General features: G+C 44.7%; 172 protein-coding genes and 2 pseudogenes (1 of these 174 only partly in view). 139 read left to right on the top strand and 35 right to left on the bottom strand.

Going from position 1 to position 230686, the window contains the following annotated elements; genetic code table 11:
* Positions 1 to 19: 19 nt before the first annotated feature.
* The 19 genes from AC58UU_RS05195 (at position 20) to AC58UU_RS05105 (ending at position 26706) form a co-directional block, all read left to right on the top strand.
* Positions 20 to 1129, top strand: coding sequence for an ABC transporter substrate-binding protein (locus AC58UU_RS05195; RefSeq protein WP_497314005.1), 1110 nt, complete (start codon positions 20 to 22; stop codon positions 1127 to 1129).
* A 70-nt stretch (positions 1130 to 1199) separates the two neighbouring features.
* Positions 1200 to 2132 (top strand): nucleoside hydrolase, encoded by a 933-nt coding sequence (locus tag AC58UU_RS05190; RefSeq protein WP_497313625.1) that lies wholly within the window; start codon positions 1200 to 1202, stop codon positions 2130 to 2132.
* A gap of 27 nt (positions 2133 to 2159) precedes the next feature.
* Positions 2160 to 2981: an ABC transporter permease gene (locus AC58UU_RS05185; protein ID WP_171693514.1), complete on the top strand. Its 822-nt coding sequence runs from the start codon at positions 2160 to 2162 to the stop codon at positions 2979 to 2981.
* 4 nt (positions 2982 to 2985) lie between these two features.
* The gene (locus AC58UU_RS05180) at positions 2986 to 3774 is read left to right on the top strand and encodes an ABC transporter permease (protein ID WP_171645818.1); all 789 of its coding nucleotides are present in this window, start codon (positions 2986 to 2988) and stop codon (positions 3772 to 3774) included.
* 15 nt (positions 3775 to 3789) lie between these two features.
* Positions 3790 to 4851 (top strand): ABC transporter ATP-binding protein, encoded by a 1062-nt coding sequence (locus AC58UU_RS05175; RefSeq protein ID WP_497313622.1) that lies wholly within the window; start codon positions 3790 to 3792, stop codon positions 4849 to 4851.
* 21 nt (positions 4852 to 4872) lie between these two features.
* Positions 4873 to 6585: an adenine deaminase C-terminal domain-containing protein gene (locus tag AC58UU_RS05170; RefSeq protein ID WP_497313621.1), complete on the top strand. Its 1713-nt coding sequence runs from the start codon at positions 4873 to 4875 to the stop codon at positions 6583 to 6585.
* Positions 6586 to 6842: 257 nt separating this feature from the next.
* A complete protein-coding gene (locus AC58UU_RS05165; protein WP_497313619.1) occupies positions 6843 to 10022 on the top strand; it encodes a GxGYxYP domain-containing protein in 3180 nt (1059 codons plus the stop codon).
* Positions 10023 to 10114: 92 nt separating this feature from the next.
* A complete protein-coding gene (locus AC58UU_RS05160; protein ID WP_497313617.1) occupies positions 10115 to 11845 on the top strand; it encodes a sensor histidine kinase in 1731 nt (576 codons plus the stop codon).
* Complete coding sequence (locus tag AC58UU_RS05155; protein WP_497313615.1) at positions 11838 to 13460, top strand: response regulator; 1623 nt, start codon at positions 11838 to 11840, stop codon at positions 13458 to 13460. The genes AC58UU_RS05160 and AC58UU_RS05155 overlap by 8 nt, the downstream gene beginning before the upstream one ends.
* A 143-nt stretch (positions 13461 to 13603) precedes the next feature.
* The gene (locus tag AC58UU_RS05150; protein WP_497313613.1) at positions 13604 to 14566 is read left to right on the top strand and encodes an ABC transporter permease; all 963 of its coding nucleotides are present in this window, start codon (positions 13604 to 13606) and stop codon (positions 14564 to 14566) included.
* Positions 14567 to 14619: 53 nt separating this feature from the next.
* Positions 14620 to 15513, top strand: coding sequence for a carbohydrate ABC transporter permease (locus AC58UU_RS05145; RefSeq protein WP_497313611.1), 894 nt, complete (start codon positions 14620 to 14622; stop codon positions 15511 to 15513).
* A 50-nt stretch (positions 15514 to 15563) separates the two neighbouring features.
* Positions 15564 to 17246, top strand: a complete 1683-nt coding sequence (locus AC58UU_RS05140) for a type 2 periplasmic-binding domain-containing protein (protein ID WP_497313610.1) — start codon at positions 15564 to 15566, stop codon at positions 17244 to 17246.
* Positions 17247 to 17347: 101 nt separating this feature from the next.
* Complete coding sequence (locus AC58UU_RS05135; RefSeq protein WP_497313608.1) at positions 17348 to 19531, top strand: hypothetical protein; 2184 nt, start codon at positions 17348 to 17350, stop codon at positions 19529 to 19531.
* Positions 19532 to 19580: 49 nt separating this feature from the next.
* Positions 19581 to 19733 carry a hypothetical protein gene (locus tag AC58UU_RS05130; protein ID WP_497313607.1) on the top strand — a complete coding sequence of 51 codons (153 nt, stop codon included), beginning with the start codon at positions 19581 to 19583 and terminating at the stop codon, positions 19731 to 19733.
* A gap of 532 nt (positions 19734 to 20265) precedes the next feature.
* Positions 20266 to 22140: an ADP-ribosylglycohydrolase family protein gene (locus AC58UU_RS05125; RefSeq protein WP_497313605.1), complete on the top strand. Its 1875-nt coding sequence runs from the start codon at positions 20266 to 20268 to the stop codon at positions 22138 to 22140.
* Between the two features lie 3 nt (positions 22141 to 22143).
* Positions 22144 to 22974 carry an amidohydrolase family protein gene (locus AC58UU_RS05120; protein WP_497313603.1) on the top strand — a complete coding sequence of 277 codons (831 nt, stop codon included), beginning with the start codon at positions 22144 to 22146 and terminating at the stop codon, positions 22972 to 22974.
* A 244-nt stretch (positions 22975 to 23218) separates the two neighbouring features.
* Positions 23219 to 24118 carry an ABC transporter permease gene (locus tag AC58UU_RS05115; protein WP_497313601.1) on the top strand — a complete coding sequence of 300 codons (900 nt, stop codon included), beginning with the start codon at positions 23219 to 23221 and terminating at the stop codon, positions 24116 to 24118.
* 12 nt (positions 24119 to 24130) lie between these two features.
* On the top strand, positions 24131 to 25075 hold the full coding sequence (locus AC58UU_RS05110) for a carbohydrate ABC transporter permease (RefSeq protein WP_497313599.1): 945 nt from the start codon (positions 24131 to 24133) through the stop codon (positions 25073 to 25075).
* Positions 25076 to 25149: 74 nt separating this feature from the next.
* Positions 25150 to 26706: a DUF3502 domain-containing protein gene (locus tag AC58UU_RS05105; protein ID WP_497313597.1), complete on the top strand. Its 1557-nt coding sequence runs from the start codon at positions 25150 to 25152 to the stop codon at positions 26704 to 26706.
* A 145-nt stretch (positions 26707 to 26851) separates the two neighbouring features.
* Here the strand turns inward: AC58UU_RS05105 and AC58UU_RS05100 are convergent, their stop codons facing one another.
* On the bottom strand, positions 26852 to 29209 hold the full coding sequence (locus tag AC58UU_RS05100; protein ID WP_497313595.1) for a helix-turn-helix domain-containing protein: 2358 nt from the start codon (positions 29207 to 29209) through the stop codon (positions 26852 to 26854).
* Between the two features lie 285 nt (positions 29210 to 29494).
* Between AC58UU_RS05100 and AC58UU_RS05095 the strand changes: the two genes are divergently transcribed.
* Complete coding sequence (locus AC58UU_RS05095; RefSeq protein ID WP_497313594.1) at positions 29495 to 30586, top strand: SGNH/GDSL hydrolase family protein; 1092 nt, start codon at positions 29495 to 29497, stop codon at positions 30584 to 30586.
* Between the two features lie 85 nt (positions 30587 to 30671).
* Here AC58UU_RS05095 and AC58UU_RS05090 read toward each other — a convergent pair whose 3' ends face one another.
* Positions 30672 to 31544, bottom strand: a complete 873-nt coding sequence (locus AC58UU_RS05090) for an AraC family transcriptional regulator (RefSeq protein ID WP_497313592.1) — start codon at positions 31542 to 31544, stop codon at positions 30672 to 30674.
* A gap of 112 nt (positions 31545 to 31656) precedes the next feature.
* Here AC58UU_RS05090 and AC58UU_RS05085 point away from each other — a divergent pair, with 112 nt between their 5' ends.
* From AC58UU_RS05085 to AC58UU_RS04880, 42 genes are all read left to right on the top strand, one after another.
* Positions 31657 to 34128: a beta-mannosidase gene (locus AC58UU_RS05085; protein ID WP_497313590.1), complete on the top strand. Its 2472-nt coding sequence runs from the start codon at positions 31657 to 31659 to the stop codon at positions 34126 to 34128.
* A 773-nt stretch (positions 34129 to 34901) separates the two neighbouring features.
* The gene (locus AC58UU_RS05080; protein ID WP_497313588.1) at positions 34902 to 35909 is read left to right on the top strand and encodes a LacI family DNA-binding transcriptional regulator; all 1008 of its coding nucleotides are present in this window, start codon (positions 34902 to 34904) and stop codon (positions 35907 to 35909) included.
* Positions 35899 to 36813: a ribokinase gene (gene rbsK / locus AC58UU_RS05075; RefSeq protein ID WP_497313586.1), complete on the top strand. Its 915-nt coding sequence runs from the start codon at positions 35899 to 35901 to the stop codon at positions 36811 to 36813. The genes AC58UU_RS05080 and rbsK overlap by 11 nt, the downstream gene beginning before the upstream one ends.
* A gap of 235 nt (positions 36814 to 37048) precedes the next feature.
* On the top strand, positions 37049 to 37978 hold the full coding sequence (locus AC58UU_RS05070; protein WP_497313585.1) for an EamA family transporter: 930 nt from the start codon (positions 37049 to 37051) through the stop codon (positions 37976 to 37978).
* A 174-nt stretch (positions 37979 to 38152) separates the two neighbouring features.
* Positions 38153 to 40465 (top strand): AraC family transcriptional regulator, encoded by a 2313-nt coding sequence (locus tag AC58UU_RS05065; protein ID WP_497313583.1) that lies wholly within the window; start codon positions 38153 to 38155, stop codon positions 40463 to 40465.
* 209 nt (positions 40466 to 40674) lie between these two features.
* Positions 40675 to 41661: an ABC transporter permease gene (locus tag AC58UU_RS05060; RefSeq protein ID WP_497313581.1), complete on the top strand. Its 987-nt coding sequence runs from the start codon at positions 40675 to 40677 to the stop codon at positions 41659 to 41661.
* A 1-nt stretch (position 41662) separates the two neighbouring features.
* The gene (locus tag AC58UU_RS05055; protein ID WP_497313579.1) at positions 41663 to 42541 is read left to right on the top strand and encodes a carbohydrate ABC transporter permease; all 879 of its coding nucleotides are present in this window, start codon (positions 41663 to 41665) and stop codon (positions 42539 to 42541) included.
* A gap of 86 nt (positions 42542 to 42627) precedes the next feature.
* Positions 42628 to 44163 (top strand): extracellular solute-binding protein, encoded by a 1536-nt coding sequence (locus AC58UU_RS05050; RefSeq protein WP_497313577.1) that lies wholly within the window; start codon positions 42628 to 42630, stop codon positions 44161 to 44163.
* Between the two features lie 165 nt (positions 44164 to 44328).
* Complete coding sequence (locus tag AC58UU_RS05045; protein ID WP_497313575.1) at positions 44329 to 48240, top strand: polysaccharide lyase family 8 super-sandwich domain-containing protein; 3912 nt, start codon at positions 44329 to 44331, stop codon at positions 48238 to 48240.
* Positions 48241 to 48556: 316 nt separating this feature from the next.
* Positions 48557 to 50353 carry a cache domain-containing sensor histidine kinase gene (locus AC58UU_RS05040; RefSeq protein ID WP_497313573.1) on the top strand — a complete coding sequence of 599 codons (1797 nt, stop codon included), beginning with the start codon at positions 48557 to 48559 and terminating at the stop codon, positions 50351 to 50353.
* Between the two features lie 104 nt (positions 50354 to 50457).
* Positions 50458 to 51774 carry an ABC transporter substrate-binding protein gene (locus tag AC58UU_RS05035; RefSeq protein ID WP_497313571.1) on the top strand — a complete coding sequence of 439 codons (1317 nt, stop codon included), beginning with the start codon at positions 50458 to 50460 and terminating at the stop codon, positions 51772 to 51774.
* A 77-nt stretch (positions 51775 to 51851) separates the two neighbouring features.
* Positions 51852 to 52733 (top strand): carbohydrate ABC transporter permease, encoded by an 882-nt coding sequence (locus tag AC58UU_RS05030; RefSeq protein WP_029195762.1) that lies wholly within the window; start codon positions 51852 to 51854, stop codon positions 52731 to 52733.
* The gene (locus AC58UU_RS05025; protein WP_497313569.1) at positions 52733 to 53584 is read left to right on the top strand and encodes a carbohydrate ABC transporter permease; all 852 of its coding nucleotides are present in this window, start codon (positions 52733 to 52735) and stop codon (positions 53582 to 53584) included. The genes AC58UU_RS05030 and AC58UU_RS05025 overlap by 1 nt, the downstream gene beginning before the upstream one ends.
* A 72-nt stretch (positions 53585 to 53656) precedes the next feature.
* Positions 53657 to 54001 carry a hypothetical protein gene (locus AC58UU_RS05020; RefSeq protein ID WP_497313567.1) on the top strand — a complete coding sequence of 115 codons (345 nt, stop codon included), beginning with the start codon at positions 53657 to 53659 and terminating at the stop codon, positions 53999 to 54001.
* Positions 54002 to 54376: 375 nt separating this feature from the next.
* Positions 54377 to 59740: an endo-alpha-N-acetylgalactosaminidase family protein gene (locus AC58UU_RS05015; protein WP_497313565.1), complete on the top strand. Its 5364-nt coding sequence runs from the start codon at positions 54377 to 54379 to the stop codon at positions 59738 to 59740.
* A 77-nt stretch (positions 59741 to 59817) separates the two neighbouring features.
* A complete protein-coding gene (locus AC58UU_RS05010) occupies positions 59818 to 59976 on the top strand; it encodes a dockerin type I domain-containing protein (protein WP_497313563.1) in 159 nt (52 codons plus the stop codon).
* Positions 59977 to 60300: 324 nt separating this feature from the next.
* Entirely contained in the window at positions 60301 to 61260 is a 960-nt protein-coding gene (locus tag AC58UU_RS05005; RefSeq protein WP_497313561.1) for an ABC transporter permease, read from the top strand.
* A 13-nt stretch (positions 61261 to 61273) separates the two neighbouring features.
* Positions 61274 to 62155: a carbohydrate ABC transporter permease gene (locus AC58UU_RS05000; RefSeq protein ID WP_497313559.1), complete on the top strand. Its 882-nt coding sequence runs from the start codon at positions 61274 to 61276 to the stop codon at positions 62153 to 62155.
* 87 nt (positions 62156 to 62242) lie between these two features.
* The gene (locus tag AC58UU_RS04995; RefSeq protein WP_497313557.1) at positions 62243 to 63880 is read left to right on the top strand and encodes an extracellular solute-binding protein; all 1638 of its coding nucleotides are present in this window, start codon (positions 62243 to 62245) and stop codon (positions 63878 to 63880) included.
* A gap of 407 nt (positions 63881 to 64287) precedes the next feature.
* A complete protein-coding gene (locus AC58UU_RS04990; RefSeq protein ID WP_497313555.1) occupies positions 64288 to 66210 on the top strand; it encodes a glycosyl hydrolase family 95 catalytic domain-containing protein in 1923 nt (640 codons plus the stop codon).
* Between the two features lie 219 nt (positions 66211 to 66429).
* A complete protein-coding gene (locus tag AC58UU_RS04985; protein ID WP_497313553.1) occupies positions 66430 to 68760 on the top strand; it encodes an AraC family transcriptional regulator in 2331 nt (776 codons plus the stop codon).
* Entirely contained in the window at positions 68750 to 70327 is a 1578-nt protein-coding gene (locus AC58UU_RS04980) for an extracellular solute-binding protein (RefSeq protein WP_497313551.1), read from the top strand. Before AC58UU_RS04985 ends, AC58UU_RS04980 begins: the two co-directional genes overlap by 11 nt.
* Positions 70328 to 70575: 248 nt before the next feature.
* On the top strand, positions 70576 to 72207 hold the full coding sequence (locus AC58UU_RS04975; protein ID WP_497313549.1) for a response regulator: 1632 nt from the start codon (positions 70576 to 70578) through the stop codon (positions 72205 to 72207).
* 6 nt (positions 72208 to 72213) lie between these two features.
* Entirely contained in the window at positions 72214 to 73968 is a 1755-nt protein-coding gene (locus AC58UU_RS04970) for a cache domain-containing sensor histidine kinase (RefSeq protein ID WP_497313547.1), read from the top strand.
* 10 nt (positions 73969 to 73978) lie between these two features.
* Positions 73979 to 74977 carry a substrate-binding domain-containing protein gene (locus AC58UU_RS04965; RefSeq protein ID WP_497313545.1) on the top strand — a complete coding sequence of 333 codons (999 nt, stop codon included), beginning with the start codon at positions 73979 to 73981 and terminating at the stop codon, positions 74975 to 74977.
* Positions 74978 to 74986: 9 nt separating this feature from the next.
* Positions 74987 to 76345, top strand: coding sequence for an ABC transporter substrate-binding protein (locus AC58UU_RS04960; RefSeq protein WP_497313543.1), 1359 nt, complete (start codon positions 74987 to 74989; stop codon positions 76343 to 76345).
* A 204-nt stretch (positions 76346 to 76549) separates the two neighbouring features.
* Positions 76550 to 77560, top strand: coding sequence for an ABC transporter permease (locus tag AC58UU_RS04955; protein WP_497313541.1), 1011 nt, complete (start codon positions 76550 to 76552; stop codon positions 77558 to 77560).
* A 16-nt stretch (positions 77561 to 77576) separates the two neighbouring features.
* Positions 77577 to 79085 carry a sugar ABC transporter ATP-binding protein gene (locus AC58UU_RS04950; RefSeq protein WP_497313539.1) on the top strand — a complete coding sequence of 503 codons (1509 nt, stop codon included), beginning with the start codon at positions 77577 to 77579 and terminating at the stop codon, positions 79083 to 79085.
* A 96-nt stretch (positions 79086 to 79181) separates the two neighbouring features.
* Complete coding sequence (locus AC58UU_RS04945) at positions 79182 to 80264, top strand: sugar ABC transporter substrate-binding protein (protein ID WP_497313537.1); 1083 nt, start codon at positions 79182 to 79184, stop codon at positions 80262 to 80264.
* A 195-nt stretch (positions 80265 to 80459) separates the two neighbouring features.
* Complete coding sequence (locus tag AC58UU_RS04940; protein WP_497313535.1) at positions 80460 to 81125, top strand: GntR family transcriptional regulator; 666 nt, start codon at positions 80460 to 80462, stop codon at positions 81123 to 81125.
* A gap of 82 nt (positions 81126 to 81207) precedes the next feature.
* The gene (locus tag AC58UU_RS04935; protein ID WP_497313533.1) at positions 81208 to 81969 is read left to right on the top strand and encodes an SDR family NAD(P)-dependent oxidoreductase; all 762 of its coding nucleotides are present in this window, start codon (positions 81208 to 81210) and stop codon (positions 81967 to 81969) included.
* Positions 81970 to 82009: 40 nt separating this feature from the next.
* The gene (locus AC58UU_RS04930; RefSeq protein WP_497313531.1) at positions 82010 to 83107 is read left to right on the top strand and encodes a mandelate racemase/muconate lactonizing enzyme family protein; all 1098 of its coding nucleotides are present in this window, start codon (positions 82010 to 82012) and stop codon (positions 83105 to 83107) included.
* A 24-nt stretch (positions 83108 to 83131) separates the two neighbouring features.
* Positions 83132 to 83974 (top strand): amidohydrolase family protein, encoded by an 843-nt coding sequence (locus tag AC58UU_RS04925; protein WP_497313529.1) that lies wholly within the window; start codon positions 83132 to 83134, stop codon positions 83972 to 83974.
* 18 nt (positions 83975 to 83992) lie between these two features.
* Positions 83993 to 84316 (top strand): L-rhamnose mutarotase, encoded by a 324-nt coding sequence (locus AC58UU_RS04920; RefSeq protein ID WP_497313527.1) that lies wholly within the window; start codon positions 83993 to 83995, stop codon positions 84314 to 84316.
* A 438-nt stretch (positions 84317 to 84754) separates the two neighbouring features.
* The gene (locus tag AC58UU_RS04915) at positions 84755 to 89347 is read left to right on the top strand and encodes a DUF4073 domain-containing protein (RefSeq protein WP_497313525.1); all 4593 of its coding nucleotides are present in this window, start codon (positions 84755 to 84757) and stop codon (positions 89345 to 89347) included.
* Between the two features lie 129 nt (positions 89348 to 89476).
* Positions 89477 to 95389 (top strand): endo-alpha-N-acetylgalactosaminidase family protein, encoded by a 5913-nt coding sequence (locus tag AC58UU_RS04910; RefSeq protein ID WP_497313523.1) that lies wholly within the window; start codon positions 89477 to 89479, stop codon positions 95387 to 95389.
* 470 nt (positions 95390 to 95859) lie between these two features.
* Positions 95860 to 97506, top strand: a complete 1647-nt coding sequence (locus tag AC58UU_RS04905) for a helix-turn-helix domain-containing protein (protein WP_497313522.1) — start codon at positions 95860 to 95862, stop codon at positions 97504 to 97506.
* Positions 97507 to 97719: 213 nt separating this feature from the next.
* On the top strand, positions 97720 to 99339 hold the full coding sequence (locus tag AC58UU_RS04900; RefSeq protein WP_497313520.1) for an extracellular solute-binding protein: 1620 nt from the start codon (positions 97720 to 97722) through the stop codon (positions 99337 to 99339).
* 89 nt (positions 99340 to 99428) lie between these two features.
* Positions 99429 to 100358: an ABC transporter permease gene (locus AC58UU_RS04895; RefSeq protein WP_497314003.1), complete on the top strand. Its 930-nt coding sequence runs from the start codon at positions 99429 to 99431 to the stop codon at positions 100356 to 100358.
* A 10-nt stretch (positions 100359 to 100368) separates the two neighbouring features.
* Positions 100369 to 101250, top strand: a complete 882-nt coding sequence (locus AC58UU_RS04890) for a carbohydrate ABC transporter permease (RefSeq protein WP_497313518.1) — start codon at positions 100369 to 100371, stop codon at positions 101248 to 101250.
* 147 nt (positions 101251 to 101397) lie between these two features.
* The gene (locus AC58UU_RS04885) at positions 101398 to 103755 is read left to right on the top strand and encodes a helix-turn-helix domain-containing protein (protein WP_497313517.1); all 2358 of its coding nucleotides are present in this window, start codon (positions 101398 to 101400) and stop codon (positions 103753 to 103755) included.
* Between the two features lie 36 nt (positions 103756 to 103791).
* Positions 103792 to 105414 carry an extracellular solute-binding protein gene (locus tag AC58UU_RS04880; RefSeq protein WP_497313515.1) on the top strand — a complete coding sequence of 541 codons (1623 nt, stop codon included), beginning with the start codon at positions 103792 to 103794 and terminating at the stop codon, positions 105412 to 105414.
* 76 nt (positions 105415 to 105490) lie between these two features.
* Here AC58UU_RS04880 and AC58UU_RS04875 read toward each other — a convergent pair whose 3' ends face one another.
* On the bottom strand, positions 105491 to 106396 hold the full coding sequence (locus AC58UU_RS04875; RefSeq protein WP_497313513.1) for a helix-turn-helix transcriptional regulator: 906 nt from the start codon (positions 106394 to 106396) through the stop codon (positions 105491 to 105493).
* Between the two features lie 179 nt (positions 106397 to 106575).
* Here AC58UU_RS04875 and AC58UU_RS04870 point away from each other — a divergent pair, with 179 nt between their 5' ends.
* From AC58UU_RS04870 to AC58UU_RS04840, 7 genes are all read left to right on the top strand, one after another.
* Positions 106576 to 107391 (top strand): phytanoyl-CoA dioxygenase family protein, encoded by an 816-nt coding sequence (locus tag AC58UU_RS04870; protein WP_497313511.1) that lies wholly within the window; start codon positions 106576 to 106578, stop codon positions 107389 to 107391.
* Positions 107392 to 107602: 211 nt separating this feature from the next.
* Complete coding sequence (locus AC58UU_RS04865) at positions 107603 to 107800, top strand: hypothetical protein (protein ID WP_497313509.1); 198 nt, start codon at positions 107603 to 107605, stop codon at positions 107798 to 107800.
* Positions 107801 to 107988: 188 nt separating this feature from the next.
* On the top strand, positions 107989 to 108156 hold the full coding sequence (locus tag AC58UU_RS04860; protein WP_156411099.1) for a hypothetical protein: 168 nt from the start codon (positions 107989 to 107991) through the stop codon (positions 108154 to 108156).
* Positions 108157 to 108189: 33 nt separating this feature from the next.
* On the top strand, positions 108190 to 109467 hold the full coding sequence (gene aceA, locus AC58UU_RS04855) for an isocitrate lyase (RefSeq protein WP_497313507.1): 1278 nt from the start codon (positions 108190 to 108192) through the stop codon (positions 109465 to 109467).
* 39 nt (positions 109468 to 109506) lie between these two features.
* Positions 109507 to 111087, top strand: a complete 1581-nt coding sequence (gene aceB / locus AC58UU_RS04850) for a malate synthase A (protein WP_497314001.1) — start codon at positions 109507 to 109509, stop codon at positions 111085 to 111087.
* 104 nt (positions 111088 to 111191) lie between these two features.
* Positions 111192 to 112520: a DRTGG domain-containing protein gene (locus AC58UU_RS04845; protein ID WP_497313506.1), complete on the top strand. Its 1329-nt coding sequence runs from the start codon at positions 111192 to 111194 to the stop codon at positions 112518 to 112520.
* Between the two features lie 150 nt (positions 112521 to 112670).
* Entirely contained in the window at positions 112671 to 113573 is a 903-nt protein-coding gene (locus AC58UU_RS04840) for a polysaccharide deacetylase family protein (RefSeq protein WP_497313504.1), read from the top strand.
* Positions 113574 to 113981: 408 nt separating this feature from the next.
* Here the strand turns inward: AC58UU_RS04840 and AC58UU_RS04835 are convergent, their stop codons facing one another.
* A complete protein-coding gene (locus tag AC58UU_RS04835; RefSeq protein ID WP_497313502.1) occupies positions 113982 to 114197 on the bottom strand; it encodes a hypothetical protein in 216 nt (71 codons plus the stop codon).
* Between the two features lie 112 nt (positions 114198 to 114309).
* Between AC58UU_RS04835 and AC58UU_RS04830 the strand changes: the two genes are divergently transcribed.
* The 9 genes from AC58UU_RS04830 to AC58UU_RS04790 all read left to right on the top strand — a co-directional run bounded on the left by AC58UU_RS04830 (position 114310) and on the right by AC58UU_RS04790 (position 129885).
* Positions 114310 to 114732, top strand: a complete 423-nt coding sequence (locus AC58UU_RS04830; RefSeq protein WP_497313500.1) for a VOC family protein — start codon at positions 114310 to 114312, stop codon at positions 114730 to 114732.
* A 165-nt stretch (positions 114733 to 114897) separates the two neighbouring features.
* The gene (locus AC58UU_RS04825; protein ID WP_497313498.1) at positions 114898 to 117204 is read left to right on the top strand and encodes a glycoside hydrolase family 95 protein; all 2307 of its coding nucleotides are present in this window, start codon (positions 114898 to 114900) and stop codon (positions 117202 to 117204) included.
* Between the two features lie 381 nt (positions 117205 to 117585).
* A complete protein-coding gene (locus AC58UU_RS04820) occupies positions 117586 to 119892 on the top strand; it encodes a helix-turn-helix domain-containing protein (RefSeq protein ID WP_497313496.1) in 2307 nt (768 codons plus the stop codon).
* Between the two features lie 325 nt (positions 119893 to 120217).
* Entirely contained in the window at positions 120218 to 121072 is an 855-nt protein-coding gene (locus tag AC58UU_RS04815) for an ABC transporter permease (RefSeq protein WP_497313999.1), read from the top strand.
* Positions 121073 to 121091: 19 nt separating this feature from the next.
* On the top strand, positions 121092 to 121988 hold the full coding sequence (locus tag AC58UU_RS04810) for a carbohydrate ABC transporter permease (RefSeq protein WP_497313494.1): 897 nt from the start codon (positions 121092 to 121094) through the stop codon (positions 121986 to 121988).
* A gap of 164 nt (positions 121989 to 122152) precedes the next feature.
* A complete protein-coding gene (locus tag AC58UU_RS04805) occupies positions 122153 to 123781 on the top strand; it encodes an extracellular solute-binding protein (protein WP_497313997.1) in 1629 nt (542 codons plus the stop codon).
* Positions 123782 to 123879: 98 nt separating this feature from the next.
* Entirely contained in the window at positions 123880 to 127686 is a 3807-nt protein-coding gene (locus AC58UU_RS04800; RefSeq protein WP_497313995.1) for a X2-like carbohydrate binding domain-containing protein, read from the top strand.
* Between the two features lie 471 nt (positions 127687 to 128157).
* Complete coding sequence (locus AC58UU_RS04795; protein ID WP_497313492.1) at positions 128158 to 128838, top strand: GntR family transcriptional regulator; 681 nt, start codon at positions 128158 to 128160, stop codon at positions 128836 to 128838.
* A 129-nt stretch (positions 128839 to 128967) separates the two neighbouring features.
* Entirely contained in the window at positions 128968 to 129885 is a 918-nt protein-coding gene (locus tag AC58UU_RS04790) for an SGNH/GDSL hydrolase family protein (protein ID WP_497313490.1), read from the top strand.
* A gap of 44 nt (positions 129886 to 129929) precedes the next feature.
* On the opposite strand, the gene AC58UU_RS04785 is transcribed toward AC58UU_RS04790, so the two are convergent.
* Positions 129930 to 131273 carry an LLM class flavin-dependent oxidoreductase gene (locus AC58UU_RS04785; protein WP_497313488.1) on the bottom strand — a complete coding sequence of 448 codons (1344 nt, stop codon included), beginning with the start codon at positions 131271 to 131273 and terminating at the stop codon, positions 129930 to 129932.
* Between the two features lie 364 nt (positions 131274 to 131637).
* On the opposite strand from AC58UU_RS04785, the gene AC58UU_RS04780 reads away from it, so the two are divergent.
* Positions 131638 to 132639, top strand: coding sequence for an aldo/keto reductase (locus AC58UU_RS04780; protein ID WP_497313486.1), 1002 nt, complete (start codon positions 131638 to 131640; stop codon positions 132637 to 132639).
* A 93-nt stretch (positions 132640 to 132732) separates the two neighbouring features.
* On the opposite strand, the gene AC58UU_RS04775 is transcribed toward AC58UU_RS04780, so the two are convergent.
* Together AC58UU_RS04775 and AC58UU_RS04770 are read right to left on the bottom strand one after the other, a co-directional pair.
* Complete coding sequence (locus AC58UU_RS04775; protein ID WP_497313484.1) at positions 132733 to 134376, bottom strand: response regulator transcription factor; 1644 nt, start codon at positions 134374 to 134376, stop codon at positions 132733 to 132735.
* The gene (locus AC58UU_RS04770) at positions 134369 to 136201 is read right to left on the bottom strand and encodes a sensor histidine kinase (protein ID WP_497313482.1); all 1833 of its coding nucleotides are present in this window, start codon (positions 136199 to 136201) and stop codon (positions 134369 to 134371) included. The genes AC58UU_RS04775 and AC58UU_RS04770 overlap by 8 nt, the downstream gene beginning before the upstream one ends.
* Positions 136202 to 136380: 179 nt before the next feature.
* On the opposite strand from AC58UU_RS04770, the gene AC58UU_RS04765 reads away from it, so the two are divergent.
* The 4 genes from AC58UU_RS04765 (at position 136381) to AC58UU_RS04750 (ending at position 141238) form a co-directional block, all read left to right on the top strand.
* Positions 136381 to 137718, top strand: coding sequence for an ABC transporter substrate-binding protein (locus AC58UU_RS04765; RefSeq protein WP_497313480.1), 1338 nt, complete (start codon positions 136381 to 136383; stop codon positions 137716 to 137718).
* Positions 137719 to 137813: 95 nt separating this feature from the next.
* Positions 137814 to 138695 (top strand): carbohydrate ABC transporter permease, encoded by an 882-nt coding sequence (locus tag AC58UU_RS04760; protein ID WP_497313478.1) that lies wholly within the window; start codon positions 137814 to 137816, stop codon positions 138693 to 138695.
* A gap of 12 nt (positions 138696 to 138707) precedes the next feature.
* The gene (locus AC58UU_RS04755; RefSeq protein ID WP_497313476.1) at positions 138708 to 139529 is read left to right on the top strand and encodes a carbohydrate ABC transporter permease; all 822 of its coding nucleotides are present in this window, start codon (positions 138708 to 138710) and stop codon (positions 139527 to 139529) included.
* Between the two features lie 5 nt (positions 139530 to 139534).
* Positions 139535 to 141238, top strand: coding sequence for a glycoside hydrolase family 66 protein (locus AC58UU_RS04750; RefSeq protein ID WP_497313474.1), 1704 nt, complete (start codon positions 139535 to 139537; stop codon positions 141236 to 141238).
* A 95-nt stretch (positions 141239 to 141333) separates the two neighbouring features.
* On the opposite strand, the gene AC58UU_RS04745 is transcribed toward AC58UU_RS04750, so the two are convergent.
* Complete coding sequence (locus AC58UU_RS04745; protein ID WP_497313472.1) at positions 141334 to 141879, bottom strand: hypothetical protein; 546 nt, start codon at positions 141877 to 141879, stop codon at positions 141334 to 141336.
* Positions 141880 to 142239: 360 nt separating this feature from the next.
* On the opposite strand from AC58UU_RS04745, the gene AC58UU_RS04740 reads away from it, so the two are divergent.
* Both AC58UU_RS04740 and AC58UU_RS04735 read left to right on the top strand, forming a co-directional pair.
* Positions 142240 to 144063 carry a heparinase II/III family protein gene (locus AC58UU_RS04740; RefSeq protein ID WP_497313470.1) on the top strand — a complete coding sequence of 608 codons (1824 nt, stop codon included), beginning with the start codon at positions 142240 to 142242 and terminating at the stop codon, positions 144061 to 144063.
* Between the two features lie 203 nt (positions 144064 to 144266).
* Entirely contained in the window at positions 144267 to 145736 is a 1470-nt protein-coding gene (locus AC58UU_RS04735; protein ID WP_497313468.1) for a methyl-accepting chemotaxis protein, read from the top strand.
* Positions 145737 to 146344: 608 nt separating this feature from the next.
* Here AC58UU_RS04735 and AC58UU_RS04730 read toward each other — a convergent pair.
* Positions 146345 to 147289 (bottom strand): alpha/beta hydrolase, encoded by a 945-nt coding sequence (locus tag AC58UU_RS04730; protein WP_497313993.1) that lies wholly within the window; start codon positions 147287 to 147289, stop codon positions 146345 to 146347.
* A gap of 267 nt (positions 147290 to 147556) precedes the next feature.
* Here AC58UU_RS04730 and AC58UU_RS04725 point away from each other — a divergent pair, with 267 nt between their 5' ends.
* The 7 genes from AC58UU_RS04725 to AC58UU_RS04695 all read left to right on the top strand — a co-directional run bounded on the left by AC58UU_RS04725 (position 147557) and on the right by AC58UU_RS04695 (position 154033).
* Complete coding sequence (locus AC58UU_RS04725) at positions 147557 to 148480, top strand: 6-bladed beta-propeller (RefSeq protein ID WP_497313466.1); 924 nt, start codon at positions 147557 to 147559, stop codon at positions 148478 to 148480.
* 213 nt (positions 148481 to 148693) lie between these two features.
* Positions 148694 to 149425, top strand: a complete 732-nt coding sequence (locus AC58UU_RS04720; protein WP_497313464.1) for a phytanoyl-CoA dioxygenase family protein — start codon at positions 148694 to 148696, stop codon at positions 149423 to 149425.
* A 112-nt stretch (positions 149426 to 149537) separates the two neighbouring features.
* Positions 149538 to 150335: a helix-turn-helix domain-containing protein gene (locus AC58UU_RS04715; protein ID WP_497313991.1), complete on the top strand. Its 798-nt coding sequence runs from the start codon at positions 149538 to 149540 to the stop codon at positions 150333 to 150335.
* Positions 150336 to 150598: 263 nt separating this feature from the next.
* Positions 150599 to 151633: a multicopper oxidase domain-containing protein gene (locus tag AC58UU_RS04710; RefSeq protein WP_497313462.1), complete on the top strand. Its 1035-nt coding sequence runs from the start codon at positions 150599 to 150601 to the stop codon at positions 151631 to 151633.
* Between the two features lie 21 nt (positions 151634 to 151654).
* Positions 151655 to 152863 carry a ZIP family metal transporter gene (locus tag AC58UU_RS04705; protein ID WP_497313460.1) on the top strand — a complete coding sequence of 403 codons (1209 nt, stop codon included), beginning with the start codon at positions 151655 to 151657 and terminating at the stop codon, positions 152861 to 152863.
* Between the two features lie 32 nt (positions 152864 to 152895).
* Positions 152896 to 153075 carry a twin-arginine translocase TatA/TatE family subunit gene (locus AC58UU_RS04700; protein WP_171640534.1) on the top strand — a complete coding sequence of 60 codons (180 nt, stop codon included), beginning with the start codon at positions 152896 to 152898 and terminating at the stop codon, positions 153073 to 153075.
* 148 nt (positions 153076 to 153223) lie between these two features.
* Positions 153224 to 154033: a transporter substrate-binding domain-containing protein gene (locus tag AC58UU_RS04695; protein ID WP_497313458.1), complete on the top strand. Its 810-nt coding sequence runs from the start codon at positions 153224 to 153226 to the stop codon at positions 154031 to 154033.
* Between the two features lie 44 nt (positions 154034 to 154077).
* On the opposite strand, the gene AC58UU_RS04690 is transcribed toward AC58UU_RS04695, so the two are convergent.
* The 3 genes from AC58UU_RS04690 to AC58UU_RS04680 are packed head-to-tail and all read right to left on the bottom strand — an operon-like array spanning position 154078 to position 156558.
* The gene (locus tag AC58UU_RS04690) at positions 154078 to 154179 is read right to left on the bottom strand and encodes a cytochrome bd oxidase small subunit CydS (RefSeq protein ID WP_497313456.1); all 102 of its coding nucleotides are present in this window, start codon (positions 154177 to 154179) and stop codon (positions 154078 to 154080) included.
* A 4-nt stretch (positions 154180 to 154183) separates the two neighbouring features.
* Positions 154184 to 155212: a cytochrome d ubiquinol oxidase subunit II gene (locus AC58UU_RS04685; RefSeq protein WP_497313454.1), complete on the bottom strand. Its 1029-nt coding sequence runs from the start codon at positions 155210 to 155212 to the stop codon at positions 154184 to 154186.
* Positions 155209 to 156558 (bottom strand): cytochrome ubiquinol oxidase subunit I, encoded by a 1350-nt coding sequence (locus AC58UU_RS04680; RefSeq protein WP_497313452.1) that lies wholly within the window; start codon positions 156556 to 156558, stop codon positions 155209 to 155211. The genes AC58UU_RS04685 and AC58UU_RS04680 overlap by 4 nt, the downstream gene beginning before the upstream one ends.
* A gap of 395 nt (positions 156559 to 156953) precedes the next feature.
* Here AC58UU_RS04680 and AC58UU_RS04675 point away from each other — a divergent pair, with 395 nt between their 5' ends.
* The 3 genes and pseudogenes from AC58UU_RS04675 to AC58UU_RS04665 all read left to right on the top strand — a co-directional run.
* A complete protein-coding gene (locus AC58UU_RS04675) occupies positions 156954 to 157283 on the top strand; it encodes an ArsR/SmtB family transcription factor (RefSeq protein WP_497313450.1) in 330 nt (109 codons plus the stop codon).
* 15 nt (positions 157284 to 157298) lie between these two features.
* Positions 157299 to 159749, top strand: coding sequence for a heavy metal translocating P-type ATPase (locus tag AC58UU_RS04670; RefSeq protein WP_497313448.1), 2451 nt, complete (start codon positions 157299 to 157301; stop codon positions 159747 to 159749).
* Between the two features lie 6 nt (positions 159750 to 159755).
* Positions 159756 to 159914, top strand: a pseudogene (locus AC58UU_RS04665) (hypothetical protein); the annotation flags it as partial.
* A 226-nt stretch (positions 159915 to 160140) separates the two neighbouring features.
* Here AC58UU_RS04665 and AC58UU_RS04660 read toward each other — a convergent pair.
* The 3 genes from AC58UU_RS04660 to AC58UU_RS04650 form a co-directional block, all read right to left on the bottom strand.
* The gene (locus tag AC58UU_RS04660) at positions 160141 to 161715 is read right to left on the bottom strand and encodes a CehA/McbA family metallohydrolase domain-containing protein (RefSeq protein ID WP_497313446.1); all 1575 of its coding nucleotides are present in this window, start codon (positions 161713 to 161715) and stop codon (positions 160141 to 160143) included.
* Between the two features lie 161 nt (positions 161716 to 161876).
* Positions 161877 to 162032 (bottom strand): HupE/UreJ family protein, encoded by a 156-nt coding sequence (locus tag AC58UU_RS04655; protein WP_497313989.1) that lies wholly within the window; start codon positions 162030 to 162032, stop codon positions 161877 to 161879.
* 44 nt (positions 162033 to 162076) lie between these two features.
* Positions 162077 to 162634 (bottom strand): hypothetical protein, encoded by a 558-nt coding sequence (locus tag AC58UU_RS04650; protein ID WP_497313444.1) that lies wholly within the window; start codon positions 162632 to 162634, stop codon positions 162077 to 162079.
* Positions 162635 to 163102: 468 nt separating this feature from the next.
* On the opposite strand from AC58UU_RS04650, the gene AC58UU_RS04645 reads away from it, so the two are divergent.
* The 6 genes from AC58UU_RS04645 (at position 163103) to AC58UU_RS04620 (ending at position 174934) form a co-directional block, all read left to right on the top strand.
* On the top strand, positions 163103 to 164050 hold the full coding sequence (locus AC58UU_RS04645; RefSeq protein WP_171640486.1) for an ABC transporter permease: 948 nt from the start codon (positions 163103 to 163105) through the stop codon (positions 164048 to 164050).
* Positions 164051 to 164063: 13 nt separating this feature from the next.
* Positions 164064 to 164933, top strand: coding sequence for a carbohydrate ABC transporter permease (locus AC58UU_RS04640; protein WP_497313441.1), 870 nt, complete (start codon positions 164064 to 164066; stop codon positions 164931 to 164933).
* Positions 164934 to 165000: 67 nt separating this feature from the next.
* Complete coding sequence (locus tag AC58UU_RS04635) at positions 165001 to 166587, top strand: extracellular solute-binding protein (RefSeq protein ID WP_497313439.1); 1587 nt, start codon at positions 165001 to 165003, stop codon at positions 166585 to 166587.
* Between the two features lie 164 nt (positions 166588 to 166751).
* Complete coding sequence (locus tag AC58UU_RS04630) at positions 166752 to 167960, top strand: SGNH/GDSL hydrolase family protein (RefSeq protein ID WP_497313437.1); 1209 nt, start codon at positions 166752 to 166754, stop codon at positions 167958 to 167960.
* Positions 167961 to 168284: 324 nt separating this feature from the next.
* Positions 168285 to 173891, top strand: a complete 5607-nt coding sequence (locus AC58UU_RS04625; protein ID WP_497313435.1) for a golvesin C-terminal-like domain-containing protein — start codon at positions 168285 to 168287, stop codon at positions 173889 to 173891.
* A gap of 218 nt (positions 173892 to 174109) precedes the next feature.
* Positions 174110 to 174934: a phytanoyl-CoA dioxygenase family protein gene (locus AC58UU_RS04620; RefSeq protein WP_497313433.1), complete on the top strand. Its 825-nt coding sequence runs from the start codon at positions 174110 to 174112 to the stop codon at positions 174932 to 174934.
* Between the two features lie 14 nt (positions 174935 to 174948).
* On the opposite strand, the gene AC58UU_RS04615 is transcribed toward AC58UU_RS04620, so the two are convergent.
* A complete protein-coding gene (locus AC58UU_RS04615; RefSeq protein WP_497313987.1) occupies positions 174949 to 175743 on the bottom strand; it encodes a helix-turn-helix domain-containing protein in 795 nt (264 codons plus the stop codon).
* Positions 175744 to 175970: 227 nt separating this feature from the next.
* Here AC58UU_RS04615 and AC58UU_RS04610 point away from each other — a divergent pair, with 227 nt between their 5' ends.
* Positions 175971 to 176141, top strand: coding sequence for a hypothetical protein (locus AC58UU_RS04610; RefSeq protein WP_497313431.1), 171 nt, complete (start codon positions 175971 to 175973; stop codon positions 176139 to 176141).
* 410 nt (positions 176142 to 176551) lie between these two features.
* On the opposite strand, the gene AC58UU_RS04605 is transcribed toward AC58UU_RS04610, so the two are convergent.
* Both AC58UU_RS04605 and AC58UU_RS04600 read right to left on the bottom strand, forming a co-directional pair.
* Positions 176552 to 177307: a hypothetical protein gene (locus AC58UU_RS04605; RefSeq protein WP_497313429.1), complete on the bottom strand. Its 756-nt coding sequence runs from the start codon at positions 177305 to 177307 to the stop codon at positions 176552 to 176554.
* 47 nt (positions 177308 to 177354) lie between these two features.
* Entirely contained in the window at positions 177355 to 177528 is a 174-nt protein-coding gene (locus AC58UU_RS04600) for a hypothetical protein (RefSeq protein WP_164826796.1), read from the bottom strand.
* A 236-nt stretch (positions 177529 to 177764) separates the two neighbouring features.
* Here AC58UU_RS04600 and AC58UU_RS04595 point away from each other — a divergent pair, with 236 nt between their 5' ends.
* The 3 genes from AC58UU_RS04595 to trhA all read left to right on the top strand — a co-directional run bounded on the left by AC58UU_RS04595 (position 177765) and on the right by trhA (position 180235).
* A complete protein-coding gene (locus AC58UU_RS04595) occupies positions 177765 to 178859 on the top strand; it encodes a glycosyltransferase family 2 protein (protein ID WP_497313427.1) in 1095 nt (364 codons plus the stop codon).
* The gene (locus AC58UU_RS04590) at positions 178856 to 179455 is read left to right on the top strand and encodes a glycerol-3-phosphate acyltransferase (RefSeq protein WP_497313425.1); all 600 of its coding nucleotides are present in this window, start codon (positions 178856 to 178858) and stop codon (positions 179453 to 179455) included. The genes AC58UU_RS04595 and AC58UU_RS04590 overlap by 4 nt, the downstream gene beginning before the upstream one ends.
* Positions 179456 to 179590: 135 nt before the next feature.
* Entirely contained in the window at positions 179591 to 180235 is a 645-nt protein-coding gene (gene trhA / locus AC58UU_RS04585; RefSeq protein WP_497313423.1) for a PAQR family membrane homeostasis protein TrhA, read from the top strand.
* Between the two features lie 66 nt (positions 180236 to 180301).
* Here trhA and AC58UU_RS04580 read toward each other — a convergent pair.
* Both AC58UU_RS04580 and AC58UU_RS04575 read right to left on the bottom strand, forming a co-directional pair.
* A pseudogene (locus AC58UU_RS04580) lies at positions 180302 to 180733 on the bottom strand (UxaA family hydrolase); the annotation flags it as partial.
* Positions 180734 to 180957: 224 nt separating this feature from the next.
* A complete protein-coding gene (locus AC58UU_RS04575) occupies positions 180958 to 181854 on the bottom strand; it encodes a helix-turn-helix transcriptional regulator (RefSeq protein WP_497313422.1) in 897 nt (298 codons plus the stop codon).
* Between the two features lie 153 nt (positions 181855 to 182007).
* Here AC58UU_RS04575 and AC58UU_RS04570 point away from each other — a divergent pair, with 153 nt between their 5' ends.
* Both AC58UU_RS04570 and AC58UU_RS04565 read left to right on the top strand, forming a co-directional pair.
* On the top strand, positions 182008 to 182895 hold the full coding sequence (locus tag AC58UU_RS04570; RefSeq protein WP_497313420.1) for a sugar phosphate isomerase/epimerase family protein: 888 nt from the start codon (positions 182008 to 182010) through the stop codon (positions 182893 to 182895).
* Between the two features lie 130 nt (positions 182896 to 183025).
* Positions 183026 to 184435: a HEAT repeat domain-containing protein gene (locus AC58UU_RS04565; protein ID WP_497313418.1), complete on the top strand. Its 1410-nt coding sequence runs from the start codon at positions 183026 to 183028 to the stop codon at positions 184433 to 184435.
* A gap of 66 nt (positions 184436 to 184501) precedes the next feature.
* On the opposite strand, the gene AC58UU_RS04560 is transcribed toward AC58UU_RS04565, so the two are convergent.
* Positions 184502 to 185371, bottom strand: a complete 870-nt coding sequence (locus tag AC58UU_RS04560) for an AraC family transcriptional regulator (RefSeq protein ID WP_497313416.1) — start codon at positions 185369 to 185371, stop codon at positions 184502 to 184504.
* A 4-nt stretch (positions 185372 to 185375) separates the two neighbouring features.
* Positions 185376 to 186029, bottom strand: a complete 654-nt coding sequence (locus AC58UU_RS04555; protein ID WP_497313414.1) for a TetR/AcrR family transcriptional regulator — start codon at positions 186027 to 186029, stop codon at positions 185376 to 185378.
* Positions 186030 to 186168: 139 nt separating this feature from the next.
* On the opposite strand from AC58UU_RS04555, the gene AC58UU_RS04550 reads away from it, so the two are divergent.
* Positions 186169 to 187668, top strand: coding sequence for an MDR family MFS transporter (locus AC58UU_RS04550; RefSeq protein ID WP_497313412.1), 1500 nt, complete (start codon positions 186169 to 186171; stop codon positions 187666 to 187668).
* 117 nt (positions 187669 to 187785) lie between these two features.
* A complete protein-coding gene (locus AC58UU_RS04545; RefSeq protein ID WP_497313410.1) occupies positions 187786 to 188793 on the top strand; it encodes a DUF3231 family protein in 1008 nt (335 codons plus the stop codon).
* Between the two features lie 96 nt (positions 188794 to 188889).
* On the opposite strand, the gene AC58UU_RS04540 is transcribed toward AC58UU_RS04545, so the two are convergent.
* Both AC58UU_RS04540 and AC58UU_RS04535 read right to left on the bottom strand, forming a co-directional pair.
* The gene (locus AC58UU_RS04540) at positions 188890 to 189276 is read right to left on the bottom strand and encodes a TfoX/Sxy family protein (RefSeq protein WP_497313408.1); all 387 of its coding nucleotides are present in this window, start codon (positions 189274 to 189276) and stop codon (positions 188890 to 188892) included.
* Between the two features lie 30 nt (positions 189277 to 189306).
* Positions 189307 to 189741 carry an SRPBCC family protein gene (locus tag AC58UU_RS04535; protein WP_497313406.1) on the bottom strand — a complete coding sequence of 145 codons (435 nt, stop codon included), beginning with the start codon at positions 189739 to 189741 and terminating at the stop codon, positions 189307 to 189309.
* Between the two features lie 156 nt (positions 189742 to 189897).
* Between AC58UU_RS04535 and AC58UU_RS04530 the strand changes: the two genes are divergently transcribed.
* The 3 genes from AC58UU_RS04530 to AC58UU_RS04520 are packed head-to-tail and all read left to right on the top strand — an operon-like array spanning position 189898 to position 191272.
* Entirely contained in the window at positions 189898 to 190236 is a 339-nt protein-coding gene (locus AC58UU_RS04530) for an ArsR/SmtB family transcription factor (RefSeq protein ID WP_497313404.1), read from the top strand.
* Entirely contained in the window at positions 190220 to 190672 is a 453-nt protein-coding gene (locus AC58UU_RS04525) for an SRPBCC domain-containing protein (protein WP_497313985.1), read from the top strand. The genes AC58UU_RS04530 and AC58UU_RS04525 overlap by 17 nt, the downstream gene beginning before the upstream one ends.
* Positions 190673 to 190714: 42 nt before the next feature.
* Entirely contained in the window at positions 190715 to 191272 is a 558-nt protein-coding gene (locus AC58UU_RS04520; protein WP_497313402.1) for an SRPBCC domain-containing protein, read from the top strand.
* Between the two features lie 541 nt (positions 191273 to 191813).
* Here the strand turns inward: AC58UU_RS04520 and AC58UU_RS04515 are convergent.
* Positions 191814 to 194744, bottom strand: a complete 2931-nt coding sequence (locus AC58UU_RS04515; protein WP_497313400.1) for a DEAD/DEAH box helicase — start codon at positions 194742 to 194744, stop codon at positions 191814 to 191816.
* Entirely contained in the window at positions 194741 to 196303 is a 1563-nt protein-coding gene (locus AC58UU_RS04510; RefSeq protein ID WP_497313398.1) for an SWIM zinc finger family protein, read from the bottom strand. The genes AC58UU_RS04515 and AC58UU_RS04510 overlap by 4 nt, the downstream gene beginning before the upstream one ends.
* A 143-nt stretch (positions 196304 to 196446) precedes the next feature.
* On the opposite strand from AC58UU_RS04510, the gene AC58UU_RS04505 reads away from it, so the two are divergent.
* Positions 196447 to 196836 carry a ribosomal maturation YjgA family protein gene (locus AC58UU_RS04505; protein WP_497313396.1) on the top strand — a complete coding sequence of 130 codons (390 nt, stop codon included), beginning with the start codon at positions 196447 to 196449 and terminating at the stop codon, positions 196834 to 196836.
* 9 nt (positions 196837 to 196845) lie between these two features.
* Here AC58UU_RS04505 and AC58UU_RS04500 read toward each other — a convergent pair whose 3' ends face one another.
* The 6 genes from AC58UU_RS04500 to AC58UU_RS04475 all read right to left on the bottom strand — a co-directional run bounded on the left by AC58UU_RS04500 (position 196846) and on the right by AC58UU_RS04475 (position 203470).
* Entirely contained in the window at positions 196846 to 197943 is a 1098-nt protein-coding gene (locus tag AC58UU_RS04500) for a GerAB/ArcD/ProY family transporter (RefSeq protein ID WP_497313394.1), read from the bottom strand.
* Between the two features lie 22 nt (positions 197944 to 197965).
* Positions 197966 to 199063 (bottom strand): GerAB/ArcD/ProY family transporter, encoded by a 1098-nt coding sequence (locus tag AC58UU_RS04495; RefSeq protein ID WP_497313392.1) that lies wholly within the window; start codon positions 199061 to 199063, stop codon positions 197966 to 197968.
* A gap of 28 nt (positions 199064 to 199091) precedes the next feature.
* Complete coding sequence (locus tag AC58UU_RS04490; RefSeq protein WP_497313390.1) at positions 199092 to 199334, bottom strand: hypothetical protein; 243 nt, start codon at positions 199332 to 199334, stop codon at positions 199092 to 199094.
* 5 nt (positions 199335 to 199339) lie between these two features.
* Positions 199340 to 200533, bottom strand: coding sequence for a Ger(x)C family spore germination protein (locus tag AC58UU_RS04485; protein WP_497313389.1), 1194 nt, complete (start codon positions 200531 to 200533; stop codon positions 199340 to 199342).
* A gap of 19 nt (positions 200534 to 200552) precedes the next feature.
* Positions 200553 to 202112 carry a spore germination protein gene (locus AC58UU_RS04480; RefSeq protein WP_497313387.1) on the bottom strand — a complete coding sequence of 520 codons (1560 nt, stop codon included), beginning with the start codon at positions 202110 to 202112 and terminating at the stop codon, positions 200553 to 200555.
* Between the two features lie 218 nt (positions 202113 to 202330).
* Positions 202331 to 203470, bottom strand: a complete 1140-nt coding sequence (locus tag AC58UU_RS04475; RefSeq protein WP_497313385.1) for a PQQ-dependent sugar dehydrogenase — start codon at positions 203468 to 203470, stop codon at positions 202331 to 202333.
* Between the two features lie 272 nt (positions 203471 to 203742).
* Between AC58UU_RS04475 and AC58UU_RS04470 the strand changes: the two genes are divergently transcribed.
* The 7 genes from AC58UU_RS04470 to AC58UU_RS04440 all read left to right on the top strand — a co-directional run bounded on the left by AC58UU_RS04470 (position 203743) and on the right by AC58UU_RS04440 (position 208873).
* Positions 203743 to 205170, top strand: a complete 1428-nt coding sequence (locus AC58UU_RS04470; RefSeq protein ID WP_497313383.1) for a hypothetical protein — start codon at positions 203743 to 203745, stop codon at positions 205168 to 205170.
* 19 nt (positions 205171 to 205189) lie between these two features.
* Complete coding sequence (locus tag AC58UU_RS04465; protein ID WP_497313381.1) at positions 205190 to 206011, top strand: MBL fold metallo-hydrolase; 822 nt, start codon at positions 205190 to 205192, stop codon at positions 206009 to 206011.
* A 35-nt stretch (positions 206012 to 206046) separates the two neighbouring features.
* Positions 206047 to 206499: a hypothetical protein gene (locus AC58UU_RS04460; RefSeq protein ID WP_497313379.1), complete on the top strand. Its 453-nt coding sequence runs from the start codon at positions 206047 to 206049 to the stop codon at positions 206497 to 206499.
* A 48-nt stretch (positions 206500 to 206547) separates the two neighbouring features.
* Complete coding sequence (locus AC58UU_RS04455) at positions 206548 to 206901, top strand: hypothetical protein (protein WP_497313377.1); 354 nt, start codon at positions 206548 to 206550, stop codon at positions 206899 to 206901.
* 119 nt (positions 206902 to 207020) lie between these two features.
* Positions 207021 to 207806 carry an SDR family oxidoreductase gene (locus AC58UU_RS04450; RefSeq protein WP_497313375.1) on the top strand — a complete coding sequence of 262 codons (786 nt, stop codon included), beginning with the start codon at positions 207021 to 207023 and terminating at the stop codon, positions 207804 to 207806.
* Between the two features lie 91 nt (positions 207807 to 207897).
* The gene (locus AC58UU_RS04445; RefSeq protein WP_497313373.1) at positions 207898 to 208047 is read left to right on the top strand and encodes a hypothetical protein; all 150 of its coding nucleotides are present in this window, start codon (positions 207898 to 207900) and stop codon (positions 208045 to 208047) included.
* Positions 208048 to 208501: 454 nt separating this feature from the next.
* Positions 208502 to 208873 (top strand): IDEAL domain-containing protein, encoded by a 372-nt coding sequence (locus tag AC58UU_RS04440; protein ID WP_497313372.1) that lies wholly within the window; start codon positions 208502 to 208504, stop codon positions 208871 to 208873.
* Between the two features lie 84 nt (positions 208874 to 208957).
* Here the strand turns inward: AC58UU_RS04440 and AC58UU_RS04435 are convergent, their stop codons facing one another.
* The 3 genes from AC58UU_RS04435 to AC58UU_RS04425 all read right to left on the bottom strand — a co-directional run bounded on the left by AC58UU_RS04435 (position 208958) and on the right by AC58UU_RS04425 (position 211833).
* On the bottom strand, positions 208958 to 209770 hold the full coding sequence (locus AC58UU_RS04435) for a 3'-5' exonuclease (RefSeq protein WP_497313370.1): 813 nt from the start codon (positions 209768 to 209770) through the stop codon (positions 208958 to 208960).
* A 15-nt stretch (positions 209771 to 209785) separates the two neighbouring features.
* Entirely contained in the window at positions 209786 to 210937 is a 1152-nt protein-coding gene (locus AC58UU_RS04430; protein ID WP_171647450.1) for an MFS transporter, read from the bottom strand.
* Positions 210938 to 211038: 101 nt separating this feature from the next.
* Positions 211039 to 211833, bottom strand: coding sequence for a helix-turn-helix transcriptional regulator (locus AC58UU_RS04425; protein WP_497313369.1), 795 nt, complete (start codon positions 211831 to 211833; stop codon positions 211039 to 211041).
* Positions 211834 to 211965: 132 nt separating this feature from the next.
* Between AC58UU_RS04425 and AC58UU_RS04420 the strand changes: the two genes are divergently transcribed.
* The 19 genes from AC58UU_RS04420 to cysC form a co-directional block, all read left to right on the top strand.
* Positions 211966 to 212793, top strand: coding sequence for a phytanoyl-CoA dioxygenase family protein (locus AC58UU_RS04420; RefSeq protein ID WP_497313367.1), 828 nt, complete (start codon positions 211966 to 211968; stop codon positions 212791 to 212793).
* Between the two features lie 106 nt (positions 212794 to 212899).
* On the top strand, positions 212900 to 213802 hold the full coding sequence (locus tag AC58UU_RS04415) for an SMP-30/gluconolactonase/LRE family protein (protein ID WP_497313365.1): 903 nt from the start codon (positions 212900 to 212902) through the stop codon (positions 213800 to 213802).
* Positions 213803 to 213807: 5 nt separating this feature from the next.
* Positions 213808 to 214614, top strand: a complete 807-nt coding sequence (locus AC58UU_RS04410; protein ID WP_497313364.1) for an MBL fold metallo-hydrolase — start codon at positions 213808 to 213810, stop codon at positions 214612 to 214614.
* Positions 214615 to 214789: 175 nt separating this feature from the next.
* Positions 214790 to 215680, top strand: a complete 891-nt coding sequence (locus AC58UU_RS04405) for a helix-turn-helix domain-containing protein (RefSeq protein WP_497313363.1) — start codon at positions 214790 to 214792, stop codon at positions 215678 to 215680.
* A gap of 494 nt (positions 215681 to 216174) precedes the next feature.
* On the top strand, positions 216175 to 218124 hold the full coding sequence (locus tag AC58UU_RS04400) for an ABC transporter substrate-binding protein (protein ID WP_497313361.1): 1950 nt from the start codon (positions 216175 to 216177) through the stop codon (positions 218122 to 218124).
* Between the two features lie 103 nt (positions 218125 to 218227).
* A complete protein-coding gene (locus AC58UU_RS04395) occupies positions 218228 to 219226 on the top strand; it encodes an ABC transporter permease (protein WP_497313359.1) in 999 nt (332 codons plus the stop codon).
* Complete coding sequence (locus tag AC58UU_RS04390; protein ID WP_497313357.1) at positions 219223 to 220386, top strand: ABC transporter permease; 1164 nt, start codon at positions 219223 to 219225, stop codon at positions 220384 to 220386. The genes AC58UU_RS04395 and AC58UU_RS04390 overlap by 4 nt, the downstream gene beginning before the upstream one ends.
* A gap of 12 nt (positions 220387 to 220398) precedes the next feature.
* Positions 220399 to 221436 (top strand): ABC transporter ATP-binding protein, encoded by a 1038-nt coding sequence (locus AC58UU_RS04385; RefSeq protein WP_497313355.1) that lies wholly within the window; start codon positions 220399 to 220401, stop codon positions 221434 to 221436.
* The gene (locus AC58UU_RS04380; protein WP_497313353.1) at positions 221433 to 222458 is read left to right on the top strand and encodes an ABC transporter ATP-binding protein; all 1026 of its coding nucleotides are present in this window, start codon (positions 221433 to 221435) and stop codon (positions 222456 to 222458) included. Before AC58UU_RS04385 ends, AC58UU_RS04380 begins: the two co-directional genes overlap by 4 nt.
* Entirely contained in the window at positions 222455 to 222853 is a 399-nt protein-coding gene (locus AC58UU_RS04375) for a hypothetical protein (RefSeq protein WP_497313351.1), read from the top strand. The genes AC58UU_RS04380 and AC58UU_RS04375 overlap by 4 nt, the downstream gene beginning before the upstream one ends.
* Positions 222837 to 223292: a hypothetical protein gene (locus AC58UU_RS04370; protein WP_497313349.1), complete on the top strand. Its 456-nt coding sequence runs from the start codon at positions 222837 to 222839 to the stop codon at positions 223290 to 223292. The genes AC58UU_RS04375 and AC58UU_RS04370 overlap by 17 nt, the downstream gene beginning before the upstream one ends.
* Positions 223293 to 223319: 27 nt before the next feature.
* On the top strand, positions 223320 to 224141 hold the full coding sequence (locus AC58UU_RS04365; RefSeq protein ID WP_497313347.1) for a sugar phosphate isomerase/epimerase family protein: 822 nt from the start codon (positions 223320 to 223322) through the stop codon (positions 224139 to 224141).
* Positions 224142 to 224191: 50 nt separating this feature from the next.
* Positions 224192 to 224956 carry a DeoR/GlpR family DNA-binding transcription regulator gene (locus tag AC58UU_RS04360; RefSeq protein ID WP_497313983.1) on the top strand — a complete coding sequence of 255 codons (765 nt, stop codon included), beginning with the start codon at positions 224192 to 224194 and terminating at the stop codon, positions 224954 to 224956.
* Between the two features lie 34 nt (positions 224957 to 224990).
* Entirely contained in the window at positions 224991 to 225959 is a 969-nt protein-coding gene (locus AC58UU_RS04355) for an AraC family transcriptional regulator (protein WP_497313346.1), read from the top strand.
* A gap of 54 nt (positions 225960 to 226013) precedes the next feature.
* Positions 226014 to 227003 (top strand): Gfo/Idh/MocA family protein, encoded by a 990-nt coding sequence (locus tag AC58UU_RS04350; protein ID WP_497313344.1) that lies wholly within the window; start codon positions 226014 to 226016, stop codon positions 227001 to 227003.
* An 18-nt stretch (positions 227004 to 227021) separates the two neighbouring features.
* On the top strand, positions 227022 to 227822 hold the full coding sequence (locus AC58UU_RS04345; RefSeq protein ID WP_497313342.1) for a sugar phosphate isomerase/epimerase family protein: 801 nt from the start codon (positions 227022 to 227024) through the stop codon (positions 227820 to 227822).
* A gap of 30 nt (positions 227823 to 227852) precedes the next feature.
* Complete coding sequence (locus AC58UU_RS04340) at positions 227853 to 229319, top strand: sulfatase family protein (RefSeq protein WP_497313340.1); 1467 nt, start codon at positions 227853 to 227855, stop codon at positions 229317 to 229319.
* Complete coding sequence (locus AC58UU_RS04335; RefSeq protein ID WP_497313338.1) at positions 229313 to 230308, top strand: Gfo/Idh/MocA family protein; 996 nt, start codon at positions 229313 to 229315, stop codon at positions 230306 to 230308. The genes AC58UU_RS04340 and AC58UU_RS04335 overlap by 7 nt, the downstream gene beginning before the upstream one ends.
* A gap of 42 nt (positions 230309 to 230350) precedes the next feature.
* Positions 230351 to 230686, top strand: the 5' portion of a protein-coding gene (gene cysC, locus AC58UU_RS04330) for an adenylyl-sulfate kinase (protein ID WP_497313336.1). The gene runs 204 nt beyond the window's last position; only the first 336 of its 540 coding nucleotides appear in the window; the start codon lies at positions 230351 to 230353; its stop codon lies off the right edge, out of view.

Here is a 230686-nt window from a genome sequence, read left to right as displayed (position 1 = left end):
TTGGGAGGACGATGAAATGATGAGACAAAAAATGGTTCGTGGTTTAATTTCTTTATCTGTAGTAGGACTAGCCTTAACAGGTTGCGGCACAGCGCCTGCGAAGGATCAGGGCAATACAAGTGGAGCTACAACAGCACCCACAGCAGCTGCAACGGCGGCATCCAAAGGGGAACCTACAACATTAATCATTTCCACCTGGGGTTTTGCGGATGATTTCTTTAAGAAAGAAGTGTACGCGCCGTTTGAGAAAGAGCATAATGCTAAGATCGTTCTAGAAATAGGCAATAACGCAGAACGTTTGAACAAAGTGAAACAAGGCAGCTCGAGTGTGGATCTCATTTATTTATCTGACTATTATGCACAACAAGGCATTGAAGCTGGACTGTTCGATAAGATCGACCGCAGTCGTATTCCGAATTTGAAAGACATCTATGATTTGGCCAAGGCGCCTCTAGGCGAAGATTACGGCCCTGCCTACACAGTAGGTCGACTAGGCATTGCCTACAATCCGAAAGCAACCACCAAAGAGATCAAGTCATGGAGTGACCTCTGGAGTCCAGAGCTTTCCAAGAAGCTGACACTTCCTAACATCACAGCAACAACAGGCCCAATGGTCTTGGATGCAGCATCTGTGGTCGCTGGTAGCACGACGTTTAATGAGGATCAAGCTTTCGCAAAAGTTAAGGAACTGAACAAAGGTGTCGTTAAATACTACGGCCAAACTTCCGAATTCGTTAACATGTTCTCGCAAGGGGAAATTGCTGCTGGACCTATCATGGAAATGTATGTGAAGGATTTGAAAGCGGCTGTGCCAGAAACGAAGTTCGTCTCCCCGCAAGAAGGAGCATACGCCGTTATGAACACGGTCAACGTGATTAAAGGAAGCAAAAATAAGCAGCTGGCTGAGGATTTCATCAACTGGCATTTGAGTAAGGAAGTACAGGAGAAATCAGCAAAAGCGAAAGTAGATTCACCTGTAAACACGACACTTCAGCTTTCGGCTGAAGAAGCTACAGGGATTACCTATGGCGCTGACGTCGTGAGTAAACTTCGTAAATTGGATATGAAATTCGTCAATCAGAATCTTAAAGCATGGATTGCCCGTTGGAACAAGGAAGTTGCTCAATAGATAAAACCAATCAAGGGTATATGCTTATATACCCTTGATTTCTTCAATAGGACTTAAAGGGGGCTTAGTCATGAAAAAGAAGGTCATCCTAGATGTAGACACGGGTGTGGATGATGCGCTAGGTATTCTTTTGGCCATCCGCAGCGGAGAGATGGATGTTCTCGGAATTACAACCGTGAATGGCAACGTTTCGCTGGACCAAGCGACCAAGAATACATGTAAGATCCTCCAACTGCTTGGGATGGAAGAGAAGATTCCTGTCGTTAAAGGAGCAGACAAGCCTTTGATGCGAGCTTCTCACTTTGAGCATCATGTCCACGGCAATGACGGGCTTGGCGGCGCTTTAAGCGATATGTCAGTTCATATGCAGACGACCGCTGGACACGCCTCCGATTTTATCGTGGAACAAGTGCGGAAGCACGTCGGAGAAGTCACTTTAGTTATGACAGCTCCGTTAACGAATCTGGCTTTGGCGGTTATGAAGCATCCTGATCTGATTCATCAGGTCAAGGAAGTGATTGTGATGGGAGGCGTCGTTCAAGGCTTCGGCAATGTAACACCCACGGCGGAGTACAACATGTACGTCGATCCGGAAGCTGCGAAGATCGTTTTCCAGGCAGGTTTTCCTTCCTTAACCCTTGTAGGGTTGGATGTGACGCGTAAAGCGCTGCTGACCGATGAACATATCCGTGAGCTCGGTGATTCTCCGATAGCCAGATATGTTCAGGAAAGCACCGCGAATTATATGAAGCGTTACTATGAGCGTAACGGGGTTCGGGCCTGTGCGCTTCATGATCCACTTGCAGTTGGAGTGGCTCTGAATAAACAGCTTGTCACGACACGCCATTATTACGTTGATGTCGAAACCCGGAGTGAGTTGTGCGACGGACAAACCGTATGCGATTTCCAGAATCGCTTGTCCAAAGAGGCTAATGTTCATGTTTGTATGGATGTATCGGCTGACGAATTCCTCCAGCTTTTTATACACGCGCTGCGTGCCTAGCGAACCCAGGAACAGGAGTAAAGCTACATGAAAAAAACGTACTTATTTTTATTATTGCTACCGGGACTACTGTTCCTGACGGTTTTCATGGTGGTACCGATCCTTCTTACGATAGGTTCAACCTTTTTCGATAAAGGGACATTTACGCTTGGAGGGTACTTAAGTTTCTTTAAAGACCCTTATTTTCTCAAAATCGTGTGGACGACGCTGCGTGTCAGCTTGGTAACCACCCTATTTTGCATATTGCTTGGATTTCCTGTGGCTTACTTCATCTCCAAACAGAGTCCGCGACAAAAGGCGATCTTACTTGCATTAGCTATTTTCCCGCTGCTTACGAGCTCGGTTGTCAGGTCGTTCAGCTGGATGATTATTTTAGGTAAAAAAGGGCTGCTCAATAATGCCTTGATGGCCATTGGTATCATCCAAGAGCCACTCGATATTTTGTACACGCCAGCTGCGATGATGATTGGTCTTCTCCATTTGTTTCTACCGCTCATCATTATTACGTTGGTCGGTGTTCTTGAGAATATAGATCCGGATCTGATCAAAGCGGCGGAGAGCTTGGGAGCTAACCGATTTACGGCTTTCGTCAAGGTCATCGTGCCGCTTAGTGTACCCGGATTAATTATAGGCAGTATCCTTGTTTTTGTCGGAAGCTTGACAGCTTATACGACACCGGCTTTGCTCGGAGGCAAGCAGCGGGTCATTTCAACATTCCTCTATCAGAATGCGATTACTCTGAACGATTGGTATCTCGCCTCCGTTATTGCCGTGATTATGATCGTGATCACCTTCGTGGTTATCGCGCTTATGAACAAACTGGCTACTAAATTAAATCCGAAGGGGTAGAAGTATGCGGGAGAAGAATCGAGGACTGGCCTTATTTACGCTTCTTGTCTACATGTTCTTGCTCGGGCCGCTCGTCATTATTGCATTTGCTTCATTCGAGCCAGGGAGTGTATTGAAATTCCCACCGACAGGATTCTCATTGAAATGGTACCGCAACATTTTGGAAGTCAAGATGTTCATGACGACCGCGGGTACCTCTGTTATCGTATCGTTGATCGGTAATTTATTTGCGCTGCTGCTTGGTATCCCAGCGGCTTATGCGTTAAGCCGATTTGAGTTTAAGGGGAAAGGGGCGCTTAATGCGATTTTTATTTCCCCAGTACTTATTCCAGGTATCGTGCTTGGGTTTACGATGCTCAAGTACCTTATCGTCACCTATCACCTGCCGATCTATGCAGCTTTGCTGATTGGACATACCGTGATTATGCTTCCATTTATTATCCGCGTTATTGCTTCAAGCTTATCAAATTTCGATTTTGCGATTGAGGAAGCTGCTTTAAGCCTTGGCGCGGGTCAGCTTAAAACCTTTTTTAAAGTAGTCCTACCGAACATCAAGTCCGGTATTATTGCAGCCATTCTTATCGCATTTTTAGAATCTTTTAATAATGTCGACATCTCGGTCTTTATGACGGGTCCCGGAGTCAGTACGCTGCCCATACAGATGCTGACGTATGTGGAGAATCATTTTGACCCTACAATTGCCGCTATTTCTGTCTTACTAATGCTCTTCACTGCCGTACTTATGTTCATCATTGAACGGTTGATGGGTTTATCCTATTTCACCAAACGATAACGGAGGCTTTCATCCATGGCATTGCTATCACTGGAAAATATTTCGGTTGCCTATGACCAGCAATATATTCTGCAGGACTTCAACCTAAGTGTTGAAAAAGGAAGTCTGATCTCACTACTCGGTCCTAGTGGATGCGGGAAAACGACGACCTTGCGGCTAATCGCGGGATTTATTGAGGCAAGGGCGGGCAAATTTTCACTTAACGGAAAAGATTATACGCACGTTCCCGTCAACAAACGGAACTTCGGATTCGTGTTTCAGAGCTATGCTTTGTTTCCACACTTATCCATTTATGATAATGTAGCTTTCGGTCTGCGTCTTCGGAAAGTGAGTGGGGCAGAGATCGATCGGCGGGTCCGGAACATCCTCGATATCGTAAGCTTGTCCGGCTTCGAAAAGCGTTTTCCGAAGGAGCTCTCAGGCGGCCAAAGACAGCGGGTCGCGATTGCCAGGGCGCTTGTGATCGAGCCGGAACTGCTGCTGTTCGACGAACCGCTAAGCAATTTGGACGCTAATCTGCGTATTAACATGCGGGTGGAGATCCGCCGCATCCAGCAGGAGCTTGGTATTACTACGGTCTATGTATCGCATGATCAGGAAGAGTGCTTCTCCATCTCCGATCAAGTTGCGATTATGAATAAAGGCATCATTGAACAGCTTGGCGCCCCAGCGGCGATATTTAAATACCCAAAAACGGAGTTTGTGGCTAGGTTTATTGGCTTTACGAATTTTATTACTTTCGATTCAAGGTTTGATGGAGACGAAGAGATTGCGTTAAAAGTAAAAGACTATATGTTCGCCGTTACGAAGCATGCCAGCAAAGGAGAACAGCTGGGTAAGCAAGGGGCTATTCGTCCGGATGATGTCGTGATTGGAATGCCTGATGAATTCGAGGCAGGAGCGAATCGATTGACAGGTCGCGTTAAGGTCAGCACCTTCCTTGGAAGAAGCTATCAATACGTTGTCGAGACGGAGCTGGGAAATTTCACAGTGAACAAAGAAATGGAGCTTCCATACCTGAATGGTCAAGAGGTCCGGCTTCTTTTTCCTAGCGAGAAATTAGTTCTAGTGGAGTAATGTACTTGGAGGCGAAGGCAGATGCGTGTAGATTTACTGATTGAAAATGTACGAATTTATAATAGTTATTTTAAAACATTCATCCAAGGTAATGCAGCGATCTTGGATGGAAGGTTTCTATACATCGGGGAACGGGCTACCGATAGCTTCGAAGCGGCCGAGCACTTGGACGGACAAGGACGTTATATGATTCCCGGCCTCATTGATATCCATCTGCACATCGAAAGCACGATGGTCACGCCAGAGACGTTCTCTTACGGACTGATTCGCAATGGTGTTACAACCATCGTCCCAGAGCCTCATGAGATCGCCAATGTCTTCGGACTTGACGGGGTGAAGGAATTCATTAAAGCTAGCCAGCATTGTGTGGCGGACATGTTCTACGCCCTCCCGAGTTCGGTTCCTGCTACTTCGATGGAAACGACCGGAGGCGCGATTGAAATTGAGGATTTGGACGAACTGCTTCGTACGGAACGTATCATTTGTTTAGGCGAAATCATGAACTACGTAGATGTCATTACGGATCCTGACTGCAAAACGAATCACATCTTAAATCATATCCGCAGCAATTATCCTCATCTCATTATAGAAGGACATGTCCCGAAACTATTAGATCTAGATTTGCATCGAATGATCTATAGCGGGGTAGATTCCGATCATACACATCAATCGATCGAGGGCATGGAAGCTCGGATCGCTGCGGGTATGTTTATTGAAATTCAAGAAAAATCGATGACGCCTGAAGTGATGGCGTATTTGATGGAGCATGAGGTATCCGAGCATTATTGCTTTGTTACCGATGATGTGATGGCCGACTCCTTCGAGCGCCGGGGCCACTTGAATCACCTTGTTCGTAAAGCGATTGGGATGGGAATGAAGCCTGAGCAGGCGATTTATGCCAGTACGTTTTCTCCAGCCAAAAGAATGCGGATGTATGATCGCGGCGTTATTGCGCCCGGTAAAATTGGCGATTTTCAACTGATATCCAATCTGGAACAGCTGACAATCGACCAAGTGTACAAGCATGGCCGCAAAGTCTATGATGTTCGCGAGTCATACAAGCCAACTGTCCATGCGCCTGCCTTTCCAGCGCACTATTATCAAAGCGTTCATATGTCGCCGTTAACAGAAGCGGACTTCTCAGTGAACACAGAAGTAGCGGATGGCCGGTATGCTTGCCGAGCAATGATGGTAAAGGATGGTTCCACGTTTACAGAGGAGCATCAGGTTGATGTAGAAGTTCATCATGGGAAGCTTAACTGGCAGGAAAGCGGTTGTGGACTCATTGCTACGTTTGAACGCTACGGGAAAAATGGGAATCGCGCTTATGGTTTAATCGGCGGTGATACGATCAAGCGAGGAGCCATAGCAACGACTTATTCCCACGATAACCATAACATGCTTGTTGTCGGGCACAATCCCGTCGATATGATGATCGCGGCTAATGAGGTCATCAAGAATCAAGGGGGCTTCAGCGTTGTTGAGAACGGTAAGGTGATCGCTAGTCTTGAGCTGCCTGTCGGAGGTATTTTAACAGAAGTCCCTTTGGAGCAAGTTGCCAAGGAAGTTGAGCAGCTGCGCAAGGCCATGGAATTGTTAGGCTACTGCCATTATAATCCGATCATGTCGATCAGCACGCATTCTTTACCTGTCAGTCCTGCACTGAAAATAACGGATTTTGGTTTAATAGATGTGAATGAAGGAAAAGTTGTGCCTCTAATCATACACAGTTAATTGGAAAAGCTAAGTCATCGATGGTTACCATTGTGGCTTGGCTTTTTTTTTGTTTATTGATAAGCATCGATTGCATAGGATCTGAGGCCCAGCCATTAAGTCTATCTGGAGTTTAATATGTCGAACCATGACCTAAATGAAGCCATGATAGAAAGTTTAAATGATCTAAATGACATGTAGAATATGTTAATAATATATTGTATAATTCGAATGACAAGTCATTCCAGTCATACATTCAAATTATGAGGAGGTTTATAATGAGAAAGACCAGTTTATTCGTCTTGTTTGTATGCTTTTCTATTGTCATCTCACTCTTAGGAACATCTGTGTCTCCATCCGCTGCAGCTAATGAATCAGAGTCAGATCATGAAACAACTCTTTCTCAAAGCGGTTCGCCGCAATTGGACGCTAACTACGTAAAGGCTGCTGTTAAAGCCAAAAAGCTTTACGTGATCCGTTTGGGCGATATGTCAGAAACGGAAAGTGTCATGATCGCTTCGCTGCAAGGGCTGCTCGCTAATAAGTCCTCTAATCAAATTTACATACTGCCCGATTCCGGGAATTACAAGATATGGCTGGACGATTTAGTCCAAAAATACGGGGTGAAAACGGAATTCATCCGTGATCCTTGGAAGCTCGTGAAGGAATTCAAGAAGCAGTTCGACGGCTATTTACTATGGGAAAAGGGGAACAGCTCCATCAATGCTGCTACGTCGTTAGCCCATTTGAAGCAAGCCATCTTAATTGAAAAAGGCGATGTCAAACAAGCCAAAAGCTATAAGCAATCGATGGATCTCTCAACGAAGGATGAAGCATGGGTCAAGCAAAACTACTGGAACCAGCTCAACCATCGCACCTTGATCGAGCAAAAAGGGGAGACGAACGAAGAATTGGCGTCCGGTATGGGCGGCAAACTACGAGATTACGCTGTAATGGCTAACGCTTTCACCTTTTATGATGGGAACAGCGCGTTCCGACAATCCGTCGTTGCTGACGCCGAGCCAGATGCTGTCATTTTAGGATGGGGAGATGCGTCAAGTGGTGAAGACGCTTTCATACGTCCGAGTTCATTAGCGGGTGTATATACACTGCCAGCTGATCATGCCTATAATTTGTCAGTGTTAAGCAGCTTTAATATCAAAGAGCTCAAACAGAAGGATCCGACGCAGCCTGCAGTTCAGGATCAGGTGCATTATGTGTCATTCGTCATGTCAGATGGTGATAATATTCAATGGATGCTAAATGATTTGGCCGAGAAGGGCAAGCCTTGGTTTGGCAACCCAAACCGTGGGAATTTCGATATGGGTTGGGCTGTTTCTCCCAGCATGATGGATTTGGCACCGACTGTTCTGGAACGTTTTTATACGGATGGTACAAAGAATGATAATTTTGTCGTTGGTCCATCAGGCGGCGGATATATGTATCCGTCCATGTACCCGGAGCAGGAATTGGATACACATCTCAATAGGTTAAACACTTATATGGGCAAAGCTGACTTATCGCTTGTTGAAGTTATTGATTTTAATGCTTTCAACAAAAAAGCGATGTGGGATAAGTATACGGCTCAGCCGAATATCGATGGCGTTATTTATTTGGAATACAGTAACCATAAAGCGTTAAACGGGGCCTTGAAATGGTCTAACAATAAGCCTATTGTCACTCCGCGTGAAATGCTATGGCATGGCATCGCTGGAAGCGATGTTAATTCGGTTGCCCAGCATATCAATGCGGCGCCAAGAAATCCGAAGAGTGCCGCAGGCTACTCGCTCGTTCTCGTTCATGCCTGGTCATCCTCGATGGACGAAGTAAAGGCTGTTATCGATCAACTTCACGGCGATGTTCAAGTCGTAACGCCTGAAAAAATGGTGAAGCTAATCCAAAATAACGTACCGAAAGAGGATACGGAAGTAGCCAACAAGATGTATGAGGCTGAAACGGATTTTGGCCATAACACAGGGAAGTTGGATGGTGATGGCTGGTCAGCTAATCCGCAGGAGCATGCTGCCGGACATATGCTCTTCGGACCAGGTGCCTCGGACATTCCTGCAGGCCGCAACCAAATCAAATTCAAAACCATGATTGACCGTGTGACTGGCGATAATGATCGTGTGCTGAATCTGGATATCTATGACGATACAGCTGGAGTCGTGGTGGCTGAGAAAGCCGTGCATCGCTCCGAGTTCCAAAGCGCCGACACGTACCATAATTCGACACTTGAAGCCGACTTTGTGGCAGGTCATTCTTATCAATTCAGAGCTTGGTATGATGGCAACGCCAAGGTTAAAATCGATCGAGTCACCGTCGTGATGAACCGTAATTTAGCACAGCGACTCTATGAAGCCGAGAACGACTTCGGGCATAACACAGGGGTGCTTGACGGAGATGGCTGGTTGGCAAATATCGAGCAGCACGGACCCGGCCATATGTTATATGGACCTTATGTAGCCGATTTACCATCAGGTGTGCATGATGTCACTTTCCGCATGAAGGCTTCGGGTGCGACTGGATCTGACGATACCATTGCTATCATTGATATTAATAATGCGAGTGCTGATCAAATTATTGCTTCAAAAGAGCTGAAGTTACGGGATTTTGCCGTACAAGATCAGTACATGGATATAAGTTTAGAGGACGTCGACTTTTCGCTTGGCAGCACTTATGAATTCCGAGTGCATTTCGAAGATAAGGCGAACGTCAAAGTTGACCACGTGAGACTGGATATGCCAGAAATAACGAAGCCGAATACACAATCACTTTATTTTAAATTCGGAGGATCGAACGTAACCTCGTTGATGTTCGGAACCGATGCAGGGCAAAAGCAGCTTCAGCTGTGGGGGAAAGCGAGCGAACAAGGAAAGCCTGACGTTAATTTGACGGTAGATGGGACCTGGGCCGTCGCGCAAGGTGAAACTACGGTCACTATCGGTGCCGGAGGTGCTCTGCAGGTGCTTCAAGGCGGAGATGCCATCGTGAAGGCGTCGTACAATGGTCTTGAAGTGCAGATTCCGATTCATGTATCGGCGAACTATACGAGCCGTATTTTCGAAGCGGAGCGTGACTTCGGCCATAATACGGGAGCTGCAGCCGCAGATGGTTGGTATGCGAATCCGCAGGACCATACAGCAGGTCATATGCTGCATGGTCCCGGGGTAGCGGATCTCCCTTCCGGAAGCCTTAAGGTCGACTTCCGCATAAAGATCGACAATCCGGCAGGCGGTTCTGAGCGGGTGCTGAATCTCGACATCTATGACGGAACAGGCAACAAAGTAACCGGCGAAAAAGCCGTGCTGCGCAGTGATTTCAATGCCGCCGATACGTATCAGTCCATTATTATGGAGGCTGATTTTGTACTGGGGCATGCCTATCAGTTCCGTGTGTGGTATGACGATAATGCGACTGTACAGATCGATAATGTGTCAGTGCGTATTCCACAATAAACTATTTGTTAATTATTACCATAAAGGAAATGTCTGTCCCCTTAGGGAAATGAAGAGATTACGCTTACTTAAACTAAGGGGGACAGACATGCATGAAGTTGCACAAAAAATTAATGATCGTATATTTGGTGACCATTCTACTACCGATCGTAGGGTTAACGAATTACTTCCTTAATCAAATGTCAGACCTCATTATCCGGTACGTATCTGATTCTTATCAAAAGATATTAGTCCAATCCAACAACGGCATTTACTACAATATCCGATTCTATGAAAGCATTCTTGACAATTTAACAGTGTCGGAATCGGTTCAAAACGTACTTTCGGAACCCGAAGTATACCGGGAAAAAGGCGTTATTATCATGAACCGGGAAATCTCTCGTGTGGTCCGATTTATCCAAGCTTATCAGGCGACCGATGTCGAGAGCATCGAATTTTTCTCCACATCACCTGATGTCATGTCCGATGGCGTATACCTTTTTCCAGAGGATAGACTTCGAAGGGTTCTCGGCTTGAATGAGATACCGGACTCGAAGTTTTGGATACTTGAGCAGTATGACGGTAAATATTATTATGCGTTGGTGCGGCCGATTTACAGCATCGGGCAGTTTAAGAAAATTGGTTATATAAAGTTAACGATCCAGATCCCTTCCGTGACGTATGTGCAGGAAACGTTGGGCAACAAAGCTGACGCAAGCGGAAGCCTAATCATCGCAGACAGTAAGGGAACCATCATGTTTAACCCTGACACCGATCAACTTGGCAAACCGCTTCCACAGGAAATCGTTGAACAGACGAGTGAAGATCGAAGCTCCGAATCCGAACTGAACCTTCATATTCAGGGAACCGATTATGTTATGTGGTACCGCAAGCTCCAGAATGTTGACTGGACGATGTACCTACTTGTGCCCAAAGCGTCGATTCAATCCAAAGTGAATGAAATTCGGCAAACCATTTTGACAGTCAGTATCATTTGTATGATTATTTTCTCTTTTCTGACCTTGCTTATAACCCGTCAACTGACCCGCGGGATCCGACGTCTCCACGCCAAAGTATCTCGAGTTGGCAGGGGGGTGCTCTCTACGAGTCGCAGAGTCCATGTTAAAGGCGATGAGATTGATGAACTAGATCGTAATTTTGATAACATGCTTGATAATTTACGAGACCTCATTCACCAAAACTATGTGGAAAAACTGGAAAGAAGGGAAATGGAGCTCAATTTTTTACAAGCTCAAATTAATCCTCATTTCCTATACAATACATTGGATGCAATCAAGAACGAGATTGACATGGATGAGAAGCAGACAGCCATTGGCATGGTCGTAGCCCTAGCGGACCTCTTTCGAATATCGGTATCCAAGGGAAGTAACACCATCCGTTTCGAACAAGAAATTGATCACGCCAAATGTTATTTGAAAATTCTAGAAATCCGTTTCGGTGCGCGACATACGGTCGAATGGCAGATAGATCCGCAGATACCAAGTCTCTACACCTTGAAAATTATCCTTCAGCCTCTCCTGGAAAATGCGATCCAGCATGGGTTGAAGGGAATGGCGGCAGGCTCTGTAACCGTGATAGGCGAGCTCACAGAGCAGGCTGTCATCGTGACCGTTCGTGACAATGGCGTGGGGATGACGAAGTCGCAAGCAGAAACTTTACTAAGTGATCATTCGCCCAGCAAGGGCATCGGGTTGTACAACGTGAACAGTCGAATTCGGATGTATTTCGGCAGTGAGTATGGCTTGTCAATTAAGTCCGAGCCCGGGAAAGGAACGGAAGTTGTATTAACGCTGCCAGTGCTTGAGGGGGTTGAACATGTATAAGCTGCTTATTGTGGAAGACGAATTATCAACTCGCAAATGGTTCACTAAGGTTATTAATTGGGAGCAAAATGGTTTTGAAGTCATTGCGATTGCGGAGGATGGGCAGCAAGCGTGGGAAATCCTAAAGGAACGTCCTGAAGTGGACGTGGTGATGACCGATATCCGGATGCCCTATATGGATGGTTTGGAACTAACGGAGCGTATCCGATCGCTGCCGGGTGAACCTGTGGAAATTGTCATTCTTAGCGGTTTCGGGGAATTCGATTATGCACAGCAGGCCATTAAGCTTGACGTGCGCGATTATTTGCTGAAGCCTGTGACCAAAGAGCAATTAACAGAAGTATTCGAAACAATCGCGCGAAGACTGGATGAGCGTCATTTGCAGTCGACGAAAATACAATATGCCAATCAAATGCAGAAGGAGAAGGCATTGTTGGAAAAAGCGCAAATCTATGAGCGCTGGCTGACGCGTAAAGACATCCTGATCTCTCCAGAGCGGTGGTTCAATCAATTTGACGCTCAATTAGACATCGTGAATGGCTCATTTCTTATGCTTGTCGCGGAATTCGATGATTACACTAAGTTCACCGATAATTATAACGATGAAGACCAGAAACTATGCCGCTTCATCGTTCATAATATTTTGGATGAAATCTCTCACAATTACGGAGCGGTAGATTCTGTGCTGTTGCCGCCGAACCGTTATGTTTTCCTCCTTGAAGCCGGATCAGAAAGAGCGGTCGATAACAAAGCACTTCTTGCGGGCCATGCTTTCCAAGAGAGCTTAAACAAATATTTGCGGTTATTTAACGTTCAGCTTTCAGTAGGATGCAGTCAAAGATTCCAGGGTATTTCCAATGTTCCCGAGGCATATGATCAAGCTTTCAAGGCGCTTAGGCATAAATTTTTCGCGGGTAAAGGGTCTGTCAATCTTTTTCATCCATCACCGCAAGGACAAAACGAAGGCTTCTACCCGACTGAGCTTGAAAAGAGACTCATCATTGCCTTTAAGCAAGGCGACGAACAAGGGGGATATGGACTCTTTAACGAATTTCTGCGGAATTTGTGCAGCAGCGGGGAATCGGAGGATTCCATACGTTTCATCGTGGGCGAGATGCTCGTTAATCTGTTTCGTCAGCTCAGGGAAGTGAAATCTCTTCCTGTGACGAGCGAAGTCATGGAAATGTTTATAGAGGAAATCCGTTGTCAGGAAACGTATGTTGAGCTTACCGAGAAGGCAAAAGAGTTGATTCAGTTTATGCTGCAATCGATCGCCATCGAAGCCCTTTCTCTGTCACCCGTTTCCAAAGGCATTGAATACATGAAGATCAAGCTGTCTCGGAATATTTCTCTTCAGGAGGTTGCTGAATATGTGGGCATCAGCGCTTCATATTTCAGTACCTTATTTAAGCAAGAGAAGGGTTATAACTTCGTGGACTTTCTCGTTCGCCTTCGAATGGAGAAGAGCTTGGAACTGCTTGAACGAACGGCCTTAACCGTAGCTCAAGTTGGGGATGAGGTTGGTTATCAGAGTTACCGCTATTTTACAAAGGTATTCAAAGATTACTACGCGATGACGCCTACCCAATTCAGGGAAAAGCTCAAGATGACGTGACAATCAGAAAAATATGACAATTCCAAAGAAAGTGATACCTGATCATAAATATTTGGACTTACGGGTGGGTATTTACGCATGATATGATAAATATATCAAATGGAACCTATGAGTAAGTCCTATAAGGAGGTAAAACGCTTACAATGGAATCACTGACAAATTCTATGACTCAAGTTCAGCCCCGAAAACCGATGTCATTCAAGCGTTTGCTATGGAAACGCATCTGGCAGCATAAAGTATTTTACTTATTCATGCTGCCAGGCATCATTTGGTTCTTCATCTTTTCTTACGTTCCCCTATACGGAATTCAAGTGGCGTTTCGTAATTTTACATTCACCGGCGGCTTCTCAGGAAGTCCTTGGGCTGGCTTGAAATACTTTCGCCAATTCTTCGATTATTATCAATCAACAGAACTCATACGCAACACCATTGTGATCAGTTTATCAAAGCTTCTCATCGGTTTCCCAATGCCAATTATTCTCGCGATTCTTTTGAATGAAGTTCGCAGAGTGAAATTCAAAAAGGTTGTCCAGACCCTTTCCTACTTACCTTACTTCGTATCTTGGGTCGTAGTCGTGACGCTGATGCAGCGCCTCCTAACTCCGTATGGAGGACCGTTGAATGATCTGCTTGCCTCGCTTGGCTTGGAGCGCATTCAATTCCTGTACAATACGACATGGTTTTATCCCATGATATTGGGGTCTGATGTTTGGAAAAATATTGGATGGAACTCAATCATCTATATGGCGGCAATAGCTGGGATTGATCAGCAATTGTACGAAGCGGCGAAGATTGACGGCGCGAATCGTTTTCGGCAAATGTGGCATGTCACGCTCCCCGGCATTCGTAACATTGCTGTGATCCTCTTTATTCTTTCCGTCGGTGGCTTGATGAGCGCCGGGTACGAGCAATTGCTTCTCTTGAATGGGCCTGCAACAGCTCGAATTGGCAGCGTCCTCGACGTGCATGTTATCACTTCCGGTATTAGTGGAGGTCGACTAAGTTATGCGGCTGCTGTTGGTTTGTTCCAAAGCATTATAGGTCTGGTGATGATTCTTGTTGTCAACCGAATCGCTAAGAAATACAGCGATGTTTCCCTTTTTTAAAGCAAACGCTTACGAAGAAAGTTTGCTCACGAAGACGCTAAGGAAGTGATGAGATGAAGCGCAATTTTTCCTTGTTCAGCACACTAAATTATATCATCTTGGCGCTGATCGGTTTCTCGATGATCTACCCGTTCATTTACATTCTCGTATACTCACTTAACGATGGGAATGACTCCATGCAGGGAGCGCTATATTTCTGGCCCCGGCAGTTTACATTTGATAACTATGTGCAAGTGTTCGACAATCCTCGTATCTGGCAAGCTTACAAAATCACGCTGATGCGAACCATCCTCGGTACATTTCTACACGTGCTTTTGTGTACGCTTATGGCGTACGCATTGGCTAAGAAGACACTGCCGGGAAGAACGTTTTTCACTTTCTATATCTTTTTGCCTACGATCTTCAGCGCGGGTTTCATTCCTTACTTCATCACGCTGCAAAAGCTTCATTTGATCAACTCTTTCTGGGTGTATATCATTCCGATGTTATTCAACTTCATGCATATCGTCATCATCCGGACGTTCCTGCAGGGGATACCGGAAGAGCTGGACGAGTCGGCACGCATTGACGGATATGGCGATTTCACAATCTTCTTGAAAATTATCCTGCCCTTATCAGGTCCAGTGTTAGCAACAATAAGTTTGTTCATTGGTGTCGCACATTGGAATGATTGGTTTGCTGGGGCTTACTACGTATCTAACAAAAACCTGGTTCCTGTTCAAACGCTGCTGCAGCAAATGCTGACTGAAGCGGAAGCGCTCTCGAATTCGATGCAGCGGGCAGCTCAGCAAGGAGGCCAAACAATTAGCGTGAATCCAGCCGGTGCAACGCCCGAATCGTTACGGATGGCGCTCCTAGTTATCACCGTCTTCCCGATTTTGTGCATCTACCCATTCCTGCAAAAGTATTTTGTCAAAGGCGTCTTGCTAGGCTCCGTTAAGGGTTAGCTGTCCTCGATTTTGGGGGGCTTATCATATAAAAATGAAGGAGGGTTCTCATGAAAAAGAAATGGTCTAGAGGTGCTTCCGTTTTATTAGCATTAACACTTGCAGGTGGTTTAGTAGGTTGTACTCAGAAGGATGAGACGTCTCCAAGCCCAAGTGCAAATTCAAACACAAGTCCAAGCGCAACTGCCAAAACGGACACCAAGAAAGAGGTCACGCTTAAAGTTTTGCACAACTGGAATGGTTCCAGCGGTTCTGAGAGCGATATGAATGCCGTCGCCAAAGTGATCAAGGAGAAAACCGGGGTAACGGTTCAAATGGAATACACCAAAGGAAGTGAAGTGGAGAAAGTTAACACGATCTTCGCGACGCAGGACTTGCCAGATATATATACCGGACCGGCGTGGGGCGGGGAGCTGGATGGTATCATCAAAGCTGCCAAAGAGGGTCAACTCGTTGATCTCTCAAGCAAGCTGGCTAATTATCCCAACCTAGCCAAAGAAATCGCTAAGGAAAACGTACCGCCTGCGCTCTACGAGAAAGGAATCGACGCCTATGGTGGCAAAAAGTATTTGCTATATCAAAATCATCCTGCAACGGATAAGGATGCCATGGACTGGTTATACGGTTTCTATGTACGTAAGGACATTGCTGAAAAAGTAGGGGTAGATCCGCAGTCCGTAAAAACAAAGGACGACTTTTACAATTTCTTGAAGAAGATCAAAGATGCGGGCCTCAAAGAAAGCGGTCAACCCGTCATTCCACTCGGCGGCTTTCACAACGGTTGGGCTGTTAATATCGGCGATCAGATGTTTATGGGTTCTGGCTTCCTCGATAAAGGAGATGGCTCCCTAGAGAATAATTTCTTTACTAAAGCATACGAAGACTACACGTTATACTATCGGAAGCTGATTTCCCAAGGGTTGCTGGATTCCGAAGCGTTTACGCAGACGGATCCAATCGCGAATGAGAAAGTAAAGCAAGGGCGCGTAGCCGTTCTCGCAGCTCACTATCCAGCTATTCTTGATGCCTCCAAGGACTACGTCCAGTCTCACCCTGGCAGCGATTATGTGCCTGTAGGTCCACTGGAAAGAGCAGGCGCTGAAGCCAACCGTCCGGCCGATCTAGGCGTGCAAGGCAACAATGTGACTGTTATTACGAAGCAAGCTAAGGATGTGGATGCAGCCCTGCGCCTGCTGGATTTCCTAGCTTCTGATGAAGGCTTCATGCTTACTCGCTACGGCGTTCAAGGCGTTCATTGGGATATGCAGAACGGTAAACCGACAGCGAAAAAAGAATGGTTTGATAAGTTTGTGAATGACAAAACCGGGAAGTTGAAAAAGAACGAAGGGATCGGCGTCGGCTACGAAAGTTTAACTGGTCTGGACCGTACGAATTCCAAAGGTAACGGGGACATCTGGGCTGATCAGAATCGCATGGCAGCTTTAGAGAAAGCGCGTAAAATTTTACGCCCGAATGGCATTAAAGTCATCACAGCTTACAATCCTTGGGACGTTATTACGAAAGCCCCTCAATGGGAATCGCTTAAGCCATCCATGGATAAAACCAGTGACGTTTGGAAGGAAGCGATATTTGCCAAATCCGATGAGGCGGCACTCAAAATCATCAATGATTTACGCGGGCAGTTGGTAAAAACAGGCTATCGCGAAGCGATTAAATTCACGAATGATAATCTAAAAGGCAAAGAAGTGGTAAAACTTCAAATGCCAAACTAAAACTTAACAAGAGGCCGCTCTGGTGGCGAACGACGGGAGAGGCAATATGACTCTCCCGTTCTTGTTCTGCCGAGTGGGAACTCCTAGAGGAGGGATTACCTTTGTCGAGACCGGTATCGGATAGGAAGGAATGGACGGGTTTCCAAGAATCGCGTCCGTATGGGGCTAAGTACGATTTGCGCAGCGATTTTGTCATGGTGTATGGCATCTCGGATGACTTGGAGGAACGAATCGCCGGGTGGAAAGAAAAGGGCTACATCATCCACCTGATGACAGGAGTGTCATGGGGAGAATACCAAGACTATTTGTACGGAGAGTATGATGGCCGTGAACATTGGGACGAAGCTCAGACCAATCGCGCCGGCGACCACCTGCTGCACGGCAAAGACGTGCCTTATATGGTCCCAACGATTTCCTTCAGCGAGTACCTTGCTGCCGGAATTAAGCGGGCAATTGATAGTGGGGCCGAAGCCATTCATCTGGAGGAGCCGGAGTTTTGGGTAGCTGGCGGATATTCGGAAGCCTTCAAGCGGGAATGGCGCATCTTTTATCAGGAGCCGTGGATACCGCCTCATGAGTCGCCGGACGCGCAGTACCGGGCGTCTAAGTTGAAGGCGTATCTGTACTATCGTACACTAGATCGCTTATGTGCGCAGATGAAGGAATATGCGGAAGTTAATTATGGGCGTGCGATCCGTTTTTATGTGCCGACGCATAGTCTGATCAATTACACGCAGTGGCGGATAGTGAGTCCGGAAGCGCTACTCGTCAACATGCCAGCTTGCGACGGGTTTATTGCTCAAGTATGGACGGGGACATCTCGCACGCGCAATGTGTACAAAGGCATCCGTGAGGAGCGAACGTTCGAAACGGCATTCCTTGAATACGGCGTCATGCAAGAGCTCGTTCGCGGCACGGGCCGTGATATGTGGTTTCTGCATGATCCAATTGAGGACAATCCGAATTACACGTGGTCGGACTATAAGGTCAATTATGAAGATACAGTCGTGGCTTCTCTGCTTCATCCTTACGTAAACAATTACGAGATATGCCCTTGGCCGCGAAGAGTGTTCGAAGTTGCCTATCCGAAGGAAGACGGCAAGGGGAAAGAAATGATCCCGCCCGATTACGCGACCGAGCTGTTGACCGTTATGCACGTACTTCGTGACATGCACCGCCACGAGGAAATCACGTCCGATGAACAAACGGATGGAATCGGTCTCCTCCTTGCCAACTCAGCGATGTTCCAACGGGGAGACATTGAGTCGCAGTCAAATGAGGCTGACTTTCGTTACGATGGCACCATCAGTTCGCTAATTCTTCCTTCCGAGCATCACGAAGAGATGCTGAATTGGTCGGCATTCTATGGGCTGGCGCTGCCGCTTGTTAAGCATGGTATACCGCTTCGCCCGGTTCAGCTGGACAATTTGCTTCATTTCCCGGGGTATTTGGACGATTACCGGGTGCTCCTGCTCAGTTATGAATTCATGAAGCCGGAGCACGCCGGTCTTCATCAAGTTCTGTCGCAGTGGATACGAGAAGGAGGCTGCTTAATCTATGTAGGAGACGGCAGTGACCCGTACCACGGTGTCAAGGAATGGTGGAACCAAGGCGCTAGAGCCTACGAACGGCCAGATGATCACCTCTTCGAGGCCATTGGGATGGGGCGCCGCCCTGAGGATGGCGAGTACCGGGTAGGTCAAGGCGGTGTTATCGTCCACCGCGTACATCCAGCCCGACTGGCTGAAACCGAAGACGGCGCTAATTGGGTCCGCGAAAGTGTAAAGCGTGCACTAGCCATGCGCGGAGATGAGGAGCCTTTGCGTGAAAACCATTATCTTCAAATCCGTCGAGGTCCCTATGTCGCGACACGCGTCATGACGGAGTCGCTTACGGATCAAGCTGTCACCGTTCATGGCAGCTACATCGACCTTTTCGATGCTAGACTTGCTATTGTAAGCAATCCGGTTGTCGAACCAGGCAAGGGTAGTTTACTATATGACCTTGAGGCAGCTCCTGAACAGACTTCAACTGTCATCGTCAGTTCGTCGCGAATCCGTGACGAGGAACCCGTCGCAAATGGGAAGTTCCAGTTCGTCTCCGAGGCGCCTGCTGGAGTAACCGTTAGTACAAGACTTCAACTGACAGAGGAACCCCGTCTTGTCATCGCGGATGGTCATGAAGTTGTTGAACGAAGCTGGGAACCCGGAACTCGAACGCTTCTAATCCGCTATCCGGGTGTGCCAGAGGGGACACTCGTTACGGTCATTTTCGAAAAGGGATAATTTGTATGAGGATGGAAAACCTACTCTCAGGAAGGAAGGAGAGAGCAGGATGGACAACGAGAACATGAATCTTGTGAATACGCAGGATGTAGATGAAGCAGCCAACATGCAGGAGGAAATCTGCAATCCGGATTTTGATTTGATGCGCAACTATGCTAATCAGCTCAATGGTGAGATGGACGTTGATGAGAAAGACAATTGAAACCTATTGGCATGGTGTTTCGGCAGCAACGCATTAAAGAGAAGGCATTTCGCTATAAAGCGAGGTGCCTTTTTCGTATATGGTTGCTAGGTTAAGTTACTTAGTAGGTGAGTATCCTACGTGGGTATGTTGTAAAAAATGCAACAATTTCTGGCTAGATCCCGCCTTTTTCCCTTCGATGTTGCATAATGTACAACAATTTGGTCCTATTCAGGCCATTTCGTAACAAATGGGCTCAAAATGTTGTACAAAACGCAACTTTAGGGTATGAAACAGCCTTTACGCGTGTGTATTGTTGTAGAATTTACAACATTGCAACCCATATAGCCCATCTGACTCCACGTAGCTGCTGAACGACTTTAATGGACGAAGTAATCCGGTATTCCCGATTCATAATAACTGTTCAAAGCAAAGGGCATGACTTCCTCTAATATTTATTCTTTTGAAAACATAATTATGGACATGGCTCCTTTATGAAACCGGTCTTATGATGAAGTTATGAACACAATAACAACTTACGGGAGGTTTCATCATGGGTATCCGAATTCTGAATGAACAAGATTACTATCGAATCGTATATGGGGGATGGCTTGGGAAAAATATTGGGGGAACACTTGGTGCACCGGTAGAGGGCATTAAGGAGCTGCTAGAATTGACCTTTTATCCGGAGCTGCCGGACGGTCCTTTGGAGAACGATGATTTGGACTTACAATTGGTGTGGCTGCATGCTTTGGAGCAATACGGTCCGGGATTGACTGCGATCGAGCTTGGGCAGGAATGGTTGGAGCATATCTTTTTCCCATTCGATGAGTATGGTTACGCGCTTACGAATCTGAGAAGAGGTCTTCTTGCACCCGTTGCCGGATCATTCAACAATCCGTTCAATGAGTGTATGGGTTCGCCCATTCGTTCCGAAATCTGGGCCATGGCTGCACCTGGATCGCCAAGTACAGCGGCTCATTATGCTTATCAGGACGCCATTGTGGATCACGCCGGCGGGGAAGGGGTGTACGGGGAAATGTTTTTTGCCGCTCTCGAGAGCGCTATTTTCTACGAGAAGGATCGGGATCGCTTGATTGAGATCGGCATGACCTATATTCCTGAAAATTGCCGTACCGCCAAAGCATTGAAAGATCTGCTCCACTGGCATAAGGAAGGGAAGGATTGGCTCGAAGCGCGTTCGCTCATTTTGGAGCATCATGGCAACGATAACTTTACGGATGCCCCGCAAAATATTGCGTTTACCATACTTGGCTGGTTATATGGCGAGGATTTCGAAGATGCAATTTTGAAAGCGGTCAACTGCGGTTATGATACCGATTGTACAGCTGCTACACTGGGCGCTATATTAGGCATGCTGCTTGGTCCAGAAGGTTTGCCGGATAAATGGGTAAATCCAGTTGGTGATCGGATCGTCGTTAGCCCACCTATTAAAGGATTTCCCGCACCTAAGAACTTGGACGAGTTGACTCGACGCACCATCCGCATGGGCAAACAAATTCTTGCAGCTTGGGATACGGACATACTGGTGCATCCTGAGCTTCCGACATCCTTGAACCACCCCGTAGTAACGAACGAAACGGAAGAGAAAATAAGGGAGCTTTGGACGAGGAAGGTAACGGCTAATCACTACTTGCTGCCCCAAGGAACTCGTAACACTCCGGATGCTGAGCTTGAGATCGATTTCGGTCAGGAAGGTCCAGCCATTGGAATGAATCAGAAGAAGACGCTGCAATTCACGCTGACCAACCGTTCGTTAGTACCGATAGTAGGCAAAGTAGCATTAGAATTGCCCGAGGACTGGGAGGGGCCGAATTCACTTGAGGTAAGCCTACAACCTAATGAATCGATCGAATGGAATACAGAAATACGAGCTTCCGCGATCGCTAAGTCCAGTTATGAGCTTGCATTCGTTTGGACGAGATTTCATGACCAATCCGTATGGGCTGCTCAGAAGGTTCCCTTTTCGTTGGTAAACGCTTCAAAGTGGATGATTTGGGGACCGAACGGCAGCGAAGGGAAGGAAGTATATTTCCCAGGCAATCGTTTGGAATGGGAGAAGGAACTCGGTAGTGAGGACGATGGCTTGTACCGTGCTCAAACGAAGCTCTTCAACCCAAGTGAGAGAAAGATTCGTCTCATTGCAGCTGCAAGAGGTCCTATCGTATTGAAACTAAACGGTCAGATCGTCATTGAATGTAAAGAAACGTTGGAATTCATGCCAGCTTATCATCGAGCTCCGCAAGAACAAGTGATTGAAATGACACTAGCTGCAGGAAGCTATGACATTGAAGTTGAGGCATTAAGGAATGGTTCTCCATTAGAGGTGTATATCTTGCCGGTGGCGATTCTTAACACAACACTACCTGGCCCCCATTATTACTTTACAGATATTTTGTTTGGGTGACCTATGAGAATTGATGCGCATCAGCACTATTGGAAAACGGAACGCGGAGACTATGGTTGGCTGACCGCTGAGCAGGGTATTTTATTTGCAGACTATATGCCGGAGCAGCTGCAGGATTCGTTGGAGCGCTATCACTTCGAACGCACGATTGTCGTGCAAGCTGCGCCGACGCTGGAGGAAACGCAATTCTTGCTCTCTTTGTATGATGAGTATGAAAGTATAGCTGGAGTGGTCGGTTGGCTAGATCTAGATTCACCGCTATTTAGCGAGCAATATGCTAAGTTTCGAGGGTATAAAGGGTTTGTTGGCTTTCGTCCAATGCTTCAGGACCTGCCGGATTCATGGATACTTCGACCGCAAGTCATGCAAAATATAAAGCAGCTGGTCAAGGATGATTTTCCGCTTGATTTACAGCTTAGACCACGGCATCATCCTTATATATTGGAGGCGTTTCGAAGCTTTCCGACACTTCGGGCAGTAGTCGATCATGCGGCAAAGCCTTTTATCGCTGGACGCATCTTCGAACCGTGGAAGACGGAGATGGCCGAACTGGCTGCATTTCCTAATGTCATGTGCAAGCTGTCAGGACTAGTAACAGAAGCCGACCAGCTAGCTTGGAACTGGATGGATCTGGTTCCTTATGTGCATCATGTGATCGAAGTGTTTGGCACAGATCGGGTGATGTTTGGCAGCGATTGGCCAGTATGTCTAACTACTTGCAGCTATGATGAGGTTTATTTGGCTTTACTGAACGCACTGCCCTCCAACCTGTCTAGTGAGGATCATTCAGCTATCTTTGGAGGTAATGCAGCACGATTTTATCAATTATTGTAGGCTTGATCCTATAGAGCTCTTGTGGTCGTTTAATGACCGCAAGGGCTTTTTTGCATTTGTTGAACTCGCCATATACCAATATCGCATAAAAAGGCGCTAATTAAAGGCTTATCTCCTATGTGCTAAGTCATTTTTTGAAGAAAACGACAAAGTTTGAAATATACGAATGCCAGCTAACGGGCTAAAGTTGTGGATATCAGGCAGATGCTAGTAGGCAACTGGTAACGAACGAGGGAGTGGGCAAATGAAAACATTTAATAAAAGCTTCAGTATTACATTACTTGCTTTACCGGGGATTGTTTTAATATTTATTTTTAATTATGTGCCCTTATATGGACTGCTTCTTCCATTCAAGAATTACCGATTTGATCTGGGAATCTGGAATAGTCCGTGGGTAGGATTAGACAACTTTCAGTTTCTATTTAATGGTAATGCCATACAGAGAGCATTGCGCAATACGATTCTCTACAATCTGGTCTTCATCTCGCTGGGAACGTTCGTTTCTGTTGTAATGGCTTTAATGCTTAGGGAGATCAGCAGGAAATTTGTGAGAGTCTACCAGACCGTGTTATTTATTCCTTATTTCATCTCATGGGTCGTGACCGGATTTGCCTTCCGCGCGCTCTTCGATATGGACTATGGGGTGGTTAACAAGGGACTTGCGATGTTGGGAGAAACGCCGATCATGTGGTACAACGAGCCGAAGTACTGGCCGTTCATTCTCGTCATTGTGTCCATTTGGAAAGGACTCGGGTACGGTGCGGTTATTTACTACGCGGCTTTAATGGGCGTGGACGCAGAGTACTATGAAGCGGCAAAAATAGATGGTGCCGGAAAGCTGCGGCAGGCGTTATCTATCTCCATTCCGATGATCAAGCCAATCATATTCATATTGGTCATTCTGCAGATTGGAAGAATTTTTTACAGTGATTTCGGCTTATTCTTTAACGTGACACTGAATTCTTCCCAACTTTATCCGACCACGGATGTGATCGACACCTTTGTATATCGGTCACTGATCGATTTGGGAGATATCGGAATGGCTTCAGCGGCAGGCTTCTTCCAATCTACTGTCGGATTTATCTTGGTATTGTTAACCAATTATATGGCAAAAAAATTCAATCCTGAAAATTCATTGTTTTAAGGAGAATGTAACATGAATCAACCACAGACTTCGATCTCTAATTCTACAAGTTCTTCTCGTTCTACATTATCATCCCGTTCAAGATTTTCCCTAGGGCGTTTCAGTATCCACAGTGTTTTTATCTTGGTGTGCATAGCTTGCTTATATCCATTTTTGATCATTGTAGGAACATCATTTCAGAGTGAAAATGACATTCTTACTTACGGATACTCGATCATCCCAAAGCATTTCGATCTAACAGCGTATCGTGTGATTTTACACAATCCCGCAGTTTTACTGCAATCTTACCTAGTGACGTTTTCTACAACAGTGTTTGGGACGTTGGCGGGTTTGTGGATTACAACTAGTTTTGCTTTCGCTATTTCTAGAAAAGATTATCCATATCGAAAACAGCTTTCTTTCTATATCTTTTTCACGATGCTGTTTCAGGGCGGTTTGGTTCCTTCTTACATTCTGATGGTGAGCTGGCTTGGTCTCAAAAATAGTGTACTGGCGCTTATTCTTCCGTTCTTGATCACTGGGTGGCATGTCTTGTTGATGAAGGGATTTCTGCAATCGCTTCCGGATGCTCTATTCGAATCAGCCAAATTGGACGGGGCATCGGAGTTTACCATCTTCACCCGGATTGTTATTCCGCTTTCCAAACCGGCGCTTGCGACACTTGGATTGTTTCTGGTCTTGGAATATTGGAACGACTGGTGGCTCACTCTGCTTTATATCGATGATGAAAGTAAGATGAAGCTGCAATATCTGTTGATTCGCGTTCTGCGAAATCTGGAGTTTCTGAATAGTGCAGAAGCCATGCAGTACGGTCTGGTTAAACCGGGACAGCAGGTGCCGAGTCTGGGTGCGCGAATGGCAATGTGTATGCTGGCTGCCGGGCCGATGTTGGTGGTATTTCCGTTCTTCCAAAAATATTTTGTACAGGGTCTGACGGTAGGCGCAGTCAAAGGGTAACATCAGTACATGGTTATTCATCCATGTCTCTGTTATATATAGATAATAACATTCAGCTTAGGGAGGTTTTATTAGTGAGTCATGAAAAAAGCAAAGTAAGGAAAACGCTGAATGGAATCCTTTCGATGGGTCTGGTCGGCACAGTTGTTCTAAGTGGTTGCAGTTCGAATACGAAAGAGGCGGGTGCAAGCGCGAGTCCATCGCAAGCAACGCCCAAAGCATCGGAAGTGGCTAGTTCTACGAAAGATTTTGTTAATCTGAGCTGGTATATGCGCAAACCGATCGATACGGAGAAAGATCAGGAAGCCATTGAGGCGGAAGCCAACAAAATCATCAAAGGCAGCATTAATGCGAATCTGCACATGAATTTCATCGACAATGCGAGTTGGGAAGACAAGATGAAATTGATGTCAGCTTCAGGCGAAGCGTACGATATTGTATTTACAGCAAACTGGACCAATCCTTTTGACCTTAACGTGCAGAAAGGCGCCTTTTTGCCGCTTGATGATTTGCTGAAGAAATACGGACAGGACATTCTCAAGAAAGTAGAAGAGCGAGCTTGGAAAGCGGTTACAGTTAATGGGAAGATCATGGCTATTCCCAGTCAATCTCCTTTCTCTACACCTTCCAGCTTTGTTTTCAAAAAGGATTTGGCGACCAAGTACAATCTGGATCATAAACAGGTAAAAACCATTCAAGATTTAGCGCCTTACCTGGAAACGATTAAAAAGAATGAACCGAACATAACCCCACTTCTTGTGACCAAAACGGTTCTGGCTCCAGCAATGTACGTTCCTGATTATACGCTAATAACCAAAGGTATATCTTACGATGAAAAGAACAGTAAAGTTATTTGGGAACTGGACATTCCTCAATATATTAACAACTATAGAACGATTCGCGAGTATTATCAGAAAGGCTATATAGCCAAAGACGCCGCGATCAAAACAGATTATGCGGCTGAAGCGAAGTCTGGCAAATACGCGGTCATGCGCGATTCTGGCGGTTATACGGAGGATGGCTCGAAATCTACAGCGCTTTTTGGTTATCCAACCGTGGAATCGTTCGCCTATTCCCCAATCATTGGAACCGGTCATATGTTGGGCGCCGCATCGGCGATAAGCAAAACGTCCAAAAACCCGGAAAGAGCGATGCAACTGCTCAATTTGGTATGGAAAGATAAGAAGCTCTCCAATACGCTCGCTTATGGATTAGACGGAAAGAACTATACGATTAAATCGGGCGCTGGAACAGATAATCCTTCCATCGAAGCGAAGAGCGGTGCGGAGCAAACATGGGCGATCTGGCACAACTGGTTAGGGCCGCTATGGGATCAATGGGATTCTAACTGGAACACGACGGCGTCGCTTGCACAAATGCAGAAAAATAACAAGGAAGCGAAAACTTCCGCAACGTTAGGATTTCTTTTTAATGGAGAAGCAGTTAAGTCGGAAACCGCACAAGTGAATGCCGTATATGCCGAAATGTTTCCTATTCTGAATACAGGCTCGATGCCTGATTATGACAAGTTCCTTGCTGATATGAAGCAGCGCTTGAAGGATGCGGGAATGGAGAAAATTGTAGCGGAGGTGCAGAAGCAGCTAGACGCCTGGAAAGCGCAAAATAAGTAAATCTTCTAAGACACTGACGATGTCCTCTCTTTCTTGTGGAGGCCATCGTCAGAATTTTTCAAGACATAGAATATACTTCGTCGAACAGGATTTCTGCCAACGTCCGCCAATGGAAAGTGTCAAAATGAGTATCGACTACTTGAAATCAATCGGTGTTGCGTAAATGGTTGATTTGATTTTTTAACGCATACTCTTTGGGTGTGGCTCCGAAACGTTTCTTAAATAAGCTAAAGAAATACGTTTCGTTTAATACACCAACTTTTTCAACGACTTCACGTACGCTAATCCCGCTTTCAGCTAGCAGTTCTGCAGCTTTCGTCAATCTTGTCTCATTGATGAAATCGGCGACCGATACAGACATGTCTTCTTTGAACAGATTACCGAGACGTCTTGAAGTTATTTTCATCATCGAAGCGATCGAAGCTAGACATAGAGATGGATCGTAGTAATGCGTCCGAATGTAGTCAATAACCGCTTCTACGACATAATGGTTTAATTTATTCGTTGATTCGGAGGCTTCACCTTGAAACGAGTCTTTGATTGATCCGAGCATCGTTTCGTATATGTCGTTTATGGTCTCTTTCTCCATCAGATGAAGCGAGAGGGAGGAGAGGTCGATTAGTAACGACGGTGTTACTGAGTCTGTGCTGGATTCGAGTGTTATCTTTGTCAGCTCTACGAGCCGAAACGTCGAAACAAGCGCATTGGAATAATTGAGTTCAGTGACCTCTTTGAACAGTAATTTCATTGTTTCTTCGATTACCATCAAGTCGCGTTTGCGCAGGGCTTCCTGTAGATGCACCTCCAGTTGTTTAGAATAACCCGTTTTTCTGCTTCCCTCGTTATGTCGGAAGGTATTGGTATCGATAATCGATTGGTGTCCAAAAATAAATCGGTAAATAGATTGATCCAGTGCTTTATTGTAGACGGTGTGTAGGGATTGGATATTGTCAGTTTTAGCACTTATGGAAGCTGTAAAAGTAATTTTATAAAAACGATTCACAAATTGTTGGGCTTCTTTTAAAAGTGAGATCATGTCAGGTTCGAATTGTTCTTCTGGAGGTACGCTGACGATGATAACGACATGATCATCCTTTAAATCCAGTCCTTCGTTGATATAGGATTTGGAAACCAATTCGGAAACGATGTTAATCATGGCGAAGCGAATGGTTTCTTTATCTTTGGTGGAGAAGCTTTGCTGAAAATGTTTGTAGTTGTCGATTTTTAATAACAAGACAGCGTAGGAATGGTTTAACGGTAAAGCGATTTTCATTTCACGAAACATACTTGCCATTTCAACATTTCCTATATGTAAGCTTTCCGTGAGCAATCGATTTAGCCAGTAATGCTTCATTACGTCTCTGTATTGATATCTTTCTTTATCATAGAGGTTCAATTGCTCCATTGATTGCTTATAGACAAAGTCCAAGTAAGATATTTCGTCGCGGATTTCTTCCTTTTCGAACTGATGTGCGCGTCCAGATGAAATGGTGCTCACCAAATTTCCGATTGGACTATAGATCTTTCGGGAAACGCTTACAGAAATTACAACGGCCATCGCAAGGAAAATCAATGTAATAACCATGATACTGGTCTTAAAACTGTCTATATATCCGTATACCTCCAGGGTAGGTTGAATTTTCAATAAGGTCATACTGATGCTATCGATATACGAGTATGTAACCAAGAACTGCGTCTCCTTGAAGCTGCTTTTAAAGAAACCTTCCGTTTCTACTAGAGAATGGGAAATCTTATATTGCATAAACTCATTTTTCAACCAATTTAATTTATCGCTTTGTTCTATACCTTCATCCACATAATCGCCATGCTGGTCGAGGATAAATATATTATCTCCCTTTTGACTATTGATCATATTGATTTGTTTGATGTTTTCAAGCAGCCATGCGGGTTTGACATTGATTACCACTGCACCGCTCGGTATTTGTTGATTCATTGTTGTTTCATACATGAAATAGGAGAATACAGGCTCACTTTCCGTTTTTCCATTCACCACCTTGTGAATATCGCGGAAAACTGGTTTCAATATGGGTATCAGTCGATCGGAATGAAATAAATCGAATAACATCGGATCATCGAAAAAAACAGGCGAACCTGCATTGTAAAATTGATTGAGCTTTTGATTATAAATGCTTATGGAATGAACATATTGATTAGCGGATGTTACGGAATTGCCAACGTTATTGATACGGGTGATCACATTGACCATATCTTCCTTTTCCGCATACATAATGGCATTTACATCACTGTTTAAATAAAGGGATTGCGTGAGCCTGCTGATGGTCTCATTCATGAGATTCGTATTGTACTTGACTTGATACAGTATTTTTTTGCTATTGTCATATTCCTTGTTAATCATCAAATTTTGCGCATTTAAATAAATGACGACAGAAAGGATACCTACGATCAACAGAACGGATGCGCTGCCCCACAATACCATTTTCAATAATAAGCCTTTGGCTCTCAAAAGTGTTCTTAGTTTCATGGTATTCTGTTTCTCCTTTACACCTAGTACCTTGTAGAAGTGAGAATAACTCAGGATTCTGTAAAAGTAAACACTTATTCAAAAGTCAAAGACATCGACATAATTCATAGCTTTGATTCAATAGAAATCGTAGAATTTTTCAAATAAATGTAGCAAGGTTCATTGTATCAAATGAGATGGTTCATTAAACTTTACGTACGAAGGAAAGTACGTAAAAACGATTTGTTTCTAAGAATTAAGGCATGGATCAGTTTGACGATCTTGAGAGGGAGAAAGGTGAGAGGAATGGACATTAACCAACATCGAAACGGCTTGTCAAAGGTATGGAATAAACTCGAACAGGGGCATTTGACGATAGGTTTTATCGGAGGGTCCATTACGGAGGATGGGAGAGCTGCGCACAATTGGCCCGAGCCCGTCACGCGTTGGTTCGTTGAATCATTCCCGCATGCTCGCATAGCGGTAGAAAATGCAGCTATCGGCGCAACGGGAAGCGACCTTGCTGTGTTCCGGGCAGACCGCGATTTGATTGATCGTGCGTGTGATCTGGTTATTATCGAATTTGCAGTGAATGACAATGGGACTCCTTCCGAGAGGAGAATGCGGGCAAGAGAAGGGTTGATCCGCAAGCTCTTGGCGGAGGGACGAAGCAATCTCGTAATCGTTTACACGTATTGCCAAGACATGTACGATGTGATGTCCCACAGCGAGGTACCTGCTTCGATCCTAGAGTTTGAACAATTGGCAGAACATTACGGAATCAGTTCAGTTTGGATGGGACTGCATGCATGGAACGAAGTAAAGAAAGGGCGGATGACCTGGGACGAATGGTTACCGGACGGCCTCCATCCTACCCACCGAGGCAGCTTGAGCTACGGTCAGAGTGTGATCTCCTTTTTGGAAAGAGAGCGGATAACTGTACCAAGCTCAGAAAGAGTCGGCAAGGAGAAGCCACTTCCGCTCAATCCATGTCACTGGGAGAACACACAACTGCTGCCTTTTGAAGATGTGCAGTTGGAAGGACCATGGACGATTAGACGATCGACTGCTGTTCTGCCAAGGGTGGATAGGGTCTTGAGTACATCGGCTATAGGAGCAAAGCTATCATTTTCATTTATAGGAAGGGGGGTGGCACTGGCTTTCGATTTCGGTAAAAAGTCTGCGGAGTTCAGGTATCGGCTGGATGGAGCAGATGCCATCACTACCTGCCGGCAAAGACCGGATTGGTGCGGAGACGGAGGATGGTTTCAAATCTACTGGATAGCCGATGAGCTAAAGGAGGGAACGCACCATATCGAACTGGAGGTTGTCCATGGAAACCGTTTGGACTGCAAGGGGACGAATTTTCATTTGGGGCTAATTGGGATTTTGAAATGAAGAGAGGAATGTGATTAATGTGATGAAAAGAAAAGGCTTCTTTTTGTTATACATTAAAGCAACTGGAGTGACAGAAAACGATAAATTAATGGATCGTCTTTCGATACGCGCCTGGTGTTAATCCCTTGCGTTCCTGAAACGCTTTAAACAATGTTTTTCCTGAACCGTATCCCACTTCATAGGCGATGTCGGCAATGGTCATTTCGGTTGATACGAGCAAGGAGCAAGCGTGCCGGATGCGAATATCGTGGAGAAGCTGCACGAAATTTTGCCCGGCATACTTTTTGATTTGTTCACTTAAGTACGTTTCGTGAAAATGGAACTTCTCTGCTAGTGCAGATAAGGTAAGATGCTCGCGATAATGAATATGCATATAATAGATAACCGTCCAAACGATGTTCGGTCGTCCGCCTTTTTCTGTTGTTTGGACGGTCTTCGCCGTCTTTAATTCGTTTCGCAAACGGTCTGTATTTACCAATAACTCCGTTAGCTTTGCCTTAAGCAAGGTTTCCCGCCATTTGTCGCTCCTCTCATATTCGTCCAATAGTTCCTGCAGCATGCGGGTAAACTGATCGGCGGTCGGACCGGACAGATTAAGACTTGAAGGTCGGTCATCCTGCATGCTCAGCAGAATATCCATAAAACCTGGTTGATGTTCATTCGACGCCGTAAGTAGTTCCGCACTAAACATGCAGTTATACAGCCGCAAAGGGTAGCCCGGCTCTGCTTGCAACTGGTGAAATTGGTAGGGCAAAATCAATGTCAAGGTTCCTGGCTTCATCGGATGCGAGATGCCATTCACGGTTTCTGTTCCTCTTCCTTCGATGACGAAGGATATTTCGAGAAAGTCGTGTCGATGCAACGGGAAGACAGTGTCAATTTGATGAATGTCAATTGTAAAAGGAAAAGAAGAAAGCAATCGCGGATAGTCAGTCAAGTAAAACGGATAAATGGTCATAAGGAAATCTCCTTGCCGAAAATTAGGGATATCTTTCCGAAAAATGGTTACGATTTTTGGTTGTTTTCATCTTACCATAGATATAAACCTAGAAGAACAAGGAGATGATGTGATGATTAGCATTCCGTTAAACGGCCTTTGGTCCATGAAACAGGCGGAGGATTCTGCATGGATTGAAGCATCAGTGCCAGGAACCGTATATTCTGATTTATTACGCGCCGGTCGCATGGAGGACCCTTATTATCGAGATAACCAGGATCAGGCGCTGGAACTGTCCACATTCGACTATGTATATGTAAGAGATTTCGAAGTGACAGATGATGTGATGCGTTGTGATCAGGTCGTGCTCCGATGCGAGGGATTGGACACGCTGGCGGAGGTCATCGTCAATGGACACAAGGTGGCTCTGACCGATAATATGCACCGCACTTATGAATTCAATGTGCGTGACTTGTTGAAAGAAGGAACGAATACGATTCAGGTTATTCTCTATTCTCCCACGCGATATGTAGAGCAAAAGCACAATGAAACCCCCTTGTGGGGTGTAGCGGATGCCGTCGCCGGCTTCCCGCATTTGCGAAAAGGTCACTCGATGTTCGGCTGGGACTGGGGTGCACAGCTGCCGGATGCAGGGATATGGCGCAATATCTCGATTCAAGCCTACGAAGGTGCACGATTTGAAGATGTACATATCCGGCAAACACATGTACACGAACGAGTTAACTTGCAAGTTAACATAGAGACGCAGACCTGGACGGATGAAAACGTACGGGCAGAATTGACGGTGATGGATCCACAGGGTATGACAGTTATGATCAATCATTCTGACATGGGATCGCGAGAGCAGTCAGCCGTACAATTTGACGTGGACATCGTGAATCCACAGCTTTGGTGGCCTAACGGCTACGGCGGCCAGCCACTTTATACCGTCAAGGTGAGTTTGATGCTGGGCGAACGCGAACTGGATCAGAAACAGTATCGAATTGGGTTGCGAACGTTAGGTGTGAAACGTGAGCAGGATGAATGGGGCGAGGGCTTTGCGATTGAAGTCAACGGCATCGCCATTTTTGCCCAAGGGGCGAATTATATTCCGGAGGATCATATTCTTGCACGTTACTCCGTGCAAAGAACGGAACGGCTTATTCAGGACTGTGTCCTCGCAAATTTCAATTGTATCCGCGTATGGGGCGGAGGCATATATCCGAGTGACGAATTTTATGATCTGTGCGACAAGTATGGTTTGGTGGTATGGCAGGATTTCATGTTTGGCTGCGCCATTTACGAAATGAACGAAGCCTTTGCAGACACGATTCGGCATGAGGTCATTGACAACGTGAAACGAATTCGCCATCACGCGAGTTTGGGGCTGTGGTGCGGTAACAATGAGATGGAATGGGCTTGGAATAGCTGGGATTTTCCCAAAACGCCGCAGCTGCGCACTGATTATATTAAGCTATTTGAAATATTGCTTGCCGATTTGGTTAAACAGCACGACCCGCAGCGTTTCTATTGGCCATCATCGCCATCCTCTGGTGGCCATTTCGATCGGCCGAACGATGAAAATCACGGCGATGTGCATTATTGGGAAGTGTGGCATAACTTAAAGCCGTTCACCGAATACCGCAAATTTCATTTTCGATTTTGCTCCGAGTTCGGTTTTCAATCTTTTCCCAGCATCAAAACAGTGGAAACTTTCACAGAGCCAGAGGATCGGAATATTTTCTCCTATGTGATGGAAAAGCATCAGAAGAACGGAGCGGCGAACGGAAAAATATTGTATTATTTATCGGAGAATTTTCAATATCCGAAAGACTTCGCCTCTATGCTGTATGCTTCGCAAATTTTGCAGGCGGAAGCGATCAAATACGGGGTGGAGCACTGGCGCAGACATCGTGGGCGGTGCATGGGTTCGATCTATTGGCAGCTAAACGATTGCTGGCCGGTGGCTTCATGGTCAAGTCTGGACTATTACGGTCGATGGAAGGCGCTTCATTACTTTGCCAAACGGTTTTACGCTCCCGTGCTGCTTTCTGCTTGCGAAGAAGGAACTCGAGTGGAGCTGCACGTGACGAACGAGACCATGGAGCCTGTCTCAGGACGGATTCAATGGAGATTAAGAGATTACGACGGTCGGGTTCATCTGGAGGACACCGTAGAAGCAGCAGTGGAAGCCTTGCAGTCTGGCTTATTCGCTACGCTCGACTTCAACGAAGAGCTTGCCTTAGAGGAAGCGAAGAGACGGACATATTTGGAATTTAGTTTCTGGATAGACGATCGTGAAGTCAGTTCCGGGACGGTTTTGTTTACGAAAGCTAAGCATTTTACTTTCGCTGCTCCAGGCATTACTTGGGATGTCCAAGAGTCAGAAGGAACATATACCGTTAACTTACAATCGCAGACATTTGCGAAATATGTAGGCTTGGAACTGGCTAAAGCGGATTGTACTTTCGACGACAATTATTTTGATCTGTCCCCAGGCGTCGTTAAACAGGTGCGAGTAGCGGTCGATCGAATGAGTGAAAAGCTGACGTTGCAGCAGTTCAAGGAGCAGCTCCTAGTATTGAGCTTGTATGATTTAAGCTAGTTCTAGCGAATTTATGTCATCTCCTACCACCTCTGAATTAAATACCAATTTACACTTAAAGTTAAATTAATGATGTGAAAATTTAAAGCCTTTGCGAGATTAACTCGCGAGGCTCTTTTTTTACATAAAGGCGAAGCTCCCCCTATTTAGCTACGTAAGATATGGATTTTGCTGAACTGAGTGAGATAGTGGATAGTCTCTAAATTAATCCGTAAGTGACTTATGTATTTTTGTGTTTTATTTTCTGTTTTGTGGGATGAGGAATTAGGAAGGCAAGTTGTACAGCGTGCAACAATTTCCTAGATTTCTTCTTGAAAAGCTAAAGATGTTGTATGTTGTACAACAATTAAGCCATTTATCATACTATACAGCTGCTTTTAGCTGAAAATGTTGTATTTTTTACAGCATTCGCTTGGAAAACTTGGATTAACCAGCCCTAAAGTTGTAAAAAATGCAACATTACACAGATAAGAAAGTGACATGTTTTAGCATATACGTCTTATGCCTAGTTTGCTTTGCAACTCTCAGGGCTATCCGCATATCACCTATTTTTTCTTGACACTTTTTTTAAAATGAGGATATAATAAAAATAGAAAACATGTAATCGGTTACACATTGTTCGTTACATCAAGAGTTCCAGTGCGAATTTTCTTTATAATGATTGATAATAATAGAGATAAATTAAAATATTGGATATGTGTAACCGTTTCCCTACATGCCATAAATTGGTCTGTGAATTAGGTTGCTCGCATCACTAGGAGTGGGTTGGACAAGTGGCAACGATTAGAGATGTCGCGAAATTGGCTGGGGTTTCGGTTGCAACAATTTCCCGTTATATCAACAAAAATGGGTATGTTAACGAAGACACCAAGCTAAGAGTGGAGCAAGCGATTAAGACGCTGCAGTATGAGCCTAACGCGATAGCGAGAGGGCTAGCGGGAAGGAAAACAGGGGCGATCGCCCTTATCTTTCCCGATATTACGAATCCATTCTTTGCTGAACTTGCCAGAGCTGTAGAAGATGTGGCACGGATGTATGGGTACACGGTTATCTTGTGTAACTCGGACAATCAGGCGGACAAGGAGCAAACGTACATTAAGGTGCTGAAGCAGCGTTATGTGGATGGCATTTTATTCGCCTCTTACAACCTTCGCTCTGATGATGTCGAATCGCTTAAAAGTGAAAAGATTCCGCTTGTCATGCTCGACAGAGCACCGCGAGATGCTTCCTGCTCAATCGTGAGCTCGAAGCATTTGGAGGGAGCTCAGATGGCTGTGCAGCATCTGATGGATGTGGGCTGCAAGAAGATCGCTCACATTTATGGTCCGCAAGAGACGGTGACGGGAAGAGAGCGGTTCATGGGCTATGAACAATCCGTGAAGCATCTTCCATGGTACTCACCAAGTCTGGTAGAGCCCGGCTACTTTCGCGTTGATGGCGGGATGGCCGCTGTAGAGAATTTGATGCAGCGTCATCCGGATATCGACGGTATTTTTGCCGGCAACGACACGATGGCGGTCGGAGCGCTGAAAAAGCTTCAGCGTTTGGGGGTGAGAGTGCCGGACCAAGTAGCTTTGGTCGGTTTTGACGGCATCGATTTAACACTCATCGTTGAACCGGAGATTACGACAGTTGCTCAACCTATTTACGACATAGGCATGCTATCAACGAGATTACTGATCAAAAAGATTGAAGGCGACATCCAAGAAGAGCAGACACATCTATTCGATGTGACTCTCATACCAAGAGGTTCTACAGAAAGGAAAAGAAATGATGAATAAACCCCGTATTGTGGTCATCGGGAGCTTGAATATGGACATTGTAGTGGAAACGTCTCGATTTCCGCGTGTTGGGGAAACACTGACTGGCGAGCATGTTCACTTTATACCAGGCGGTAAAGGCGCGAATCAGGCCGTAGCTGCTGCGAGGTTAGGCGGTCAGACGACGATGATCGGCTCCGTGGGAGACGATATGTTCGGACAATCGCTCATTGAATCGCTTCAGCAGGATGCGATTTCCACAGATCATGTCATTCGGATCGCGGGAACCCCGACAGGAATCGCCTCCATCATGCTTGCCGAATCAGACAATCAGATTGTAGTCGTTCCGGGGGCAAACGCAAGCTGTTTGCCAGAACATATTCAAGCAGTGGAGCAAGTCATCGCAGAGCATGATATCGTGCTCGTGCAATTGGAAATTCCGCTTGAAACGGCTTCAGCCGTTTGCCAGTTAGCGAAGAAGTTAGGCAAGACAGTTATTCTGAATCCAGCACCTGCGCGCGAGCTGCCGGAGGCCATGCTGAAATGCGTGGACTATATTACGCCGAACCGCTTAGAGCTAGCGACGCTCACGGGCATCGATGCTTCTGGCGATCAACTGCAGACAGCTATGGAAGCGCTGCTTGAGATGGGACCGAGCTGTGTCATTACGACGCTCGGCGAGGAAGGCTCTGCCTTTCTTCGTAAAGGAGAAACACTTGTTAAAGTTCCGGCTTACCGTGTTCCTGTTGTTGATACGACTGGAGCTGGTGACGCCTACAATGGTGGACTAGCCTATGCGCTGGCCGCGGGCAGTCAGTTGAAAGAGGCAGTAGCTTTCGCCTGTAAGGTGTCTGCGATGTCCGTAACAAAGCTCGGCGCACAAGCTGGCATGCCGACCCAGGAAGATTTAAAAACACTTAACTAACCAATAAGATAATTAGGCCGTACAATAGGTGATCTGCGAAGCAAGCCTGCAAACGAGCCTAATATGGATGTTTGTTTGGAAGTAGACGCTGAGCGCTTCTTGGAACACTTTCTCAGTAAAGTAGTTTAAATGGAAGTGACTCGATTTCGTCATAAGATTTATATATAATGGCATAATAACGAAACGTGGCGGACTGGGCACACAGTCCGCTTTTTTCTTTTCGCAGGGAGGCATCATGAAATACATTTTATTTGTTTTAGCTGGGGCATGCAGCTTCGGTTTATTATCTACTTTTGTAAAGAAAGCTTATGAGTCTGGTTTCAATGTCGGCGATGTCGTCGGCAGCCAAAACCTATTCGGTGTGATTATGTTGTGGATGTTGGTATTCGTGACCGCGAAATCCGCCAAGCAAACCTCGGCATCTAGTACGTTTAAAGTAACAAAACGACAAGTGCTCTCGCTCATGGCCGTTGGTACGACCACAGGCATAGTGGGAATGTTATATTATGCGGCATTGCAGTATATTTCCGCTTCGTTCGCGATCATCTTGTTGTTTCAATTTACATGGATGGGCATTTTGCTGGAGGCAATCGTTGAACGCAAACGCCCTGGCAAGGAGAAAATTCTATCGCTTGTCATTTTGTTTGTTGGGATTATTATGGCAAGTGGCTATTTAGGCGGGGGGCATGAAGCTGTTTCGTGGATAGGTGTTGCCCTTGGCTTGTTGGCTGCAGTAGCTTATGCGCTCTTCATCTGGTTTAGCGGGAAAACAGCCAATCATGTCGCTCCAATCACACGAAGCGCTATCATGCTAACTGGCTCTTTCATTCTCGTCATGCTGGTGTTTCCACCGCATTTTCTTGTGAACGGATCTTTACATGAGGCACTGCTTCCTTGGGCGCTGCTGCTGGCTCTCTTCGGAGTCGTCATTCCGCCATTGTTCTATGCCATTGGCGTACCGCGTGTTGGCGGCGGACTAGCAACAATCTTGAGCGCTGCTGAACTGCCGACGGCCGTCGTTATGTCGTACGTCGTGTTGAATGAGTCCGTCAACTGGCTGCAATGGCTTGGCGTGGGAATCACGATGTTCGGCATTGCCCTTCCTGAGCTTATGAAGCGCAAGAAGAGTCAATCCGTAGTTGTCGGCGCAAATGTAAGTGCGTGATCATCGGTCTTTTCTCAAAAGGTGGACGCGAAATCGTAATGATTTCGTGTTCGCCTTTTTTCATTCCTGATCGGCGAGTTAGGCGTTTGCCCCGCATCAAAAAGGGCTTTCCCGGTTGATTTTATTCCAGCAACCGATTACAATGCTCATGAATCTGTTGATGAGGTGTTCGCAATGCGTAGATGGTTCAAGGATAGTTGGAAGCGCTTATTTCAGCGTAAAACGATTTTTCGCAATATGGTTACCTTGTCTTTATTCATAGCTGTCATTCCGGTAGTAGCCGTTGGATTTGGAAGCTATATGTTTTCTGCTTCCGTCGTGCAAAGAGAAGTAAACCAATCGAATGTCCGCATCTTGAATAACGTGTCATCCAGTATCGATTCGACCTTGGATCGTATACAAAACAATGCCATTCAAATGCTGTTGGGCACTTATTTTAGCTCGAATTTAACAGAGCTGAAAAGCACAAACTATACCGGCTTTTATTCCGGTATTTCACGAGAGTTATCTGCGTTGCAAAATGGCAACAAAGAAGTAAGCGATGTCGCCATTTACGTACCGGACGAAGGTTATTTAATTTCGCCAATCTACGGTGGCCGCAGAATCACAGAAGACAAAGAACGCGAGGCGCTGCTGAAGGAACTTGCTTCCGAAGACCATATCAAATGGGTCACCGGACCCTACCCGTATTTACCCGGTTATAATCTGAACGGCGTAACACTGATATCTAAGGTGCCCTTATTAGCCAAAAACCCGACTGGACTTTTGTTTATACGCATCGATGAGGCACTCTTTCAAAACATTATGAGCCGATTCGTCAGCTATAGTGGCGAGCTCATGTTCATCTTAAACGCAACGGGCAACCTCGTGACTTCAAGCGGCGGGAATAGCGTTCCAGAAGGCTTAGTCGAGCTTATTGCTCAAAAGCGAACTGAGCAGCGGTTTACATTCACTTTTCAAGATACGGATTACATGGTGACGCCAATTACTTCCTCTTATAACAAATGGCAGTATATTAACATGGTGCCGGTCAATGAATTGAACGCCAAATCCAAAGGCATTGCCATGATTACGCTGACGATCATTGCAGTTTGTCTCGTACTGGGCATCTTAATCGCATTATGGGGTACACGGCGTGTCTATCGACCGATCGAGAACCTCGTGGCCCATTTGAAAGGCGGACAAGCACTCGACTCGGAAACGGATGAAGTTGGCTTCGTACGCAAACGATGGGGTGAGCTGAGCAGCACGGCTAATCAACTGCAGCAGCAGCTGAGCGATCAATTACCCCTAGTTCGTGAGATTTTTGCGCTGCAGCTTTTGCAGGGACGGTTTCTTCACTACTCTGGGGATCAGTTAGAGGGTATGTTACGCAGATACGATGTACCTGCAGGGCGGGAAAATAGTGTTTTCGTCATCACTTGCGACCCGCCGCAGGATAGTGGTTCGCGCTTTCAGGAAAATGACCGCGATTTGATCGTCTTTGCCTTGAAAAATATTGTCGGTGAAATGCTGCAATCGCAGGAGATGGAGGGTATCATCATCAATCTGCTGAATGACCAGGTCGCCGTTTGGCTGTTCCGCGACCCTGAGCAGACAGATGAGGGGCAAACAGAGGTTAAATTGTTTGCAGAACGCCTGCGAATGCTGGTGTCCGATTATCTTCGACTTCCAGTGACAATCGGTTTGAGTGGACAGAGCGAAAGTATCACAGATCTGCCCGAACTTTATGAAGAGGCGGTTCTGTCCGTGCGCTCTCGCATCATCGTTGGCGGTAATCAGGTGATCACCCACTCAGGCGGTAGCGGCGCATCCGAACTTCATTACCGCTATCCGCTCGAAATCGAAACCCACTTCGAACATTCCCTGCAGCTAGGCGATCAGGAAGAAGCGGAGCGGATGCTGGCCGAATTCGCCAAGTCGATGAGTGACAACGTCCAAAAGCCTGAACTGATACAAATGTCATATTATCGGCTGCTAACCGCTGCTATTCGTACTGCTTACTTGTTGGGTCTCGATTCGGCCCAATTGTCCGGAGAAGCGGAATCCGATCCTTACGGTCAAATCCGCAAGATCAGCACGATTCGTGAATTGAACGAATGGTTCAAGGTGCAACTGGTCGATCCGATTGTTGCTTATGTACAAGGCAAACAGCACCAGGAGCATGAACAATTAATCCAAAAGGTCGTCCGCTACATTGAGGACAACTACCACTTTGATCTATCGCTTGATCAATGCGCGCAAATCTGCGGTTTGAGTTCCCATTATTTAAGCAAGCTGTTTAAAAAGACGATGGATGTTTCCTTTATCGAATATTTGACGAAGATCAGGATTGAGCGGTCCATCGAGCTGCTGCGAACGACGGATTTATCAGTTTCGGATATTGCCGAAAGAGTCGGCTACCAGACGAAAAACTTTATACGCGTATTCAAAAAGCACATCGGCGTTACGCCGGGTCAATACCGGGGAACCGACAGCGATAGTTAGCATGCACATATTTTGTTCCGCAGGCATGTTCTAAGGCAAGAAAAGTGTATAAATCTTCGGAGGAACCCCTTTACTGCGGGGTTTCTCTTTTTTTGCCTCCGTCGTTGTAGACTACAAGAATTGGTCATTGTCCGGAAAGCTGTGATCAGTGTACGATCTGTTCATGCAAAGCAGCGAGATGCTAATTACATGAATGAGAGGTGAGGAAGTTGTCGCAAAGTCGATTGGAACCGCTCCAGGCAGCGGCACCAGCTGGAGTGGAGAAGGCAATTCGAGTAAAAGGCTCGTGGGTGCAAGAATGGGCCGTCGCGATAAAGCGTGACAAATATCTATATGCAATGGCAGCGCCTGGATTATTATTTTTCCTGTTATTTAAATATTTCCCATTGTGGGGACTTCTGCTAGCCTTTCAAAACTATTCTCCTTATTTAGGCTTTTGGGACAGTGAGTGGGTGGGCCTGAAATACTTCAACGAGTTTTTCACCAATCCCGATTTTATGCAATTGTTCCGAAATACGATGGCGATCAGCCTGTTGAACATCTTTTTCTTCTTCCCGATTCCAATCGTAGTGGCACTGCTGCTGAATGAGGTGCGTAAGCTCGCTTTCAAAAAAATCGTACAAACGGTCATTTACTTGCCGCACTTTCTTTCCTGGGTCATAATTGTTGGGATTTGCTTTCTGATTTTCGGACAAGGCAGCGGAGTCATTAACCAACTGATCGCCGAGTCAGGGGGACAAAAGATCGAGTTCATGACGGAACCGAACTTATTCTGGGCTATGCTGACGGCACAAAGCATCTGGAAAGAAGCCGGTTGGGGGACAATCATTTTCCTTGCCGCACTTGCTGGCATTAACTCGGAACTATATGAAGCTGCGCAAATCGACGGTGCAAGTCGTTGGCAGCAAGCGATGAATGTGACGCTTCCCGGTATTAAAAGCACCATCATTGTCCTTCTCATTCTGCGCTTGGGGCAAGTTATGGACGTGGGTTTTGAACAAATTTACTTGATGATGAGTGGACCGGTCGCGCATCTGGCCGATGTTTTCGATACCTATGCGTACCGCGTCGGTATTCAGCAAGGAAGGTTCGGTTATGCGACGGTTGCCGGACTTTTCAAATCGGTGGTAGGACTAATTCTTGTTGTGATGTCCAACCGCGTAGCCAAAAAATTCGGAGAGGAGGGACTCTACTAACATGAATAGAAGCTTCGGCGTGAAATTCTTTACTGCGATCAACTACGCTGTGCTAACGATATTTGCGCTTGTGACTTTGCTGCCATTTCTGTATGTCATACTTGTATCTTTTACAGACCCGACAGAGTACATGAGCAAGTCAATCGTATTAATTCCACAAACATGGAGTCTCTCTGCTTACGAATTTATTTTTTCCACAAACGCGTTTGTGAAAGCTATGGGAGTTAGCGGATTTTTGGCGATCTTCGGTACTATCTTGAGCTTAATCGTTACGAGTGCACTCGCTTATGTCCTATCGCGTAAAAGGCTGAAAGGAAAGAAATTTTTCTTGGTCGCGATTTTGCTGACCATGCTTTTTAATCCTGGTATGATTCCAAACTATTTACTTGTGGATAGTCTTGGCTTGATGGATACGGTTTGGGCGCTCATACTGCCCGCATTGACTAGCGCGTGGTATGTCTTTCTAATGAAAAACTTTTATCAGGAAATACCGGATGAATTGGAGGAAGCGGCCAAAATCGACGGCTGCTCGGATATCGGCGTCTTTATCCGTATCATGCTGCCTGTGTCCGTTTCAGCGCTTGCGGCATTCGGCTTGTTTTATGCTGTAGCCTACTGGAATACGTACTTCAGTGGAGTTCTCTACATTAACACAGACACGCTCAGACCGCTGCAGGTTCTGCTGCAAATGATGCTGGTTTCTGCTTCGCAAATGGCTGATCCGTCCATTGCTGCAATGCTGGAGAGTGAGCAGACGGTGCCTCCGCAGGTGATCAAAATGGCCGCAGTCGTTATTTCTTCGCTTCCGATTGTCATCGTCTATCCGTTTTTGCAAAAATATTTTGTCAAAGGCATGATGGTTGGTTCCGTGAAAGGATAACTGTGATAACTCTGAAAGGGGTGATGCTGGCTTAAACGCACAGCAGAATGGTAAGTATAAAGATAATATTCCTGGGAGGTCCACACATGAAACCAATGGTAAAAAAATTGGCCGTTGTTATGACAGCGGCTGCACTTACAGCATCCTTGGCGGCTTGCGGCAGCGCATCGAATGAAGGTCAAAAGGCAGGCAGCACAACAAGCAGCAAACCTGCGAAACCGACGGATATTTCAATTACGACGCTGGCCTTCGCCGCAGCTCCAACGAGCGAACTGGAAGCGGTTAAAAAGCTGAATGAGAAATTAAATGTCAACCTGAAGCTGAGTTGGATTCCATCCGCTCAAATTTCGGAAAAATTAAATGCACTGCTCGCGTCCAGAGATTTGCCGGATGTGCTCTTCATCGAGGACTTCAATTCAACGCCTGCATTCTTGAATGCTATCGATCAAGGCGCTTTCTGGGAATTAACGGATTATGTTAAAAATTACCCGAACTTGGCCAAATATCCGGAGAATGTGTACAAGAACGCATCGCTCAAAGGAAAGCTCTACTCGCTGCCTCGCGTCAGACCGCTGGACGGTCATGAATCGCTGCTAATCCGCAAAGATTGGCTGGATAAGCTCGGCTTGCAGCCGCCGAAAACAATGGATGAGCTTTATAACGTGCTTGAAGCATTCGCGAAGAAAGATCCGGACGGCAATGGCACTGCCGACACGTACGGCGCTGTATTTCCTGGGTCTCCTGGACCGTCTAGTTATTTGTTGTCGCTTTTCGGAACAGGAACAAAGTGGAAGGAAGAGAATGGCAGCCTGACGCCATATTGGTGGACGCCGCAAGCGAAAGAGGCGCTAATCAATTGGAACAAAGTTTACAAAACAGGCGGCATCTTGCCTGACTTCCCTGTGCTCAAGACAGCACAAATCAAAGATATGCTCGTGCAAGGGAAGGCAGGACTTGCAATCGCTAACGTTGTTGATGCCTACAAATACAATGTTGAGCTGCAAAAAACGAATCCTAAGGCAAATCTGGTTGCTTTTGAGCTTCCGAAAGCGGCGGACGGCAAAGCCTATTACGAGCAAGCGAGCGGTTTTTACGGTCAATTCCTGATCAATAAGAAATCAGTGGACGAGGCGAAGCTGAAGAAAATTCTTGAAGTTTACGATTACACAGCTTCTTTAGAAGGTTACAACCTGGCTGTGTACGGTATTCAGGACGTTGATTACAAATTAAAGCCTGACGGCTTTGTCGAGCAAACGGAAGAGGGCAAGAAAAAAGGATATTCGAGCGATACGACCGGTCAATGGGTGACGGGTACTTTTGATAAATACCTTAGAGCGAAAGTATCGGGCATCCCGAGCGACGTATTTGAGGCAAATAAAAAGTTGGTTGACTCGATCAGTTCCATCCCGGATCCTACTTATGGCTTGATGAATTCAGCCCCATTTAAAGAAAAGGGTGCGGACTGGAACAAGAAGCTTAACGACATGCTTACTAACGTGATTATCGGCAAGAATTCAATAGAAGATTGGGATAAATTTGTAAAAACGTACAAAGACGACCCAAGCTTCCAGCAGCACGTAAAAGAAACGAGTGACTTCTTTAAAGAAAAGAACAAGAAGTAATTTCAGCATCTCAGACCCGACTATGACATTTTATTGGCGTTGTCGGGTTTTGTTCTCTACTTTTCATAAAAAAACGATATGGTTCAAATATCGTCGATATACAAATGCCGTTATATGTTTTACATTTTAATTGCTTTTATATTAATTTCTAGTGAGGTGAAGTTAATGAGGAAAGTAAGTATGCTGTTAGCTGTCAGTTTAATTTTCAGTCTGGTTGGATCGTACATCCCCTTTTATGAAAACGCTATCCTTAAGGTAGAGGCTTCAGCGGTGAACCAGATGACGAACGGAAGCTTCGAGCAGACAACCACAACAACGGATGCTGCCTGGAGCGGTGTCACAAGTCCTGTTCCTGTTGGCTGGGGGTTATGGATTCCAACCGGGAGCGGGAAAGCTCCGAATAAAACGGTGAACGTCATGCTCGATCCAACCACGTATCATGAAGGGAGCAAGTCGATTTTGTTTGATGCCTTCGCAACAAGCCGAGTATCTGTGAATCAAAGCGTCACGACGGTAACTGCCGGCAAATCTTACAGACTTAAAGTATGGGTAAAAACCGACAACGTAACGGGCACTGGTGCTTACTTCAGAACGCAATACTATAACACGAGTAAAGTTGGAGACGGTCCTGCATCTGCCAAGTTGTTAGGTACGAAGGATTGGACTTTACAGCAAGTATTTATGACCATACCAGCGGGCGTCACGAAGTTGGTCATTGAACCTTTCCTTGAAACGGGCAAAGGAAAAGTATGGTTTGACGATATCAGTTTGGAGGAATATGACGGGATTACAGGAATTGCTTTAGATCAAACCGCCTTTTCCATGGCCAAAGATGCATCGGTAACGATTACACCGACATTCACTCCGGCGAACGCAGCGGACAAAACAGTTGTCTGGAGTTCCAGCAATCCGAGTGTAGCGACAGTGGACAGTAATGGAAAAGTAACCGGAGAAGGGTTAGGCTCAGCTACGATTATGGTCTCAACACCAGATGGAACGATAAAAGCTCAATGTCTTGTTAACGTAGAATCTGCCGAAACGATTCAATCGTACAGCGAGCTGCGTCTGAAATGGTATGGCAAATTGACGGGCGGCACCCAGTACAATTCGGCTGATCCGGATATTGCTGCTAACCTTACTTCACTAGCTGCAAGCGTCACGAATGGTAATGCGACAGGACATTGGGATACGCTGAATAAAGCTGCGGGCCGTTCGTATTTGTGGAACGATCTGTCCAGTGCGACTGATTCGGCTCAAATATCTAGTGCTTTCGGCAGGCTGAAAGCTATGGCGCTCGCTTATTCTGTTCAAGGTTCAAGCTTGTATCAGAATACGGCGCTTCGGGATGACATCATCAGCGCTTTGGACTGGATGTATGCGAACCGTTACAATGAAACCAAAAATGAGTACGGCAATTGGTGGGATTGGGAAATCGGAGCGCCGCAAATTCTGAACGATACCCTTGTGTTGATGTTCGCTCATTTGACGCCGGCGCAAATAAGCAAGTATATCAAAGCCGTCGATCGTTTCGTCCCGGATCCGAAGAAGAGAACACTCAACAATGTGACGGAAACCGGAGCTAATTTGCTCGATAAAGCATTGGTCGTTACGATGCGTGGTGTGATCGGAAGCAACAGTGCGAAGATTACGCAAGGACTTGATTCCATTGGGCCGGAATTTGTTTACACGGATCATGGAGACGGTGTTTATAAGGATGGTTCGCTTGTTCAACACACCAACATCGCGTACACAGCGGGGTACGGTGCGGTATGGCTCAACCGTGCGGCCGATATGACGTTCTTGTTGAATGGTTCACCATGGCCAGTGACGGATCCTAACGTGAATCATGTTTACGATTGGGTATCGGATACATTTGAACCCGTCATTTATAAAGGACTTTTTATGGATATGGTGAACGGAAGAGGGATCTCTAGACAAAGCTCGGGAAGCGCCAGAGGCACGATTGTTACCTTGCTTCGCTTAGCCGAGGGAGCACCTGCGGACGTATCTTTATCGATTAAGCGAATGGCCAAAGAATGGATTCAGTCGGATACGACATATGCCAATTATTACGAGGGATTGCCGATTTACGAGCTGTCGCTAGTCAAGAAATTGATGAACGATGCTTCGATCCAGCCTCGAGGAGAATTGCTTAAAAACCAAGTGTTTGCTGGTATGGACAGAGTTGTCCATTTACGTGAAGGATATGGTTTCGGGCTCAGTCTGTTCTCAAACCGCATCTCTGCCTTTGAGAAGGGCAATAACGAGAATTTGAAGGGCTGGTATACGGGCATTGGAATGACTTTTTTATATGATCAGGATCTTACCCAGTACCGCAATGATTTTTGGCCAACTGTAGATTCGTTCCGACTGCCTGGCACGACAACGGATGGATCTGGGAAAGGGACGACACCCGTCGAGTGGAAAAGTTACATGAATCCGAAGACATGGGTTGGCGGCTCGTCCATCGATAACCTTTATGGTGCAGCCGGTATGGACTTCTCGCTTGCGCAATCGACTGGAAGCAATCTGCAGGGCAAAAAGTCATGGTTTATGTTCGATGATGAAATCGTCGCATTGGGTGCCGGTATTTCGAGCACGATAGCCGGACCGCAAGCGGTAGAGACCATTATCGATAACCGCAAGCTGAACGATGCGGGAGATAACGCGCTCACGATTAACGGAACCGTGAAGTCGAGCCAGCTCGGTTGGTCGGAAACAATGGGAGACGTGAAGTGGGCTCACTTGTCCGGAAATGCGCCGGGTTCGGACATCGGCTATTATTTCCCTGAAGCTACTAATGTGTATGGTTTGCGCGAAGCGAGAACCGGCGCCTGGAAAGATATTAATAGCGGACAATCGGCTACCCCGGTTACGCGAAATTATTTAAGCTTGGCATTTGAGCACGGGGCAACACCATCGAATGCATCTTATTCCTATGTCATGCTGCCTCATAAAAATTCAGCGGATACAGCGCTTTATAGCAGCGCTCCTAATGTTGAGGTGCTGAGCAATACAACGGACGTACATGCGGTCAGAGAGAAAAAGCTAGGTATTACGGCGGTGAATTTCTGGAATCCGACAACGGTTGATTTCATTTCTGCGCAAAATCCGGCATCCGTGATGGTGAAGGAAACGGACAGCGAATTGACAGTTGCTGTATCCGATCCGACGCAAACGCAAAGTACGATTTCGCTTGAACTGAACAAGGCGGGCTTATCGGTGGTTCGTGCCGATGACACGGTTGCGGTTCTGCAGACGATGCCTTCCTTAAAGCTGAATATTACGGTCACAGGATCTTTTGGCAAAACGCATGTTGTCACATTCAAGAAAGATACAGCAGCGCCGGTTACGACAACTAACGCGAAGTCTGATTGGCAGCGTACTGCGCAATCGGTTACATTGACGGCGAGTGATGATGGCAGCGGCGTGCAGAAGACGTTTTACAGTTTGGATGGTGGCGCCTTTGTGGAAGGGAATAACATCGTTGTTTCTGATGAGGGCATACATCAACTCCAGTTCTACAGCATTGATAATGCCGGAAATCAAGAAGCAATCCAAACGGCAGTAATCAAAATCGATTCAGTAGGTCCCAACATCGCTCCAACCGTTACGATGGATGTATATTGGACCGATGGAGGCAGCCTGCAATTCGATATCTCCGATCCGGTGAGCGGCGTGGCAAGCGAGTCTTTTGAGCTGGACGGTGTCCAAATAAGCCAACCATATTCGTTTAGTCCATTATCGCTAAGCATTGGCGAACATGCGGTGAAGGTAAAAACGGTTGATACGGCAGGAAACGAAACTCTTGCAGCATACTTGCTAAAAGTACGGATGGATGTCGACCATTTGGACGAAGCTGTTCGTTATGCTTATCAACGAGGCTGGATCACCAATCAGGGCATATTGAACAGCTTGCTATCGATGATAGAAAAGATTCAACGGATAGATGATGACAATCAAAAGAAAAACGAATGGAAGGAACTGGAGAACCACATTCGCGCACAATACGGCAAAAAAATTGACGCAGTGTTTGCGGAACTTTTATTACAAGCCATTGCACAGTGTAAATCCTAATAACTGTTGAGAAATGTGAACCCGACTTTGTCCGTTTGGACGAGGTCGGGTTTTGCTTGCATGCGAACGATGAAGTACAAAAGAAATCAATTTAGCTAGTAAAATTCTCTAATAAGTAGTTTGTTAACAGCAGTTTGACATAGCTAGATGCATGATGTGGTTCATAACACATCGTGTATCTAGCTTTTCATATTGGATGAAATATCGCCTTTCTTCCATGCAAGAAAAGACTGGCGTGCCTAACAAATTGTGCTATGATATTTTACATCTCGGGAAGTAATCCCTTCCTAATAACGTGATGCGAGGTCGAGTACGAATGAACCGATTCAGAAAACCATGGCGAACGTCTACTACGCTCTATATTTTGCTGTTCACGATGGTCGTGCTGCCGATATTGATAATTAGCACTACTATCCTTCAGGTGTACAAAAGAGACCTGCTGCAGCAAACGACCGACCGAACGCTCCAGACACTTCATGCGGTGACGTACTCGATTGAGCAGGAAATTAGCAATGTCGTCAACTTTTCCGCAGCGGTTGGTATGGATTCGGAAGTGCTGGAGACAGCGACTTTGCTGCACGAATCAGCCTTGGATAAGAGGCAGCCTTATTCCATTGATTTATCGAAAGCTCTGGGGAAATACAGCTCGTCCATGTCAGGCAGGGTACAGTCGATCAATTTCTTTTATAAAGACGGAGGCGTCTATTCGTACTTAAAAGATTTGGCAATAGATGACAACATTCTACGCAAAATGGATTGGTACAAGACGACGATCACCGAACAGGATCACGTTCATTTCATTGGCAAACAAAAAGGCGCGCTATACGATTCACGAGAATCTACGAGCATTGTAACCACAATTTCGCCGAGTTATTTTCAAATGCTGCATGGGATTGATTTCATATATTTTGTGTTTAGTCGGGATCATTTCGAGAAAATGCTGTGGCAAAATCCAATCAGCGGATCATCGGCTTTCAGTATCGTGACGACGGATGGCGACGTTATCGCCTCCAGCTATAACTTACCGGCAAACGAGCAGGGGATGGATACTTCCTTGATCAGCCGCATCAACTCGCAGCGCGAGGGTAATTTCGTGGAAACGATCAATGGGCAGAAGATGATGGTTGCCTTTGCAACGGTGGACATTGCGAACTGGAAGATCGTATACCAAATTCCTTACAGCGAGTTAATGGCTAATTACAGCATTATCTATCGATTGGTCCTTTTCGCGACCTTCGTCGTCATCGTCGTATTTCTGATCATTTCTTTTTACCTTGTTCATAACTTAATGAAGCCTATCCATGTGTTAGTGGTGAAAATGTCGCGCGTCATGGACGGGAATCTCAATGTGAAGATCGAAGCTTCTGGCAGTGCCGAAACGGTCACGCTAGGGCTCACGTTTAACCATATGATGGACCAAATCAAGCTGCTTATTAATAAGACCGAACAGCAGGAGAAAGCGAAGCAGAAGGCGGAGTTCGCTGCGATGCAATCGCAAATTAATCCGCATTTTCTGATTAATACACTCAATTCCATTAAACTGATGGCGATCATTAGCCGAGTTGACAACATCCGCAATATGACCCAGGCGCTGATTCGTTTGGTATCTTCCTCCTTCAATCGTGGAGGCAGTTTGACACTGCTTGCCGATGAAGTTGAGAACTTGAAACAGTACATTTTCATTATGGAAACACGTTATGGCAATAAATTTGAGGTGAAATGGGAAGTTGATGAAACAGCAATGTCGCTCTATATTCTGAAGCTGCTGCTTCAACCGATTCTTGAAAATGCAATTACACACGGTTTGGTTAGTAAAGAAACGAATGGAACGATTACGATTGGTATCCACAAGGTTGGCGAACAGCTTTGCATTGTTATCGCAGATGATGGCGTAGGCATCCCGGACGAGCAGATCGAGAAGCTGCAGGACCCTGACCAGGATTATACGTTCAGCGGCATGGGCATTCTTAACGTACATCATCGCATTGTACTGCATTACGGACAAGACTATGGCGTAACGATAAAGCGGTTGGAACCGTCTGGCACGAAGGTGGAAATTATACTTCCAATCATCCGAAGTCAAGAAGAAAATCAAATCGTTAGTTCAAAATAGATCAAGGAATGGGCAAAATCGATCATTCGGCTGCGTTAAACAATCGATTATGATAAATACAAGGTACAAACAACCTAATCGATATCAAGTGGGGGGTCAATTCGATGAAGAAGAGAAAATGGGCAAGTTCTTTAGCGTTGGTTAGTTTAGTGGCCATGACGGCTTTGACAGGATGCGGAGGTACAAAGCCTGCATCAACACCGGCAAGCGCAGCGCCGGAAGCGACTAAAGCAGCGGAGCAGACGGCTAAGCCAGCTCAACCGGTGAAGCTGAAGCTCGCCATGTGGGACACGAAAGTTGATTTTGAGTATTGGACAGAGAAGGCGAAAGAGTATAACAAGCTTAAGCCGAATGTAACCGTTGAAGTGGAAAAGGTGCCTGATAACGGAGGGCAATACTTGAAGGTAAGATTGGCGGCAAACGATTTGCCTGATTTGATGTACTTGAAGCCGAGCCACATGCAAATTTACAAGCAGGCGCTGCTGCCTCTGGATGAGTTAAATGCGGCCAAAAACAACAAGTTTCCGACTAAAATTGATGGCAAAGTATTAGGCCTTCCACTCATCTCGTTCTCTGAATTTGTTTATTTCCATCCAAGTATTTTCAAAGAGTTGAGCTTGGAAATTCCGAAAACGTTTCCAGAATTTATCACGACAATGGATAAGATCAAAACGAATGGCAAATACACACCAATTTCCATTGGTGCCAAAGATGATTGGACATTCTATCCATTGATGGAGTTCGGCCCGCATATTTTATCTGGCGATGAGAACTACTTGGCGAACCTGGCCAAAAATCCTGCGCCATTTGGAGATAGCAGCAACTTTGATAAAGTAGGTAAGGCGATCAAGGTAATTGCTGATAAGAAATACGCAGGTCCTGATGCGCTGTCTGTTTCGTTCGACCAGTCTACGCAGTCCTTCGAAGCGAAGAAGTCAGCTATGATTGCTCTTGGTCAGTGGTACTATCCTTCTTACATGGAGAAAGTGACGACGGATGATGATCTGGGCGTGTTCCCACTTCCTTTCCGCGAGTCGACAAGCAGCGATCTGTCTTCGATGATGATGTCCGATATGAACATCGGTATTAACAAAAACACCAAAAACGTCGAAGAATCCAAAGCATTCATGGACTGGATGTTCAGTAAAGACGTCTACTCAGGTTTAGTCAATAAAGTACAACAATTTTCCACGGTTAATGGCATCACTTCGGATCTTCCGTTCTTCAACAAATGGACAACAGCTAATCCTTCTAAACCGTTTGTTTATTACGGAACAGATGAGGCCTATGCAAAAGTGAGCGCTGCTGCACAATTCGATCCGAAGAAAGCCGCACAAAGCATTTTTGCCGGTAAACCGATCGATGGGATTGAAAAAGAATTAAATGATAAATGGAAGAAAGCGATCGATTCAACGAAGTAATGACGATAGAGGGTACTATTTGAGCGAGACGGAATAGTACCCTTTTCCTATCAATAGAGATTTAGGGGTGAGTGGAGATGAGTTATAGCTTACAGAAAAAAGTTATCATTTGGTCGTTTTTGTTCATTCCGGTTGCGCTCATGCTCTTGTTCCTCATCTATCCCACGCTTCAATTGTTTCGTTACAGCATAACGAATTGGGACGGATACAGTGAGAGTTTGAAGTACATCGGGTTTGATAACTATAAAAAACTGATTTTTGATTTTCCGGATGCCTGGAAAGCTATTGGTAACAATGGCATCTACTTTATCGTCCATCTGCTGTTCATTCCTATTGAAGTGATGACAGCGGTGCTGCTCAATCGCACGATACGCGGAAGTTCGTTTTTTCGTTTTACGGTGCTTATGCCTTACATTATTAACGGTATTGCCGTCGCTTATATGTTCAGCTACATCTATAACCCTGTGAATGGGCCGCTCAACGAACTGCTCAAATGGATGGGACTGGAGTCGCTCATTACCGGTTGGTTAAGTAACTTGAGTATCGTAAATTACTCGCTGGTCGCTGTATCTCTATGGCGCTTCAGCGGTGTTCATATCATCCTCATTCTGGCGGGCTTGCAGTCGATTCCGACTGATCTATATGAAGCTGCCAAAATGGATGGCGCTGGTTTTTGGACGCAGCTCCGCCATATTACCTTGCCTGGCATTCGGCGTGTGATGGAAATCATTTTGTTCCTGAACATCTCCGGCGCGCTGCTGCAGTACGATATCCCCTATGTAATGACAGGCGGTGGACCTGGAACAGCCAGTTCTACTTTTGGTTTGTTTTCCTTGCAAACAGCGTTTACCTATAACAATTACGGTCTTGCTTCGGCCATGGCGGTCAGTCTTTTGATCTTGATCATCTGCTTCTCGTCTATACAAAATTGGATCATTAAAGATAGGAGCGAGTCTTAATGGAAGTCACACTTACCGAGAGCAAACGCCAATTGCTCAGTAATGTCCTGTACTATATATTTTTTATAGCGATGTGCTTGATTGTGTTCATTCCGGTTCTACTTGTCGTATTCGGCTCGCTGAAGACAAATGCAGAACTGGGGGCGACATCACCTTTCTCGCTGCCAAGCAATTTCTTGCATTTCGAGAATTTTGTAAAAGCCTTCAACGAAGGTCACATTCTGCTTGGTTTGCGCAATACCTTGGTGATGGTCGTTGTTAGTATGACTGGTAATGCCCTGCTCGGCACGATGACGGCATTTGTGCTCAATCGTTTTGATTTTAAACTGAAAAAAGTGGTGCTGCTGCTGTTCATGGTTTCGATGATCATTCCGACATACACGACGGAGATCGCACGTTTTCAGCTGATTCACGCCATGGGTCTGTACAATACATTGGGTGCTCCGCTGCTCATTTACGTAGGCACGGACATTATGCAAATCTATATTTACATCCAGTTTATGGAAAAAATTTCAGCGCAGCTAGATGAAAGCGCGATGATGGATGGTGCATCCTATTTCCGCATTTTCCGCTCGATTATTTTCCCGCTGCTGTTACCGGCGACCGCTACGCTCGGGATTCTTAAGAGCGTAACCATTATGAACGATATTTATGTGCAAAACTTATATATGCCAAAAAAGGAGCTTGCAACTTTGCCGACGGCTCTCATGGCTTTTGTCGGTCAGCGGAGCTCAGATCTGGTGGCGCTTTGTGCAGGTATCATCCTAGTGCTGCTTCCCAGTATGCTGTTTTACATCGTGTTCCAACGCTACATCTTTAGAGGCTTGATGGATGGAGCCATCAAAGGTTAGTTTCCTGGCAGACGAACTTCAAAATGGGGGATGACTTGAGTAGAAGATAGAGAAGAGGAATTGTGGGGCGATTTGAAATCAAGGAGATTGGCGCTGCTTCAAGCGCTGAAGCATCCTGAAGCAAGTCAGTGGGAACGCGTGTTTAAACAATTGGAGAAGCGATTCCAAGGTGTGAGGCAGGAGCTTCTAGACAGAATGAGAGCTTTTTTCGTCGATGGGTTGTGGGAGCTCGGAGCAGTTCTTTATACCAAAGGCATTCGGTTGGAGGAGATTAGCGTTTTCGATCCGTTTGATGAGGTTAAACAAAACGATACGCTGGAAGAAATGCTGTACTATGTGAAACAGCTTCTAGTGCATGCACATTCTGCGATTCATGGACTTGGGACGCTGAATGTTCAAGAAGATGACTGGATATAGTCCGAAAGCATATCGTGATCGTTTAGGGAGAGAGTAGAATACTAGTTCGGAGTGCTTAATGTAATCGTCCAAAGGTCGTTCTTGTACCGTTTGGTGATCTCCATATAGCGCTCCTTTTTTGTAAAGTAAAGTTCACCGATAGTGTCTGTTGTAAAATGGTACATTTAACCAAAAAACATCATCTTTTCTTCAAAAGATATCATGTGAATGCACTTCCAACTGCACTATGCTATTTATTAGAGCCAAGAGACTAATCATGACACTAGGAGGTGTAGCTATCCGAAATATGTAAAATGATTCGTCATTAACAAACGTCCTTCGAAGGGAAATTCGGGTGAAAGCTTTCAAATGTTTATTTTAGAAAGGATGAACGTTATGGGAATAGCCAAACAAAGAAAACGCTTAGGAAAACTCTTCACTATTTTTTTAACGCTGCAGCTGCTTTTATCGTGGTCTACGGCGCTTGCTATTTCTCCGACTGGGAATGAAAGCGCTACATCTGGGGGTGAAGCTTCCTCCAATAGCCCAAACCAAACCGTGACGGAACCGCTACAGGACCCGTCGCAGACACAAGCCATTTCCTCTAACGTAATGAGCGTTATGGTTGATAAGAATTTTCCAAGTGTAATTCAGTATAAATGGTTAGCCAACGGTGCAGTGATGTATGGCCAGGAAGACGCTATGTCCCAAATCAATATAAATGGGATTTCGTATACGCCTACTGTCACCTATGAGTCTTCTTCAACTTCGGACACAGCCAATTATAAGCTTGAAATTGCTCCCATTGGTGTTGATATCAACATGAAATTGCAGGTTGTGGAGAATACCCTTCTATATCAAGTTACGAATATAGTTGAAAATGGTTCGACAAAGGTTGCTAAACTGGAAATCCCGAACTTGAATCTGCTCTCGGTAAGGAGCACAGAAAGCGGAGCGGCATTCGCAGGGTCTCGAATGTATACGGCTGTAAGCGGTTCTGGCGACACTTTTAAATCGGTTACAGGCGCTCCGACTACAGATAGTTCACCTGTAAACTACCTGTATGGGATTGTAAACACAAGCCAGCTTGCAGGAAGCTTATGGACAAATGCTGTTGCCGATTACTCGACAGATAACAATAACGAGCGCATTCTGAAACAGACGGTAAACAAGGGAAGCTACTACAGGACAGGCCTTTGGAGCTATCCATGGATTTGCAGTGTCAGCGGTTCGGTATCGCCGGAACCGCTGCCAAGCGCAAAGGTAGCCATCTCGCCCGATGCCAACAGTGACGGAACAGTCGACTGGCAAGACGGGGCAATCGCTTTCAGGAGTATCATGAACGTCCCGCTGGGCTCTGACCGCGTACCGGACCTAGCCGTGTTCCGTATTCCCATGAACTTCGCCAGTGAAGCAACCAATCCGTTCTTGAAAACACTGGATGAAACCAAGAGGGTATACCTGAATACGGATGGTTTGGGACAATGGATTGAGCATAAGGGCTACCAGGGGGAAGGGCACGACCAGAATCAATTTGATTATCGCTATGTTGGCAAACGTCAGGGCGGAGCTGCCGATTTGGAACAGATGGCCAGTGCCGCACATCAATACAACGGATTTGTAGGCGTTCATATCGGAGCTACCGGGTTGCAGCCTGAATCAAGTGTATTTTCCGATACGTTGGGAGATGTTAATCATCCTGGATGGGACTGGTTGGATCCAGCGTATGACCTCAATACCGCCCAGATGCGCAACGAAGGTACGTCTAATAACAGGCTGAACCGCCTGCAGCAGCTTAAAAATGCAGTGCCAAGCCTTGACTTCATGTACGTGGATGCATGGTTTGAAAAGGCGTGGAACGGACGGAAGCTGGCACGTGAGATAAACTCGCTAGGTTGGACAACGACAACGGAGTTCCCGAATGTGCTTGAAGATGATTCAGTCTGGTATCACTGGGCGGTAGACTACAACTACGGAGGGTCTACGATCAAGGGCTTCAATAGCCAGATCGCAAGATTTATCCGCAACCACCAGAAGGATACCTGGATTGCGCGGAATCCGCTATTGGGTGGCGCAGAAGTGACGGACTTTGAAGGCTGGCAAGGGAATAGAGATTACGACAAGGCCATTCAAGTAACCTTTGAGACGAATCTGCCTACCAAATACATGCAGCATTTCAAAATCATGAAGTGGACCGGAGATACGATCAATTTTGAAAATAACGTAAGTGTGAGCAATGCAAGCGGGTCGAGAGTTATAACGAAGGACGGAATAACCGTACTTAACGGCAATAAATATCTTCTGCCCTGGAGCCCGGAGGCAGAAGATAAACTTTATCACTGGAATGCAGACGGCGGAAATACGACGTGGACATTGCCGTCCAGCTGGGCAGGTTTGCAAACCGTCAAGCTTTATCAGCTTACAGATCAAGGAAAACAATTGATTAGCGATCTGCCTGTTTCTAATAACCAGATTGCGATAAATGCAATTGCAAAAACCCCCTACGTCGTTTACAAGGGAGCTGCAGTGGCTAACCCTACTGTCAACTGGGGTGAGGGCACACAGGTTAAGGACCCGGGATTCAACAGTGGGAACTTGAATGCCTGGACAGTTGCAGGGAGCGACACCTCGGTTGAGCGTAACCCTAGCGGTCAATATGAACTTAAGATTGGCAGCGGCAGCGGCGCGACCGTAAGTCAGCAAATCACCGGCCTTTCGGAAGGAACGTATTATGCATCCGTTTATGTGTCCACAAGCAACGGACGTAAAGCGTACATCGGCGTTAATAATTACGGTGGGCCAGAGGTCAGTAATTATGCAGACAGCTCGCTATGGAGCAACTATATTCAAGCCGATTCTAAACGCGATACGAATATGCAGCGGATGTACCTGTTCTTAGATGTCCCTGCAGGGTCCACAACAGCGACGCTATATTTGAAAGCAGACAGCGGCACATCGACGGTTACCTTCGACGACGTGCGTATCGGAAAAATGGTCAAGACGCCGAATCCGGATGGAGCCTACTTCGTTCAGGATTTCGAAAATACACTCCAAGGATGGTACCCGTTTGTAAAAGGCCCAGCTGGAGGGACGAACGACCCGAGAACACATCTGTCAGAGCTTCACGCTCCGTATACACAAAAAGGCTGGAACGGGAAGGCAATTGACGACGTAATAAGTGGAAATTATTCACTTAAAGCGTATAAGGAATCTTCGGGACTGCTATACCAGACCATTCCGCAGACGGTAAGGTTCATCCCTGGCACGACTTATACGGTGAAGTTTAAATATGAAAGTGCAGCGTCAGATTACGCTTTCGTCATTGGCGACAGTACGACGATACAATCGACCACTACATTAAAGGAAGCCAGTTCGCCAGAAACATTCAAGGCAGCTTTCGTAGCTTCATCATCTGGCCAATCTTGGTTCGGAATTAAGAAAAAGGCGGGCGCTACAGATTTCGTCATGGATGAACTAGTTATTACGCTTGGAGGGGATCCGAGCCAAAATATTCCGACGGATCAGTCTACTATCGATCCTAACAAGATTCCCCATTCACAGATGACTGCAACGGCTACAGATGCGGAAACTGAAAATGAAGATAATGGCCCGTCCAATGTACTCGACGATGACGAGTCAACGATTTGGCATACCAGGTGGGATAATCCCAACCAGTTTCCGCAATCTATTACATTAAATCTTGGCGGTACTTTTAGCATAAACCAAATTAAATATCTTCCAAGGCAATCCGGAAAAAACGGGATGATTACGAATTACAATTTGTATACGAGCACAGATGGAATTAATTTTACAAAAGCAGCAAGCGGAACATGGGATACAGACGCTAAGGAAAAAAGCGTTGTGTTTACATCGACAAGCGCAGCATTTGTCAAGTTGGAAGCAACGAAAGGATACAATGGTTGGGCGTCTGCAGCTGAAATCAACGTTTATCGAAGCACTCTCGGTGCAACTGGAGCCTATACACAGGATTTCAGCAACGGCATTGGAGGTTGGAACGATGTTATTGGCACAGGTCCATTGACCGTACAGTCGGGCGTATTAAATCTTAATGCACCAAACAGTACGATCGCGGTGGATAGCAATTCGCCCGCGCTGGCCGACGGTGTTTATGAGGCTCAAGTGACGCCGCAAAATGCGAATGGAAGAGTCGAGCTCATATTCAGATATGCATCCGCTTCTTCATGGGCTGGTATCGGGTATAATTCGACTAACAATTGGGTTTGGGACAATGGGCTTGGGCAGTACGGAACGTTAACGGACACTGGTCCAGCGTTAGTAAGCGGAACTACCTACAGGTTGAAAGTCCAGTTTATCGGCTCCAATATTACAGTATGGGTAGACGGAAATCAGATTTATAGCGGCTCGTTGACCCAATTGCCCACATCTGCAGGTAAAATAGGTGTTCGAGGTTGGTTTGGTTCAAATACGAATTTCGACAATATCGTTTATTCATCTCCCATTGCAGAACTAACGACTACGGATAATGCACCGGCAAACTGGGTCAATCAAGACACCACGGTAAACCTGAACGCAACGGGTAGCGTATCCGGCGTTTTGACGACAAATTACATCGTCGACGGTGGAGCTCAGCAAACCGGAACCTCTGTCGTGCTGACAACAGAGGGCGTTCATACAATTAAATATTGGAGCGTAGACGGCGCAGGCAACACAGAAGCCCAAAAGACGGCAACTGTTAAAATCGACAAGACGGCACCAGTCTCAACAGTGACCAAGTCACCGGTACAACCGGATGGACCCAATGGAGAATACTTCACTCCTGTCACAGTTACAGCAAGTGTCAATGATAATTTGTCAGGTGTGAAAAAGACGGAGTACAGTCTGGATAACGGGAGTACATGGGTGCAGTATACAGCGCCCGTTACTTTCGTAGAGAAAGGCCAGTACATGTTGATGTATCGCTCGACCGATCAAGCGGGACTTGTTGAGCAACCGCGCAATCTTAGTTTTACAATTGGCTCGCCAGATCATACAGCGCCAACGACGAGGGCTGATACCACGCCGCCACAGCCGGATGGATTGGACGGATGGTATGTTCATCCTCTAACGCTAAGCCTTAGCGCTGCCGATAATATGTCCGGCGTTGCCAAAACAGAGTACAGTCTGGATGGCGGTGATACGTGGCAAAGTTATAGTACGCCTGTGACGTTAAGCCAAGAAGGCAAGAACACCGTGAGCTACCGTTCGACGGACAATGCCGGCAACATAGAACAGCCAAAAACGATCAGCTTCAATCTGGACACGATTGCTCCGACAATCACCGTCACCGGATTGGTGTACGGTACGTTTAGCGATGCCGAGAGTATTGTACCTGTCATTACACTGAACGATGGCCTGTCAGGGGTTGACGCCAGTAAAACTACAATGACGCTAGATACGTACGGGCTGCAGCAAGGGAAATCGATTCCTCTCTATACATTGCCTTTGGGTTCGCATGCTTTGATCGTAACAGCAAGTGATCTGGCGGGGAACGCAAGCAGCCAAACTGTTTTATTTCAGACCACGACGAGCGTCGACTCCTTGCAGGCATTAGTAACACACTTTGCTAATAAGGGGTGGATCGATAATGCGGGAATCGCTAATAGCTTGCAGCATAAATTGACTGCGAACAATTTGGCTGATTTTGCTAGTGAAGTGAAGGCACAGAGCGGCAAGCATATTTCAAGCCAAGCCGCAAACTACTTGCTTCGGGATGCTCAATATTTGTTGTCCCAAAAATAATTAAGAATGCTTGCCTTATCTGAAGGTAGTCGACTTCCATATTATCCATAGCCCCGTACGGGATAACCGCCTCGCCCATGACGGTGAGCATCGGCGATCTGGCCTTGGCTGCGGTCAATTACGGAAAAACGGCATCCGATCCGAATTGGCAGCAGATTAAAGCGGCTGATACGAACGGCGACAACAAAATTGATATCACTGACCTTGCGGCGATTGCGTCGAAAATAACGGAATAGCGGATACCCTTCAGGTCTTCAGGATCGGTTAACAGGGGTTCTACAATATAAGCACAACAAAGGAAGCAGCCTGCCGCTAGAACGGTATGCTGCTTACTTTATGTATGGCTAACAAATTTTATATCGTCAAACCTAACGAAATGGTGATGATCTAATGATTTATCCATTGCACGGAGAATAGGTGTCGTCTATCGTTGGTTACATGACGGACATATTAAGCAAAGTCATTTCCAATTCGGGTACTTTGCGATGAGATCTAAAACCTGTTCCATCGGGGCCCCGGTACAGGTTGGCTTTTTAAACGAAAAGGAGGGCGATTGCCTCATGAATCAGCCGGTATCAGCCAACATAACGCATGAAGCGCGTCCCGGCACAAGCGGACAGAGCCGCTTTTTACGTGACTATTGGCGTCATAAGTATTTGTACTTGATGGTGCTGCCCGGCTTTTTGATTGTGCTTATATTTGCCTATTTTCCGATGTACGGGGTGCTGATCGCATTCAAAGATTACAACGTGGCTAAAGGCATATGGGGAAGCGATTGGGTCGGATTCAAATATTTCAAAGAATTTCTGAACAATCCGATGGCTCTGCGAACCGTCAAAAATACGCTAGTGCTCGGCATTTACGGACTCGTATTCGGGTTTCCGGCGCCGATCGTCTTGGCGCTGCTGCTTAATGAAATTCGGGCGATCGCATTCAGGAAATTCTTGCAAACGGTTTCGTATTTCCCGCACTTCATCTCCACCGTTATCATCATCGGGATGATTAAGGAGTTTACGTCACTTGATGGCTTGTTTAATTCGATTAGCGGGTTGTTTGGCATGGAGCCGATTAATTATCTGACGGAGCCCTCTTATTTCCGGACGTTGTTCGTCGGTTCTGGTATTTGGCAGGGCATTGGTTGGGGAACGATTCTTTACTTGGCTGCGCTCAGCAATGCTGATCCGACCTTGTACGACGTCGCATCGATCGACGGAGCGAACCGGTGGCAGAAGACGAAGCACATTTCCATTCCGACTATTTTGCCGACGACAATTATTTTGTTCATTTTGTCCGTAGGCGGCATTCTTGGCACCGATTTCATGAAGGTGCTGCTCATGTACAACCCCAGTACGTACGAAAAAGCTGACGTCATCGGCACGTATGTGTACCGGATTGGTTTGGAAGGCGGACGTTTCGAATATGGCGCAGCCGTCGGATTGATGCTTTCCGTGGTGTCGTTCCTGTTTGTCCTGATGACCAACCGCATGTCCCGCAAATTTTCGGAAACAAGTTTATGGTAGGTAGGTGAGACGTTTGCATTACAAACAAAAGTTAGGATCGCGCTTGTTCGACGCAGCCAATTACGGGTTCATGCTGCTGCTTGTGGTGGTTACGGTTTATCCGCTGCTCAATGTCATCGCGATTTCGTTCAGCAACGCGGATTTCATTTCGCTCGGGCAAGTTTCGTGGTACCCGAAAGGGTTCAATGTCAAAGGGTATGGGGTGATTTTCGACAACCCGATGCTCTATATCAGCTACAAAAACACGGTGCTGTACGCTGCGACGGGCACATTGTTGACACTTTTCCTGACATCGATGATGGCGTATCCGCTCACGGTTTCCGATTTCCGATTGAAAAAGGCTATTACCATTTTTCTTGCGGTTACGATGTTTTTTAGCGGCGGGATGATCCCGACTTACTTGATCATGAAAGAGCTGCACTTGCTGAATACGTTCTGGGTCATGGTCGTTCCCGGCTGCATCAGCGCGTATAACGTCATCATCTTTCGAACGTTTTTTCAAAACATCCCATCTGAGCTTCGAGAGTCGGCTTATATGGACGGCGCCAACGACTTGACCGTGCTTTTCCGCATCTACTTGCCTCTTTCCAAGGCGCTGCTCGCCACCTTCGCGCTATTTACGATCGTGGCGCATTGGAATGAATGGTTTAATGCACTTATTTATTTGAAAGATGAGAATAAATATCCACTGCAAATGTTTTTGCGCAGTATCATCTTTACCCAGCAGGAAGGGCAGAGCGGGCAGGTGAGGGATATGATCCAGAACCGGCAAATCAACCCGAAAAATATCCAGATGGCGGCGATCGTCATCACGATGGCGCCGATTCTGTGTATGTATCCTTTTGTGCAAAAGTATTTCATCAAGGGCGTTATGCTCGGCTCGATCAAAGGGTAGTCGATCTTACAGGCATCTCCCGATTTCGTATTCGGGAAAAGCTTTGAGATATGAATCCATGTTCATCAAATCAAAGGGGGAATTTATGTGAAAAAATCAATGACGATGTTAGTATCAGCAATCCTCTTAACAACTGTGTTCCTAAGCGGTTGTGTAAGCGATTCGGGTAAAAGTGGTTCGTCGGCGTCGCCGTTGGCAAGCGATTCCGGCAGCAAGGCCGCCTCTGATGCAAAGGAACTGAAGTTGAAGGTCGTTATTCCGCATTTTGGAGGCGATCCGACAGGTACAATCGTGCAGCAGGAGTTCGAGAAGGAAATCGAGAAGTACTTGGGAGCCAAAGTGACAATTGAGTGGACGCGCATTCCGTGGGGTGAATACAAGGAGAAAACGCAGGTGATGCTGACAAGCGGAGACATTCCTGATATCATGCTCGTGCGCAGTCAGGATAATATCATTAAATACGGCGAGCAGGGTTTGTTCCTGGACCTTTCCAAGTACATGGACAAAATGCCCAACTATAAGCAGTTCATCACTGCCACAGATAATAACGAACAATATTTGATGAATAAAAACAAGCAACTGTTCGCGTTCTACGACGGCTTCTCGAATCCGTCGGATATCGAGCCCAGCCAATACGCAGCGGCATACCGCCTCGACATTTTCGAGAAAAACAATATCAAGGTGCCGACTACGCTGGACGAAATGTACGATGCAGCTAAAAAGCTGAAAGCGCTCTACCCGGACTCCTATCCGATTGCGCAAAGCGAACAGTATTTGGGTTACGACGGCATTTTGAACGCGAACCATACGAACGGCGAAATTTACTGGAACGGCAAACAGTACGTATACGGGCCGACGGAAGAAGCCTACAAAGAGGCGCTGATTTTCCTGAACAAGCTGTATACGGAGAAGCTGCTCGATCCGGCTTACTGGTCGGATGAGATGGATCAGGCGAAGCCGAAGGCGTCGACCGGCAAATCGTTCATGTACCCGCTCATCTGGTCCGGTTATGTGGCCGATTTCAATGCGAATAAAGAAGCCGGTGTCAAATGGGCGCTTTCGATGAATGCCGATAACCCCAAATACGGGAAATCGTGGAAATACGGAAGCGACCCGAAAGGAAAAGGGCTGAATAACGGCTATGGCCTTGTTATTTCGGCAAAAGCCAAAAACCCGGAGCAGCTCGTGAAGATGGTTGATTATCAATACAACGACAAAATGATCGATCTCTTAATGTGGGGAATCGAAGGCAAATCATACGAAATGAAGGATGGCAAGAAACAGTACCTGCCGGCTTTGAAAAGCTCGGCTGACTTCGTAGGCGAACTGGCGAAAATTGGGGTATCGGCATCGATGCGCACCCGCCCTGGTATCGTGTTTACGCCGCAAGAGCGGATTGCCGTGTACACCTCAGTTCCGGATGTGCTCTTCTATAACAGCGGCAAAGCGCAGATGGAAAACTATTATATGGCGTCTGACAAATACGGCGGCAAAGAATCGATCGCTCCGATGGACCGCGCACCGAAGATCATGTTGACGAAGGATGATAACGATCGTATCGCCAATACGATGACGCCGATCAAAACGTACGTAAAAGAATCGTCCGTCAAATTCATTAAAGGTGAGATGAGCTTCGCCGATTGGGACAAATTCCAGGCGACGATTAAGAAAATGGGCGACTACGAGTCGATTCTGAAGCTGCAGAATGATAAGGTCAAAAAATAATCGAGGCTATAGCAGTCAATTCCTTCCGTGCGTGAGAACGCATGGAAGGAGTTGTCTGCTTATGTGGGGAGGTAATAGAGATGAACAAGCATGATTTGATATTCGATCAGCCGATCGCAAGATGGGACGAGGCGCTGCCGCTTGGCAACGGATTGACAGGATGCCTGCTGTGGGGAAACGGGGAGCCGCTTCGGTTCAGCCTGGACCGCGGCGATTTGTGGGATTTGCGGCTGACGCCTGAGGTGATGGACACCGGGTTCACCTATGCGGAAATGATCGAATGCGTTCGGCACGGTGACCAAGAAGGGCTGCTCAGCCGATTCGACAGCATCTACGAAAAATATCCGTACCCAACCAAGCTACCGGCCGGTCGGCTGGAGCTGCGTTTCGGGAGGCCGGCGGATCACGTGAGGAGCCATCTCGCAATCCGCGAGGCATGCGCGCATGTCCTAATGGCTTTCGGTGATCGTACCGTTAAGGTGGACAGTTACCTGCATGCAGTGAACGGCCTCGGCTATATCCAAATCGGTGGTACTCCTTTCGAGGGAATACGGCTGGACATTGTGCCGCCGGATTACGCCGGTACGTTGCCTCATAATTCTGCAGATCCTGTTTTCCATACGAGTCTTACCCGGCTCGGCTACCCAGCCGCCACGATGCATGATGAAGGAGACGTAAGCTGGTTTTATCAGCGGACTTGCCAAGAGCTCGAATATGCCATTGTCGTAGCCGAAAGGCAAACGGCGAGTGGCAATTGGGAAGCGGTATATACGATCGCTGCCAACCATGACGGCGAGCAGTGGTTAGAGAATGCCAAACGGAAGGTTATTGATGCGCTGGACGCCGGGTTTGACGCCGCATTCCGTGATCATTGCGCTTGGTGGGAACGCTACTGGGGCAAGAGCTCGATCGCTTTGCCGGACGCGGAAGCGGAGAAGATGTGGTACTTGAACAATTACCTGTTCGCATCCTGCTCGCGCAAAGGCTCTCCGCCGATGCCGCTGCAAGGGGTGTGGACGGCAGACGAAGGCCTGCTCCCCCCATGGAAAGGCGACTATCATCATGACTTGAATACGCAGCTCAGCTACTGGCACTATTTGAAAGCGAATCATCTTGAAGAAGGGGAAAGCTTCCTCGACTTCTTGTGGGGCTTGCGGCCGGAGGCGAAGCGGTTCGCGCAAAGCTTCTTCGATGCTCCGGGCATCAACCTTCCATCTGTCATGACGCTTACCGGCGGTGCGATGGGCGGGTGGCCGATGTATAGCATGAGCATTACGAACCACATTTGGGTATGCCAGGCGTTCGACCATTATTGGCTGTATACGGGCGACGGTGATTTCTTGCGCGACAAAACGTATGTATACTTCAAGGAAACGGCGGACTGCGTGCAGCGATGGCTGACGCCGGGAGAAGACGGCAAGCTGCGGCTGCCGGTATCGAGCTCGCCGGAGATTCACGACAATTCGCTCCAAGCATGGCTGGAGCCGATCAGCAACTACGATTTGGCACTCCTTATTTATTTGTTCAGGCGTTTGCACGATATGGCGGAAAGGCTCACTTACACCGCCGATGTAGAAAGATGGGCGGATGTGCTTGCCAAACTCCCGGAGCTTGCCGTTAACGAGCGTAACGTGCTGATGGTCAATCCGGAAGAGTGCCTCATGGAAAGCCACCGGCATATGTCTCATATGATGGCCATTTACCCGTTGCAGCTGCTTGACCGACGTGGTTCGGAAAGGGATCGCAAGATTGCCGATGCGACGATTGCTAATCTGGAAGTGCTCGGCAAAGGCCAATGGGTCGGCTATTCGTTCGCTTGGGCGGCTGCCATGTACGCGCAGCAGGGCAACGGCGAAGCGGCGATTTATCATCTGCAGCAAATGTGGCACTACACGTGCTCGCCGAACGGGTTCCATCTGAATGGCGATTATAAAAAAGCGGGCGTCTGTATGTTTCATTACCGCCCTTTTACGCTTGAAGGCAACTTCGCCGCTATTTGTGCGCTCCAGGAAATGCTGCTGCATACGGACGGCGAGACGATCCGTGCGTTTCCGGCTATTCCCAGGGAATGGGCGGCAAATGACGTCGAGTTCCGCGATTTCCGCGGGGAGATGGGCGTGCTCGTCTCGGCTAGAATGAGTGCAAACCGGCTTGAGTATGTAGAACTGCATGCCGAACGTAGCGGTTTTTTCCGTGTGCAGAACGTTTTCCAAAGCGAGAGACTGCAATTTCGAATCGGCGATAAGACAAATGAACTCGTTTGCGAAATGAAAGACATTTTCACAATCTTTTTGCAAGCAGGGGAGTCCTGTATGGTTACCATGTTGTAGGATTTGTTTAACGCAGGCGTGGAGAATGGGCGGCAGGGCTGAACATGGCTTGCCGCCACTCCTGCTCACACCCCCGCTTGAATATTCCAAACTGGAATTAGCTACCTTTGGGATGAGCATGCATTCATGATATACTCGTTTCAATGAGAAATATGAATACGCTTTCAATACGTCGCGTTTTCACGTTTGTATGACAGTTTTCGTTTCAGGAGGGAATTCATGAGACGACTAATAAAATCGTTTCCACGCAAGGCTACAACAGGTATGAATAAAAAGACGCTGATCACGATTTTTCTGCGTTTTTTCGTTCTGACCTTGCTGCTCATGGTATCGTCTATCATGATCGCAGCGTATTCGAATTACAGGATGATCGACGACGCAAAGGAAGCGAACCACAATTATTTGCGCGCTGTTTCTTCGTCACTTGACGGCCTATTCAACAAAATCAAAGACAAGGGGTACAGTATCTCGTCCGATTCCAACTATCTCAATCTGATATCCATGACCGACAAATCACAAAAGAATTACGCCTCTTCTACCTATGCATTAAGCAGCAAGCTGTACGATCTTTACATCAGCGATGACACAGTGGACGATGCCTTTATCTATTTTCAAAACATCGATACGGTGTTGGCCGGATCTGGTTCCTACGAAACCGCTTTTTACCTTAACCAATATTACCGCTATAAGGGTTATTCCCAGCCGTTTTGGAATGGCGAAATCGAGAAGGGTATCGTGTCGACCATATTTCCAGCGACTGACGTTTACAGGCAGACCGGTGTGTCGAGCGAGAAAAAGTACAAAACAATCGTCCCGCTTGTCCTCAATATCGAAAGCGTTGCTCATGCGCGTAGCTACATGATCGTTAACATAGACGAGCAAAAAATTTATCAAATGATCGATAACATGAACATTACGAAGAAAGGCGACATCTACCTCGTCGACACGCTTCATAACCGGCTTATAAGCGCGACCAACCGCAAGATGCTTGGCGGGACGTTCAACCTCGGGGAGCTAAGTTTGAATGTGAAAGATGTTAAAACCGATTCGGAAGCGTCGATTGACGGAGACAACTATATGTTGTCGTTTCAGCCGTCATCTTGGAACAATATTGGCTTCCTGATCGTAACACCGGAAAAAATGCTGACGGGTCCGATCAATAAGTTCCTATACATGACGATCGGCGTTATCGCTTTGTTCATGTTGATCGGGACGATCGTTTCTGCCGTCTTCACGTTCGGCATCTACTCGCCGCTCGCTGAGGTGGTCCATTATGTGAAACGTTTTGCGAAGGCACCTTTCGAGAACGGCAAGTCCGAATACGACTATATCAAGGAAAATATAACGACGCTACAGCAATTTCAGCAGGAAAGTCTGCCTTCGTTGTTGCAAATCTTTCTGTACCGCGCATTGAACCAGCAGCTAAATCAGGAAGATATTGAACGGCTGCAGCAAAAATACGATTTTTTCCGCGATGGGGGTTTCTTCGCGCTGGCTGTCGTCAGAGTCGGTATTGCTGGAGGAAGCGAATTGGCGGTAGCCGAGCATAAACGACAGCTGATCACCTTAAACAAGCCGGTACTCGATATGACCGAGAACGAAAGTGTACTTTTTCTGCAAGAACAGGATGCCGGCGGCGTGGATGCGTTGGTCGTGGAGCTTGAAGCCGTTTTGACGCGATATCAAGAGGAATATGGGGTTGAAGTAAGCCTGGCAGTCGGCGTTAGTCCGATTTTCGTGCAATTGGATCAAACGTGGAAGGCGTACAAGGATGCGTGTACGATCCTTGATATGCGCAGCGTGAGCAGCGGAGGCATCGTCTTTGGAGAGGCGGAAAGCAACCCGGGAGGGGCTGGCGCTCTGATTGCGGCGGACAAAAAGGAGACGATGCGTAAATATTTGGAGAACGGCCATGTGGAGGGCGCCGCTCATTTATTGGATCAGCTCTTCGAAGGGGCGAAGAAGCAGCAAATGCCGTTTAAGGTATTCCGGCAATTGGTGAGCGACCTGCTCTATTTTGCCGTGGAAACTGTTTATTCGCGTCATATCGATGAAGAGTCGATGTTCGGCATGCCCGCCGGTGAGATGATCGCACGCGTGAATACGATGCAAAGTCCGCTGCCGATCGAATCGCTTTGCCGCAATGTATACGGAAAAGTGACGGCGCACGTGCAGATGCTGCAACAGTCGTCTCAAGCGTTAACCGGGATGCTCGACTATATCGCGGCAAATTTGGCGGAAGTGAATTTAACAACGATTGCTGATCGCTTCGACCTGAATGCGAACTACGTTTCACAATATTTCAAGAAACATAAAGGCGTTACGTTTACCGATTACATTAACCGGCTGCGCATCGAAAAAGCAAAGGAGCTGCTGCTCGGTACCGATTGCACGGCGAATGACATCGGCAAGCAGATCGGTTTCAATAACGCGAACGCCTTTATCCGTATGTTCAAGAAGCTGGAAGGCACGACGCCGCACGAATATCGCAAGGGCGTCAAAGTGAATTACAGCTGCGAGGCTGAAGGGGGGATAGGTCTTGCTGAATAAAAAAAGAACGATGATTGTCGTCGTCTCTATATGTGCGGCGATGGTGCTTTCTTCGGCCTCCGTTACCCTCGGCAAGCGGGCACCCAGTACGGCATCCGCACCGCCAATCATCGTCAAAGCAGCAGTCCCATCATTCGAACGAGAACGGGATACGCTGATCGATCGCGAGTTCGAGCGTCGTGCCCATATAAAGTTCGATTGGATTCAGTTTCCGGTTACCGAATATATGAAGCGGGTCAAGCAACTGCTCACGACTTCGGGAGATAAACCGGATATTTTCGTCATTAACAAAGAAATGGTTCAGCGGTTCGGTCCTCAGGGGCTGCTGCTCGATCTTCGTCCCTATCTGAATCAAATGCCGAATTTACAGCGATGGATGGACAAATATCCGCAAATCTACGACAGCATCGTCTCCGAGGATGGCAAACTTTACGGCATCGACGGCTTCAACACGTATGGGCAAATGCCCATCGGCTATTTGCTGCGTGAAGACATTTTTTACCGTAACGGCATGCTGCTGCCCAAAACATTCGACGAGCTGTACGATTCGCTAAAACGGCTCAAGCAAATTTACCCTGATTCGAAGCCGATATCAAATCGTTGGGGGCCGGATCATCTGCTCGATAACTTCTTCATGGCTTATCATACGCAAAGCGGCATTTACTTCAATAACGATGATATGACGTTTCAGTTCGGTCCGATTGAGCCCAATTTCAAGAAGGCGGTCGAATTGGCCCACAAATTTTTTGAAGCGAAATTGATCGACCCCGATTTTACAACCGATTCTGATGCTCAATTTTTTGAAAACATAACGAAGGGCAAGACCTTCGCTTTATTCGGCGAATATTTTACAGAAATGGATGGGTGGGTAGAGAAAGGGAAAAAACAAGATCCGTTATTTAGCTTGAAAGCTGTGCAACCACCCATCACTGAGAACGGTCTGCAGGCACTCCTACCGGTACAGTATGCAAACTCGCAAGGAGATTGGGTGATCGCCGTCAATGCGCATTCAAACCATACCGATGAACTCATTCGCCTGCTTGATTATCAATATTCCGATGAGATGATGGAGCTAACGAATTGGGGCATCGAAGGTGAGACGTTCAAATGGGTGAACGGGGAGCGTAAATATGCCGTAAAGCTGCAGACGAAGCTGAATTCGACGGGGACGGTAACCCCTGAACAGCTAGGTGTGGACGGACGCACAGGCATCTGGCCGCCCTATGACCAAGATGCGGAGTATGCGAGAAAGTGGGGGGCGGTCGGGCTTGAAGGGCAGCGAATGTATAACGATAACGTGAGCCGAATTGGGTTTTTCTCGGGACCGACCGTCTCGTTCAATCAAGACGAAATGGTTGAGATAACGAAAGTCATGACACCGCTCAATAAGTTTCGGACCGAGAAGTTGATTAAATTCGTGACCGGAGAGCTTACGATGGATAAGGATTGGAATTATTTTCAGGAAGAATTAGAAAAGTTTGGGGTCAGACGGGTGCTTGACATGTACCGCGCAAAGTATGCGAAGCTGCCGGACGAACGGAAAAAGCTGAATACGGTAATTAAATAACCGGATTATGCATGAAATGCACACACCGGTTAATCTATGGACCGGGTGTGAGAAATGGGGAGGCTTGCGAAGCAGGATGTCGTCTACACGTTGCAGCCGAAGGATCCGATACCGGGTATGCCTAGGTTCGACTGTGCTTCGTCCTGTCTTCTTTCTTCATATCATACATGATTTATGATATATCATAGGAGTGATTTAAACGATGAGCTTATGATAAAATAGGTTTAGAAACGATAAGTGGAGGGATTATGTACAAAATTGCCATAGTCGATGATGAGGAGTTAGTGCGAGAAGGAATTGAAGAGCTCATTCAATGGAAAGAGCATGGGTTCGATTTCTTAGGTAGCTTTGAAAATGGTATTGATGCTTTGGAATCATTCGAAGAGCAGATCCCTGATGTGGTGTTGACTGACATTTATATGCCATTTATGGACGGCCTTGAACTAACACGTCAAATTGCCGAAATATACCCTTTCGCCAAGGTAATTGTGCTGACAGGCTTTGACGAATTCGAATATGTACAGCAGGCAATTAAGCTAAGGGTTTACGATTATTTGTTGAAGCCGATTTCTTCCAAACAGTTGATGGCTGTGCTGGATAAAGTGAAATTGGAAATGGATGAGGAATTTAGGCAGAAAGAGGCTTTGATTAAGCTGAAAATTCAACTCAATCAAAGCCTTCCGCTTCTAAGAGAACGATTTCTTGAATCGATGATCACTAGCGTGTTAAAGAAAGAAGTGTTGGATGAGAAGCTTGCCCTTTATAATATTAAACTGTCTGGAGATTGTTGTTTGGTGGTTGTCATTGATGTCGATGATTTTGGTGAACGAAGCAATTCCTTCACAGTAACCGAACAGGAACTGATGCGCTTCGCGGTCTATAATATTGTAGAAGAAATTATGGGTGAGAAGAAGGGCGGCATTGTTTTTCGCAGTCGTGACGACAAAATCGTGTCTATTCTCTCTAGTGATGATATGAACAGCGTATACGCATTGGCTCAAGCCCTTTCGGAGGAAACACGTCAAAGTGTGGAGAAATTCTTGAAGTTTACGGTGACTATCGGAATTGGAACCGCTTGCAACACCTTACAGGAAATTTCCATATCGTATCAAAAAGCGGCTGCGGCGTTAGATTATCGTTTCTTATTGGGGAAAAACAATGTAATCTCCCTATCTGATCTAGAGGGAAATGATAAAAGCACTGTTGAAATTTCCGTAGAGTGGGAAAAAAAGCTTATTTTAGTCTTGAAAACAGGCACGGTTAAGGAAGTTAATGTCGTTATTGAAGATTGCATGCAAAATTTAAAACTGGCACGAATTCCGATGCAAATGTGTTTAATCTATATTCAAAAAATCGGCGTAACACTAATGAGTACGGTAAATGAATTAGGAGGATTAGAGTTGTTTGTAAATCCGATCAATCCTTTTGCTGAAATATATACATTTAAGACTTTAGACGAAATCGAACTGTGGCTGAAGGAGATTTGTAAACAAGTAATTGGATGTATATCAGGCAAAAGAAACAATATATCAAAGCATAAAGTGGTAGTGGCTGAGGACTATATCATAGGCAATTATTCAGATGAAACCTTATCGGTAAACGATGTATGCCAGCATCTTCAAATGAGTCCTAGCTATTTTGGTGCGATATTCAAAACGCACACCGGGGAAACCTTCATTGAATATCTTACCCGAATCCGGATGGAGAAGGCCATGGAGTTGTTGAAATATACCGATTTCAAAACTTATGAAATCGCTGACAAAACAGGCTACAGAGATCCTCATTATTTTAGTTTAATATTCAAGAAAAAAGTAGGTCTTACTCCAACAGAGTTTCGTGAGAAAATCAGCAAAGAACTACAGCACGGGGAGGAAGGGTGAAGTATAATGCGTCGGTTTGCGTTTACCCGTATTCAATCGAGTATCGCGGTAGCTTTTTCCTGTCTCATTTTATTGACAACTTTACTTATGAGCTTCAGTTCATATAACTTGTCGGCGGATGCAGTTAGAAAAAAATCACAGGATTATACATCGCAAATCATCGATCAAGTAGATAGGAATATTAAATCGTATATTACGAGCATGGAATACATATCTCTAATGGCCCTTAATAATGCGGATGTTAGGACCTACTTGCAGTCAACAAGCAATAACAAGTTGAACAATGACAACGAAACAAGGCTGCGAATTCGCGATTATTTCCAATCTATACTGAATTCTCGCAAAGATATTACGTCTATAATTATTTCGGGCGATACGGGCTCTTATTTTGTATCCAATCGCTCTGAAGCAAACTTGAAGCCTAATTTGAACGTAGGCAACCAGTCATGGTTTGTTAAAGCTAAGGAGGCACAGGGGCTAGTCGTTATTTCGCCACCGCATATTCAAAATATATTCCTTAAGGAATATCAATGGGTTATCTCGTTTAGCCGAGATATTCGGAGTGTCAATGATAAACAAAGCTTGGGTGTTTTCTCCATAGATTTGGACTTTGATGTGATAAATAACATCTTGAGCGACATCAGCATTGGACAGCGTGGCTATATCTTTATTGTTGATGAAGAGGGGGAAATTGTCTACCATCCACAGCAGCAAATTGTATATAGTAATTTAAAATCTGAGATGGTCGATCAAGTTCTTCGCTCCGAAAATGGTAGCTTTATTACAGAAGAAGGCGCTAATAGTCGGATGTATACCACGAAAAAATCTGGGTATGGATGGAAAATCGTTGGTGTTGCTTATTTGGATGAGCTTGTGAGCAATAAGGAGGCAATGAAACGCTCGTTTCTTCTCTGGGGTACTCTTTGTATCGTGATCGGTTTAGTTTGTGCGGTAATTATTTCAGATAGACTTTCGCTTCCGGTTAAACGGCTGGAATCTTATATGAGGGAAATTGAAGAAGGGAACTTCAATATTAGATCAGATATTACATCGGCGAATGAAATTGGTAAATTGAGCAAACGTTTTAACATCATGATTGGTAAAATAGGTGAATTGATGAATCAAATTGTGGTGGAGCAGGAGTTTAAACGTAAAAGCGAACTAAAGGCGCTCCAAGCGCAAATCAACCCGCATTTTCTATACAATACCTTAGGTTCGATTGTTTGGATGGCGGAAGGAAAGAAAATGGAAGAAGTTGTGACGATGACCTTGGCATTAAGTAATTTGCTTCGTGCTAGCATAGGCAAAGGCAGTGAATTGATTCCGATACAAGTGGAAATCGAACACATCACGAATTATTTGACGATTCAGAAGATGCGGTACAAGTCAAAACTGGATTTTCGAATTGACATCGATAAAGAAATTTTGCATTGCAAAACACTCAAACTTATTTTACAGCCTCTGGTTGAAAATTGCATTTATCATGGGATTAAATACAAAAGCGGAGCGGGGATTATCCGAATTATCGGCGAAAAGTCACTGGATTGTATTTTGCTGAAAGTGCTTGATAACGGTGTAGGAATCGAACCTGAGAAGCTGAATCAGATATTATCGAGTAATCATAGTTTCGAAGATAAAGGCATTGGTGTGACTAACGTAAATGAGAGAATACAGCTTTATTTCGGGGAACCATATGGATTAAGCTTCAAGAGTTCGGGTGAAGGTACTGAGGTTACAATTTGTATCCCCATTATAGAATAAGGAAGGCGAAATGATGCTAACAAGAAAAATGGCCATACTTACCATTGTACCACTGCTTTGCACCGCATTCGTCTTCATGCTGCGTTTTATTGATTTTACGCCAGAACAAGCATTAAAGATCAAGCCCAAAATAATCTTAGTTACAAAGACGAGTGATCCAAGCGTAGAGTTTTGGCAGACATTGGCTACTGGTGCGAAGGTTGCTGCGAAGGAATTCGGTGCTGACGTTGAAATCGTTGCTCCACGTTTGGAAAATGATGTAGACAGTCAAATAAAAATTATGGACACTATCTTAAAGTATGGGCCATTGCCCAAAGGCATAATTTTGGCTCCCATAGATGCTGAAAAAATGACTCCAATTGCGGAAAAAATAAAAAAAGCAGGTGTACAGCTTATCACGATTGAAACATTGTTAAAAGGAAACCTCTCGAGTAGTGTGATTGCCACGGATCAAGTTGCAGCAGGAAAGAAAGCTGGGGAAGAGGCGCTACGTTTGCTTCCATCGCGTTCCAGAGTTGCTATTATTAATTATGATAAAGGCTCCCAGATGCAAATTGAAAGGGAAGAAGGCGTAAGACGAGCATTGGCAACGTATCCGGGAATCGAAATCATGGATACTTATTTTCTCGATGGAGAAAATGAAGCTTACGAGTTTACTAAACAGCTTCTGGGCGGTCCAGATTCCATAGACGGTATCATTACCTTAAACGAAACGGGAACTAAAGGTGCAGCTAGGGCAGTGAAAGAACTCGAATTATCTGGAAAGGTGAAGCTAGTCTGTTTCACAAGCTCCATTGAAGAGATTCATCAACTTGAAGAAGATGAGATTCAATCCATTGTTGTGCAAAAGCCGTTTAACATGGGCTATTTAGGGGTAAAGACATCCGTTCAGCTGCTGAATGGGGAGAAAATCAATCCTCAAATTGATACAGGATCCGAAGTCGTAACTAGAGACAATATGTACAACTATGAAATTGAAAAGCTGCTTTTTCCTTTTGGTGAAAGGTAGGGGGATGTGATGAGTAAAAAATGGGCCAGGCTTATTATTTTTCTCATGTTGATAGGTTTATTGGTTATTGGATTCCATTCCGAACAGCCAGCAATGGTGATTAAGAGTACAGTGACTGATACCTCAAACAAGAACATTTTTGAAGGTGTTAAACTGAAAACAGTATTGATCGGTGGAGGCACCTACGAACCATTATATGAAGCTATTCCTAAGTTCGAGCAGGAGACAGGCGCAAAGGTGGAAATCGTATTTAAAGGGAATAATTATGATTTGGACAAGAAGATGAACATAGATTTTGCAGCAAATAAGATTGACTATGATGTGATATCTACACATTCCAATCAATTCTCAGGGTACAAGAATTCATTAGTTGAATTGGATAATTGGTTCACTGAGGATGATCTCAAAGACTTCTCTCCTTCGATATTAAATGCTGGAAAAATAGATGGGAAACCGTACATGATTCCGCGATTAGCAGACATTAGTGTTTACTATTATAGGACGGATCTGTTTAATGACGAGGCGAATAAAAGCAAGTTTAAGTCCGAATACATGTATGATCTGGCACCTCCGCAAACGTTAGAACAATTGAAAGACATTTCAATTTTCTTTGCTAAGCAAGGAAAAGGAATATCAGGTACACAATTTGCAGGTAAAGAAGAAGCGTTAACAGGTCGTTTCATGGAACTTACTCAGGCATTTGGCGGTGACTTCTTTGACGACAAGAGCCATGTTGTTTTGAATAAAATAGGCGGATTGAAAGCAGCTCAATATTTACGGGATCTATATGCAGCGGGTGCAATGCCGAAAGGAGTGGTTAACTTCCTGTGGGATGAAGTGGAAAATAACTTTGCAAACGGAAAAATCGCTATCTATTCCGAGTGGCCTGGATGGTATTCAACGCTCGATGATCCGAAAAGTTCAAAAGTTGCAGGTAAGTTTGACGTTGTTCGTGCGCCAGAAGGTCCGAGTGGCATTCATCCAGGCTGGGGTGGCGTTCACGGATTCGCGATAACGAAAGCAAGCAAGAATAAACAGGCAGCTGCTGCGCTTATTAAGTTTTTGACAAATGCTGAAAATATGACGGATGAATCAAAGCTGGGTGCAACTCCTGTACGTATATCGGTATGGGAACAAGTATTAAGTGATGCGAAGACAGGAGATGGGCGGAGACAGAACTTCTACAATACATTAAATAAAGCTTTAAAAGAGGATTTCCGCACACCTCCGCTTATTAAACAGTGGATTCCGTTGTCAAACATTTTATATCCGTATCTGCAGAAAATTATCATAGGTGAAATGTCTCCGCAGGAAGGATTAGATGCTGCAGCGAAGGAAATCACGAAAATGATGGATCAAACCAAATGAGAACATGAACAAGAGCTGCTTTCCTCTTCGAGGAAGGCAGTTTTTTTTTTAATGAATAAGTGGAATTTTAGACCATCATCGTGGAAATCTCTATTAACTATTGAAGGCATTCAAGTTAATCTATTCATAGATCATACATGAAACATGCATCATATATCGAACTTAATCATCGAGCAACTATTAGAACAACTGGAGGGCAAACGAATGAAAAGCAATTCTACTGTAATCATGGAATCCAAATCAAGTAATCCAAGAAAAGGGGTTCTATTATCAATCCTTAAACGAAGTGATACAAGTGTGATCGTTGCTACACTAATCCTATTTATCGTTTTTGCAATTGGATCTTCCAGTTTTTTATCTTCTTATAATTTGTTTAACGTTTTTAGAACCACTTCCTTGTTTTTATTCGTTGCTTTAGGTCAAGCCATCGTGCTAGTCATTGGGGGTATGAATTTATCCTTGGGGGCTATTGGAGGACTTTCTGTCGTTACAGCAGGTTATGCCATGCATACTTTGGGATTACCCGGCCCTGTGGCAGTCCTTTTAGCATTAATCGTCGGAGCTGTAGCTGGCTATATCAATGGTATTGTTATTATTCGATTGAAGTTGAATTCCTTTGTAGTAACGCTAGCGACTTCTTTTATTTATACGGGTCTTGTTTTTGGAATATCAAAAGGATTCCCTTACACGAAAATTCCTAAGGAGTTTACTTTTATTGGTAGGGAAGGCTTTCTTGGATTGCCTTATTTATTCTGGCTTATGATCTTGACGTTAATCGTGTTGTGGTATGTGTTTAAGTACACCGTAATTGGAAGGCAAATTCTTGCGACTGGGGGGAATTTGGTAGCTGCGCGCTATTCGGGAATTAAAACGGATAAAATTATTATGTTGGGCAATGTGTTATCAGGTGTTTTTGCTGCTTTAGCAGGTGTGTTATGGATCTCAAGAATGGGTTCTGCTACACCGGCAACTGGAAGTGATTGGATGATTATCTCATTCGCTGTGGCAGTTATTGGGGGTACTGCTCTAAATGGAGGTGCCATTAGCGCAATAGGGCTTTTTGCAAGTTCGTTAATGATTGCGCTGATTAATAACGGATTAATTATGCTTGGTGCCAATGTCTATTATGAACAAACATTCCTTGGGGCCATTATTATGCTTGCAGTCACAGCAGAGAGCTTAAGAGTCAAATATAGTTCACTGCGAAAAAGATAGGAGAGGGGAAGAATACATGTTGGAATTGAGGGGTGTTAGTAAATTTTTCCCTGGAGTAAAGGCGCTCGACAATGTTTCAATTACATTCAATCCTGGTGAAGTACACGGGCTGTTAGGAGAAAATGGGGCAGGGAAAAGTACGCTAATTAAAATTATCTGTGGCTTGTATCAGCCTGATGAAGGCGAGATTTTATTGAACGGTAAGAAAGTGCATTTTGAAAGTTTTCGTGATGCCTTGGAAAGTGAAATAAGTATTGTTAACCAAGAGATACAAATTATTCCCCAATACAGTATTGCTGAAAATATTTTTATAGATAAAATTAGCAAATTTGCTAGCGGCGGGATCATCAATTGGAAACAGATTAATGCGGAAGCAGCCAAATATTTAAAGATGGTCGGCTTGGATATGGATCCTACAACCATTATTGCAGGGTTGAGTGCAGCCCAAAAACAACTGATTCAAATTGCCAAAGCGATATCTTCCAATGCAAAGGTTTTGCTGTTGGATGAACCAACTTCCTCACTAACGAAACATGAAGCCTTAAAACTATTTGCACTTGTGACTAAACTAAGACAACAAGGTGTTGTGCTCATATTTGTTTCACATAAACTTGAGGAAGTTTTATCACTTTGTGATAAAGTATCAGTTTTACGCGATGGAAAGTATGTTGGTACCAAGGATCGTCTAAATTTGACCAAACAAGATATTGTGAAAATGATGATTGGTCGAGAAACCAAAGATAATTATTTGGGACAGTTGGATATTAACCAAGACAATAAAGTTCTAGAGGTAAAGAATGTAACGCAAGCAGGGCGATTCAACAATATCAATCTCGACTTGCACGAAGGTGAAATATTGGGCTTCTATGGCCTTGTAGGATCTGGAAGGACAGAATTAGCTAAGATTTTGATTGGCGAAGATACGATGGACTCTGGTGAAGTGTTGATCAATGGGAAGAAAGCATCAATTAAAAGTATGGCGGACAGTTTAAATAAATATCGCTTGGGGTATGTATCCGAGAATCGCAAGGAAGAAGGCCTGATTCTAGAGGAAACCGTAAGAACAAATATTGGAATAACCATCTGGAGTAAAACTGTTCAACCGATTATCCGAAAAATAAATTTGAAATCGGAGGAATCCGAAGCTCAACAAATGATTAATGCTCTTCAAATAAAAGTTACCAGTTCAGACGATATTGTTGGTGGACTGAGTGGTGGTAATCAGCAGAAAGTAAGTATTGCGAAGTGGCTGGCCGCAGGCTGCGATATTTTGATTATTGATGAACCATCCGTTGGTGTTGATGTTGGGGCTAAGGAATATATTCATCAGTTGATTTGGAATTTAGCGAAGGTCGAGAAGAAATCGATTATCGTCATTTCATCTGACTTACCTGAATTGTGTACGCTTGCAAGAAGAATACTCGTTTTTAGAGAGTTTCAAATTGTGGGTGAACTGAATGATATTAATGATAGACCTTACTCGTATGAGGAATTGAGCGGCAGGATTGGTCAATACTTAGCTTAACACAGGCTTGCTTGATGATTAAATGGGAGTTGGCAAGTACACTTCCTGTTTACACATAAATGAAAAGGGTTTCAAAAACCAAAGGAGGAAAAACAAATGGGAAAAACAAAGAAAAAGGGTCTTATTTCACTTATGGTATTATCGCTTACAGGAGCACTGGTAGCTGGTTGCGGTACATCTAAGACAGTAGACAATGCAGCGACTTCATCAACGAAACCGACTACTACCGCGACGGCTGCCAAAAAAACAGATTACAAATTAGGTTGGTATGCTTCTGCACCGCACCCGTATTTTGAAGAAGTGAAAAAAGGTGTTGAAGCTTTTGAGAAAGATTACGGCATTACAGTCGAGAAACATATCGGACCCGACTGGAAGCAGCCGAGTGAAACCGATAATGTACAAGCCTTAGCAGCCAAAGGCATTAAATATTTCTCCATTTATCCATCTGACGGCAGTGGAGCAAACGGATTGTTTGAAGAATTAACGAAACGCGGAGTGAAGTTTGTGAACTTTGGTGCATCTACTGTTCAACCAACGACAGCATCGTTCTTTGTTGGAACAGACGCTAAAGCAGCAGCAATGGTCGCTACAGAAAAGCTGATCACGTTGATGGGTGGCAAAGGGAACATTATTAACGTACTTGAAGTGATGGAAGATTCCAATACCATTTTACGTAAACAAGGTGTAGAAGAAGTTGTGAAGAAACATCCGGATGTAAAAATTATTCAAGAGATTTCTGGGATGAAGAGTACAGAAGAAGCTGTGCAGAAGGTTGATAGCGCAATTGCCGCAAATATCGATAAAGTAGACGGTATTATTGCTACTGGATTTACTCCTACAGTTGCAATTGCTCAGGTTATGGGGGATTACAAGAGTAAAGGCAACAAGCGGGCTATTCATTCTATCGGGATTGACACGGATCCGATTGTGGTTAAAGCCATCAAAGAGGGCGCGATGGATGCAACCATTGCACAAAACTCATTCGGTGCAGGTTACTTGTCTATGCTGTTATTAAAGGAAATGGCTGACGGATGGGCTCCGAAACAAGGCGCATACGCAGTAGACGGTGGTATTGTTGTCGTTACGAAGGACAATGTCGATACGTTCCAAAATGATATTACGAAAGTAACAAATGATCTTAAAGCTAATCTTGAAACAAAGTACTTGGAGAAAAAATAAAAGTAGTTCATGAATGCTCTTTGGAAAAGTGTAAGTGTGTTTATTCTTCTCGATGAACACGCTTGCACGTTTTTGATATCCTTAGGCTGTTTTAACTATCACTCCAATGTCTGAATAATAAATAAGTTGTGTGTGCAGCACATTTTTGATATCATAAATCGTGTACGATTTGCATGTTGAGTGGAGCTGAAGTTTTTGAAAAAAAGTTTAAGCCGGTACGTTCTGACAGATGAAATTTATGCCTTATTGAAAGAACAAATCCTCAATCACCATATTGCTCCAGGGGATAAAATCAATATCGATCAATTAGCCCGTGAACTTGAGGTCAGCAATATTCCTATTCGTGAAGCACTATCTAGATTGACTGCTGAGGGTCTGGTAAATATGGTGCCATTCAAAGGCATGTATGCAACGGAGATGTCTCTGCAAGAGTTGGACGAAATCTTTGAAATCAGAATGGAATTAGAATGCTTGGCAATTAGAAAAGCAGCCCCCAATATACCTGATTCATTGTTGGTTGATTTGAAAGCAGACATGAAAAGATGGTCTAACAGAAAGCCGACGGAAATTGTAGAGAAAATCAATTTGATAGCTGAGATGAACCAAAGCTTGCATGGTTTAATACTGGATTACTGTGCAAACCATTCTTTGAAGAACTTGATCACGATGTATATACAGAGAATTCAGAGATATCTATCGGCTATTCAAAAAGGAATGGATCAGCAAGTGATTGAAGAGGAATGGAATGAACACATGCTGGTTGTAAGTTGTTTGGCTGCATTGAATGTTGAGGAAGCGGAACAAGCTTTGCTGCAGCATCTGAGTAACTCGCACGTGCGTACTAGAAGTTTTTTTATTTAATTTTTTAGCAATAATCATACATGATAAACGATTTATCATAAAAATGATGACTCTTTATAAAAAGGAATGGAGGCAAGACAAGATGCTGCTTACTGGAAAAACGGCCATCGTGACGGGTGGAGGATCAGGCATTGGCGAAGCGATTGTACGTTTATTTGCCGCTCAAGGCGCGAAGGTTGTGATCGCGGACTGGAATGTGAAGGAAGCCGCCCGATTGGCAGTTGAATTAACGTCAGCCGGCCAATACGCTGCAGTAGTGAAGGCAGACGTTTCGAAGGAGGCAGATGTTCGAGCGCTAATCCAAGAGACCATAAATGTATTTGGTCAACTGGATGTAATCGTGAATAACGCAGCCGTCATTTTGCCTAAGTTTCTAGAGGATATTGAATTGGACGAGTGGGATCGCCTGATCAACATTAATTTGAAGAGTGTTTTCCTTATGATCAAGCATTCGCTCCCCGAATTAAGGAAAACGCGCGGAGCAATCGTTAATATGGCTTCATTAAACGGTTTAGTTGGGCAAAAGATGAATCCCGTTTATGCCGCAACCAAAGGCGGAGTTATCGCAATGACGAAATCTCTAGCATTGGACTACGCGACGGATGGGATTCGTGTAAATTGTATCTGCCCAGCCGGTGTCTCTACGCCGCTCTTACAACAATGGGTTCAAGAACAGGATGATCCGGCAGCAACCATTCAGATATTGAATGACATGCATGCGCTGGGTCGGCCGGCTACTTCGGAAGAAGTCGCTCAAGCCGCGCTCTTCTTGGCCAGCACTCAATCTGGTTTCATAACCGGTGTAGCTCTTCCCGTTGATGGCGGAGCGTCGCTTGGTTACTAAATATAACTTACATTAACTAAAACTAAGGAGATGTCCAAAAATGAAGATTACTAAAGTAGAAAGTTTTGTCTTGCATGTGCCGATTACACCACCGATTACAGACGCTATTAACGTTGCTACACACTGGGGATTAGCCGGAGTTCGCATCTTTACAGACGAAGGCTTTGTCGGATATGGATACACGGGTACTTGTGCCCATGGCGATGATATGATCGTTGATACAATTGATAAATACTATGCGCCGCTTTTGGTTGGGAAAGATCCGTTTATGGTAAGAGAACTATGGAATGATATGCGTTTTGGCAAAATGCACTGGATCGGCCGATCGGGCGTAACGCACATGGCGCTTGCAGCTGTGGATATAGCGATATGGGATATCATGGCGAAAGCATCCAATAAGCCGCTATGGCAGTACCTTGGCGGAGCCAAATCAACACCGATTAAAGCCTATAATACGAATGGCGGCTGGTTGAACTGGTCAAAAGACCGTTTGCTGAAGGATGTAACAGAGATTGTAGAATCAGGTTTTACAGGTGTCAAAATCAAAGTCGGCAAGCCAGATCCACGTGAGGATTATGATCGCTGCAAAGCGGTACGGAAGGCGATCGGCGACGATGTGATCTTCATGATCGACGTCAATCAGCAGTGGAATATCAATACCGCTATGACTTGGGGTAAAAAGCTTGAAGAATTCGATCTGTTCTGGCTGGAGGAGCCGCTCAATCCTGATGATATTATGGGTCACAAAAAGCTTGCTGACGAGTTAAACGTTCCTATTGCTTTAGGGGAGCATGTTTATAACAAATATGCATTCAGAGACTATATACATCAAGGTGCAATCGAATATTGTCAAGTTGATGTAACCCGTGTAGGTGGTATTACGGAATGGCTGCAGGTTGCGGGCTTAGCTGCTTCCTACGATATTCCGATTTGTCCGCATGTTGGTGATATGGGCCAAATTCATCAGCATCTTGTAGCGTCTACACAAAATGCCATTATGCTGGAATATATACCTTGGATCCGTCACATTTTTGAAGAGCCTGCGACTGTAGTAAATGGGCATTATGTACTTCCTCAAATGCCTGGGGCTTCGACAACGATATTGCCTAAGTATTTTAATGAGTATCGAGTGAGATAAGTTCGTACAAAGGAGCATGCACCCATGATAATTGACGCCCATCAGCATTTTTGGAATTTGGAAAAGGTCGCTTACCCTTGGATGGATCCGGCTTACGGATCGATATGCCGGACGATTGAAGCGGATGAATTGGAGCCATTGATTCGCGAGGCTGGTATTAACAAAACGGTCATCGTGCAAGCCATGAATTCCTATGAGGATACCGAATATATGTTGAAGGTAGCCGGCGAAAGAGAATGGGGAGGCGCGGTTGTTGGGTGGGTGCCCTTGAACATTCCGGAGGTGGCGGATAAAAAGTTGAGGGAATACGCCAAAAATTCTTTCTTCAAAGGGATCCGCCATCTGATTCATGAGGAGAAGGATCCAGACTGGGTCATCCGTGATTCGGTGATTGAAGGACTCAAGATTCTCTCTTCCTACGGCTTGACCTTCGATGTGGTAGGGGTGTTCCCGAATCATTTGAAGCATATCCCGTATTTGGCTGAAAAAGTACCGGATCTGAAAATGGTAATTGACCATTTCGCCAAACCACCCATCAAGGAAAAGCAAATGGGAGCGTGGGCGGAACAATTCGCTGCTGCGGCTCAGTATCCGAACGTGTATGCAAAGATATCTGGATTGAATACTGCTGCGGATTGGCAAACTTGGAGCTCAGAAGATTTGAGACCCTATATCGACTATGCGTTAAAGCATTTTGGAGCGGATCGCCTCATGTTTGGAAGCGATTGGCCAGTGGCCAACTTGGCGGGCGGTTACGGGAAAGTATGGTTAGAAACAAATAAGGCGATTGCAGAATATGCAGAACATGAAAAAGTTGCGATATTGGGCGGAACAGCAGCAAAATTTTATGGCATTCAAGCTGAATAAAAGGGATGTGTGCCACCAGTGAATCGATTTGGAAGTGTGATCAAGGTTAAGCCCGAGAAGCTCGAAGAATATAAAAGGCTTCATGCCAACGTTTGGTCAGATGTTCTCAAGATGATCCAAGCGTGCAATATCCGCAATTATTCCATTTATTATAAAGATGGCTATTTATTTAGTTACTTTGAGTACATCGGTGAAGATTTCAAGCAGGATATGGCTAAGATGGCAGCAGATCCTACAACCCAAAAATGGTGGGAATTTTGCGAACCATGCCAAGAGCCGTTGGAGACGCGGCTTGAAGGCGAATGGTGGGCATCTATGGAGGAAGTTTTTCATACTGACTGAAGGGTATGAGGAGAACACAGCGTATTGCACAAATTGTATGTCAAATAGCTTAATTAGCAAGGGGCTGCACGATATTTTTGCGTAGCCTCTTTTTTACGACCAAAAGGCAGGGGAAAGTTGACCAGGCAGCTCAAATGACTTTGGGATAGTTTTTTTTGCGCATTACTGTAACTAGGTGATGTTAGTTTAAAAAAGATCAATAAGAACTCAAAATAGATCATTTGAATGCGTTTTCATTTGAAGTATTGTTGATATATAAAGCATTTTAAAAGAAAGGGGGAAATGTAGCTATTCACCTGAATGCGTGTATAACTAGAATGATTCAATTGTTTTGTTATGTCTGCAGTGAAACATTTTGTAACATTTTGTCGATTTTTTTCTTGCACGATTAGTATTACTTCTGTGTGATGTGAAACAAAGGATGAAAGGGTGATCGTTTTGCGCAAGTTGTTGAAGATGCCTCACAAGAAGGAAGCTTTACTAAGTTTAATGATAGCTGCTTGCATTTCCTCTGGTTTTACCGGTATTCCAATCCTATTGCCAATAGGATTGGCGCATGCAGCAACCGCGGTCACATACACGGGATCCGCACAACCCCCAGCTCATAATCTGGCCCTATGGTATCGTCAACCAGCAACGGATTGGCAGACACAAGCGCTGCCGATTGGAAACGGATTTATGGGCGGAATGGTGTATGGCGGTGTAGATCAAGAGCATATCCAGTTCAACGAGAAGACGCTTTGGACAGGCGGTCCGCGTTCTAAGGTTGGAGGCGGAAGGGACGGCAACAGAGATGGTGCGGCCGATCATTTAGAGGATGTTCGCCAGAAGCTAGCGAGCGGCGATGTAGGCGGAGCCACTTCGATTGCCGAGCAATATTTGACAGGGACATTAAACGATTATCCGCAATTTGGCTATTTTCAAAACTTCGGCGATATCTTTCTCGATTTTGCGCTACCTGCTTCCGTGACGGTTACCGACTATCGGCGCGAACTTGATCTGGAGGATGGGATCGCGCGTGTTACTTACAAGCAGAATGGGGTCGAGTATACACGCGAATATTTTATGAGTTATCCGGATAAAGTGATGGCGATGCGGCTTTCCAGCAGTCAGCCGAATCAGTTGAACTTTGATGTAAGGGTCACAAGCCCGCAGACGGCTCCTTTCATCGTGGCTAACGGCAATACGCTGACTCTCAGCGGTAAGCTTGCTGATAATAATATGGCCTATGAATCGCAGTTCCAAGTTAAGAGTGATGACGGAACGGTTACAGCCGGCAATGGAAAGCTGACGGTAGCAGGCGCTAGCTCTGTAACTATCCTCATGTCTGCAGCTACGGATTATACCAATCATTATCCGGATTATGTCGGAACGGATCCACACCTAACCGTGACTGATAACCTAGCAGCAGCTTCCGCCAAAACGTATGATGTTCTGCGGGCGAACCATTTGGCTGATTATCAGTCGCTGTTTAAGCGAGTATCGCTTAATCTGAATGACCAGCAAGCCACGGTACCAACTGACCAACTTCTGACTAACTACAGAACGACCCGCACCAGTGCGCTTGAATCTCTGTTTTTCCAATATGGCCGCTACTTGCTCATTGCTTCTTCACGTCCGGGATCGTTGCCTGCCAACTTACAAGGCGTCTGGAATAATTCCAAGACACCGCCATGGGGAGCCGATTACCATACGAATATCAATCTTGAAATGAATTACTGGCCTTCTGAAGTTACCAATTTGAGCGAGACGGCCATTCCTTATGTTGACTTTATCGATTCTTTGCGGGCTCCAGGCCGGGTCACAGCTCAGAAGCATCACGGTGTAACTGGTTCCGGATGGACGATTCATACATTTACTAGCATTTTTGGCTATACGGCACCAGGCTGGGATATTAGCAATTGGGGATGGCAGCCGGCCGCTGGCGCGTTCCTTTCCCAGCAGCTGTGGGAGAAATATTTGTTTACGGGCGATACGGAATACTTACGTAATAAGCTCTATCCCATTATGAAGGAAGCGGCTGAATTTTGGACAAAAACGCTCGTTACGGATACGGACGGGACACTGGTATCTACGCCGGGTGTTTCACCGGAACATGGTTCATTAAGCATAGGGGATTCTTATGATCAAGAACTGGTTTGGCAATTATATACGAATTGTATCGAAGCCAGCAATATTCTTGGTATAGATGAAAATTTCCGCAATGTATTAATTGACCAACGAAGCAAGCTCTCTATGCCGAAAATCGGGAAATACGGGCAAGTACAGGAATGGAAAGAGGATATCGACGATCCGAACGATGAGCATCGCCATATCTCTCATCTGGTAGGTTTATACCCGGGCAATCTGATCAATAAGGTAACCAATCCTGATCTATTTAATGCGGCAAAGGTGACCCTTACTCAGCGTGGAGATGAAGCGGAAGGTTGGAGCAGAGCGAATAAACAGAATCTGTGGGCTCGTATGCTTGACGGTGATCACGCTGAGAAGATTCTCCGAGGACAGCTTGACGACAGTATGTACCCGAATTTATTCAATATTGGCCCGCCATTCCAAATTGATGGTAACTTTGGGGCGACATCCGGAATCGCAGAGATGCTTTTGCAAAGTCATACAGGAAGTATTGACTTGTTACCGGCTCTTCCTTCGGCATGGGCCAAGGGAGATGTCAAGGGCTTGAAGGCAAGAGGCGATTTTGAAGTGGATATGAGCTGGAATGGGACAATATTGAGGAATGCGACGATCACTTCCCTGGAAGGAAATGTCGCCAAAGTTAAGGATAAGACATTCACCCATGCCGGACAATTTACAGTGCTTAAGGCAGCGGACAACACGCCGGTGAACTATACAGTTAGCGGAGATACGATTACGTTCAATACCGAAGTGGGACAAAAGTACGCGATCACGTCGTCGATGCCTGCGACACAACTGACTGTTATGGCTCCTGATTACATTTCTCCAGGGAAAAGATTTGAAGTAACGACAACTTTTAAAAATGACGGACCGAACGCAATTTCAAACGCGAATATCTCTTTACAGGCTCCGAGCGGGTGGGCAGTCGAAGCTGTTACTCCAAATGTTATTCAGCAAGTAGCACCGGGCCAATCCGTTGATACCAAATGGGGCGTTACACCGTCTGCAACGATGGCAACTAGCATGTATGAGCTCTCAGGCAAAGTAACTTACGCTTTCGGAGCTTTGACTGGTAGTGTTGACGCTAAAGTGAATGTAACCTCTCCGCCAATCGTGCCTTCAGGCGAAGTTTATTTAGGCGACGCTACCTGGATGAGTGCAACGAATGGATGGGGACCCGTGGAACGCAACATGAGTAACGGAGAGTCATCGGCTGGTGACGGTAAGCCAATTACGCTGAATGGGGTTGTCTATCCAAAAGGACTTGGCATCCATGCAGCGTCCGAGATCTCTTATTATTTAAACGGGAAAGGCAAGCTGTTTACATCGGATATCGGTGTCGATGACGAAGTAGAGAGCAGCCGTGGAAGCGTCATTTTCCAAGTTTGGGCGGACGGCAATAAAATTTACGATAGCGGCGTCATGACTGGAAGCAGTGCAACAAAGGCAGTAAGCCTTGATATGACAGACGTGAATGTCCTTAAGCTAGTCGTAACGAATGGTGGAAACGGCAACGGTTCCGATCATGCGGATTGGGCTAACGCTAAGGTTACATCACCTATAGAGGATGGGGCTGTAACCGGCATACTGCTGGATAAGATGAATGTTTCGCTCAAAGTGGGAGAGACGACACAGCTTACGGCTACGGTTCAACCTGCGAATGCGACGAACAAAAACGTCAGCTGGGCAAGCAGCGATCCGTTGGTAGCCAAAGTTGAAGTTGTCGGCGGCAAAGCGATGGTAACAGGTCTCAAAACGGGCAGCGCCGAAATTACGGCGACGACTGCAGACGGAAGCTTCAATGCGAAGGCCCAAGTGGCCGTGACGAATGAGACTGGGACCGTACAGACCATAAAAGTCGACGAAAAGGATCCATCCGTCGTGTATACGGGCACATGGTCGACTTATAGCACATCTCAAGATTACGGCGGTTCTGAGAAATACAGCAATACAGCTGGCAGCTCCGCACAATTTACGTTTACGGGAACAGCCATCAAATTAATAAGCATGAAGCAGACGAACATGGGCAAGATTGATGTGTATTTGGATGGGGTGTTGGATCAAGCGGATATCGATTGTTATGCGCCCAGTACAACCAAACAGGTTGCCGTCTACAGCAAGACAGGTCTGCCAGCTGGAGAACATACAATCAAAATTGTTGTTAAAGGTACGAAAAGCCCATCGGCAGTGGATAGAATTGGAGCTATCGATGCATTTGAGTATACACCGGCTATAGCCGCACCGAATGTAACTGCAGACGATACGAACAATGTGATTGCTGGTGTCGACGAAAGCATGGAATATTCGATAGACGGCGGGGCGAACTATACAAAGTACAATGCGGCCCAAATACCTGTATTCAAAGGCGACAAAACCGTACTGGTACGTGTTGCTGCAAATGAAGTTAACTCGGCGGGACTCGCGAAGACGCTGACGTTTACACAGAATCCGCTTCATTCGATCGAGTTGACGCATATACCGAGCGAGTTGAAGGTTGGCGATACGGTTCACGCGATTGTAAATGCGAAATACGGCGAGAACGATTTCACGCCAGTTACCGATGGCGTAACGTACCGCAGCAGCAGTCAGGAAGTTGCTGCAATTGACGCCACGGGTACAATCCAAGCGCTTAGTTCGGGCCATACAACAATTATGGCTGAATTTAGCGGCAAGCAGGCGTCTGTTGATGTTACGGTAACCGTGATCGCTCCAACTATTCCTGGCGACTTGAACGGAGACAGCAGAATAACTATTGGCGACTTAGCAATTGTGGCTTCGGCTTATGGAAAAACTTCTGCAGCCCCAGATTGGAATCAGTACAACAAAGCGGATCTTAACCATGACAACAAAGTAGACATTAGTGACCTAGCATCAGTAGTGACAAAGATTCTGGAATAACACAACGTATTGGTCCATCCCACGGTCATTAATGAATGTGGGATGAACTCCATCGAAATCAATGATTTCGCGATGCTGGCCAAGAAAATTCCGGAGTAAACTCAATAAAAATCAGGAGGAAGATGTCATTTGAAAAAACACCTCAAACAGACTGGTATGATGTTAACCGTGTTCATGGGATTGCAAACTTGCATCCCAGCAGCAACCATATTCGCTATAGATCAAACACAAGATCAAGCAAGCATTTTTTTAACAAATTCGATAACAACCCAAACTTTAGAAAATGGCGTTTATTCTAAGGATTACAACGATGGCAATATTAGTGGATGGACCGCTGCCAAAGGAACAACTGCTTTTACTCCGGATAATGGCACTGTAAAAGCGGTAACACAAGGTGCTGTCATTCTCGCTGATCTGGAATCGCCTAAATATGCGAATGGCGAATATGAAGTCAAGCTGAAGTTCAACCAAGTGCCCACCCGATTCGGATTAGTACTCCGTTATGCGGATAAAGACAACTATAGTGTTATTCAATATGATGCGAGCAGTTGGGGCTGGGATGTTCTGAAAAATGGCCAAGAGACGTGGGGGGACATTGCTTCAAGCAGTCCTGCATTTGTAGCTGACAAACAATATACGTTTAAGCTTCGTTATGAGAATGACAGCGTGCAGCTGTGGATCGACGGTGTCAGTGTTTTCAACACAACCTTGCCAGGTTTGCCGACAGCAGCCGGACAAATCGGAATTCGCAGCTGGTATACCAATAAGACCTTCTTCATCGACGATGTGAAATTGACGGAGGTGAAGGGAAATACGACCGTACCCAAGCCGATTACGCTTATCGATACGATTACATCCGACCAATTGACTGTCGAAATCGATAAGGAATTCCCACGGGTGAAGAAGTACGTTTGGAAAAGTACCGGCGCAGAGATGAATGGTCAATTAGATGGGATCAATGAATTAAAAATCAACGGAAAATCCTATTATCCGACTGCGACGGCCTACGTCAAGAAGGCAGCAACAGCAAGTAAAGGAGAAACAGCCGCCTATACGCTGCAAATTCCAGAAATCAATATAGATCTGGAAATGGAACTCGAGCTGAAAAACAACGTGCTGAACTTCAATGTGACGAACATCGTGGAAAAAGGCGCAGAGAAAGTAAAAACGATCGAGTTTCCGAATCACGACTTTGTGTCCGTCCTAGCCACACAGCCTAAGGCACAAGAGACTGCCGTATCTGTGACAGGCGGTTGGAACATCATTAACGAGGAATATAACGATCTCAAAAGCGGAGCGACGGATGTCAGCGGAAGTCGTACGTATGCGTTCCTCAACTCAGATATGCTCGCTGCGACTATTGTCAATAACGTCGTGAATGGGAACGATAAGGTTCGTGTGAAAGTGGCTAACGATACGACAGGCACGAAGAAAGCAGCGATGTCGAACGGCGCATGGACCTATCACGGAAGTACGAAGCCGGAAATAGCGGCGGAGCCATTGCCATGGGCTAAGATCATTATTACGCCGGATGCGAACAATGACAGCATGGTCGACTGGCAGGATGGCGCAATCGCTTATCGCAACCATGCTGGGACACCTTACCGCAGCGAAATGATTCGCGATAACATTTCGTACATAGCGATGAACATCGGTTCCACAACCTCATCTCCATTCTTGCGAACGTTTGATAACGCGAAGAAAATTTCACATTTGACCGACGGCTTCGGACAGATTGTCCTGCACAAAGGCTATCAAGCCGAAGGACATGACGATTCCCATCCGGATTATGGAGGCCATATCGGTATTCGCCAAGGGGGCAAAGAAGACTTTAACTTTATACTTAGCGAAGGCAAGAAGTACAACATCAAGGGCGGCGTTCATATCAACGCGACGGAATACATGCTAGACGCTTTCCAAACGAAAATGGAAAACATGGTGAACCCTCTGAGCAAAGGATGGGGCTGGCTCGATCAGGCGTATTATGTGGATAAGACGAAAGATGTTGAGTCAGGGGAACTGAAGCGACGTCTTGATATGCTGAAAAGCGACACGGGAGATAATCTCGACTTTGTTTATGTGGACGTATATGCTGGCGTTGATTGGAATGCGAAGAAGCTCGCAGAATATGTGAACGGCAACGGCTGGATGCTGGGTACCGAGTTCGCCGGGCCACTACATGAGCAGGCTGCATGGGTTCATTGGGGTACGGATCCGGGCTATCCAAACCAAGGAAATAACAGCTCGATTATTCGTTTTATTCGCAACAATGTGATGGATGGATTCATGAGTAATCCTCTATTGAAAGGCAATAAGCAGGTTGGCGTTGGATACTGGCAAAACAATCCTTTATTTTACAGCTATAACAAAACGACGGAAGCGTTCTTTGATCACAATTTACCAACGAAATACATGCAATACTTCCCAATTATGAAAATGACGAATGATCGCATCGATTTTGAAAGCAATGTTTCTGTGGTGCGCGGTCAAGACGGGAAAATTCATTTGTCCAAAGACGGCCATGATGTGGCGATCATGACAGATAGCAGTGAGATTAGCGACAGCACCGTATTCATTCCATGGGACCCTGTCAAGGAAGATAAAATCTATCATTGGAATCCGAAGGGCGGCGCAACGACTTGGACGCTTCCGGCATCCTGGAGCCATGTACAGACGGCGCAATTATATAAGCTGACGGATTTAGGACGAGAACTTGTAAGCAGTGTGCCGGTGACGGGCGGTCAAGTGACATTGACGGCGGAGAAAGGCATCGGATATGTGCTCTACAAGGATCAAGCTCCGGTAGAAGCGGAGACGGTGTGGGGAGACGGCAGTCCGGTCAAGGACGCGGGCTTTGACAGCCAGAAGTTCAACGTATGGAAAAAGTCGTCGACAGCACCGAATACAGATCATATCGTATTTGCAAAAAATAGCAACGCTGAAGATATGATGCAGGTGAAAGGTCCGAATGACGCTAAGATTGAGCAAGTCATTACTGGACTTACGCCTGGTAAAACGTATACCGCATCCGTTTGGGTTAAGGTAGACGGCACACGCAAAGCGACAATCGGCGTGAAGCAGGGCGATCAAGAGGTAGTTAACAGTTTGGAAGACACGAATCATAAGTTTTTGGCGCAACAGCACAAGTATATCAATACGAACTTCCAAAGGTTGAAAGTATCGTTCGATGCGGCAAGCGATAAGGCGACACTAGCCCTTAATGTGGCAGAAGGTAATGCAACCGTATCGTTTGACGATGTGAGGGTTTGGGAAAATCCGACAAAGACGGTGAAGGGAGACTCCGTATTTTTCGAAGACTTCGAGAACGTCGATGAAGGATGGGGACCATTCGTATATTCGAAGCTAGGACCTGTGCGGACGCACTTGGTGGAGACGAACGGCAATCAAGTGAAATCGTACGTGTTGGATGATAAATATTCACTCAAAACAAATGAGGAGGGGACGGGCGAATGGTTGCGGACACTGCCGCAAACGCTCCGACTGAAGCAGGATAATCTGTATCATTTGACGATGGATTATAATTCGGATGCGCAAGATATGTACACGGTTGCCTTACGCGTCAATGAGAATGGAGCGGTGCGCGAATTTGCTTCCCAGAAATTAAATGCAGGTAGAGGCACATTAGATTTAACGTTCCCAACAGATGGAGCAAAAGACGCTTACCTAGCGATTATCAAAAACTTTGATAACAATCAGGCCGAATTGAGCGGTACATTAGTGGTTGACAACATTCGTATCGATGACAAAGGACCTATCGTACCTGTCGAAGGAGTCCTTGTAACCAAAATAAGTATGAATGAACAGGAAGTAACTGTGAATAAAGGAAATACTGCACAAATCAACGCACGTGTGGAACCAGCCAATGCATTCAATAAGACGCTGGAATGGACCTCAGACAAACCTGAAGTCGTGTCGGTGGACCAGACTGGAAAGGTAACCGCACTCCAATCGGGTACGGCCACCATTACAGCGACGACGAAAGACGGCAGCCATTTATCCGCAACAAGCAAGGTTACGGTATTTGAACCTAATGTGCTTATTCCGCAGTCAGGCATGACAGCAACTGCGTCCAGCTTCCAGCCGGGCGATGACCCAGAGAACGCGCTCGATGGAGATTCTTCCACGATTTGGCATACGAAATGGTCTCCTGCGCATTTGCCGGAGTCGATTACGCTGAATCTTGGCGGCAGCTATGAGGTGAATCAAATCAAATACACGCCGAGATCGGGTGCGGGGAATGGAACGATCACTAAATATAACGTCTATGTAAGCACCGACGGCGTCAATTTTACACAGGCTGCCAGCGGCACCTGGGCTCGTGACGATAGGGAGAAAAGCATTGTATTTGCGAAGACGCCAGCATCTTATGTGAAACTTGAAGCTATCGAGGCCGTAGGCAATTTTGCTTCAGCAGCGGAGATCAATGTATTTAGCGTACCTAGTGTGACTGATGTGGCGGTGACTGGTGTTCAACTAGATAAGACGCAGGTTTCCCTGAAAGAAGGTCTAACCACAGAGTTGGTTGCCACCGTACTTCCGGATAACGCAACGAACAAGAATGTAACCTGGTCGAGCAGCGACGAAACCGTCGCGAAAGTGGAAGTCAAGGACGGCAAGACAATCATTACCGGGTTGAAGGCCGGAACAGCGGACGTTATCGTGACCACGGTCAACGGCAGCTTTAATGCAGTAAGCAAAATTACGGTTCAGCAAGGGGACGTTTTGCAAAACGCGGCAACTACGTTATCCACGGTTAGCAGTGTCCAGTCGGGTAAGGAATTCAAGGTACAACTAGGGTTAAGCAATGTAACCCAAAGCGTATATGCACAAGACATCGAGGTTGACTACGATCCGACCATCATGGAGTTCATATCGGCTAAGTCATTGATCACAGGCGTCATTCTCGTTGAGACTGTTGCGAAAACGGCCGGCAAGCTTCGATTTATCGTAGCGAGTGAAGGGGCTGAGCACGCGGTTACAGGCAACGCGCAGGTTCTGGAGCTGACTTTCAAAGCGAAGGAGGTCCTGCAACCGACGACAGGAATGATTTCTGTAGCTAATGCAACGCTGTCCGATGATAAAGGGATAGAAACGAAGGCGGCCTCCTCGGCAGCGAACATTCAGGTAACGAACGTAATTCCACCACTAGCAGATGCAACGTTAACTGCAGATATTACAACACCGACCAACACTGATGTCACCGTAACAATCAGCTATCCGGCTGACGCAGCGGTAAAGGAATACAAAGTGGGTGTAAACGGAACATGGGCAGCGTACACTGCACCTGTTGTCCTTTCGGCAAATGAAACCGTGTATGCAAGAGGAACGGATGCGGTTGGTAACGTATCCAATGTAACTAGCATTGTTGTAAGCAATATCGATAAGATTGCACCCGTAAGTGTCGCATCTTTAAGTCCGGCTGCGCCTAATGGCAGCAACGGATGGTATACGTCAGAAGTAACGGTAAGCTTCTCTGTAAGTGACAACGTATATGGCGTGGCGAAAACAGAGTACCAAGTGAATAACGGAGGTTGGATCACCTATACCGGTTCTATTCCTGCCTTTGGTGAAGGGAACTATAGGGTCGGTTATCGCAGCACGGATCTAGCAGGCAATGTAGAACCGATCAAAACCATCGAGTTCAAGATTGACAAAACGGCTCCGGTATTAACCGTTCAATTAGATAAAACGTCGATATGGCCGGCGAATCATAAAATGGTGACGATTAATGCCACGCTGAATTCGAGCGATGCTGCATCAGGCGTTGCATCTGTGGTGTTAACCACCATTACGGTCAATCAACCGGATAGCGGACAAGATGACATTGGGGCTAGTATCGGTACTGCGGCCACTTCATTTAGTTTGCGTGCAGAAAAAGGACGCGTCTATACCATAACCTACACGGCAACCGACAAAGCGGGCAACAAAACGGTTACTTCTATAACCGTCACAGTACCTCATGATCAGTCAGGAAATAATAATAATCAATCGGGAAATCAGAACCAATCAGAAAATCATTAAGAAAAAGAAAAGCAACCCATTTGCAATACGAATACTTCAGGAGGTTGGTAGTTTTACTATCCTCCGTTTTTACGGATAATCGGAAGACCTATCGTAATCAAGTACCATAACGTAAAGGTGATCGATTGCAAGCATGAACCGGAACAGCGGCAAAGCATTGGATATGCCTGGAGCGAGCCAATCGCAAGTGATAACGAGAAGTTCCAGCTGCAACAACTTCCTTAATTGACTGAAATGTTTTGATACTAAGCCAGGAGTAACTTTTTCCTGGCTTAATTTCTTTTCCCCATGTTTTAAATTCAACCAAAAATATCATCTTTTATTCAAAATAAATCATGTGAATGCGCTTCCAAATGTACTATGCTATGTTAGGTCTAAGAAACAAACGACAATTGCTCAGTATTGTTCTGTAATATATACTTTTTATAATGATAGACTTCAGACGAATTTCTATATGAGGGGTAACTACCATGTACAAGATGATGATCGTTGATGATGAACCGTTAGTTCGTTTGGCCTTGCATCATTTGATCGATTGGCAAGCTCTCCATATTGAAATCGTGTGCGAAGCAGGTGACGGTGTCGAAGGTCTCTCGCTTCTTAAGGCCCGTGGCGACATCGACTTGCTGCTAGTCGATATCCAAATGCCGCGAATGAACGGCATCGAGTTATTAAAGGCATTGAATGACCCAGCATTAACGAAGCGTCCGATTCCAATTATCCTTAGCGCCTATAGCGATTACAGCTATGTGAGGGAAGCTTTCCTTCTCGGCGCTCTCGACTACATCGTCAAGGTAGATATGGATGAGGAGCATATCGTACCAGTTATCGCGAAAGCCGTAGAGGAGTTAGTCCGGTTAGGCGGCGTATCGAAGACAGAGGCGATTGAACATGCGGACAAGCAGCTAGTCCAACAATCGGATAAGGATGCGTTATTACAGAAGCTTCTAGACTTCGATCCAAAGGAAGACGCAGAGTCGTTCGAACAATGGCTTTTATCTGCGAACGGTTTGTTAAATGAAACGAACGAGATGGCGATTATCATTCAAATAGCACGAGGTATCGACACGACGAAGCTGCATAGTTTCATTCAACAGACGATCCAAACTGTTTTTCACGAAATGTCCATTTTGCATGAAATTGTTCGACGGGAAGCATGCGAATACGTCTTGTTGTGCGCGTTCCCGCACGATCGCAGTGAATCGGCGATTCGTGCCCACATTCATAGCGCACTGACGATGATTCAGACTCGCCTGCTGCAATATGTGAACGCCTCTATTTCGGTTGGTATTAGCGATTTGGCAAACGGCTGTAGGCAGTGGCCACGCTTATACCAGCAGGCCAAGCAGTTGACAGCGAAAAGTTATTTTGCCGGCTTGGGGAAACTGTTTTATCGGGAATCAGCGGCCCATGAATCCTGTGTGAAAGACACAGGGGGCAACGAGTTGTGGGATGAATTGAAGGCTAGGAGGCTTGCACTGCTTCAAGCTCTGAAGCAACCTGACGAAAGTCAGTGGGATCCTGAGTATGAGCAATTGGAGAAGCGAATGTATGATGCTAGGCAGGAGCTGCCTGACAGGGTGCGAGCTTTCTTCGTTGATATGTTGTGGGAACTCGGCGCTGTTCTTTATGCAAAAGGCATACGCTTGGAGGAGATTCAGCCTACATCTCACAATCCATTTGATGAAATCAAACAGATGGAGACGCTGGAGGAAACGCAGCAGTATGTCAGACAGCTATTACAGCGTGCTCATTCAGCTATTCACGGGAATAGCCTTGTGAACGCAGCGCGCTATAGTCCTTCTATTGCTAGTGCAAAGAAATTCCTTGATTTGCATTATCGTGAGGAAATTAATCAGTCGCTCATCAGTGAGATGGTGGGCGTGAGCGAAAGCTACTTGAGCAAGCAGTTCGTCAAAGAAGTAGGCTGCAATTTCATCCACTATTTGACCAAGCTGCGTATCGAAGAGGCTAAGCAGCTGCTCGAGCTGGGGATCAAAATTTCCGATATTTCGGAAAGAATTGGATACCTCAACCCCGAGCATTTCAGCCGCATTTTCAAAAAAATGACGGGTTTTAGCCCGAAGGCATATCGGGAGAGTTTGGAGAAAGTATAGGGTATAAGAACTAGCGATGATCTTACGCTAGTTCTTTTTTTTGTAAATATGGCCAATGATTTTAGAAATAGTCTATTGCTTTGGAGAAATAATCAGTTTTCTGAATGAAAATCAACATGCTATTCCTCATTTTACTCATATTTAAGTCAGGGGCGTTCCATTAATCTAAGGGAAGAGATGCATCTCACCATAAAATTACTGGAGGGTCAATGAATGAAGAAAACGTTAGCTTCTACTATGACTGTCTTGATGATGGGCACAATGATTGCTTGCTCCTCTCAGACGGGATCTACACCTAATACAACGAAAGAAACGTCGCCTTCTGCGAACAACGCTGTGACGACATACCCAATCAAAACCGATAAGACACTTACTTATTGGGGCGAGTTGACCCCGAATTTAACCGGTGTTAAAACAACCCACGCTGAAGTTCCTTTCTTTCAAGATTGGCAGAAGAAGACGGGCGTGCAGCTCAAGTTCTCCGCACCACCGACGGGTCAGGCCAAAGAGGCTCTTAATGTCATGTTGGCATCTGGGGATTTGCCGGATATCATCGAATATAATTTCCTTACTTTCCCGGGTGGACCTGAGAAGGCGATTAAGGACGGATACATCCTTAAATTGAATGATTTGATCGACAAGCATGCGCCTAACCTTAAGAAATTTCTGAAAGACAATCCCGAAATTGACAAAATGGTAAAAACCGATGGCGGCAGCTACTATGCATTTCCTTTCATTCGGGGAGATGAGTATCTGCAAGTATTCCAAGGTCCAATTATTCGCAAAGATTGGCTAGACGAGGTAGGTCTTCCTGTACCAGAAACGATTGATGAATGGACAACTGCTCTTAAAGCGTTTAAAGAAAAGAAAGGAGCAGCGGCACCTCTTTCTTTCATCAGTAAACCGAACTTTTTCAATGACTCTTATAATGGCGCGTTTCTAGGGGCTTTTGGGGTTAACCGCAATTTCTATTTGGAAAATGGACAAATCAAATTCGGTCCAGCTGAGAGCGGATACAAGGATTATATGGCATTATTCAGCAAATGGTATAAAGAGGGCTTGTTGGATAAAAATATTGCAACTGTCGATTCGAAAGCGTTGGATGGAAACTTCTCTACAGCTAGCACGGGAGCAAGTATTGGGAATGCTGGAGGCGGTATTGGGAAATGGCAGCCGATTGTCCAAGCGAAAGATCCCAAAGCACAATTGGTGGCAGCTCCTTACCCGGTATTGAAAAAAGGAGATATCCCTAAATTTGGTCAAAAGGATAAACCGTATTCCTCTGGAGGCATTGTGGCTATTACGACGAAGGCGAAAGATCCTGAGTTAGCGACGAAGCTGTTGGATTATGGGTATAGTGAAGCTGGACGCATGTTTTTCAACTTCGGTACAGAAGGTGTTAGCTACAATTTAGAGAACGGTTATCCGAAATATACCGATTTATTGATGAAAAATCCGGATAAATTAGCTCCGGCGCAAGCGATGTCCATGTATGTTCGCGGCAGCTATAACGGTCCGTTCATCCAAGATAAACGATATGCCGAACAATTTTTTACATTGCCAACCCAGCGTGAGGCGATCAATGTTTGGAAGAAAACGGATACAGATAAGTATAGTCTGCCTCCGCTTACGCCAACGCCGGAAGAGAGTTCGGAATATGCAAAAATCATGAGTGACATCAACACCCTGGTAGATGAAATGACGTTAAAAATCGTTCTTGGAACTGAATCCGTCGATCAATATCCGAAATACTTAGATAAAATGAAATCTTTGAAGTTGGATCGTGCGATTGAAATTCAAAAGGCAGCTTTGGATCGTTATAACAAAAGATAATGCGGAACAAAGTGGAGAGAGCGTTGCTCTCTCCATCCATTCAAAATGAGGTGAGGGAAAAGATGGAGACTACGCAACCGCTCAAAAGTATGGCACTAGCAAAGAAAAAACCGGGCATAAATCGATATGTTCGTGATTTCATAATGAATAAATACTTGTATCTGATGATGGTTCCTGTGCTTGTTTATTATATTATCTTTCATTATGCCCCTATGTATGGAGCACTGATTGCGTTCAAAGAATATTCGCCCATGAAAGGTATCCTAGGCAGCGAGTGGGTAGGATTTAAGCATTTTCAAGATTTTTTCAGTAGTTTTTATTTTTGGCGCATTTTAAAAAATACGCTTGTTATCAGTTTGTACTCCTTGGTATTTGAATTCCCAGCTCCGATTATTCTGGCATTGCTAATCAATGAAGTGCGCAGCAAGATGTTCAAGCGTGTGGCTCAGACCATTACGTACATGCCTTACTTTATTTCACTTGTTGTTATTTGTGGGATTATAACTGATTTTACAAACGCCGATGGTGTGATCAACAGGATCCTTATGACTTTTGGATATGATGGCCAAGCGATGCTGCAGAAGCCTGATTTATTCCGTCCTATTTATATTCTATCGGAGATTTGGCAGCGAATTGGTTGGGAGTCCATCATTTATATTGCGGCATTAATGGGTATTGATACCGAGCAGTATGAAGCTGCGCGTATGGACGGAGCAACCAGATGGAAGCAAATCATTCATATCACCTTACCAGGCATCATGCCGACGATTGCTATCATGTTCATATTGCGAATGGGGAATTTATTAAATGTAGGATTCGAGAAAATTATTCTCCTTTACAATCCAGTCACGTATGAAACAGCGGATGTCATTTCTTCCTTTGTTTATCGTAAGGGATTACTTGAATTCGGATGGAGTTACAGCTCAGCAGTCGGCTTATTTAACTCTGTAATCAATCTTATTTTATTGGTTACAGCCAATTATATCAGCCGCAAAGTAAATGAAAGCAGTTTATGGTGAGGTGAAGCAAATGAATAAGGGACCTAGTATAGTTGAAAGATTGTTCGATATTGGTATTCATCTCATTTTAGTAGTGCTAGTGGTTGCTACTTTATATCCATTGTTATATGTCGTCTTCGCATCCTTTAGTGAAGCAGGTCAGCTCGTGGCTCACAAGGGAATTCTATATAAGTCCTTAGGTTTTAGTCTGGAAGCGTACAAAGGTGTCATGAAAAACCCAGGTATTCTAATTGGATACCGCAATACGCTATTTATCGTTGTGTTCGGTATTTTAGTGAATATTTTGATGACAGCCTTGGGTGCTTACGTGCTTTCACGGAAAAACGTCATTTGGAATAAAGCCTTTATGCTGATCATCGTGTTCACCATGTTTTTTCACGGGGGCTTAATTCCTTTATATCTAGTTGTGAAGAATGTTGGCCTTCTGGACTCGTTGTGGGCAACGATTATTCCATTTGCGATCGGTACCTTTAATCTCATCATCATGCGTACAGCCTTCATGTCAGTACCCGATAGTTTGGAAGAATCAGCTAAAATCGATGGAGCGAACCATTTTACCATCTTGTTCAAAATCATTATTCCGCTTTCCATGCCTGTCATTGCGGTTATGATTCTCTATTATGCGGTTGATAAATGGAACGCTTGGTTCTACGCTTCTGTATTTATTAAGAGCAGAGACCTGTTCCCCTTACAACTTGTACTCCGTGAGATATTAATCTCGAATTCTACAGACGGAATGTCAGTAGGGGCAGATGCGGGAGATCGACATCAAATAGGTGAAACAATTAAATATGCGACAATAATCGTAGCAACAGTACCTGTACTTTGTATCTATCCTTTTGTTCAACGTTACTTTGTAAAAGGGGTTATGGTCGGTTCTTTGAAGGGTTAAATCTGTGTAAAATGGCTTGAATAGAGCTTTTGTCAATCGGTTTTGTCATTTTGGACATTCCTCCCCTTGCAATCAGAGGTATAATAGAGGTAAGTGGAGACAATCCCTCCAGACATTCATCCACCATTCAATGGGAGGGAGATCCATGTGAAATTCCGATTTCTTTGGCAGAAGCGAAAAAGCATTATTTTTACTTGGTTAATTTCATATAGCGCGGTGTTGTTCGTACCCATGCTGATGAGCTGGATTATATATATGCAATCCAGTGAAGCACTTAAGAGTGAGATTCATCGTGCGAATGATTCTTTATTGAAACAAGTCCGATATACGATAGACAATCAAATCGATTTAATGAAACGATTGAATATGGAGATCACTTGGAATGCAAAGCTTCAAAGCTTAATGTACTCCAATCTACGATCAAACGACGATCAGTTCCTCGCGTTTCAATTGGTGAAAGAATTTAGGATGTACCAAACGTCTTATGCAACGATCGATGAATTTTATGTTACTTGGGATCAGGAATCCTCGATCCTCCGTCCGGGAAACGTCAGGGACCTGAAGACTGCTTTTGATACGATTCACAACACAGGAACGCTTCGATACGAGCAATGGCTAGATACGATACATAATGCCGCAAATAACCAATTTCTCTTATTGCCTCGTACGGATGCGGCGAATCCTCTAAACTCAATCGCTTATATTGCACACCTGCCAAAGGATTTGAACGGCAAACAAACCGGGACCGTCGTCGTCATGGCAGACATGGAAAGATTTCAGAAAGCGATGGAAACAATCTCAGGGTTTAGTGGCGGACAGATATTAATTCTTAATTATGATAATCAAGTTCTTCTTTCCAATTTACCTGTGTCGGTCAATAAGAACCTTATTTTGGAGCAATTGTTGGATAGGGATGATGTGATGTATAAGCCGGCGCAGAATGGGGATTCAGAGCTATTTTATATGCAATCTGCTGTGTCTGATTTAAAATATGTTTTGGTTATTCCTAGTCGTATTTATTGGGAGAAAGCGGAATATGTCCGTAAATTCACCTATATTAGCATTTTAATAAGTTTAATGGGAGCAGGCGTATTGACATGGTTTTTTATGCGCCGCAATTATTCGCCTATTCAGCGGCTGGTTCAGTCGCTTTCTGATAAGAATTCCACCCAGGAACGGCCAGATGGAAATGAACTCAACTTCATCCAAAGAGCAATTTCACAAACAAGAAATGAAAAAGATAAAATTGCTTTACAATTGCAATCTCATCACCACGTGCTGCGTTCCAATATGTTGAATCGGCTCCTAAAAGGGAAGATGGATACACTGATTCCATATGAGGAAGCTTTCAAATCGTTCCATATTGATTTAATCTCTAATGATTTTGCCGTCATTTTATTTGCTGTTGAGAATCAGGACAGCCTTTCCTCCAATTTGCCAGGAATGGATATGAATGATAGAAGGAAACTCATACAGTTCATTATAACCAATGTCGTGGAAGAGCTTGTTGGTCAGCATGGGCATGCAGGTTGTGTGGCAGAAGTAGACGATATGATGGTTTGTCTTGTGAACTTTGCAGATATCGAAGCTGCCGAAATGAAGCAGGACCTTCTTTGGATTGCCACAGAAGCACAGCGGTTTTTAATCCGATTCAACATGGATCTTACGGTATCCATCGGCGGCATCCATGGCTCCTTGTTTGGAGTCGCCGAGGCATATAGTGAGGCATTGGATGCCATGGAATATAAGATGGTTCGAGGAAAAAGAGAGATCATCACCTACGATGAGATTCGAATCGATTCCACGGATCAGCAACAGCTGGGCTATTATTATCCGCTTCAGGTCGAGCAGCAGATTATAAATCTGATAAAAATTGGCGATTTTGAACAGGTAAGTTCGTGTATGAACGAAATTATGGAGCGGAATTTCAATAAGCCCCTCGTGTCACTAACCTTGGCGAGATGTCTCATTTTCAATCTTGTCGGTACGATGGTGAAGGCGATCAATGAACTAGGAGACGGTGATAGCCGTATTTTAGGAGATAATCCATTGTGGATGGATAAGATCATCGCCTGTGATACGATACTGGAAATGCAGCATGAACTCCAAACCTTGCTCAAAGAAGTTTGTGCATTTGCAGCTGTGAAAATGGAGACGAACTTGTCCAAAGAGCGTGCAGAGACGCTGCGTGAGCTTATCTCCAAGGTGACTCTTTACATCGACGAGTATTATCAGGATTCTAATTTAAATGTGAATACAATCGGTGAACGCTTTGAATTAAAAGGTAGTTATATCTCTAAATTGTTTAAGGATCAAACGGGTGAGGGACTGTTCGATTACATCACAAAGGTTCGCATTCAGCAAGCCAAACGCATGATCAGTTATAAGCAAGACTCCATATCCGATATTGCCAATTATGTGGGTTACAATGAGGTTGCGACGTTTATTCGAGTGTTCAAAAAGTACGAGGGGATTACTCCCGGGAAATTCAAGGAAATGAACTGATTCACGCTAAGTATTAAGGCAATGGAGGGTTACCAGATGAGTAAAAGACGTATAAGTACCTCAATCCTATTGTTCATGTGGGTAATTACCCTGTTGTTATCGGCTTGTACCTCTGGAAATAACTCAGCAAAGCCCGCAGAGGAGCCGAATAAAGACACTTCCAAGGTAGAGCAACCTGATCAGGCCAAAAAGATGCTTTCCTATTGGTCTGAACTTAACGGCAATGCGGCGAGTGTAAAACCGAACATTCAGGACATACCGTTCTTCCAAGAATGGCAGAAGCGGACAGGGGTACAGCTGACTTTCATACAACCGCCAGCTAATCAAGCGAAAGAAGCGATGAATGTCTTATTAGCATCAGGCGATTTGCCTGATATGATGGAATATGAATGGGATAACCATCCTGGAGGACCGGAGAAGGCGATTAAAGACGGTTATATTTTGAAATTGAATGATCTCATAGATAAGCATGCACCGAATCTAAAAAAATACTTAAGTGAACACCCGGAAATCGATAAACAGGTCAAAACGGACAACGGCAGTTATTATGTGTTCCCATTCATACGGGGTGACGAATTACTTCAAACCTATCAGGGGCCTATTATCCGTCTGGATTGGCTTCAAGAGCTTGGTCTCCAGACGCCAACGACAATCGATGAATGGTACACGGTTTTAAAAGCTTTTAAAGAAAAGAAGGGGATTACTGCTCCATTGACATTCTTAGGGGTCCCCAATCCGTTATTCGGCATTGAGGGCGGTGCTTTCGTGGGTGCCTATGGGATTAAAAAAGGGTTCTACTTGGATAACGGCCAAGTGAAGTTTGGGCCGATGGAAGAGGGCTATAAACAGTTTCTCTCTACTTTTCGCAAATGGTATGCAGAAGGGTTGATTGATAAAAATATCGCTACAGTTGATACCAAAACGTTGGATGCCAATATGATTTCAGGAAGAAGCGGGGCAACAATATGGAATGCTGGCGCAGGAATTGGGAAATGGCAGCCCATCGTTCAGGACAAAGAAAAGGCAGCATTGTTAGGGCCTGCACCTTATCCGGTATTGATAAAAGGCGATAAGCCTAAGTTCGGTCAGCGGAGTTATGCGTATGTGGGGACAGGCGGGGTTGCCATTTCAAGCAAAAGCAAGAACGCTGAAGCAGCTGCGAAGCTGCTAGATTACGGATATAGCGCGGAAGGTCATATGCTTTTCAATTTTGGGATCGAGGGAATTAGTTATAACATGGAAGGCGGATATCCGAGATATACGGATTTAATTTTGCGAAATCCCAATAAACTAGCGCCATCTCAAGCCCTTTCGATGTATAACCGAGCTAGTTATTTCGGTCCATTTGTCCAGGACGTTCGTTATATGGAGCAATATTACACGCTTCCCCAGCAAATGGATGCCATTCAAGTTTGGGCAAATACCGATGTTGACAGTCATATACTCCCGCAAATGCCGAAGACAGAGCTAGAAAGCGCGGAGCTTTCTTCCATCATGATCGATGTCATGACGCTTGTCGACGAGATGTCGCTAAAAATCATATTTGGCGCGGAGCCATTGGACGTTTTTGACACCTATGTGAGTAAAATTAAAGCCTCCAAAATTGATCGTGCCATTCAGATCCAGAAATCAGCTTTAGATCGATATTATAAGCGTTAAGAGTAATGATAAAAGGGCTAATGCAACGTCTATGACAATGTGTTAGCCCTTTTCTTTCAATCCACTTCTACAGCTATTAAGCCATAGGGCGTCCCTCGCCACCGTAAAGTCGAAAAGAAGACGGAGACATACCGGTAATTGATTTAAAGTGCCGACTAAAGTAATGGACGGAAGCGTAGCCGAGTTTGCTGGCAACAACCTCTACTTTTTCTTCCTCCAGCAGAAGCTTCTTCGCCAGTTGAATCCGTTTACGAATCATATAGGGCTTCGGTGAGACGCCCATCACTTCCTTAAATAATTGGGCAAAATAGGCATGGTGATAACCGCACTGCTGAGCTAGCTCTGATAAGGTCCACGGATGTTCTGGATGCTCCCTAATCATCTGCAGCGCTGGTCCAATCATGTTTCGCTTGGAGCTATGAAGCGCTGGAATTTTTAATTCTTGACGAACAATTTCAGCTAATACTTGCATCAGAAGACTTCTTAAAACGAGCGAACAGCCGGGCTCCTGCTCTTTGTATTCCTGAACAATCTGATACAGCAACCGTTCTCCCGTGACTAGCCTGAAATGATCAGGAATGGTTACACTGCCATAACCTTCGACTTCAACCGTGTATGGCAGCGGCGAGTCAAATGGCGGTCCGCCTGCAAAGCGTTCCAGCTTAGCGCCAGGGTGAACAGGCTCTGGAGACACTCGGTGCCAATCGAAGTGCAGGCTGATGAACGTTGTTGCTTTACTCAGATGTACGGCTAACATATGTGGCGTTCCCGATCCATAATAAGCACATTCGCCGGGAAGTAGCGAGTACATATTGGCGCCTATCCACAAATCCATTCGACCGGACACAACGTAAACAAGTTGGCAATCAGGGATCGTACGGGGGCCGAAAACGAAGCCTGCCGAAACATCTTTTTCCACATTTGCATAGTTCACTGTAGGGAGTAATAAGGCTATCGGTCCGAGCGGGTGAGAAGGTTCCATCTGGCGTGCTCCTTCGTCGATTTGTTATTCTATGCTACTTCGCTGCTCTTGGCCAAAAACCTTTGAAAAGTACAACTAGTTCTAATCTTTGCGGCAACGACTAGCGAACCGTATGCTGATACACTTGATCTTGTAAGCCGAAACATCGGCTTCGACAATTAGCGGACGGGGGATTAGGCATGCTGACAGCGGAGCAGGTAAAGTTGTTTGAACGTGATGGTTTTGTTAAGGGCGATGTTGTGCTGAATGACGAGGAAGTTGAGATTCTGCGTCGTGAGCTGGATCTTGTACTGGAAGGGAAGACCGTTAAGAAACCGATACTGAATCGCAACTTGGCATCAGAGAGCAGTGAATATGGCATGAGCATGGAAGCCAGTGAAACAATTGTTCAGGTTGTTAACATCTGGATGGCCAGCGATGTCTACTTGCAGCATGCAGCTAACCTCGCATTATGCGAGGATGTTGCGCAGCTCGCCGGTACGGACACATTACGTATATGGCACGATCAAATTCAATACAAGCCGCCCGTCACAGGCGGGCCTACGAAATGGCATCAGGACCATCCGCTGTGGCCGATCATCAAGCCTGCAGAACTAATAAGCGCATGGGTGGCGCTGGACGATGCTGTTGTTGAGAACGGCTGCATGTGGATGGTACCCGGCAGTCATCAATGGGGAGATCACCAGCGGCATTTGCTTCACGGCGCTGACCATATGCCGCAGCATAAGCGTCCTGAACTGCTGCCTGAAGGTGTGGAGATTAAGCCGGTTCCGTTCGAGATCAAGAAGGGTCAGGTTGGCTATCATCACTGCATGACATGGCACGGCTCACTGCCGAATCGATCGCAGATGAAACGGCGTGCAATTGCGGTCCATTATATGCCAGGACATATTCGTTATGAGCCTGTAGGCAATCATCCCATGAATAAGCATGTTCATGTTCAACCAGGCGAACTATTGACCGGAGATGATTTTCCGGTTGTTTATAAGAAGTAACAAAAAATGATGGGGCAAGGTCTAATCTTGCCACATCATTTTTTTGTTTACCGGTAATTGCTGTTTTAGAGTGTTTCATGAAGTGTGTTATATAACATTAAAAATATTTAAAAATTGTTATTGCATAAATGTTTTATTTTATTATACAATATAATATATAAACACATACTGTATTGATACAATTGTTCATATGTTGAAGGGAGAGATGGTTATGAGTAGTTTGGCATCGTCGATGGAGTTTGAAAGAAGGAAAATAACAAACCTTCGCGCTTATGATTTTCAGCGGTCTGTTGCAAAACAAGAAGTTCATAAGGAACATGATGAATGCGGTGGAACTGCTCTGTATCCATTGTCTCCATTGTCTTTGACACTGTACTATGCCTTTGATAATGATGTGGAAGTGGGATAATTGGCGGACTGCGCAACTTATATAATGAAATGAAAGCCTACCGAGTTTTCGGTGGGTTTTTTTATTGTTATAGTAAATTAATAAAAATAACTAATTTTATAAAACAGTATTGAACATTATTCTGTAATGTGTTATATATTATATAACAAAAACAAAACTGTATTAATACATTAGAGGAGGAAACAACAATGGATTGTCCAACATGCCAAGGTAATGGAGATTTAGAGGAAATGAGAAGCACAGATGAGCACTTTCACAAAGAGGGATCGTCCATCCATTTTGGTCAGGATCGTGTACTCTGGCCCAACACTTGTCCGATTTGCGGCGGCAGCGGATTTCTAGACGTATCCTTTTAAAAAACAAAACCCAATAAAGGAGTGCATAGGATCATGAGCAAACAAAGTCAAAGTGAACAACTGCAAGCAAGCTGGAATTCCAAGCGATTCGAAGGGGTGTCTCGACCTTATTCGGTTGAGGATGTGCTTCGCCTTCGTGGCTCCGTAATCATTGAACAGACACTGGCTGAGCAGGGAGCTCGCAAATTCTGGAAACGGGTCAACGAAGAAGACTTTGTACCTGCACTTGGCGCTCTAACGGGAAATCAAGCAGTGCAGCAAGCAAAAGCAGGACTTAAAGCGATTTATTTGAGCGGTTGGCAAGTTGCCGCCGATGCGAACTTATCCGGTCATATGTATCCCGATCAAAGTCTTTACCCAGCTAACAGCGTTCCTAGCGTTGTGAAAAGAATTAATCAGGCGCTGCAGCGCGCCGATCAGATCCAGCATGCGGAAGGCAAGGGAAGCATTGACTTCTATCTCCCTATTGTGGCAGACGCGGAAGCTGGCTTCGGAGGACCACTTAACGTGTTCGAGTTGATGAAGGGCATGATTGAGGCAGGAGCCGCAGCTGTCCATTTCGAGGATCAGCTCTCTTCCGAAAAGAAATGCGGCCATTTGGGCGGTAAAGTGCTGCTGCCAACGCAGCAAGCCGTAAAGAATCTTATCGCAGCAAGGCTGGCGGCCGATGTGATGGGTGTGGAGACGGTGCTAATCGCTCGAACAGATGCGAATGCAGCAAGTCTTCTGACGAGCGACATTGACGAGAATGATCGACCTTTTCTAACTGGCGAACGCTCACCCGAAGGATTCTTTTATGTACATGCAGGCTTGGATCAAGCGATCTCACGCGGTCTGGCTTATGCGCCATATGCGGATATGGTCTGGTGTGAAACCTCGGAGCCAAACTTGGAGGAAGCAAGACGTTTTGCCGAAGCGATTCATGAGAAATTTCCAGGCAAACTGCTTGCTTATAACTGCTCTCCCTCATTTAACTGGAAGAAGAAATTAGATGAACCTACGATTGCAAAATTTCAGCAAGAGCTAGGTAAGATCGGTTATAAGTTCCAGTTCGTGACATTGGCAGGCTTCCATGCTTTGAATCACAGCATGTTTGAACTCGCTCACGATTATAGAGATCGTGGTATGGCTGCTTATTCTCAGTTCCAACAAACGGAATTCGCTAGTGAATCTCGCGGTTATGAAGCGACACGCCATCAGCGCGAAGTAGGAACGGGCTATTTCGATGAAGTTTCCCAAGTTATTACAAGCGGTACTTCTTCCACTACTGCGCTTTCCGGCTCCACAGAAGAGGAACAATTTGCTTCTTAATAGCAATGCAAGGAGATGAGGATATTGATCGATCAAACCATGCTAAGGGGAATTGAAATCGAACCGACTTCTACGGAGGGGCAGAAGATTCTCACGCCGGAAGCACTGGCATTCGTAGCACATCTTGAGCGTACATTTGGAGCAAAACGCCTAGAGCTGTTGCAGGAGCGCAACCTGAGGCAGAGTCGTATTGATGCAGGTGAGCTGCCGGGCTTTTTGCCAGTAACTGCAAGGATACGCAGCAGCGATTGGACCATAGCACCGATCCCTGCGGATTTGCAAGACAGACGAGTTGAGATAACAGGTCCAGCAGGTGACCGTAAGATGGTCATTAACGCGTTCAATTCTGGCGCTTACGTCTACATGGCAGACTTCGAGGATGCTAACTCGCCAACGTGGAACAATACGATCGACGGTCAAGTGAATTTGTACGATGCTGTTCGTCGAACGATCGCTTTCACCAGTCCGGAAGGGAAAAGCTACAATCTTCAAGCCCAGACGGCAGTGCTCAAAGTTCGTCCTCGCGGTTGGCACTTGGAAGAGAAACATATGCAGGTTGATGGGCACTCTGTTTCAGGTTCGTTATTTGATTTTGGCCTATTCTTTTTCCATAATGCAAAGACACAGATTCAGCAAGGAAGCGGACCTTATTTTTACTTGCCTAAGCTTGAGAGCCATATTGAGGCGCGTCTTTGGAATGAGGTGTTCCTATTTGCTCAGCAGGAGCTTGGCATTCCGCAAGGTACGATTAAAGCCACGGTGCTCATTGAGACGATCGTCGCTGCCTTTGAAATGGACGAAATTTTGTATGAACTTCGCGAGCACAGCGCAGGCTTGAACTGCGGACGGTGGGATTATATCTTCAGTTTTATTAAAAAGCTGCAGAAGCAGCCGCACGTCATCGTTCCCGATCGAGCGCTCGTTACGATGGAATCGCCCTTCATGAAAGCTTATTCGCTGCTCGCCATCCAGACCTGTCATAAGCGGAATGCGCCTTGCATCGGAGGCATGGCCGCCCAAATTCCGGTGAGGAATGATCCGGAGGCGAATGAAGAAGCGATGGCGAAAGTAAGTTCAGATAAGCTGCGCGAGGTGAGAAATGGTCACGACGGCACATGGGTGGCTCATCCCGGATTAGTCCCCGTGGCAAAAGCGATATTCGATGAGTATATGCCGTCAGCTAATCAAATTGACAAGCAGCTTTCTGATACCAAAATTACCGCTGAACAATTGTTAGAGGTGCCGCAGGGGCCGATAACAGAGAATGGGATACGGACGAACGTCAGCGTCGGCATTCAGTATTTGGAAGCTTGGCTGCGTGGTTTCGGTGCTGTACCGATCAACAACTTGATGGAAGACGTGGCCACTGCGGAAATATCACGTGCGCAGCTTTGGCAGTGGATCCACCATCCACTAGGAATTTTGGATGACGGGCGCAAAGTAACGGCAGAATTATTTCAACAGATTCAAGTTGAAGAGATGGCAAAGATCAAAGAAAAGCTTGGGGATGAGACATTCCAGCAAATGAAGTTTGATCAAGCAAATGTTCTTTTTACCCAGATGACGGTTTCTCCTGAATTTGAAGCTTTTTTAACCGAACAAGGTTATCGATATTTGTAATTGAAGTAATTTGAGACAGGGCCTTTAGGAGGCTTCTGTCTTTTTTTATTTGAATATACTATAATTATTTCAATGTTATAGAACAGTTCAGCGAGGTGTCAACCATGAGCACGGGCCATTCGGAGCTTCATACGAAGCATGAACAAATTACGAAATATATTGAATCTTTGGCTGTAGGCACCAAGCTGTCCGTTCGGCAAATCGCTCAAGATCTGGATGTGAGTGAGGGAACGGCTTATCGTGCCATCAAGGAAGCGGAAAATATCGGTCTAGTGAGCACCAAACGGCGGATCGGCACGATTCGCATGGAGAAGAAAGAAGAACCTGTCATTGATAAATTAACGTTCGCTGAAATCGTGAATGTGGTGGAAGGCGTTGTGCTGGGTGGTTCTTCGGGTATACATAAGTCCCTGAACAAATTCGTGATTGGCGCGATGCAGCTGGAGGCCATGCTGAAGTATATTGAAGCAGGCAATTTGCTTATTGTGGGCAATCGTGTACAAGCACACATGTGTGCACTAGGTCAGGGCGCTGGCGTTTTGATTACCGGTGGATTTGATACCACGCCAGAAGTAAAAGAGCTTGCTGATGAACTGCAGCTGCCTATTATAGGCAGCTCATTCGATACATTCACGGTTGCTACGATGATTAACCGTGCCATGGAAGATCGCCTCATTAAGAAAAAGATTATGATCGTCGATGACATCGTGCGCAAAGACAGCCCTATTTATTCGCTGTTCGCTGCTAACACGGTCAAAGACATGCAAAAGCTGGTTGAGGAAACGACGCATACTCGGTATCCAGTCATCGATGACAATCAAGTGCCGATTGGCATGATTACGACCAAGGACATCATGGGCGCGAAGCCGAATCAGCTCATTGGCACCTTGATGACTCCTAATCCGTTGATGATTAACTTGAAAACGTCGGTAGCATCAGCTGGACATACCATGGTGTGGGAAGGTATTGAGCTTCTGCCCGTCATCGATACCGATCGCAAAATGATCGGTGTCATTAGCCGTAAGGATGTTATGAAAGCGATGCAGCATATGCAAAGGCAGCCTCAGAACGCAGAAACGTTCGAGGTGCAAATCTATTCGGGGATCGACGAGCTTCGAGATGAGGAAGGCAAGCTGTATTTCCAAGGAACGGTTACACCGCAAATGACGAATTTTGAAGGATTAGTCTCCGAGGGTATACTGACAACGATTATGATTCGTGCGGCTTACCGCACGGTTCAGGAACACAAGAAAGGTGATCTTATTCTGGATAGTTCTTCCAGCTATTTTCTAATCCCGCTGCAAATCGATGACGTCATCGAAATCGTACCCTCCATCGTGGAGATGAGCCGCAGATTTTGCAAGATTGATATGGAAATCAGGACGAACGGCACTAGAGTTGCTAGATCAATGTTTACGGCACGAATCTTATAACAGTAAAAAGGAAGAATAGCCACCTGTTGAGGTGGCTATTTTTGCTTTATAGAAGCATAAGTTTGCACAGAAAATTATATGTATTATTTATCTAATGACAAAGTGCGGGCTGGTTGTCTTTATTTTTCTAAGGGGGAGGAGTCACAGATAATGAATGTATGGATCTTCTACTTAATGCTAGCTTTAGCGCCTTGGGGGAATCTGGGGAATCAGGATGACAATCTAAATCAGGTTTGCTCCAGCATAAATGAAAGCGCAATCATTAGATCGGAAGTTGATACGAAGGTTATTCATTATACCAATCAAGCCATTTTTCTTACCTACCACCATCTGGATGAAAACGAGTCATTTGTGACGATTTCCCCGGCTAAATTTAATCAGCACCTCCAGGTATTAAAAGAAAATCATTATAATGTGATCCCGATCGAGGATTATAGCTGTTTTCTAGAGCATCGAAAGTCAATTCCCCCGAATGCTGTTGTGATTACATTCGATGATGGCTATCGATCTTTTTATGAGAAGGCGTACCCTTTACTGAAAAAGCAAGGGTTCCCGGCAACTAACTTTGTTGTTGTAAGTTATCTGGATTCAGATTATCCGTCTCTCCCCTTTCTGACTTGGAAGCAAACACAGGAGATGAAACACGATGGATTCAGTTTCTATTCTCATTCGTATAACCTTCACCAGAAAAAGAGGGGTGACGGGGTAGGTAACGTCCCTGCTCTGACGAATCGTCTTTTCCTAGAACAGGAAAAACGGTTGGAGACGGAGGAAGAATGGAGAAAAAGAGTACGTGAGGATCTTTGGATGGCCGAAGCCATGTTAAAAACGCAGCTAGACAATAAGCTCTCCATGCTATGTTTCCCTTTTGGGGAGTATAATCAGACCGTTATGGATGACGCGAAAGAAATAGGTTTCCGTTATTTTATCACGACAAAAGAAGGGATTAATTCGGGGGACAGCAGAGAAATAACTCGGTTGAATGTTGGCATGCCCTATATTTCCGCGGATAACTTTCTCAAAAAGCTGCAGAACTATGATCGTAAAAAGTGATAGGAGAGAGGACTTCCGCCAATAGGGGGAGGTCCTTTTTGGGCAGAGTTGTTCTTAACGGAACGAGAAGCCGCTAAAGTGGATGAAATGAGCTAAAAATTGAATTGGGGGAACGAGGGGGCGCTATTTTGGCATTTTTGAGGAAAATAACCAACAAGCGGAACGTGAGAGCCTTATTCGATGAAATTTGTGCTATTCGAAGCTAAAAACAACGAAATAGCGTCTTTACGTTCCTCATTTTCGTGTTTAGAGCATATTTCACGTAAATAGCGTCTGTACGTTCCCTTTATTGGAAGCCTACCATTGCTAGAAGGATGCGTGTATCCATGAAAAAGCTGCCCTTCTAATGAATTTATCATTTTTGAGGACAGCCCTTTCATGTAAATTGTAGATGAGGATATTCCTTATTTACGTGAGGCTATCTTCATCAGCACTACCAGATTGTTCTGTCCGTGCTTCTGCTAATTGTGCATGTGCTTGGTCAAGTTGTTCGTGTGCTTGTTGAACAGCCCTTCTGCGATTATTACTAATCGATTGTGCTTGATTCAGTTCACTTAGTGCATCAGCTACCGCATTATGGGCTTCTATTTCGGCACTTTGTTGTTCGGATTGTTGGTCAGTCATGGTATACATCTCCGATCTATTGTTTTTTTAGGCAAGGTTAATATTGCCACAATTTGACTAAATCATTCGTTATCCGTAACGTATTAATAAATAATGAAAGGTGGTAGATCATATGGGGAAAATTAACAAATTAGGCGGAAGCGGTTTTCATCATGTTGCCATTCGAGCAAGCAACTTCGAAGCAACGGTGAAATTTTACACAGAAGGATTTGGCTTTACGGAAAGATTAAGTTGGGGAGAAGGCGACGGGAGAGCTGTTCTTCTTGATACGGGAGACGGCGATTATCTGGAAGTGTTTGCGGGTGGTGTACCAGGAGCTAAGCCGGAAGGTGCCATTATCCATATGGCGTTTAGAACAGATGATGTCGCAGCGGCGGTGGAAGCAGCACGCGCGGCTGGCGCAGAGATCACGGTCGAGCCCAAAGATGTGGTCGTTAGTCAAAGTCCAGCAACACCTATTCGGATTGCCTTCTGCAAAGGGCCTGATGGCGAAATCATTGAATTCTTTCAAAGCACGGGAGAAAATCAGTTGTAATCTAATCAAAATAAATCCAATGAACAGAGAGCAGTCCACTTTTTCAAACACTGGACTGCTTTTTCATGAGGAACTACCATGTCTTTACACGTTTAATCGCAAATGATAAGATTATAATCATACACGATATATAGTATATGATGAAATTGAGGGGGCTAATCCTGCATGAATGATCTGAAGCTATGGTATACCAGCGCTGCGCTGGACTGGTCGCAAGGGCTTCCAATAGGAAACGGGAGAATAGGCTCCGTTATCTATGGCGGGATCGAGAAGGAAACCTGGAGTATGACGGAAGTCACTTATTGGTCTGGAAAAACGGAGAGGATCGGAAGCCAATCAAGGGGCAAAGCTGATCTTGATCAGATGCGGGAGCATTTCTTCGCAGGGGATTACAAACGCGGGGAAGAGCTAGCTCAGAAGGTACTGCAGCCTAAAAAGCAAAATTTCGGTACGAATTTGCAGATGTGTAATCTAATCCTGAATGTGGAGCATCATGGTGTGGATCTCCAGCGTGTACTAAACCTCGAAAACGCTATCTTTCATACTTCTTACAGCGTAAATGGCAAAAACTTTACCCGGGAAATATTTGCTTCGCACACGAACGATATTGTGGCTTCGCGCTTTTGGAGTGAACAAAAAGGGGGCATTTCATTCACGTTAGGAATAGAAGGTTTAAGTGACAATTTTACGCAACGGTTTGCCGAGGACGCTACGATTACTTTTGAAGGGCAAGCGACGGAAACGATGCATAGTGACGGTACGTGCGGAGTTTTCTGTCAAGGCATGGTCAAAGTGGTGGCACAGGGCGGAACCATTGATGTAGAGGGAGATCAAATTGTCGTAAGAAACGCAAATGAAGCATGTATCTATTTTGCTACTAATACCGATTATGGAAAAAATGATGAAGGCTGGCGGTATGAATCAGGCCGACAATTAGAACATGCTGTAGCTATTGGTTACGCAAAGCTTAAAGAAAATCACATATCCGATTATCATCGCTTGTATGGCCGAGTGAATCTTGACTTAGGTAATTCAGACGCGTCCCGCCTACCTACAGACGAAAGAATCCGTCTTTTGCAGAACGGACACGATAATGATCCGCAATTATTCGCCTTATTTTATCAATATGGCCGCTATTTGACGATTTCCGGTTCACGTGCAGATTCTCCTTTGCCTCTTAATTTACAGGGCATTTGGAATGATGGCGAAGCCAACCGTATGCAGTGGAGCTGCGATTACCATCTGGACATCAACACACAAATGAATTACTTTCCAACAGAAGTCAGCAATTTGGCAGAATGTCATATCCCTTTAATGAATTATTTGGAGATGTTATCGCAAGCGGGCCGAACGACAGCGCATGACTTTTATGGATGCGAAGGTTGGGTTGCACACGTATTTTCGAATGCATGGGGGTTTACGGCTCCAGGCTGGGAAACTTCGTGGGGACTGAACGTTACAGGCGGCTTATGGATTGCAAGCCAGTTGCGAGAGCACTATGAATTTAGCTTAGATCGCGAGTTTTTAGCGAAGCAAGCTTATCCTGTGATGAAAGAAGCCGCCGCCTTTTTCCTCGACTACATGACGCTGCATCCACAATATGGGTGGCTTGTAACAGGGCCTTCTAACTCACCGGAAAATAGCTTCTATATCGAAGACAACGTCCACCAATTGTCGATGGGCTCAACACTCGATCAAGTGTTGGTTCGTGACTTATTCGCCTTTTGCTTGGAGGCTGCCGATACGCTGCAAATGGATTTCGATATGCAAACCAAGCTGAAGCAAGCCATCGATAAGCTGCCACCCCTTCGTATTGGCAACCGGGGACAATTGCAGGAATGGCTGGAAGATTATAAAGAAGCACAGCCCGATCACCGTCACTTATCTCATCTAATCAGCTTATATCCAGGCAACCAAATTACCTTAAGAGGAACACCGGAACTGAGCGCCGCTGCAAGAACCACACTCGAAAATCGGATGTCTAGCGAGACGTTGGAAGATGTGGAGTTCACGGTTGCCTCTTTTGCAGCGAGCTTTGCCCGATTAGATGACGGCGAACATGCCTATAAGCATTTAACCCATTTAATCGGTCAATTGAGCTTCGATAATTTATTAACCTATTCCAAATCGGGAATTGCCGGAGCGGAGAAAAACATATTTGTTGTAGACGGAAATTTTGGAGGGACGGCGGCGATAGCGGAAATGCTGCTGCAAAGTCATGCTGGAGAAATTAATTTACTTCCCGCCCTGCCAAAGAAATGGCATACAGGTAAAGTTTCAGGACTGCGGGCCAAAGGAAATATAGAAGTTGATATCGTCTGGGAGAACGGTGAGTTGATGGAAGCCACTATTCAGGCATTCTCAGCGGGTCAAACATTTCTGCGCTACCGTGAACAAAGCGTTCCGCTCGTTCTAACACCAGATTATGTCTATAGAATCGACAAGCAGTTGAACGTGACTCATAAGGAATAAGGAAAATTGTATGGTCTACGACCCAATTGTACCTATGCGATAATGCCCTGTATCTATATAATCAGTCGTGTAGTAAGCGCTATCATATAGATAAGGTACAGTTTCGCATGGATTGCAATCAGGGGGTAGAAGTATTGAATTCACAAGAACAAGCACGCAAACACGCCATTATTTACGATCGTCCGGCAGCAACCTTTTTCGAAGGAGCATTATTTAGGAAACGGAGGGTTGGAGGCAGTTGTTACGACCCGACCCGATTTTAGGTATAAGTCATTACGAAAATCAGAAAAGACCCGTCTAGGGGTTTTTTTTGTTGAAGAATCGTGCTAACTTGTTAAAGAACGTATTCCGAAACCTCCAAAATGGAAGGGAGAACTGCCAGTGCCCAAGTATTCCAGATTATTTCGAAGGTTTCTGATCTCTTATATCGTTATTTTGATCATCCCCAGCATCGCAGGCTATATGTCATATCGTACTTCGATCACTGTCACGCAATCGATTTCCATTGAGAATAATGTGACGCAGCTTCAAAAGAGCCAAGAGATCCTGGAACGAAGAATGGCCGAAGTTGAAAGTTTTACGAGACAATTAGCTTTAAACCAAGATCTGAGTGTCCTTTTGAACGAAAAATTGGTGGACGATAAAGCAAATGTGTATGGGGTCTGGAAAATAACGAGAGATATTAAGGCCTACAGCCAAACCAATGATTTTTTGAAGCAATTCTATATTTATTTGACTAATTTTAACGTCGTTGTGACGCCAGGCAATGCTTATTTTCGCCCTGAGCATTATTACCAGACATCGCATTACAGCAATCTTTCCTTGGACGAATGGAAAAAAACAGTATTAGAGAAAACGCATAGAAGCGAAATCATGCCGCTGAGCCCGTTTGTGAATAACGGAACGCAAACCTCAGTCATCACCTTTATGCAATCGCTCCCATTAGATAGCTTTAGTGATTCTTCACCAGCCACGGTTGTCACCATTATTGATGAACAAACCATCAACAGTGTATTGTCTGGTTTAAGAGATCCGAACGGTGGTTGGACGCATATTAGCGATGCAGAAGGACATACCATTAGCTTGCAGGGGATCAGTCAACAGGAAATGGATCAATTATCCGCTGATAGCCGCTTCGATAAAGGGAAAGTCAGTCAATTCTATGCAGATGATCTCGTGATAAGGATTCAATCCAAATCAACGGGTTGGGTATACAGCACGGGAATTCCAAAGCACGTTTTAATGGAGAATGCGAATAAAATCAAGTACATCACTTGGTCGGTGACCGGTGTTGCTCTTCTGATTGGGCTTTTTGTTGGTTTTATGCTGTCTTATCGAAATACAGCCCCGATCAATAGGCTGCTTAGTGTGATGAAAGAGCAGTTTGGCAAGGAAGCAACGACAGAGCGCAATGAATATGATTTCTTGCAGGGCAATATATCGAATATCATTACCAACAACAAACGCCTTGAGTCTGAGCTTAATCGGCAGCTGCCATTAATTCGCGATGCCTTTTATAAAAGGTTAATTGCGGGAGAGTTTCAATCGAGGGATGAATTGATATCTGCTGCCGCGCAGGCTGACACTGGGCTTAATATGAATGCCGGTTATACGGGTATTCTGCAAATCAATGGCTACTCCGGCATGGAAAGCGTTGAAATTCTCAACGAACTGAATGCGGCCAGACTCATTCTGAAACAGATTTTAATTGATTCAGGCAGCCACCTGCAAGTTCATATGACGGATTTGGGTTCAGATCGCATCGTAACCCTATTTACGTCAGGGGAAAAAGATGAAGGTGAAGAAGTTGGCAAGGAAGATATCGAGCAGCTCGTGGCTAATCTCGCCAATCTGGCTTTTACCGATTATCGAATTACCATTACTGCAGCACTAAGCGACCCCTTTTCCTCTGTCATGGAGATCAGCCATTCCTATGAACAAGCCAGACAGGCCTTAGAATACGCCGTATATATGAATAGAAAAGGAATCGTTTGGTATAGTGATACACGAGTAGAGAGTAACACGTATTATTATCCAATCGATGTGGAGCTGCGATTAATTAGTACGATTAGGGCTGGCGATGTGGATGAAGCCGAGCGGATCGTCAAGTCGATGATCGAGCAAAATACGGAAAATCGAGAGCTTTCTGTGGAGATGAAGCATCAGTTCATCGGAGAAGTGAAAGGAACGCTGCTTAAATTACTCGACCAGAAGGCTCTCATGGAATCCACTATGTTCGAGAAAATCAAAAATCGGATCATTAGCATCCAGGCCACTGAAGCCATCGAGCTAATTTCGCGTGAAATCAAGGAGATTATCTCAGCCATGTGCGGTCTCATCATGAGTAAAAAGAACGATGCACACATTAAAACTGTGAAGCAAATTAATGAATATATCGCCGAAAAGTATTCAGATCCCGATCTAAACTTATACCGGATAGCTGAGATTGTTGAGCGTCCAGAAAAATACATCTCCCAATTATTTAAAGAGGTAACGGGGACGAATTTATCCGATCATTTGGAAAAAGTTAGAATGGACCATGCTGCAATCTTATTAAAAAGAAACCAACATAATGTGGATGAAATCGCTTCGCATGTCGGCTATAACAGTTCACATTCTTTCCGAAGGGCGTTCAAGCGAGTTATGGGCGTATCGCCAAGCTCGTTCAGACAGTCTCCACAAGAATGAAAATCCTAATCGCTTAGGCGATTAGGATTTTTTCTGTCTTATATGGCTGTAGCGGGAAAAATGGCCGTTCGAATAGGAAAAATGCCCGCTGAATTCGGGTTATTTGTTCGCAAAACGACGCAATTGTACCTATACGGCAACCACAATAGCCCCCTATAATCAGCCATATAGAAAGCGCTATCACGACTTCATGAGGAATTTAGGGGGGAGCATTTTGGAAAAAGGAATTGAAATCGAACGCAGCCGAGTGGCACCAATAGAACGTGGAGGCCTCCTCACAGCAGCGACAAAGAGTTTTAGAAAACACTGGCAATTGTATCTTATCGTGATTCCGCCAGCCTTGTTTTTCCTTATTTTTAAATACTATCCGATGTTAAATGCCGTCCTTGCTTTTAAGGATTACAACGTCACTAAAGGGATATGGGGTAGCCCATGGGTCGGATTCAAACATTTTAAGTTGTTTTTTGATAATCCGATTTTTTGGACGCTAATTAAAAATACGCTCCTCATTAGCGGATATTTGCTAATCGTCGGGTTTCCAATTCCAATTTTGTTAGCCTTAGCTCTTAATGAAATACGCAACGGCAAATTTAAGCGGTTTGTTCAATTGGTTTCGTTTGCTCCTTATTTTATATCTACCGTCGTTATGGTATCCATTATCATGCTTTTTCTAGCCCCACGGCTAGGCTTCGTGAATGTCGCGATGAATCATTTCGGACTGGGATCTATCAATTTTCTCGGAGAACCCGGCATGTTTCGCTCGATCTATGTGTGGTCGGATATTTGGCAGACAGCAGGCTATTCGGCAGTTATCTTTTTAGCTGCGTTAGCGGGAGTCGATCCTTCGCTTTATGAGGCAGCCAAAGTAGATGGCGCTTCAAGGTTTCAGAAAATCCGTCATATCGACTTGCCCGGCATCATGCCAACCATTACGATCGTTTTCATTTTGAATGTAGGGAGTGTCATGTCGCTGGGTTTCGAAAAGATCTATCTGCTGCAAAATCCGCTGAACAAGATAAATTCCGAAGTGATTGCCACTTACGTGTATCAAATAGGTTTATTGAACGCGAACTATAGTTTTGCTACTGCGGTTGGATTGTTTAATTCCGTTATCAATTTACTTCTGCTTGTTGGTGTAAATATGGTAGCAAAGCGATTATCGAATACGAGTATCTGGTAAATAATGGAGGATCCAAACGATGAATACGATGAAAACGACGATCAAAGATTCGGTTGGCGATAAACTATTTTTGATTAGCATCTACGTGATACTGAGCCTCCTATTAGTTGTTGTCTTATATCCGCTAATTTATATTTTTAGCAGCTCGTTCAGCAGTCCATCGGCAGTAACTTCAGGCCGTGTGTGGCTCTGGCCGGTAGAATTTTCCCTTAAGGGATATGCCAGTCTCATAGAGAATCCGAAGATTGTGACAGGCTATGCGAATTCCTTATTTTATACGGCTGCCGGAACGATCATCAGTGTAGCACTTACGATCATGATTGCTTATCCTTTATCACGTAAAACTTTGTTCGGAAGAAATATGCTTATGATGCTAATTACATTCACGTTGTTATTTAGCGGTGGATTGATTCCTACTTACTTGGTTGTGAAGCAGATGGGGCTAATCGATACCAGATGGGCTTTATTGATTCCTAACGCGATATGGGTATGGCAAGTGATTATTGCAAGAACGTTCTTCCAATCCTCGATTCCTGATGAATTAATTGATTCGAGTGAAATAGATGGATGCAGCGATCTCAGGTTTATGTGGAGTGTTGTGGTTCCGTTATCGAAACCGATCATAGCTGTTCTGTTCTTAATGTACGCTGTGGGCCAATGGAACGCATACTTCGATGCCCTTATTTATCTCAAAACCGCCAACCTTTTTCCGCTTCAGCTCATTTTGCGCAGCATTATCATTCTTAACAACAGCTCAAATGCCACAGATGCCTTGAAACAGGTTGAAAGACAGCAATTGGCAGAGCTTTTGAAATATTCACTGATTGTCGTGGCAACGCTTCCAGTACTCGTCATCTACCCGTTTGTGCAGCGTTACTTTGTTCAGGGGATGTTGGTAGGTTCTGTAAAAGGGTAGTGGAAAGAGGGATAACATGTCCGATTGAAGAATTGAAAGGGGTGATTGACGAAAACATAGCGCTAAGGATTAAACGATAAGCAAACTAGTCAATTCAAAAAAGGGAGCGGATTCAATTGAAAAGAAGATCGGTTAGTAGCTTGATTTTCATCTTGATGTTCAGTATGGTTCTTGCCGCATGTTCGAGTAAAGAGGAGACTTCGGCATCGTCAACACCTTCAACTGGAACAGCATCGCCAAGTGCAACACAAGCGGCTAAGCCCGTAGAAATAAGCATCTTTGCTCAACAGGCTAACGACATGGATTTGAAGACGAACCTGTTCACGAAGCATTTGGAAAGCAAATTTAATGCGAAGTTTAAGTTCGAAATCATCCCTTATGACGGTGCCAAGGAAAAGCGGCAAATCTCCTTAGCGAGCGGCGATTATCCTGAGGCATATATGTTAACGGCCTATATCGACCAATTCTCACAAGCTGATCTTCTCAAGTTCGGTAAGCAGGGCGTTCTGCTTCCATTGAATGATTTGATTGATCAGTATGCTCCTAATATTAAAAAGGCGATGGAAAAGGATCCAACGCTCAAAAGCTTCATCACAGCGCCAGATGGAAAAATATACGGTCTTGGCTCCTATACGCAATGTTTCCATTGTTCCTACCCGAATAAAATGTGGATCAACACAAGCTGGTTGAAGAAATTAAACCTCGAAATGCCGAAAACGACCGAAGATTTCAAGAAAGTGCTCCAAGCTTTCAAAAAGAACGATCCGAACGGCAACGGTAAAGCAGATGAAGTTCCGCTTAGCGGATCGATCGAGGATTTCGGTGTGCGTGTCATTCCGTTCCTGATGAACGGCTTCATTTATAATGACGACCGTAATTACCTGAACTTAGTGAACGGTAAAGTGGATACTGCGGCCAATAAGCCGGAATGGAAAGAAGGACTTAGCTATATTAAATCCTTGTACGATGAGGGCTTGATCGATCCAGGTGCGTTTACGCAAAATGCCGAAGCCTTTAAGAAAATTGGCGAGAACGCTGGCGGACAAATCCTAGGTGCAGGCGCGGGCATGCATCCAGCCATCTTCGTTAACATTGATAAAGGAAACAAAAATTCAGCTGATTACAATCCTGTACCTCCGCTAACAGGACCGCATGGTTCATTCGCAACGCATGATGGAGGCGGCTTAATTCCAGGTGCGAAATTCGTTCTTACGAACAAAGCAAGCAAAGAATCACAAATCGCATTGATTAAAATGGTTGATTACATGTTCACGACAGAAGGACAAACGAATGCAGCATCGGGTATGGAAGGCATCGATTGGAGAAAACCGAAAGATGGCGAAGTGGCTCTAGGCAAGGGAGTTACCCCTCAAATTGCAACGATTCCAGCTGTAGATGGGCAGCCTCCTCGTAATGCTGGATGGAGTGGTATGGGACACTTTTACCAACCAAAAGAATACAGAGATAGCTTCGTACAAGGAACGGATGTTTACGACTCAGCGAATTACGAACGCAGACTATACGATGCGACGCTCTTGTATCAAGGACATGAACCGAAGGAACTATTCCCGATGTGGGCGATCTGGATTGATCCAGCACTTACAGACGAAGCAAGCATTCTTCAAACAAACATCAAGAACTATATTGAGCAAAGCGCGCTTCAATTTATTACAGGAAATAAGGACTTGACCAAAGATTGGGATGCCTATGTGAAAGGTCTCGATAACTTGAAAGTGGGCAGATACCTTGAAATTCTGCAAAAGGCTTACGATACTGCAGCAATAAAAAAATAACGATCGATGAAAAAGAGGCCAGGTGTTTGTTCTAGAAATAAAGCACCTGGCTTTTTTTACGAATTTTAACGCTAAAGGGGATGTATGATGTGGGATATATGATTAAGAAAACTAGATTGTGGCTTTTGGTTTTTATATTCTTTATCACTTTGTTTGCTGTCTTTATTCCGAAGGGGCAACTCGTACAAGCAGCTGATAATGGATTAGCGCAAAAACCATACATGGGCTGGAGCAGCTACAGTATGCAAGTGTATCACAGCGGAAATTGGATTACAGCCGCACAGATTATGGCTCAATCTGATGCTATGCATGCGATTCTGCAGCCCCATGGCTACAATTATATCAACGTAGATGCAGCCTGGAATGGGAGCATGGATGAATATGGACGCCCACAACCAAGCACCACTTTGTATCCGAATGGTCTTAGTGAGGTTATCAATCATGTACATAACAATGGGCAAAAGTTTGGCCTCTATTTTATACCGGGGATGTCGCCGGCAGCGTATGACGCCAACTTACCGATTTATGGTACCTCCTGCCATGCACAAGACATCGTGGTACTTCCGTTAACTACGTCGGATTACTGGAATATAGGTTATAAAATTGACTTCTCTAAGCCATGTGCTCAGAGCTATATCAACTCCATTGCCGATCAAATTGCATCTTGGGGTGTAGATTTCGTGAAGTTCGACAGTGTAACCCCGGGCTCCGGACATAATGATACGTCCATTGACGCACGCGGTGATGTCAAAGCTTGGTCCCAGGCACTTGCTCCGCACAACATTTGGTTCGAGCTATCGTGGGCGCTGGATATTAACTACGCTGACACGTGGAAGAAGTACGCGAACGGATGGCGTATTGATTGGGATATTGAATGTTATTGTGGAACAGCGGGATTAACTAATTGGGCTAATATCGCAAGGTTATTTCCGCGAGCTGGAGAGTGGTGGCGCCACGCAGGTCCGGGCGGATGGAATAATTTCGATTCCTTGAATATCGGTAACGGCGCCATGGATGGCATTACACCGGATGAGCGGCAGACAGCTATGACTTTCTGGGCTATCTCGTCGGCCCAATTATATACTGGCAATGACTTAACTAACCTGGACGAGTTCGGCATTAAGCTGTTGACGAACGATGAGGCAATCGCCGTCAATCAGGCCGGTAAGCCGGCACATCCCGTATCTCTCGCATCCGAGCAGCAGGTATGGTATGCGAACAACGGTGATGGAACCTATACTGTTGGACTGTTTAACCTGGGAAGCTCGAACGCGACGGTTAATGTCAATTGGAGCGATATCGGTTTAAGCGGTGCTGCCTCTGTTCGGGATCTATGGAGTCATAGCGAACTGGGCGTATTTAGCTCCAGCTTCAGTTCGGTGGATTTAGCTCCTCATGCTTCTCGTTTGTTGAAGGTTACATCGCAAGGAGGCGTTTCCTCCATCAATGATGATGACACGGGAATTTCCTACACGGGCGATTGGCAGCGTAACAGCAACAGGGGACTGGGTGCCACTCAGAATCTTGCGATCACCGTAATCGACTCATTGGCACAGAACAGCACCATCAGCCCGTCTACCGGGAGCTTTGATAAAAATGTAACCGCTCAGACCGATATAACGACAACGATGACGTTGAATGGAAACACGCTAAGTGGTATATCGAATGACGGTGTAGACTTGGTGCTAGGCACCGACTATATGGTTTCAGGCAACTCGGTCACGATCAAGAAAGATTACCTTGCTGCTCAACCAGTCGGAACTACGCAGCTTACTTTCACTTTCAGTGCCGGAGCTAGACCGATTCTGGACATTGCAGTGAGCGACACGTCGCCTAAGAACAGCACGATCCTTCCATCGACTAGGAATTTTGACAAAACGCTACAGGCAGATGTAACGACAACGATGACACTGGACGGTAATCAGTTGAGCACTATAACGAGTGGTGGAACACCGCTTGTAGTAGGCACCGACTTTACCGTATCAGGCGACACGTTAACGATTAAGAAGGAATACCTAGCCACACAACCACTAGGGACAACGAACCTGGTTATTTCCTTCAGCGCCGGAAATCCGCAGACGCTTGCTATTGTTGTAAGCAACACCTCTCAAGGCGGTTCAATTGCCATCAATAACGACGATTCGGGGATTACGTATTCGGCCGCTTGGCAGCGAAGCACGAATCGAGGGCTTGGCGATTATTTGAATGATGTACATTTCACCGAGAGGAATAACGAATACTTTGAATATGCTTTTACCGGAACGGGCATTGAGGTGATTACAGAAATGGATTCATCTCAAGGAGATATAGATGTATACGTGGATGGTGTATTTAAACAAACGATTAGCACGTATAATTCGAATCGATTAGTCCAACAACCCGTCTACGGAATTTCAGGACTACCGAGCGGTACTCATACGATTAAGGCAGTGAAGAAATCAGGGTCTTATATGCTGTTGGATAAATTGAGCGTGACTCCATCAGCTGCGGGCAGCACAGTTACGGGAAGTGTGTATAGACAGGTGTCGGCACAATCGGTTCAAGTAGTACCATCTATTCCGTCAATCCAGTTGACTCCGTCGGCAGCGTCGGAAATGACCGTACAAACGGCTCCTGCATCTAATGGCGCCACGGCTAGCATCAATGATGACAATGCTGCGATTCATTATTCTGGATCATGGGGATATAGCAATAATCGAGTATTCGGAGATTATCAGAACGATGTTCATTACACCGAGACGAACAATGACTATTTTGAATATGTCTTCAAAGGAACGGGCATTGCGTTGATCACTGAGAAGGATACTTCGCAGGGCGATATTGATATTTATATTGATGATGTATTCAAGGAAACCGTGAGTACTTATCATGCTAGTCGACTTGCACAGCAAACGGTGTACAGCATTGCCGGATTGCCGAGTGGTTCTCATACGCTTAAAGTTATGAAAAAATCGGGATCCTATATGCTGCTGGATAAATTAACGATACTTGTAGGTGATCTGATGAGTCCTGATACAGGAAGTTTTGACAAAAAGATAGCTGCACAGGCAGATGTGAGTACAACGTTGTCACTGGGTGAGTATGTACTTGATCGAATTGACAATGGCCGTACTACACTAGTGCCAGGCACCGATTACACATTAGTTGGCAATACGTTAACGATCAAGAAAGCATACCTTGCAGCGCAGCCGGTGGGAACTACGAATCTGACGTTCGTCTTCAGTGGGGATTATCACAATGACGTGCATTTTACTGAAACTAATAACGATTATTTCGAATACACCTTTAAAGGAACCGGAATTGAAGTTATTACGGAAAAAGATGCTTCACAGGGTGAAATCGACGTTTTCGTTGATAATGTATTCAAACAAACGGTGAATACGTATAATGCAACGCGGTTAGTCCAACAAACGGTGTACAGTACTTCCGGTCTTTCAAACAGCTTGCACACGATCAAAGTCATGAAAAAATCAGGAAGCTATATGCTGCTGGATAAATTAAGCTTTACGGTTGCGCAGGTACCGTCAACTGCTTCCGTAACGACTGGTGTCTCAAAAGTCAAGAATACAAGTGCAACAATTGCTGGGAAAGTAACGGCTGACGGAGGTACTGCTGTTACATCGCGAGGAATTGTGTATTCAACAGCACCAACTCCTACAATAACCGGCTCCGGATCAACCAAAGTTACCCTTGGCTCTGGATTAGGCGAGTTTAGTGAGAAAATAAAGAAATTGAAACCAAATACGACGTATTACGCCAGAGCTTACGCGACCAACTCGGCGGGAACGAGCTATGGGGCTGAAATTACATTTACAACAAGTAAGAAATCGGAGAATCAGGATGAACATGGAGATGATGATCAGGATGATCACGAGGGAACAGATTCTCTAAGAGTTACGCCATAGGCATCTGAGATGGGGCTGTCCCATAAGTAGATAAAATCTACTCGAGGACAGCTCCTTTTTTCGTGTGGAGCACGGCGTCCGAATTCACCGCTAAGTTCGTCTGCGTCGAGTTTTCTTCGTCAGCCATTTAAATCAAAGATTCATACATCCCCAATAGGGGGAGGTCCTTTTGGGGCGGAGTTATTCTTAACGGAACGACAAGCCGCTAAAGTGGATGAAATGTGCTAAAAATTGAATTAGCGGAACGTGAGGGCGTTAATCGATAGAAATTGTGCTATTCGAAGCTAAAAACAACGGATTAGCGTCACTACGTTCCCTTTAGTGTAAGCCTATCACTGGTAGGTGGATGCATGTATCCATGAAGAAGATACCCCTCTTATATATTTATCATTTTTGGGACAGCCCCATTTATTATTTGATAACCCTCAATCATACATGATATATTGAGTATAAAAAGGGTGAGGGTATCATATGGGAAGTAAAATTAGTCGGGTTAACTTAACCGAAGAAATTTATCGGATTGTCAAAGAAGACATTTTAACTCATAAATTGAAATCTGGTGAAAAAATTAACATTGATCAATTAGCGCGCGCTTTAGAAGTAAGCAACATTCCGATTCGTGAGGCCCTCTCCAGATTGCAATCGGAAGGGTATCTGAATGTCATTCCTTTTAAAGGAATGTTCGTTAATATGATGAGTGTCAAAGAGTTGGACGAATTATTTGAAATTAGACTGCAGCTTGAACCACTTGCCGTTGAAAAGGCCGCCCTTCTTATACCAGATGATTTACTGGAGCAGTTGCAAGAAACCATGGATGCCCTTCAAACTCAGAAATCACCGAGATCTACTAACGGTTTGGGGACAATTAAGGAAATGAATATGTCTTTACATGGTACTATTCTTGCCTATTGCGAGAATACCAATTTGCAGAATTTAGTCAGGGGTTATATTGAACAGATTCAAAGATATTTAACCTACATCCAATTAAATTTAGATATAAATACCACGAATGAGGAATGGTCGGAACATAATGCAATCTTACAGAAATTAAAGCAGCGAGATCCCAAAGGCGCCTCGGATGCCATGTCCAAGCATATTGAAAATTCCCGCATAAGGACGAATGCTCACTTTATGAAAGCAGGTAGTAACTAGTCGAATTTTATCACGGGGATTGCTTTAACGCTTGATTGCGGTACGTCTTTAGGATACTGACAAAGAGGTATTGTGGCAATCCTCTACGACAATTATCATGCACGATATATGATGCAAAGGAGCGTTGAGATGACTCCAATCGAAGGAAAGGAATCACAGTTGACTGGCAGTAAAAGAATCGTTTTTCTTGGGGACAGTATTACAGATGAAGGGACGTTTATTACTTATTTGGATACTTATTTTGGGCAGCATATGCCCGACATTCCTCTTACATTCATCAACCTTGGCATAAGCAGTGAGACTGCCTCTGGATTAACCGAGACTGACCATCCATTTCCACGGCCCTGTATCCATGATCGATTAGGAAGGGCACTTCAAGAAAGTAAGCCGGATTGGGTTGTTGTGGGATATGGAATGAATGATGGCATCTATGCGCCATTTTCTAAAGAACGGTTTCTAGCTTATCAAAATGGCATACTTAAAGCCATTCGGATGATCCATCAAAGTGGGGCAAAAGCCATCGTCATGACGCCTCCGCCCTTTGATCCCGAATCAATGAACGCTAATGTTCTTTTGCCCGATGGTCAGAAAGACTACAGCTACAAGAATCCATATGCACGCTACAATGATGTCATTAGATACTATGCGAATTGGCTGCTAACGCTGGATTCAACTGCTGATGAAGTCGTGAATATCTACGACCCACTTCTTCAGCATAGAGAACAAGAACGCGAAATGAACCCCGGCTATCGTTCCGGTGACGGTATTCATCCCAACTCAGATGGTCATTGGATGATGGCTAAAACGCTTTTAAGTCGTTTATTTCATATTACTTTGGAACAGATGCCAGATTTCGTAGAACAAACCGATAAATCGCAATTATTTCAATTGATTTTGCAGCGTCAACAGTTATTAGGCTCAGCTTGGAAAGAACATGTAGGTCATACCAATCCTAATAAAAAGGAAGCTTTGCCACTGGAATTAGCCTCGAGAAGAGGCGAAGAGATCACCAAGCAAATTCGGATGATCTCAACGAAGTTCCAATAAAATCATTCCTGATGGTGACGACCATCGTCTACAAATAGGTGTCTTTAATGGTATAGCTTCGCTTTTGCAAATGAATTAACTGGCGCAGGCAGGCCATAATGATCACGAAGCGTAGTACCTGTATAGGCAGTACGGAACAACCCTCTCCGCTGCAGCTCTGGTACGACTTGCTCGAGAAAATCATCCAATCCGCCGTTCATTAGCTGAGGCATGATATTGAATCCATCGGCTGCCTGACCGACAAACCAAGCCTCCAGTTCATCGGCAACTTGCTTCGACGTCCCTGCGATCGTCTTATGCCCGCGTCCTCCCGCTAGTTTGAGCAGCAGCTGTCTGATCGTTAACTTCTCTCTGCCAGCCAGCTCTTTGATCAAATGTGTACGGCTTTGGTGACCGGCGATTTCGTTAGAATCAGGAAGTTCCGGTAGTGGTCCGTCCAGAGGATAGGCAGTAAGATCGAAGCCAATTCGATTCGACAGTTGGAGAAGGCTGTACGTTGGATTCGTCAGTTCGTGGAGTTCGGCTTCTTTCTCTTTGGCCTCGGTTTCCGATTTACCGATAATGGGGCAGATACCGGGCAAAATTTTCACGAACGCTGGGTCTCGTCCGTATAGTAGGACACGCTTTTTAACATCAGCATAGAATGCCTGTGCATCTTCTAGCGTTTGTTGAGCCGTGAAGATAGCCTCTGCCCACTCGGCAGCAAAATCCCTGCCGTCTTCGGAGGAGCCTGCTTGCACAAGAATCGGACGTCCTTGGGGCGAACGTGCTATATTCAGAGGGCCGCGAACCGAGAAGAATTTTCCTTTATGATTCAGCTCATGTACTTTGCCTTTGTCGGCATAAATCCCAGTCTTTTGATCTCGAATCAGCGCCTCATCTTCCCAACTATCCCAAAGCTTTGTCGTGACTTCGACAAATTCCTTGGCACGTTCATAGCGTTCATGGTGTTGGGATATACGATCCCGATTAAAGTTTTGGGCTTCACTATCCGTACCTGACGTGATGATGTTCCAGCCCGCTCGGCCGTTGCTTAGATGATCCAATGATGCAAAGCGGCGTGCCACGTTATATGGTTCGTTAAAACTTGTAGATACGGTGGCTATTAATCCGATTTGTTTCGTCACAACGGCAAGAGCAGAAAGTAGTGTATGAGGCTCTAATCCGCCAAGTGCACCATATTGAACCGCTGTTGGAGAGGTTGCATAGCGGTCAGCGAGGAAAAGTGAATCCAGCTTCGCGGCCTCAGCTTTACGTGCGAGCTCCTGATAATGAGTGAAGTCATGGACTCCACTCAGGTTAGAATTTGGATGCCGCCAAGCGGCTTCATGATGTCCCATGCTCGCAAGGAATAGGTTTAAGTGAAGCTGACGTGTATTCTTTTTCATACTGTACACCCCTTACTAAATATGAAAATAAAAGAAGACTCCACATGCATGCCAGGTGATTAACGCTGGCGGCAAGGGAGCCTTTGGTGGACCAATAGGCTTTATGAGCTGTTGCAGTCATGTTAGCAGGTTTAATCCGATTATACAAGTAGGCAAAGTAAGTTAATCGTGTTTACGTTTGGAAAATGAAGTTGACCAATTTGAAGATCAAGTGATATGATCGCCATATATCCAAGTCATACGACTGTATGACATTAAAATTTCAAGTCAACCGGACAGCTGGAGACTTCCACCTCATTCTTTTGAAACGAGTAGGGAGTCTTTTTTGTCTTTATTATCGATGTTGGCTAAAGGAGATGTTGATATGAGTATTGGACAAAGAAGGTTAGGGAGAACGGGTTTGAAAGTATCGGAAGTGAGCCTTGGCACGATGGCTTTCGGTCGATGGATCGACCAGGCAGCGTCTGCTGATGTACTGGACACGGCACTTGAATCAGGTATTACGCTGATCGATACAGCTGATGTTTATGGTTCGGGCATGGATAAGGGTAATCCGCTTGAAACCGGTGAATCAGAGACGATTCTTGGCAATCTGCTTGGCGCGCGCAGGCACCAGATCGTGCTCGCAACCAAAGTACATGGACGAGTCGGACTTGGACCTAATGATGCAGGTCAAAGTAGATATCACATTCAGCGCGCGGTGGAAAACAGTCTGAAAAGGTTGCAAACAGACTATATTGATTTGTATCAGGTGCATCGATTCGATGAAGAGACACCGCTTGAAGAAACGCTTCGCGCGCTAGACGATCTTGTTCGGCAGGGGAAAGTGAGATACATCGGAGCATCGAATTATGCTGCTTGGCAAATTGCCAAGGCTCACGGCATCTCTGCACAGCTAAGGCTTGAACGCTTCGAGAGTGTACAGCCTGAATACAGCATTATCGCTCGCGGTATCGAACAGGAGTTACTGCCCTTTGCAGTGTCTGAAGGGGTTGGTGTTATTGTTTATAGTCCACTGGGGCGCGGGCTGCTGACAGGAAAGTATAATTACGGCGGGCAGCCGCCAGTTGGAACTCGCGGCGCAGCCGGTGAGCAGCGGCTCAAGACGCTGCTAGAACAGGAACGTAATTTCCACATCGTGGAGCAATTAAAGCCAGTCGCGGAGCGCAGAGGCTGGACACTCGCTCAGCTTGCGCTGAATTGGGTTCTGAGTAAACAAGGAATCACATCAGCGATTTTGGGGGTTTCCAAGCCGCAACATATTACGGAGGCTCTGCCTGTCATCGGTGAAAAGCTTAGCTTGGATGAGTTGCAAGAGATTGATACGATAACGAGCGGCGTTCAATTCGAGCTAGTTGGGAGATAGGATCAGGTAGCTATCCCAGTAAGACGTGTATCTCAATGGAGCACGTCTTTTTTCATGTATGACGGCGGTGACCTGAAGTGATTTGGAAATAAATTAGTCCAGCAGCCTTTGTGCTCGTTGAGAGCCAGCGTGTTTTTCCTGAAATTCACCTGGCGGCATGTTATAGTGCTGTTTAAATACGTGGGAGAAATGTTTGACGCTGACGTAGCCGACTTTATCAGAAACATCATATACTTTTTCCGGAGGAACAGCTTTCAGCAGCTTGGCGGCTTGCTCCATTCGAACGCGTGTCAGAAATTTGATGTATGATTCCTGCACGGTTTTATGGAAGATTTGGCTTAAATATCCGGAAGAAATACCTAGTTTCTCAGCTAATAGGGCTAAGCTCAATGGCTCGGAGTAATGGGCGTAGATATAAGCTTTGACGCGGCTGACAATATCCTGTTCATTGACTGGGTTCGGTTCCTCCGTTCTTCCTGAGGCAAAAAAACCAAGTGTTTCGCGGAATAAGATAAGAGTGGATTCAACAGTCCATTCCACACTCGTTGGTTGACAACTCTTCTGGAGATGCTGGAGTGCTCTCTCCAAGATTTCTCCTCGATGTTCATTCGTTCCTTTGACAAGTCTTCGTATTAAATAAATGCCAAATTTAAGTATGCGGGATATGCTGAAGGCCTCCATTTTGTCGACATACTGATTAATCGCCATAGAGTAAACGATTTCGTTATGATCCAGTAAAGCGAATTGGATGGAGGACAGCGTATGGTCAAGTAGGGTAAGGCGCTGCTGCTCGCCATTGAGAGCAAGCTCATCAAATAGAGTTGACTCCTCAGCAAAAAGGCGATAGTGAAGATTCTTGCTGGCGATTTGGTAAGAGGTTTGCAGTTGAAATAACTCGGACTCAAAGGAACCTAGTGCGCCAGATACGGTGACTCCTGTATTCTTCAGCATCACAGAGGATACTCTCTCATACAGAAACTTACATTTTTTCTTGATGTGATTCTTGTCTTCACCGGTCATTAGGACGCAAGTGTTCTGCTCTTCATCCAAGAATACATATCCCATTCCGCCGTCTTCCTCGGATAATTCGCTTGCGATTTGATTCAGAATAAATCGGAAAATCGATATATCGCTGTAGGGAATGCCTTTCTGTGCAAGTTGATCCTCGTCCAAATCAAGCACCATAATAATGCCTTCGGTTTCAATCAATTGCACCTTCATGCGAAATACAAGCGGATACAGCGCTTTAATCTCCACGCTGCTATCGCATACCAATGCTCTCAAAAATTGCTTCACCACTTGGTTTTGACTATCTTTGCTGACGTTCTTCATAGCCCGAAAGGCAAGCTCCTCACGGGATATCCGCTCCAATTGATCGGTAATCTGCTTGATCACCTCGATCAGCTCATCTTTGACCACCGGCTTTAGCAAGTAACTATGAACACCATACCGGATCGCCTCCTGCGCCATAGAGAATTCGTCAAAACCGGAGAGAATCAATATGATCGGTGGATTCTCCGATTGGGATAATCTGCGGCATAGCTCTATCCCGTCAACAACAGGCATTTTGATATCGGTAATAACGAGATCGACCCGCTGATCCTGCAGCTTTTCCCAAGCTTCTTGACCGTCCATGGCCTCGTCGGCCACTTCCCAATCGAGATGATGTTGGCTAACATGCAGCTTCAAATATTCACGTACCAACGGTTCATCGTCAACGATCATGAGTTTATACATTGCAGCTGCTCCTCTCCGGCCCATAACGGGGCAAATTGATCCGTACAGTTGTTCCTTCATTTAGCACGCTGTCCACGGTTATCCCGTAATCGGAACCATATTTTAGCTTAATTCGCTTATTCACATTGATAAGACCAATACCTAGACCATTACGAACCGGTTCTCCGGGTAAAAGCTCCTCCATCTCTAATCGCTCCAGCTTAAGGCGGAGCTGAGCCAATTTCTCAGGACTCATTCCTTTCCCGGTATCTTGAATGGTGAAGAGTAACTCTTCTTCCTTCGTATCACTGAATACCCTCAGGGTTGTTCTCTCGCGCTGCGTTTCACATCCGTGGATGACTGCATTCTCTACAATCGGTTGAAAGAGCAGGGCAGGGATGAGCAGATCATAGAGCTCAGAGTCAATCTGGATCGAATAGTCGAGTCTTCCTTCATAACGGCTGCTTTGGATGGTCAGATAAGCTTGAAGAAGCTCAATCTCACGCTGAAGCGGGATTTCTTTGTCCCACATGGTGATGCTGCGCATCAAATTGCTTAATTTGTGGATATGATCTATGGCTTTTTCATGCTTGCCTGTCTGCATCAACATCGATATCATGTTCAACGTATTGAAAATAAAATGAGGCCTGATCTGATTATATAAAGCTTGAACCTGCGCTTCTTTTTGCAACAGTTCCGTTTCGTACACTTTTTTGACGAGCTGTGTATTCTCTTCCAACATCTCGCTTATTCTGGAGACTAGTCGATTAAATGAGGTGCCTAAGTATCCGATTTCATCTCTTCTTAAGTCGGGAAAACGAACAGATAAATTGCTTTGCTCTACTTCTTTCATCAAATGTACAATAGTTAAGAGCGGCGCCAGAAGCTTGCGGATAAACCAATATAGCAAAATAAATGCAAGCACTGAACAAGCAAGTGCCATCCAAAAGCCGAAATTCCTAGTTTCTTTGGCCTTATGATTTAACTCTGTCAACGAGCTGATAGCAAGAATTGTCCAATTCGACCTAGGAAGGGGCGTAGAATTCAGCAGATAAGGGGTGTTGTTATCCTGAACGGATAACATGTTCTTACCGCTTTTTTGTATAGCTTCATAAAACTTCTGGGCATTCAAATGATTCGTATTGCCATAAATCACATTGCGTTTCTCATCAATAATAAACAAGCCTCCGTCAGCACCCAAGTTGACTTTATCGCAGATAATTTCAATGCCTTTGTAATTCGCATCGACTTTAATAACGCCAAGTATTTTCTCTGTGTTGCGTGTACTTCTAAGCTGTTTGACGATGGAGAATACTTTGGGGCCCTGGTTTTTCACCATCTGCTGGGTATGCGTCGGCACGAAAATGGAATCCTGCGTAATCATTGCTTGCTTATACCAGTCGAATTCTTGAAAACGGCTTTTTGTATCCACGCTGATAGGAATTCTTCCGCTGGTATACACATCATCCGTTAAAATAAACACACGATTAATATCTTTGCGGGGATAAATCATCATTTCTTCCAAATATCCCTCGATCGTGCGGCGTTTCTGTAGAAGGTCATAATCGGAGTTCTTCGGATCATCTTCTATAGCTTTCATAACACTATCATTCATATATGGAGACAAGGAAAGCCGAAATAGATCGTCAAGGTACGTATCGATATTATAAGAGACCTGCTCAATAATTTGCCCAACTCTATCGGAGGACTGCGCTTCAAAATCCTTCGTATATCTGGAATATGAAAGGATCGATTCCAAGTAAACGGATCCGAGAATGAATAGCGCGGAGAAGACAAGCAGTTTTTTCTTGATGCTCCACTCACGGTAATTTTTCCAACGATACATATATAATCTCCCCCTGAACTCAGTGTAAATGCTGAAATAGAAGAGGGCAATCTGTTTTTGAACGATCTGTAAAAATCGTACCTTGATATAAAAAATGCGGTGTATCTCGTCGATTCAATCCGCCTTATGATAAACATGTAACCAAGAATAAAGCGGGATACGATAAAGGGAGGATATCTATGAACACAAAGAAAATGAGTGTGCTGCTCAGTTCTATCATGCTGTGCGGGATCGTTGCCGGATGCAGCCAAAAAACGACCGAAGCGCCTAAAGATGTGCCAGCTACAGCTGTACCAGCACAAACAACGAGCAAACCCAAAGAAGCTGTAAAGCTGAAATTTTTCACTGGAAAAGTGGAAACGGTCGATTTGATCAACACGATGATTGAGAAATTCAATTCGGAAAATCCGGGTATTGTTGTTGAACAAGAATATCAAAAAGACGCAAGTAATGTGATTAAAGTGAAATTCGCTTCTGGTGATATTCCAGATATCACAACGGTCGTTGAACAGGATTATATAGACCAAGGAAAATATCTGGATCTTTCCAGTGAAGCTTTCTGGTCCCGCGTTCTCCCTGCGATCAAGGAATTGTCCACAGACGTGAAAACAGGCAAGCAGTTCCGAATTGCAACGAACGTCACGACAGCTGGTATCTTCTACAACAAAAAAATATTCAGTGAGCTTGGACTAAAAGAAGCTTTAACCTGGAACGATTTCAAAACCAACTTACAGACGATCAAAGATAAAAAACCGGATGTCGCTCCTATCTTTATCGCAGGTAGAGAGTCCTGGACACTAGGTCATTTCATTGAGTTCTTGCCTCACGGTATCATCAAACAAACCCAAGGTGTGAACGGATCCCGTAAAGCATTCATCAATAATGAATCCGAAAAATTGGCATTCGACGCAGAAAATGGTTCCATAGATACATTTGCTAAAAGACTGCTGGAGCTAAAAAGCGCGGGACTTATGAACGGTGACGCTTTGACAGCTACTTATGATAACCAAAAAGAGGCATTTGCTACGGGTAAAGCAGCGATGATCAGTCAAGGTATGTGGGTACTGGGCGATCTGCTTAAAATTAATCCGAATATTCAAAATGATATCGGCTTTAGTCCATATCCATCCATCCAAGATGGCACTAAACCGGTCGTGCTTTCCGCAGACGACTCTAGATACGCAATTACATCCCAATCCAAGCACCCGGCAGAAGCGAAGAAGTTTCTTGAATTCCTAATCAAACCTGAGAATTTGAAAACATACAGCGAATTCTTGAAATCGCCTCCAGCATTCACAGATGTATCTGCAGATTGGGGTCCATTGAAAGATCAAGTTTCGCAAGCTTTGAAAACAGGCGTTAACATTCCATTCACAGATACACCATCGGGCTTCTCTGGCGATGATGCAGGAAGAATGGTTCAAGATTTACTTGCAGGCAAATATGCCAAAACGATTGATTTTGCAAAAGCATACCAAACGGCTTGGGATAAAGCCTGGAAAGCAACACATAAGTAAGGTCAACTAAGTTGGGTTCTTACAGAATAGATAGACTTAAATGCTATAGACTCGGCTTAATCCGGGTCTATAGCCATGATTGGAGAGAGAGATGGATGAAAATACTGCATAAGCTATGGAACAACCTGCACAAGTTTATGGCGCTGCCTGCCATCATCTTATTTGGACTATTTTTCATATATCCATTGACCCAGGGGATCGGAATCAGCCTGACCGACTCTAATGGGATATCTCAACCTCAATTTATTGGGTTTCAGAACTTTGTTGAATTTTTTAAAGATGAGCGTGCCAAGAAGGACGTTGCCACTACCGTGCTTTTTGCATTGGGAAGCGCTCCGCTGCTAAACTTATTCGGCTTTGTGTATGCGCTGGTGCTGGATCGTTCTTTCAAAGGCAAAAGTGTGGTCCGAGCTATCATTTATTTGCCGGCCGTTATCAGTCCGCTCATCATGGGGTATGTGTGGTACTTTATCCTTCAGCCGGACCGCGGATTCTTGTATCACGTGCTGCAAAATTTGAATTTAGGCGATCTTAGCGGCAATTGGCTTGGCAATCCTAAATCTGCTCTCATCGTTCTAATTCTGATTAATGTATGGCAGTTTGTGGGCATGACCATGATTATTTATTTGGCAGGGCTCCAATCGATTCCCAAAGAGTTGTATGAGGCGTGTGAAATTGATGGGGCCGGTTATGCCAAATCATTATGGTACATCACCATTCCGATGCTTGTGCAATCTATCAAAATTAATGTTGTGACCAATATAATCGGCTCGTTGTCTGTATTCGAAGTTATCATTGCTCTAACCGATGGAGGACCAGGTTACAGCACTGAATCGCTTAGTATATACATTCTGAGAATGCTGTATGGCAGCTTCACCGGGTATTCAACTGCTGTAGCCATGATCTTATTCGCTATCATCATTATTCCTGTGTTTATTTTTATGAAATTTATTAAAACAAGAGAGTTTGAAATGTAAGGGGGCTTCGTTATGAACTTGACTCGAGTGTTAAGCAAATATGCTTTAGTGACAGTTATGGCGCTGCTGTCCTTAATTCCGTTCTATATCTTGCTTTATTTGGCTCTAAATACGCCCTCCCGGACACTTTTTAATGGGTTTGTGCTGTTTCCTGATTTTCATTTTGCTAACTTTTCACAAGCCTGGAAAGTATCTAAGATGGGGGCAGCAATTGGAAATTCGCTGATTATCGCAATGGGTGGCGCACTCTTGATTATCATAGTATCCAGCTGTGCGGGATATGCGATTGCCAGGTATCAAAACAAATTCCATGCGATCGTATTTAATATTTTGCTAATTTGTATGATGATTCCAGCGATTATCATCACAGTGCCTTTGTATACGCTCATGAAGTCGATTGGCGGTATTAATACGCATTGGGCCATGATTTTACTAATGGCATCCAACGGCATCCCTTTTTCTGTGTTCCTGTACGCCAGCTTCATAAAAGTATTGCCTCGCGAAATTGAAGAATCCGCAATTATTGACGGTTGTACGCCATTCATTGCGTTTTGGCGAGTCACGTTCCACTTTCTTCGTCCAGTCACCGCTGCAGTCGTCATTTTGCAAGGCCTGGCGATCTGGAATAATTACGGGCAAGCGGTATTTTTCCTGACAAGCCAATCGATGAGAACGATCCCGCTAGCCGTATCCATGTTTTTCCAACAATACGGAGCCCAATGGAACCTGATGGCTGCTGCCGCAGTAATTGGACTTGCGCCTGCTGTCGTCGCATTTTTGATTTTCCAAAAATACTTTGTTAAAGGTATAACTGCTGGGGCAGTTAAAGGGTGAGAAGCATGGTTCCACGAATTAAGGACCTATTCGCAAGCAAAGCACAGTTTGTTACAAACGAGCTTGTTTCCATTGAAATTGAATTGGATAACCAGTCACAACAGGAAGCCCCAATTCATCTAGAAGTTAATATTCTGAATTCGAACCGAATCGTAAGGTCATTTTCGCTTGATCTTACTTTACGGCCGTATTCAAGCTCAACCCAAGTGGTTGAACTGGCGTCTTTCGATTCGGATTTTCAAGGTTACGGTGTTGATGTTGTTCTCACCAAAGAAGGTGATGAGCCTCAGCTATTTTCGAGTGCCTTCGATGTGGTATCCGACTGGAGGAAATCACCTCGTTATGGATTCCTAAGTGATTTTCATTCACGGGAAGAGGGTGATATAACTGATGTTGCCAGCCTTAATAAGCTGCACATTAATTTAGTTCAATTTTATGATTGGATGTACCGTCATAACGATCTCGTGCCGCCACAAGATGTGTTTACCGATTTAATGGGTAGGGAACTGAGTCTGAAGGTTGTGAAGGAGAAAATCGCGCTATGCCATTCTTACGGGATGAAGGCAATTGCCTATGGAGCTATCTATGCGGCAAGTATAGCTTTCTTCGAAGAACATCCGGATTGGGCGCTTTATTATAGTAATGGCCATGTTATTGATTTCATCAATATCTTTTCCATCATGAATATCAACGAAGAATCTCCTTGGCACAACCATATTATTAATGAATACAAAAAAACGATTGAAATCGTCCATTTTGACGGTATTCATATGGATACCTACGGATATCCCAAAACAGGTACTTCCATGCTTGGGGGGAAACAAAAGGTCGAGAGGCTCGATGAGCAGTTCCCGGTTCTGATTCGCAACACCCGCCAAGCCTTAGACCAGGTTAAAGACGATGTTTGTCTCATTTTCAACAATGTCGGCAATTGGCCTGTTGATACCGTCGCTTTGGCTGAACAGGATGCCATTTACATCGAAGTATGGAATCCATATGAGAAATATCATCATATCCAGCAGGTGATTGCCTGGGCTAAGCACTTAGGTAAAGGAAAGCCAGTTATATTGGCAGCTTATTTGAAGCCTTTCCGCTTGGAGCCAGAGGAAACGATTGAGAAAGCTCATATGTCTGCATTGCTGCTTTCAGCAATTATTTTCTCCCACGGCGCTTATCATCTGCTGCTAGGTGAGAGCAATGGCGTTCTAACACAGGGATATTATGCCGATTATTCGATTGCCAGCAATGAGTTTATGAGAAATATTAGAAATTATTACGATTTTGTAGTACGTTATGTTCATTTACTGCAGGATTCAACTATGCGTGACGTATCGATGACTCATGTCCAGGGCGATAATTTGGAGTATGTGTTTGAAAATGCTTTTTTCTCCACTTATGGAGAACCGAATAAAGTTTGGACGGTTGTCAGGGAGAATGAGTCACATAAGCTTATCAGCTTCATTAATCTCACAAATAATTCAGAGGATTACTGGAATGAAGGTAAATTACAGCCGATGCCTGTAGAAGGTATCATGGTGAGGATTCAAATCGCTGGCCCGGTTAAGTATGTATTCACAGCTAGCCCGGATATTGAGATGGGCAGACCGCGTGATTTAATCTATACGATTGAGGACACCGAGCGTGGTTTAATTCTTTGTGTTACCGTACCTAAGCTTTATGTGTGGAGTTTGTTAGTTATAGAAGTATAGCGTGGAACAAAAAAGTACCGTCAGGGCTCGAAACTTCCCTGACGGTACTTTTTGGCGCTCACCTAATCATGAGCCTGGATAAGATGTGTTATTACTTATTGAACCGCTGCGACAACGAATTTGTCGTTCACTTTTTTGGTCGTGTAAGTTACACCGTCTTTGGTAGTGAACTTAACTTGATCCTTCGAATTTGACGCGTCGAACGTAATATCTTCTTTTTTCGTTGCAAGAAGGTTCGAAGTGAAGAACGATTGTTTGTTAGCCACGATCGCATTATCCGCTTTTTGATCGGTTAGGTAATGCGCAGTTAATTTATCAGCCATAGCTGTATCGAAGTAGCTGGAAAGAAATTTCACGGCTTTTTCTTTGCCGTCTGCAGCTTTAGGGTTGAGTATAAACGCGCCATCACTGGATTTGGCTTCCGCAAAGAGGAATTCCACTTTCTCCTGAGCGATTCTAGCAGCTATATAGCCTTTCATATTAACGGCATCTTGGCTTTCGGCAGTTGCTTGCGGAGCAGCCGTCGTGTTCGTTGTAGCTACGGGACTTGGTGATGATTTCGGTTGAGTAGTAGAGCAAGCTGCTCCTGTCAACATCACGGATAGTAATATGAGTCCTGCTGCTGTTTTTTTCAATGTCATTGTCGTGCACCTCTTCATTTCATTTTTCGGATAAGACTAATTTTGTAAAATCATCCGAAATATATAATATTTTTTAATCAGCAAAATAAAAATATATACGAAATTGTGAGGAATTGCAAATTTTCTTCATTTAACAGATCGATTCCATATAGAATGATGACTGGTGAAACATTAACTGAAGGTTTGGGGCAGCAAGCCTTCGCCGCGAAGCCATGCAGCAATCACGGTATCGGCAGGTTAGACCAATGAGGCTAGAAAAAAGTTAATATTTTACCCAAAAAAGTAAATTCATGAACTAGACGATAAACAGCGTATTCATTATAGTGGGTTTAAAGATAACTAACCTAAAGAGGTGTTCACTTGAATAGTCGAATATTGTTGGAAGCGTTGCAAGGTGCGGAAACGGATCATGCTTCCCTTTTTGAAGAAGTCAGAACTCGATCCGTGGATATACGCTCAGGTATGGACAATCCGCTGCTGGCTGCCCACCGGATAGAAATAAGGCAGTTGGCTGACCAATTCCTCTCGCAGCCTATCGAGGCGCTGCCCTTCAGCGCATTTCGATTATTTCAAGTAAATGGTTCGAGAAAAGAGTTCGAGAAGCACTACTTCGATCGTAGACGTCGGCTTGCTGCCTTTGCCATCACTGCTTTAATGGAAGATGATGCTGCATTCATTCCTGCACTCGAGGACATCATCTGGGCCATATGTGATGAATATACCTGGTGCTTGCCTGCACACCTGAACGTTCATGATCCCCAAGCGGAAGATGAGGCGGGAAGGCATGTTGATTTGTTCGCTTCCGAGACGGCCCATGCATTGAGCGAGATTTGTCATCTGTTCAAGGATCGACTCGATCCACAAATTGTTAAACGCGCACGCCACGAGGTTATGCGAAGAGTACTGAATCCGTATATGCAGCTCAAGAGAGTGTTTGGTTGGGAGATAGCAACGAACAACTGGTCGGCAGTATGCGCAGGAAGCATCGGAATGGCTGCTATTTATATGATTCAGGATTCGACAATCCTGATGCCTGTCATAAATCGCGTTTTTGGAGCGATGGAGTGCTTCCTTGAAGGGTTCACCGAAGAGGGGGCGTGTCTCGAAGGTCTCGGCTACTGGTACTACGGTTTCGGTTATTACGTATATTTTGCAGAGCTGCTGAAGCAGCGTACAGGTGGACAGGTCGATCTGCTTCTGGATGAAAAGAAAGCCCAGCGCATTGCGGGTTTCCCGCAATTCTGCTTTTTACAGGAGAATCATGTGGCTAATTTCTCCGATTGCGGGCGTACGAGCGGTATTCAGACTGGCTTATTTAGCCGTCTATGCCAAAGGATTGAACAACTCCGCATCCCGTCGCTGACGTATCGCTCGAAGTCAGTTGATAACTGCGGCCGCTTCGCAACGGCACTGCGTGATCTGGCTTGGACAGACTATGCGCTGCTGGAAAAAAGAGAAGGGCTGCCGCTTCGTTCAGAGTTCCTTCAAGAAGCTGAATGGATGGTTAGCCGGTGTCAGGTAAGCGGTAAACTCATCAGCTTTGCAGCTAAGGGCGGACATAATAATGAGCCGCATAATCATAATGATATCGGACATTTTATCTGGGTAGTGGACGGCGTCAGGTGGTTGGAGGATCTTGGTGCTGGTCTATATACAAGACAATATTTTGGCGACGAGCGTTATTCGATTCTTTGCAACAGCTCCTCTGGACATAGCGTTCCCATCATCAATGGCTGCTTTCAAAGTGAAGGAGAGCAGTATCGATCGCAGGTAGTGGAAGCGGGTATTCAAGAGGCGAGAGATCGATTCCTGTTGGATCTGCGGCGAGCTTATGACCTACCGCATCTGCACAAATTGGAAAGATTGTTCGATTTGGATAAGCAGCAGGGGAAATTAACGATAACGGACAGTTATGAATTCACGGAACCACCTACGTCGATTACGGAGCGTTTCATTACCCTTTATCCACCAGCAGTTGGTAAGGAGGGGGAAATCATTTTAAGCGCGAGTGAAGGTCAAAAGCTTCGTCTTGTGTATGAATCCCGCCAGTTGAATGCAGCGATTCAGACTACAGAACACTTAGATCATTCTGGGAAATCCAAGACGGTGTATCTGATTGATCTGAAGAGTGTGGATACGGCCAGACAACAGGTTATATCTGTGACTCTAGAGCCTGTCTTTTAATACGGCATTTCAAAAGATGTGATGGCAATGTCATATATATTGACATGAAACGACATTTTTTATATAATCGAACCATCACAAAGACGTGATCACGTAGAAAATCTAACATTGTTTTCTTTTCTATTCTAATCGGCAACGAAGCCTATCCGTTACAGTTTCTGTAATGGGATAGGCTTTTTTATGTGTAAAAAGGAGGAATCACTTTGTTCAAACTATTTCATTCATCATCGTATGAAAAGGTTCATGGGGATTTATTAAAAATGGCTACGGGTGATTTCAGTATGAGCTGTGCCCCTGTTGTTGGTGAGAAATCATTAATCAGTACGTTGAAAAAAACAATTCGCAGTTTGAAATCTCTCATCCGAATCGTCGATAAATCGTCGAGTGAGCTTTATCATAAGATGGAGGATACTAGCGCTAGGTCAACTCTGATTACTGTGCAGGTAGAAGAAATAACGGCTACGATGCGGGAAATGGCTGAAGGCATGCAAGATACCTCCGAACATGCCCAGTTTATATCAGACCAAATCCATCCTATTCACACCTTTCTTGAGGGAGTTAAAGATAGTAACAGTGCCATCGTCCAATCATCGACTCAGTTTTTAAGAGAAGTGAGCTCCGGCAGAGTGGAAATGAGTGTAGCGATGGAACAAATGCAGTTAATCTCCAAGGATAGTACACAAATCTATGTGAAAATGGATGAATTAAATAAAGCTCTTGAGAAAATTGCAGACATGACCATTTTAATTGAACATATTTCTAAACAAACCCAATTGTTAGCGCTAAATGCGAATATCGAAGCGGCGCGTGCAGGAGAACAGGGAAAGGGATTTGCGGTCGTTGCTCAAGAGATTTCAAAGATGGCCATTCAGACGAAGCAGGAAACGGTTAACATACAGGAACTTATCCAAACGGTTACTTCAAGTGCAGATGGATTGCGGGGTTCGATTCACCAGATGCAGAACACGGTTGGTACAGGAGCGCATACATTGCAAGGAGCGGTTAGCAAGTATGGAAGGATGGAGACGTTTCTCAGTCATCTTTTAGGAGACATGCAGGAAGTAGATGGTCGCTTAGAAGGTGTTACCAGCAATACATTGTCAATTGCGAACTCAATTAATCAAACGTCAGCAATGATTCAACAAGTAGCGGCTGGGAGTGAAGAAGTTTTGGCTGCTGCTGATGTTCAGCTTCAGAATATCTTGGGGATGAATGAAAGTATTCAAGAGGCAACAAGGAGCAGTCTTTCCTTACGCTCGGTAGTTTCGCAATTTAAATTGCCTTCACTCCAGCAATCTCATGCCTTGCAGAAAGATTTGGACTTATGGATGGAATGTGCGACGGGCATGCGAGCGATCATGGTTTCGTTGATTGAAGCGAGGGATCCAGAAACAATAAACGATTGGTACCAGAAAAAAGTGGCACAGGAGGTACTTTTACAGACATGTATGAAAGAGCTAGAAAGTAAGTTGAAAGAGGCAAGTGATCGAAAATACTTCTCCTCGTTGCGCTCTGCTTGGGATGCTTTTGGCGTGATCAAGGATCAAAATGCAGCATGGATGCTGGAAGGTGAATATGATAAAGCGAAGCAAGCGCTGATTAGCCGCGGGCGAGAATGCTTTAAACAAGCGGTTGATATCGCTACTGAATGGATGGAGCAGGTCCGGTCGTAAAGGATTAAATGAAAGATAGCAGTAACCAAACAAGGGATCAACTTTGTGATTTCTTCCATTGCCGGTATGGAGAAAAAGCTGCTTGAGATTATAAAGTGAATTTTTATGGGGAGTGTTTGTATTTCTGGTTTTTAGGATTCTGGTTTGAAGGAGAAAGGGATTAAGGGAAGCATGTACGGCTGTTTTCGCAGCGAATAGGAGCGAAAGTTGTACGCTGTACAACATTTTCGGTGATTTCTTCTCACTTAGCTATTGGATGTTGTATTTTGTGCAACAATTTAACCGTATTTCATGCTTTGGAGCTGCTTTTGGGAGAAAATGTTGTATTTTCTACAACAATCGCACGGATATCGTGAATTAGCTAGCTTATTGTTGTATAGAATACAACATTGCTTTGCGAACCATGTGGTGGGAGTAAAACATTACATTACTTATACCAACATAGGTGGAAGTAAAACAGAACAGAACTTATACCAACATATGTGAGAAAATGCGGTTTCGAGGATCTACGCAAAACGATACTCATCTATGAAAAGAAACAGAGACACATCCACTAATGGAAGTGTCTCTGTTTCTTCGTGTTGGCCTGCTTGCAGCGCAGGCTACTGTTATGATTCTCGCAGCCAAGCTTTGGCGAGCATCATGGCACCGCGCGCAGCAGCCGTGTCGGCCAAGGCATTCAGCATCACGAAGTCGTGGATGATGCCTTGGAAGCGCACGGACGTGACGGGCACGCCGGCTTCGCGAAGCTTGTTCGCGTAGGCTTCGCCTTCATCGCGCAACACGTCGGCCTCGCCCGTAATGATCAGCGCGGGCGGGAGGCAGCTGAGCTGCTCGAGCGTAGCTCGCAGCGGAGATGCCGTCACCTCCGCACGTTCGCGGGGATCAGACGTGTACTGATCCCAGAACCACTGCATAGCATCCCGGCGTAGGAAGTATCCCGTTGCGAACTGCTTATAGGAATCCGTATCGAAGGATGCATCGGTTACAGGGTAGAACAGCAGCTGCTTATGGATAGTCGGTCCCTTGCGTTCTTTGGTAACCAACGTAATGGCTGCGGCCATATTGCCGCCAACACTATCGCCTGCAATAGTGAGACGCTCTGCATCGAAGCCGTACTCCTTTGCATGGCTATCTATCCATTGGAGGACAGCGTAGATCTCCTCGAGTGCTGTTGGATACTTGGCCTCAGGCGAAAGGCTATAGTTGGGGAATACGACGGCTGCCTGAGCACCAACTGCAAGTTCGCGGACTAAGCGATCATGCGTATGTGCATTTCCGAAAACCCATCCAGCACCGTGAATATACAGGATAACAGGGAGTGTCGGAGGTGATTTCTTTGGTCGCAGAATTCTCACGGATACTTCACCGCTCGGGCCACTTGAGATTGTAAGATCTTGCATGTCGACAGCTTCTTTATGGACAGGCTCGGATTGCACCTTGTCAACAGTCTCGCGCCCTTTTACAGGACCTAGATCGAAGAGAAATGGCGGTTTTGTAGTATCTTCTGCGAATTTCTGTGCTGCGGCTTCAAGATGAATTTTGTTTGGCATGGATAGTTCCTCCTTTGGCGTGTTCATGTATGGATTTAGACCATCGCTTGTTGTTTTAAGTGCCTACCACTATGTAAACGTTGATCCTAAGTTTGAATCTCTCCTCTGTTGAAAAGGCACTCAATAGGTTGCCCAGATTGACATGGATGCATCCACTCCTGAATGTAACTGGCTTCAATATTTGAACTAGTATATAGCAATAATTAAGTGTTATTATTGAAAGGAAATAAGTAGAAAAAGGATGTGGATAAATTGGAAGCGCTATCTATGAGTGCCCTTCAAGCAGGTAATACGTCACATAACTATGAAGTTATTCCCAATTGGGCCAAAGTGCCCGAAAATGTCACACTAGGTTACACACATGGAATTGAAGTTGATGAAGCGGATCGCTTTTATTTGTTCCATACCGGAACGCCTTCCGTTGTTGTATTTGACCGTAACGGGCAGTATTTGAATGCATGGGGCGAAGAATTCGAAGGGGGTGCGCACGGCTTTTATCTGCACAAAGAAGCAGGTGGCGAATTCCTTTATGTGACTGACACGGACAAAGGGATTATGGTTAAAACAACGTTAACCGGCGAACATCTGTTAACGATCGGCACGCCAGATCTACCTGAGATTTATGATGCTGAACGCAAATTTGTGCCTACGGATGTGGCTGTGGCGCCAAATGGCGATATTTATATTTCAGATGGTTATGGTCAAAGCTGGGTGCATCAATATAATGCACTTGGTGACTATATTCGCTCATGGGGAGGGAAGGGTTCAGAAGTTGGGCAATTCGCTTGTCCACATGGTATTTCCGTTGATTTGAGACGTGGAGAACCGGAACTTTATGTTGCAGATCGAGGCAATCATCGGATCCAAGTGTTTACACTCGATGGGCAATTCAAACGCACCTTTGACCATGATATGGATATGCCTTGCAGCTTCTATTTCTACAAGGATGAAATGTATTTTCCGGACTTATATAGCCGTGTAACGGTATTCGATAAACATGATAGATTAATTGCGCATTTGGGTGAGGATCGTCAAGCTAAATCGCAGGAGGGATGGCCTAATCTAGATAAAGCTTATTATCGCGCAAACAAATTCAGTTCTCCGCATGGTATATGTGTTGATTCGCGTGGGGATGTGTATGTGGCCGAGTGGATTTCGGATGGACGCTTGACCAAGCTCGCTCGCAGGTAATTGATTGTTATCATCATCTTGTTACTTAACATGCAGGATATAAAGTCACTCTTCCAAGAGTGGCTTTTTTTCTTGTGATCGATTAGTAGCTCCGGTTTTTCTTACTTTACCTTAAGATACGCTAACTTTTTCTGAGTAAACGATAAGCCTGCTATTCTACATGTGCGTTATAGTTAACTTATCGATAAGAACACACATTTAGGAGGGTTTAGGTTGAGTAAATTAACCAATGAAGAAGTCGAATTTTATAAGAAGAACGGGTACTTACTTTATGAAAAGCAGCTGTTTTCACCAGAGAAGTTAGCTGAATTGACGGAAATATTTGAAGACCAACTGAAGCAAAAAGGAAGTAAACTGTCCGACGAGCTGGACACACCTCATTTCCGTGAAGAACGCCTGCTCAAATTCCTCCTGTCTGATGAAGTTCTGGATCTCGTGGAGCCTATTATCGGACCGAACATCGGTCTATGGTCCAGCCATTTTATTTGCAAAGACCCCTTAATTGGCAGGGCAACGCCATGGTATGAGGATTCGGCTTATTGGAATGGTCGAGTCAGCTCATTTGATAAAATCATTACGGTTTGGCTCGCCATTGATAATAGTTCGAAGGAAAATGGCTGCATGCAAGTTATTCCCGGTACACATAACAACGGTTTCTCTGAGTATGAAAGTGTAGATGGGTCCCGGAATCTGTTTAATACGCAAATTAAAAACATGGATACATCAACAGCTGTTCACTTCGAATTACGGAGAGGTCAATGCTCGCTGCATGACTCGCGCATCATTCACGGTGCAGATCCGAACAAAAGCGAAAAACGTCGTTGTGGATATACCATGCGTTATTTCTCAACTGAAACGCAAGTGTATCCAGAGAAAAACAAAAACTTTAAAGTATGGTTGGCACGCGGTCAAGATCTAGCAGGGAATACGTACGCTAACGTATAAAAGACAGCTTCAATAGCCGATTTAAGGTGCATCTCGTTGTGCTATAATAAATGCAAAAATGGAGGCGGAGGGCAGATATGAAAAAACAGCCGATTAGGTTAACGAACGCTCAATTATTGATCCCTCCTCCTCTTTTCAAATTTACTATCAACACATCAATAATGAGCACCACTCCTTGCATTGGCATGAATTTTATGAGCTTTGTTTTGTTCTCCGAGGTAGAGGAGTGAATATCGTTAATGGAACTGAGCATCAGCTTACCAGAGGAAGTCTCTTTCTACTCACTCCAGCAGATTTTCATGAGATATATTCATTTCCCGATGAACCCATGGATATTTACAACCTTGTTTTCTCGGGAGAATTTCTTGGTGAAGACATAAGAGAGCTAATGTTTCAACAATTTGCCGAATATATGGTTGATATCGATGATAACTTTGACATGATAGAGTCAGAATTTCGCCTGATTAGCAGTGAGGCCTATAACTGGATGCCAGGTCAGCGAATGATGGTGAAAGGTGCGCTAGAGCGGATCCTTCTTAACCTTTTTCGAGCGCATTGTCAGAAGCACCCATGTATCGATAAAAAGGATCTAGAAGCTCAGCATCGTTCGATTCAGAGAGCTCTTGTCTATATTCACCACCATTTTCGAGATCCACTACGATTAGAGGAAGCAGCCAAACAGGCTGCATTGGCACCTAATTATTTCAGTCAAGCGTTTCGTAAAATGACAGGAATCCCATTCCAAATTTATTTACAGGGACTGCGTTTGAACTTTGCTAAATCGTTATTAATGGCATCGGATATACCTGTCACAGAAATTTGCTATGCATCCGGATTTAATACGTTAACTCACTTTGAACGAGCCTTCAAACAAAAGTTCGGGAGCTCGCCGAGAACCTTTCAGAAATAAGTTTGTGAGCAAAGCCCCTGTTTTGTAGCCATACAAAACAGGGGCTTTTATGCTTTCAAGCTTTCTTTTGAGATGGATAGAAATAACGGCATTTTTTAGGAAAAAAATAGGTTTACAAACGATGTAAATGGGCTTATAGTAAAGTCAAGGTTTTTCCTTTGGTAAACTCTTTGTCCCATTGGAAACAAAAATTTTTTTACCTAAAATGTTTCCCTAATACAAAAAAATTGTAAACAAGCAATATTAAATAGGAGGGCATGACGATGTTCCGTAAACCGGTTGATAAGGTATCAAGACGTAATCTTTTGAAAATGGGAACCGCTGGGGCTTTTGCTGTCATTGGCAGTGCTTTACTGAATCCATTTGGTAAAACAACATTAGCTGCGGATAAGCATAGCGTTCATAATGCTATGAAAGAACAATTGCATGATGGTATGAAGCATGGTTATGTGCCGAGTACAGAAGTGACTGAAGGTTTTAAAGCAGCACAGAAAGCACTCACAGCATTTGATTATGGAAAGGTAAGTAAGCTTCCTGATGGAAGAACGTTACGGGAGTACGAAATTTCATCATATGAAAATAATGTTGAGATCGCGAAAGGGATCAGGTTTCCCGGTTGGACATTCAACGGCACGATACCAGGACCCACTATTCGTTGTACAGAAGGGGACGTCCTTCGAGTGAAGTTTACCAATACAACGAGCCATCCTCATTCGATTCATTTTCATGGTATGCATCCTACCAACATGGATGGACTGGAAGCGGTTAATGCAGGTGCTTCTTTTACTTACGAATTTGAAGCAAAACCAGCTGGTATGCATGTCTACCATTGTCATGTTGCTCCTCTCGCCAGGCATATTCATAAAGGACTCTACGGCAACTTCATTATTGATCCGAAGAAACCAAGAGCTGCTGCAAAAGAATTCAGTATGCTTATGAACGGCTATGATCTTGATCTAGATGGGGAGAATGAAGTCTACACAGTGAATGGGTACGCGTTTGCCTATCAGCAAGAACCAATTAAGGTGAAAGTTGGGGAACTCGTACGTATTTATCTCAGCAATCTTACTGAATTTGATCCCATAAATTCTTTTCACCTTCATGCGAACTTTTTTAACTATTATGCAACTGGCGCGGATCCTGAAGCGCGTCCTAATTTTACAGATACCATTATGCAATGCCAGGGAGAACGAGGCATATTAGAAATTGTATTCCCAGCACCTGGGCGATACATGTTTCATGCGCATCAAAGTGAATTTGCCGAGCTCGGTTGGATGGGCTTCTTCATAGCTGAATAAGAAAGGAGGAGTGAGCGTACGATGAGTATTAATGTTCAAAGTGAAAATAAGGTTTCAACTAACAAATTTAAAGCTATGCTATGGGGAATTCTCCCCCTAATTTTGCTAATTGCGATTATCACTACCATTGCAAAAGTGGGAACTGGAATCGAAAATGAGCCGGCTGCTCCTATTGAAGTTGTGAATGTAGAGAAAATAACGCTCAATGATGAAGGAATCCAACTTAAGGTGCTTAATTCAGGACCGGAGGAAATTACGATCGCCCAAGTCGTTGTGGATGGAGCCTTTTGGAATGCGGAATTCTCACCAAGTGATACCTTACAAAGGTTTGAACGTGGAACAGTAAAAATCCCTTACCCATGGGTGCAAGGTGATCCGCATGAAGTTAAACTTATCACCTCAAATGGATTGATTTTCACTGGTGAAGTTGCGGCCGCAGCAGCAACACCTGAACCAAATGGTAAACTATTTTGGCAATATGCATTAATAGGATTTTACGTAGGTGTTGTTCCTGTTGGGTTAGGACTCATGTGGTATCCATTTTTACGTAGATTTTCAGTTAGAGGGATGCATGCTATTCTCGCATTAACGATAGGACTATTGTTTTTTCTTGTGATCGATACTTTTGAAGAAGGATTTGAAATGGCTTCAGAGGCTCCAGGTGTCTTTCAAGGTACCGGGCTGGTATGGTTTGGTGCACTGCTCAGTTGTCTCTTCTTAATAGCGGTGGATCAGTCTAATGAACGCAAGCTAAATAGCAGCGCTTTGGAAGGAAGAAGGGTATCGGGCAAAATCGCCACAGGTATTGGTCTTCATAATTTTGGCGAAGGGCTTGCCATTGGATCCGCATTTGCGGTCGGAGAAGCTGCTTTAGGAACATTCTTGATCATCGGGTTTACTCTGCACAATATTACGGAGGGTGTCGGAATCGCGGCCCCACTGCTTAAAGATCGTCCGAACTGGAAGACTTTTGTCACCTTAGCATTGATCGCCGGTGGGCCCGCCATTATTGGAACTTGGGCAGGCGGATTTATTTTTAACGATACATTAGCCGCGCTATTCTTCGGCATAGGCGCTGGTGCCATTCTACAGGTTATTTATGTCATCTCCAAAATGATTCTTAAAGAATCCGAGAAAAGAAATCTTTCTCCTGTTTCTTGGCTGAATTTTGGAGGGCTAACGGCAGGAATTCTTATTATGTATGTGACAGCTCTCATGGTTAAATTTTAATTCAGAAACCTTATATGGGGTAGGTGAACATCATGCTATCAGGCATTGGCGTATCAGGCTTTGTCATCATCTTTGCAGTTGCATTACTTTTATTCGGACCTTCAAAGCTTCCGCAATTAGGCCGCGCATTCGGTACAACGATAAAGGAGTTTAGACAAGGAACAAAGGGATTGTTAGAAGAAGATACCAAAGAGAAGCAGAAAGTAGAATGAATAGAAGACCAATCCGCGATTTTGTGGATTGGTCTTTTTTCATACTCCTGAATGACAACTTCTACAATATATGCCATCGAGTCTGCATAACCGTTTAACAATTTACAAATAATACCGTTGTTTACCTGATAAGGAGGGCATAAAAACAATGAATATAAGAGTTCGAAGCAAACAGGGGATCACTCTGTTGGTCGTACTATTGGTACTACTTGCTTCCACAGGATGCGCGAAAAATGAATCGATTAAAGTCGGTATCGAGAAAAACTCGCGGCCATTCACGTATACAGAAGGGGAAGAGAAGAAAGGCTTCGAAGTGGAATTATGGCAAGCCATTGCTAAAAAGGCGAAAATAAAATATGAATGGGTAGCCATGGAATACGGTGAGTTGAACAAAAGTGTAAAATCTGGCGATGTGGACCTCGCAATTGCCGGAATGACGATCACGAATGCCCGCAAGAACAAATTAGACTATTCAGATCCTTATTTTCAATCGGGAGAAGCGATACTCACCGCATCAGATAACGAAGGGATCAAAGGCAAAGATGACTTGGCCCAGAAAGTGGTGGCAACAAGGAACGGATCCACTTCCTATCAATTTGCCAGTGAAATTCAAGGGATCAAAATAAGGAGCTATGCAAATATCTCCGATGCTTACGATGATTTGAAAAATAAAAACGTTGATGCCGTTATTTTTGAAGAGCACAGTATTCAAGATTATTTGCAAAACTCAGCAGATGGAAAAGTTAAAAAAGTAGGAGAAGTATTCAACAAAGATAGCTACGCTATCGTTGCTAAAAAGCGGAACATGTACATGGGAAGAATCAATAAGGCTATTCTAGCAGTCTCCAAAGATGGAACCTACGAAGCTCTATATACGAAGTGGTTTGGAAGTAAACCAGATAAAATGCCGAAAAAGCTCAAAGACGAGATGGAACACGACATTGAACATGAATCATAAGTAAAAAGTCGACTAGCTGATAGTCGACTTCTTTGCCTTACTGATTATTCAGTCACGTCGGCTGCTCTTGGTACCCACAGAATCATAAAAACAAGTGAAAATACAACAAATATCGGTGGAGCATATTGGATTAGCATGTTTTCCATAAGTTTAGTCACCCTTCTTCTTAAATTTACCTTGAACATAATCAGCATCAAAAAGAAATAGACGCATAAGCAGAAACAGAGATGGGATTAGAATAACAAGCCCTGCAATAAAGGCGATGACTAGCGCAGTTCCCATTGCTTGATTCGTAAAGTTTTCGTGAATGGAGATGTATGGAAATAAAATATACGGTAAATGGGCCTTACCATAACCAAAGAAAGCAAAAGCAAATTGCAAAAGTACTAATATGAAGGCTAGACCTAGCTTTATTTGTTTCCAAAGCAAGTAGACGGCAACTAAAAAACAGAGAAATGATGCTCCGAACATCCATCCAAGGTTAAGCATGTTGCGGAAATGTTCTGGGTTTTGCTGGTTTATAGCGAAAAAAACAAGCAGACTTGCAAGAATAGTAGGTCCGCTCCAGAAAAGAGCATAGCCTCGTAAAATTCCAAAAGCGGGATAGTCTTTTGCTCTGTAGGCGTAGAAGGAAAGGAACATGGACGAAATATAGAGGACGCTGACTAGCGATAGTAATATGACCGACCACGTATAAGGACTCCCAAGTAACTTACTCCAATCTAGTAAAATCATGCCGTTCTGTTCAACGATGATTCCACCCTCAGAAATGGTCAGCACCGTAGAAAGGGTTGCAGGGATGAGCAAGCCAGTTGCTCCATAGAGCAGCATGTACCATTTGTTATCTATGGAACCATAGTTGCTGAAAGCGTAGTAGGCTCCTCTTATGGCTAGCAATATGATAGCCACACTACCTGGCACGAGTAACGCAGTACCGTAATAACGTGCTGTTTCTGGGAAGAAACCAATCATACCGATGTAGAAGAAAACTAAGAATACATTGGTAACTTCCCAGACAGGAGATAAATATCTTTCAATGATCTTATGAATGATATGCTTTTTCATCGTAATAACCGAATAGTAACTGAAGAAACCCGCACCAAAGTCAATGGACGCTACAATTAAATATCCGTATAAAAAGATCCACAAAACGGTTATTCCAACAAGTTCTAGACTCATTCTTTGGTCCTCCCCCCGAAAATACCAAGTGCAATCAGTTCATCTGCAACATCGTTTTTTCTAAAAAGTTTGGATAATACTTTTACCGCAGTCAGTGCTAAAACGATATAAAGTAAACAGAACAGCAGTAACATGGTGTCCACGTCTTGTGAAGTTGTAGCGGCATCTGCTACCTTCATATATCCACGTAGAATCCATGGTTGTCGACCAACCTCCGCGTAAAACCATCCACATTGGATGCCTAGCATGGAAAGAGGACCACACACAACGATAATCGCTAGAAGCCATCTCGGATAAGGTTTAGAGGATTTTTTGCGTGCGTACCACATATGACAAATGGCAACCACAATCACAAACATGCCTATAGCAACCATGGCGTCAAAGAAATAATGCACGTATAGAGGAGGACGGAGATCTTTCGGAATATCATTCAGCCCTTTTACCTCAGTTCCGGGAGTTCCGCCTGCCAAGATACTTAGTGCATACGGAATTTTCAATGCATATTTAACCTCATTATTTTCAGTCAAAATACCACCAAGAACGAGTGGTGCATTCTTTGTTGTTTCGAAATGCCACTCGGCTGCGGCAAGTTTTTCAGGCTGTGTATGAGCTAGAAATTTGGCTGATAGATCACCGATCATAGCCGTAGTTATGGCGAAAACAAGCCCAGCAGTAACGGTCAATTTTAAAGCTTTCTTGGCGTATAAAGTGTCACCCTTTTTCCTGAGAAGGGAGTAAGCCGCTATAGCTGCCAAGATGAATGCGCTGGTCATGTAGGCAGAGGAAAGTACATGTGCCACTTTGGTAGGCATTGATGGATTAAACATAGCTAGAATCGGCTGTACATTCGTAATCAAGCCATCTTTTAGAGTGAAGCCTTGCGGCGTATTCATGAATGCATTCACAGTCGTAATAAAAAAGGCTGAAGCAGAGGAGCCAATGACAACAGGCACGAGTAGTAACAGATGATGCTTAGGTTTTAATCGTTCCCATGTATATAAATAAATGCCTAAGAAGATAGCCTCGATGAAAAAGGCGAATGTTTCTAGAAATAACGGAAGCGCAATGGCTTGCCCAGCAATCTCCATGAACTTCGGCCACAACAGGCTGAGTTGAAGCCCGATAGCAGTACCAGTAACCACTCCAATAGCAACGGTGATAACAAATCCCCGAGCCCATCTTCGTGCCAACAATGCATAATAGGGATCTTTACGTTTAATGCTTGCTAACTCAGCCAACATGATCATGACCGGAACGCCAACGCCGATGGTAGCGAAAATGATATGAAATGCCAGTGTGGTCTCAGTGAGTAGGCGGCTATAAAATACGGGATCGTAGATAAGCATATGGACACATCTCCTTTGTAGCTTTCATAGGTTCAAAAAAACTTGCGGATAAAAGAAAGTAACATGACAAAAGCAACAATGAACATCAGGTACATCAATCGTTTTTCATGTTTTCGAGATTGGTTCAAGTGGTATCACCTTCTGATTTCAATTTGATTTGCTATATATTTCTATCTTACTCCAATGTATGTGATTTTTTTCACATAATATGTGAATACGGTTTGAACAAAGTATTACAACTTTATTAACGTTAAATCCACCAACAAAAACCCCAATGCCTGTTTAATACCAAAGCCCCATCTAAATATGATGGGGTTTTAATTTGACACATATATTAGTGTGCACTAATATGATAATCATATTAGTGAATGTTAATTTGTTTGGAGGTAGTCTCAATGAATCAAGATCCATTAGAGCAATTAGATGTTAAAGCCAAATTCATTCGCGGCTTTAGTGATAAGACGCGGCTTCAAATACTGGAATGTATTAAAGATAAAGAAAAGCCTGTATCTCAAATCGTTGACGAAATTCAAGGGAATCAATCGAACATTTCCCAGCACCTCGCTTGTTTGAAGGGCTGCGGGATTATTGTTGGAAGGCAAGAGGGGAAATATGTGTATTACAGTTTAAGCAATGAGAAGATTAAGGATATGTTACATATGTTCGATACTGTACTATCCCTAGTACACGATGGTGTTACCAAGTGTGATACGGGAATTTACTAAAACGGGGGGATTGAGATGTCGGACAAAGAACCGAAATTGAAAAAAAGCCTAACCTTACTGGATATAAGTACCACTTCAAATACAAATGCCGGTTGTGAGGATGATTGTTGCGAAGTATCAGAAATTCCACAAGTACAAAACACAGAAGACCAATCTGGTCAAAAATCAGATTTTCTAATCGGCGGTATGGATTGCCCTTCCTGTGCATTAACCGTGGAAAAAGCAGTCAAGGGTATCAAAGGGATCAACGGAGTTCAAGTCAACTATAACACAGGCAAAATGCAAGTCGTTTATGAGGATGAAAAAGTCCTTGATCAAATACCTGATACAATAAAAAAACTGGGGCACACCATTGAGGCTGTTCAGAAGAAGGGCAGTGGGCGAATCTATAACATAGAAGGAATGGATTGCAGTTCCTGCGCTTTAACGATAGAAAAACATATGAAAACCCTCCCCTCAGTCAAAAGTGTAAGTGTCAATTTCTCAACTGGGAAAATGACAGCTGAACACGACAGTTCAGTCGAAGAAATCATCAAAGAAATATCCAAATCCGGTTATAAAGCTACGCTAGTTTCAAGCAAAGGGAAAAGTGATCAGGTCAAAAAAGACAATTCAGGTACAAACCTGATAATTTTTTCTGGAGCCCTACTTCTTTTTGGATTTCTTGGCTCGTTCGCGAATGTATCACCAAGCTTTACAACTCTACTTTACGCAGTATCGATTATAATAGGTGGCTATAAACCAGCTAGAAGCGCTTATTATGCTATGAAAAGCCGTTCATTGGATATGAATGTATTAATGACTGCAGCTGTGCTTGGTGCCGCGGCAATTGGTGAGTGGTTAGAAGGTGCTACGGTAGTTTGGTTGTTTGCACTAGGAAATGTTCTTCAAACGAAGTCCATTGAAAAGACTCGAAATTCGATACGAAGCTTAATTGACCTAGCGTCTCCCGAAGCATTCGTGAAGAACGGTCAGGAGCTTATTAGAAAGCCCGTGGAAGAGATTTCAGTTGGGGATGTCATTGTTGTTAAACCAGGTGATAAAATCCCGTTAGACGGTTTAGTCATTGGTGGAGAATCGAGTGTAAATCAAGCGCCAATTACAGGAGAATCCATTCCTGTTGATAAGCAAGTTGGTGATGGTGTATACGCAGGTACAATTAACGAACACGGTGCCTTGGAGATTAAAGTAACCAAGCTGGTTGAAGATACAACTATTTCCAAAATCATTCACCTTGTCGAAAAAGCGCAAGAACAAAAGGCTCCTACGGAAGCTTTTGTAGATAAATTTGCTCGTATCTATACGCCAATTGTATTTATTCTTGCACTCGTTGTGATGGTTCTTTCCCCACTTATGGGTATTGGAACCTGGGGAGAGTGGTTTTATAAAGGATTAGAGTTATTGGTCGTAGCGTGTCCTTGTGCATTGGTTATTTCAACTCCAGTAGCAATTGTTTCAGCAATAGGAAATGCAGCCAAGAACGGGGTACTTATCAAGGGTGGAGCCTTCTTAGAAATAGCCGGAAGGATTTCAGCGATTGCTTTTGATAAAACGGGTACTTTAACGGAGGGAAAACCAAAGGTATCTCAAGTTGTATTGACGGGATCGAGTGAAGTTGAGTTGCTGCGTATTGCCCGAACATTAGAAGAATATTCTACACACCCCATTGCAAAAGCAGTAGCCCAGTACGCCAAAGATAAAGGCGTCTCAACCCTTCTAGGAGATAAGTTCAGAAACATCGTAGGTAAAGGTATTGGCGCGATTATAGGAGATAATGAATACTTTGCAGGAAACCTTAAATTGTTCAAGGAACTAAACGCTTCTCTAGGAGAACTAGAGTCACGAATCTTATCCCTTCAACAAGAAGGAAATACAATCGTTATTATTGGATCAAAAGAGAAGATATACGGTGTTATTGCCGTTGCGGATGCTATTCGTGCTACTTCCGTAAAAGCTCTTAAAGGACTTCAAACAGTTGGCGTCAACCAAGTAGTGATGTTAACAGGCGACAATGAAGGTACCGCTAAAAAAGTTGCTTCTGCAACCGGGGTAAACCGATATTTTGCAGAGCTGTTACCCGAAGATAAAGTGAAAGCCATTAAACAACTTCAAGAAGAAGGAAACATTGTAGCGATGGTTGGAGATGGTATCAATGATGCTCCTGCGCTTGCAACTGCCAATATAGGTATTGCAATGGGTGGGGCCGGAACTGACACGGCAATGGAAACCGCAGACATCGTTTTGATGGCTGACAATATAGAAAAACTACCCCATACTATTAAATTGAGCCGAAAGGCAATACGAATAATCAAACAAAACATTTGGTTTTCGCTCATCGTCAAAGCTCTTGCTTTGATGTTGATTTTCCCTGATTTACTTACCCTATGGATTGCTGTGATTAGTGATACAGGTGCAGCTTTAATTGTAATTATGAATAGTATGAGATTAGTGAAAGTTAAGGGGTGAAACGAAGGAGAACCTCCTTCGTTTTTTCCTTGGTGGTTTGATAAGCTGGGTCTGTTGAGTGCTGATATCCATAGTAGACTCGGTCAATTTATTAGTAAGCAGGGTGACCCGATTGGTTTACCGTGGCAATACAGAAGAGGATCTGCCTTAATTGGTGGCGTTTGAGTTGATGCAAAGCATATAGCTGAGAGTATAACCAATAGTGATATTAAGAAACAATTTTTTCATCGCTGGAGAAGATCTTCAATAAATAAAAAAAATCGAGCTTAATGAGCTCGATTTTTCTTATTTGATAGCTGGTATCATTAATATAACTTTTGATACGACAACATTCCGCCATTTAATATTCTGCGCCTTCAGTGTTAATGCCTTTATCTCCATACGTTTCGTCCTATTTATGAGGCTCAACATTTACGAAGATTGGGTTGGAATAAAACCAAAGGTCTTTATAGTTCCGTTTGTTGATTTCAGCGAAACGGGTTTCATTATCCTCAATGTCCGTTTTTTGATCGATCAATGGCTCTCCACTGCTAGTTTCCCCAATAACATCGGTCCCCAGATTGGTTCCTCTTAGTCTGAAATACTGGTTTTTACTCGCTTTTACTTTATAGGTGATCACATTATAACCATCGTCATCCGTTGTCCATTCATTGCTTGTGAAACGTTTAAGAACTTTGGTGGAATCATTCGTATCTTTACTGTAATCTTCTGTTCCTGGTATCGCCTTACCAGTTACATCACCGGAAATAAGATCTACATGATCGACCTGAACGGGGTCGCCATTATTGTTTTTCTCCGGACTTTTGAACCGGATCGTGATCTTGAGGTTGTTCCCATCCTTCACCTGAAGGTCTCCGCCCATTTCTGCTTTGCTTTTCCCGTGAGAAATATTAAAATCAAGTTCGTTAATCAAATCACCGAACACGGAAAATGATTTTCCGGACCGCATTCCGTTCAGGACAGCCTGCATATTAGAACCGTTTACCCATGTATAGTTCTTGGAATATTCGCCAGACCAGTATCCGCTTGAGTATTGGCGATTAGTGCTTATTTCAAAATGAGAATCCGAATTGGCAAAATTCCAAAACTTGCGACCTTCTCCAAGCAACGCATCCCACACGCCACCTAGTTTTGCTATCATGTAATCCGAACCTCCATAAGTTCGGTTTTTGGGAGTGGTTAAATTTAAGCCGCCTCTATCAGGTTCCATTTGATTGCCCGGCATGCCTTCAAGTCCGAAAACAACGGTCGGGGCTATATTATTGAAGTCCCGAATATCAGAAATTGTGTAAACCGTTTTTCTCGATGGGTGATTTAAGATACCATAACTGCTTTTCGGATAATTCGTTTCAAGCCATTTTAGAGCTGTGCGCGCATCATCTCGGGTCGAGTAGGCTCTGCTATCGTGTGCTTTCCATGCTGCTACATCTGCCGGATCAAACATTCTTTCATCTCGGTTAGTAAACAAATACTCAAACTGATTCGACACTTTCAAACCCTCTGCAAATCCCGGCTTGTCCGTCAAAATCCCAATTCCAACATGCTCGTATGTGGGCATATCCCACTCAAAGCCTGTGGAGATAATTTTATTCTTATATTCGCCTGCATCTTGCAATTGTTTGATTTTTGGCGCCTGATACTGGATAATCCCCTTAGATAACGGAATTGGACCTCCCGGAATAGGGTTTCCTTCATCATCGCGCGATGATGTTCTCAGGTGATCTGAGATTGCAATCCAATCCATACCATACTTATTAAATGCATTATCCAACACATCCTTAAGTGATTGCTGGGCATCGTCGGATTGAAAGGTATGCACGTGATACTCACCTTTCATCCATTTCCCGCCAGATTCTGTCGGGTTATTATTATTGCCAACAGAACCTTTGGCATAAACGGGTAGACCTTGTGAAAGGATTGAAAGACTGAGGGCTAAGATAGTAAGTGACTTCTTTTTATGTAACACGTAGCCAACTCCTTTGAATTTTAATTTTGTACAACTTTTTAATTATATCTACCAAGCATTTTAGGAGTGTTAGAGTGATATATAGTTTTCGTAAAGTCGATGTTCGCTGAAAAAAAGTGCAATTGGAGGCAATTGACACTTCTTTATTTTTTAACTGCGGGCTAGAAAGCCCTCTGAAAAAACCATATACATCCAAAGAATAATACGGTAGTAGACACACTAGGCAAAAACCACTTATAAGATAAGCGTTTATTTATGAAAATGAGAGTTGGGAATACCAAAGATACAATGAGGATTTGACCTAATTCAATTCCCACGTTAAAAAACAATAACGACGTAGCCAAATGGGTTGCACCTAAATTTAGTTCTGTTTTGCACTGGTGATAAAGCTCATTTCTCCGATATTCAATTCCCTTACCTCGTACGTAAAGATAAACTCCTGTTGTTTTTCTCCAATTTGAACTTTTGCCATGTTTGCGTGACTAGGATCACTGTCATCAAAGAATACGTTGTAACGAACGCTCAAATTTTCCGGAATTTTATTAACAGAGTAAGAAAGGATAATATCAGCAAATGCGCGTTCTTTTATCTTCAAGACAGACGTTTGTTTAATGGTTCCTTCAACGGGAATGCTGTCTGCGTAAACCGAAATATGAGTATTCATATATTCTTGGAGAGGAAGTTTGTTTTGGGTGATAATATTGTTCAATTCCTCTAAGTTTTCAATGTTTTGTTCATCCATCTTGAATCCAACCGCATGACTTAATTCAATTAAATCGAGTTGAAGGCTGTAATTGATCATTTGATCCTGAACATCTATTTTGGAAAAACCCTCACTGTTATTGCTGTGAGCATTGGCAACCGGCGATGAAATTAAGAAAACAATAGCTAGAATCATGATTAACCATTTAAATTTCACTATTACTACACATCCTCTTTGTTCATTTCAAAAGGAAAGAAGAGGAGCTAGTTGACTTAACTCCTCGCCACAAACCATGTACAGTGATTCTATTTTAAATTCATAAAGATTGGGTTGGAGTAGAACCAAAGGTCTTTCCAAATGTTCTCAACAGAAACTCGAGAAGGATCATACTTTACAAGTTGAACTAATGAATACCATAGTTCTATAAAAAAGGGTTGCCCTTGGCAGCCTTCTTTTCAGTTTACGGGCATAGTTGGAGAGGCTATATTTTTACATTTCCAATAAATTAACAAAGTATTTATCATTTTCAGCCTGAAAATCAGAATTCCTTTTTTCATGTATATTGTATTGGAATTTTTCCCAGGCTCTCTTACTTAATATCTTATAAGAAATTCTAGAAATTACAGAAATTTATCCGATTTTGGGATGCTATTATAAAAATACAAATAAAGCTGAGGTGATGAAATGCAAACGAAATTGGCAGCGGACGCCATTCCCCTCCCTCCCAAGTGGAAATCTTTGATAAGAACGATACGAACGTATAAAGTGATGTATGCTCTTTTATTCCCGGCATTATTATATTTTGCAATATTTAAGTACATTCCTATGGCGGGAATCGTTATTGCTTTTAAAAACTACAATTTGGCCTTGGGACTATGGGATAGCCCGTGGGTGGGATTGAAAAATTTTAAAGATTTTATTAACGGGGTATATTTCTGGGACATTATGAGAAATACGATTATCATCTCGCTGTACAAGCTATTGTTCGGCTTCTCGGCTCCCATCGTACTTGCTTTGCTTCTCAATGAAGTTTATACCCAATGGTTTAAGAAAATCGTACAAACAATCACTTATTTGCCCCATTTTCTGTCATGGGTCATTGTTTATGGACTGATGGTGGCATTACTAGCCCCAGGAGATGGCCTTTTTAACATGATTTTGAAGGAAAATGGCATCCAACCGATCTCCTTCCTGACGGAACCTGCATGGGGCAGACTGCTGATTATCTTATCTGAAATATGGAAGGATATCGGATGGGGAGCGATATTGTACCTTGCAGCATTAGCAGGAATTGATCCGAGCTTATATGAAGCGGCCCGGATTGATGGCGCTTCCAAGTGGAGACAGCTGTGGCATGTAACATTACCCGGCATTCGAGGAGTCATTATTCTGATGCTGATCCTTAAACTAAGCCATATTCTGGACGCTGGCTTTGACCAGATATTCATGTTTGCCAATACCTTTAACCAGGAGAAGATCGATATTATCGACACATGGGTATACCGTGAAGGGTTGGAGCGTCTTAAGATTGGGTTGGCTACTGCTGTAGGATTGTTTAAAGCTGTCATCGGATTTATTTTAGTTTTGGCTGCGAACAAGCTCGCCAAAAAATTCGATGGGCAAATTTGGTGAGGTGGTTTTCAATATGATCAATCAGACATTCGGGGAAAAAGTATGGCAAGCAGCCGTTTATTTCATTCTTTGTTTACTATCCCTAATTTGTTTACTCCCCTTTTTATATGTGGTTGCTGTTTCAGTGACGCCAGAATCAGAAGTGTTAAGAAGAGGAATTGTTATTATACCAGAATCCTTTACCTTTACAGCCTATAAAGAAGTATTCATTTCTCATGGTATCGGGCAAGCGTATAAAATTACGTTGTTTCGAACGATTGTAGGCACTGCGCTTAATGTGTTTTTTACGGTAATGGCGGCTTATCCGTTATCCAAAAAATATTTGCCAGGGCGCAAACCATTTTTACTATTCATTGTGTTTACCATGATGTTTAGTGGAGGGTTAATTCCGTCGTATTTGTTAATCCGCTCTCTGGGATTGCTAGACAGTCCGTGGGTATTGATTATACCGCATCTCATTAGTGCATTTAATCTGGTGATCATTAAAGGCTTTTTCGAGCAATTGCCTCCTGAAATCGAGGAATCAGCGAGGGTAGACGGTGCAAGTGAGCTTCAGTCGTTATGGAGGATCATTTTACCCCTGTCCTTGCCCGTCCTTGCCACGATTTCCTTATTTTACGCAGTCGGGCATTGGAACAGTTATTTCGATGCTATTGTTTTTATTAATGATTCCAACTTAATGCCACTTCAAGTTATCTTGCGTAACATCTTGCTGAACGTCGCAACACAAAGCGCTGATTCGATCGCCAGTACCGGAACGGTTAGCAAGTTCGCTGTGCAAATGGCTGCTGTAGTCGTGACTACGGTTCCGATTTTGATCGTTTACCCATTTATGCAAAAGCATTTTACCAAAGGTGTGCTCATGGGATCGATTAAAGGTTAAATGACATTCTTACCTAGGTTGTTACGGGGAAACCGTGATAATATAAAAGCAAAGAGGAGAGGTCAATATGCAACGTAAAAAGATTTCATTAACTATTCTGACAGCAATGGTAGGGTTGGGAGCGGTATTGTCAGGATGTGGAGAAAAAAAAGAAGTGATGCCAACAGCTTCGAGCAGCTCTCAAGGCAAGCCTAACCAGTTTGCGAACAAAATGAAAATCTCGATGTTTAACCAAGGTACTTTCAACGCTGCTGCTCCGATTCCTCCTCGTGAAGAAGATGTCCAACGCCAAATGTTAGAGAAGGCGGTGAATATCGAACTGGATATGATGATTCCCCAAGCGGGGCAAGCAACGACCAAACTGAATACGCTCATTGCCGGTGGAGATATTCCAGATATGCTCTTCTTGAAGAGCAGGGCTGATCTCGCGCAATATTATGACCAAGGCATTCTTGCGGACTTGTCGCCGTATTTGGATCAATTTCCCGAATTGAAGAAGCGTTTCGGTAAAGACTCCTGGGATGCGGTGACCTATCAGGGAAAAACTATTGCAGTTCCAGGTTATGATAATGTAAACGGTATCAGTCGAAGCTTCTTCATCCGCAACGATTGGCTCAAAAAGCTGAATATGAAAGTGCCGACAACCCCTGACGAGCTGTTCGAAGTGATGAAAGCCTTTACGGAGAAAGACCCGGACGGAAACGGCAAAAACGATACGTATGGATTCATAGGCGGTATGAATAAAGAAGGCAATCTGCAAACCTACGGCTTCGATAGCTTGATGTGGATGTTTGGCGTCAATCCTCCCTCAGCCATTGAAGTCAAAGACAATAAACCGGTGTTCCTATTTATCGATCCCAAAATGAAGGAGGCGCTCGCTTACATCAATAAAATGATGACAGCCAAAGTTGTGGATCCTGACTGGGTGACGATGAATACGCCCGATTTGTTGGACCAAAAGTTATTTAAAGGTAAAGTTGGCTTCATGATAAGAGATGCCCGCAGACTGGAACCGGATGCCCAGCAGAAAATGAAAGAAATCGGCGGAGAGGTACCGGAATGGATCGTCATTCCTCCAATGAAAGGGCCTTACGGCGATCAAATCGTGGAGAGAAAATCGTTCCAAGTCAATTCATGGGCCATTTCCAAGAAAGCGGACAAGGACAAAATCATTCGGATCTTGTCTATGCTGGAATATCTCTTTACGGACAAAGAAGCATACCCGAATTTCGCTTACGGACTTAAAGGGATTCATTGGGATTTGGTGGACGGCAAGGTCAAAAACAAAACCTCCGAGTTATCGAAGGATATGAGAGAAAAGTACCAGTGGGTCGAACATTATAAAATGGCGCGTCGTGGCGATGATGCCGAGTATTTCAGCTTCCAGAATCCAAAGACGACAGAAGCTTTTAATGACAACCAGAAATATGTGGCGCCTACTTTGCCCGGGAATATGTTGACTGCAGACCCGAGCGATACATTGGCAGCTGACCGCCAACGTTTCATTAATGAAAGCATAGTCAAATTTATGACGGGTAAAGACCCGCTTTCCAACTGGGACAATTTCCTCAAAACGTTGGATACCAAGTTTGATATGCAGAAATATAAGGACACAGCAACCAAGCAGTTTAAAGAAGCAGGCTTAATCAAGTAAATAAAGGAAGAGAGTGGCAATTAGTTGCCACTCTCTTTGTTGGTCTAGGGGGCAAAAAAATGTATGAATTTTTCTCGAAATCATGTAAAAAAACGCAGAGAAAAAGGACTACCATGTTAGTTGTATGCTCCTAAAAAAGATAAGTGAGGTTAGGTGAAGTGACGATGAAGGAATTATTTCCTAGGGAAGGCCTTCCAAATGTAATTCAAAAGTTGGAAAATGAGGACACGGTGACAATAGTCTATTTCGGCGGTAGTAATACCCGTTCTGAAGGATACCGTGTAATGACAGCGGAATGGCTTCGTGAGCAATATCCCAAGGCGGATATCCGCTCTGTGAATGCTGGCATTGACGGGACTGGATCGGATTTGGGCTGCGCTCGTTTGGAGACGGACGTGTTGCGGCATCAGCCGGACCTGGTGTTTGTCGAATTTGTCGGTAACGACGGCGGAGTTCCCGAGTCCAAAGCGCGGATCGAAGGAATCGTCCGTCAAATCCGCAAACGGAGCCGGTATACCGATATCCTGTTTGTTTATACGCTGAAGGAGCGGGATGTGGCCTTATTTCAGTCCGGGGAATACCAGAAGGGGGCTCTTATGCAAGAGGAAGTAGCCGATTATTACGGTATTCCTTCGATTCATCTGGGCGTAGCAGTCAGTCATTTGGTTTCGGAGGGAAAACTTGTTTTTACTTCAGGAGCAAATGAGCCCATTTCCGGAGCTGTTGTTTTCACACATGATTCGATACATCCGACAATTCCAGACGGACACCAGATTTACACGGATACGATCACTCGGTCGTTTGAGAAGATTCGTGAACTTCGAGGACGCTTGGGGAGGGTTGAACATAACTTACCTCAGGACCCGTTGGTCCCGGCCAATCCTTGGGAGTACGCCGCTATGCTGCCGCTGGATGGTCATGCCAATTTATCGGCAGGATGGTCCTACGTGACTCCCGATGATTCAGCTTTGGCCCGCGAGTATGATTGGTTGTTTCCCGGCCTATGGCGAGCGGTCGATCCGGGGGAGTCTATCAAGGTGGAGTTCATAGGCACTCACATCGGGTTGTTCGATATCGGGGGACCCGATTCCGGCAGATTGAAAGTAACGGTGGATGGCGGGGAACCTTTCCTTATCGATCGATTCACGCTATATAACGATCATAATCGGAATCAGTATGTTTTCTTGCCGGAACTTCCGAATGGGAAACATACAGTTCGCTTCGAAATCGATGCCGAGATGACAGATAAAGTGGCAGTGTTTGAGGCAAGTGGCAATGAACGAAGTTTGGAGCATGTACGGCAGCATCCGGATTGGTACAAGCAAACAGTGATTCAGCTTGGGAGGTTGTTGCTGGTGCAGCCGCCATTATAATTGATCAAATCGGCTTAGTTCCCATCGCAAGACCTACCTCGTATCTGACTGCAGTTGAGTGGTCCAATACGACGTAGGTTTCTTTTTTGACATAAAATCTTATAAGAAATTCTTGAAATTAAAGAAATTTTACGGTTATATGACATGCTAAGATAAAAAAAGACGTAGGGACTAGTCAGACCGATACGGATAATTGCTGCGTCACAACAATTCGAACAAAGGAGGTTGGTTTTTATTTTGAAAGCGTTATCAGAATGATTCGAACATTCCATTCGTTGAAATCCGTATTGTTTGAAAGCAAATCATGGAAAGGATGTGAGTTTTATGATAAAAAGTAAGCTGTTTTTCTTAATCGTTCTCATCATGACGATGATAGTTCCTTTAAGCCTATTCGAGATAAGGACCGCTAATGCGGAGACCTTCCCGTTTAGGACAATCATCATCGATGACGGGAGCATCACGATCGATGGTGTCGTCACACCTGATGTGGATAACGCGAATAACGGATACTCGGCTCCCAATTGGACCACAAGTACCGGGGTGAAGGGGTATAATAATTCCAGTTCCAAATATACAAGTACAGCAGGCAGAACCATATCGTGGAATCCACGTTTGGAAGCAGGAACGGCGAGAATATCGTTCTACAAGCTTAACTGGGAGGACAAAGCGGATAGCAATGTAAAAATCGAAATCACTCATAATGGAACAACGGATGTACGATTTATGGATCTGAGGCCTTCATTCGGGGCGCCTGCTGGATGGGTAGATTTGGGAGAGTACTATTTCTCCGGGATCGGTGAAGAATTCGTTAAATTGACACGGTCTACCAGCAGCTCCAGCACGATACTTACGCGTGCTGATGCGGTCAAGTTCGAAGGGAATATTCGACAAAAAGAGCCTCATAAGACGATCATCATTGATGATGGAAGCATCACGATTGATGATGTCGTTACCAGCGATGTGGATAACGCGAATAACGGGTACTCCGCTCCTTATTGGACCACAAGTGCGGGAGTGAAGGGATACAATAATTCCAGTTCCAAATATACGGATGCTGTCGGAAGAAGCATCACATGGAATCCGCGGTTGGAAGCAGGAACGGCGAGAATATCGTTCTACAAGCTTAATTGGGCGGATAAAGCAGATAGTAATGTAAAAATCGAAATTGTGCACAATGGGATTACGGATGTCATGTTTATGGATCTCAGGCCCTCGTCGGGCCCATCTGTCGGATGGGTTGATTTGGGGGAGTATTATTTCAGTGGTAATGATACCGAATTTGTCAGGCTGACTCGAACGCAACCTACGACAGGCACCATCATTACGCGGGCAGATAGCGTCAAGTTCGAAGGAAATATCCGGCAGCAGGCTCCACCGTTGCCTCCGCTGCGCAGCCGCACATTGGCGAATCTCAGTTATACGGAAAAAGGCAGCATCAAAAACGCAAACTATAAGGCGACTTTCTATGAAGCTACTTGGGATGGAGGCAAATCCATCGTTCGTGATCTGTTCTACAAGGACACGGATACGGGGAACTGGGTGCCAATCAATAATGTGGCGGAAAGACTTGAAGAACAATGGGTCTTATTGGATGGGAATGCGGGGAGTCGAACCAATTACTACGATACGATGAACAAACGCTGGATTACTTTCGACGGGATCAACTTCCCTGATAGCCATACTGCTGTATTAACCGATTCTTTGCATGGAAGCGATTACGATTTACAAGTGAACTGGTCCATGTCAGGGGATAAACCAGATGTTTCCTTCGCCTTTACACCTCGCCGGGATGGCAATTATGTGATCGGCTATCAGTCTTTCACAACAGAATTAATCACTGGCATCAATGAAGTGTTGAATGGTTTCAGGTCGCATGCAAAAATGGTAGGTTCGGTTGAATCAACTAGCTTGAGGGAGCTAAGCGCTCCGATGAGTCTGGTTGAAAAGAATGATGGAGCCGGGAATGCGTTGTCGTATGGCGTATTTGTACCATCTGAGCAGCTTCCGGTCGAGTTTGAACCGACGGGAGGCGTTTCCCAGCAGCGGCTTGGCATGAGTCTTGTCAATAATGAAGGCAGCGTACAGCCGATTCTTTATGCGCCTCAACTAGGGACGTATTCGCAAATGACTGCGGAAAGCACGTATCAGTTCCATATAGGGCTAATCGCTCAGAGAGGCAGTCTGTATAAAGCCTACGAGGATATTCTCCGCAATGAATACGATTATACGGCATATCGAGAAAATGTCGCCGAACAGTCGCTTACTGACGCGATGTTCAATATGATCGATCTGCTCAAGATAGAGCCGCAGGGGGACGACTCTGTCAATTATGTCCCTTCGCCAAGCGGGTGGTGGAACCGGGCCAAGGGCTTTATTGATATCGAGAACGAGGATAGTGTTCGAACAACGTCGAATGCGGCTCTTCTGGGGGCTTATTATTTGACCGGGGACGACCAGCTTTACAATACGAGGGCATTGCCGTCCATTCAGTACGGGGTATCGCGAAATGGTATTGGTTGGTCGCCGACACAGAAGCCCGTATACAGCGTACCCTCGTTATGGAAAATGGCAACCTTGCCGTTCGATGTTTCAAGCGTATCCGCTGTCAATCAACTGCTGGGTACTTCGGCAGGAATTCAAGCGCTCGGGCAGGAAGAGTACCTTGTGCGAGATCCTGATCAGAAAGATCGAGGGCCTGTCATTCAACCTCTTATGATGTATCGTATGACGGGGGATGCGCAGTATTTGCAGGATGCCAAGGATGCAGCCGACAGTTATATCCTTCAAAATATCGATACACCTGCATCCACGAATGTGAGTAAAAATGAGTTTATTTATTATTATAGCAAGCTGTGGATGGAAATCTTGGAGCTGTACGAGGAAACGCAAGATCCCAAATACTTGAATGCCGCGTACAAGGAAGCCAAACAGTATGCTACCATGTTCGTAGCTCGTCCGGTTCCTGAAGGTACCGTTACGATTCCGCAGCCGGAGACGTATAATTACGCGGAGTCGTTCCATTGGCCGGAAAGTGGGAAATACGCCTACCCTAGGAGCAAGCTCCCTGAAGATGTAGCCGGGGGCGTACAAGCGGACAGTTGGCTTGTTTCACCCAATGGGTTGACGTTTGAAGCGGGAAGTACAACCGGCTATTACCGGATGAATGCGCAGGAGGCTCCGTTCATGCTGAGATTGTCGCTCTATACAGGGGATAAACTGCTGCAGGATATCGCTCATAATGCGGTCATCGGACGATACTCCAACTATCCAGGTTATTACTATAAGGGCTTCGCCGTTAGTCAACTCCAACCAGATTTTCCACTGGAAGGTCCAAGCGGAGCTACATCCATTTATTATCACCATATGCCGGCACAGCTCGGACAAACGATGGATTATTTGATCACCGAACAATCGCTAAAATCGAATGGGAGTATTACATTCCCTTCCGTATTCGAAACTAATTTTTTATGGTTCAAATATCATCTCTATGGGAATAAGCCAGGTCAATTTTACGGTAATTCCAACGTTTGGCTCTGGATGCCCAAAGGGATTATTCAGACCAACCATCCGCAATTGAACTGGATAACGGGAGAAAGCGGAAATAAATTCTACATCAGTTTAAGTAACGAATCGACGGCTGAGGTACAGACTCCGATCGAATTGAATGCGCAACTTATCGGGTTCAACCCAGCACAAAATTATAACGTAACCATCATTCGCGATAATGGCACACCAGAGCAAGCGGTTATGAGTGGCGGAATCATTCAGGCAACGGTTTCAAGTAAGGGAATAACAGCAATTATTGTGGAAGGACTAGACATTGATGTGCCGCTGCATCAGGTTAGAACGGCCGATACATTGGATGCAAGCTATTTCTTCGATGTCCACAGTCCAATTGATGCTGTCAAAGGCATGCTAATCGTCAAACCCGACAAAACGTCCTACGATGCTTACGTGGAGGCAAAAACGACGAAACCAGCGACGATCCATTACTCCTTGGATGGCGGAGCCACGTACACGACCGTTCCAGATACGATATATCCGATGGAATGGTCGATACGGGTAAACGACTTGTCCCAAACGTTCACCTATTATGTGGAATCGGACGGAAAGCAGACCCGTAAGCGGACGCTATATCTGCCTGATCGGGTAACGGTAACTCCGGTCCAACCGGAGTGGCAACAAGGGTCATCCATCATTGTGGATAATACGGAGGCGGAAACGGAAGGCGTCTGGATACGGGATACCACGGCTAATGACTATTACTATGATAACTATGTTTATGCTAAATCGACTGCTGGCACAGCGACAAGCAAGATTCTCTGGCGGCCGGAGCTGCCGGAAAGTGTCACTTATAGCGTGTATTACAAGCTTCCGCAAATAACCGCCACGAGTGAAAATTGGGCAACGAATGCCACTTTTACCGTTTATTATAGCGGGGGCTCCGAGACGGTTACCGTTGATGAATCAACGGCCAATGGGACGTGGGTGTTCCTAGGAGCTTATCCTTTTGCAGCAGGCGATAGTGGGTATGTGGAATTAACCAATAAGGCCAATAAGTCACGGGTAGTTGCCGATGCGGTGATGTGGGTGGACCCGAATAGAATGCAGCAATTAGAGTCTGTGGCCATCATGTCGGATCGGGAAGGACTGCAGATGACTCAAGCTGCTCAACTGAGCGTAACCGGCTATTTGGACAACGGTCTGATCGGTGATCTTACACATGCAAATGTGCAGTATTTCGTTGATAGAACCGATCTGGCTGCAGTGGACAGCAGCGGTTTGTTGACCCTTCAAAGCCTCGATGGGGCAATCGATCACATCGCGGTGTGGGCCACGGTAACGATTGACGGAGTGACTTTAACAACACCGCCTTTGACCATAACGATCAGGGACCTGACGGTTATTGTTGATAGCACGAATACGACCGGGTTATACGCTACGGAAGGGTCTTGGAGCCAAAGCAATTTAGCCGGATACAAAATTGGTGTTAAGTCCCGTTACTCTACAGTTCAAGGATCATCGGCGACGTGGAAGGCCCAGTTTCCAGAGGGGAGATATACGGTCTCCATTTACAAGCTCGTCCATACGACGGCAAACGATAATCATGTCAAAGTGGAAGTGAAGCATCAGTCGGTTACCGAGATCACATATATCGATGCGACAGTCGGCTCGTCGGGTTGGGTTAATCTTGGAACGTTCGACTTTACAGGAGACGGCAGCGAGTATGTTCGTTTAACCAGGGAGACTCCGACAACGGTAGATCCGCCAACCCTTCCTGCCGATATGATCTATACGAGGGCTGATGCAGTCAAGTTCGAACGGCATTCCGTCAGTCCGGCACTGCTTGCAAACGGGGTGCCAGGTAAACCGACACTTTCGAATAATAGTGGTGTTGCGACAGGCTTACATGATGGCAATTATGAGGTTACGATGAATATGTGGTGGGGAAACAATGGCTCACTGTATAAGTTGTACGAGAATGGCCAATTGATCCAAACGAAGTCACTGGCCGATGCATCGCCAGCAGCCCAGACTTCCATTATTCCTATTCAAGGTAAGCCAAACGGAACCTATGTGTATACATGTGTGTTATCGAATTTGTATGGAACGACTTCATGTGATCCACACACCGTCACCGTGGTTAATGCGAATCCTGGCAAACCTGTGTTGTCCAGCGACAACTGGGATCAAGATGGGACCTATACCATTACTGCTAATATGTGGTGGGGCACGAACGCAGCACAATATCGATTATATGAAAATGGCGAACTTATTAAAACGCAATCTTTATCTTCACAAACACCAAATGCCCAATCGGCAATTACACAAATTTCGGGAAAAGTTCCTGGCATTTATCAATATCGTTGTGAGTTTATAAATGGAAATGGAACAACGGCAAGCGACGTTATACAAATTATTGTAAAATAAAGCCTAAGAGCTGAGTGGATGAGAACGATCCATTCGGCTCTTTTATTTTTCGGAATAATCATAAAATATTGGAGTTTTTCATGCAAGCAGTCGTTTTTTTTCACACATTTAAAAATGTACGATTATACATGCGCAAAATGCGATCATCCATGGTTCAACGACTGGATTTGACCTACACTTAAGCTATAAGTCAATTACGCAGAGGAGTGTGTGTGCAAATGTTGGTGAAAGTAGGAAGTCGCGAGTTAGAGCTGGGTGGTCCCCATTTGACAGAGCTGAGGAGCTCAAACGAGATTGCTCATGATGTGGTGGCGCTGCGCGAGCGGATGGAGGAAGACGGATATTTACTCATCCGTGGATTTCATGACCGAGCGAAGGTGCTTCATGCACGCACGAGTATTTTAGAGAAAATGGAGCATATGGGGAAGCTTGATCGCGATACCCTGTTGGAAGAAGGCAGAATGGCTGATGGCAGCAAGAGCATCTTCATGGGAGGGACGAATGAGGATCTACCAGCTTTGCTTAATGTTTTAAACGGGGATCATATCATGCGCTTTTTCGATGAGTTCCTTGGAGAACCATCGCTTACGTATCATTACAAATGGCTTAGAGCGGTAGGCAAGGGTGATTTTACTGGAGCTCATTATGACATTGTTTACATGGGAAGAGGAACAGAGAAAGTTTATACGGTTTGGTCGCCACTAGGGGATGTATCCTATGAAATGGGAGGACTGGCCATCTGCCTTGGATCACATCGTTTCGAAGATTTGAAACAGTCTTACGGGACGAAGGATTCAGATCGTGACGGCATTGGGCACTACACCGACGACCCGCTGGTTATTACGGAAAAGTTCGGCGGAAAATGGGCTACAACAACGTTTGAAGCAGGCGATGTTCTCATCTTCGGCATGTATTTGCTTCATTGTTCGCTTGAAAATACGACGAACCAATATCGGATCAGCGTAGATGCGAGATATCAATCGATCAATGAGAAGGTTGATGAAAGGTGGAGCGGTAAAAAACCGCGAGGTCACGATAAATGAAGTGATAATAATGCTTATTTTTGGCGAAAAACGCTGGGCGGTATACCATAGTGCTTTTTAAAGAGCTTTGAGAAGTGAAACTCATCATAGAAATGCAGAGCAGCTGCTATTTCCTTGATAGGCAAATTAGTCGTTTCAAGCGAAACTTTGGCTGACTCTAATTTTAATTTTAGCATATAGCTGCTTGGTGAATGTCCAGTCATGGAACGAAAACGGGCGAAGAAGTAGGTGCGTGACAAACCGCTCTTTTGCACAAGCTCATCGATTTGGATAGGTTTGTTCAAGTTTTTGTGTATGAAATAGAGGATTCTGTCCATTTCGTTATGGTTGGGAGCGGCTAAAAACGACTGTTCCCTTGCAAAAAGGAGCAGCACTTCCTGCAGTAGGATATTGGTGGAATAAGCATAACCAGTGGGTTGTGCGATCAGGGTTTCAATGATTTTTTCGCATAATTGAAGGGCTTCGCTTAATTTCGCAGTGGATAAGATTTCTCCAACAGGAAGGTGGAGAAAGTGAGCCATGTCCAAGCTGCTGAAGTCAATAAAATAAAATTTCCAATTATTATTTTGGCAATTGTAAGTACATGGAACTGTTTCTTTAACGAAGAAAAAGGAGCCAGGGTACAAGTCGTATCGGTCATCGGCTAGGGTGATGACACCATTTCCTTCATAAGTAATAAAAAGCCCGGGTGTAGCAAATCCAGCGCTTTTAGTTACTTGATAGGTGTCGTTGGCCTGTACCTTCCAAATGGAAATAAACTTGCAAAGGGGAACGACTGACTTTTCTCCTAAGCTATAGGGTATATCCATGTAGGACACTGCTTTTCACCTGCCTGAAGTTGACATTTTGTATGGATATACATCCATTATAAATGAATTCATATTAATTCGCTCGATTATTCTAGGTTAGGTATATGAGCATCGCTTATCGTAAGTATCCGGTTAGTCTTTGTGTCACCTGGGGAGGTAAATAGGTGGCTTTTTGATGTATATGTGTATAATGGAGGTATGATAATTACAAAGGTGGACGACATACGATGATTAAATGCACAAATTGTTCGAAAGTCACAGATATTCAAATACAGCGCTGCGTCCATTGTGGAAAGATCCTGACGTACACCGTTGCAGAGAAATTCGATATCCTTGCAGAATCCGTTGAGCATGCCTTGAAGAAGGAGCTAGAAGCAAGAAGAAAGATGAGGCATTAGATCATAGATAAATAGATTGAAGACTCTGTTCCTATGTCTTTCTCACTGGTGTTGATGAGAAGCCCAAAAAGGACTTCTCGGAGCAAGAAGGATGCTTGTTAACCGCCCAATGTATGCTGAGAGAGCCGAAATGGACTTCTCATCCCCGGAAAAGTAACAAAGTGATTCAAAGTGATTGACATATACTTGGTATTTTCTGGAAATGTTGTACAGCGTACAACAATTTCTTTGATTTCTGCTTGCCAGGCTGGAGATGTTGTATTTCTTACAACATCTCCAGCCTTATTTCATTCGAAATGGCCAATTTTGGTTGGAATTGTTGCATTTTTTACAACAATTGCGCGGATAACGCGATATGCTCTCAATAATGTTGTACGAAGTACAACTTCACATGTTTTCAAGCTATCAAGTCAGGAGGTTACCTTCTGTAATTTAGCAGGATTATTGATTTTGTAAGGCACGGGATGTTTTGAGAGCTTCTTCGCAACAATCTTACATTCGAACGATAGCTTGTCCCCGATTTCCAGTTCTAATTTCTTAAGTGTGGCACTGTGGCTGGACCAGGCTTCGCCGATTTCCATCTCTGGTTCTATCATGGAAACAGCTTCATAGATAATCACTTCATCTTCAGTATCAGAGAAATTGTTCGGTACCGTTGTAAATTCCTTGACTGTAGCGATCATTTTCACCTTATCTTCGGGAAGTTGAAGTTTTGGAGCTTTTTCTTTTTTGGCCGCCTTTTCTTTTTTCGCCTCTTTGGGAGCCTTTTTAACTTCTTCAACACTAGCTTCTGCAGTAGCCTCCACATTAGCTTCTATGGCAACTGGAGCATCTTCTTGCAAAGCCTCAAGCTCTAAGACTTCCGCCTCTGTGGAGTCAGCGGTTCCTGCACCCCTCTGGCTGTAATTGGCAGCTTGCATTTCCTTCAAGTAGGAGGGGTGGATGCAGTGCAGCTGCTTGTTGTCGAATTCAATGACAGCGGTCATTTTATCCACAAAACCAACAATGCCGCATGGCAGATTCATACCATTCCCCTTGTAGAAGAATGCCTTTGTTTTCGCTGCTTTCTCTGAAAGCAAGCCCCATTCTTTACACTGTTCGAGCTGCTCAGTCTCGTCTTCGAAAGTATTATACGAAGCGGGCTGGATGGTAAACGCATGGACCATGTTATATCCGCCTTTCTATTATTTGTTTTGGAAGTATGTATCACTAGTTATTCTAAGCGGTAATCATCGGTTTTCTCGCCGTCTTCCCAAATCTCTACGAAAAGGGCCTCGCAGTTTTCAAAGTCAGTCGGCTTCAGAGAAAGTGCTTTCTCCTCATCTGCGCCTACATAAACATTTTCCATTCCTTCGCCATCGAAGGAGAGGATAACATATATTTTCATATGCCATTGTGCCTCCAGTAATTTGATATTGAACATTATAACACAATTGCGGAAATGTTCGCTTGATGAGCAGCAGCAATGGGAGATTACAAAGGTACTTTCTGCATCTAGTTACTTGTGAAGATGGCTTAAAACCACTCCAAAGTTCATATATATCAATACAACCTGTTCTCCATATTGTAAGGGCAGCACTTTCATCCATCCGTAATGAGGTAATCGAAGGAGGGGGTTCGAGGGTGGCGATATATGTATTATTTGTCATCGGGTGTCTATGTGGTTTCTTGTTATTTAGAAAAAATGTGATCACTGTCCGTCAGGAACAAGGTCCTGAAAAAGTGAAGCTGTCTATCATTATTCCTGCCAGGAATGAAGCGTGCAATTTGCCTCATCTCCTCCATGCACTCAAGGTACAAACCTTGGAACCCTTTGAAATTATCGTTGTTGATGATTTTTCGGAGGACGATACGAAGGAAATTGCTGAAAGTTACGGGGTTACTGTCATTAGCAACACAAGTCTTCCGCAGGGATGGACGGGTAAAAACTGGGCTGTATGGAACGGGTATTTGCATGCTTCGGGTGATCTAATTGCCTTTCTTGATGCTGATATTCGCTTAGCTCCACGTGCGCTGGAGGCACTGGTTAAGGCGAGAAATAAAGCGGGAGGCGTCGTTTCTGTCGTTCCCTTCCATTATACGGAGAAGTTTGTGGAAAGACTGGCGTTGATCTTTAATGTGCTTGGTGTATTCGCTTTTACGTCCCCTTTTGAAAAGAAAAATCCGAGAAAAGGTCTGTATGGCTCCTGCATCATAACGACTAGGGAAGATTATGAGAAAATCAAGGGACATGAAGGCATCAAGTCGGAGATGTTGGATGATTTGAACCTTGGGGCCTCCTATACGAATGCCGGAATTCAAGTGATTAATTTTATCGGGCGAGGCCTGGTTTCTTTTCGTATGTATCCACAAGGGATCAAAAGCGAGGTTCAAGGCTTCGGTAAAGGCGCAGTCCTAAGCACGTCAACGTTAAGTCCGGGCACGATCCTCCTTGTTGCCATTTGGGTTGTCGGGCTAATTGCTTCAGAAGCTTTCTTCTTATTTATCAACACTTCGTGGGCGCTTCCACTTTTCATCGGGTATCTCTTATACATGTTTCAGTTGTTTTATTTCATTAAACATGTTGGTATGTTTGGAATCATCATGCCTGTTTTGCATGTCCTCTCCACGTTATTTTTCATCTTCGTCATGCTGTATTCTGTTTATCAGGTCGTATTCCTTGGGCATGTGTCATGGAAAGGACGGCACGTCAAGGTAGGAAGCAGGAGGGGGCAATGACCATTGTTTGGACGGTTTGTGCCTTTCTATCAGGATCTTTGATGTTTTCTTATTGGCTTGGCCTTATCGCCAAGAAAAACTTGAAGACGGTTGGTGACGGAAATCCGGGGGCTCTAAATCTGTGGAAGGCAGCTGGTTATAAGCTTGGTGTTGTTGGTATAATTCTCGACTTTTTAAAAGGATACCTTATCCTTCTTTTTGTAGTAGGGATTGAAAAGATTCAAGGGTACTCCATGATTTCCATCGCACTGGCTCCTATTATCGGGCATGCCTTTTCTCCATTCCTGAAGGGGAAAGGAGGCAAAGCAATCGCTGTGACCTTCGGCGTATGGAGTGCATTGTCCAGCTTTGAAGTTTCTCTTGCTTTTGCCGTGGTTTTGGCTATTTTACTAAGTGCAATTAAGGTGATCAACAGAGGAAAGTCTACATCGACAGAGGCAGACGGCTTGCAGGTTGTTGTCGGTTTTCTGCTGATAGGTATCTATTTGTATATGAGGGATTATTCGAGTGCGATCCTTTGGGTTTGGTTAGGGAATTTTTTACTGCTCGCATTTACCCATAGAAATGAGCTTGCTGTTTATTTAAAAAGGAGATGAAGAAATAAATAAAATGGATCTCGGCCATGATGCCGGGATCCATTTTTTTGTGCTCATAAACAGGACAGAGTGATTACATACAAGGCTTAACATTAGGAAAAACTATGGGCTAAGCAGAAAGGAGTGAGCCTACGAATGGAAGATAGATTAGCTCTGAGGGAAGAACGGCTAAACGCAATAAGCCACGGCTTGGGCGCGGCGCTAAGTGCCTTCGGACTTTTTTTACTTTTACAACGTTCCGTTCTGTTTGAAGATCTTGCCTATATCATTAGCAATGCGATTTATGGGGTATCCTTTTGCCTGCTATATCTGTCCTCGACCCTGCTGCATTGCTCTCGCTCGAAGAAATGGTGCGAACGCTTTGAAGTCATGGACCATTCGGCAATCTTTATTGCCATTGCGGGTTCGTATACGCCATTCCTACTGATTACCTTGCAAGGAACTCTTGGATACACTTTGCTGTTTTTGATATGGGGACTAGCTTTCGGAGGCGTGCGCTATGTTCATTTGATCATTAAGCGGTTTATGCCTTGGGGCCTGATTATGTATTTGTTAATGGGTGCCTTCATGGTTTCATTAATCGATCCGCTAAGTGAACTTCTTCCCTCTATGGCTCTAGCTTGGTTAATGGTCGGAGTCGCTTTTTACTGCATTGGCGTGCCATTCTTTCTTTGGCGAAGGTTAAAATATCACCATGTCATTTGGCATTTGTTTGTGCTTGCGGGAAGCAGCTGCCATTTTATTGCCATATACGCTTATGTGATGCCTGCCGTTTTGTAGGGTGAAAATGTACCCAGTGTCCGGCAGGCTGACATCTGCATTGTACTTGGATCTATAAGCTCGGACGGACACACATTCGATGTCATTTCCCGATGAATCCATAAAGTATAAGCCATGCTCTGGAATATGCTCAGCGTAACCAATCACATCTTGAATGGGGTGCGTACCGCATTTGCTGATACAACCGAATGATTTCTCTTCAATCGTCGAGAGTGCACCAGCAATGTTGTATGGACTTGGATTGCCGCCGCGCATATCGGCGCCCATGCGCTTGATCTCCGTTTCAAATCGCTGAATAGCTTCGTAAAGCTTGTCGCTCGTTTCCGTCGAATTGCAGCGGCTGGCCAGAATGTGTTCAGCGCCAATGATTTCCGTCGTCTCACCGATGACAATACTGCCCCTAGCATGCATTAATTTATCAGCGGCTACACCTAAAGCGGGATTGGAAGCTAATCCAGAAGTGGCATCCGAGCCGCCGCATTTCACCGCTACTTTCAATGATAGCTACCTTGTGTCCGAATGGAATAGAGTCAAGTAATGATAGCGTTTGCACACTTGCGCCCTTATAGAAATGAATAGATTCACCGCTCGGAATATCGCGCAGCGCATGCACTTAGAGTTTTCGCAAGAAAACTTGCTTTGTAAGCTTGTGCTTAGAGTTTTTATAAACATCTAGCTTAGTTTCATTTCTAGTTTTTTTCTCACGGCATGTTAGCACAAGACTAAGATAATGGGGGGACTGACTTCATAGTGGATTCCCGTTTTCGCCGAACGTCAGAAGGCGGGAAACTCTTATATTTCTTGTATAGCTTCGTAAAATAGTTAGCGTTTCCGCAGCCAATTCGCTCGGCGATTTCGGTTACTGTCCATTCCGTTTCACGAAGTAAACGATCAGCTTCGTTGATTCGAAGCCAGTTCAAATAATCTACGAAGGTACGTCCGGTTAGCTTCTTGAACGTTTTGCAAAAATGGTACGGGTTCAGATTCACCATCCGTGCGGCCTGCTCAACCGATAATGGCTCAGCGATATGGGATTCTATATGCTGGATCAACGGCTTGAAAGATTCTGAATGACGGGTAGGAGCAGGTTTATCTATAAACTTCTCCGGTAAAAATTGTCGAGATAGCAGAGCAAAAAGCAGTTGAAAGTTATGTTTGATGACGAGCTCGTAAGCGGCATTTTGATTCTCAAACTCGGCCGTAGATTCACGAATGAGTCGACGATAAGGGGCAGCAAGTTCATCCTCGGCAAATAGTTTGGCAGGCATGGGAACTCGCCCGTCCAGAAACGGAAGGATATACCGCTCGTGTACGGGATCCGGATGCATCACTCGCAGCAAGGAAGCATTAAATACGACAGCGACATACTCCATTGCTTCATCTGCTGCGTTATATCCAACATGCAAAGCTCCAGCGGGCACGAACAACAGGTCACCAGCGTGGGCCTCATAAGGACGGCTATCTATATGAAATATAGCTTTACCAACCTGCATATCAATGATCTCGAAATGTTCATGCCAGTGAAGATACAGAATGTTATCGTCTTTAGTGGCTGTCTGCGGTCGGTTTCGGTAAAAACGGAAGGGATAGCTGCTATCCCAGAGTGGTGTTTTTTCCATTAAATCTTGCGGGTACGTCATGAGCTGCCTCACTTTCCTAAGTATCAAGATAAGACCTATTTGGAGCAAGATAGGATAGAGAAATTGCTGGTATTCCTAGTTATAATGATCATATTCATTTATCTTATACCAATATAGGAGTGATATTCAATCATGAATAAGAAGCTTAGAGTGGGTACTTTAGTTGGTGCCGGAGATGCCGTACGTATCATTCCCCAAATTGCCAAGTACGGATTTGAATCCTACAGCTTATCGTTTTGGCAAACAACAGGGAATATCGATCTCAAAGAAACGGCAAAGCGGTTAGCTGACATTGTGGCAGAGCACGACGCCGTCATATCTACGATAGGTGTATTCGGAAATCCACTCACGGGAACAGGAGATAATAAGGATACACTCGCGAGCTGGGAGCGGCTTATTGATCATGCACATCTCTTTGGTACCGATATCGTAAACGGTTTCACTGGCCGTATTCCGGATCGTCCAATTGATGAGTCAATACCGAAGTTCAAGGAAGTGTTTGGTGAGCTTTCTCGGAGAGCCGCTGATCGCGGTGTTCGACTTGCTTTCGAGAATTGTGATATGGGCGGAACGTGGAAGACAGGGGATTGGAACATTGCCCATAACCCAACTGCCTGGAATCTGATGTTTAATGCCGTACCGGCGGATAACCTTGGTCTGGAGTGGGAGCCCTGTCATCAGATGGTTAGTCTGATCGATCCGATTCCGCAGTTACGTAAATGGGTCGATAAAGTGTTCCACGTCCATGGCAAAGATGCGACAATTGCTTGGGATATTGTTCGGGAATATGGAGTTCATGGTAGCCAAGAGTTCGTGTGGCACCGTACACCTGGCTTTGGGGACACTAATTGGTCCGATATTATTACGATTCTGCGTCAGGCAGGCTACCAAGGTACAATCGACATTGAAGGCTGGCATGATCCCGTCTACCGTGATGAGCTCGAGATGACGGGTCAGGTGCATGCTTTGAACTATTTAAAACGCTGCCGTGGCGGAGATTACATTCCAAACCCTGTTTAATGAGTCGCTTCCAGTCCATCTTAGTTTTGTGCTAGCTCTGATTAAGATCGTCTATTTTTAGTCAGAGACATCTTTCTTATAATAAGGTCATTGTTATCGCATTCATTCAAAGCCAAGGAGGCTGACAGCCATGCAGGAAAACACACCTTTATTATTGACTGATGAGCAAATGAGAGAATTTATTACAAACGGATGTTTAATACTCAAAACCGACTTTTCGAGCGAGTTTCACAGCAATCTATTAGCACAATTAAACACGGTCTATGCGGAAGAGGGGAATCCCGGCAATAATTTACTCCCCCGTATTCGTGAGCTGCAAAAAGTATTCGATCACCCTGTTGTGACAGGTGCTTTAACTAGCGTATTAGGCCAGAACTATATGATGCACGCACATAGACATGGGCATTTCAATGCTTCAGCAACGGCTGGAGGCTGGCATAAGGACAGCTATTGGGGCTATGACAGAATGCGCAATCATCACCCCAATTGGGCAATGATTATGTATTTCCCACAGGATACACCAGTGGAATTAGGACCGACAGGTGTTATGCCAGGCACGCAGAATTACCAGACTCGGACTTTTGAATCGAGTGAACAAGAAGGGGAAGTCTTAGCAAGCGGGGAAGCGGGTACCTTTGCGCTGATTCATTATGATATTTGGCATCGTTCCACACCTAATGTGTTAGGAGAGCCGCGCTACATGCTGAAGTTTGAATTCATGCGGACAGAGCTGCCGCAAGCACCTAGTTGGAATAATCAAGAGGCAGCGTGGAGGAAGCCAGCCAACTTGCATTTGCCAATAGCCGAGCATGATTTGATGTGGGAAGAAACCTGGAACTGGCTGTCTGGCAAAATCGGCAGTCTGGCAGGAACAGCTGCATCTGATCCGGATCAGATTAAGGAATTATCCGCTAAGTTGGATGGTTTTGAACCGCTAGCGATCAACGCGGCCTATGATCTGGCACGAAGAGGGCAGCAGGGTGTGGACGCTTTGCTCGAAGGATTAAATAGCGAGAATAAACAAGTATCGCGAATTTCCGCTTATGGATTATCAGTTTCTGGAAGCGAGGCAGTTAAAGGGCTAATTGCAGCTTTGCAACATGAAAATATTGAAATCGTTACACATGCGATATTCGCTCTTGGTGAATTAAGAGGTTTAGCGGAAGAAGCAGTTCCAGCCTTCATAAAACTGCTTGAACATCCAGTTGATCGAGTTCGCTGCGCCGTAGTAGATGCACTTGGATTCATGAACACACCTTTGAATGAGATCGTATCAAGCTTAGGTAGATGCTTACAAGATGAGAACGCGCAAGTTCGCTTCATGGCAAGTTTGTCCTTGTCACGATTAGGCTCTCAAGCGGAAGCAGCTGTGCCGCAGTTGGAAATAGCATTGGATGATGAGAACAGATATGTTCGTGCTCATGCTGCGGAATCTCTGAATTATATCGGTTCGGAGCGGGCTAAGAATACACTCATTAAATTTCTGCTTAATTCCCGCTGGTGCCCGACAACGACAAAGACAAATTCGTTCTATCCGTAAACGCGTAAAATAGATTGAGAGAAAAGGGCAAATTAACTTTTGCTCTTTTTGCGTTGTATCCATGTTTCATTTCAACATAGTTTCGTTGTAATCGATCATTTTCGGCTTCAAATCACGGAAAGAAGTTGGTGTGAAACCCGTTTGTTCTCGGAACATGCGGGAAAAATACGATAATTCCATGCCCAGCGAATCGGCGATTTGTGAAACATTTAATTCCGACATCATGAGTAAATCTTTGGCCTTCTCCGAGCGCAAATGGTTCATATATTGAATCGGTGAATAACCCGTAAACTGTTTAAAAGCATTAATAAAGTAGTTAGGGTGATAGTGCGCAATTTGGGATAATGTATCTATGGATACGTTGTCAGCGATATGCTGTTCCATATAGTGCAGCACACTATTCATTTTCTCGTAAGTAGGGGTAGAAGCCAAGTTCAGCTTGACAGTTTCAGTTTGTTCAATGAAATCGGCAATGAATTCACTTATAATCGCATTGACTCTAAAAGCGGAAGTTAACTCTTCACTTTTATTATAGGCTATCAGTTGTTCGAATTTTTTTTGCAAAGCTTCTGGATCTTTGATCGTAATGAAAGCGGATGTTTGTAAAATCTGGAACAGATCCAAATCCCCAATTTTGGCCGTGAAATGACACCAGTATTTTCCGAAAGTGTTATCACTTATGGTTCCATAAGCTTGATCACTCCCCGCTGGAAGCAGATAAAGTTCACCTGGTTTCGGATAATAGGTCTGATCCCCAACTTTTACAAAGCCTTCTCCCTCGATAATAAAATACAAGCGATTAAATGGACAAGAAGCGTTCGCATCGTTCCAGGATTTCAGTACCTTGGTATAAGCAGCATAGGATAAATCAAGCTTCGCTTTAGCCATATATTTCTTCCAGAAGGTGAGCTGACTAGGATTCATATCTATTCTCATGGGCTCATATTCCTTTCACGAAGAGTCGGCAAATGCCATCAACAAATTGCTGCTTGTTATAGCCCAGAATTTCTCGATGATACAAGTACTGTTCTGGAGTTAGGGAGGCAAGTATGGTGTTAACTGTCAAATTGATATCGATCTGTTCAATTTCCCCTTGTTCAACAGCACGAGTGATCAAAGGAGCAACAATGCTGTGAAGTCGGATATAAATGGGCTTTTTGTGTAAATAGAAGCTTCGTTTGTCCGTATACATAGTGTTGATAACGGAAAGCAAAGAGGCTTTATCGTCCACAAAATCAATAATTCGAGCGATCGTGTCTGCCAATTGGCTCATTGCTGTTACATCGGGAGCGGGATCAGCAAGCCCCTCTTCAAGAGAAGCAAGAAACTGGGTTGTTGTTGAACGAAGCAGATCACTGCAAACCTCGCCAAGATGGGCGTAACGGCGATAAAGAGTACCTTGTCCAACACCCGACTCTTTGGCAATCTGGTGCATGGTAACGGATTCAATTTGATTGGTTTCGAACAGGCTTCTAGCAGAAGTAAGAATACGCTGGCGATACTCCGAATCACGTTCTTCACGTCGACCGCAAGGTGGAATGGCTTTCATATCTTGGTTATACAATGAATTCTCATTGGTATCTGGATGTTTCATACATGGTCCTCCTATAAGAACAATCTTAACAAAAGAAATAATTGACATTCCGGACAATTGTCCGTAATATGATGTTGCGGACAATTGTCCGTAACTATTGTAACACGATGGAATAGATATTGTGAAGGAGGAACACAACATGAGTCAACCAATAACATCTGGCCAAGCGGAGCCAGAGTTTAAGATTACGAGTATTCTGGTACCGCTCATCGCCATCATATCGGGTATATTTATGGTTATCCTCGACACGACTGCGATGAATGTGGCATTGTCGAAGCTGGTCATCGATTTTAAAACGGATTTACCGACCATTCAGTGGACCGTAACGGGCTATATGCTGGCGACAGCGGCAGTCATTCCTCTAGCAGGATGGTTATCTGATCGATTTGGGGCGAAGAACGTATTCCTCACCTCGGTTGTTCTTTTCACCGTAGCATCAGTGTTATGTGCTACCCCGAACAGCGCGGAGTTGTTGATTGTTTTCCGTATCCTTCAAGGTTTAGGCGGCGGATTCGTTATGCCTGTTGCTATGGCATACGTATTCCGGCTAAGTCCACCGAACAAAATTGGTCAAGTGATGGGGATGTTGGGGGTGCCCATTTTGTTGGCGCCTGCGATTGGGCCTATCTTATCCGGATGGCTGGTTGAGTACCATTCTTGGCACTGGATTTTCTTAATTAATCTTCCCGTTGGTATTTTCAGCTTTATCTTTGGACTATGGAAGCTGCCGGCTGTCGCACGTAAGAAGGTAGCTGGTTTTGATTTACCGGGTATGATTCTAGGGCCCATTGCCTTCGCATCCTTATCTTATGGGATTACACAAGGTGCTGAAAGTTGGACTTCTGATAAAACGTTGTGGGGCATCATCATTGGAGCTGTCGCCTTGATCGCCTTTATCATTGTTGAACTTAAATCCAAACTCCCTCTGCTCGAGTTGAGAGTGTTCAGATCTGTTGATTTCTCCTTCGGTATTTTCGTACAGTGGGTACTGCAATTCTGCTTGTTCGGGGCTATTTTCCTGCTTCCGCAATTTCTTCAGCAAGCCCGCGGGTACGGTGCGTTCGATACGGGGATGACGTTATTCCCGCAAGCGTTAGCGTCGGCCGTCATGATGCCGATTGGCGGTTACTTGTTTGATAAAATCGGTGTTCGCTGGTTGGTTGTCGCTGGACTCAGTCTTGTTTCCGGAGCGATCTTTCAATATTCACATGTCGATCTAACGACAGAAGGACATGACTTAATTTTACCGCTTATTATGGCGGGTTCGGGTATGGGACTTATGATGATGCCGCTTAATTCGCATCTGATTAAGAAAGCTCCGCATGATTTGGTGAGTCGAGTTACTTCTTTAACTAGTGCGATGCAGCAAGTTATCAATTCTTTTGCCGTTGCTACCTTGGTGACAATTCTCTCCTCGCGCGTGAACTCATCCATAGCTGCAAAGAATATTCCAATAACCAGCCCTGCTGATATGCAAAAAGCTATGCTTGCTGTAGCGCCAGAAGCGTTCGGCCAGACTTTCCACGTGATGCTAATTATTGCGATCTGTGGGATATTCTTAGGCTTGTTCCTTCGCCGTGACAAGACACAGCCTAGTGAGGCTGTAAAACAAGAAGTCGCGTTAGAAGGACTACACTAAATACGAACAATTGTACAAGAAGCTTACCGATGAATCGGTAGGCTTTTTTGTACATAGAAGTTGGTATTTATGGAATTCTAAATTATAGTGCAAAACATCCTATTAGGGGGCAATACAATGAGTCAAGATGAGCATCATATTCAATTAACTTCTGGTGATATCGCGCCTCTATGGGCAGGTTATTTAAGTGACAGTATGGTAAATTGTGTACTTAAACATTTCTTACATACTGTTGAAGATAGTGAAGTAAAACCAATCATTGAATATGCTCTTGGATTAACAAAGGAACATATGGAATTTAGTAACAAGTTATTTAAAGACGAAGAGTTCCCTATCCCTATTGCCTTTACAGACAAGGATGTCAACCTAAATGCACCAAGACTATTTTCAGATGGCTATATGCTTCTCTATATCAGGCATATGGGCATTGCTGGTATAGTTACTTACGGAATGGCATTAGCAAGCAGTTCAAGACAGGATATTCGTGCATTCTTTCAACATAATCTGAAGACTGCGGCTGAGCTGATGGAGAAATCTACGGCTATTCTGCAATCTAAAGGAATTCTCCCCAGGAGTCCTTTCATACCATATCCGGATTCAGTTGAGTATGTACACAAAGAAAGTTGGTTAAATGGACTGCTGGGTGATCGTAGACCCTTAAATGCAGTAGAAATCTCAAACCTTCATATGAATATTATGAAGAACAGCATAGGTCAGGCATTGATGTTAGGTTTTTCTCAAGTTGCTCAAACCAAAGAAGTCGTTTCATATATCGTGCGCGGCAGAGATATCTCCAAGAAGCATGTCGAAGTATTCAGCGCGTTATTACGCGATGACCAGATGCCGGCACCTACGACATGGGAAACAGAAATTTCGAATTCTAAGGAGTCCCCATTTTCTGATAAACTAATGCTCTATCATACTGTTTTTCTCTCAGCAGTAGGATTAGGGAACTATGGAGCTTCTCTCGCAGCAAGCATGAGGAGAGATTTGACAACGGTATATCTTCGACTTACAGGTGAAATCGGAACCTATGCGGACGATGGCGCAGAACTCACGATAAAGAATGAATGGATGGAAAAAATGCCTGGTGCGATCGAACGTAATGCTTTACTCTCCTTATAAGCGGTGATTTAAATGGTCGTAAAGAGTGATTTTTCTTCAATAAAAAACCATCCAAGGATTGAATTGGATGGTCTTTGGTATGTCAGGATTGTACAGCTATACATCTCTACTCTTCTTGGTGCTTGGTTTTTTCTTCGCAGGAACCTTCTCTGGCATCGCTGAGGCCCATTGCAAGGATTGCTCGATCCACGCCGTAATTGTATCAGGCGTTTCCCGCCACTGCTCCGGTAAGGTGACATATTCCTTCATCGGTTTGCCTGGCATGGGGGAAAATAACGATGCTCCTTCTTGCTCGACAAGACGAGTACGCTCGTCCTCCGGCAGGCGGATAAAGATTTGCTGTCCGTAAAGTCCAACGAACATGTTGCCATTAATAAAACCAGCCAGATTACCGAACATTGGACGGATATGAATATGAGGATCGCCGGGCATAACAGCAGCGAAAAATTGTTTCATCTCCTCATCAGGACGAGGCATGGACATAAAGGAAACACCCTTTTCGATTTGATATTATTATTTATCCATCATAGCTTTAAGCCGCTTCAAGTCTCCTTGAATGCTTCTTCTAACTTGGGGAGACATGATGAGATCCGTTAACTTATAGAAGCCTTCAGAGGTACCTTCAACACGTATTTGTGCCAATGTGCCATCATTTTCATCATCAAATTGATACGTAACTTTCATCGGAAACGGACCTTTGATCGATTGCATCACCATTAGCTGCTCGGGTACATATTCAACTACTTTAAGAACATAATGAATTTCCTTACCTAGAAATTTTGCAATTCGTCTTACCTGAGTTCCCAAGCCAATGGGGCGTTCGGTAAGGAGTTCAGCCTCCGTAATGCCTTTGGTCCATTTGGGATCATTGGTTGGCTCCATCGCATATCGAGCAACCTCTATACGGTTCTTAGCAATCACCAGCTTGGCCGAAACATCAATTCCCATATCTATAATCTCCTTATATCATATCGTAATTCGAAATAGTTCGTAAAATCAGTCGCTGTTGACACTCGTATTTTAGCAATCACTTACATAAGTGTCAACTTAAATAGTTTCGTTAGTTAAGTTGACACTTAATTAAGTATATGCTAAATTAACGTCATGATCGAAAAAGTGATCCAAGCCATTGTAGAGCCAAGACGCAGAGATATTTTATATCTCGTACGTGACGGAGAGCTTACATCAAGCTCCATCGCGTCCCATTTTGACATTTCGGCGCCAGCAGTATCTCAACATCTTAAGGTTCTTGAGGAATCCGGTCTACTTGTGGTTCGGAGAGAGGGAACCAAGCGGTATTATCGTATGAGGAGGGAAGGTTTTGCTGATCTGAAAGAATACATTGACCGTTTCTGGGATGATAGTCTACTGCTATTGAAGGAAGCCGCAGAAGAAGAAGAGAGGAGACAACGTAACCGTGAATCAAATGAATCAGACCAGTGACACGATTAGGAAAGAGATGTTTATCGATTGCCGTCCGGAGATTTTATTCTCCTTTTTTACAGATCCTGAGAAGATGGTTCGTTGGATGGGCAAACATATTCTGCTCGAGCCAAGCATCGGAGGGAAATATCGGATCGATGTTAATGGATCGGATATTGCGATGGGGGAGTATAAAGAGATTATTCCTAACGAGAAAATCGTTATGACGTGGGGCTGGGAGAAGTCCAAGGTAGTTCCACCTGGTTCAAGCACGCTCGAATTTAAATTCACAGCTAAAGACAAAGGTACTGTTCTGCTATTAACTCACTACGATTTGCCGGTCGAAGAAGTAGCCGCCCACACAGCGGGTTGGATGCACTATACAACTAGACTCCAAACGTTGGCTGAGGGTGGAGATCCTGGTGTGGATCCTTGGTCTGTTAAGGCCATGCACTAAAAATTACGTTTTATAAAAAAGCTTATGGGGAGATGGAAGACAATGACAACATTATCTTGCGATTGTGGATTCAAAGTAGAAGAGGGAAACCGGTACGAAGTAGAGGCGAAGATGTGGCATCATGCCATTCACGATCACGCTGATATGTTGAAAAGCATGTCTGTAGAGCAGCTTACACAATGGTTGATGGGAAAAGACAAGCAATTAGGCGATTCTTCAGCAATTCATCAGGAGGTTGTGTTCGCAGCAAGCCCGAACCGCGTTTATGAAGCATTGACCGATGCTGCACAGTTTAGCAAAGTCTCAGGAGGAGCTCCTACAGAAATAACTCCGGAGGCTGGCGGTTCATTCTCCTGCTTCGGAGGGATGATCGTAGGGAGAAACATTGAGCTTGAGCCAAACAAGCGAATCGTTCAAGCGTGGCGTGTCGCGAATTGGGAAGAAGGAGTATATTCTCTAGTGAAGTTCGAATTGGAAGAGCAAGGCGCGGAAACCCGCCTAATCTTTAGCCATACCGGCTTTCCTGCAGGACAAGAAGCTCACCTGGCTCCAGGCTGGCATACAAACTATTGGGAACCGCTCAAGAAGTATCTAGCTTAACCTGATAAACGGTATTCGTTCTCTTGGAACGAATACCGTTTTTATTCGTCTATTAATTTTGGGTAAGGGGTAAGCAAAACTTGCCCCTTATTTAACGGTCCGCCGCGGAAAAAGATGTATTCATTGCTAAAGTGCGGGGAGCACGTGGAAGTGACATGATAGTGAGAAAAACACGAAGGGGCTGTCTCAAAAGGCGTTTATGGAGTAATGGCAGGCACTTTGACCGTTACTGTAACGTGCTATGGTTTGGTAACTAGAACTTAACGAGGGAACGTAGAGGCGTTATTTGGTTGGAAAACACCCGAAATGATGAGGAAGAGGAACGAGGAGGCGTTATTTCACGGTTTTTTGTCTCCGAATCGCCCCTTTTGATCAAATAGCGCTCTCACGTTCCTCTTATACGATTTTATTCGCATATTTCCCGAAATAGCGGCCATACGTTCCTCTAAATAGAGTTCGGCGTGACTTTCTATTATAGTCGAAACAAAAGGGCTGTCCCAGTTCATAATGAACTTTTGGGACAGCCTCCATCGTTCGTCAATCACCACTCCTTACGAAGTGCAAACAAATCTCTCAATTCGTCGTTTGAGAGTTCTGTAATCCAGCCTTCGGAGGTGGAGATCACGTTCTCGCTTAGACTCATCTTGTTCTCGAGCATCTCGTCGATTCGTTCCTCCAAGGTGCCGAGGGAAATGAACTTGTGTACTTGTACATTGCGCGTCTGTCCCATCCGATAGGCGCGATCCGTGGCCTGGTTCTCTACGGCAGGGTTCCACCAACGGTCGAAGTGGAACACATGGTTCGCTGCGGTCAAGTTGAGTCCGACTCCGCCAGCTTTCAGCGACAGAACAAAGATACCCGGCCCTGTTTCATCTGCGGCTTGGAACGTATCAATCATCTTATCGCGCTCCAACTTGGGCGTGCTTCCGTTCAGATACAATACCGGTTCATTCCGCCCAGCCCGCAGCACGTCTGCCAATATTCGCCCCATGCCTACATACTGGGTGAAAATCAGGCAAGAGTCGCCCTCGTCTCGGAGTTCACCGACCATGGCAACCAGTCGCTCAAGCTTCGCGGATCGCATTACGAAGGCTTCGCGGCTCTCCTCGGAAAGTAGAGTGTCCTCCGTTAGATCAGCTTCCTTCGTTAGCAGCATAGGGTGGTCGCATAGCTGCTTTAGCTGTGTTAAGGCTGCTAGGATCGCTCCTTTGCGCTCCATGCCTTCCAGCTTTTGCATACGTTCCATGAGATCCTTGACGGATCGTTCATAGAGTGCTCCTTGCTCGGCTGTTAGATTGATATAGACTTTCATTTCAAGTTTATCAGGCAAATCAAGCTGGATCGCAGGATCTTTCTTTTTGCGGCGCAGCATGAAAGGTTTGACGAGCTTTTGCAGCTGTGCCGTTCGCTCCTCGTCGTGGTGCTTCTCTATCGGATTCGCAAAACGATGTTGAAACCCGCGTTGGTTCCCGAGGTATCCTGGATTAAGAAAGTCGTAGATCGACCACAGCTCAGATAATCGATTCTCAATAGGTGTTCCTGTCAGCGCAATGCGGTGCCGAGCTTTGAATGTACGAATCGCTGCGGACTGCTTATTGTGGGCATTCTTGATATTCTGGGCTTCATCTAAGCAAAGGGAACTCCACATGGTTTCCTGCAGAGTCTCTTGATCCATCAAAGCTGTCGTATAAGAGGTAAGCACAATATCGGTGTCTTTCAAAACCGTAGAAAGAGACTCACCGCTTAGTCGTCCCTTCCCGTAATGAAGAAAAACCTTTAAATCTGGAGCAAAGCGAACAAGCTCCTTCTGCCAGTTGCCAAGCACAGATGTGGGGCAGATCAGTAGGGCAGGGTGCTCGGACTCCGCTCTATGGTGGAGTAAATACGTGATGAATTGAACGGTCTTGCCGAGCCCCATGTCATCAGCTAAACACGCGCCAAGCCCGAATTTCCTAAGGAAGCTCAGCCACGTGAAGCCCTCGCGTTGATATCCGCGAAGCTCAGCGCGCAACCCCTCCGGCACAGCAATTTCTTTCAATTCCGAAGGCTGTCCAAGCTGACGCAGCAGCGCCAAGAGATGCGCATTCAGCTCGACTTCCAGCTTCAGCCGTTCTTCATTATCCGCTTCTTCTTCCGCCGTAAGACTTTCCTTTTGGGTTCTTTCCTTTTCTGATTCACTTAACAGGTGAAGCTGAAAGATGTCCTGCAGGGACAGACCTTCTTCCGGATTCACGCTTTCCATGAGTCTCTTGATTTGCTCCAGTAAAGCAGGGTCCAAGTAAACCCATTGTCCACGGAAGCGGATAAGCCGTTCATTGTGGCTAAGCAGACCAGCGAAATCTGCTTCGCTCAGGTCGGTATCGCCAATGGCAATCCGCCAATCGAAGTTTACCAGCGAGTTCAGCCCGAACAGCGACTCCCCTCTGCCGCCAGCTTCTGAGGAAACCTTTGCACGCAGCCGAGGCTTCCGTTTCGAGGCGGCCTCCCACCAACCGGGGAGCATGACATTCCAGCCATCTTCTAACAAAAGGCGGCTGTCCGTTGTCAGAAACGACCAAGCTGCTTCGTCGCTTAAAGGCTCTGCAAATAGCTCGCCGCCGCTACTGCGCCCAGGCAATGCTTCTGTTAGTCTTGTAGCCCAGCCAAGAGAACGCTCCAGGATATACGAACTCCAATCACTAGCCCACGTGCCTGAAGCACGTCCGTCTGCATAAAGACGAATTGGCGTTAACACAGAGCCTTCACTTTTACTTTGCAGTACCAAGCGAAGGCGCCAAGTGTCATCGTTTTCGTCAGGTTCCAGCAGCTGCAGAGCAGGGCGGAAGGGAGCGGTATCCGGTCTCCAGCCTAGAGAGGCAAGCCATTCTTCGTCCGTGAACGCATCAGCCGAGGTTGGGGCAGATTTCTGTGCTCGGAACAGGGCTGGATAATCTCGCCGAAGATCGGATAAGGCAGCTTCATTGGGATAGTGCTCAGCTGAAACCACGGCAGAGAAGGCGGCACGCAAGCCAGACATTCTGTCACCTAAGCCGTCTAAGCTTTTTAGTGCATGCCAGTCAAGTTCTTTCAGTGACTCCGTCTCGGCATCCCAAGTCCAAGCCAGATTCCCATTCCGGAATGCGCTGTAGCTGGGTACATAGTGACCTGCTTTAGCTTCTCGGTATAGAACCGGCGCCACTTCTAGCAGTCCCTTAGTGGTTTCGTTTCCCCCTTCCCATCGGAGGACATCCATGAAATAGGGTTCTGCGAAGAAGGGGAGCACCATCTCCACGGGAAGGACCGTTAATGTCAACTCTCCCGCTAACTGTTGGTCCAAAATGGTTCCATAGTAAGAAGGCTCGTGCCACGCGAACAGCAGCTTTCGAAATTTATCTCCGGGCACATCGCGTCCGTCCTGCAGCCCCCAGAGTAAGGCATCTCCACTGTCCGTTAAGGTCACGTTCAATGTCATATCATGCAATTTTGTGCTCATCCCAGTAGCTTTCCTTTCCTAAGTTCCTCTTGCAGTGCCCTCAGCCTGCTGTGCCGTTCCACGAAACCAGAAAAGAAATGTTCCCATCGCTCGGTTTGTTTCATTTTCTTGTACACTTTATCGAGCCTCTTGAGGAGCCTTACTGCTAATTTATAATCATGCCGGTTTTTCAAACTTACATAGTGATCTACGGCTTGATGGTAATAGGGTAGAAGGAGCTTTGGTGTATCCTTTTCAATCGGCTGCAGAACATTGACGCGATGGTAGAGAGGGTCATGCCCCTGAAGGATCTGCATTTCCAACCAAGGCTTCCATTTTCTTTGTTCGTACAGCATTTCCTCAATAATCCGGAAAGAATAAGGCAATAGTTCTTCTAAAACGTTCCACATATGTTCTTCCGCTTGAGGGAGATGCACGATGGCTTTTGTCCAAAAATCGGCATAAACTTCAAGTTCTTTGGTTCGTTTCCTATTGAAAAAAGAGGCTGATCTTCTCAACCAATTCACTAACTCTTCCCAGTTCTGGGTGTCATATAGATAGTCTAGGAAAGGGATAAATAGTTTGGCAGGGGCCTCTTTGAAAATATCATTCTCTTCTAAAGCCTCCCAGGCTTCTTTACTCCTAGTTTGCTGCAAGTACAAGAAGGCCTTTGCGGCCGAGAGAGAAGGTGAGGGACTGTCCATTGTCATCGACTCAAGAGCGTCTATTTCCTTAGTTACATATTGACTCGCCTCGGGATCTGGGGTAACCCAATATTTCCAAAGCTCCGTATAGACGCCATAATCTTGATAGTTATGACCAACTTCTTCAGCCATCTGCTGTCTGATATAACTTAATGTCTGTTCAAGGCGCTCACCGGAGACCGAGAAGTTGAGAAGGGGCGATTTTTGCTTCAGCCAAGTATGAATCTCATCGTAAACCCGGTAAAGGGTGAAAGACGTGTAGGAACTTACGCCACCTTGTACATTCTGCTCTTTTAGTTTTCTAAGGATAAATAATTCCTGATGCATGTCAAAAAAAATCTGATCCATATCAGAAAAAGGAATAGTGATCTTCTTGATGTTTTGCAATTGCATCCGCAGCATGTCAACATAATTTCCCAAATCATACGTCGCCTTAATGAGAGACGTGTAATGGTTCAGAAACTTCTGCCAGCCGGATACATCCATTTTGGGTAATTGTAGGAGCGTAGACTCCAAGGAGGTAGTTGACGTTGCCCGCTTGAGATGAAGTTTGGCATTCATAATTTGGATAGCAGGGTAACCAAGACGATCCCCAAGCTCCATCCAAACTGCTGCAATATGCTTGCAAGCGGCTGGTACTGGACAACTACATTGACTGGCGTAGGGCTTGTCCAAGTTCAGAATGACACGGTTTTCTCCTGATTCTTCTTCTTGCACCCCTGCCCGAACGAATAGAGTCTCAGATACGATTAGCGAAGTTACACGCTGTTTTTTAAAGTAAGTAAACCCTCGACTAAGGGTAACGTCATTATAAGTTTCGGCTACGTACTCCAGCAGCTCCAACCATTGGTCATCGTTTATAATGGGAGAACTCATCGAATAGCTCCTTTTTTTCCACTTTCAATAATCAAAATCATCTTTTAGTATAAATAGTGAAGCTGATAATGTAAATTTAATACTTAACAAATGAGTATGATACACCAGTCAGTGAGTCTATTTAATAGGAAGGATGATTCGATTTGAAATCTCGGATAAAGTATTTTGTAGCCATAATAACTTCAGTCGTTTTAGGCTTAAGCTCAAGAACGTTTTCCGACCTAATCCCATTATTTATTGCTAAAAATGCTGGGGATGTGCTTTGGGCAAGTATGGTCTATTTTGGTTTTCGATTTCTTTTTATACAGAGAAGTTTAAAATGGGCAGTAATAATCAGTGTCTTATTTAGCTTTGCTATTGAATGTAGTCAGTTGTATAAAGCAGATTGGATAATCGAAATAAGAAATACGGTCATTGGATCCCTCATACTTGGAAGAGGATATGTAACGGTTGATTTGTTTAGATATGTCATAGGAATTACAATTGCTTTTTGGATAGACAAGCTATGGCTGCAGCGCGATAAGCGCATTTAATCATGTCATTTACCCACGAAGGGACGATTTTCGCATCCAACCTATCAGTACGATCAAGAGAGGATAGATGATGCCTATTAGGAGTGCGAGGGGAATAAACGTTAAGCTATCCCATTTCTCTTCATACGATGTATTTGGATATACAACAAGAGATAGAACTGTAACAATCAATCCTAATGGAAAACAAAGCATTTTGTAATCACGTAAATGGAACACATGCGCAATGCCTCTTATCGTTGTGTAAAAAAACATAGATAGTTTGAAATAAATCGAAACAAGCCACAAAAATGCCGCAATCACTTCAATTCGTTGTAAAAAATTTGCTACATTAATTCTTTGTGCAAGGGCGTAACTGGGATAAACTTGCATAGCGGTATTATCTGCCCCTAATACCAGAACACTTGAAACGATGAGTAGAAGTATCATTATGCCACTAACGATTACGCCTATTAAATAAGCTTTCTTAGCCCTTTGCATACTAGTAACTTGATGAATGATGGGGCCAATCGTAATAAACAATGATATATAAGTATAACTAGTGATTCTTACTGCAGATCGAACGACCGGAATGGTGGTTGTTTCCCCAACGGGTAAAAGATTGTAAAGTTCCATATTAGGAATACTAGTGACCATGAATAAGATAAATAAAAGCACGATCCAAGGGAAGAAGATCTCTGCAGTTCTTAACATGACAAGCATCCCTAGCTTTGCTCCCATTACGACAACTAGCATGAATAAGATGTGAATAGCTTGAATTGGCGTAGTCGGCATGATTTGGGTGATCATAAAATGACCCACATAAAAAACAACTTCTGAACAAAAAATGAGTGTCAATAGTGCAAGACCGAGCGTGATGAACTTTCCCAACCACTTGCCAAAAACTTTCTCATTAATATCAAAAATAGAACACTTTGGGAATTTTTTGGAAATAAATACATAAAGACAAACGAGAACGACACCCATTACAATGCTTACCACTTGTGGCATCCATGCATCCTGCTTAACATCTGCCGCAACTGATGCCGGAATAATCAAGATAGCCGTTCCAATGGCATATAGGATGACGATAATCATTAATTGTCGCGGGGAAATTTGATCTGTACCCATATATACACGTCCCTTAGTTACCTCATTTATCCCTTTTTCTTCGCAAGCAGCTAAGACTGATCAATAAGAGTGGATACACGGATCCAAAACAAAACGTGAGCGGAACCCATGTCAATACATCCCATTGGTGTGTATAAGCCACATTCGGATATACCACTAATGAAAGCACTGTGACGATAAACCCAATTGGAATCGAAAGAGATTTGTAATTCTGGATCTGAAATAATGAGGCAATACCTTTAATCGCTACGTGAAAATAAAGTGTCAATTTAAAATAAATGGAAATAAACCATAAGAATGCAACAGTGACCTCGATACGCTGCAAAAAATTCCCTACACTTATTTTCTTTGCCAATGCATAAGTGGCATACACTTGTCTTGACGACTGGTCGGGTCCCATCACCAAGATGCTAAGAAAAGCTATAATAATCATCAAAATTCCGCTCGCTATACCTCCATATAGAAATGATTTAGTTAACCCTTTAGGGAATTTAACATCGTTTGAGATCAAGCAAAACGTAAAAATGATAGGAAAATAGGAATAAACGATCATAAATATGGATGCCCGAGTAATAGATATTATACTTGCTTCTCCTATGGGCAAAAGGTTCTTCATTTGGGCCTGCGGCGTTACAAAGATCACCAATAGAAAAAATAACAGAAGAATCCACGGGAAAAAGATTTCCGCGGTTCTCCCCAATACAACTACGCCTAGCTTTGTACCTAGAATTACAAAAGTAATCATAAGAATATTTATGGCATGTATAGGTGTCGTTGGCATGATTTGAGTAGTCATGAAGGCGCCAATATAGTATAGTACCTGTGCGCTGAGCACAACTGCGATAAAGACTAAAAAGAGTGTTACAGCTTTGCCTAACCATTTCCCTAATACAAGTTCATTCATTTCGAATAACGTATAATCGGGATACATCTTCGCTAACTTCACATACATCCATAAGAAAAGCAAACCAATGCTTACGCCCATTACACCTGAGATCCAGGCATCCTGCTTAGTTTCTGCGGCTAACATCGAGGGGACTACAAGAATGGTCGTTCCCACCGAAAATAAAATAATGAGGATCATGAGTTGACGAGCCGATAATATGTTCTCGTTATTCATGACAGGCCTCCCTAAGCAGGATAAATGCTTATAATTTTATCAAACCGATTTGCAGTAAAAGTTTGGTTAATGGCACCATTAGAAACGTAATCCAGTCGGCCGGATTAGGTATTTGTTTGGCCATTCCTTTCAGAGTCGCCATCACATTACCAAGCAACATGAGTGTGCAGTAGATCCAAACTTCCTTCCTACATCCTTGTTTCCATAAACGCGGAATTTCATAGCACGCAATGAGAATTGATAACGCAAGTACACATAGCCCGATTAACATAACTATTACTCCTTCATATCGTTAACAACTGAATCACCCAGTGTCCCGGTACCTCTAACTTTGGCAACTATATTCAGATGGGGTTCCAATTCCTTGAAAAGTTCTTCCCAGTTGTTCTTCACTTTATTCCAATACTTAGGATCAGCGCGATGAACAGCCTCACCGAAACCAAATATATCTGCACCTAGTTTTTGTGCCTTCTTAATGGCACTCTCCATATTAGACTTACCAAATTCAACATATTTTTTATCTAAGTAATCGATGGTTTCGACTTTGAATAGATCGATTTTACATTCCACATCGGAAACATTTCCCTCTGCTCGAGATTCAATGTAAATCTCAGGTTTATCGTTTTTTACAACGGCATATACCTTGCTTTTGATGCGGGCCACATCAATGCCAATGTTCCCTCCATTAGGACAGACCAGATGTATAGCAGACCGCTTTGATTGATTGGTAATAACGGAATAAGCTCGAGACTCATTTTCGTTTAGCCAACCAACCAGTTTATCTTTCTTGATGATCGCGTTACCCGAGTATTTTAATCGTGCAGGAGGCCCTGTGTAATCAATGTTTTTGTTACTAATGCCAACCTTCTGATCTCCAATAACCTGAATTCCTGATATGACCGTACTCTTCCCTGGGGTTACTATAGCATTCGATAATTGATCTAGTTGAATCGTTACTGCAGCTGTCCATTCTTTCTTAGCTGCTTCGAGGGAGTTAAAGATGTAATTGGCTGGAACTTTCTCCAAAGGTGTCATCACACTTAATAATTTCTTAGCGGTGCCTTCTCTGGCAATGACTACGTTGAAATCAGATCGAAATTCGCTCCCTCTCATTAAATAATCCATCGAATTGACAATCCCTCTCTTGGCTAATTCCTCGGAAAACACCAGAATACGGATATGAGCGAAATAGATCTTTCTCGAAATCGACGAAGTCAATCGTTTCACAGCTTCGTTCAGTGTGTCGCCTTTAGATGAATACACAATAACGGGACTTTCATGCTCACTTTTCGCCTTCGTCACACTGCTAGGATTAACAATTTGAACGGTTAACTCAAACTGATCACCCGCAATATCAATGCCAACTCCTTCTGCTATGGCAATATCATTAAGCTCCTTACGGCTCCAACAGCCGCTTAAAAGTAAAACTATGGTAAGTAAGCAAGCTGTTAGTCGAATAAATGATTTCACATCTGCCTCTTTCCTCCTTCTAAGGTTTGAAGGGCTTTCTATTCGCTTTCTTAACTACGTTACTGGCATTAACGATACGAACTCGTGAAAATAACGATTGAAAAGGAAATCGAAACAAGGCATCCTTTTGTTTGTTCAATTCAAGCGGAGCAAAAGGGCTTAAATAAGGCACACCAAAGGATTGCAAACTATTCAAATGCAGAATTAGTCCGAGTAATCCTGCGAGTATGCCGAAAAATCCAAATGAAGCAGCTAAGGCCATCAGAGGAAATCGCAGGATGCGAATGGCATTTGATAAGTCGTAGGAAGGGGAAACAAAGCTGGAAATCGCCGTAATGGAAACAACGATAACCATAGCTGCCGAAACAATTCCGGCTTCAACTGCTGCTTGCCCAATGACTAGCGTTCCAACAAACGATAAGGCAGAACCTATGCTTCGCGGCATGCGTAGGGCTGCTTCCCGTAAAACCTCAAATGTAATCTCCATCAACAAGGCTTCGATGAACGCCGGAAATGGAATGCCTTCTCTTTGTGCAGCGAGGCTAATGAGCAGTTGAGTCGGCAGCATTTCTTGATGGAACGTTGTTATTGCTACATAAAAAGAAGGGGCTAATAAGGCAATGAGAAATCCAGCATAACGAAGCATCCTTACTAATGTGCTAATATCTACCCGATGATAATAGTCCTCGGAAGCTTTGAGGAAAGTTTCAAATAAAGCAGGAGCAATCAGCACGAAGGGGGTCCCATCTACGAGAATGGCAATTTTGCCGTGAATCAATTCAAGCGCGACGACATCTGGACGTTCGGAGTTATACACGGTTGGGAAAGGAGTTATCACTTCATCCTGAATGAGTTCCTCAATATTACTGCTCTCGAAAATCCCGTCAATGTGAATCTGAGTCAATCGATTGCGGGCCTCGAGAATTAGTGAATCTAGTGCAATATCTTTCACATACATAAGAACAACGTCAGTTTGGGTAACCTGGCCAACCTGAAAGGTTTCCATCCATAAATTCGGATCTTTGATCTTTCTTCGAATCAAGGCGGTATTCGTTCGAATGGATTCGGAGAAAGCTTCCCGCGGCCCGCGCACGACGGTTTCTACATTCGTCTCTGTAACGCCTCGGTCTTTCCACCCTTTGGTACCTGCTGCGAGCCCTTTGGTATACCCGTTCATCAATATGACTGAATCGCCCGATAGGATATGATGGAGCATTCTTTTCATATCCGATACGTTCTGAATTTCACCAATCGTCAGTGTATGCATGGTTAATACATCAAATGGGTCTTGCTCGGGATCAATTTCCGTGGAATCTGCCATCAAAGATCTCATTACGAAATCATTGACGACAGTCGCATCAACAAGACCATCTGTATACAAGATGGCTAACCCTTCTGTAATGGAATTATAGGTAAATTCTCGGATAATAATATCCGTGCTGTTTCCGAGACTTTGTCGAACGTAATCAACATTTTCTTGAATGGTTGAGAATAAAGGCATGGATGCCGTAGGTTCTACGATTGTGTTCTGCGAAGGAGCAATTGGATTCTTTTTGGAGCGAAGCCAGTGAGCGAACATGTGGTAGTTTCTCCAAGTTCTAGGATGTTGTTATATCAACATCATTTCCTGAATTTTCATGAGGTATGCGTACCGAAGTTCTTTTGTTCGTTTCTCAAAACAAATTATTCGCACAAAAAGGTGACGTCAGATGCTAATATAGGTAGACCGTCGAATCATTCATTAAATCTGGTTCTACATTTTTTTAAATTCAACGATATTCAGCTATTGTTATGGAGTCAAAAGTTTGGTTTCAGACGAATGATTTTATCATCGCCTTTATTTGGCTTGCCGCGACCGTCACGGTTGTTCGTCATGAGATATAGAGATCCGTCGGGTCCTTCATAGACATTGCGAAGCCTGCCGAATTTCCCTTGAAATAAATGTTCCACGTTGGTGACAGTATCGTACTTTGGCCCTTTTAGGTTTACTTTTAAAAGCCGTTCTCCCCGTAATCCTGCCACCAGGAGGCTGCCTTTCCAAGGCCCTTTGCTAACGAAAGCTGCGCCTGATGGCGCCCACGTTTCTTTTCCGCTCTGGAGGATTGGCGTTTTTAGATTAGCTTTCTCTGGACTCGTTGCTGTTTCACCTTCAATTAATGGCCAACCATAATTGCCTCCAGGTTCAATAAGGTTAATCTCATCATGTGCGGATTGTCCATGTTCGGAGCTGTATAACTGCCCTGTTTCTGGATGCCAAGCGAGCCCTTGAGGGTTACGGTGTCCCATGCTATAAATAGGTGAATTCTTAATAGGATTAGAGGCAGGAATAGACCCATCTAGGGCTATTCGTAATATTTTGCCTCCCGTGCTAGTTGGATCCTGTGCTAAAGGAGGATCATACCGATCACCAGAAGTAATATAAAGCAACTTATCGGCACCAATTTTAATCCTTCCGCCGTTATGGTTTTCCGCTCCTGGTAATCCGGAAATTAATACTTTATCCAGCTGCGCTTTATTATTCTTTTCGATAAGCCTCAACACACGATTGTTAACTTGATCCTTCACTCGATAGGTGTGATATACATAGATATAGTGGTTTTCCATAAAAGAGGGATCAAGCGCAAGTCCAAGCAATCCTCCCTCACCTTCGCTGATGAAGGGGGCTCCGAAAGAGATAACCGGCTCAGGGTTCAGAAGACCCTTCTCAATCACACGCAAAGTACCGGGTCTTTCGGTGAAAAAAATCCGGCCATCCTTCGCAATATCCATCTCCCAAGGGACGTTAAGTCCTTCGGCGACGGTTTCTATTTTATAGGGAATATCCAATTGTGTAGTTGATGTCTGATCTGGAGATGGTTCATTTACTTCTTTATACGGCGTACAGCCAGAGGTGATCCCAAGCGATACAGCTATTAGAATAACAAGGACCGTTCTCATTACCATTTCCTCCTCAATGATTAGGATGATCATGCATTTGCCTGTGGTATGTAAGAATTATTGTACCATTTTGTGGAAGAAAACGATAAAACTGCTTTATTAAAAAGAACGGTAATGTCCACGATTCTGATATTTTTTGGATTCCTAATGTACAAAAAGGTAATTCCTTTTTAGACTCGAATATGTTAACAAAATGGATACATGAGTAGGGGGGAGCGAAAATTTTTCATTCTACATCCAAAGCGAAGAAAGTTGCAGATACGGATAAGCACATGTTTTTCAACGAGGGAACAAATTCCGGTCATAAAGCGCGAGCTAATAATCCGATGTCGGCATTGCACAGTCTTCACCAAACCGTTGGTAATGCGTCAGTTCAGCGAATGGTGAAATCCACTCTAAATCAACACTCCACTGTGATTCAGCGAGTTATAGCGCCGCATGCTGTTTCGCCGGGTACTATTGAGAAGAAAGAAGAAATGATGAAATCCAAGTTAGAACGACCATACAGTGACTTTTCCACAGAGCAGAAATCCCGTCTGATCGAATCGGAGTTAAAGCCATATTTTAACAGATTAGTTTCTGGAGAATTTAGTAAACTGTACGGGATTCAAACAACGCTCCAGCCCAATGAAAAACAAGAAATTATCACGGAAACGAATATGAAGATCGTAAGTTTAACGAGTTATGCACCGTTCACTAGTTCCCAAAAGTTGGAGAATCTCCGTATTCAAATAAACGAATTGCTTCGTGATGCGGAGGCGAGGTTATCGGGAAAAGAACCGCGAGATAATGTGTCGCTGCCGGAAGTACTTGTTGGCCATGAACTGACATTCACAAATAAGAGTTTTGCCAAAGTCACAAGTATGGCAGGTAAGAAAAAGGAGGAAAAAGTCCGTTCTGAATATTTCGCTGTTTACCAAAATGTATTAAGAGATTGGACAGCCATTATGGCCTCTTACGGCTTTAGGGGGGAAAACGGAGTCGATAAATATAACTATCCGAACGTCACCTTCAGATTTCCAGGAATCAACTGGAGTTATATTGCTTCCTTCGATGACGCCGTGATTGAGATTATCACACCCCCTGTGAAAGCAGACCAACTAACCAAAGGCGAAATTGCAGAGGCCATGGATCGTTATATTTTTGATATTGCCAAGTCACTTAAATTGTATGCCGGCAAGGATGCAGGCGGCGGACATATTAATATAGACCGAAAAACTGGATTCGAACGAGGGGGGAGGAACTTAGCAGTCTTTTTGGAGAATTTTTTTAAAAACTCCGCTTGGTTTAAGGAGCAGGATCCAGATACAGTCAACGCACCATTCCCGGATGAATTGAAGAAGAATCGCAAAAATGTTGCAGAAGAAGTTATCGAAAAACATAAAGCTAGCTTCAATGTTAAAGATAAAACCGAGTCGTCTCGCGCTTTTGTAAAAGAAATGCTTGATAGAGTGTTCGATACGGCTAATGTGGACAAGAAAGGGATGCAGCCGCACTTTCAGGCCGTCAATTTGGAACATTATGCGGAGAAGCAAGGTGTTCCTCCAAAAAGAGGGGAAGAGGACGAACGCCACGGTGAGGATAATCCTGATCTTCAGAGAGTGGAAGTACGACGTATTACCGCTCCTGGTGATCGACAAGAATTATTAATGCAGTTAAATAAAATTTTTGAACTCATGGCTGCGCCAATAAGGGATTAATAAAAGGAACCAAAATTCTATGATTCTATATCAAAATGAACATACCACCGTTTTTCAAAGCGGACTATATCAAACGACATCAACCGTTGTGCTAACGAAGGATATAGTATTAGTTGTTGATCCGAACTGGCTTCCAAATGAAGTTGAGGACATTCGAAACTATGTTGATTCGGTAAAAGGTGATCGAGACCTATACATGTTATTTACGCATGGCGATTTTGATCACATTATTGGTTATAAAGCGTTTCCCGGCGCTAAAACAATTGGAAGTTACGCACTAAGCTGTCACCCGAAGAAAGATTATAAGATTGCTTTGATTCAAGAATTCGATAGGAAACATTATATTAATCGAAATTATCCCGTCGAATTTCCAACCCTTGATATCATCATTTCGGAAGATGCCGAGGAATTAAGGATAGGGGATACGTTATTGACTTTTTATAAATCCCCGGGGCACACACCGGACGGATTGTTTACTGTTATTGAGCCGTTGGGTATTTGGATTACGGGTGATTATTTATCAGATTTCGAATTGCCGTTTATTTATCATAGTGCCAAAGCATATAAGGAAACGATGATTACGGCAAGTCAGATTTTAGATAAACACATAATCGAGCTGTTAGTTCCGGGGCATGGACAAGTTACCATCGATACAACGGAGATGAAAAGGCGTTTGGACATGTCTTCTGATCATTTGGAACGGCTTATTAAGGCGGTCATTGCAAAAGATGAGAATGCTATCGCGGCGCTTGGTGATGAGCATGCTTATAAATCTTCATTTACAGAAGAATGCCACAAAGAAAATATTAGAATCATTGCGCAGGAATATTTGTGCGAGTAAATAATTATTTCAAGAAGTCTAAAGGAAGTGATTATGTGAATCTCAAGTACTTTGTTTTGTTTGTTTTTATCGTTTACATGTTATTCAAGGGGATCAAAGCATATCAAGCTAAAAGCCAAGTGGGAGCTATAATTTTTAAGGGAACAAGTAATTATAAAAGCATTCAAACAATGATATTTTCAATTCTTGCTTTACCATTTGTAATATTACTAGAGTGGAATATAAAATATATGATTTTGATAGTCATAGTTATCCTTGGGTTTCTTATTGAACAAGTGTACGTGGGAGAGCTCGGAATAAAATTAAATGATGAATTCTTTGCTAAGGAACGCATCATGCACGTCTACATGGTTGAGGGTCGTGTGGATCAATTTGAAATAATGATAAACGGAAGAACGGATACGATAAAAATTACAATTAGTAAGAGCTTAATTGGAAAACCCGTAGAAGAAATTTTAGAGGCCTACCTAAATCCTATAAAAGTATAAATAGGCTTACGGAATGGGTGGTTAATGGATAGAGGGAGTCGTCCTTAAATGAAAAAATTAATTGTCAGATTTACACTATTACTCGCAGTTATTATCATTATTGTAGGTTATCAATACGCTAGACCTATACTTACATCGGACGAAGCAATTTCAATGGCCAAAAAGCATTTGGATACAGCAAATACTAAAATGAATCTTCCTTTCAAAACAAATAATATTGAGAGCTGTTGGGTCAATAAAGACACTTTTTGGAATACTGCTACTGGTAACAGAAAATGGTCTGTGTCCATCGATGGTGTTGCGATTGATTTAAATGCATACAGGGGGGAGTTTATCGACATGACATTTCCATTGGATGGCGTCCTAACGAAGGATGACCACCCCGACTGGTTTTCAAAGTAACATGTTGTACATATTTTTCACCCCTATCGGGCAAACCAAGCATGGATTCTTTTCAATCCACTAATTATTTGGGTTAGGGGTGATAGCACATTAGCGTTCAAACGATACAAAAACCGCGCATGGGACTGCCGGATTTGAAGGATAAGGTCGCATTGATCACGGGAGCGGGATCAGGAATTGGTCAGGCTGCCGCCGAGATGCTTGCACAACAAGGGATGAAAGTGTGCCTTGTGGATATGAAGGACGACCGGCTAGAACAGACGAGACAGGATATTGTGGCGGCAGGCGGTCAGGCGATCACAGTTGATGTCGACGTCTCGGATCCGGAACGTGTTGCTAAAGCGTTCGAACAAACGGTAAAAACCTGGGGACGACTAGACGTGGTCTTTGCTAATGCTGGGATTAACGGAGTTTTGGCGCCGATCGAAGATATGAACCCTGAGGATTGGGATCGTACGTTGTCCGTCAATCTGAAAGGGACATTCCTGTGCGTCAAACAAGCGATTCCTCATATGAAAGAGAACGGCGGCAGCATAGTCATCACAAGCTCGATTAACGGCAGCCGCGCCTTCTCTGGATTTGGTATGACAGCCTATAGCACATCAAAAGCAGGACAAGTGGCATTCGCCAAGATGGCCGCATTGGAGCTGGCCCGCTACAAAATACGTGTCAACGCCATCTGTCCAGGGTCAATTAAGACCAACATTGGAGAAAATACACAGCCGACGCCGGAGCTTGAGAAAATCAAAATTCCAGTCAAATATCCGCAAGGCAGCCAGCCGTTGGAACACGCACCAGGTCAACCGGAGCAGGTTGCTAATCTGGTAGCTTTCCTTGCCTCGGAAGCCTCGAGTCATATTACTGGCACGGAGTTGTTCATTGACGGCGCTGAATCGCTGCTTTAACAATACCTTGTAAACTCACTTGTTGGCGGGTGAGGGATACGGATGAATTTCCAAGGAAATGAGCAGTCTATATTCGGAGGTGAAAGAAACCATGGATGAGCAAAAAGAAACAGTCACTTCATACGATCCAAAAAGCGGACAATCCAAGGAGGTAAATATCGTCTTTGATCATGCCCGTAGTGGAGGGTTGAAATATACAGTCGAAGATGTAGAGAAAGATAATAAGAAACATGACGAATAGTCACTTATAAAAGTTGAAAAGCGTATGTTGACTCAGGGGATTCTCCCGAAACCAACATGCGCTTATTTAATTTCTCTAAAGATTAATCGTCAAGACCTGCTCGACATGTTTCAGGACTAGTGTGCTCGGAGCTTCTGATAACTGTATCATCTAGCCCGTCTTCATTGGTATCATTCGATTTACCTTCAGCATTAACCGTAGATTCAATGTTTGTGTCCCTGTTATTTATTAAGTTATCTATGCTTCTCACCCTTTCAATAGTATAGGCTAATATGCTTCGTTTATAAGCAATTTATTCGTTGGCATATATAGTTTGCCGGGTCCATACTCGTTTTAGCCATCACTTCCACTGACCATTGAAAGAGGAATTTGTAGGTCTTGACAAACCATACTGTAATATTTATAATTACAGTATAAAGTCCTTACAAAAAATAAGTTAATGGCGGTGATGATCATGAACTTTGTAATCAGTGATTGGGTTGTGGCAACTACAAATGAAGATGAATTGCTGCATGGTTATATTGAGTCTATAGATGTGCTGTTAGGCATTGCTCGGGTGCACGTTATTGCATCGGATCGTGAAACTGCCATCGGGAAAACAATGGAAGTAAGCAGTCAAGATATAAAAAAATTACCGGTAAGCGAGTTTGATATAGAAGATCAAGTAAAAAGCTTGATTGATGTGGCGCTAACAACGAGAGACGAGCAATGGTTCAATGAATTGTCAGCGAAATTATTCGCTATTCAACAAAATGGCACGAAACGCGGCGAGCGTGATGTATTTCCATCCTACTATCATAACCGTTTAGGTGTTGATCAGTTTTAATGGGTCGAATAAAAGAAAAAGCCAATCCATGAAACATGTCCTGCATGTTGTCTAATGGATTGGCTTTTTAGTTTGTTTTCCCGCTTATTGAATAGGTGCCTTGTTTGAGACTTGTTTTTCTTTCGTGATTTCCGAGGCAAAAAGAGTCTGTAGTTCTGTGACTTTTCTGGGATCGGTAAGTGTCACTTTGTCAGCGAAATAATGTTCAACGAGCAGTTCCCACGTAGGGGTTACCTTTTGAGCAGTCATGGCTCGAATAGCGGTCTTAACAAGCCTTCGTTCCTTGGCATTAGCGTACACGTCAATATACTGCTGTTTGCGTTCGAAATCTAACTCCGTAAAAATAGCTCGAAATACTTCAGCTGTCATACGCGCGTCATCCAATGCTCTGTGAGCGGTGCCTTCAGCAGCAATGTCAAGATCGAGCAGAGCAGCCTCGACGCTGACGTCATTCGTCACATTTTTATAACGAATAAACCCTTTCAATAGATCAAAATAGCTCGCCGCCATCCAGTAAGCATCATCCAACTTATGCATCCGCGTATCATACACGATGCGTTTCAAATCCTCGCCGCCCCAGGTGACTAGCAGGAAAGCTTCACTTCTATTTAGCCAATTCATGAAATCCGTAATGACTTTACGAAAGCCGTCGGCTTGATCGATATCTTCTTGGGGGATGCCCGTTTTTTTCTTGATAAACCCATTCAATTTGGAGAAATAAACAGGTTTGACTAGAGATGAGAACTCATCAATAGCCTGTAAGGAGGAATCTAAACGGACTGCTCCAATCTCTATAACCTCCATAGGTAAATCGCTCGCAAATTTGCGACCGTTGAATTCAATGTCCAAAATAATGTAGTCCATGATGTGGCCCCCGTTCTGTCTCTGTGTTTCCATTCTATCAGAAAATGCCTAGGATACCAGCTTCCGTTTTCCATAGACCGTATTTAGAACGAAACTAAACAGTAGACCTGCAAAGGACATTCCTGAAATCCATAGATATAATTGTTTCCCGCCAAAGCTTTCGTAGAACCAACCACCCAAATAGGAAGCGACGATACCCGATACGCCAAAGAAAAGGATCGCAAGCACAGTTTGTCCCGTTGCACGCCATTCTTCAGGAACAATACGATATAAATATTGGATAGCAGCTGAATAAAATATCGGGAACGTGAAGGTTTGCAGCAGCTGAAGATACACGAGAATATGAGGATCAGTCACCCATGCGGATAGAAAAAAGCGAATGAAGTAGAACACAGCGGCAAAAGAAATGATCGCGAGTTCTTTTCCTTTGCGAAGCCACCAGAAGCTTAGAGCGAATACTAGAATTTCGCTTCCTGCTGCAAGAAACCAGGCTAAACCGACCATGTCGGGGGTGCCGCCTAATTTTCGAATATAGACGCCAAGAAAAGTATCGTTGATACGCTGTGGCACGGCAACAATAAAGATAAGTAACATAAACCAAATGGTTTCTTTATTGCTTAAGAAATTGCGTAGACTTTTTAGAGAGATCGGTTTCCCAGTTACAGGCGCATCAGGCAATGGCAAGCAGATTAGAATGCTAATGATGCCTATTCCAGCGAACAAGAACGCCAAACTATTGATTCCGAAATATTGTGTGGTATAACCAACGGCCAAGGACATGACCGCATAACCAACAGCTCCGAAGGTTCGAATGGAACCGTAGCTTACCCCGTTAGCCTCCGCTGTTTGGAAATTTAGACTTTCTGTCAGGGGATCGAGAGGCATTAAGAAAAAATACATAAGCATCGTAAAAAGAAGAAGCACAACAAAACTGGATGAGGCGTATAACAAGTACCCCACAATGGTTGAACAACCTAAGAGGAGTAACATAACCTTCTTAATTGTCTTCGTTCGATCACTGATCATCCCCCATAAAGGTTGCGAGAAGATGGCAATGAAGCCTCCCGTTCCTATAATGAGACCAATCTTCGTTGCTGGAAGCCCTTGCGCATCTAAATAGACGGGAAGAAATGAAACAAACATAGCCAGAAGTGCAAAATACAAAAAGTTAAACGAACGTAATAAATTTGAAGAATTCATGATGACCTTAACCTTCCTAGATAAATTAGCACAATGCTGTTTTAAAACTACATTCTAACATGTCATGGTAAAGAATCCAAAGTAAATTAAAGGCGTTTTTTTCAAAGACGTACCTCTGAGGGATTCGTCCCCGTTACTTTTTTGAACTGTCGACTAAAGAAATAGATGCTCCGATAGCCTAGGGCTTCCGAAACTTCCCCAACATTCATTCCAAGTTTAAGAAGATACGTGGCACGTTCGATTCTCTTCTGAATGATATAGGACTCAATCGTTTGGCCCATGATTTCTTTGAATTTAAGTGAAAAGTAGCGTGGTGAAAGGTGCGCTTGTTTGGCTAAGTCGTGGATGCTATGTTGGCGCCCCGGATCTTGTATGATATGGGCCGCGATATCCATCATCACCCGATTCATAGAACGGCGGGCAGGATCACCTTGCGCTTGGTTACCTGGGGTTTGGCGTTCAAACATGAGCAATAACAAACGAAGCAGCATCACGGCTTCTTCTTCATGTCCATATGCGCCAGTAAGCTGAACATGTACGAAACGCTCCAAGTAGGGCTCATGAAATTCAGAGGGGTCAAAATGGACGAAAGAGGGAAGGGACACTAGGGGAAATGCCCTACCTTTCGTGTTGAAGTGGATATAGGTAACCGTAAGGGGGCGCTGCGGGTTATGTTTGGCGCTCGTTAAATCTCCAGGACGAAAGAGAAAACAATCCCCTTTGCGGACTTGGTAATGCGTACCATTCAGGCTGACCTCACCTTCGCCGTCCCATACATACCAGAAGTCGTAATCATGGAATGGCTCATGTTCACGGCTCCACTTCCAGTTAGGTTCACAGATGACTTTGCCGAAATAACCGTCTAGGACGAGCTCCTGTGATGTGAAAGCAGACATGAAAGATTTCCTCCGATTTATGTAAAATAGTGCAAACAATGATGCGCATTAATGCATTTAGTTTACTACCTTCCGTTCCTATAATAAAGATAGGAGTAAACAAATAATTTAAAGCGGAAGGGGTTATCCCAAATGTCAGAAATAAGTTCTCCTGAAGAAATCTCGGCGCAGCTGTACCGGTACGATCGGATCGCGGATAAATGGAATGGCTTTGAAAACTGGGGTAAAGATCAGCTCGGGCAATATCGGAAAGACGGATATACGGCAATAGAGCATGTACTCAATGAGAAAGAAATCGAGGATGCGAAGATAGCGCTGTATGAAATTATTTTTGTAGATGACAAAGGGGCACAAATTCAGTTCACGAAACCAAGCAGTGAATTGAAGACGGAAGAAGAGCGTGAACTAGCCGTTCGTAAAGTCAGCGAGTTTGTCGATAGGGATGAACGGCTCAAACAGATTGCCTACCATCCTGCTATACTCGCGGCGGTGCGAGATATACTTGGCGAGGAGCCGCGCCTTGTCCAGGATATGGCCTTACTCAAGCCTCCTCACGGAGGGGGCGAAAAACCATGGCATCAAGACATGGCTTATGGAAACCTTGCTTATGAGAAATCAGTGGTAGGTGTATGGATTGCTTTGGATGAAGCTGCGCTGGATAATGGCTGCATGCATGTTATTCCTGGTTCGCACGCGGATGGCGCAACGCCGCATTACGCTGTTCGGGATTGGCAAATTTGCGATTCGCATGTTGCTGTTGAGAAGGATGTAGCAGTGCCATTATTGCCAGGCGGAATCCTAATGTTCCACGGCTTACTTAAACATGGGACACCTTACAATCTTTCTCCGAAGAAACGGCGCGCGCTGCAGTTTCATTATGTTGGTATGTCCGTTTCTAAACTAACGCCAAAAGAGTATAAACGTTTCTTCACCAATGAAATGAGCGGGGCCGAGTGTTAGTTGAAACTAGCATTTGAACATACAAGATTAGAACTCGATAGCAACTTCCTGCATCTTCCAATCTCTGTGAGGACGGTTTACAATTAGAGAGAGGAGTTGATTCATAATGGGATCACCAATCGTGCGACTGGTACTTGATGCCAAAGCCATATTGGCTGAAGGTCCGTGCTGGAATGCGGAACAGCGTTTGTTATATTGGGTTGATATTATAGGAAAGAAATTTGGTAGGTTTGATCCTGAAACAGGGCTTAACGAAGATTTTCCCATTGGGGAATTTGTCGGTGCTGTTGTCTGCGCGGGCGAAAATGAGGTTGTGTTAGCGACACAATCGGGATTCCAAACGTACCAGATACAGCAGCGTAAGCTTACGCCTCTTGTTGATCCAGAATCTCATTTACCGGAAAATCGGTTTAACGATGGAAAATGTGATGCTAACGGACGATTCTGGGCGGGCACCATGGAGATTATTGAAAAAGAGGCAACAGGCTCACTCTATGTGCTAGAAACGGATCACAGTTATCGTAAGGTTTACGAGGGAGTAGGCGTTTCCAACGGTATCGCTTGGAGCCTAGACGAGAAAGAAATGTACTATATCGATTCTATGAAAAAGCTAGTGCTCGCTTTTGAGTATGAGGCGGATAAAGGGGAAATTAGCAACCCGAGAACGCTGATTGATTTTCGGAATGAACAAGGGTTCCCTGACGGGATGACGATCGATGAGGAAGGGATGTTGTGGATCGCCCATTGGGATGGCTGGCAGGTGTCGCGTTGGAATCCCAATACTGGTCAAAAGATAGACAGCATTGCCATTCCCGCAGCTAAAGCAACTTCCTGTATTTTCGGTGGAGACGAACTTGATACCTTGTACGTTACGACCGCCCGCAAGGGTCTTCAGGAGGATCAAGTGGGGGATCAGCCACATGCGGGAGGGATTTTTGCGGTAAAGCCAGGTGTAAAAGGCACGAAGACATATTCATTCGGAGATCAGCATGAGGAACGGAAAGGGTAGGTTCTATGTCAAATGAGAATAGACAATTAATGATTCAGTATATCGGTCAGGTCGGCGTTATTCTACGTAAAAACGATATCGCTATCGCGATTGACCCTTATTTGACAGATTCTGTTGATCAGCTTCCTGGGTTCCCGGAGGGCTTTTGGCAGCGGAGGTATGCGCCTCCTGTGAAGCCGGAGGCACTAACGGATTTGGATCTCGTGCTTTGTACGCATGAGCATATGGACCACATGGATCCAGACACGCTGCGGGCTATCGCCTTGGCATCTCCCAAATGCCAGTTTGGTGCTCCTAAACCGTGTTTGCCTATGTTGGAGGCTATCGGCATTTCAGCAGAGCGGCTGCATGCGCTTGGGACTCAGGAGGCATTTCAATATGCCGCTGATCTGATCATTCACCCCATTCCGGCTTGGCACGAGGAGCGAGTGCGTGATAATGAAGGCTGGGATCACTACTTAGGCTACATTTTACAGTGGGACGGCTTGTGTATTTATCATGCAGGGGATACGCTTTTGACGGAGGAGTTAGTCGAGGCGCTGTCCGACTTCACCATCGATGTAGGTTTTCTGCCGATTAACGGAAGGGACATTTTCCGCAATCGCCTCGGTGTCGTCGGTAACATGAACGCTCAGGAAGCGGCAGACCTAGCGGCTCACCTGAAGTTCGACATCGTTGTGCCTGTGCACTTCGATATGTATGCAAACAATAGTGAAGGGATCGCTCCCTTCGTTGACCGTTTATATCTGAAGCATCCAGGGCAGAAATTTCATATTTTTCAACCGGGGGAGACACTGGTATATGTAAAGTAGTAATGGACCTGCTTCTAGTAGAAACCTATGGAGCGGGTCTTTATAAGCATGCGTAACAGTTTTTTGTCGGATATAGGCTGCCTAGGTCCTTGTATCTAAGCACTTCTTCATCTAACGGTTTCACACGCTTTGTGATATGGTAAAGAAGCCCGTACGATCCAACCAATCGCCTAACATGACCATTATGAAATGGAGTGTTGTCCAGATGAAGATGTATCAATCCGTTGACTATATCCAGCAAGATGAGAAAATTGCGCTATACAAGCTCCACCACCATTCCAATGAACCTGAGCATACGCATAATTTTATCGAGTTGGTCTACATTTCGCAGGGTGCCGGTTACCAAGAGGTGAATGGAAAGTCATTCAAGGTACAACGAGGAGATTTTCTGTTCATGAATATCGGGGATCGTCATTCGTTTGCTGTACAGACGGATATGCAGTATATGAATATATTGTTTGACCCTGAATTCTTAAGTGATCAATTAAGTATGACAGATACCACAGCCCACTTTCTCCCGTTCAAGCTGTTCCAGGAATTCAAGGACTCACTTGCCAATCCGTCACCACACGTAACTTTCAGGGGAAAATGCATGATAGAGCTAGAGCAATTATTGGAAACGATGTATACGGAATACTGTGGTAAAAAGAGTGGCTACTTAGCTATGCTGCATGGATACGCGACACTCCTTCTGACACGCATGTTCCGTATGATGAAAGAAAATTTGCAAAACTCGGATCTGCGAACTGCCTATCACATGCTGCCTCAGCTGTTAACGTATATTGAGCAGCATTATGCGGGGCACATTACGCTGAATGATCTCGCAAGAGAAAGCTTTTATTCCCCTTATTATTTGAGCAAAATGTTCAAAGAATGCCTGGGGTTCACCTTTACGGAATATGTGCAAGATGTTAGGCTTCGCGAAGCGAAGCGGATGCTGATGGAAACGGAGGATTCGGTCGAATCGATCGGACGCAGTGTCGGATATGAGAATAAGACGCAGTTTTTTCGTTTGTTTAAGCAATCCCTAGGAATGACACCTCAACAGCTTAGAAAGCAATTTTAGTCTATTGAATTGTAAGCGTTTACTATTGGGTGGCGATTGGAGTAAAGGAACAAAGGTTATCACAATCCAAGTTAGAGATCATGCACCAACCTTAGGATGTGATGAAAGACTTGGCTATTTGCCAGGTCTTTTTTTTTTGGAACGAGGATGTTCTGGGAAGTGAATTTGACTTTTTGGGACTTTCTTTATGTTTATTTGGTTTCACCCTATAAGTCTATTAAATCGGACAAAATCATGAAAGGCCGTTCAAGTTTTGCTGTAGAGAGAAGAGGATTACTATCTTTTTTCACTATTCCTCCCCGAATGATAACGGTCTCATTGGACTAAACATGTGATAAATCGGTCTAATCTTGTCGGATCTTCACGACGAGTAGTGTGTTTAGTGAACATGCAGAATTTTCAGAAAATTGTAGTGATTATTTTGCTATTTCTTTATAAAAATGGGAAGGAGTCCACAAACTCAAAAACCAATTTAGGGAATCGGAGGGTTGCATATGAAGTCATGGAGGAAGTCGATTATTTTGCTCCTGGTTTCTGCACTCATGTTGGCTCTGGTACTTTCGGGGTGTACAGACAGTCCAGCATCCACATCATCAACTTCATCGCCAATTGCACAAGCAACACAAGCACCACAAGCACCAGCCGGCGGGGGCGGTCAACCAGTACAGCTGACGGATTTCAAAGATTCACCATTTTTAGCGGGGAAGGGACTCCCGACTGTGAAAGATCGCTTACCTAGCGATTATAAACTCACAAATGAAATACCAGAAAGCCAGATGAAGTACGAAATCGGTTCATATGGCGGTGTATTGAGAACGGTTACATCAGCGCCGAACTGGGATGCTGACGTTTTCGTTATGAACAATGAACCCCTTCTGAACACGCCGGGTATTCTCGGTGACACGATTACAGGGAACGTACTCAAAGATTATAAAGTCAGCGACGATCAGAAAACGTTCACCTTCACCATGCGAAAAGGACTGAAATGGTCCGATGGGAAGCCTGTGACGACAGAGGACGTGAAGTTCACGGTCGAGGATATCCTGAATAATCCTGAGCTGACGCCAATTTTTCCGGTTTGGCTACGTGGCGGTGGTGAAGCGGATGCGGCTCCGATGAAGCTTGAGGTTATCGATGATATGAATTTCAAGCTGGTCTTCGATCGTCCATACGGCGGTATCTTGATCCGCTTTGCGATTCAAGGTTGGCGCGGATATACGGAGATCATCCGTCCTGCACACTTCCTTAAACAGTTCCACAAGAAATATACAGCGATGGATAAACTTGAGCCATTGATCAAAGAAGCCGGCTTTCAGCCTGGCGAATGGTTCAACCTTTTTAACGATAAAGATATTACGAACTGGGAGCTTGCGAACAAGAAAGCTGTTGGCTTCCCTGTGCTGTACCCATGGGTCATGGTAAAAACGACAGAAAGTGTAACGACATTCGAACGCAATCCTTACTACTTCAAGGTGGACTCTGCAGGTAATCAATTGCCGTATATTGACAGCATCCAAAGTTCGCTCGTTCAGAATATTGAGATTGTTGGTTTGAAAACGATTTCCGGCGAAGTCGATTTCTCGAGGGAGTCAGCAGCGCTGATCAAAATGCCTCTCTATAGGGAAAATGAAAAGAATGGCTATAAAGCTTTGCTTGCCAATATGCACGTATCACCAACCGATGTGTTCCTGAATCAATCGTTCGATGATGCGAACTGGCAGAAAGTTGTTCAGGACGTTCGTTTCCGTAAAGCGTTAAGTCTGGCTTTGAACCGCAAAGAGATCATCGATACGGTTTACTATGGTTTTGCGAAGCCGGGCAATATCGAAGATGCGACATTCGATTTGGCACAAGCGAACAAACTACTTGATGATATGGGCCTTAAGAAAGGTTCGGATGGCAAACGCTTAGGACCGGATGGTAAAGTGTTTACTATTCCGTTCGAAGTCGGAGCTCAAGCACCGGATATCGTACCACTCACGCAATTGATTGTAGAGATGTGGAAGCAGCTAGGTCTGAATGTAACGATGAAAACAATCGATCAGACACTTTGGACGACTCGCAATACGAACAATGAACTTCAGGCTACAATGATCTGGACGCATACGCCGCTCTGGTACATGGGAGATTGGGGTATGCAGCTATGGGGATCTTCATGGGATCTCTGGCGTACTTCAGGCGGCAAGCAAGGGAAAGAGCCCCCTGCAGATGTGAAAAATCTGTACAAAATGATCAATGATGCAGCAGCAGCTAAACCTGAGGATGCGAAAAAGAAAGTTACGGAAATTAAACAAATTATGAAAGACAATGTCTACTACTTCATTCCAATTTCCGAAGTGAAGCAGCCGTTGATCGTCAATGCGAAGCTGCGTAACATTCCCAACGATACTAGCTTCGCCATTGGCGCGAACTTCAGTGGCGAGCAGTTCTTCTTCGGTAAATAAATTAAGAAAAGAACAGATGTGAGCCCGGACGTAGACAGGATGTTCGATTCGGGCTCCAATGTTCGTTATGTGGACACGATACATTGTTGAAAGGAGGAATTACATGCTGAATTACATCTCCTACCGTGTTTTGCAACTCATCCCGCTGCTTATCGCCATCAGCATTATCGTTTTTGTGATCATTCAACTCCCCCCTGGAGATTTTCTAACGCAATATATTGCACAAATGAAGCAAGCGGGCACGGCAGTTTCAGAGAGTACAGTCATTAACCTTCAGCAGGAATACGGGTTAGATAAATCATTAATTGTGCAGTACATCATCTGGATGAAAAATATGTTAATACACGGTGATTTGGGTCGTTCCTTCCAGTGGAATCAGCCTGTTGCTGATGTCATTGGTCCTAGACTGGCATTGACTGTCATCATATCGCTCATTTGCCTTGTATTCGTGTGGGTCGTAGCCATTCCAATCGGTATTTATTCGGCCACACACCAATATTCGGTACTGGATTATGTGTTTACGTTTATAGGTTTTATCGGTCTCGCGATGCCTGGTTTTCTCATAGCATTGATCATTGTCTATTTCATTTTCGCTCAGACAGGTATTTCTATAACAGGGCTGTTCTCCCCCCAATTCGTCGATGCCCCGTGGGATATGGCCAAAATCATGAATATGCTGCCAAGACTCATTATTCCTGTCGTTGTCATCGGGATGTCAGGAACAGCCTCATTGATACGAATCACGCGAGGGATGCTGCTGGATGAGTTGTCGAAGCAGTACGTGATTACGGCCAGAGCAAAAGGTGTGCCTGAGGGCAAGCTTCTGTTTAAATATCCTGTTCGCTTAGCGATAAATCCACTGATTTCTACCATCGGTTGGACATTACCTGCACTTATTTCCGGTGAAGCGATCGTATCCATTGTACTGAATCTACAAACAACGGGTCCTATGCTCCTTAAGGCATTAATGTTCCAAGATATTTATTTAACGGGAAGCTTCTTGTTAATTCTTAGTGTGATGACGGTCATCGGGACACTGCTATCTGATATTTTGCTTGCTTTCGTCGACCCTCGAATACGTTTCGGGGGTGTTGGAGAATGAGTGGCATGACTACACTCGCGAACCGGTTGTTCCGCAGGAACAAGGTTAAGAAGCAAAATAAACGAGAAGCTAACATTCAATATGATGTAGCTTCCCAATGGCAATTGATGTGGTGGAAATTTATTAAGCATAAGATGGCGGTTTTCTCAGCCATATTACTCACCCTATTCTACTTAGTAGCGATTTTCTGTGAGTTTTTGGCGCCTACACTGCAAGATGCCCGATACCCAGAGTATAAGAATGCGGCTCCGCAAAGTATTCATTTCGTCGATGCGAATAAGGGCTTTCAGCTAAGGCCATTCGTTTATGGGATGACAGAGAAGGTCGATTCTGAAACTTTTAAGCGTACGTTCTCGGAAGATCCGCAAAAGAAATTCGAGATCTATTTCTTTACGAAAGGCGAACCGTATAAGCTATGGGGACTTTTTCCCATGGACCGACACTTGTTTGGACTGAAGAATCCGAGTGATGCGCTCATTCTGATGGGTACGGATAAGCTGGGGCATGACCTATTCTCCCGTATCATATACGGAGCTCGCATATCCTTATCCTTCGGTTTGTTGGGGATTGTCGTTACTCTCTTTTTGGGCTTATTACTCGGCGGAATATCCGGTTACTTGGGTGGGGTTACAGATACGATCATTCAGCGAACGATTGATTTGCTGATATGTATCCCGACCATTCCGCTTTGGATGGCACTGACAGCTACCTTACCGAGGGATTGGTCGGCGCTGCAAACTTATTTTGGATTGATCATCATATTCTCCATCATCGGTTGGACAGGACTTGCCCGTGTTGTTCGGGGGAAAATATTGTCCCTCCGTGAAGAAGATTTCACCATGGCTGCCAAGCTAGCAGGGGCAAGCGATTTCCGTATTATTCGCAAGCATTTGCTGCCCTCATTCGCCAGTTACATTATCGTGAACGTTACCCTTTCGATTCCTGGTACGATTTTAGGAGAAACGGCTTTAAGCTTCCTTGGTATTGGTCTTCAAGCTCCCGTTGTAAGCTGGGGGGTGCTCCTGCAAGATGCGCAAAACTTAGAAACACTAGCCCATCATCCCTGGCTGTTGTGGCCTGCTGCTTTCATTATCATGACAGTTTTAATGTTTAATTTTCTTGGAGATGGACTGCGGGATGCGGCTGACCCTTACAAATAGGAGGTGGAGTGAATGTCAGAGCGAGATAATGTCATTATGGAGATGAAGGACGTTAAGGTTCACTTCCATTTGGATGAAGGCGTGCTCAAAGCCGTGGATGGGATTGATTTGAAAATTAAACGCGGCAAGACGCTGGGCATCGTTGGGGAAAGCGGCTGCGGTAAAAGCGTGACTTCGCAAGCGATGCTTTGCATAGTGCCGAAGCCGGGTAAAGTCGAAGGCGAGATTAAGCTGTACCGCAGTGGCGCCGGTCACCAGAATGAAGCTGTTGACCTGGTGAAGCTTGATCCACGGGGCAAGGAAATTCGGGATATCCGGGGTGGCGAGATCGCCATGATTTTCCAAGAGCCTATGAAGGCTTTCTCCCCGATCCATACAGTTGGCAATCAAATTATGGAAGCAATTCTACTTCATGTTACAGAGAATAAGCAGGAAGCGTACCGCATGGCGGTGGATATCCTGAAGAAGGTAGGGATGTCCAATCCTGAGCAGCGGCTCAGCGAATATCCTCATCAGCTATCAGGCGGGATGCGGCAGCGGGCGATGATTGCAATGGCATTATCCTGTAATCCATCGATTCTCATTGCTGATGAGCCGACGACTGCTTTGGATGTCACGGTCCAAGCACAGGTCCTTCAGCTCATTAATGATCTGAAGGCTAACCACGACACCTCTATTATTTTTATCACCCATGACCTTGGTGTGATTGCAGAGATGTCAGATGAAGTGGCTGTCATGTACTTAGGAAAAGTAGTGGAGTATACCGACGTAGATTCCTTATTTCATAATCCAAAGCATCCTTATACCAAAGCGCTGCTTAAGTCCATCCCTGCGATCGGCAAGACGAATATAAGGCTGGAATCCATTGAGGGAACCGTTCCATTTCCGATGAATTTACCCAAAGGCTGTGGCTTCTATTCCCGCTGTAAGCAGGCACTTGATGGTGTTTGCAACGTAGCTGACATCCCTCTTGTACAGGTAAAGAAGGATCATTCGGTTCGCTGCTTAATGGTTGAAGCGGAGCATAAAGAAACCGAGGTGGTCACATGAGTGTTCAATCGGAGGAACTGATTCTGGATGTTCGTTACATGAGGAAATATTTCCCGATAAGAAAGGGGTTTCTGCAAAAAAACGTCGGCTACGTCAAGGCTGTCGATGATGTTCAGCTTCATATCCGCCCTGGGGAAACGTTCGGTTTGGTTGGCGAATCAGGCTGTGGGAAGACGACACTGGGACGATGCATTCTTCGAGCCATTGAACCGACGGCTGGCTCTGTCTTATTTCGAGATCGTCTGGGACATATGCAGGACGTTTTACAGCTGGATGCCAAGGAATTGAGATCGATTCGACGGGATATGCAGCTTATCTTTCAAGATCCTTATTCTTCGCTGAATCCTAGGATGACGGTGCTCAACATCATTGCGGAGCCACTCGTTTGCAATGGCATGGCCTATGGCGCAGAGCTGAAAGAACGAGTGGCTGACCTCATGGAGATGGTGGGCTTAAACAGCAGACATCTTGAACGATATCCGCATGCCTTTAGCGGAGGCCAAAGGCAGCGTATTGGCATTGCGAGAGCGCTAGCAACAGAGCCTAAATTTATCGTCTGCGATGAGGCTGTATCTGCTTTGGATGTTTCGGTGCAGGCGCAAATTATTAACTTGCTGCAGGATTTGCAGGAGAAATTGCATTTAGCGTATCTGTTCATATCGCACGATCTTGGCGTTATCCAACATATTTCCAATCGTGTCGGTGTTATGTATGTAGGGAAAATGGTGGAGACTGCCGCAACCCAGGACTTATTCGCTTCGCCAAAGCATCCCTATACAGAGGCACTGCTTTCTGCCAAGCCTGTCCCAGATCCGCGCAGGAAATCCAATCGAATTATCCTCTCAGGGGAGGTAGCGAACCCAGCCAATCCGCCGTCGGGGTGTTATTTCCACCCGAGATGCGCATATGCCAAAGACATTTGCAAGCAACAATTTCCAGAATTAAAACAAGTAGGTGAAGGCCATTACGCCGCATGTCATTTTGCAGGGGAGCTTGAGCTAAGGGGGGCAGCCTCGATATGACGTACATAGTGATCCTTCTGCTAGTTTTCTTCGTCTGCTTAAGCCTTATCATGCTGGGTTCTCTTTGGTATATGAGAGTGCTGCTGGAGAAGATGATTGGCAGCAAGCTGCACGACTTGGAATCACTAACAGCTACAGGTTCTATTCCTGAGGCATGGTCAGTTAAATATGATCGGCAAATGATTCACTATCAAAAGCTTGGCAACACAAATCAAGTGAAGCGAATTCAACAATCAGCAAGAAAGGTTTATTTGAACAAAATCGGTAAATTGTTAGCTTATGTAAGAAGAACGACGCTGGTCGAAAGTGAAGAAGCCCGCAACCATACCTTGCGTATTCTGCAGAGGGTGGAGAGGGAATGGAGGGACGAGAAGACGCATGGATCCTTTTCATGAGATGAAAAAGAGGGATACAGCAGCAGGTTTTATTTCTGTAGGAATTACGATATTCACCTCCGTGCTTGGCATTATCAATTGGTTTGAATTACGAAGTCTGCTGCTCGCGTGCTTGGCTTTTTTCAACGTCAAAGCTTCTTCCTGGCAAGGTATCGATAATTTCACATTTTTGCTGCTTGGCGTTGCATGGCTCGCATATGTATTTTATTCCCAATATTTTTTGAAAAAGAAGGCTGCAGCCAAACAGGTTTTACAAGCTGCTGCTATGCTTCTAGCTATTCAGTTGGGACTCTTATTTGTATGTAATCTCCTTACTCATGTCCTGCTGAATGTAACTTTTGAGTCCTACATGCTGCTTTTTTTGGTCATTGAAGGCATATCGGCTCTCTTACTTAGTCTGTTTGCAATTAAGGCGGCTCGTGAGCGAGCCCTACAATAAATACCTAGTGAAGGTGGGTCAACTTGTATGGATATAGGTGTCGTTTCGCGCAGCTTTCCGCAATTAACGAACGAAGAAGTAGCGGTTCTACTTGCTGAACATGGGTTCAGATGGACTGAGCTGTGCCTCTCGCAAACAGATTCCAACTATTGGCGATACAATGGGCGAAGTGATCTTAGTGACCTGACGGATGAACGAAGCCGTGAAATCATAGAAACGTACCGGAAGCATGGTATTGAAGTTGCATCTATTGGGGTTTTTACGAATCTGCTGGAACCGAATGGTATTGAATTAGAGCAGAACTTGCAATATTTCGAGCGACATATGCAAATTGCTGCTTTAAACGGCGTGCCGATTGTGGCAACGGAGTGTGGGTTTATTCCGGGTAAAAGAGGCATTCAGGCTGATTCCTATGAAAAGGATTTCGACTGGCTTGTACAGCAGGTGAAGTGGCTCGGAGAGCGCGCTGGACATTACGGCATCAAGCTAGCGCTTGAGCCCTGCGTTCTGGATGTGCTGCCAAGTGCGAAGCGAACGGCTGATTTTCTGGCACAGGTAGGATCGCCACATGTTCAAGTGCTGCTGGATCCGGCCAATTTGATTGCGAATAACTCCGAAGAGGAAATGTTCTACTATTTAGCCCCTCATATTGCCTATTTCCATGGTAAAGACCGCAAAGTCAATGATACTTACGGACGTTGTGTTGGTGATGGGGATATTAATTGGGGGAAGCTGCTGGATTTGTATCACGAACAAACAGAAGGCGTTCCGTTTATTTTGGAGTATGTGAGCATCACTAATTTCTGCGAGATTCGTGATCGGGTGATTGCGTTTGATCAAGCCCGTTAATTCTTCAATTGCGTAAGTCGGAAATTTGAGGCTCAGGGAGGTGTTTGATGATGCTAGTCGCGGAAAGGGTTCAGCACATTCTACAGCTGGTTAACGAGCGGGGAAGTATGCGTGTCACTGAACTCAGCCAATTGTGCCGGGTAACCGAAGAAACAATCCGTCGTGATCTGGACCGCTTGGAAAGCGAAGGTCGACTGCTGCGCAGCTATGGCGGAGCGATTCGCTTGCAGCCGCAAACGTCAGAGACGTCCTATCAGCTGCGCGAAACAATTCATGTTACGGAGAAGCAGCGTATTTCGGTAGAGGCTGTCAAATATGTAGAGCCGAATGATCGTATCGTCCTTGATGCAAGTTCCACGGCTTGGCATATGGCGGCGCAGCTTCCCGATATTCCGCTCACCGTTATCACCAACTCCTTGAAAGTGGCATTGGTTCTTAGCGAGAAAAAGAATGTGAACGTCATCAGCACAGGAGGTATCCTTGTACCTAATTCGCTATCTTTCGTAGGACCGCTGACAGAGCAAGCTTTGGATGAATACCACGTAAATAAAGCGTTCGTTTCCTGTAAAGGCGTTCATATGGAGCGTGGCATTAGTGAATCCAATGAGATGCAGGCCCGAGTGAAAAGAAAAATGGTCGGTATGGCCGAGCAAGTATTCGTGCTCGCTGATTACAGCAAATTCGATATGCAAGCTTTTACAATGATTGGTGCTTGGAATCAAATCCATCATCTGATCACTGACGAGCAAACACTATCCGATCATATACAGCAGCTGCAGCGTAAATTCATAAACGTCATTCAGCTGCAGTACTAATCAATGCATGAAGATGGCGTAATCCCCATGCAAGATGGCTGAAACCGCAATGAAAGCACAGGCTGCAAGCCTTATGATGAGGGTAGAGGCAGGGAGAGGAATCGTACTCATGGCTAATCAATTGAGACAGAGCCAATTTATGAATGATAAGCAGATTCCGTTCACCATCAATCGCTGCTTTCATGATCAGCACAATACGCCGTCTAGTCATTCACACGACTTTATTGAACTCGTTTATCTAGTCAATGGCGAAGCGGAGCATGTATTTGAGGGCGAAAGCTATCTCATTCAAGCTGGAGATGTGTTTATTATTAATCCCGGGGAAGTTCACACGTACCGAACGGAACCCGGCAAACGCATTGAGATCATTAATTGTTTATTCACGCCTGAGCTTATTCATGAGTCATTGCTGAAGGAGTTAGGCGTCTCACAGTCGATGGATTACTACTATGTGCATCCTTTCTTGAATCCTCGAGAACGCTTCCATCATCGGTTGAATTTGATTGGACTGGCAGCTGGTCTTGTACTATCTCTGCTTGAGAGCATGATTACAGAGTGGGAGTATCGCCGTCCGGGATATTTAACAATCATTAAGCTGCAAATGCTGCAGCTGCTCATTCTGTTGTCACGCAGCTATGCGGATTCAAGTTCAAAGGAAAAAAAGGGTTCGCGGACAGGGAATCATACGATTCTTGTTCGCCGCATGACCGGATTTCTGGAGCGCCATTTCGATAAAAAAATGACTATCCCCGATCTGTGTGAGCTGTTTAATATTAGCAGTCGTCAGTTGAATCGGGTGTTCAAACAGGAAACAAAGCAGACCGTGACGGAGCGGATTCATGATATCCGCATCGATCGCGCCAAACAGTATTTGGCAGAAGGCGATGAGAAGGTCATACAAATTGCTCATCGCGTGGGCTATGAGGATCAGGCCTTTTTCACACAACTATTCCGGCGAAAGGTCGGGTGTTCGCCTGGGCAGTATCGCGATTTACACAGGTAAAATCGATGGAATTGCTAATGGATCATTAGAAACCAATTGCTGGAGGGATGAGCTATGACACTAAAAGTCGGGGTTATCGGAATCGGGAATATAGGGACTATCCATGCCAATATATACAAGGAACATGCGAAAACAGAGCTGGTCGCTGTCTGTGACATTATTAAAGAGAAAGCTGATGCGGCAGCCGCCAAATACGGCTGCAAGGCATTTTACAGTGTGCAAGAGATGCTGAATAGCGGTATTCATCTGGATGCCTGCTCGATGGCGACCAAAGGTGAGGAAAACGGCGGAGAGCACTATCAGCCAACGATGGAACTGCTAGCTGCGAATATTCCAGTTCTGGGTGAGAAGCCGATCTCCAACCGGATCGATGAAGGGGAGCGCATGGTGGCGCTAGCCAAGGAGAAGCAGCTGCCTTTTGCAGTGAACCTGAACCATCGATTTACGCCGGCAGCTCTTCGTGCGAAAGAATGGGTGGAGGAAGGCCGGCTCGGTCAATTGCATATGATCAATATGAAAATGTGGATTAATAACCCAGTAGAGACGTCGCCTTGGTTTCACCTGCGTGCGCTTCATCCACACTCGTTTGATGTGATTCGGTATTTCTGCGGAGATGTGAAGCGGGTAGCCGCTTTTATGATGAAGGGAGAAGGAAGGAAAATCTGGTCCAATGCGCAAGTCATGCTCGAGTTTGAAAATGGGGCGATCGGCAATTTAGTCGGTAGCTACGATGCCGGAGCAAGCTACGGCTTGGAGCGATGCGAAGTCGTGGGATCAAAGGGACGGTTCGTCTTAGATGATGCATGTGAACAGCTGACCTATTATCCTCGTCACAGCATTGCTACAGAGACTTATAGCTACCTAGGGGGCATGCGTTCCTTTAATGAAACGTTCAAAAGCCGGATTAGCGATTGGATCGAACAGCTGGATGCGAAGGTACCCTATGATCAAATTAATGGCTCAGGCGAAGAAGCGCTGAAGGCGCAAACGATTATCGAGGCAGCGATACGTTCATTTGAAACTTCAAGCATCATTGAACTTTAATTCGGGAGGTCGGAATGCATGATCCAGCTGGGGATAAATTCGGTTTTATTCAAGGATTTTGATTTCGCTACAGCAGCGCGGCATATCAAGCTTTGTGGTTTTGACGGTGTTGAATTATCTGCTATCAAAGGGATGTGCGAGCACCTTGAGCTTGATCGGTGGCGTGAACAAGCTGCCGAGATTAAGCAGATCGCAGCAGATAATGGGCTCAAGCTGTTGTCGATGGAAGTAGCGGAGCTCAGTGAGACCCGACTTCCTCTCGCTTTCGAAGCGGCAGCTGAATTAGGTATACGGATTGTTAATGTTGGCCCTGGCGGTAAATCAGATGTTGAAGAGGATCTTGCATTCACCATTGAGAAGCTGAGCCGCATGGCGAAGCTGGCAGGGGAATATAGCGTTACGCTTTGTGTCAAAGCCCATGTAGGAGGCTCCATTTACAATACCCCAACTTCACTCAGAGCTATGGAGTCGATCGCAGATCCGTCATTCGGTATCGATATGGACCCCAGCCATATCTATCGTGCGGGTGAGAACCCGGAAGCCGCACTGCCAGCCGTGATTTCACGTGTTCGGCATATTCATATCCGGGATTGCAGCGGCAGGCAGGCTGGGCCAGGAACAATTGACAAGCAGGCCTGTGGACGCGGGGATATCGATCTCATCGGGTATTGTAAAGTGCTCACGGATTATGGCTACGAGGGGCCAATTTGCCTCGAGGTCATCGGAGCAAATAGTCATTCTCTAGCGCAGGTGTCGATCGTAGCAGCTGAAAGCTATGGCTACTTGAATGCTGTGTTGCGTTCTTTTGGGGCGAGATAACGCAGAACTAACGAAAAAGGGGTAGGTAATATGACAACGAAAATGCCGAATTTACTGTTGTTAGGTATTGATAGTTTACGCAGGGATCATATGAGCGGCTATGGCTATCACAAGCTGACGACTCCACATATTGACCAATACAGTCAGGGTGGCGTGTTGTTTGAACATCACTTCTCCCCGAGCATCCCAACAACGCCGGGATATGCCTCTATGCTCACGGGGATGGATTGCTTCGGCACCGACGTTGTTGCGCTGCGGCATGGCGGCGCGGTTGGCGATCACGTGAAAATGCTCTCCGAGCTGCTCGAAGAGAAGGGTTACAATACGACTTGTATTGGTTTCACAGGGAATCCCTCAGCTCGCGGCTTTCAGACATATTTGGATTTCGAAGGCTGGGGAGCTGATGAGTCAGGTCGCAGTCCCAAAGCCGATAATTTGAACCAGGTTGCGATACCGGAAATGAAGCGTCTCAAGGCGGAGGGGAAGCCATTTTTCCTGTTCCTGCGTCATATGGATCCGCACTCGCCCTATCTGCCGCCAAAACCGTTTGAACGGATGTTTTATGACGGAAATGAGTGTGATCCGGACAATCATTCGTTGGATAACCTCTACGCCTTTAAGCCATTTGCTGATTACTTCAGCTCCTGGTTCCCTGAAGGCTGCACGGATAGTACATATATCGATGCGCAGTATGATGGCGCTATTGCTTATATGGATGCGGGAATTCAGTCGATTCTCACTGCGCTTACTGCGCTTGGAATTGAAGAAGAAACGCTTGTTGTCATCACCTCGGACCATGGAGAAACACTGAATGAACATGATTGCTACTATGACCATCATGGCTTATACGAGACCAATTTGCGGATTCCGCTAATACTCAGATATCCAGGCAAGCTGCCAGCAGGGAAGCGAGTGTCCAGTTCCACGCAAATCAAGGATGTGATGCCGACGATTGTTGAGCTTCTGGGTTTGGATTGTGACATTTCCTTTGATGGCCGCAGCTTAGTACCATTAGTCCGTGGTGAGGAGCGGGGGCGGGTACCCGAAAGTGAAATGTATATCACCGAATGCACGTGGATGCGCAAGCACGGTTGGCGGACACCGGAATGGAAACTGATCGTTGCACTGGAGCCGGATCTTCATTTTAAGCAGCCCATTGAGCTGTACAACTTGGTTCGTGATCCAGATGAGCTGCACAATGTGGCAGAAGAGGAGCCCGAAATTGCAGCCTTGCTAGTGAAACGAATGGAGGCTCATATTGCGAAGCGGGAAAATGAGACGGGCCGCGAGAATCCGATCTACACGAATCTGAACTGGCATGGACTCGGCTGCGGCCCGTTTAAAACGTCGCAGCAAGCTTTTGATTCGATGCATATCGGTTCCCCAAAAACGGCGAAATCGCTGCAAACCAAGGATGAGGAAGTGGACGTCGAGGCTGAAGCAGATGTTGAAGCAGACGTAGATGCAGAAGAAGTGGAAGCCGATTCAACATGCTGAAGGTGGCAGTTGTTGGGGTCAATCAAATCGGACGTATACATTGTCGCTGCTATAAGGAACACCCAGAGGTTGAACTGACCGCAATTTGTGATCTGAACCGGGAACTCGCGGATTCGGTTGCCGCGCAGTTTGGAGCGAAGGCTTATTATGATGTTGATACGATGCTGGAAGTCGAACAGATTGATATCGTTAGCGTCGCTACCGGCGGGATAGAAAATGGCTCTCACCATAGAGAGCCTGTTATGAAGGCAATTGCTGCCGGAAAAGACGTCCTGGTCGAGAAGCCGATTTCGAACAGCTTGGAAGAAGCGAGAGAAATGGTTCAATTTGCGAAGGAAAAGGGAGTTCGTTTTGGTTGTAATCTCAACCATCGGTTCACTCCAGCGGCAAGGAAAGCGAAAGAATGGATCGCCGCAGGCGACATTGGCCACCAGCTCTTTGTGAACATGAAGCTCACCATCGGCAATCCGAATGAATCCAGTCCTTGGATACATTTGCGGGCACTGCATCCTCATTCGTTGGATGTCATGCGATATTTTGCCGGAAATGTTCGGCGAGTTCAAGCATTTCTGACTAAGGGGCCTAGCCGCTCGGTTTGGTCAACGGCTTCCATTAACTTAGAGTTTGCCTCTGGTGCAGTAGGCCATTTGATGGGCAGCTATGACATGTTTGGTGTTCATCCTATTGAGGCTTGTGAAGTGGCAGGCGACCAAGGGAGGTTCGTTCTTGATAATGTCTATGAATCGCTCACTTATTATCCTCATAGGCAGGAAGAGCTGCGGGTATATCGCAATTCCATCATGACAGGAATGCGAGGCTTCGAGGATACGTTTCGGCTCCGACTGGGTGCTTTTATTCGAGAAGTGAAGGAGGGTATTTCCCCTGATCAAGTCGCCGCTTCTGGTGAGGATGCCCTTGCCGTCCAAGAAATAATAGAAGCGGCTATTCGTTCTCATCTTGCGAATGGTACAGTTATTGAAGTTTCCTGATGTGCATCCATGTCGGATGGACCGATCCGAAGGAGGAAGGTTATGAGTGAACAAGGGGAGGTACTATGGTTTACAGGTCTTTCAGGTTCAGGAAAATCAACGACGGCTCGTGCCTTGGTTGAACCACTTCGCGCTTACGGCCGGAAGGTTGAGCTGTTGGATGGAGACGAACTTCGTAAGACGATATCCCAGGGACTCGGCTTTAGTCGTGAGGATCGTAACACAAATATTAGAAGGATAGTGTATATGTGCAAGTTGTTATCTCGCAACGGGGTTATCGTTATTGTATCAGCGATTACCCCCTATGAGGAAATGAGAGAATATGCCCGCGCCGAGCTGCCTGGATATGTCGAAATATTCGTTGATTGCCCACTAGAA

The sequence above is a fragment of the Paenibacillus sp. JT22N1 genome (genome assembly GCF_059692155.1).
This window is presented reverse-complemented; position numbering and strand designations above follow the sequence as displayed.

Bases quoted from the DNA above. Each gene is read 5' to 3' on its own strand.
- AC58UU_RS05195 (WP_497314005.1), top strand. From the start codon at position 20: ATGAGACAAAAAATGGTTCGTGGTTTAATTTCTTTATCTGTAGTAGGA.
- AC58UU_RS05190 (WP_497313625.1), top strand. From the start codon at position 1,200: ATGAAAAAGAAGGTCATCCTAGATGTAGACACGGGTGTGGATGATGCG.
- AC58UU_RS05185 (WP_171693514.1), top strand. From the start codon at position 2,160: ATGAAAAAAACGTACTTATTTTTATTATTGCTACCGGGACTACTGTTC.
- AC58UU_RS05180 (WP_171645818.1), top strand. From the start codon at position 2,986: ATGCGGGAGAAGAATCGAGGACTGGCCTTATTTACGCTTCTTGTCTAC.
- AC58UU_RS05175 (WP_497313622.1), top strand. From the start codon at position 3,790: ATGGCATTGCTATCACTGGAAAATATTTCGGTTGCCTATGACCAGCAA.
- AC58UU_RS05170 (WP_497313621.1), top strand. From the start codon at position 4,873: ATGCGTGTAGATTTACTGATTGAAAATGTACGAATTTATAATAGTTAT.
- AC58UU_RS05165 (WP_497313619.1), top strand. From the start codon at position 6,843: ATGAGAAAGACCAGTTTATTCGTCTTGTTTGTATGCTTTTCTATTGTC.
- AC58UU_RS05160 (WP_497313617.1), top strand. From the start codon at position 10,115: ATGAAGTTGCACAAAAAATTAATGATCGTATATTTGGTGACCATTCTA.
- AC58UU_RS05155 (WP_497313615.1), top strand. From the start codon at position 11,838: ATGTATAAGCTGCTTATTGTGGAAGACGAATTATCAACTCGCAAATGG.
- AC58UU_RS05150 (WP_497313613.1), top strand. From the start codon at position 13,604: ATGGAATCACTGACAAATTCTATGACTCAAGTTCAGCCCCGAAAACCG.
- AC58UU_RS05145 (WP_497313611.1), top strand. From the start codon at position 14,620: ATGAAGCGCAATTTTTCCTTGTTCAGCACACTAAATTATATCATCTTG.
- AC58UU_RS05140 (WP_497313610.1), top strand. From the start codon at position 15,564: ATGAAAAAGAAATGGTCTAGAGGTGCTTCCGTTTTATTAGCATTAACA.
- AC58UU_RS05130 (WP_497313607.1), top strand. From the start codon at position 19,581: ATGGACAACGAGAACATGAATCTTGTGAATACGCAGGATGTAGATGAA.
- AC58UU_RS05125 (WP_497313605.1), top strand. From the start codon at position 20,266: ATGGGTATCCGAATTCTGAATGAACAAGATTACTATCGAATCGTATAT.
- AC58UU_RS05120 (WP_497313603.1), top strand. From the start codon at position 22,144: ATGAGAATTGATGCGCATCAGCACTATTGGAAAACGGAACGCGGAGAC.
- AC58UU_RS05115 (WP_497313601.1), top strand. From the start codon at position 23,219: ATGAAAACATTTAATAAAAGCTTCAGTATTACATTACTTGCTTTACCG.
- AC58UU_RS05110 (WP_497313599.1), top strand. From the start codon at position 24,131: ATGAATCAACCACAGACTTCGATCTCTAATTCTACAAGTTCTTCTCGT.
- AC58UU_RS05100 (WP_497313595.1), bottom strand. From the start codon at position 29,209: ATGAAACTAAGAACACTTTTGAGAGCCAAAGGCTTATTATTGAAAATG.
- AC58UU_RS05095 (WP_497313594.1), top strand. From the start codon at position 29,495: ATGGACATTAACCAACATCGAAACGGCTTGTCAAAGGTATGGAATAAA.
- AC58UU_RS05090 (WP_497313592.1), bottom strand. From the start codon at position 31,544: ATGACCATTTATCCGTTTTACTTGACTGACTATCCGCGATTGCTTTCT.
- AC58UU_RS05085 (WP_497313590.1), top strand. From the start codon at position 31,657: ATGATTAGCATTCCGTTAAACGGCCTTTGGTCCATGAAACAGGCGGAG.
- rbsK (WP_497313586.1), top strand. From the start codon at position 35,899: ATGATGAATAAACCCCGTATTGTGGTCATCGGGAGCTTGAATATGGAC.
- AC58UU_RS05070 (WP_497313585.1), top strand. From the start codon at position 37,049: ATGAAATACATTTTATTTGTTTTAGCTGGGGCATGCAGCTTCGGTTTA.
- AC58UU_RS05065 (WP_497313583.1), top strand. From the start codon at position 38,153: ATGCGTAGATGGTTCAAGGATAGTTGGAAGCGCTTATTTCAGCGTAAA.
- AC58UU_RS05055 (WP_497313579.1), top strand. From the start codon at position 41,663: ATGAATAGAAGCTTCGGCGTGAAATTCTTTACTGCGATCAACTACGCT.
- AC58UU_RS05050 (WP_497313577.1), top strand. From the start codon at position 42,628: ATGAAACCAATGGTAAAAAAATTGGCCGTTGTTATGACAGCGGCTGCA.
- AC58UU_RS05045 (WP_497313575.1), top strand. From the start codon at position 44,329: ATGAGGAAAGTAAGTATGCTGTTAGCTGTCAGTTTAATTTTCAGTCTG.
- AC58UU_RS05040 (WP_497313573.1), top strand. From the start codon at position 48,557: ATGAACCGATTCAGAAAACCATGGCGAACGTCTACTACGCTCTATATT.
- AC58UU_RS05035 (WP_497313571.1), top strand. From the start codon at position 50,458: ATGAAGAAGAGAAAATGGGCAAGTTCTTTAGCGTTGGTTAGTTTAGTG.
- AC58UU_RS05030 (WP_029195762.1), top strand. From the start codon at position 51,852: ATGAGTTATAGCTTACAGAAAAAAGTTATCATTTGGTCGTTTTTGTTC.
- AC58UU_RS05025 (WP_497313569.1), top strand. From the start codon at position 52,733: ATGGAAGTCACACTTACCGAGAGCAAACGCCAATTGCTCAGTAATGTC.
- AC58UU_RS05015 (WP_497313565.1), top strand. From the start codon at position 54,377: ATGGGAATAGCCAAACAAAGAAAACGCTTAGGAAAACTCTTCACTATT.
- AC58UU_RS05010 (WP_497313563.1), top strand. From the start codon at position 59,818: ATGACGGTGAGCATCGGCGATCTGGCCTTGGCTGCGGTCAATTACGGA.
- AC58UU_RS05005 (WP_497313561.1), top strand. From the start codon at position 60,301: ATGAATCAGCCGGTATCAGCCAACATAACGCATGAAGCGCGTCCCGGC.
- AC58UU_RS04985 (WP_497313553.1), top strand. From the start codon at position 66,430: ATGAGACGACTAATAAAATCGTTTCCACGCAAGGCTACAACAGGTATG.
- AC58UU_RS04975 (WP_497313549.1), top strand. From the start codon at position 70,576: ATGTACAAAATTGCCATAGTCGATGATGAGGAGTTAGTGCGAGAAGGA.
- AC58UU_RS04970 (WP_497313547.1), top strand. From the start codon at position 72,214: ATGCGTCGGTTTGCGTTTACCCGTATTCAATCGAGTATCGCGGTAGCT.
- AC58UU_RS04965 (WP_497313545.1), top strand. From the start codon at position 73,979: ATGATGCTAACAAGAAAAATGGCCATACTTACCATTGTACCACTGCTT.
- AC58UU_RS04960 (WP_497313543.1), top strand. From the start codon at position 74,987: ATGAGTAAAAAATGGGCCAGGCTTATTATTTTTCTCATGTTGATAGGT.
- AC58UU_RS04955 (WP_497313541.1), top strand. From the start codon at position 76,550: ATGAAAAGCAATTCTACTGTAATCATGGAATCCAAATCAAGTAATCCA.
- AC58UU_RS04950 (WP_497313539.1), top strand. From the start codon at position 77,577: ATGTTGGAATTGAGGGGTGTTAGTAAATTTTTCCCTGGAGTAAAGGCG.
- AC58UU_RS04945 (WP_497313537.1), top strand. From the start codon at position 79,182: ATGGGAAAAACAAAGAAAAAGGGTCTTATTTCACTTATGGTATTATCG.
- AC58UU_RS04935 (WP_497313533.1), top strand. From the start codon at position 81,208: ATGCTGCTTACTGGAAAAACGGCCATCGTGACGGGTGGAGGATCAGGC.
- AC58UU_RS04930 (WP_497313531.1), top strand. From the start codon at position 82,010: ATGAAGATTACTAAAGTAGAAAGTTTTGTCTTGCATGTGCCGATTACA.
- AC58UU_RS04925 (WP_497313529.1), top strand. From the start codon at position 83,132: ATGATAATTGACGCCCATCAGCATTTTTGGAATTTGGAAAAGGTCGCT.
- AC58UU_RS04905 (WP_497313522.1), top strand. From the start codon at position 95,860: ATGTACAAGATGATGATCGTTGATGATGAACCGTTAGTTCGTTTGGCC.
- AC58UU_RS04900 (WP_497313520.1), top strand. From the start codon at position 97,720: ATGAAGAAAACGTTAGCTTCTACTATGACTGTCTTGATGATGGGCACA.
- AC58UU_RS04895 (WP_497314003.1), top strand. From the start codon at position 99,429: ATGGCACTAGCAAAGAAAAAACCGGGCATAAATCGATATGTTCGTGAT.
- AC58UU_RS04890 (WP_497313518.1), top strand. From the start codon at position 100,369: ATGAATAAGGGACCTAGTATAGTTGAAAGATTGTTCGATATTGGTATT.
- AC58UU_RS04880 (WP_497313515.1), top strand. From the start codon at position 103,792: ATGAGTAAAAGACGTATAAGTACCTCAATCCTATTGTTCATGTGGGTA.
- AC58UU_RS04875 (WP_497313513.1), bottom strand. From the start codon at position 106,396: ATGGAACCTTCTCACCCGCTCGGACCGATAGCCTTATTACTCCCTACA.
- AC58UU_RS04870 (WP_497313511.1), top strand. From the start codon at position 106,576: ATGCTGACAGCGGAGCAGGTAAAGTTGTTTGAACGTGATGGTTTTGTT.
- AC58UU_RS04865 (WP_497313509.1), top strand. From the start codon at position 107,603: ATGAGTAGTTTGGCATCGTCGATGGAGTTTGAAAGAAGGAAAATAACA.
- AC58UU_RS04860 (WP_156411099.1), top strand. From the start codon at position 107,989: ATGGATTGTCCAACATGCCAAGGTAATGGAGATTTAGAGGAAATGAGA.
- aceA (WP_497313507.1), top strand. From the start codon at position 108,190: ATGAGCAAACAAAGTCAAAGTGAACAACTGCAAGCAAGCTGGAATTCC.
- aceB (WP_497314001.1), top strand. From the start codon at position 109,507: ATGCTAAGGGGAATTGAAATCGAACCGACTTCTACGGAGGGGCAGAAG.
- AC58UU_RS04845 (WP_497313506.1), top strand. From the start codon at position 111,192: ATGAGCACGGGCCATTCGGAGCTTCATACGAAGCATGAACAAATTACG.
- AC58UU_RS04840 (WP_497313504.1), top strand. From the start codon at position 112,671: ATGAATGTATGGATCTTCTACTTAATGCTAGCTTTAGCGCCTTGGGGG.
- AC58UU_RS04835 (WP_497313502.1), bottom strand. From the start codon at position 114,197: ATGACTGACCAACAATCCGAACAACAAAGTGCCGAAATAGAAGCCCAT.
- AC58UU_RS04830 (WP_497313500.1), top strand. From the start codon at position 114,310: ATGGGGAAAATTAACAAATTAGGCGGAAGCGGTTTTCATCATGTTGCC.
- AC58UU_RS04825 (WP_497313498.1), top strand. From the start codon at position 114,898: ATGAATGATCTGAAGCTATGGTATACCAGCGCTGCGCTGGACTGGTCG.
- AC58UU_RS04810 (WP_497313494.1), top strand. From the start codon at position 121,092: ATGAATACGATGAAAACGACGATCAAAGATTCGGTTGGCGATAAACTA.
- AC58UU_RS04805 (WP_497313997.1), top strand. From the start codon at position 122,153: ATGGTTCTTGCCGCATGTTCGAGTAAAGAGGAGACTTCGGCATCGTCA.
- AC58UU_RS04800 (WP_497313995.1), top strand. From the start codon at position 123,880: ATGATTAAGAAAACTAGATTGTGGCTTTTGGTTTTTATATTCTTTATC.
- AC58UU_RS04795 (WP_497313492.1), top strand. From the start codon at position 128,158: ATGGGAAGTAAAATTAGTCGGGTTAACTTAACCGAAGAAATTTATCGG.
- AC58UU_RS04790 (WP_497313490.1), top strand. From the start codon at position 128,968: ATGACTCCAATCGAAGGAAAGGAATCACAGTTGACTGGCAGTAAAAGA.
- AC58UU_RS04785 (WP_497313488.1), bottom strand. From the start codon at position 131,273: ATGAAAAAGAATACACGTCAGCTTCACTTAAACCTATTCCTTGCGAGC.
- AC58UU_RS04780 (WP_497313486.1), top strand. From the start codon at position 131,638: ATGAGTATTGGACAAAGAAGGTTAGGGAGAACGGGTTTGAAAGTATCG.
- AC58UU_RS04775 (WP_497313484.1), bottom strand. From the start codon at position 134,376: ATGTATAAACTCATGATCGTTGACGATGAACCGTTGGTACGTGAATAT.
- AC58UU_RS04770 (WP_497313482.1), bottom strand. From the start codon at position 136,201: ATGTATCGTTGGAAAAATTACCGTGAGTGGAGCATCAAGAAAAAACTG.
- AC58UU_RS04765 (WP_497313480.1), top strand. From the start codon at position 136,381: ATGAACACAAAGAAAATGAGTGTGCTGCTCAGTTCTATCATGCTGTGC.
- AC58UU_RS04760 (WP_497313478.1), top strand. From the start codon at position 137,814: ATGAAAATACTGCATAAGCTATGGAACAACCTGCACAAGTTTATGGCG.
- AC58UU_RS04755 (WP_497313476.1), top strand. From the start codon at position 138,708: ATGAACTTGACTCGAGTGTTAAGCAAATATGCTTTAGTGACAGTTATG.
- AC58UU_RS04750 (WP_497313474.1), top strand. From the start codon at position 139,535: ATGGTTCCACGAATTAAGGACCTATTCGCAAGCAAAGCACAGTTTGTT.
- AC58UU_RS04745 (WP_497313472.1), bottom strand. From the start codon at position 141,879: ATGACATTGAAAAAAACAGCAGCAGGACTCATATTACTATCCGTGATG.
- AC58UU_RS04730 (WP_497313993.1), bottom strand. From the start codon at position 147,289: ATGCCAAACAAAATTCATCTTGAAGCCGCAGCACAGAAATTCGCAGAA.
- AC58UU_RS04725 (WP_497313466.1), top strand. From the start codon at position 147,557: ATGAGTGCCCTTCAAGCAGGTAATACGTCACATAACTATGAAGTTATT.
- AC58UU_RS04710 (WP_497313462.1), top strand. From the start codon at position 150,599: ATGTTCCGTAAACCGGTTGATAAGGTATCAAGACGTAATCTTTTGAAA.
- AC58UU_RS04705 (WP_497313460.1), top strand. From the start codon at position 151,655: ATGAGTATTAATGTTCAAAGTGAAAATAAGGTTTCAACTAACAAATTT.
- AC58UU_RS04700 (WP_171640534.1), top strand. From the start codon at position 152,896: ATGCTATCAGGCATTGGCGTATCAGGCTTTGTCATCATCTTTGCAGTT.
- AC58UU_RS04695 (WP_497313458.1), top strand. From the start codon at position 153,224: ATGAATATAAGAGTTCGAAGCAAACAGGGGATCACTCTGTTGGTCGTA.
- AC58UU_RS04690 (WP_497313456.1), bottom strand. From the start codon at position 154,179: ATGGAAAACATGCTAATCCAATATGCTCCACCGATATTTGTTGTATTT.
- AC58UU_RS04685 (WP_497313454.1), bottom strand. From the start codon at position 155,212: ATGAGTCTAGAACTTGTTGGAATAACCGTTTTGTGGATCTTTTTATAC.
- AC58UU_RS04680 (WP_497313452.1), bottom strand. From the start codon at position 156,558: ATGCTTATCTACGATCCCGTATTTTATAGCCGCCTACTCACTGAGACC.
- AC58UU_RS04675 (WP_497313450.1), top strand. From the start codon at position 156,954: ATGAATCAAGATCCATTAGAGCAATTAGATGTTAAAGCCAAATTCATT.
- AC58UU_RS04670 (WP_497313448.1), top strand. From the start codon at position 157,299: ATGTCGGACAAAGAACCGAAATTGAAAAAAAGCCTAACCTTACTGGAT.
- AC58UU_RS04645 (WP_171640486.1), top strand. From the start codon at position 163,103: ATGCAAACGAAATTGGCAGCGGACGCCATTCCCCTCCCTCCCAAGTGG.
- AC58UU_RS04640 (WP_497313441.1), top strand. From the start codon at position 164,064: ATGATCAATCAGACATTCGGGGAAAAAGTATGGCAAGCAGCCGTTTAT.
- AC58UU_RS04635 (WP_497313439.1), top strand. From the start codon at position 165,001: ATGCAACGTAAAAAGATTTCATTAACTATTCTGACAGCAATGGTAGGG.
- AC58UU_RS04630 (WP_497313437.1), top strand. From the start codon at position 166,752: ATGAAGGAATTATTTCCTAGGGAAGGCCTTCCAAATGTAATTCAAAAG.
- AC58UU_RS04625 (WP_497313435.1), top strand. From the start codon at position 168,285: ATGATAAAAAGTAAGCTGTTTTTCTTAATCGTTCTCATCATGACGATG.
- AC58UU_RS04620 (WP_497313433.1), top strand. From the start codon at position 174,110: ATGTTGGTGAAAGTAGGAAGTCGCGAGTTAGAGCTGGGTGGTCCCCAT.
- AC58UU_RS04615 (WP_497313987.1), bottom strand. From the start codon at position 175,743: ATGGATATACCCTATAGCTTAGGAGAAAAGTCAGTCGTTCCCCTTTGC.
- AC58UU_RS04610 (WP_497313431.1), top strand. From the start codon at position 175,971: ATGATTAAATGCACAAATTGTTCGAAAGTCACAGATATTCAAATACAG.
- AC58UU_RS04605 (WP_497313429.1), bottom strand. From the start codon at position 177,307: ATGGTCCATGCGTTTACCATCCAGCCCGCTTCGTATAATACTTTCGAA.
- AC58UU_RS04600 (WP_164826796.1), bottom strand. From the start codon at position 177,528: ATGAAAATATATGTTATCCTCTCCTTCGATGGCGAAGGAATGGAAAAT.
- AC58UU_RS04590 (WP_497313425.1), top strand. From the start codon at position 178,856: ATGACCATTGTTTGGACGGTTTGTGCCTTTCTATCAGGATCTTTGATG.
- trhA (WP_497313423.1), top strand. From the start codon at position 179,591: ATGGAAGATAGATTAGCTCTGAGGGAAGAACGGCTAAACGCAATAAGC.
- AC58UU_RS04575 (WP_497313422.1), bottom strand. From the start codon at position 181,854: ATGGAAAAAACACCACTCTGGGATAGCAGCTATCCCTTCCGTTTTTAC.
- AC58UU_RS04570 (WP_497313420.1), top strand. From the start codon at position 182,008: ATGAATAAGAAGCTTAGAGTGGGTACTTTAGTTGGTGCCGGAGATGCC.
- AC58UU_RS04565 (WP_497313418.1), top strand. From the start codon at position 183,026: ATGCAGGAAAACACACCTTTATTATTGACTGATGAGCAAATGAGAGAA.
- AC58UU_RS04560 (WP_497313416.1), bottom strand. From the start codon at position 185,371: ATGAGAATAGATATGAATCCTAGTCAGCTCACCTTCTGGAAGAAATAT.
- AC58UU_RS04555 (WP_497313414.1), bottom strand. From the start codon at position 186,029: ATGAAACATCCAGATACCAATGAGAATTCATTGTATAACCAAGATATG.
- AC58UU_RS04550 (WP_497313412.1), top strand. From the start codon at position 186,169: ATGAGTCAACCAATAACATCTGGCCAAGCGGAGCCAGAGTTTAAGATT.
- AC58UU_RS04545 (WP_497313410.1), top strand. From the start codon at position 187,786: ATGAGTCAAGATGAGCATCATATTCAATTAACTTCTGGTGATATCGCG.
- AC58UU_RS04540 (WP_497313408.1), bottom strand. From the start codon at position 189,276: ATGTCCATGCCTCGTCCTGATGAGGAGATGAAACAATTTTTCGCTGCT.
- AC58UU_RS04535 (WP_497313406.1), bottom strand. From the start codon at position 189,741: ATGGGAATTGATGTTTCGGCCAAGCTGGTGATTGCTAAGAACCGTATA.
- AC58UU_RS04530 (WP_497313404.1), top strand. From the start codon at position 189,898: ATGATCGAAAAAGTGATCCAAGCCATTGTAGAGCCAAGACGCAGAGAT.
- AC58UU_RS04525 (WP_497313985.1), top strand. From the start codon at position 190,220: ATGAATCAGACCAGTGACACGATTAGGAAAGAGATGTTTATCGATTGC.
- AC58UU_RS04520 (WP_497313402.1), top strand. From the start codon at position 190,715: ATGACAACATTATCTTGCGATTGTGGATTCAAAGTAGAAGAGGGAAAC.
- AC58UU_RS04515 (WP_497313400.1), bottom strand. From the start codon at position 194,744: ATGAGCACAAAATTGCATGATATGACATTGAACGTGACCTTAACGGAC.
- AC58UU_RS04510 (WP_497313398.1), bottom strand. From the start codon at position 196,303: ATGAGTTCTCCCATTATAAACGATGACCAATGGTTGGAGCTGCTGGAG.
- AC58UU_RS04500 (WP_497313394.1), bottom strand. From the start codon at position 197,943: ATGGGTACAGATCAAATTTCCCCGCGACAATTAATGATTATCGTCATC.
- AC58UU_RS04495 (WP_497313392.1), bottom strand. From the start codon at position 199,063: ATGAATAACGAGAACATATTATCGGCTCGTCAACTCATGATCCTCATT.
- AC58UU_RS04490 (WP_497313390.1), bottom strand. From the start codon at position 199,334: ATGTTAATCGGGCTATGTGTACTTGCGTTATCAATTCTCATTGCGTGC.
- AC58UU_RS04480 (WP_497313387.1), bottom strand. From the start codon at position 202,112: ATGTTCGCTCACTGGCTTCGCTCCAAAAAGAATCCAATTGCTCCTTCG.
- AC58UU_RS04475 (WP_497313385.1), bottom strand. From the start codon at position 203,470: ATGAGAACGGTCCTTGTTATTCTAATAGCTGTATCGCTTGGGATCACC.
- AC58UU_RS04470 (WP_497313383.1), top strand. From the start codon at position 203,743: ATGTTTTTCAACGAGGGAACAAATTCCGGTCATAAAGCGCGAGCTAAT.
- AC58UU_RS04465 (WP_497313381.1), top strand. From the start codon at position 205,190: ATGATTCTATATCAAAATGAACATACCACCGTTTTTCAAAGCGGACTA.
- AC58UU_RS04455 (WP_497313377.1), top strand. From the start codon at position 206,548: ATGAAAAAATTAATTGTCAGATTTACACTATTACTCGCAGTTATTATC.
- AC58UU_RS04450 (WP_497313375.1), top strand. From the start codon at position 207,021: ATGGGACTGCCGGATTTGAAGGATAAGGTCGCATTGATCACGGGAGCG.
- AC58UU_RS04445 (WP_497313373.1), top strand. From the start codon at position 207,898: ATGGATGAGCAAAAAGAAACAGTCACTTCATACGATCCAAAAAGCGGA.
- AC58UU_RS04440 (WP_497313372.1), top strand. From the start codon at position 208,502: ATGAACTTTGTAATCAGTGATTGGGTTGTGGCAACTACAAATGAAGAT.
- AC58UU_RS04435 (WP_497313370.1), bottom strand. From the start codon at position 209,770: ATGGAAACACAGAGACAGAACGGGGGCCACATCATGGACTACATTATT.
- AC58UU_RS04430 (WP_171647450.1), bottom strand. From the start codon at position 210,937: ATGAATTCTTCAAATTTATTACGTTCGTTTAACTTTTTGTATTTTGCA.
- AC58UU_RS04425 (WP_497313369.1), bottom strand. From the start codon at position 211,833: ATGTCTGCTTTCACATCACAGGAGCTCGTCCTAGACGGTTATTTCGGC.
- AC58UU_RS04420 (WP_497313367.1), top strand. From the start codon at position 211,966: ATGTCAGAAATAAGTTCTCCTGAAGAAATCTCGGCGCAGCTGTACCGG.
- AC58UU_RS04415 (WP_497313365.1), top strand. From the start codon at position 212,900: ATGGGATCACCAATCGTGCGACTGGTACTTGATGCCAAAGCCATATTG.
- AC58UU_RS04410 (WP_497313364.1), top strand. From the start codon at position 213,808: ATGTCAAATGAGAATAGACAATTAATGATTCAGTATATCGGTCAGGTC.
- AC58UU_RS04405 (WP_497313363.1), top strand. From the start codon at position 214,790: ATGACCATTATGAAATGGAGTGTTGTCCAGATGAAGATGTATCAATCC.
- AC58UU_RS04400 (WP_497313361.1), top strand. From the start codon at position 216,175: ATGAAGTCATGGAGGAAGTCGATTATTTTGCTCCTGGTTTCTGCACTC.
- AC58UU_RS04395 (WP_497313359.1), top strand. From the start codon at position 218,228: ATGCTGAATTACATCTCCTACCGTGTTTTGCAACTCATCCCGCTGCTT.
- AC58UU_RS04390 (WP_497313357.1), top strand. From the start codon at position 219,223: ATGAGTGGCATGACTACACTCGCGAACCGGTTGTTCCGCAGGAACAAG.
- AC58UU_RS04385 (WP_497313355.1), top strand. From the start codon at position 220,399: ATGTCAGAGCGAGATAATGTCATTATGGAGATGAAGGACGTTAAGGTT.
- AC58UU_RS04380 (WP_497313353.1), top strand. From the start codon at position 221,433: ATGAGTGTTCAATCGGAGGAACTGATTCTGGATGTTCGTTACATGAGG.
- AC58UU_RS04375 (WP_497313351.1), top strand. From the start codon at position 222,455: ATGACGTACATAGTGATCCTTCTGCTAGTTTTCTTCGTCTGCTTAAGC.
- AC58UU_RS04370 (WP_497313349.1), top strand. From the start codon at position 222,837: ATGGATCCTTTTCATGAGATGAAAAAGAGGGATACAGCAGCAGGTTTT.
- AC58UU_RS04365 (WP_497313347.1), top strand. From the start codon at position 223,320: ATGGATATAGGTGTCGTTTCGCGCAGCTTTCCGCAATTAACGAACGAA.
- AC58UU_RS04360 (WP_497313983.1), top strand. From the start codon at position 224,192: ATGCTAGTCGCGGAAAGGGTTCAGCACATTCTACAGCTGGTTAACGAG.
- AC58UU_RS04355 (WP_497313346.1), top strand. From the start codon at position 224,991: ATGGCTGAAACCGCAATGAAAGCACAGGCTGCAAGCCTTATGATGAGG.
- AC58UU_RS04350 (WP_497313344.1), top strand. From the start codon at position 226,014: ATGACACTAAAAGTCGGGGTTATCGGAATCGGGAATATAGGGACTATC.
- AC58UU_RS04345 (WP_497313342.1), top strand. From the start codon at position 227,022: ATGATCCAGCTGGGGATAAATTCGGTTTTATTCAAGGATTTTGATTTC.
- AC58UU_RS04340 (WP_497313340.1), top strand. From the start codon at position 227,853: ATGACAACGAAAATGCCGAATTTACTGTTGTTAGGTATTGATAGTTTA.
- AC58UU_RS04335 (WP_497313338.1), top strand. From the start codon at position 229,313: ATGCTGAAGGTGGCAGTTGTTGGGGTCAATCAAATCGGACGTATACAT.